The following is a 228,783-nucleotide window of genomic DNA, read 5'->3' on the forward strand; positions in this document are numbered from 1 at the left end:
CGACGCATCGACTTGCGTGACGGGCGCGACGTTGGTCTGCGGGCTGGCGAACGAGAAGCCGCCGTTGACATTGGCGTTGACGCCGTTGTTCTGGAAGATGCTGGAGCCGCCGACGATAGCGCCCATTTCTTCACGGTCGAGTTCTTTGCTGACTGCGAGGGATTCGATCTTCAACATGATGGTTCTCCGGATGCGTGGATGATTGCGATGAGATGGGGAATCAGAGTGCGACGCCGCCAAGCAGGCTGCCGACCGAAGCGAGCGACTTGGTGATGTTCTTCACGTCGACGTCGGTGTGTTGCGAGGCATCGACTTGCGTGACGGGCGCGACGTTCGTTTGCGGGCTGGCGAAGGAGAAGCCGCCGTTGACGTTGGCGTTGATGCCGTTGTTCTGGAAGATGCTGGAACCGCCGACGATGGCGCCCATTTCAGCACGGCCGAGTTCTTTGCTGACAGCGAGGTTGTCGATCTTCAACATGACGTAGCTCCTGACTTGGTTGGTTGGATGAGCACCAATCGTTGCGCTCGCAGCTACATATGCGAGGGCTGTGCCAGCGGCTACTAGAGGATCTGTTCGGTTAATGCAAGTCATTGATCGACATACAAAATCGAGGTAATCAAAGCAGATCTCTACGCGCAGTCCAGGTCGCTAATGGTCGCCGGCTGTCGGCCGTCCAAAGACAGATACTCGAAACATGTCTGGAGCCGGCGAACACGCAAGGTAATAAGACACGCGACACGTTTCACGCCGCAAGAAGAGAGACGAAACTATGGAATACGAAGTATCGATGAAAAAGACGAACAGCGCTCGCATCGAGCGTTGGGGCGCAACTTGGGGAAGGAAGAACAGGCAGGAAGGGAGTACAGCGAAGAGAAGCAAGGAGAAGGAAGCAGCGTTGTCCCTTCTCCCCTTGTAGACGATGCCTTACAGCTTTCCGCCCACGATCAGGCTGCCGACGGAATCAAGCGTCTTCGTCACGTTCGTCAGGTCGACGTTGGTGTGCGTCGAAGCATCGACTTGCGTGACGGGCGCGACGTTGGTCTGCGGGCTGGCGAACGAGAAGCCGCCGTTGTAGTTGGCGTTGATGCCGTTGTTCTGGAAGATGCTCGCGCCGCCGACGATGGCGCCCATTTCAGCACGGCCGAGTTCTTTGCTAACGGCGAGGTTTTCGATCTTCAGCATGATGTGTCTCCTGGGACGGGTTGGGTTGGACGAGCACCAATCGTTGCGCTCGCATCTCCATATGCGAGAGCTGTGCCAGAAGCGTCCGGATGTTGTCCGGTTAGGCCGATCCATTGAATAGCAAGGCTCACCGGGCATCTACAGCATCATTCACGAACGAGCGGCGCATCGATTCGTCGGCTGCGCGATGACAGATCGCCGAACATGTCGGCGCACGACCGACGGTCCGCGTATGCGAATGCGACGGGCTCAGTGAAAGAGCCCATATCACACGCACGCGCCGTACAACGCTGGTGACAAAGCCACTTGCAGGCGATTGCCTTAGCGGAAAAAAGCCAAAAGAGGAGCGGCCTGGTCAATCCGCGCATTGCGCGCGTGCGGCCTTCGGAACAATGACGAGAGGGAGAAGGAAACGTCGTCGGTTCCTTCTCCCTTCGAGGGATGATGCTTACAGCTTCGCGCCGAGAATTTCGCTGCCGACCGTGGTGAGCGACTTCGTGATGTTCTTCACGTCGACGTCGATATGTTGCGACGCATCGACTTGCGTGACGGGCGCGACGTTGGTCTGCGGGCTGGCGAACGAGAAGCCGCCGTTGACATTGGCGTTGACGCCGTTGTTCTGGAAGATGCTGGAGCCGCCGACGATAGCGCCCATTTCTTCACGGTCGAGTTCTTTGCTGACTGCGAGGGATTCGATCTTCAACATGATGGTTCTCCGGATGCGTGGATGATTGCGATGAGATGGGGAATCAGAGTGCGACGCCGCCAAGCAGGCTGCCGACCGAAGCGAGCGACTTGGTGATGTTCTTCACGTCGACGTCGGTGTGTTGCGAGGCATCGACTTGCGTGACGGGCGCGACGTTCGTTTGCGGGCTGGCGAAGGAGAAGCCGCCGTTGACGTTGGCGTTGATGCCGTTGTTCTGGAAGATGCTGGAACCGCCGACGATGGCGCCCATTTCAGCACGGCCGAGTTCTTTGCTGACAGCGAGGTTGTCGATCTTCAACATGATGTAGCTCCTGACTTGGTTGGTTGGATGAGCACCAATCGTTGCGCTCGCAGCTATATATGCGAGGGCTGTGCCAGCGGCTACTAGAGGATCTGTTCGGTTAACTCGCCGGCCTGATAGGAAAGGGATTGCGGGGTGGAAGCGCGATTTGCGCGCCGAAACCATCTGCAATAGGCGAGGCCGAAGTGTGGGCCGCAGAGAAACAGAGGGCGGGGACTTGTCGGATTCCGACGAACAGCGTGGTCAACGATACGGGACGCGCGTGCGCGGACGAGCCGCGTCCCGTATCAGAGTCGATGACATGAAGATCAGCTTAGAGCTGCGGAGAAACACCGAGCGGCGCAATGGGTTCCATGGCCGGCGCGCTTTCCGGCTTCAGATCCTTGATGAAGGTGTCGGACATCGCGATCACGGTGGCGAGCGCGCGCGTGTCGTAGAGCGCGTGATCGACGTCGCCGCACACGGCGGCCCGGACGCGCGTCGTTCGAGACAGCTTCTTGCCGTGCCTGCCGAAATGCGCGTTCAGTTGATCGAGACCTTCGTCGCCTGCGCCGTACACGAGCAGCGTGCGCACGCCTTTGCGTTCGAGCGCATGGACGATGCTGTGCGGATCCGTGAGCGAACCGTGATCGGCCTGAACGACCTTCTTGCGCGTCACACCGGGCATCTGCGATTGCAGCCGCGCCGCCGCATTCGATGCGAAAGCTTTCAGGATCGGCTTGAGTCCGCGCTTGCCGCTCAGCACGAGCCACCATTTTTGCGGCTTCAGGATCGCGGGTCCGAGACGCGCCATCGTGTTGCGCCGCTGCGCTCTGAGCTCTTGCAGCGTCAGATGCTCAGGTACATGGAAGCGCTGCAGATTCACGGCGATGACAGCGCCGATAGCCGGCTCGATCAGCGACGCGCGCAACGCGCTATATGCACCCGAGCAGATGCCGAACACAACGACGTTATCGTAGCCCTTGCGTTTGAGCCATGCAGCTGCGGTCGCGACATCCTCGATCGTGGTTTGCGCATGAATCGACGCAACCGTGTCGTGCGTGCCATCCGGCGAACGTGCGGGACTGTCGCCGATGCCACGCGCATCGAAGCGCAACGATGCGATGCCGCGTTGTGCCATCTCCCGCGCCATGCGGACGGACAGCCGGCTGTCGCCTTGATGCACGCTGCCCGCCGTATTCGTGATGACGATCACAGGGCCGCCCGGCAGTCCGTCGCGCGGCTCGCACAAGATGCCGAAGAGTCCTGCAGCGCCGAAGATCACCGGGCGCTCGATCGCTTCCGGCGTTTCGATGATCGCATCGTCGCTCATGCTCGGGCGCGCTGCCTTTCTCGCGCGGGCCGGCTTGAGATCGCGGGCCATGCCTTCGGCCACGCCCTCCTCGATCCATTGCGCGGCGCGCTTGAGCGTCTTCTCGGGCAAGACCGACGATGCAGTCTCCTGCATGAATTCGAAGTAGTCGTCGAAGGCTTCCGTCTGCACGTCGACGCCTCGATCGAGCAATACGTTGCATAGCGACCGGCTCGCGCCCGGCCGCAAGTCGGCCACGAACACGCGCTTGGGCAGAGCGGACTGATGACTCATCGCCTTGCCGAGATCGAGCCCGCTCAGGCGGCTGCGAAACGCTTCGCTATAAACCTGACCGAGCACGTGATATGGCGAATCGACCTGCACCGCTCTCACGACGACGGGAAGATTTTCGACCCACGTCTGTCGCAGCGCGGTGAGTTCGCGCAGATAGTGGCGTCCGTTGACCACGGGCGCGAGGAGCGCGAGCGAATCCACCAGCGGATGATGCGATGCCAGCGCAGCCAGTGTGCCGCCCAGACGCAAGCCGCACAGCGTGACTTTCGTTACGCCCGTTTCCTGTCGCAAACGTTCGATAGCCGCGCCGATATCCGCGATGAAGTGATCGACCCGATCGCTCTCATGATCGATGCCGACTGAATCGCCGGTCGCCAGATAGTCGAAGCGCAAGACCGGAATACCGCGTCGGGAAAGCTCTTCGGCCAGATAGCGCATGGCCTTGTGGCCCCACGCTTCCTCATGCCCGAATGGGTTGCATAGCACGACGCCGTGGCTTCCATGGCCGACGTGAAGCCACCCGAAGCGGCCTCCGAAGACGATCGGCGTCATGCGTCGGCCCCACTTCCAAAATTACCGACGCATAGGCGCTCGCTTCGGTAAGAAGCGATATTGGCAACGCACTGAATCCCTGGGCCGCTCGATGTTTTATTTAGGTCGCGCATTTGTTGAGGTTCTCATTGCACGTTTTGCAAGATTTAACCTCCTTTCGTTTCTGGCCTTCGGTGCGCTGGACAACAAAGTGATGTTTTGCCGCATGCATGGGGTATACCGCCATGCATGCACGAGACCGGACGTCTAGACGTCGATGCAATGTTCGCTATCGCACATTCGCGTCTCTTGGCACGAAAAAAAGCTAAGGAGATCTACATGAACGGGAAGCCGGAATGAAGCGGTTCGCGAGGATCGACATAACGCTTGGCAATGGTAGAAGGGCATCTATTGACTATTCGGAGGCATCGTCTAGATTTTCGTCGTGGCCGCGCTCAATCCATCGATTCGATTCGCCAAGGAGACGATCATGTGCACTCGCCTGAAACCCGGACGCCCTCACTCCATCTATTGCATTCTGCCGCCGCACATGCTGGAGCACATCGCGAAGCATGGCGACGCGAAGCAGCGCGAGATCGCCATCGACACGCTGTCGAAGGATCACACGATGCGGTCCTTCCGTGCCGTGGAGGCCACGCTCGCAGTCCGGCGCGCAGCGCCGATGCCCACTGCCGCCGCGCCTTCCGCGCATCGCACGATCTACACGGCCGACGAAACTGAAACGTTGCCCGGCACGGTCATTCGTACCGAAGGCGCAAAGCCCGTAAAAGACGATGCCGCCAACGAAGCCTATGACGGTCTCGGTGCGACCTTCGAGTTCTATCTGGAGGTGTTTCATCGCAATTCGATCGACGATGCGGGCATGCCGCTCATCGGCACCGTCCATTTCGGCAAGGACTATGACAACGCGTTCTGGAACTCGCAGCAGATGGTTTTCGGCGATGGCGACGGCGAGCTCTTCAACCGCTTCACCATTGCACTGGATGTCATCGGTCACGAATTGACGCATGGCGTGACCGAACATACCGCCGGCCTGAATTACATGACGCAGGCGGGCGCGCTGAACGAGTCGATATCCGATGTGTTCGGCTCGCTTATCAAGCAATACGCGCACAAGCAGACGGCGGACAAGGCGGACTGGCTTATCGGCGAGGGATTGCTCGCGAAGGGCGTCAATGGCGTCGCGCTTCGCTCGATGAAGAATCCCGGCACAGCCTACGACGATCCGAGGCTCGGAAAGGATCCGCAGCCCGCCGACATGAGCGAGTACGTTCGCACGACGCAGGACAACGGCGGCGTGCATATCAACTCAGGCATTCCAAACAAGGCGTTCTGCATGACCGCTCTTGAAATCGGCGGATATGCTTGGGAGAAGGCGGGGCGAATCTGGTATGAGACGCTGACCGACTCGCACCTCAAGCCGACCGCGACCTTCAAGACATTCGCGAAGCTGACGCTAACTACGGCGAGCAGGCTATATGGCGCGAGCAGCGCGGAGGCATCGGCGGTCAAGAAGGGATGGCACGAAGTCGGTGTATTGTGATCGTGCGCGCGCTCGCATCTTCGCCGCGCTCCTGTTGTCGGGCGCGGCGCTGGTGTGCGCGGGCTGCGCTTCACATCAATCGTCGTGGGAGCCTTCAATGCACGCGGAGCTGACGACCGATGGCGGGTTAGCTGCCTTTCCCGGACTTGCACGGCCGATCGTTCTCGACGAGAAGGATCTTTCGCCCGACGATGGCGTTGCATTCGCGCATCTCGTCGTGGCGGCGCGTGCCGAGGCGAGCGCATCGAGACCACGCGCAACGAAACCTGTTCCGGACGGCCGCACCTATCGGATCCATGTCGATGGCGACGATACGCTTCACCTTCAGGCCGCCGATCCTTCCATACCCCCTGCCTTTGCCGCCTTGATGGAGTTCATCAAGCGGCATGGACATCGCTAACTTCCGGCTGTGCGTGCGTCAACACTTCGGCTGAATTGGATAATTCCCCAGCTAACTCTGCTTTCGTAAGATGTGCTTGCAGTTTGCTGATTCCATACATTCAAACGGAGTATCTATGAAGCCCGCCAAAGTTCTGCTTCGATCATCATTGAAATGCCCTCCGTCGATCGATCGGCGGCGATCAGAAGCATCTACACGTCAATCAAAGGCAGAACGGCAATCGCTCGATAACTTCGGCGACTGCCGTTCTCGCGTTCGATCACCTCACCCGCGCGAGCTATCAAACCAGCCTTAGATCGAGGCTAGGATTCAAGAATTATGTATGTGCGTTGGCTCATACAAAACACCGGCTTTTCGTTTGCGCAATTCCGGCGTGCTGTATAAGATTGCCAAACATTACAGAATGTAATGTTAATGATGAACGTTTTCCTTGCCTCTTTGTCTGTAAATGCGCAAGGCGCCGAAACCTTGACGGAGCCAGATTGCTGAATGAGCGAGCGCAGACTCTCTCCCGCTCTTTCGATGACCGATCAAGCCGCACCATAAGGAGACTTCATGCCAACTCCCGTTTTCGAGTCCGTACGTCTAGACGATGTGTTGCTCGAACCAGATCCGATCGACCCCGCATGGATACTCGAAGGCAATCCTGTCGCCCGCAGTGGCAGATGGTCGCAAAGTCTCGACACGACGACCTCCTCGTGGGTCTGGGATTGCACCGCCGGCCGCTTCAACTGGTACTTCGAGCAAGACGAGACCATCTATGTGATCGAAGGCGAAGTCATCATTACCGCCGAAGGTCAGGAACCGCGCACGCTGCGCGCGGGACACGCCGCATTGTTTTACGCGGGCACGCGATCTCAGTGGTACGTTCCTAAGTATGTGCGCAAGCATGCCATCCTTCGTCCGCACATCACGAAGCCTGTGTTGTTCGCGCTCAAGGTGAGCCGCAGATTGCAGGGCAAGCCGAGCGGCTATCTGCCTCGCACGTCGCTCTGACAATCTCCTTCGAAGAACATCACGGAACTATCGAAGTGATGAGTCACGCGATGGATAACCTCGTCCATTGGTCAAGGCATTGCGAACGGATCAGGCAGGAGAGCGCACGGTTCCCGAGTTCCTGCGAGGCGCGTGGCACGCCGGAGTAGTCCGTAATACGCCAGCGCTTTAGTTCATTGCCGATGCCATCTGCCGCCGATTCGCAGAAAAGAATCAAACGCGCCAATGCCGGCATGCATGACCGCGCGTGATGCGAATTGGCTCCTTGCTCATGGAGAACTTATGGCGAAACGTCGCATTAGCCTTTGGCGAATCAATCGACGCATGCTCGTCATAACATATGATTTGAACGCAACGCGGGATAGCTTTTGGTTCTGCTGCATCCGTAAAGATACTTCCGGCGAGAGGCGGGCGCGAATTCGCGCCCGTTTTTGTATTGCTCGGCACTGCGCGAAAACGCTTCTTCACCTAACTTCGCGAAACGCTACGAAAGCAAACGATTGCGAGTGCGATCACGCCGGCGTTTGCAAATGTACCGTCCACGACTATGCCGTCTGTCCATACGAACGTGCGTATCCGTTCAACGCCGCGAGCGATTAAGAAGTTTTTTCATATGGATGTCTATTTTTATCGTTGCCTCGACGCAATTTTTTCTTACCTGTAACCTGCGTCTGTGAGAACGCCTGGTGACTCCCAAAAGTTAAACGACGCCCACAGTCGACACGCTCGTTCGGAAGGAATAACACTAACGCAACGAATTGGAGGCTCCGCGATGTCAACCTCAACTGACGTCCTCGAAGCTACGTCCGTCGCTGGCGACTGCGCGTATGCGATGCATGATTCGACGGTAATCAAGCACATCGGCATTGTTTTATACGATGGTTTCTCTTTGCTGGCCGCAGGCACCCTCGCCGAAGCGCTGCATGTGGCGAACGAGTTGCAATCCGAAGCAGCGAATCATTCTTTGAAATATCGCGTGAATCTGGTATCGGCTCGCGGGGGTACGGTCTCGTGTTCTTCTTCCATGTCTGTGTGGACGGACCAACTCGCCGGAGGAAAATTCGATAGTCTCGATAACCTTTTCGTCGCAGGAGGCAGCGGCGTGGCACGCGCGTCCTCGGACGACAATCTTATGGAGCTCCTGAGACGCGCGAGCGGGAAGAGCGTCACCATTACCGCGATGGGAAACGCGCACATGCTCTTGTCGGCCGCGGGCGTTACGCCGCGGGACTGGCCTTCGATGAAGCAGGATATTCCGCCCAGTTCGGCGACCAAAACCCTATCAGAGCATGAACGCGATCAGGCATTGATGACATCGCTTGCATTCGTCAAGAAGGACTTGGGCGCCGATCTGGCTATGCGTGTCGCGGACCGTCTCGAATCGGGCGGAGGATTGTCGCTCGAGGCGGCGTTCGAAGAGATGTATGACACGACGCTGGCCGAGAAGGCGCGCGCGGCGGCGCGTTGGCTCGTGCTGAACTGCGCAAAGGCGATATCCGTCGTCGATGCAGCGCGCATGTCTTCGATGAGCGAGCGCAACTTCCTGCGTCTGTTCAAGCGCGAGATCGGCGTCACGCCTTCGAAATATCTGCTTCGCGCGCGGCTCGATCTCACTTGCAAGCTGCTCGAAAATAGCGATCTTCCGGTCGACAAGATCGCCCGTCGAACGGGCCTCAGCAACGGAGAGAGACTGTCGAAGCTATTCCGCAAGGAATTCTCGATGTCCCCAACCGAATTTCGCGCACGAAGCCGGAATAAGCGCTGAGAGCGAAGCGCTCAGGTTGTCGGCGCCTGATCGCCGACACCTCGTTTGGCCTTGACCGAACTACGCAGACGCGCCTCGAATTGCAGAAGGATCGATTCCTTGGCGAGATTCGATGCCGCGTATTGTCGGCCGAGCGCACCAAGACGCTCACGAAGCGAGCGGTCATTGGCGAGACGAAGTATGGCTTTAGTCAATGCAGTTGGAGACTCGGGTTCGACCGCGAGGCCGACGGAATTCACGACGTCCCATAGCTCGGTGCCTTCATTCGCCGTGGCGATAACCGGCCGATTGCTCGACAGCATGGCGCCGAGCTTCGATGGCATGACGAGATCGGCGGCATCGGCGCGTTGCGGCAGAACATGCATGTCCGCGAGCGCGAGCAGTTCGTGGAAGCGCTCTTTAGGCTGCAAATCGAGGAATTTGACATTGGGTAAGTCGCGGGCCTTATCGAGCAGGAACGATCTTGCGGGCCCGGCACCGCAGATCACGAACATGATGTCCTCGCGCCACGCGAGAAGCTTTGCCGCATCCGCGATAACTTCCAGACCTTGCTTGAGCCCGAGATTGCCGGAATAGAGTACGACCTGCACGCCGCGACCGAGAGCGAGTTGCGCGCGATACGAGTTGTCCGCGCTGTCCGATTGTGCATGCTGCATGTCGACCCAATTCGGAAATGTAAAAGCGTTCTCGCATAGGACGCCTTTTTGCACCGCCAGTCGTGTCATCGCGGCTGAAGGTGTGGAGACCACGTCGGCGCGAGACATCAGCCATTTTTCAGCGGACGATGCGAGCTTCTTCGCCGCACGGCCCTTCAGGATTCCAAGCCGGAAAGCGGCATCGACCTCGTAGTCCTGTACGTGAAGCCAGAACGATGCACTCGCGATGCGCGCTGCCAACAGCGCCATGGGCGACGCGAACAAGGGCGGCTCGACGAGCCATACGGCTTGCGGACGCCACGCGATTTGCACTGCCGCGGCGGGAATGGAGAAGAGTGCGAAGCTCATCAGATGCAATATGCGCTTCAAGCCCGAAGGGCGTTTCGGGCACCAGAAGGGCACGCGTATCACCGAAACATTGTTGAGCTGTTCCGTCACGTATGTGTGCGAGTTATAGCCGGCGCGAACGCGCCATTCCGGATAATACGGAGAAGCGGTGATTACGCGTACCGTATGTCCGCGCAATGCGAGCCATTCCGCCAGCTCGGCAGAATACTTTCCAACCCCGGTTACTTCCGGGGCGTAGTTGAGCGAGATCATCAGCACTTTCATCGAGCCACCCAATGTGGTTGAAACTGAAAAATCGGCGCGCCGAACGCGCTGACTTTCAATCGAAGCGCTTGCGAATGAAGCGGCATGGGTTGCCGCCATAAACGCCTTCGGGCTCGAGCGAACGATGTACGACGGAAAGCGGTGTAACGACCGCCGAACGGCCGATGGTCACGCCCATTTGCACGACACAATTCGCCGTGATCCACACGCCGTCTTCAATGACGATCGGTGCAACGCTCAGATTCATCGTCGTGCTCATTGCGTGCGAGCCGGCTGTGAGGAACGTGCCTTGTGAAATGCACACATGCGATCCGACGCGGATGGGCGCCTGGTTATAGATCCACACATCGGCGCCGAACCATGAGTGATCGCCCACTTCGAGATTCCACGGTGCTTTCACGCGAAGCTGTTGCAGGAAGCGGCAACCGACGCCTATCTTCGCGCCGAAGAGACGGAGTAACGCGACTCGCACATTCGAAAACGGGTTGAGCTTGTTATTGATGACGCAGGCTTCGACAACAAACCATAGTGCTTCGATGAGCGTCGATCGCGCCTTCTCATAGTTGCCCTTTCCTGCTCGGCTCAGATCGATGACGCGATTGGCAGGGTGCTCGTCCTTGACGTCGTGGACAAGGGTTTCCGCGTTCGACACCGCATTGTCGGTGAGGAGTTCTGACGCCATTTGGAAGCTCTCCCAGCAGTCGTTGCACGTTTCAGGTATTGGCGGTGCGGACAGATCGACTTAACTGTCGCCAATCCGGGACATCTTCGGAGAGGGCTGCCAGCACATACGGCGCACTCGAAACGTCTCCAGTGCATGACGAAGCACCGACAGCCTGCGGTCGTCCGTCAAGGATTCGATGCGCTGCTTGCCTCGCTGGATCAGCCGCATTCTCAGGTCGGGGTCGATGATGAGCTCACGAAGTGCATCGGCCATGCTGTCCGGGTTCACAAGATCGATGAGAAGCCCCGCGTCGTCAATCTGGTCTCGCAGGTTCTTCAGGTCGGAATACAGCACGGGCACGCGAAGCTGAAACGCCTCGTAGGGCGGCAGGTTCGTGGGACCGAAATACGTGGGCATCACCAATGCGACCGCCTGACGATAGAGGCAGGTCACTTCGATATCGGACACGAAGCCTGCAAAGCGGATTCGGTCCGCCAGCCTGAGCTCATCGGCCACTGAGCGTACATGAGCCAGGTTGCCGAAGTCGCGCCCAGAGAATATGGCGCCGACCCTGATCCCGAAGCGATCCTCCAGGCTGCGCAATCCCCGCAATAGATAGACATGGTTCTTATGCGGCCAGAACTGGGCGGGATAGTAGACGTAGTCGCAATCCAGGCCATACTTTGCCTTGATGTCGATAAAGCGATCCGGATGATCAAGCTCATGCTCGCGCAACTGCGTTCCAATCGCAGGAGAAAAGGGAATCACATGAACTCGTTCCTCATCGACGGCATATCGTCGGATCACGTTATCGCGTCCCGCTTCTGAATCGACTACGACACCGGTCGCTTTCTTCAGCGCAAGTTGATAGATCTGCTCGCGGCGCTCGAACTCGCCGCCACAGCGAACTTCAGGAAAGTCCACTTCATCGCGGTGCGCCAGATCCCAGACCGTAAAGAGATAGCTGAATTGTGCAGTCACGAGAGCCAGATAGGACGGACCCGTGAAGTAGACGAGGTCCGCGCCCATTTCCCGTAAAGACCGGTCGAGCCAATTGAAGTACACGTGCTTTCTGAATAGTTGAGGCGGATTGAGCAGGCGCCACATGACATGGAAACGCGCAAGCAGCTTTTGGCAGCGGTGAACGCGAAGATAGCGAGCATCGATTCCATTCCGATGCAGTTCTTCGATCGCGGACCTGCGCGTCGTGATGAAGGTCACGTTACAGAGTTCGGGCGGCAGGCGCTTGGCCAGAAGCGCAGCGTTCGTCGCTTGCTGAAATCCTCCGCCTACTGAATTGTCCAGTTCGATAAAGACCACCATCCGGATCGGCCGGACATGAAAGCCGATGCCGGTGACATCCGCGCCGCTCGCATGTTCACGAGTTTCAACGCGGCGATGGGCGAATCGGGGAACTGCCAGATCACTTTGATAGGTAGTGCTCGAAGCGGCTCTCTTGAACAACATATCTTGAGTTCCCCGCAGAAGAAAGGACATGTTGCGTTCACAGCGACACGATCAATATCGGATCGTCTATCGTGGGCTGGTCTAACGATAGCCTGCCGTATATCCGCGCGACCCGTTATGACGGATGACGGCAAGACGTTGGCTGACCGATGAGTGAGACCGCGCCCGCTATCGCCGCGGACTCAGCACGCGGACGCCCGGCCAAAAGCTTGATGATTTCCGCCAACGGACCTTGCCGGGCATCCGCGGCGCTACGATGCCTTTCCGGGGCGTTGCACGAGGCTGTCGAAAGGTGTCGACGAACATTGCCGCTCCCGCATGCGTCCTGGCTCACTGGAGAACGTCTTTGAAAACGCTCCACATCATTCCGTCTATCGAGGCAAGGAGTGGCGGTCCGGCGGAGGCAATCAAGAAGCTCGCTGCAGAACTGCGGCTGTTTGGACACACGGTCGATATCGTCTGTCTCGATCCTTCGGCCCATGCCGACACGTCAGATGACGCTGTGTTCGATCGAGTGGTCCGCCTTGGACACCATGCAGGGAAATACTCGTTCAACTTCCGCCTCGTTCGCTGGCTGATCGAGCACGGCAGCCAATATGACGCGATTGTCGTGGATGGCATTTGGCAGTTTCATAGCGCGGCGGCCGTGTTTTCGCTGCGTCCGCGGAAGATTCCATACTTCGTCATGCCGCACGGAATGCTGGATCCATGGTTCAACATAGGCCATCCACTGAAGTTCGCGAAGAAGCTTGTCTATTGGTTATTCGTTGAACGACACGTCCTGAGCAACGCGAAAGGCGTTCTTTTCACTACGGATAGCGAGCGAACCCTGGCGCGCAAAGCATTCCCGCTATATCGCGCCAAGGAAAACACCATGACGATCGGCACCGTGCCGCCACCTTTGATCGAAAAGGCAGAGGTTATAAAGTGGCGCGCGTCGGGGCATTCGAATGACAAGAAGTTGATGTTGTTTCTAGGGCGGCTCCATGAAAAGAAAGGCTGCGACCTGTTGATTCGCGCCTTTCACGATCTGCGAGACGCCGCGAACGATTATCAACTAGTTATCGCGGGGCCTGACAACAACGGCGTCGCGGCGAAGCTGCGTCGTGAAGTCGAACAACTCGGGCTTGCCAGGAAAATCACCTGGATCGATATGGTGACGGGCGCGGACAAGTGGTCCTTGTTGCGGGCGGCGGACGTCATGGTCTTACCTTCGCATCAGGAGAACTTCGGCGTCGTGGTGGCCGAGGCGCTCGCATGCGGCGTGCCGGTGCTACTGACCGACAAGGTCGGAATCTGGCAGGAAGTCGTGGCGGACCGAGCGGGCCTCGTCGATGTGGATACGCTGCCCGGCATCACTCGGTTGCTCATGCAATGGACGAGCTTGCCGGAGCATGAAAAGGATGCGATGAGATCAGCTGCGAGGCAGTGCTTCGACGACCGCTTTCATGTATCTCGCGCGGCCAGGAAATATATTTCGCTGATGAGTGACGGCCGCGCCTAATGATCGAGGCAAGATACGTGCGTTCGTGCGCGCGACCTTCGCATGCGCGACTTATATGACGAGAAAGGGTGGAGCCGCGACGCGAATCGGTCAACACCTTGCCAGATTCCGTCACTTGACGAGAGACGAATCACAACGGGCGCTAATCTTCAGTTACGGACGATGCGCGTTCTGGCCTCTGCTACGCGTTTCAAAGCGCGTCCATGTCGGACATTCTCCAGTCGGGACACATCATGAGGGTATTTTCGGCCGAGCAGGACATTGGGGTTGAAGAAAGCGTCGATATCATCGCTCACGACGGCGTCACACTTGCTCTTATCATCCGTGCTTCCTTCTCGAGAGAAGGCGTGAATTTTTTCACGCCGCGCGAATACTCGCAGCAACTCGCGCATATGGAGCATGCCGCCGGAACGAAGATATGCGCGCATGTGCATAACATCATGGCGCGTGAAGTAAAGCTGACGCAAGAAGTTCTGCTGATCAAAAGAGGACGCGTTCGCGTCGATCTTTATGGTGCGAACCTGCACTATGTGACGAGCCGGACACTTGGGCCCGGAGACGTCATATTGCTGTCCGCGGGCGGTCACGGCTTCGAAATGCTCGAGGACGCGGCCTTCATCGAAGTGAAACAAGGGCCTTACATGGGCGATCACGACAAGGTTCGATTCGAACCGCGGTCGTGAGTTACGGCGTTGAAGAAAGCGGCATCAAGACCCTGAGATTGTTGTTCGCATGTGACTTGGCATAAGAGGAGAAGAAACGATGCCGAATAAGGTCGCGCTTGTTACCGGAATAACCGGTCAGGATGGTTCCTATCTCGCTCAATTCCTGCTCGATAAAGGATATGAGGTGCATGGCGTCAAACGCCGTTCATCGCTCTTCAACACCGACCGTATCGACCATCTTTACGAAGATGATCACGTAGCGCAGCGAAGGTTTCATTTGCATCACGGCGATCTCACCGATTCTTCGAGCATCCTGCGTATCATCCAGCGCGTTCAACCGGACGAGATCTACAATCTCGCCGCGCAAAGTCACGTAGCGGTCTCGTTCGAGGAACCCGAATACACGGCCAACGCGGACGGTCTGGGCGCTCTGCGAATACTGGAAGCGATGCGCATATTGGGTCTCGAGAAAAGCGCTCGCTTTTATCAGGCATCGACATCCGAGTTATATGGGCTGGTCCGGGAAATACCCCAGCGGGAAACCACGCCTTTTTATCCGCGAAGCCCGTATGCCGTTGCGAAGCTGTACGCGTACTGGATCACGGTGAACTATCGCGAGGCTTATGGCATCTATGCGTGCAACGGCATTCTGTTCAACCACGAATCGCCGGTTCGTGGAGAGACGTTCGTCACGCGTAAGATCACGCGCGCGATTGCTCGCATCGCAATCGGATCGCAGGACTGCCTGTATCTCGGCAATCTGGGCGCAATGCGCGACTGGGGACACGCACGCGATTATGTTCAGATGCAGTGGCTCATGCTGCAACAGCCCGAGCCGGAGGACTTCGTGATCGCGTCCGGCGTGCAATACAGTGTGAGGGAATTCGTGCAACTTGCTGCCGCGGAGCTCGGTATCGTTCTGCGCTTCGAGGGCAGCGGTGTCGACGAGGTCGCGATCGTGGAGCGGATCACCAGCAAGGAATGCCGTGTCGCGCCAGGGACCGTGATTGTGCGTGTCGATCCTCGCTACTTCAGGCCGACGGAAGTAGAGACCCTGCTGGGCGATCCGTCGAATGCTCACGCGAAACTCGGTTGGGCGCCAACGGTGACTTTTCCAGCGCTCGTCAAGGAAATGGTGCAGTCCGATTATCAGATAGCGAAGCGCGATGCTCTGATAACCCTAGCCGGATACCGTGCGCTGGAACATCACGAATAAGCGCGCACGTGCGAGTGTCGACCGGGCCCGCTGGCTTCGCGGCCAGCGGGCCTTTGATCGCAGAGTCGGTTCATTTTCCGGCTAACCTGCGGATCAGCGGTTGCAGACCCCGAGGCAGCTTAGCGAATCCCGCGCGTGTCAAGCGGAAGAAAAGATATTCGCCCAGCACGGACATCATCGTTCGATCGAGCGGCGCAGTGTTCATCGAGGTCTTTGGAAAGACGTCATACTCCGAGGGCTGTCCGAATCCGAGGAACATCGACGTTCGTTCGTTGACTTCGGAAATGAATTCCGTGTTCACGATGATCGGCTCGGACTTCTGTATTTCACTGTCGACCTGGAAGAACACGCTTTTCCTGACGAAGTTCTTGTCGGTTACGGGTCTCGCTCGATGAATGCCGTAGGTGTTGTAAATGACGAGCGATCCGCGCGGCATCTTGAAGCTCTTGACGTCCGACGCGAGGTTATCCGCGATGAACTCATCCGTGTAGTCGCTATACGCCTTCTCTCCGGACCAGAGATGCGAGCCCTCGATGTACTGGAACTCGCCGTCGTCGACATCGGAGACATAGAAGATAAAGATGATTCCGGGAATATGAGCGAAGGCTTTGTCGGTCTTGTTGTCGGTATGCCACTGCATGTGGTGCCCGCCGTACGTTTCGTAGTATCTCAGCGCCTTGAGTCTGAACTTGTCGCCCAGATATCCTTCGCAGACCCTGAAAACAAATGATGAGGTCGCGAAGTCGTAGAAGGTCTTCGACACGGCGAGCAGGTTCGTCAGATAGTATTGCTTCTCCCAGAATACACCGGCGACCTTGTTGACGTTCAGGCCCAGCTTCGTTGCAGTCGAATCCTGTTCTATGCGTTCGATGGCCGCTGGTGCAAGGGCGGAAGGAAACGCAAAGTATCCTTTTTGATTCAGCTCTGCGACTACCTGTTCGGGATTGACAGAAAGGAATTCGCGAGTGAAGAGCGCCTTCTCCGTCTGGCTCCACGATAAGCCAGCTCGAACGGAAATGTCAGGCGACGAGTGCTCGATCGCCTCTTCATTGAGACCTGGTTCTGCGGCGTCGAAAGGCAAGCTTGCCATTTGATTCTCCGGTCGTAAGTCGCGTGTCAAGCCGACACGGCACGCGGTGGATCGTCAACAGGCCATACTAGTCGCGCACAGCTCATTGACCGATGCAAGGTGGATGTCGGCAAGGAATTGGCCGAGACAGGGCGAGGTCTGAGCGCTCTCCCGACACATCGACCCGATTCGGCCAACCTCATGGCATATTCCGTCAACTCCGTCATCGGCCAGACGTGCGCTCCTATGCTTCGTGCACGTGCGAAGGTGGTTCACGGGTCGACATGTGCCGCGAGCAGCCAATTTCCGCAGGATCGCGTCGGGCGTGAAACCACCGGGGAGAGGCATGGACGTGACGAAGATCGAATGCGTGCTTGCGATGCTCGACAGAGCCTGAGCGATGCCACCACCTTTGGCCGCCTCGCGCCGTGCCCTCTTCGCGATGTCCTCGCGTCTGTTCGAAATGTTGCCATTCGGCGTCGGCAGATCGGAAGGACGCGACAGGGATCGATATCGGCGAGCTGCGCTTACGATCGCGTGCAACGTCTGCAGTTCCGGCCTGGCGTTCATTGTCCTGATTGCGTCCGTCTCGTGGACGCTGCCGTATCTGGGCCAACAACGTTTCGGCGTATGGATGACGTTCTCGAGTCTCGCCGCAACGCTCGCCATGCTCGACTTCGGCATAGGCAATGCGCTTCTCAATCTCGTTGCAGGGGCGCGAGCGAATGAAGATGCTCGGCGCATTCGTGAGCTGATCACACATGGGGTATGGCTGCTCGGCACTGTCGGCGCGATTTGCGGAATCTGTTTGTACGCTGCGCTCCACATATTCGACTTGCGCCTCGTCTTCGGCCATAGCGCTGACGCCGCTGATGAAACGCTGGTGGCCGCGACGCTCTTTCTCGTTCTAACCTGCCTGAACATTCCTCTCGGTGGAGTGAAGCGTGTATGTCATGGCCTTCAAAGAGGCTGGGAACAGCATATCGTCAGCTCGATCGGTTATCTGATATCGCTGCCGCTCTTGTATTGGTGTTGTCTGCGTCAAGCATCCATTCCGTGGCTCTTGTTCGTCACCTATGGCATTCAGATCTGCATGTCGTCGTGTCTCGTTGTGCGATTGAATCGACAAGGATTGCTCGGCTTGATTTCGGGTGGGGCGCACTCGACGATGTGGACTGATTCGAAGAAGATCCTCAGCATGGGATCGTTGTTTTTCGGACTGCAGGTCGGCGTCATGTGCGCAAGCGGCTTCGACGCGCTCATCGTCGCAAAGTTATTGGGCGTGACGGAAGTCGCGAAGCTCGCCGTCGCACAGCGTCTGTTCCAGTTCCTTACTGTCGGGATCTCGATGCTGACGGTGCCGCTGTGGGGCCTCTATGCCGATGCGAAGGCGAGGGGCGACACGAATTTCCTGTCGATGACGTTAAAGCTGTCGATGCTCGGCACCGGTGCGATCGCCATCGTGACCAGCGGATCGATATTCGCCGCCTCCTCGTGGCTTCTGAGCAAGTGGGTCGGCAACCACCTTAGTATTCCCGTCGCGCTGCTCTGCGCGGTTGCGGTCATGTCGGTAGTCGATGCGTTCGGCAATGCGTTCGGCATCTTTCTAAACGGCGTCGGCGAGCTGAAATCACAACTGGTCGCGGTGTGTGTGAGTTGTGCGCTCGCCTTGTCGCTCAAATTCTGGCTCGTGTCCACATTCCATGACGTCGCCTGGGTGGTGTGGTCGACGGTGATCGCAAGCCTGGTGTCTGACTACTGCGTGTACCTGTTCCTGTTCAGAAAGCGCATATTCGCGCATCTGAGCGTGTTCGACGACAAAGGTGCGACTTCCGCATAAGCGAACGACCGGCAGGAAAGCGCAGTAACGTCTTCAACCACGATGCCGTTCGCGCCAATGTCTTGCCACATTCGGTCAAGCAAGCCGGCGCAGTGGCGGGCTGGCTACATTCAAGGCTGTCGGAGCGGGTGGAGTATTGGATCGGCTATACGAGCATTCTTTTCTGACGATTGCCGGAGCGCTACAGATGACTAAGGACTTCGCAGACGACGTTGCCTTGCCACGTGGCGATAGCGCGGAAACGGTCACGGAATCGTATATACGGTTTCTGAAGCGCAACTATAAGGTTATCGTCGGGACGACCGTAATCGTTGGCAGCGTCGCGTGCGAGTACGCGATCCTCGCAACGCCGATCTATCAAACAAGCATATTGCTGCAGGTTCAGGAGCCTCCCGAATCGTCGGGCAGAAGCTCGCTCGAAGATGTGTCGTCACTGTTCGCGGTGAAGCCTCGCGCTGCAGCCGAAGTCCAGAAGATCACGTCGCGCAGCGTGCTGGAATCAGCTATCGCACCGATGCATTTGGACATCTCGCTCGCTCCGCGTCGCGATATCTGGACTCGCGCGCAATCGAAGTTAGGCGCGGCGTGGCGCAGAATCACCGGCGAGGCCGAGGTAGGCGGCGTTCAACCGGGTTTGGCTTCGATTGCAGAAGTGCCCGAAAGCCTGCGCAAGAAGGCACTGGAAGTAGTGTCGGAAGGCAACGGACACTATCGTCTTTTAACCCCCGACGGGGAGACTTTTAAGGGCAACGTATCGACATTGGAAAACTTCGAGACGGAGCGCGGTGCGATCGCGTTGAAGATCGATGCGCTTCCTGGAGGTGCCGGTCAGGTTTTCGATCTTCGGCGGCTATCGCGATCGGCAGTGGTCGAAAAGCTTCAGGAAAGACTGAGCGTCACGGAGCGAGGGAAAGAATCGAATATCGTTAGCGCATCCCTGGAAGGCACCGATCCGGTTTTCATTCGAAACATACTTCATGCAATCGGCACGACCTATGTCGCGAGTGAAGAGGCGAGAAGAAGCGCCGACGCACAGAAATCGATGGAGGCGTTGAGCACGGAACTGCCGATACTGAAGGGTCAGATAGAGAAATCGGAGGACCGGTTCAGCCGGTTCAAGAACGAGACGGGCTCAGTCAATCTTAGCGAGCAAGCGAACGTCGTCATCAGACAGCTGGCCGACGTGCAGGCCAAGATGACGGATCTCCAAGTGCAACGGCAGGAACTTCTGCGAAGGTTCACGAAAGACGACAGCACGGTGCTTGCGGTGGATCGGCAAATCACTACACTGAGCGCGCGTGCCACGCAATTGGAAGCCGAAGCGCGAATGTTGCCGGAACTCGAGCAACAGGCGCTTCGGCTTTCACGCGATATCAGCGTCAACAATCAACTCTACGCAGGCTTGCTGGCGAACATGCAGCAGTTACGCTTCATCAAGGCCGGCCGGGTGAATGAAGTACGACTGATCGACGACGCCACGCTTCCTGAAGATCCGATAAAGCCACGGCGATTGCTCATTGTTGTGCTCGGAATTGTTGGCGGCGCTTTTCTGGGAATTCTGCTCGCGCTCGCGAGAAAAGCATGGTCGGGCAAAATCGACGGTCCCGATGATATCGAGCGGCGCACGGGTTTGCCTGTGTTTGTGAGTGGCGCGTTCGGAAACGTAGCAGGGGCCGCATCGTATCGCCAAGGTATCGACGTTGCTCGTGCAGGCGCGAATACCACATCCAGAGCGCCGTCGATCGAGAGCCTGCGTCGATTTTCTGCCATCTTCGAGCATAAGATGCTCGAGTCCGGTTCTCGCATTGCGGTTTTTAGCGGGGTCAATGCGTGGACGGGAACATCATTCGTAGCGGAGCAAGTCGCGGCTCAACTTGCTCAGAGCGGCGCGCGCGTGCTCTTGATCGATGCCGACGCGCGCGCGGGACGCTTATCCAAGAGGCGAAACGCCGGATCTGCGCCCGGGCTATCGGATGTTATCTCCGGGCGCAGCACGTTCGACGAGGTCGTTCGAATCGGCTCCGCAGGTGACTTCGACTTATTGCCGAGCGGAGTGCGAACGGACGGAGTACCTTCCAGCCTTTCGAGGGATACACTACGAAAATCGCTGACATCGGTTGGCGAGCGTTACCAGTTCGTCATCCTTGACGCTGCGCCGGTGCTCAGCGCGGCCGAGACGCTCGTCATGGCGCGGCAGGCGGGTTGTGTGTTCATTGTCGCGCGAGCGAATTTATCGAGAATCGCCGATCTGGCAGCTTGCGTCGAGGCGTTCGAATCGATCGGCGTTCGGGTAACCGGGGCCGTGCTTAATACCCTGGGCCGCAGAAAACATAACGCGCTGACAGCCGCCCCCGTCGTCGGCGCCGAGTCGTCTTCGACGGCCGGCAACTCGCGCGCTTCGCCGAGCGCCTTCGGCGGCGCTTCACTGACCACGCAACGCGAGGCGATTCGCGACGGCATCGCGCCTCGTCCATCGGGACTTCACGAGACATGAACGATCTGCAAATGTGTAGCGTCGGCCGGGCCGCCGCAGCCCGCGGGTGTCATGACGGATCCCGTCGCGCTGTAGCGGTCTTTGCGCTGGCCTCGGTGGTCTCCGTGGCGTCGACTTCGACGCGCGCCGCCGATCTTACCAGCGCCCAATGGACCGCCTTGCAGAAAAACGCACAGTCGATCGTCGATACGGAATCACCGGCATCGGCATTGCCTTTCACGATAAGCACTGCGCTCATAGGAACCGGGCGTCGACCTATTGTATTTGCTCATTACTTCACTCCATTTCCTCTCTCTATCGATAACCTTCCGGCACGTTCCGATTACTATTGCACGGAGTATCTGAATCGCTCCGGTGAAGGAAGCAAATACGCGAGCGTTGGCGGCTATCTGCGCGACCGGCCCTTACCTTTGGCCCGTTACACCACTAACGTCTATAAGCAGCGCGCCCTGGCCGTGGAGATACTGCGCGCGAGGAAGATTGACATAGACGGCTTCGGCGTAGACCTTCTGCAAATCAACAGCGGCTCGCTATGGGACGACGTGATGCGGGTCTATTCCGTTGCACAGCATGTCGCGCCCGACTTCAAGATTCTGGCCGAACCGGATATGGCGGCGCTCGATGGTGTCAGTGTGTCGGATATGGTCGCGGCCATACGTGTCATTGCAGGACAGAAGAACGCGTATCGAATGGCCGACGGAAGCCTTGCAATTGCGCCGTTCTACGCGGAGAACGTCAGCCAGAATTTCTGGTCGGATGTGATTCGCGGAGCTGCGGCTGCAGGCGTGAACGTCACGTTGATTCCCATTCTCCTCGATCCCGCCAAATCCGCCGACTTTCGCACAATCACGAATTCCTTTTCGTTCTGGGGCGTTCGAACGGTGCCGGAATCGACCGATAAAGGCGGTTGGGAAGATCAGGCGCTTACAAATCTCGAATCGTTCGGTGCAGATATCATGACGCCCGTCGCGCCTCAGGATTCACGGCCAAAAGACTCGGTGTTCTGGGAAGCGCAGAATTCCGCACTCTTTCGGGCGCAGTGGTCTCAGGTGACGTCGCGAGATCCAACCTACGTGCAGCTCGTCACCTGGAACGACTACTCGGAATCGACTCACGTCTCGCCCTCTGTCGGTACGCAGTATGCCTTCTATGATCTCGCGGCTTACTACATCGAATGGGCCAAGACCGGAAATCCGCCGCCGATCGTTCGGGATAGCATTCTCTACTTTCATCGCAGGCAGATCTTTACGCCGGGCCGGTCTTCGACGCCGGAGACCGCGATGGTCGAAGAAGGCGTGGGCTCAGTCGTCAACGACATCGAAATGGTCGCCTTCCTGACCGCGCCCGCTGTCTTGCGGATAACCTCCGGCGGAACGGACCACACGTCGAATGGCGTGGCGGGCTTGAACGTATTCCGTGTTCCGGCGGTCTCCGGCGTACCGAGCTTCGCCATTATCCGCAATGGAGCCACAGTCGCACAGGTAACGTCGACCACATCGATCGTCTCGGTAGGCGCGGCGCAGGACCCGTTATACATCGGCGGAGGATCGGCGCGCTCGCCCGTAAGTCTGGTATGCAGCCAGTAGCGCGCTCAACAAACGACATGGCGGCCACATGAAAAGTCCGGCGAACGTGGTTTCATATCTTGCATTGGGTATCTTCTTGTTCGCGGCCGAGTTCTATACCCTGGGGATGAGTCCCGGGCATAGCCCGCTGATGCTCGTGTCTCACGTTCTCTTGCTTGGCGTGGTCCTCTTTCACCTCGGCATGCACTTGTTCGGCAGCAAGCCGTCGTTTGCGGACGCATCTGTCGTGGTGTTCGAGATAACTTTCCTGATACTCGCACCGGCTCTTCAGTTGGCGCATGACGCGCAAGTGCTCGTGAATACGATGCCCTTCGACGACACTTCGGCGCTGCATGCGAATCTCATATTTATCGTTTTCATTGTCACTTACCTTGGCGCGCGACATCTTCTTCCGCGCACGATTCAAGCGTCGACGGCCCGCGCTTCGGAACCATTGGCGATCCGTTATGCGGCGCTTATTCCGGCTCTGGCGATCTGCGTCGTGGCTGCGATGAGCGCATTCAATTTTGCCAGCCAACTGCAGGCCGGCGATCTGGACGGAATCGACGTCACCCCTTTGGACATGATTCGCGCGAAGGTGCTTTTCTTTCTGATCGTGCCCGTGTTCATTCTTATCGTGTTGCATCGTCCTCGTCGAATCGGACTGGTGTGGATTGCGCTCGCGCTTTTCGCGTTCGTCTTGCTACTCATTTGCCAGAATCCGCTGACGGAAAAGCGAAACGCACTCGGTCCCATCTATCTGACGCTGCTCGCATTGGCGTTTCAGCGGCACCTCAAGAGTCCATCCCGAGTGTTCTGGGCAATCTTCGTTTTGAGCGGACTGTTTTTTCCATTTTCCGAGTTGTTCACGAACAGCAGAATCGATAAGTGGCCGCTTTCTTGGGCCACGATAGAGAGCTTCTTCGAGGAGCACTTCGCATCCACGACCTATGACGCGTGGGCCAATACGGAAGCCATTGTGGAAATGGTGAGTCGGGAAGGAATCAATGCGGGCAGGCAGCTCGCGGGCTCCCTGTTGTTTTTCGTTCCACACGCTGTCTGGCCCGACAAGCCTCTGGCGACCGCGATTCTGGTGGGCGAATATCTGCAGCGAAATTACAGCATGTGGTTTCTAAACCTTTCCGCGCCGTTGCCTGCCGAAGGCTATTTCGATTTTTCGTGGGCGGGCGTCGTAGCTTATGGTTTCTTGCTGGGTTATTTCTCGCGCCGCGCCGACGCGTTGGTCGAATCGCCGATACCCCTTCGGCGAGCGCTGGGATGCTATCTGTCGTTCTACGTCGTGTTCGTCCTGCGCGGGTCATTGATGGTCGCGGTCGCTTACGTGGTGCCCGTTCTCGTCACGTTTCAACTCGTGTCCGTGCTCCTCACATCGCGAGAGAACAGACGCGCCGAGCCGCGCACGGCGAGGCCGCTCTATAGCGGTATGGCACGTCGAAAGTAACCTCTCGCCGGTTTAGAGAACGGTGAGTGCTTCAGGCGGGGACGCCGCTCATGTTCTGCTCTTGCCCAATCCAGATCTGACTGTCGGGAAACCAGAACTCTCTGGATTTTGGCGGCGCAGCCAATGTCACTGGCAAGTCAGGATTGAATATTTTTGACCAGGCCGACAGATAGGACGGCATCTTCACAAGATGGCCGCAGTTCGAAAGCAGCAGACTCGATACCAGCGCTTCTCGTCCGATCTCCAGCCCGGGATGACCGCTGAAGTGCACTGGCTTATCGCCGTTGGATAACAGTTTCGCGGGCGCGACATTGATCGGACGCTCGAACGGCCACGCACTGAAGAATTCGATGAAAGCCGGCTCGTCGCTGGAAACAAATATGTTGGTCAATTGCGGGTTGAGCATGAGCGTCTTATCGACAAGCCGGCAGAAATCGACCCACGGAAGCGTCACCGCTTCAAACTTCTTGTCAGTGCCTCTGAAGTGCACGCCCAACGTGGAGGCGCTGATCCCGAGTCTTGCGCAGGTCGATTCGACTTCTTCCCGGATGTGCGCCGCGGGCCGGTAATACGAGCGGAACAGATCGCTCGCGCTTCGCAGACGAAGCGCTGCGTCATACCGTTGCCGGAAACCCAGTTGAACCGGATCGCGCACGGTGGATGTCCGAACCTTATGCGACGTGGCGTGCCCGTTCTCCGGCCGGACGCTTTCGAAGAGCGCCGAAAACCAGTCGATCGTTCCTTTCACATCGCCGTACAGGCCGCCTCGCGCCGAAATTCGCGGAGTCAGGCGGTTCTCTTCACAGTGCATAAGGATGAAGAGAACCATTTGCATGATCGCGAAGAAGCCGCAGTTTTCCCTGATCTCGATCGAAAACACACCGTGATTCTGCCGCTGCCGTGCAAACAACATCGCGCGGCTGGGCGCGGCAAGCGAGTACTTGAATGTTTCACTACGACGCAGTTTCCTCAATTGATCCACCACCATGCGAAACATGTTCGATTCCTGTTGATTATGTTCGCGTGAATACCAGCGTCACGCGTCGACGTACCCGGTGCGCTGCGCGTTCTTCGTGAAGTCGGCATAAGTGGCCGCGATGCCTTCTCTGAGCGAGATCGTGGGCGTCCAGCCCAAAGCGGATAGCCTGGATACATCCAGCAATTTCCTCGGCGTGCCATCCGGTTTCGAGCTATCGAATTCCAGTGAGCCCTGAAAGCCTACGACGTCGCAGACGAGGCGGGCGAGGTCCGCGATTGCTATGTCGCGTCCACATCCGATATTGAACATGCCCTCGGCGTTATGGCTGTCGAGCAACGCGAATACCGCCGATGCCAGATCGTCGACGTGCAGGAATTCCCGTTTCGGCGAGCCCGATCCCCAGACGGAGATCGATTGGAGTCCGTTCAGCTTCGCTTCGTGTGCCTTTCGGATCAGCGCGGCCAGAACGTGCCCGTTCTGCAGATCATAGTTATCGTTCGGACCGTACAAGTTCGTAGGCATCACCGAGATATACCGCATCCCATGCTGGCGGTTATATGCCTCACACAGCTTGAGCCCCGCAATCTTGGCGATTGCATATGCCTCGTTGGTCTGCTCGAAGGCGCTCGTCAGCAGATATTCTTCCTTGATGGGTTGAGGGCAATACTTCGGGTAGATGCACGACGAACCGAAGAAGACCAGCTCGGGCGTGCGCTTCTTGAAGGCCGCGTGGATCACATTCGTTTCGATGACGAGATTCTCATAGAGAAACGAGGCCGGTTGAGTGGAGTTGGCGTGTATGCCGCCGACCTTCGCAGCGGCGAGCAGCACGACATCGATGCGCTCGTGCGCAAAGAAATCGGCCACAGCGCGCTGATCGAGCAAGTCGAGTTCCTGTCTGGAACGGGTAACCAAATGGTGATAGCCGCGACTGGCGAGATGCCGGAGAAGGGCCGAGCCGACCATGCCCTTATGCCCGGCAATAAATATCCGAGAGCCTTTATTCATGTTGGTGCTCAATCGTCCATTGATGTGCGTTGATCGGAACGTGAGGCCCGATGTGCGATTGCCAGATTAGCGAGGCATTCGGTCAATCATCAGCTTGTGGCGGACGTTGGCAAGGTATTGTCGCGACCGGGCTTTCTCGTCATCGATGACGCGGCCGCCATCTATGCGCCATGGACGGCTCATTACCCGCGAGACCCGCCTCAGCCAACGTCATGGCAGATTCGGCCACCCCGCCTGGCGCGGCTTTCCCCAATCCTATGCTGCGTGAACGCATGCAGGCCGTTACGGGATCGATTCGTCCTTGAACGGACCGGCTCAGACGAGCCATCAAGCATCGATCTTGACACCAGGAGAGGGACCTGATGATTCCAGTAAACGAACCCCTGCTCGAGGGAAACGAGAGGACATACCTGAACGAATGCATCGAAAGCGGCTGGATCTCGTCGGACGGCGTATTCGTCGAGCGCTTCGAACGCGCAATGGCTGCATATGTAGGCCGCAAGCATGCGATCGCCGTCGCAAACGGAAGCGCGGCGCTCGACGTCGCCGCCGCTGCACTGAGTTTCGAGCCGGACGATGAAGTCATCATCCCCACGCACACGATCATCTCCTGTGCATCGGCGATCGTTCGAACCGGCGCGCGACTGCGGCTCGTCGATTCGAATGCGGATACATGGAACATGGACGTAGCGAAAATCGAAGCGGCCATCACGAGCCGCACGCGCGCGATCATGGCCGTACATACCTTCGGCTTGCCGGTCGACATGAAGCCGGTGCTGGACCTCGCGAAGAAGTACGGCCTGGCTGTGATCGAAGACGCGGCGCAGGCTATCGGGCTCACCTATGAAGGAAAGCAATGCGGCAGCTTCGGCGATATCTCCTGCTTCAGCTTCTACGCGAACAAGCACATCACGACGGGCGAAGGCGGCATGATTCTCTGCGACGACGATGCACTGGCGGCGCGCGCAAGGAGTTTGCGAAATCTTTGCTTCAAGCCCGAGAGGCGGTTCGTGCATGAGGAGCTAGGCTGGAATTATCGTATGAGCAGTCTTCAGGCTGCGGTCGGGCTTGCGCAGTTCGAGAAGCTCGATGAACGCATCGCGAGAAAGCGCGCACTGGGGCGGCGTTACGAAGCGCTTTTGCATGATGTAAGGGGCCTGGAACTTGCTCCTGTTGCGTGTTCTTATGCCGAGAACATCTATTGGGTGTTCGGCGTGGTGCTGGATGATCGCCTGCCCATCGGCGCGGACGAAGCACGCGCAATACTCGCCGATGCGGGCGTTAGCGCGCGGCCATTCTTCTGGCCCATGCACGAGCAGCCTGTATTTCGCAAGCAAGGGTTATTCGAGGGCGAAAGTTATCCGGTCGCCGAGCGCATGAGCCGGCGCGGTTTCTATTTGCCGAGCGGACTTGCACTAACCGAAGCGCAGCAGGATCAAGCGGTGGCCGCGGTCCGGAACATGATGGCCGAGTATGTCTAGAAGCTCCGCAAGCCATGCTCGCGGACATTGCCTGCTTCATATGACCGTCATCAGTCGCATCGATGATGGGTCGTAACACCACGGAGTGCAGCCATGGAGAATGCAATGCGTTCGACCGACTCGATGTCGATGGCCAACGCGCTAGCGCCGCTTATGCAGTCTTGCCGTCGCATTGTGCCGGTCATACTCGCGGGAGGATCGGGCACGCGCCTCTGGCCGATGTCGCGCGAGCAGTTTCCGAAGCAACTGATTGGCGTGGTCGGACGTGACTCGCTGCTTCAGGCTACGGTGTTACGAATGGACGGATTCTCCGGCGACTTCGACGTCGATATGCATCCGATCATCGTGTGTGGCGAAGAGCATCGTTTCACGACCGAGGAACAAGTGCGGTTATGCGGCGTCGATGCGCGGATCATTGTCGAGCCCGCGCGTCGTGATACTGCGCCCGCACTGACGCTCGCGGCGCTTGCGGCCGTCGAAGGCAACGAAGACGCGATTCTCGTCGCGATGCCTTCCGATCATTCGATCGCCGATCTTGGCGCGCTGCATGAAGCGATATCGATCGCCGCGGACTACGCCGATAGCGGAATGATCGTGACGTTAGGGGTTCCGCCGACGCGTCCCGATACCGGCTTCGGCTATATTCGTCTCGGCGAAGCGCTGGAGAAGGGTGCTCATCTTATCGACCGCTTCGTAGAAAAGCCTGCCGCCGAACTCGCCGCGCAATACCTCGCTGCACAAACATACTGGTGGAACAGCGGCATCTTCGTCGTTCGCGCGAGCGTGTGGCTCGATGCCCTGGCGCGTCTCAATGCCGATATGCATGCGACATGCACGGCGGCACTGAAAGACGGCAAAGCCGATGGCCATTTCTTTCGTCCGTGTCCGAATCAGTTCGGCCGTGTGCCTTCCGATTCGATCGATTACGCGGTGATGGAGCATATCGGCGACGCTGGCTCGCCTTGCAACGGCGTAGTCGTGCCGCTGTCGGCGGGATGGTCAGACCTGGGATCGTGGGACGCAGTATGGGAGGCCATGGAAAAGGACGGCTTGGGCAATGTCGGAAGCGGCCGCGTGGTCTTCGAAGGCGCGACGTCGAGCTACGCGCGCTCCGATGGCGGACGGCTCGTCGCGTGCGTCGGCACGTCGAACGTCGTTGTCGTCGATACCGACGATGCCGTGCTGGTCGCCGATCGCTCGCACGCGCAGGACATCAAGCGCCTTGTCGCGCGCATCCGCGAACAGCATGCGCCCGAGGCCGAAACGCATCGCAAGGTTCGTCGTCCATGGGGCTTTTACGATTCGATCGAACATGGCGAGCGTTTCCAGGTCAAGCGCATCGTCGTGGCGCCTGGCGCACGACTTTCGCTCCAAATGCACCATCATCGTGCGGAGCATTGGGTCGTCGTGCGCGGCACCGCGCTCGTCACGCGCGGGGACGATCAGTTTCTGTTGTCGGAAAATGAATCGACCTACATTCCGCTCGGCGTCCGGCATAGGCTGGAAAATCCTGGCAAGGTGCAGCTCGAGATCATCGAAGTTCAATCGGGTTCGTATCTCGGCGAAGACGATATCGTGCGGCTGGATGACTGCTATGGCCGTATCTGATGTTATCGACAAAGCTCACGAAGGCGGGGCATGACATGCGCGATATTCAAGGATTGCTGGCAAGGCTCTTCGATGTCGCGATGGTCGTCGGAGGGGCCACCGTTGCATCGCGGATCAGGTTCGACAACATCGCCGAACCGGGCTATTACGTGCCGTTCGTGGCCTTTGCTGCGGCGTTTTCGCTCGTATTGTTCCCGGGCTTCGGCGTGTACGAGTCGTGGCGCGGGCGCAGCAAGCTCGTGCTGACGAGCCGCGTGTCGCTCTCATGGCTCGTGGTGCAGGCGTGCGTCCTCGTGCTGATGTTCTCGCTGCATCGGCTCGATGATGTCTCGCGCCTCTGGTTCGCGTACTGGACTGCGATGTCGGGCGCGCTGATGATCGTGGGCCGTCTCGTCACGCATGCGGTGCTCGCGCGCATGCGTCACGCCGGGATGAACTTTCATGACGTGGCGGTCGTCGGTTGCGGGCGGCATTGCGAGTCGATCATGAAAAGAATCGAGCGCGCGAGCCATTCGGGTTTTCGTACGGTCGCGGTATTCAACGCATCGGCCGAATTGCCGATAACTTCAACAGTGCCGGTCTTCGAAGATTTTGACACCTTCGTGCGCCACGCTCGCGAGCAGCATGTACATGAAGTCTGGCTTGCATTGCCGCTATCGCAGGAGAAAGCCATTCTGCGGTTCGTGAATGAGTTTCGCGACGATCTCGTCAACGTGCGATTCATTCCCGACGTGCGCAGCCTGGCCCTCTTCGAAAGCGGCGTGAGCGATTTGCTCGGGGTGGCGGCGATCAATCTCGTCGCTTCGCCGCTTTCGCAAAGAGCGCTATTGCAGAAGGATGTTTTCGACCGGCTGTTCGCGCTCGCGGCGCTCATCGCGGTCGCGCCGCTTCTGATCGTTATCGCAATCGCGGTCAAGCTTAGTTCGCCCGGGCCCGTATTCTTCAGACAGCGGCGCAAGGGCGCGGACGGACGCGAATTCACCATCTACAAGTTCAGGTCGATGCGCCTGCATATCGAACAGTCCGGCATGCTGAAACAGGCTACGCGCAATGATCCGCGCGTGACGCGTGTCGGTGCGTTTCTCCGGCGCACGAGTCTCGACGAGCTGCCGCAATTCTTCAACGTCCTGCTCGGCGACATGTCGGTCGTGGGACCGCGTCCACATGCGCTCGAACATGACGATCTCTACCAGAAAGTCGTGCAAGGTTATATCCATCGTTACCGCATCAAACCGGGCATCACCGGATGGGCGCAGGTCAATGGCTTTCGTGGGGAAACGGACCGGATCGAAAAGATGGAGGCGCGCGTGGCCCATGATTTGTACTATTTGGGAAATTGGACTTTCGCACTCGATATGCGGATCATTGCCGCGACGGTGTTCAAGGGTCTGCGCGGGGCCAACGCTTACTGAAGCGTAAGCATCGCGCCCGGCGTGCGCGATGCAGGCATCATCTCTTTCTCGCGACGAAGGTCGCCGACAGATCGGCGGCGCTAAGTTCGCCGCCCATCCATCTCACGCTGTCGAGCACTTCGAAGCCGCTGAGATCGAGCATCAACTCGACTTCAGGCTTGAACATATAACGCATGACGTGCGTCTCGAGAACGGTTTCGACGCATTGCGTCTTTCCGTCCGTCATCATGATGGTGTAGTTGACGGTGACGGTATTCTCATGAGGACGCATCAGCGGTTCGGCGATGCGGATTACCGCCGTTTCATCGCTCGTGGCGCGCTTGATGCGAACCTTGGGCGGGTCGGCCAGCACGGCGGGACCGTACCAGCAATCGAACAGAAAGAGTCCTGAGCGCGGCAGATGAGTCGCTGCGGTGTGGCACATCGCCATGAAATCGGCGTTCGTCGTCTGATAGCTTGCGACATGAAACAGCGAGACGACCGCGTCATATAGCTCTTCGGTGCGGACGCTTCGCGCATCGCCCTGCTGAAACTTCAGTCTCTTCGCCACCGTGCCCGGCAGTGAAGTCCGTCTCGCATCGGCGCGTGCGAGCATGTCGAAACTCATGTCGATGCCGGAAACCGAAAAGCCGGTGGCCGCAAGCTCCGCCGCGTGGCGTCCTGTCCCGCAACCGAGATCCATAAGATGGCCGCTGACTATTCCATATCGACCGAGCAGGTCGGTGACGAACGCGGCCTCCGCCTTGTAGTTCTTCTCGTGATAGAAAAGATCATAGTATTGCGAGTATCGCGTGCTGAAACTCATGTGAGCCACTCCGAATTAGAGTTGGTGCCCAACGCATGTCCGCGCAATGGCGCATTCGTCCAGGTGACCGAAGCGCCGCTCGATAACAAGTCTCACTTGACGTTCCGGTTCAAGACAGAGCGTAGCCTTCGCACGAATCGCGACTTCATGCGTGACGGAATTCGGCAAGATGTTGGCCGGGCCGCCTGTGCAGGCCGCGAGGCCGGTTTTGACAAGGCGATGACGGAAATAGAAGTTATGTTTCGGAGATCATCGAGTCTTCGATCCCGGAGGATGAAGGTGATCCGAATAGGTCATTCCGCAACACGGTCTTTTGTTTAGGCGCCGCGAAACGACATAGTTCGAACTCCGTATTAAGCGCCTTTCCATAACTTTCATGCACTTATTTTCAAACAGCCGAAGAGATCGAACAGTCGTGTTGTTATCGCGGCCGAACGCGCCGATCTCGGCCAAAACCATGCTTTTCGCCGCCATGGCGGAAAGAACGGATGCAATAGGAAACTACGCTCCCGAAATAGTACGGAATCGACGGCATCGGTACGGCCTGCGATCCGCAGACCTGCAACCGAAACATAGGAAGATAACGCCATGTCGAACGTTACAGCCTTCGGCGATGCAGAGTCGAGCGGTCTCTATCATGCAGCGGAAGAGAGAAGCACAAAGCTCATAGGAATCATGTTGTATGACGGATTTTCTCTTCTGGGCGCTGGAACGCTTGCCGAGGCGCTTCATATCGCCAACGAGTTGCAATCCGCTATCCTGAGCAATGGCGTGACCTATAGCGTTCGTCTCGTCTCCGCCCGCGGTGGCGCGATAGCTTGTTCATCGTCGGTCTGTGTGTGGACCGAGCGCTTAGGTGGCCAGCGCTTTCAGGGCTTCGACGCGCTATACATCGCAGGCGGCGCTGGCGTGACGCGCGCAGCTGCGGATGAAAGTCTCCTCGAGTCATTGAGGATCGCGTGTTCGCAAAGCGGCGCGGTCGGTTCGCTCGGCAATGGCGACGCGCTGCTCGCCGCCGCGGGCGTCGCCCGGCGCGACTGGGCTTCGATGGGACGCGGCGTATGGGCTGGCGGAACATTGAAAAGCACGACGTCGACCGAACGCGGCGATGCGCTCGTCAACTCGCTGGCGCTGGTGAAGCGCGATCTCGGCTATGACATCGCAACGGCTTTGGCAGACCGGCTGGCCTCGTCCAACGATCAGCATCTGCCAATCATGCTGAGTACCATCGGCACGACGACGCTCGCCGAGAAAGCGCAGGAATCCGCGCGCTGGCTGGAGCGCAATTGCGGCCGTCCCATCTCCGTCGGCGACGCGGCTCGCACCGTTGCGATGAGCGAGCGCAACTTTCTGCGGCTGTTCAAGCGTGAGATCGGTCTGACGCCTTCGCAGTATCTTTTGCGTGCGCGTCTCGATTTGAGTTGCGAATTGCTTATTAAGAGCGACTTGCCGATCGACAAGATTGCGCGCAGGACCGGTTTGACCAATGGCGAAAGATTTTCGAAGGTATTCAGAAAGCAATTTCTGATGTCGCCAACGGAATACCGGTCTCGAAAGAAGAGCGGTGACGCAGTGTGATCGCACGTTTCGCGCTTCACAGGCGCAGCCGGAATAACTTCCTCCAACTCGATAGCGCAGGCATATCCACGTCGGGCGGAAAGCGCATCCTAACCATGGCAATGTCCCTCTAATCTGCCAACAGCACTTTCACGCCCTCGGCGGCTTCGTGTCGCAGGGCGTCGAGATCGAGGCCCGGGATCACGCCGTCATCGACGACCACGCGGCCGTTCACGATGTTGTAGCGAACGCGCGCCGGCTCGCCCGATGCCACGGGCGCCACGGCGAGATCGTGATAGCCATAGAAGCGCGGATCGTCGATGTCATAGAGAACGAGGTCCGCCGCCTTGCCGACTTCGAGCGTGCCTACTGCATCGAGACCGAGCACGCTTGCGCCGCCCGCGCTGCCCCAGTGAATCGTCTCCTCGATCGTCGTCGCCGATGCGCCCTGCGCCGCGCGATGCACGAGCCACGCGAAATGCGCCTCCTTGATCATGCTGCCCGATTCGTTCGACGCGACGCCATCGACCCCGAGCGACATCGGCACGCCCGCCGCGGACATTTGCGGTGCGGGGGCGATGCCGCTGCCAAGCCGCGCGTTGCTCATCGGGCAATGCGAGCAGCCGCTGCCGGTCTCCGCGAGCATCGCGATCTCGCTCGCTTCGAGATGCACGAGATGCGCGAACCACACATCGGGTCCGAGCCATTCGTGATCGGCGACGAATTCGACCGGCAACTTGTCGAAGCGCTCGCGGCAGAAATCGACATAACGTTGCGTCTCCGAAAGATGCGTGTGCATGCGCAAGCCCATGCCGCGTGCCGCGCGTGCGATCTCAGGCAGAAGATCGGGCGGCAGAGAGAAGGTCGGCGTCGTCGGCGCAACGACGACGCGGCGCATCGATGTCGCGCGGGCATCGTGATAGCGCGCCTTCAGGCGTTCGATATCGGCAAGCATCTGATCGAGCGTCTCGGGCTTTAACGCGACCTTCGAGAAGCCCGGATGATCGCCTGCCGCCTGCAACGCGCCGCCACGGCACAACACGAAGCGCAGGCCGAACGACGCCGCTTCGTCGAAAAGCAGATCGCCTGTTTCCGTGGAGCCTTCCGCGTGATAGAGATAGTGATGATCCGCGCACGTCGTCGCGCCCGACAAAAGTAGTTCGGCCATGCCGAGGCGTGCAGCGACACGCGCGAGGTCCGGCGTGAAGCGCGCGAGCCGCGGATACGGCACCGCGGCGAGCCATTCCTGCAGATCGGCGTTGATGCCTGAAGGCACCGCTTTCAGCAGGTTCTGGAACAGGTGATGATGCGTGTTCACCCAGCCTGGATAGGCGACGCACGAGCGCGCATCGATGACGCGTTCGTCGTCGCGCGCGTCGAGATTCGGCGCGATGGCGCGGATGACGCCATCGCGGATGCGAATATCGACGTTGCCGAGCCGTGCGGCGTCGCCACACAATCCGCTCATCACCGCGACGGGATGCTTGATTAGTAATGCTTCGTTTGAGATGTTCATGAACGCTTGTCCTTTCAACACGTTTTACTCGCGCACCATGCTGGGCGCAGGTACGACGTCTTCCTCATGTGCGCCGTTGAGCACGGCGTTCAGCACGACCGACACGAGACACGCGAGCACGACGCCGCTGTGCACGAAGGGCTGCGTCCAGTCGGGCATCTGCTTGAACACTTGCGGCGCCATCACCGGGATGAGCGCGGTCGCGATCGTGAAGCCGACGATCAGCACGTTGTAGCGGTTGCGCTCGAAGTCCACTTTGGAGAGCGTCTGCACCCCCGCCGCGACCACGACGCCGAACATCGCGATGCCCGCGCCGCCGAGCGCAGCGGCAGGCGTCGATGCGACGACCGCGCCGATCTTGGGCACCAGCGCGACGACGCACATCAGCACGCCGCTCACCGCCACGACCCATCGGCTGCGCACGCCTGTCAGGATCACGAGTCCCACGTTCTCCATGAATGCGATGAACGGGAACGCGGCGAACATTCCGGCTATCGCGCTCGCGAGACCATTCGCGCGCATGCCGCGCACCGCGTCTTCCTCGCTGATGTTCTTGTCGACGATATCGCCGATCGCGACGAAGAGACCCATCGATTCGATCATCTGCACGACCATTACGACGATCATCGTCAGAACGGGCACCACGGAGAACACGGGCATGCCGAAGTGAAACGGCAACGGCATCGTGAACCACGGCGCGTTGGCGACGTTGGCGAAGTCGCCCATGCCGAGCGAGCAGGCAAGCACGCTGCCCGCGACAAGTCCGATCAGCACCGACAGATTGCGCAGGAACGCATTGGCAAAGCGGTTGACGGCGAGAATCACGAGCGCGACGAACAACGCGACGCAAAGGAACGGCAACGCGCCGAAGTGCCGCGCGTTCTCACCGCCGCCCGCCCATTGATACGCGACCGGAAAGAGCTGCAGTCCGATCACGGTGACGATGCAGCCGGTCACGACAGGCGGAAAGAAACGCCGCAAACGTCCGACGAGCGGCGCGGCGAACATCGTGAACACGCCCGCACCGATCACCGCGCCGCACACGCCCGCGAAGCCGACGCCGGGGCTCAGGCCGATCGCGATGACCGGTCCCACGCTGCTGAACGCGACGCCTTGCAGAATAGGCAGACGCACGCCGAACTTCCATACGCCGACGGTTTGCAGCACCGTCGAGATGCCCGAGCAGAGAAGCGCCGTGCTGATGAGCACGGTGGTGTCAGCGGGCGACATCTTCAATGCGGATGCGACGATCAACGGCACGGCAATCGCGCCGATGTAAGCGACGAGCATATGTTGCAGGCCGAGCGTGATCATCTGCCGCTTGGGCAGGATGCGATCGACGGGATGTTGGTCGGTGTTCATCAACGTGTCTCCTGATTATCGTTATCGGCGGCTGCGTTCGTCAGGCCGCGACAGGCACCGCAAGGCAGGCATGAAAGCGCTCGGTCAGCGCGGCGCGGTCGAGTTCGCGTCCGATGAACACGATTCGGCTCGAACGCGGCTCATAGCCCCACGCCTGCGCCGCGCGCAATTCGATGATGTCGTGCACGCCTTGCAGCACGTAGCGATACGGCTGTCCTTTCACGGCGAAGATGCCCTTCATGCGAAAGAGGTTCGTCGCATCCGATGCGCGCAGTTCGGCGAGCCACGCTTGCAGCGCGTCGAGTTCGATATCGGCATCGACTTCGACGCCTACCGAGCTCACGCTTTCGTCGTGGTGATGATCGTCGTGGTGGTCATCGTGATCGTCGTCCGCTTCGACGAGCTGCTGCGCGAACTCGTTCGCGCCCACGCCGAGAATCGTGTGCAGATCGATCTGCGCAAAACTCGATTCGACGATTTCAGCCGTTGCGTTGAGCCCGCGCAGCCGCTCTTTCAATGAAGCGATGTCCTGCGCCGTCACGAGGTCCACCTTGTTGACGACGATACGATCCGCGCACACGATCTGATCGACCGCCTGGTTGTCGCGGCCGTCGAGCACGAGATCGTCCAGATGCGCGGCGATATGCTTTGCATCGACCATCGTCACGACGGCATCGAGGGTCACGCGTTGCGCAATCGGATCGTCGACGAAGAAGGTCTGCGCGACAGGATACGGATCGGCGAGCCCGCTCGTCTCGACGATGATGTGATCGAGCCGCTCGGGCCGCTCCACCAGCATCCTCACGATGCGCACGAGGTCTTCGCGCACTGCGCCGACGCAGCATACGCATCCGTTCGTCATCTCGTAGATCTCTTCGGTCGATTCGAGCACGAGCCCGCCGTCTATGCCGACTTCGCCGAACTCGTTCTCGATCACCGCGATCTTGTGTCCATGCTTTTCGCGGAGGATGTAGTTGAGCAGCGTGGTTTTGCCCGCGCCGAGAAAGCCGGTCAGCACCGTGACCGGAATCTTCTGGAACGCGTTATGAGTCGTATGGATGTGAGTCATTGCTTGTCTCCTTTGAGTCAGTCAGCTTTATGTTCTTTCCAGCGTCGAACCACGTTGCAATCGAGGCCGAAGAGATCCAGCACGCGGCCGAGCGTGTGATCGATCATCTCGTCGAGCGAAGCAGGGCGCGCGTAGAACGCGGGCACCGGCGGCGCGACGATGCCGCCCATTTCGGTGACGGCGATCATGTTGCGCAGATGGGCCAGCGTGTACGGCGTTTCGCGTGCCAGCAGCACGAGCGGGCGTCGCTCCTTGAGCGTGACGTCGGCGGCGCGCGAGATGAGGCTCGATGAAAGTCCGCCGGCGATTTCGGCGAGCGTCTTCATCGAGCACGGCGCGACGATCATGCCGAGCGTGCTGAACGAACCGCTCGAAATGGCGGCGGCCATGTCATCGCATCGATAGGTGAAGCTCGCGAGCGCGTTGACATCGGCGAGCTTGTGTTCGGTCTCTTGCTGCATCGTCAGAAGCGCGCTGCGCGAGATCGTCACATGCGTTTCGATGTCGAGTTCGCGCAGCAATTCCAGAAGGCGCACGCCGTACGTGAAGCCCGATGCGCCGCTGATACCGACCGCGATGCGCCGCGTGCTCATCGTGCGGCTCCTTTCAAAATGGCGGCTGCACGTTGCATCGCATCTTCGCCGATGCGCGCACGTATGCCGTCGAATTGCGAGCCGCGCGTCGCGTCGATGCCCATGCGCGATGTGGTGCCTTCGACGGACGAAGAAGGATCGAGCGGGCTGCCCGGCAATCCGCCGACGATGAACACATCGTCATGCGGTTGCGCATGTGCCGCGATCGCCCAGAGCACTTGCGAGTCGTCGGTTATGTCGATATCGCCATCGACGGCGACGACATGCTTGAGATACGGATCCCAGCCCAGCAACGCGAGCATGATCTGACGCGCTTCGCCATCGCGCGTCTGATTCAGCGCCACATAGCAATGAAAATGCGTGCCGGAGTTCGGGTAATGCAGCGCAGTGACCGCTGGGAAACGCGCCTTCAGCTTCTCGCTCATTTCCGCTTCGCGCGGCAGACGAGCGAGCGTGAGATGCTCGGCATACGGACCACCGACGACATCGACGAGCCATGCATCGCGGCGGCGCATCATCGTATCGACGCGCATAACGTTGTTGGTCGAACGGTCCGACGAATAGCCGGTGAACTCGCCGAACGGACCTTCATCGGCGCGCGCATCGGGATCGATCGTGCCTTCGAGCACGAACTCCGCGGCCGCCGGCACGCCAATGCCATAACGCGGCGTGCGTACCAGTTCGAGCGGTGCGCCGAACAGTCCGCCGGCGATGGCGCGCTCGTCTGTGCCGAACGGCACGCGCGATGCCGCCGCGAGCATGAACAACGGATGCGCGCCGATGACCATCGCAACCTTGAGCGTGTCGCCGCGCGCCTTCGCCGTCTGCAACATGCGCCACAGATGACCGCGCGAATGCAGGCTCGTTGCGAGCGCGTTCCTCGCATGAAGCATCGAACGGTGATAGCTCATGTTCGCGATGCCGGTCACCGGATCTTCGGCGACGAATACCGCGTTCGTGATGTACGCGCCGCGATCGGTGGCGAAGTGGCGAATCATCGGCACATGCGCGAGATCGACCGCGTCGGCTTCGACGACTTCATCGAGCACGGGACCGCGCGCGACATACAGCGGCGCGATCGGTGCATTCGCGCGTTGCTGATAGGCGTCGAAGAGGCCGCGCGCATCGACATCGAACAGACGGGCGATACGCTCGCGCGATGCGAAGAAGTTGGTCGCCAAAGGCGTTGCGATACGTTCGACGTGCTCGCATACGAGCATCGGATGCTGCCCGCGCGCGGCAAGCGCGGCGACGATCGCGGTGACGTCCTGATCGGCGGACAACTGTTGCGTGAGCGTCAGCACATCGTGGGGATATTGCTCGCGATAGGCGTGCGCAAAGCAATGAAAGTCCTGCGTGGCGCGAAAGAGGTTATCGGCCATCGTGAGCTCCGTCGAGAGAAAGAAGGGCGCGTGAGCGACCGCGCCCGCATGACATCAGGCCGTCTGCGCGACTTCGTCGTTCTTTACATACGTGGCCTTCAATCGTTTCTCCGCTTCGGCCAGGTCCTTCGGCGGTTTGGTCGGCTCGATGCCCACCAGTCGCGCGATGTTATTGCCCATGTAGTCTTCGAGACCGTCCTCATCGAGGTCCATGCCTTGCGGCGCGGGACCGCACAGCATCTCCAGTTCGCGCAGCCACATGCCCGGCTCGTTCGGCGGCGAATCGGTGCCGAACACGATCTTGTTGCGCGGCAACTCGCGTGCGAACTCGACGATGCGGGACTGATAGCACCAGCCCGATTCGCAATACACGTTGGGCGTATCCATCGCCATCCAGAAGGCTTCGAACGAGTAATTGCCGCCCGTCTGGATCCCGAAGTGACCGATGATGAAATTCACCATCGGGAATTCGCGGATGATCGGATAGAACTGCGTGGGAATCGTGTACGGTCCATCGCCTGTGTGAATCAGCACGACGACGCCCAACTCGGCGCATTTCTTCATCGCAGGGCGCAGCCAGTCGAGCGCGCGATCCGGCCGATAGCCATGCATGTTCGCGTGCAGCTTGAGCATCTTGAAGCCGTATTCCTTGACGTGAAATTCGAGTTCCGCCGCGCCGTTTTCCGGACCCCAGCGCGGGTTATACGTGAAGTTGCCGATGAAACGATCGGGATACTTCTGCGTCAGCTCCGCGATATACGACATGTAATCGCGAATGCCTTCGCGCCCGCGCCGGTTGCCGTCGCGATAGCCGGTGTTTCCCGGCGGCGGCTGGATGAAACCCATGTCGATGCGGCGCGGCTTGCCGTTGATGATGTACGGACCGTCCATCATCTTGAGAAGGCGTTCGCCGGTGAACGGCTCGCCCGTGTGCCGCCAGGCTTCGTCGACGAGATTGGTCGGATGCAGATGGGTATCGATGATCATCAGCGCGCTCCTGCGTAGTCAGCTTCTTTGTATTGGTCGAGATTGGCTTGCGCTTCTTCGACGCTTTTGGGCGGCGCGCTCGGTTCGATGCCGAGCATGCGCGCGAGGTTGTTGCCGAGATAATCCTCGAGCGTGTCTTCGTCGAGATTGAGGCCTTGCGGCGGTTCGTGACACAGCACTTCGAGCAGGCGCAGCCACATGCCCGGTTCGTTGGGCGGCGTGTCGGAGCCATAGAGAATCTTGTGCGTCGGCAATACCTTCGCGAATTCGACGATGCGCGATTGCAGGCACCAGCTCGATTCGCAATAGACGTTCGGCGTATCGAGCGCCATCTGATAAGGCTCGAAGCAATACACGCCGCCGGTCTGCACGCCGAAGTGCGCCATGATGAACGGCACCGACGGAAACTCGCGGATCAGCGGATACCATTCGCTCGGAATGCTGTACGGTCCGTCGCCGGTATGCAGCTTCACGATGAGCCCGAGGTCCGCGCATTTGCGCAACGCGGGACGCAGCCAGTCGAGCGCGCGGTCCGGCCGATACGCGTGCATGTTGGCCTGCAACTGCACCATCCTGAAGCCGTGTTCCTTCGCGTAGAACTCGATTGCGTCGGCGCCGTTCTCGGGGCCGCAGCGCGGGTTATAGACGAAGCAGCCGAGCAGGCGGTCGGGATACTTCTGCGTCATCTCGACGGTGTACGCCATGTAGTCGTCGATCGACTCGCGGCCGCTTCTCACGCCATCGGTCCACGTATAGATGGTGTTGCCTTGCGGCGGTTGGATGAATGCCTTGTCGATGCGACGCGGCTTGCCGTTGATGATGTACGGGCCGTCCATCACCTCGATCAGACGCTCGCCCGAAAAGGGTTCGCCGTCATGGCGCCAGGCGAGGTCGACGAGATTGGTCGGATAACAGCTTGTGTCGATGATCATGGGTCTCGATCTCCTTGAGGGGAACTGGCGTGTCCAGTTGCCGGATCGCGGGCAGGCGCGTCGATGGAACAAGAGCTCTTGCGAGCTTGCCCATGCGGCCTTTTGCAAGACGCGTTGATGCGCCTTCCCCTCGCCGGCATCGAGTGTCACACTGACGTGCACTGCTGCTTGCGATGCAGTCTCACAAGTTATGCGCGCTCTGTACAATATTTTTTGACCACGATCTTGATACGTTAGCGATATGGACATGCGGCTTTTGCGGTACTTCGCGGTGCTCGCCGATGAACTCCATTTCGGCCGCGCAGCCGCGCGCCTGCACATTTCGCAGCCGCCCCTGAGTCAGCAGATCCGCATCCTTGAAGAGGAGATGGGCACTGCGCTTTTCTTGCGCTCGCAACATCGCGTCGAACTCACCGAGGCAGGGAAAACACTGAAAGAACAGGCGCCGCTGATCTTCGCGCAGTTCGAGCGCGCGATCGATCTCACGCGTTGCGCGGGACGTGGCGAAGTGGGAAGTCTCGAGATCGGCGTCATCAGCTCGGCGATGGTCGAGCCGATTCCACGCGCGCTCGGCGAGTTCGCGCGCAAGCATCCGCAAGTCAGATGGACGCTTCACGAGATGACGCCCGCCGCGCAGATTCAGGCGCTGAAAGAGCGGCGGCTCGACGTGTGCTTCTTTCGCGTGTCGCACGAAGATCCGGAGATCGTCAGCGAAGTCGTGTTGCGCGAGTCTGCCGTGGTCGCATTGCCGCTCGCGCATCCGCTCGCTTCACGCGCGGATATCGCGCTGCGTGAGCTTGAAGCCGAGCGCTTTCTGTCGTTTGGTCTGCTGCAATCGCAACTCGCGCGGTTTCTGCGCGACTGTTGCGTCGAAGCGGGATTCACGCCGCGCATCGAGCAGGAAGTCGTCGAACTGCATACGCTGCTATGTCTGTTGCGCGAAGGGCTCGGCATTGCGCTGCTGCCGGCATCGGCGCAACAGCTGTCGGGCGGCGGCGTGGCATTCGTGCCGCTCGCAGCGCCCGCGCCCGAAGTCTCGCTTCATGCGCGTTATCGCGCGGACACGCCGTCGCCGGTGCTGGCGCGGTTTCTCGATACCGTGCGCGAAGTCGTCAGTCCGGATCGCGTGCGTTGACCGTTTGCGCGACGAGCTCGCGTATCGCATCGACGAGCGGCGCAACGCGTGCCGACTTCTCGCGCGGCCACACGGCGTAGAGGTTGTAGTGCGTCGGAATCTCGACGCGTGTGAGTTCGACGAGCTTGCCGTCGCGTTGCGCGTCGGCGGCGAGCAGGCCGCGCGCAAGTCCCACGCCGACGCCCGCGCTCGCGGCGGCGATCAGCCCCGCAGCGTTGTCAAAGACGGCGACTGCGTGCGGCTCCGCTTCCGGCAGGCCCGCCGCGGCGAGCCACGGAATCCACGAGCGCTTGGTGTAGCCGAGCAAGGGCAGCGCGAGCACTTGTTCCGGCGCGAGCGGCACGCTGAGTCCGCGCGCGCTTAACAATGCGGGCGAGCCCATGACCGTCAGACGGTCGCCGCAGATGAGCGCGTTCTCGAAGCCGTCCCATTCGCCATAGCCGTAACGCAGCGCGAGATCGACGCGTTCGAACGCGCTGCGGTCATGACGTGGCGCGGAAAGCATCGTCAGCGACGTGCCCGTCAATGCGCCGAGCAACGCGGGCAGGCGCGCGACCAGCCAGCTTTGCGCAAGCTCCGGATCGACGTCGAGCGTAATCGACTGCTTCACCGCGCGCTCCTTCACCGACGACAACGCGCGATCGATCTGCTCGAAGCCATCGCCTAGCTGATTCGCGAAGAGCGCGCCGGCATCGGTGAGCACGACGCGCGCGCCTTCGCGCACGAACAGCGGCTGGCCGACGAACTCTTCGAGCGTGCGGATCTGCTGGCTGATCGCGCTATGCGTGAGCGACAACTGACGCGCCGCGCTCGAAAAGCTGCCGGCGCGCGCCGCCTGCAAGAAGGCCTGCATCGACTGGATCGAAGGGTAGCGCTTCAACATGGGTGTTAGCCAGGCTTACGGGTGATCAAAGAAATCGTCGCTGGCGTTCTTGCATGACGGCTTCCGATAATGGCCGCAAGCTCGAACGACATTCAGGAGACAGCGCATGATCGAAATCGTCGTCAATGACGCGCGGCACTCGCTCGACAATGTACCGGAAGACATGCCGCTGTTGTGGGTGCTGCGCGATCGCATCGGTTTGACGGGCACGAAATTCGGCTGTGGCGGGGGCTTTTGCGGCGCATGCACAGTGCATCTCGATGGCGAGGCCGTGCGTTCGTGCCTGCTGCCGATAGCGGCCGTGGCGGGCAGGCGCATCACGACCATCGAAGGTGTTTCCAGGGACGGCACGCATCCGTTGCAGCGCGCGTGGGTTGCGGAAGACGTGCCGCAATGCGGCTATTGTCAGTCGGGACAGTTGATGCAGGCAGCGGCGTTTCTGAAGGGCAAACCGTCCGTGAGCGATGACGCCATCGCCGCTGCGATGTCCGGCAACATCTGCCGCTGCGGAACGTATGCGCGCATCCGCAAGGCCATCAAGCGCGCGGCGGCGGAGGTCTGAATGCGTATCGAACATCACGCAGCGCGCCGTCGTTTCATCAAGCAGAGTTCGGCGCTGCTGGCAGCGGGACTATCCGTTGGATTTCGATTGCCCGATGCGTTGGCGAAGAACGGCGATGCTCTTCCGCGTGACGGCGAATTCGAGCCGAACGCATGGGTGCGCGTGCTGCCCGACGACACGATCAAGCTCGTCGTCCACAAGCACGATTCGGGCACGGGCACGCGCACCGCGCTCGCCGCGCTCGTCGCCGAAGAGCTGGATGTCGATCCGTTTAGCATCGACGTCATCACGCCCGAGAATCCTTTCTATGCCGATTACATTCATCCCTTGTGGAAGGTGTTTTCCACGGGCGGAAGCACGAGCGTCTCGCTGGAATACGATCGCTTGCGGCGCGCGGGCGCGACTGCGCGTGCCATGCTGATCGAAGCCGCCGCGAAACAATGGAAGGTATCGCCGTCAACGTGCTCGACCGATAACGGCTTCGTGATCGACAACGCGAGCGGCGCGCGTGCCAGCTATGGATCGCTTGCCGTCATCGCCGCGAGCTTGCCCGCGCCAAAAGACGTGCCGTTGAAAGACGCATCGCAATTCAGGTACATCGGCAAGCTGAGCAAGAAGCGCGACGCGGCGCAGAAGGTATGCGGCGCGTTCGCGTATGGCATCGACGTGCGTTTGCCCGGCATGCTCGTCGCGGTCGTGACGCGTGCGCCCGTCATCGACGCGCGCGTGCGCAGCGTCGATGCGAAAGAGGCGCTCGCCGTGCCCGGCGTGCGGCAAGTGCTGCCGATACCCGGACGTCCCGATGTGCTCGGCGGCAATCAGGCGGGCGTCGCCATTCTCGCCGACGACTACTGGTCCGCGCGCAAGGGACAAGCCGCATTGCGCGTCGAATGGGAAGACAGTCCGTTCGAAAACTTCGATAGCCGCGATGTGCCCGCGCGCCAGGCTGCATGGCTCGACGATCCCGCTGCGCGCGTCGTGCCGACCATCACGAACGGCGACGCCGATGCCATCCTCAAGCATGGCGCGCGCGTGATTCAGGCGTCTTATTCGATGCCGTACAAGGCCGCGAATCCGCTCGAACCCATCAACGTGACGGCGTGGTCGAAGGACGGCGGCATTGCGTATTGGGGCGGCTTGCAAGTTCCGTCGACGGCGCAGGAGGCGGCGCAAGTCATCGGCGGCATTCCGGCCGATCGTGTCGTGCTGCATGAACTGGTTTCGGGCGGCAGCTTCGGTGCGCGCGAATCGAAGTACTGGCTCTTCGAAGTCACATGGCTCGCGTTGCAAACCGGCAAGCCCGTCAAGCTGATGAACAGCCGCGAGGACGAAATGCGCGCGCTCTTCTATCACTCGGCGAGTCATCATCGCGCAAAGGCCACGCTCGATGCACGCGGCAATCTTTCGGCGCTGCAACTGCGCGCGGTGATGCCGGCATCGCCGGAACAATGGGAGCCGGGCTATTTCGATCGTCCCGATCGCATGGACTACAGCACCACGGAAGCAATCAGCAAGTTCGAGTTCGCGTATGGCGCGCCGAATGTAGATATCGGCTGGGTGCGTCATGAAACGGGCGTGCCAACGGGCTGGTATCGCGCGGTGAGTTATATCCCGAACGTGTTCGCGGTCGAATCGTTCATGGATGAAGCCGCGCATAAGGGACATCGTGATGCGGTGGACTTTCGCATCGCGCATATGAAGGACGCGCGCCATGTCGCGGTATTGCGCGAGGCCGCGATGCGGGCCGGTTGGGGCAAGCCGTTGCCGCGCGGCACCGCGCTCGGCGTTGCGACGAATCGCGCGTACGGCAGTTATGTCGCGGTGATCGCGCGCGTCTCGCGCAAGGATGACGGTATCGTGATCGAGAAGCTCACGTGCGTGGCCGACTGCGGGCTCGCGGTGTCGCCCGGCGGTGTGGAAGAGCAGCTATACGGCGGCTTGATGTGGGGACTCGGACACGCACTCGCCGACCGCATCGACATTCGGCACGGCCAGGTTCAGCAGACCAATTTCGATGCGTATCCCGTGATGCGTATGAGCGACATGCCCGACATCGACATACGCATCATGCAGGGCGATCCGGCGAAGCCTGGCGGCGTAGGCGAGTTGTCGAGCCCGTCGGTTGCGCCGGCCGTTGCCAATGCCGTGTTCACGCTGACCGGCAAGCGCCTGCGCGAGACGCCGTTCGATTTGCGACGGCTCGCGTGAAGAAGTAACCGCTCAGGCGGCCAGCACTTCGTTGGCCGCCTCGACATTCGCGACAGCCGCCGCATGCTCGCGGATCAGGCGATAAACCGTCTCGCCCGGCACGGTTTCCGATTCGAGCAATTCATCGGCGATCGCGCGCAACACCGGCTCGTTGGCTTGCAGCAGGGCGAAGCATTCGTCGCTCAGATCGTGCAGCAACGCGTTCGCATGACCGATCGAATTCTTGAGCTGCAAGCCCGCATACTGCTGCGGCAACGCCGCGAGGCTGAACAGATTGCCTTCCTCGTTGAAGCCGAACTTCGACACCATATCGAGGCTGATGCGCGACGCCTCCTGAAGATCCGATGCCGCGCCGCTCGATGCTTCCTTGAACATGAGCAGTTCCGCGTTGCGTCCGCCGAGCAGCACCTGAATCTCGTTGCGCAATTCGGTTTCGCGATACAGATGCTTGTCCTGCATCTTCGTGATGAGCGCGACGCCCAGAGCGCCGCCGCGCGGCAGGATCGTCACTTCTTCGAGCACGCCGGTGCCGAGCAGCGCCGCAACGAGGCCGTGACCCGCTTCATGCACCGCGATGCGCGTGCGTTCGTCATCCGATAGCGCGCGTTCCGCGCCGTTCACATCGCCGATGCGCGCGATCTTGATCGCTTCGAGGAAATGCGCCGCCGATACTTCACGTTCGCCCGCCTTGCGCGCGACGAGTCCTGCCTGATTGACGATCATCGACAGCGTGGCGGGCGAGAGGCCCGTCGTCAGACGTGCGAGCTGATCGAAGTCGATGTCGTCGCGCTTCGTCTTCAAGCTGTCCGCGTAGAAACGCAGGATGTCCGCGCGATCTTCGACGCCCGGCAAACGCACTTGCACCGTGCGATCGAAACGGCCGGGACGACGCAGCGCTTCATCGAGATTGTCGGGATGATTCGTCGCCGCGACGATGATGACGCCTTCGTTCGAAGCGAAGCCGTCCATCTCCGCGAGCAGTTGATTGATGATGCGATTGCTTTCCGCTTCGACCGGGCCGCCGCCGGTATCGGTGCGCTTGCCGAGGCCATCGGCTTCGTCGATGAAGATGACGGTCGGCGCATTCTTGCGCGCGAGCTCGAACAGATGCTTCACCTTCTGAATGCCGACGCCGTAGTACTTCGCGCTGAAATAACTGCCCGTGATCGCGATGAAGTTCGCGCCGCATTCGCCCGCGAGCGCCTGCGCGAGCCGCGTCTTGCCGACGCCCGGTCCGCCCGTCATCAGGATGCCGCACGGCGCGCGCACGCCCATGCCGGTGAATTGCGCGGGCTCGGTGAGCCACGCGCGCACGTCGTTGAGCGCGGCTTTCGCTTCGCCCGCGCCGATGACGTCATCGAAACGCAGCGTCGGCGATTCGCCGAGCAATTGCGCGCCGCCGCGCATTTCGCGGCGCATGAACCAGAGAAGGCCGCCGATCATCAGGAGCGGCAGCAAGAGACTCAGCGCGTCGCGCGAACGGTCGAACATCTCGCTCCAGCGCGCAATGCCCGTGCGCACGTTGGCGTCGGGCAGCCATACGAGTTGATACGGCGAGGCCGCGTCGGGCTTCATATCGCCGAGCAGCAATGCGTTGGAGAACGCGCCGTTATGATCGGCCACGTAATACTTCTCGCCCTTCGTCGTGGAGACGAGAATCGCGTCGGGACTCACGCCGATCGTCGCGACATTCTTCGCGCGAATATCGGTCAGCATTTCCGATGCGTCTTTCTCGCGATGCGTCCACGGCGATGCGTCATGGCGCATCTGATTGGCGACGCCCGTCAGCGCCGCCGTCTGCGATTGCGCGGCCCGCACTTCATGGCGCCAATGCAGAAAGCCCGCGCCCGTCACGAGCGCGGCCGCGATCACACCATAAGCGATATATCGGCCAACGCGTGACCGCAGCGAATTCCTTGCCGGTTTCATCAATTCTGTCCAATGGGCCCGCACGCGCGGCGCCCTAAAGCAATCGTCGGAGGAATGGCATCCGAACGTGTGTCTCTTATCGTGCTTCGGTGGTGGGATGCCCGCGCGCATGTCTTGATGCTCAAGATGGCGAAGCGATCGACCTTGAACCGCAGATCGTCAACCATGCGAGCATGGCCCTGTTTGCAGGGATTGCTTCGCTGGAATGGTGCCCGTAATGCATGACCATTCGATAACGCGAAGCAGCGCGCGAACGAGCGTTCGACACGCCGTTTCAAATACACGTCCCCTTTTTTTTGATTAACGGCAGGTAACGGGTCTTCTTGACGGCAATGTAAAAAACGCGTGATCCGCGCTCGCAGCGTGATGCGGGTTTGATGGCGTATGCAGGACGAGGCCAAGGATAGCACGGCAGAAAACGATGCTCCATCCGGTAAGGAATACTGCTTGCTTACGCTAGAGAACTCCGCGCACATGGGGCGCGCGGCGTACTCGGACGAGAGGGAGATAACATCATGTTGTATTACGCGTTGGTCTTTTTCATCATCGCGATCATCGCTGCCGCGCTCGGATTCGGCGGTATCGCGGCGGGCGCGGCGGGCATCGCGAAGATCCTGTTCTTCATATTCCTCGTGATTTTCCTCGTGACGCTGGTAATGGGCCTCATGCGACGTTGACGGCTCTCACGCAAAATGCGTCGTGCCGAGGCTGGTCGGCACGACGCATTTTTTTTGTTCCTCGTTTAACGTAGCCGCCTGGACGAAAGATCGGTATCGTCGCAAATGACAACTTCTGGGTCATTTGCGCCATGCACATCGCGATACTCGCTCTCGATGGTCTCTTCGATACCGGCCTCGCCGTGACGCTCGACACGCTCAGAGCCGCGAACGGGTTGGCCGCGCGCACGATGGGCGGATCCCCGCGCTTCGATGTATCCACTGTTGGCGTGCGCAAGCGCGTGCGTTCGGGTCACGGCTTCGCGATTCCGGTGGAACCCGTCACGCCCGATTTGAAGCCGGACTGGGTCATCGTTCCGGCGCTCGCCGCGACGACGCCGGAACTGCTGCTGCCCGCACTGGAACGCGCCGACGTCAAGGACGCCGTGCGGCAATTGCAGAAGTGGCGCGCGCAAGGCGTATCGATCGGGGCGTCCTGCATCGGGACGTTTCTGCTCGCGGAAGCAGGATTGCTCGATCATCGGCAGGCGACATCGACGTGGTCGCTCGCGCCGCTTTTCAGGCAACGCTATCCGCATGTTCTGCTCGACGAATCGCGGATGCTCGTGCCGACCGATATCGGCGTGACGGCCGGCGCCGCGATGGGGCATCTCGATCTCGCGCTGTGGCTCGTGCGCAAGTCGAGCCCCGAGCTGGCCGCGCTCGTGTCGCGCTTTCTGCTCGCCGATATCCGCACGTCGCAGGCGCCGTACATCATCCCGAATCATCTCGCGCAGGCAGATCCGCTGATCCAGCGTTTCGAGCGCTGGGCGCGCGACCATCTGAAGGAAGGATTTTCGCTGCAGCACGCGGCGAACGCGCTGGCGACGAGCACGCGCTCGCTTCAGCGCCGATGCCAGGAAGTGCTCGGCAAATCGCCGCTGGCGTACTTTCAGGACTTGCGCGTCGAACGCGCGCAATCGCTTCTGCACGGCAGCGGACTCGATCTCGAAGCGATCGCCGCCGAAGTCGGCTACGAAGACGGCGCGACTTTGCGAACGCTTTTACGTCAGCGCTTGGGACGCGGCGTGCGCGATCTGCGCGCCGGCCTGCGCTGACGATGCCTACAACGAACGCTCGATAGCCTTGCCGAGCAGATCGAGCCCGAGGTCGATCTCTTCCGCGCTCACGGTCAGCGGCGGCGCGATGCGGAACACGCCCCCCATGCCCGGCAATTGCACGATGTTCATGCTCAGGCCGAGATTCATGCATTCGCGCGTGATCTTCGCGCCGAGACCATCGGCGGGTTCCTTCGTGCGGCGATCCTTGACGATCTCCACGCCGAGCAGCAAGCCGCGGCCGCGCACGTCGCCGATGCAGTCGAAGCGCTCCATCAGATCGAGCAGGCCGCGTTGCAGGCGCGCGCTCATCACGTTCGCGCGCGCGACGAGGCCATCGCGTTCGACCACATCCAGCACGCGCAGGCCGACGGCGGCGGGCAGCGGATCGGATACGTGCGTCGTGTAGAACAGATAGCCGAGCGCATGCGCCTTCTCTTCGATTTCCGCCGATGTGACGACGGCCGCGAGCGGCAAGCCCGCGCCGAGCGTCTTCGATAGCGTGAGGATGTCGGGCGTGACGCCGTCGCGCTGGCACGCGAACATGGTGCCCGTCCGGCCGATGCCGGTTTGCGCTTCGTCGAGAATCAGCAGCATGCCGCGCTCTTCGCACTTGCGCTTTAGCGCCGCCATGTAGCCTTCCGGCAATTCGATGATGCCGCCGGAGCTCAGAATCGGTTCCGCGATGAACGCGGCGAGATTGCCGCTCGACTGCCGGTCGATGAGATCGAATGCGTAGTCGAGTTCCGCGAGCCAGTCGTATCGGCCGTTGTGCTCGAAGCGCGCGCGATATGGGAACGGCGCGGGAATCGCGAATGACCCGACCGCCGCGGGACCGACGCCCTTGCGCCCCGCGCTGTACGTTGCGGACGCCGCGTGACCCGTCATGCCGTGCCACGACTGCGCAAAGCCGACGACTTCGTATTTTCCGGTGACGAGCTTCGCCATGCGGATCGCGGCCTCGTTCGATTCGGCGCCGGTGCTCAGCAAGAGCGCGCGATCGAGACCGGCGGGCGTGATATCGGCGAGACGCGTCGCGAGATCGACGACGGGACGCGACAGCATCCCGCTGAAGAGATGATCCAGCTTGCCCGCATATTCGCCGATCACCGACACGATCTCGGGATGGCTGTGGCCAAGCACGGCGCTCATTTGTCCGGAGGTGAAATCGAGAATCGCGCGGCCATCGGCATCGTAGACGAAGCTGCCTTGCGCGCGCTCGATGATCATCGGCTCGAACGTGCCGCCGTAGCGGATGAGGTGCTGTCTGGCGTTGCGCCAGAAAGTTGCGTCGTTGTTCAGGGACACCGTGCTTCTCCTGGCGGGATAGGAAACAATCTGCAGTGTAGACAACGCTCAGGTTTTATAGAATCGAATAGTTCTAATGCAAGATAGAAGAGGCGCTAATACCTTGAGCCTGTCACTGGAAATCGAGTTGTTGCGCTCGTTTGCCGTCATCGCGGAAGTGCGCGCGCTGAGTCGCGCGGCCGAGCGCATCGGACGGACGCAATCGGCGCTGAGCCAGCAGACGAAGCGGCTCGAGGATATCGTCGATCAGCCGCTTTTTCAGCGCACCGGACGCGGCGTCGTGCTGACGAATCCCGGCGAGCGCCTGCTGGTTCACGCACAGCGCATCCTGCGTCTGCACGACGAGGCGATGGCCGATCTGTGCGGAAAAGGCTTGTCGGGCAGCATCCGCTTCGGCTGTCCGGACGATTACGCCGCCGTGTTCCTGCCGAGCCTGCTGCGGCAATTTTCGAGTCAGCATCCGCACGCGCTGGTGGAAGTCGTGTGCGGGCCGACGCCCCGGCTCGCCGAGCAACTGAAAAAGCGCGCACTCGATCTCGCGATGCTCTCGCTTCCCGAAGACAAACCCGGCGGCGAGGTCATCCGGCGCCAGCAACTGGTCTGGATCGGCTGTCCGGGGATGGATTCCGCGCATTACGATCCGTTGCCGCTCGCGCTCTCCGATCCGGACACGCTCGATCACATCGCCGCATGCGAAGCCTTGCAGCGCGCGGGCAGGGCGTATCGCATCGCGTACGCGAGCAGCAGTCTCGCGGGGCTCACGGCGCTGGTGCGCTCGGGGCAGGCGTTCGCGGTCATCACGCAGACCGCCGTGCCCGCCGATCTGTGCGTGCTGAATGCGGATGCCGGGCTGCCGGCGTTGCCGGGCGTCGGCATATCGCTGAAGTTCGCGCGCGAGCGTCCTTCGATGTTGACATCGGCGTTCGCGGAACACATCCGTCTCACGCTGCCGTTGTTGTGATGCAAGACCGATTGCGCGAATTGGGCCGCAAAACGGCCGCTTTCCGGCACATCGCGCATCGGGGACGCGGGCTAAGATACTTTCCATCTCCTCTAGCTCTTTCTTCTCAGGAATGAGCGACTTTTGCGTCGTGCGGATAGCCTCTGCACGACGTTTTTCTTTGTGCGCGCCGGGCTACACTAGCCGCTCGTTTTCCGCACCCCGAACGCCATGCCGACTCGCAAACCCGCCACCGCCGATGCGTTGCAAGATCCGGCATTGTTGCGGCGTCTGTTGCGCGCCAAAGATCGCATGGACGCGTGTTCGCACGAGGACTGGCCGGTCAGCCGTCTGGCCGAAGTCAGCGGGGTCTCCGAAGCGCATTTCGCGCGATCGTTCAAGCGCGCGTTCGGCGTTCCGCCGCATCGCTATCTGCTGACGCGGCGCATCGAGCAGGCCGTCACGCTGTTGCGCGACACCGAGCTCGCCATCACGGATATTGCCTTCGTCACCGGCTGGGAAAGTCTCGGAACGTTCGGCCGCATCTTTCGCGATATCACCGGCCACAGTCCGAGCGCGATGCGCGTGCAAGCGCGCGCCGGCGTCGACGCGCTCGATCGCGTGCCCGCGTGCGTGCTGAAGGCCGCGCAACGACCCGATCTCACGATCGCAGTTTTGGAGAAGCGGCGGCGCGGTGCGAAAGGTACAGTGCGGCCATCTTCAACGAAGGAGGTCACATGAATCAGGGCATCGGCGTGGTGGGCATCTATGTCGACGATCAGGACGAAGCGCTTGCGTTTTACGTCGACAAGCTCGGTTTTCGCGTTCATACCGACGTGCGCAACGGCACGTATCGATGGCTCACGGTGCAGCATCCGGATCAGCCGTCGTTTCAGCTCGGCCTGTTCGCGCCGGGCGCGCCGATCCACGACGATGCGACCGCGCAAACGCTGCGCGCGATGGTCGCAAAGGGCGCGATGCCGCCGCTCGTGCTGTCCGTCGCGGACTGCCGCGCGACTTACGAGCGGCTGAAGGCGAGCGGCGTGGAGTTCACGCAGGAACCGGTCGATCGCTACGGCAGCGTCGATGCCGGTTTTCGCGATCCCGCGGGCAATGGCTGGAAGATGATTCAAGCGCCATCGGGACGGTAAATGTCCTGATTAGCCGGGAGGATGAAGTCTGTTCGTAGAGTGCTTAGAACATGACCGAAACCTCATATCAACCGCCCCGAGACATGTCGACGCTCGTGCTGGCGTGGATCCGGCGCGCGCGCGAATCGCAGATTCGTCATTACACGATGGCCGACCGGCTGACGCGCTGCGGCAGACGGCTCGGGCTTGCGGTCATCGGCATCACGGCGGCGACGGGCACGTCCGCGTTTTTATCGCTCGTAGCGACGGCGGTGTCGCCGGATGTGCACATCCTGATCGGGATGACGAGTCTGAGCGCCGCCGTGCTCGCCTCGTTGCAGACGTTTTTGCGCTATAGCGAGCGTGCGGAATTGCATCGCCGTGCGGGTGCGCAGTACGGCGCCGTGCGGCGGCGTCTCGAAGCGATTCATGCGGCAGATGTTTCTCTGCGTGATGCGTGTGTCGTCGATGCGGTGCGCGATGAACTCGACCAGATCGCACAGACGGCGCCGCATTTGCCACGCGCATGATTAATCATTAGTAAAGTTCCGAGTGCTGATTAGTCATTGATTAGACGTAGCGGAGCGAAAGCCGCTATTCGACTGACAAATGACCCTGTTCAAAAGGGGTTGTTTGTGCTTCCGAAACAATGCCCGGTGTGCTACGGTAATTCGTATGTATTACTTGCGACCGGACGATCGCTGATTGTCGATCGGCCTTCCGAACTGATTCGGATGGAGTGTGACAATGGAACAGCGAGGCGATGGCTCGCTTTATTTCGTCATCTGCCCCCGATGTGAAACCCTTTCATCAGTAGAAGAAAGCGTGTGCCCGTTTTGCGGCGCCGACCGCCACGGGGCCGTGCTGACGAGGGGCGCGGAGACAGCTCTGCGGGCAGTCGAGGCGGCGCGAGGCGTGACGCGCCAGTTTGCGCCACAGGGCGAAGTGGCCCGCGTGCGATGGCCGGCGCGTTCGAGAACATACGAAGCGCGTTTACCCGCGCCTGCGCCTGCCTCCATCGCCAATGGCGCTGCCGTGCTTGCGACGGGGCGTCCATCGCATTCGATACTCGCAACGGTCGTCATGGCCGCCGTCGTGCTCGGTGCGTGTTTTCTCGCGCGTGCTTACTTCGAGCAGCACGGATCGACACCGCGCGCGGGAACGCTGCCTGTGGCCGTCGCAGGCACGGTCCGTCCGATCGAGACGAAGGCCGCACCGATCGCCGCCATCAATATCGATTCGGCGGACAGAATCGTGGACGGCCCGCTGCGCTCCGCCGCGCGTCCGTCAGCGGAAGCTGCGTCGCCACTGATTCCTGTCACGGCATCGAGCAAGGACAGCACGCGGCAGAGCGTGATTCCCGAACGCTCGATCGCAAAAAAACCGTCGACGCACGGCGCGAAGCAATCGGTCAAGACATCGAAAGCGAAACCCGTATCGAAGTCGGCTTCTGCATGTTCGCGCAAGTCCGAGCGCGCGTGCGCTGAAGCAGCGAAAGGCCGCGTATCCAGGACCGAGCCGAAGCAGCGTCAGACGCGCGCGGCGCCGCCTGCTGCGCCCGTCGCACGAGCGAAAACCGACACGAAGGAATTTCAGAAGGTCGCGGCCATCGCTCCGGCGGTGAAGCCCGCGATGACCGCCGACGATAGCTGGCGTCCGAGCAAGAAAAAGAACTGAAAACCCGCGCGGATCGGAAAGGAAAGGGAAGCGCTTCGCGCGGGACGCGAAGCGCGCTGACGATCTTATTCGACGGCTTCCCAGTGTTCGTCGACGGTCTTGTCGGTTACGCGTACCTTCGCGACCATGGGCGCATAGCCGCGCAGCTTGATTTCATCGACGGCGAGCCGCTCCGAACGATAACTCTGCTGCGTCATTCTCGTACCGTCAGGGAATTCGAGCGCGTAACCGTCGATCGGTCCCCACTGGCCCTTCGGCATCGGTTCGACATAGACATTCTGCATCGCGTTTCTCCAGCTTGATTGGAAAGCACCGGGCGGTTCGCATTGGCGAACGTGCGCCTCTTGTATAAGAGGTTAGCGAAGAAAGGGACGCGGCCGGCGACGATGCGCGACGTCGCGAAGCAAATAATTATCGAAGTAAATCAATGCTCTAGTTGCGGGTTCCCATGATGAGAAAGCCCATTCTCCGATATGCAACTCGCGGCATGCTGCCATGCAGCGCGCGTTTTCGTGAAACGGACCTTCATTGCATATCGTGGAAGTCAGTGATGCACGGCGCTGCGGCGATCGGCATCGAGATAGTTGTTGATCGTCGGCGCGACGTCCGCCGCGACGGATGCGAAGCGAAAGCCGTTGCGTCCCTTGCGCTTCGCTTCGTACATCGCGCGATCCGCGTCGCCGAGCATCGCTTCGGCGGACGTGTCGAAGCCGCCCGCGCACATCGCGATGCCGACGCTCGTGCCGAGATGCGCTTCGACGCGGCCGAGTTCGAACGGCCGTCCGATCGCGCGGCAAATGTCCTGCGCGATGCGGCTGCATGCACTCGATGACGAAATCCCGCGCGCCAGCAGCACGAATTCATCGCCGGCGAGGCGGCAGACGAGATCGCCCGCGCGCGTCGTCTTTTTCAGGCGCGCGGCCACCTGTATCAAAAGCGCGTCGCCGACGTCGTGACCGTGCTGATCGTTGATGCTCTTGAAGCCGTCGAGGTCCATGAAGAAGAGCGCGAAAGGCACGGCGTCATCGCGGGCGGCATCGACGGAAAGCGCGAGTTGCTCGGCGAGCGCGCGCCGGTTCGGCAGGCCCGTGAGCGCGTCCAGCATGACTTCGGAGCGCATCTGATTTTCGCGCCGCTTGGTCTCGGTGATGTCCTGCGACATGATGTAGAAACCGGCAATTTCCTCGCGCTGAAACTCGGGAATATACGTCGCGTTCCAGACGCGGCTCGGCGCGCCTTCATAGACGATGTCCTCGTGCGTCACGCGTTCGCCGGCGAGCACGCGGCGAAAGTAAGGCAGACAGCGCTCGAAGGTCGACGCGCCGATCGTGTCGCGCACGGTCTTGCCACGCAACGCCGAAGGCTCGACGCCGAACACCTCGCGATACACCTGATTGTTGAAGCGATAGCGCAGGTCAGCATCGACGTGTGCGATGAGAACGGGCAGATTGTCCGTGATCGTCTGCAGCGCGGCGCGATTGCTGGTGAGCTCGCGCGTGCGTTCGAGCACGCGGCGCTCCAGTTCCTGCCGATAATCGCGCAACACCTGTTCGCTGTATTTGCGGCTCGAGATGTCGTGCGCGACGCTCACGAAATGCAGCGGCTCGCCGCGTTCGTCGCGAATCAACGCGACGGAAAGCTCGACCCAAACCGGCTCGCCGTTACGGCGGCGATATCGTTTTTCCAGCGTATACGTCTTGCTCGTGCCGTCGAGCAGTTCCGCGACGAGTTGCAGATCGGCCGACAGATCCGCTTCGTCGGTGATCTGCTGAAAGGTCATCGTGACGAGTTCATCGGCGCTATAACCGGTGATTTCGCACAGCTTCGGATTCACTTCGACGAAGCGGCCCTCCAGATCGACGATAGCCTTGCCCGTCGGCGTCTGTTCGAAGATCGTATGAAAGCGCGTCTCGGACAGGCGCAGCTTGCGGCGGTCGGCTTCCTGAATCTCACGCGTTTCGCGCGCGGCTTCGCGCTGCACGATCTCGCGCTCGACGGTCGCCGCGAGATCGCACAGCGCGGCCTGCGTGCTTGCCGTGAGTTTGCGCGGCTTCGTGTCGATCGCGCAAAGCGTGCCGAGCACGAGACCTCTGGACGAGCGCAACGGCACGCCCGCATAGAAGCGGATGTGTGGCGCGCGCCTGACGAGCGGATTGCCGGCGAAGCGCGCATCCGCGTGAGCGTCCTCGACGAGCAGCAGACGTTCGGAGTGAAGCGCGTGCGCGCAGAACGACACGTCGCGCGCGGTTTCGCATACATCGAGTCCGACACGCGACTTGAACCATTGCCGATGTTCATCGACGAGCGATACCAGCGCGATCGGCACCTGCAACAGCTCGGCGACGACGCGCGTTACGCGGTCGAACACTTCTTCCTGTGGCGTGTCGAGCAGGTCGAGACTGTGCAGCAACTGGAGCCGCTTCGCTTCGTCGGCGGGCAGAGGCGCCGTGTGCCATTCGTGTACGGGTTGCAAGGTTCTTCTCGATTCGGTATTCGCCGTCGGGCCCAATGCCACGATGAGCAATTTATCGAACCTTCCGCAATCCCGATTCGCCGATCAAAGGCCGGCTTTTCCCTCAGTTCGCGAGATGTGCCTTACGGACGAAATGACGCAGAGCGGTCAGAGCCCCAGGCAAACCGCCCCGACCGCGACCACCACGCAGGCGAGCCAGCGCCTCGCGCTGACGGCTTCCTGAAGGAACACGCGCCCGATGAGCGCCGCGAACACGACGCTCGTTTCGCGCAACGCGGAGACCGTGCCCATCGCGCCGGATTGCATCGCCCAGATCACGATGCCGTAAGCCGCGATCGACACGAGGCCGCCCGCGAGCGACGAACCCACGGCCATCGGCGCTCGCTTCACGGGCGTCCATAGCGCCGCGGGCCCGCGTTTCGCGACGAAAATCATCGGCATGAACCAATAGAACATGAACATCCACGCAGTGTAGGTGAGCGCTTCGCCATCGGACAGACGCACGCCGATGCCGTCGATCACCGTGTAGATCGCGATGGTCACGCCCGTCGTCAACGCGGCGAGCACCCCCGCGCGCGATACGCGGCCGCCCTGCAATGCAAGCGCGATGATGCCGCCCGAGATCAGCACGATCCCGAGCGCATGCAGCGGGCCGATCGCCTCGTGCGCGAAGATGGCCGCGCCGAGCGTGACGAGCATCGGCGACGATCCGCGCGCGATCGGATAAGCCTGCGCGAGATCGCCGCGCCGATACGAGCGCACGAGGCTCACGTTGTAGACGATATGCACGAGCCCCGACGCGACGATGTAGGGCCACGCGGCTTTCGCGGGCATCGGCAGATAGAAGACGACGATCGCGGACACGGCGCCGATCGCGATGCTCATCCACGTCATCGAGAAGAACCGGTCGCGGTTGCCATGGAGCATCGCGTTCCAGCTTGCGTGGAGCACGGCTGCCAAGAGAACGACACCGCCGGTGTAGGTGAACATGCTTTCTTATATCGGTTATATGACGGATGGTTACGAGAATAACTATCTTGTGAGCCGCTCACAAACCATATAAATTGCATCGTCGCGTTAGAAAAGCTCTTGCGAATGAGACCGGCATTGCCTTCACTCAATGCGTTGCGCGCTTTCGAAGCCGCTGGGCGACTCGGTAGCTTCAAGGAAGCCGCAGCCGAGCTGCATGTCACGCACGGGGCGATCAGCCAGCAAGTGCGTTTGCTCGAAGCGTGGCTCGGCGCGCCCCTGTTCGAGCGTCATAACCGGCGTGTGGTGTTGACCCCGGCGGCGCGCGTTTATCTCGCGCAAATCGGTCCGCTCTTCGATCGGCTCTCGCAGGCCACGGCGCGCTATGGCGTGTCCGAGGCCGTGTCGCGCACGCTCACCGTGAATGCGCCCGCTACCTTCACGTTGCGCTGGCTCGTGCCGAGGCTCGAACAATTTCGCGCGCGTCATCCCGATGTGGAAGTCAGGATAGAGACATCGAACGAACCGGTAGAAAGCCTGAAGGACACATACGACATCGTGATTCGCGGCGGCCCCGACACGTTTTACGGTTACGTGATGCGGCGCTTTCTCGAAGAGGAACGTCTGCCGGTGTGCAGCCCCACGCTGTCCAAACGTCTTCCTTTGCAGACGCCTGAAGACTTGCGGCGGCACACGCTGCTGCACACGTCGAGCTTGCCGCGCGTCTGGCCGGATTGGCTCGCGCAGGCGGGCATCGCGGCGCTCACGCCAGCGGCGGTGCTCACCTTCGATCACTTCTATCTGACCTTGCAGGCCGCTGTCGATGGCATGGGCATCGCGATGGGCCCGACCGCGCTCGTCGCCGACGATCTCGCGTCAGGCCGTCTCGTCGCGCCATTCGACGGGCCGCGTTTGCCGTCGCGAAGCTATTGCACGTATGTCGCCGATGAGAAAGCGGGGCACGATCTGATCGTGCTGTTTCGCGCGTGGCTCGAACAAGAAGGACAAGCGTTCGCGACCGAGCACGACGTGTGAGCCTGCGCCGTGCTGCATTCGTGCGAACTATGCAGAAATTTAACTATCTGGTTAGAATGCACGGGTTTACGCTAATGCCCCGGCCGGTCTGACTGATCGCGCGGGACATGCGATCCAGCCGCGCACATCGGCGCACGCGTTCATGCGTCGCCGCTTCTCGCGTGTCGCGGTATCGACTTCACGGAACGCTTTCATCGCGCGGTGCGATACGGCCGCGCATTCCTGTCCGTCGCCGAAGCGGATCGCATGGCAGATTCCTGGAGAAGATTTCGATGTCTACGAGTAAAGCCCGTCTTTCAGCCGCGCTGAGAGCAGGGTGTGTTGTGCTGGGCCTCGTGCTGCTGGCCACTGGTCTGATTTTCGTCGTCGGCGGCGCAAAGCTCGCGCTTCTGCACGGCAGCGCGTATTTCGTGATCGCGGGAGCGGTTATCGTCGTATCCGCGGTGCAGTTCATGCGGGCGAAGTCGTCGGCTGTGCTCGCCTTCGGCGCGGTATTTATCGGCACGCTCGTGTGGGCGCCCATCGACGGCGGTTTCGATTTCTGGCCGCTCGTGTCGCGGCTGATGCTGCCGGCCGGCTTCATGATGCTCGCGCTGCTTACGTGGCCATCGTTGCGCACGCATGAGACCGGCAAGCCCGCGTCGAAGCGCGCGTATGCGTTCGCTGGCGTCATCGCGCTTTGCATGCTCGTTACCTTCGTGCAGATGTTCGAGCCGCATCCGACCGTCGCATCCGATGGCAATGAAACGCCGCTCGTGCCCGTCGCGAAGGAGCACGCGCAGAAGGACTGGAGCAACTACGGCAACACGGCCGGCGGCAGCCGCTTCGTGGCGCTCGATCAGATCACGCGCGATAACGTGAAGGATCTGCGTGTCGCGTGGACCTTCCATACGGGCGATGTCCCCGAAAGCCCGACCGGCAACGGCGCGGAAGATCAGGAGACGCCACTGCAGATCGGCGACCGCATCTACCTGTGCACGCCGCACAACAACGTGATCGCCGTCGATGCCGACAGCGGCAAGCAGATCTGGAAGCGCGAGATCAACGCGCGGGCGCAGGTCTGGAACCGCTGTCGCGGCCTCGCGTATTTCGATGCGACGAAACCTGTGGCGCAACCGACGATAAACGGTTCGACGCCTGTGACCCCCGTTTCCATCGCGGCGGGCGCAAGCTGCCAGCGCCGCTTGCTGATGAACACGATCGATGCGCGTCTCGTCGCCATCGATGCCGACACCGGCGCGCTCTGCGAAGGCTTCGGCGAACACGGCTTCGTGAACCTGAAAGCGGGTCTCGGCGCGGCCGACGATCCGAAGTATCAGCTCACGTCGGCGCCGACGCTCGCGGGCACGACGGTCGTGGTGGGCGGACGCGTGGCCGACAACGTGCAGACCGACATGCCGGGCGGCGTATTGCGCGGCTTCGACGTCATTACCGGCGAGATGCGCTGGGCGTTCGATCCGGGCCGCGACGACCCCAACGCGCGCCTGCAACCGGGTCAGACTTACGCGCGCAGCACGCCGAATTCGTGGGCGCCGATGTCCTACGACGCCGCGATGCACACTGTCTTCATCCCGATGGGCAGCTCGTCGGTGGACTTGTGGGGCGGCAATCGCACGCCGCTGGATCACAAGTACGCGACGTCGATCCTCGCGCTCGATGCGACCACCGGCAAGGAAAAGTGGGTGTACCAGACGGTCCACAACGATCTGTGGGACTTCGACGTTCCGATGCAGCCGAGCCTCGTCGACTTTCCCGAGAAGGATGGATCGACGAAGCCCGCGGTCGTGTTCGGCACGAAATCCGGTCAGATCTTCGTGCTCGACCGCATGACGGGCAAGCCGCTTACGCGCGTCGAAGAACGCAAGGTGAAGACGGGCACGATCGCGCAGGAACAGTACTCTTCGACGCAGCCGTTCTCGGCCGGCATGCCGACGATCGGCGCGGACACGCTGAAGGAATCGGACATGTGGGGCGCGACGCCGTTCGATCAGTTGATGTGCCGCATCAGCTTCAAGTCGATGCGCTATGACGGCCTCTTCACCGCCCCCGACACCGATGTCTCGCTGAGCTTCCCGGGATCGCTCGGCGGCATGAACTGGGGCAGCCTGTCGACGGATCCGAATCATCACGTCGTCTTCGTGAACGACATGCGCCTCGGTCTCTGGGTGCAGATGATTCCGCAAAAGACCGACAGCGCGCCCGCGAGCAACGGCGGCGAAGCCGTCAACACGGGCATGGGCGCGGTGCCGCTGAAGGGCACGCCGTATGCCGTGAACAAGAACCGCTTCATGTCGCCGCTCGGCATTCCGTGCCAGAAGCCGCCGTTCGGCACGCTCTCCGCGGTCGATCTGAAGACGCAAAAGATCGTGTGGCAAGTGCCCGTCGGCACCGTGCAGGACACGGGTCCGTTCGGCATCAAGATGCGCGTGAAGATGCCCATCGGCATGCCGACGCTCGGCGGCACGCTCGCGACGCAAGGCGGCCTCGTGTTCATCGCGGGCACGCAGGACTATTATCTGCGTGCGTTCGACAGCGCCACCGGCAAGGAAGTGTGGAAGTCGCGCTTGCCGGTCGGAAGCCAGGGCGGTCCGATGAGCTATGTGTCGCCGAAGACGGGCAAGCAATACGTGCTGATTTCGGCGGGCGGCGCGCGGCAATCGCCGGATCGTGGCGATTACGTCATCGCGTATGCATTGAACCGCTGATCGTACGAACCGAAGATTTCATGCGTCTGACCAACACTTTCATTTGCCTGCTGGCTGTATCGATGCTGTGCGGCATCGGCGCAACGTCCGCGCATGCGCAGAGCGCCGTGACCTTGTACGGCAGCATCGATACGAGCATCGAAGTGACGAACCCGGGCTCGTCGTGGACGCCGCGCATGGATTCGGGCGCGTATCGCGGCTCGCGCTTCGGCTTGCGCGGCTACGAGCAATTGAGCGGCGATACGCGTCTGCTCTTCGATCTGGAAAGCGGCTTTAGTTCCGCCGACGGCACCTTCGCGACGGCCAACACGATCTTCAATCGACAGGCGTGGATCGGGCTCGGCGCGCCGTGGGGCGAGTTGCGCTTCGGCCGGCAGTATTCGCCGATCTACATTCCGTTCAAGGGCGGACTCGATGCATTCGGTGCGGGCACGATCGCGTCGGGGCTCAACAATCTGTCGAAGATCACGCCTTACACGAATAACGGCATCACGTATCTGTCGCCCGATTTTCACGGCTTCACGACGACGCTCATGGTCGCATTGCGCGATAGCGGCAACGGCAACGGGCTATCGGGGAACTACGAGACGTTCGCGTATCACAGCGGGCCGTTTCGCATTTCGTACGCGCATCAGGACACGCAAGGCGACACCGGCTTGCGTGCGAATCTCGGCGGCGTGTCGTATCGCTTCGGCAAGACGACGGCCTTCCTCTCGTACTTCAACGGCGATGGCGGGTCGCCGCGCTATCACAACGACGGTCTTTCGGTCTCGATGCGCTACGCGGTGACGCCGCGCCTGCGCGCATCGCTCGGCTATGCGTATGCACGCGATCGCTCGGGCAGCGATAACGACGCTGACCAGTTCAGCGTTGCGTGCGAATACGATCTCTCGCCGAAGGTGCTGCTTTACGCGAGCGGCGCGATGCTGCGCAATCATGGCGACGCGACCTTCACGCTGCGCGGCGTGAACGTAGTCGGGATTCCGGCGGCTTATCCCGGCGCGCCGGTGCGCGGCGTGCAGGTTGGCATGATCGACCGGTTCTGATTCTCAGCGTCTCTTCTTCGCCTCATCGAGGCACGCCGCGAGCTTCTCGAAGTAATCCAGTGCTTTTCGCGTCGGCACGACGGTCTTGATGCGCAGATCGTCGCTGCTTTCATCGACGGATACGAGGCCTTGCTTTCTGAGGTTCGTCAGCTTGCGATGCACCGTCGCCGGCGCGCCCGCGATAGACAGCGCCATCGTCTCCGTGACCGTCAGCGCATGGCCCGCGTGCCACGACGCCGTGAGCGCTTCGAGCAAGCGTTCTTCGGCAGCATCGAGCTTCGGCACCGAAGGCAATGCCTGCACTGCCTGAGCCAGATTCAGGAAGCGGAAATAGGCATCGAACACGCTCTTTTTGGCCATGAAGAAATCGCTTTTAGGGAACGAACCGATCATAGCATTCGCGATATACGGCAAACCACAATCGACGATCTATTTATCAAGTTGATAAGTAAGTGCTAAGATAGTGCGTCGAGCAAGGGGCGCAATACAAGGGAGCAATACGAAGAGCGGACGAGTGAGCGCGTTTCGCTATTGCCCGAGCGATTTCCCGGGAGGGCAGGGGCGTGGTTCAGGAACGCGATAACAACTACATCACGGCGCATTTCATCGAGCAGGAGATCGAACATCTCGCGAGGATGATCCGCTCGCGCCACTGGCATCGCAGCGCGGCGTGGCCCGTTTCGTACTGGCGCGAGCGCATCGAGGAATTGCAGCATGCGCCCGCCATCGCGCCGCTTCAGCGCATGGAGCTCGAATCGCTTCTGAACGAACTGGAGCGCATCGCGGCCAAACTCGAATCGTCGGCGAATTACGGCGGAAGAGCGCAAGGCCAGACGCGCACGATGCTCGACGCATGAATTCGCGCGGTGCTGCGATAAGATGTGCGTCCTTACCGCCGCTCACTGGCACGCCGCCAATGTCTTCCCTTCAACTTCGCTTATGTTCCGTCGTCGGAACGGCGCTCGTCTTTATCACCTCGCTCTGGGCCAATCAGGAAATCTTTACTCATTCCGAGTTCGTGCGAGGCGTGAACTGGATTTATCTTCCGGCCGGCATTCGGCTGCTCAGCACGCTGTTGTTGGGCGCGGACGGCGCACTCGGGCTGCTTTTCGCAAGCTGGCTCGTCGATTTCTTTTATTTCTTTCCAAATGATCCGGTGAGATCTTTCGTCGGCGGCATCATTGCGACCGTCGCGCCTTATGCCGTGTATCGACTCGCGCGCGAGATCTATGGACTCGACGCGTCGCTATCGAATCTGACGGCGGGCAGATTGATGATGCTCACCGTCGCTTATGCGCTTGCCGGTCCGCTGCTGCATAACATCTGGTTTTATCTTCAGGGCGATACGGAGCATATCGTCGCGCGATTCTTCGCGATGTTCATCGGCGATCTTGCCGGGACCATGATCGTCATCTATACGCTCAAAGCCTTGCTGCATTTCCTGCCCGTTCCGCGCGCGCCGGACCGCTAATCGTGCGACGCGCGCGCCGCATGCACGTCAGCCGAACCACTTCATCATCAGCGTGGCGAACACGACCATGCCCGCGCCGCCGATGCGCGTCGAAATCTGCGCGAAGGGCATGAGTCCCATGCGATTCGACGACGACAGAATCGCGACATCGCCCGTGCCGCCGAGACCGCTATGGCAAGCGGTGATGATCGCCGCTTCGACTGGATACATCTTCAGCCACGCGCCGACGAAGAATCCCGATACGACCATCGCCGCGACCGTCGACGCGCAGATCACGAAGTACGCGGGCGAGAATGCGCCGACGAGCTTGTCCCACGACACGAAGAGCGTGCCCAGTCCGACGAGGATCGCGAAGGTGAGATTCGTCGACATGAACTTGTAGATCTGATACGCGCCGATCTCCATGCGTTCGGGAATCGCGCGCACGACCTTCAGCACGGCGGCTGCGACGATCATCAGCACGGGTCCGGGAATGCCGGTGACGGGCGCGAGCAGCATGCCGAGAATGAACAGCGTGCAGCCGAGCAGCAGCCCGAAACCCATCAGGCGCAGATCGAGCGCGGCCTCGGCTTTCTGTTCCTTCAGCAGCGCCTGATCGTCGCCGCTCTTCGCGAGCATGCCGTCGCCGCTATATGCGCGATGTTTCTCGCCGAAGCGCTTGAGCAAGCCGCTCGCGAGAATCGCGACGACGTTGCCGATGAGCGCGGCGGGCACCATCATCGCGATCAGATGACCTTGCGCCGCGCCGGTGATTTCCGCATAACCGATCGACAAGGGCAGAATGCCTTCGCCGATGCCCCCGCCCAGAATCGGCATGACGATATAGAAGAACGTGTGCTTCGGGTCATAGCCGAACATCAGTCCGACTAGCACGCCCGCCGCGATCGCCGTCACCGTGCCGACCAGCAATGGCACGAACATCTTCAGAAAGCCTTGAATCAGGATCTTGCGATTCATGCCGAGAATGCTGCCCGCGACGAGACACGCGATATAGAGGTATTGCAGGTTCGCGGTCTTCATCGTCGTGGTGATGGCCTTGAGCGCGGCATCGTCCATCAGCTTGTAGCCGAGCAGCGCCGAAGGCACGAAGAGACAGAGAATCGCGGGCCCGCCGATATGCCTGAACACCGGAATGCGTTTGCCGATTTCGCCGAGCAACAGGCCCGATAACATCAGCACGGCGAAGCCGCCGATCATGTCGTTCGGCAATTTGCCGGTGATGGCGGCGAGTATCGTCACCAGTGCGAGCGCGACGAACATCGCGACCGGCATGCCGCCGATAGTCATCAACGAGAAGCGCGCGCGCAGTCCGAGCGGCGTCGCGCCCGTGCGCAACGAAGGGCTTTCCATATCGTGTCTCCTGATTGAGAAGTGATGCGGCGATGGACGCTCGTGCGTCTCTTTTTCGCCTTACGCTGCTTGCTTGTTGCGTAGCGCGGGCAAATCGATCTTCATCCACGGACGCAGCGCCTCGTGCTTCGCTTCGAATGCGCGGATCGCGTCGCTGTCGGCGAGCGTCATGCCGATCATGTCCAGTCCTTCGATGAACATGCGCTTCTGACGCTGCGGAAGATCGAACGCGTAGTGCGTGCCGTCGCTCGTGCTCACGCGTTGATTCGCGACGTCGATGGTCAACTGATTCGTCTTTGCATCGCTCGCGAGCGCGCTCAATGCAGCGACGACGGCTTCATCGAGCGCGATCAGCAGCAAGCGATTGTTCTGCGCGTTGAAGTAGAAGATTTCGCCGAAGCTCGGCGCGATAACGGCATCGATTCCCGCTTGCTGCAAGCCCCATACGGCGTGCTCGCGGCTCGATCCGCAGCCGAAGTTCGCGCCCGCAATGAGAATGCGCGCGCCCGCATAGTCGGGCCTGTTCAGCACGAAGTCTTTGCGTGCGTTGCCCGATGCATCGAAGCGCAAGTCATACAGAACGCCGCGCGCGAGACCGGACTTGTCGATGCCGAACAGAAACTGCTTCGGCATGATCTGGTCGGTGTCGAGATTGTTCAGCGGCAACGGCGCGGCGATGCCGGTCAATGTTGCGTGTTCAGACATGCTCCAGCTCCTTGCGTACGTCGACGATACGGCCCGCGAGCGCGGCGGCGGCAGCCATCGCGGGACTCATCAGATGGGTGCGGGCGCCGCGTCCCTGGCGGCCCTCGAAATTGCGGTTGGTCGTGGACGCGCAGCGCTGGCCGGGTTGCAGGATGTCGTCGTTCATCGCGAGGCACATCGAGCAGCCAGGCTGACGCCATTCGAAGCCCGCCTCGATCAGCGCGCTGGCGATGCCTTCGCGTTCCGCCTGCTCGCGGACCATGCCGGAACCGGGCACGACCATCGCACGCACGGAAGGCGCGACCTTGCGGCCGCGCACGATATCGGCGACGGCGCGCAAGTCTTCGATGCGCGCGTTCGTGCATGAACCGATGAATACGTGATCGATCGCGAGGCCGTCGATCGCCTGATTGGCATCGAGTCCCATGTAGTCCAGCGCCTTCGATGCATTGCGTTGCGCGACCGGTTCATCGGCGAGGCGGGGAATGCGCGCATCGATCGCGATGGCCTGATCCGGGCTCGTGCCCCATGTGACGAACGGCGCGACATCGCGCGCATCGAAGCGATGCGTGATGTCGAACGATGCGTCGGCGTCGGACGCGAACTGCTTCCATTGCGCGACGAATGCATCGGTTGCGATGCGCTCGGCGACATAGCGAATCGTCGTCTCGTCGGGGGCGATCAACGCACCGCGCGCACCTGCTTCGACGGTCATGTTGCACAAGGTCATGCGTGCCTCGGCGGAGAGCGCATCGATCGCGCTGCCCGCATACTCGACGACGTAACCGCGCGCGCCCTGCGCACCGATCTTCGCGATGATGTAGAGCACGAGATCCTTCGATGTCGTGCCGCGAGGCAGCGCGCCATCCACGACGATGCGCATGTCCTTCGCGACGCGATAGACGAGCGTCTGCGTCGCGAGCACATGTTCCACTTCCGATGTGCCGATGCCGAAGCCCAGCGCACCGAGTGCGCCATACGTCGTGGTGTGACTGTCGCCGCACAGCACGACCATGCCGGGGCGAATCAGGCCGATCTCCGGCGCGACCACATGCTCGATGCCTTGCGCATGGTCGCGCACATCGAACAGATGGATGCCGTGCTCCGCGCAGTTGCGCGTGAAGTTCGCGGCCTGCTGCGCGGCGGCGTCGATCCTGATCGTGCGCTTGTCGACCGCGACGGGATGCGTCGGAATCACATGATCGACGACACCCATCTGCTTTTCCGGGCAACGCACCGGCAGGTTTTTTTGCGCGAGTCCCGCGAATGCTTGCGGGCTCGTGTACTCGTTCATGATGTGCAGGTCGGCGTAAAGCGCGACATGTTCATCGTCGACGTGAAAAACCGTGTGGCTGTCCACGATCTTCCGATAAAGCGTCTGTCCCATGCTGTCTCCGTTCTTGCATCTCCGATCAGTCGAAGCCAGTGTAATTCGATAACGGAGACCGTAAAATGCAGCTTGTCTTAACCCATTGTTAAGCTAAATTTAAAAATGGACTCGATCGCCGACCTGGAGTTTTTCGCGCGGCTCGTCACGCAAGGCAGCTTGTCGGCGCTCGCGCGCGAGCTCGGCGTGACGCCGCCCGCCGTGAGCGCGCGCCTCAGCCAGCTCGAACGGCGTCTCGGCGTGAAGCTGCTGAACCGCACGACGCGGCGGCTCGCGATGACGCAGGAAGGCGAGCTCTATCTCGGCACCGGCTCGCGCCTGCTCGAACAGGTGCAGGAACTGGAGCGCATGGTCTCGAGCAGCCGCGATCTGCCGCGCGGCCTGTTGAAAGTGAACGCGACCTTCGGCTTCGGGCGGCGTCATATCGCGCCGGCGCTGTCGGAGTTTCGTCGGCAATATCCGGATGTCGAAGTGCAGCTCGATCTCACCGATCGTCCGATGAATCTCGCCGAATTCGCGTTCGATGTCGGCATTCGCTTCGGTGAATTGCCGGACATGCGCGTGGTCGGCAGAAAGATCGCGGCGAACCGGCGCTTCGTATGCGCAGCGCCGGCGTATCTGAAAGCGCATGGCACGCCGAAGGAGCCGGACGATCTGCGCGGTCATCGCTGCATCGTGCTGCGCGAGAACGACACGGCGTACGGCACCTGGCATTTCACGAAGGGCAAGCGGCACGAAACGGTGAAAGTCCACGGCACGATGAGCAGCAACGATGGCGAAGCAACGCTGCGCTGGGCGCTCGACGGTCACGGCGTGCTGACGCGTTCCGAATGGGACGCGCAGTCGTTTATCGATTCCGGCGCGCTCGAACGCGTGCTCACCGACTGGTCGATGCCGCCCGCCGATATCTATGCGATCTATCCCGAGCGGCTGAATTTGTCGGCGAAAGTGCGCGTATTCATCGAGTTCCTTGAGCGGTATCTGAAGCGGGTGTGATGCTTGCTGAATCGCGGGCATGACATCGCCGACGACGGAGGCAACTCATGACCGCGCAGCACCACGATGACGACGCCGCGACTTACGGCACCTTCAAGGATCTCGTCAACATGACGCCCGCTCAACTCGAAAAGTGGCTCGCGACCGACGAGTCGCGCGAAGTCGGCCAGAAGAGCGGCGGCGGCGAATCGGTGGGGCACAAGTCGGGTCGGCATATCATCGACATTCTCGGCAAGAAGAAGGCCGATCTCGGCGAAGACGACTACGCGCACATGCGCAAGGTCGTCGGTTACATCAAGCGGCACCTCGCGCAGCGCCCGCACGAAGTCGAGCATTCGCACTGGCGATACTCGCTGATGAACTGGGGCCACGATCCGCTGAAGTAGGCTGCCGTCATTCGTGCCGCGCATTCGGCAGCATCAGCCGCTATGCTTGTCGAAAACGGAGCGAGACATGAATCAGACGAACTGGTACGCCGAAAGCGATTGCTCACTCGATGAATTCGCGAGCCTGCTCGAGCGCGACGCGCGACCGAAGCTGACATTCGCGTCGCACATTCAGCGCGGCATTCCGTTATATGACTGCGGCGCGCTCGCCCCCGCGCTGGACGATTCATCGACATGCATGGCGTTGCAGGCGGAATGGGCCACGGTCCTGCGCGATGGCGCAGGCGTGTTCGTGCTCAAGCATGCGTATGCGGATGTCGATCCTATCGACGAGGCCGCCGCGATCTTCGAATCGATCATCCGGCAAGAGCGCGAACGCGGTGCGAGTGCCGCCGATCACTTCGCGAAGGCGGGCGCGAACGATCGTATCTGGAATGCGCAGGAAAAGCTCTGTCTGCACGCGCCGCGCGTGTTCGCGCGTTACTTTGCGAACCGGTTCATCGAATGCGCGGCGCTTGCATGGCTCGGCCCCGGTTTTCAGATGACATCGCAAGTCAATGTCGTGCGTCCGGGCGGCGACGCGCAGCAGGCGCATTGCGACTATCACCTCGGTTTCCAGACTGCCGATGAAGTGCGGCGCTATCCGGCGCATGTTCACGCGATCTCGCCGTATCTCACGCTGCAAGGCGCGGTCGCACATAGCGACATGCCTGTGGAAAGCGGTCCGACGAAGCTGCTGCCGTTTTCGCAGCGCTATGCGCAAGGGTATCTCGCGTGGCGGCGCGCGGACTTCCGCGAATACTTCGAAGCGCATCACGTTCAATTGCCGCTCGAAAAGGGCGATGCACTTTTCTTCAGCCCCGCGCTCTTTCATGCCGCGGGCGCGAACCGCACGCGCGACGTGCAGCGCATGGCGAATCTGCTGCAGGTGTCATCGGCATATGGACGCGCGATGGAAACGCTCGATCGCGCGCGCATGTGCGAATCCGTCTATCCGGTACTGCTCGATTTCAAGTCGACGGAAAGCATGAGCGATGCGGAGATCGATGCGGTCATCGCTGCGTGCGCGGAAGGCTACGCGTTCCCGACGAACCTCGATCGCGATCCGCCCATCGGCGGTCTTGCGCCGAAGAGTCAGCAGGCGCTATTGCGTCAGGCGCTCGATGAAGCATGGTCCGTCGATGCGCTCGCGAACGCGCTGAAGGACAACGCGTGGCGGCGCAATACTTGAAGCCTTACTCCTGATAAACCGCCGTCAACACGCTTTGGGCATCGGCGAGCGCATTGTCGAGTTGCACGAGACTCGCATGACGCGCGCCGAGCGGATCGCGATTCGCGATCGCGGTGAGTATCGCCTTGTGGCGCGGCAAGGACAGCGCGTGCGTATCCGGATGACGGCTCGTCAGCTTGATCGACTCCGACAGCGCGAGCGATAACATGTGCCCGATATACATCAGCATGTCGTTGTGCGTCGCCGTCATGATCGCGCGATGAAACTCCAGATCGGGCGTAAGCAGTGCCTCGGGCGTCGGCGCATGCGACATGCGCTCGTACGCATCGCGGATGCGCGTGACATCTTCCTCTGTCGCATTCGATGCGGCGAGCGCGGCCGCCGCCGGCTCGACGATCCTGCGCACCACGAGCAGCGACTGAAAGAACGCGCCTTCATGCACGCTGGTGATCGTCCAGAAGAGGACATCGGGATCGAGCGTGTGCCATTCATCGCGCGGACGCACGACGCTGCCAAGACGCGGCTTCGACAGCACGAGCCCTTTCGCGACCAGCACGCGCGTCGCTTCGCGCAGCACGGGCCGGCTCACGCCATAGGCTTCGCACAGCTTCGCTTCGGCGGGCAGGCGATCGCCGGGACTGAGCTTGCCGCTCACGATGTCGATGCCGAGCTCCTGCACGATGCGCGCGTGCATGCTCTTGCGAGGTTGTGGATGACGATAGTCCATGGCGTCGTCAGCGCTTCGCCGCGGAGCGATCGCCGAACGCGCGCTGCGACAGACAGAACACGAGCAGCAATGCGCCGACCGCGATCTTCGTCCACCATGAACTGAGCGAGCCGTCGAACGAGATCAGCGTCTGAATGATGCCGAGAAGAAGCACGCCGAACAGCGTGCCGATCACATAGCCGACGCCGCCCGTCAAGAGCGTTCCGCCGATGACGACCGAGGCGATCGCATCGAGTTCGAGACCCATCGCGTGCAGGCCGTATCCCGAGAGCATGTAGAACGTGAACAGCACGCCGCCGAGCGCGGAGCAGAAGCCCGATAGCGCGTACGCGCCGATGGTCGCGGCGTTCACCGGCAAGCCCATCAGAAGCGCCGAATGCGGATTGCCGCCGACCGCATAAATGGTGCGGCCGAACGGCGTGTAATGCGCGATGAACACGGCGGCCGCGAGCACGACGAGCGCGATCACCGCACCGAGCGAGAGCGACGCGCCGCTCATGACCGGTATGCGAATCTGCGATACGGCCGCATACCACGGATCGGTGATGCTGATCGAATCGATGCTGATGAGATAGCACAGCCCGCGCGCGAGGAACATGCCCGCCAGCGTGACGATGAACGGCTGCAGGCGAAAGCGCGCGATGAGCCAGCCCATGAGCGTGCCGAATGCGGTGCCCATCGCGAGCACGAGCGGGACCACGACGAGCGGATGCCAGCCCGCTTTTTCGACGAGCGCGGCGGATACCATCGTCGTCAGCGCAATCACCGATCCCACCGAAAGGTCGATGCCGCCCGACAGAATCACGAAGGTCTCGCCTACCGCGACGACGATCAGAAACGCATTGTCGATCAGCAGATTGAGAAAGACCTGCGGCGAGAAGAAGCCGGTGTACATCACCGAGCCGAGTACCGAGATCGCGATGAACAGCGTGATTGTCGCGGCGAGCGGCAGATAGCGGCTCGTCGAGAAGCTGCGCTTCGGTGCAGCGGCGTCGCGAGGATGCGCAAGCGTGACGCCCGGCGGCTTGGGCAAGGGCGAACTCATCGGCGCACCTCGCTGCGGCCAATAGCAGGGCGGCGCGCGAACTTCACGACCGTCGCGCGGAACTCGCCCGATTGCAGCATCATCACCGCGAACACGACGATGGCTTTCACCACGAGATTCACCTCCGGAGGCACGCCGAGCGAATAGATCAGATACGTGAGCGTCTGGATGATGAGCGCGCCGATCACGCTGCCCGCGAGCGTAAAGCGACCGCCCGTGAGCGCGGTGCCGCCGAGCGTGACGGCGAGGATCGCATCGAGTTCGAGCAAGAGGCCCGCGTTGTTGCCGTCGGCGCTCTTGACGTTCGAGCTGATGAGAATGCCCGCCACGCCCGCGCACAAACCGCTGAATGCATACGCGCCGAGCGTGAGCCGTTTCGCCTGCACGCCCGCGACGCGCGCGGCGGTCGGGTTGATGCCGATCGCCTGCAGGAAGAGGCCGAGCGCCGTGCGCGTGATCGCAAGATACAGCAGCACGAACACGAGCGCGACGATCCATATCGATGTCGGCAATCCGAGCAGATAGCCGCCGCCGAAGAAGAAGTAGGGCGTGTAGTAGATCGTGATGATCTGACCGTTCGTGATGAGCTGCGCGATGCCGCGTCCCGCGACCATCAGGATGAGCGTCGCGATGATCGGCTGCATGCCCGCGCGCGCGACGAGCAGGCCGTTCCACAAGCCGCACAGCAACGCGACGCCGAGCGCCGCCACGATCACGACAGGCAACGGGAAGCGCGTGACGTTGCCCGCGATCGATCCGCCGATCGCCCACGCGGCGACCGCTCCCGCGATGGCGACGACCGCGCCGACGGAGATATCGATGCCGCGCGTGGCGATCACGATAGTCATGCCGAGCGCGACGACCGCGAGCGGCGCGGCGCGATTGAGGATATCGACGAGACTGCCGTAGACGTGACCGTTGCGCCACTCGACATGCAGAAAGCCCGGATTGAACGCAGCGTTCAGCGCGAGCAGCAGCACGAGCGTGACGATCGGCCAGCCGAGCCGATGTTCCATCATCGAACGAAGCGTCATGCGGCGCGCGGTGTCATCCATGTTCGGCTCCGATCATTTCGCATACCGTATCTTCGCTGGTTCCGGCGGGCAACTCGCCGACCTTGCGCCGGTCGCGCAACACGACGATGCGATTCGCGATACGCACCACCTCCGATATCTCCGAAGAAATAAACAGCACGGCCATGCCCGTCGATGCGAGCCGGAGTATTTCGTCCATGATTTCCTGCTTCGCGGCGACGTCGATGCCGCGCGTCGGCTCGTCGAGAATCAGAAGGCGCGGCTCGGTCGCGAGCCACCGCGCGATGAGCGCCTTCTGCTGATTGCCGCCGGACAAGAGACCGATAGGCATGTCGAGCGTCGCGGCCTTGATGCCGAGCGCGCGCACGAAGCGTTCGGCGAGCGCGTTCTGTTCGGCGCGCGTGAGGCAGCGCCGCGCGCCCATGCGTGCCTGCAACGCCAGCGCGATGTTCTCGCGCAGCGACAGCTCCGCGACGATGCCGTCCGCTTTGCGCTCTTCCGGACAGAACGCGATGCCGTGACGGATCGCCTGCGCGGGCGTCGTGAAGGAGACCGGCATGCCATCGATGCGCAGTTCGCCTTCGTCGGGCTTCTCGAGGCCGAAGAGCAGCTTCGCGAGTTCGGTGCGCCCCGAACCGAGCAGGCCCGCGACGCCCACCACTTCGCCCGCGCGCACGCGCAGATCGAGCGGTTGAAGCTGGCCTTTCTGGCCGAGTCGCGTGGCATCGAGCAACGCCGTTTCCTGCGTGGCCGTTTCGATGTCGTCGGGCGGCGACTGACGCGCCTGCGCGGCGGCAAGCTCACGGCCGAGCATCGCCGCGATGAGCGCCTGCGCGCCCAGTTCGCTCGTCGGCCATTCACCGACGCGCCGGCTGTTGCGCAATACCGTGATGCGATCCGAGATCGCATAGACCTGATTCAGAAAGTGCGTGACGAAGAGAATCGCGAGCCCTTGTTCGCGCAAGCGGCGCAGTACATCGAAGAGGCGGCGCACTTCGTCGTCGTCGAGGCTGGAGGTCGGCTCGTCGAGAATCAGCACTTTGGACGATAGCTTGAGCGCGCGCGCGATCGCGACCATCTGCTGCACGGCGACCGAATAGCTCGTCAGCACACGCGTCACGTCGATATCGAGACCGATGCGCGCAAGCAGCTCACGCGCTTGCCCGTGCGTCTTATCCCAGTCGATGCGATAGCCATGCAGCGCGCCGCGCCGCGGAAAATAGCCTGCGAAGATGTTCTCCGCCACCGACAGGTTCGGGCACAGATTCACTTCCTGATAGACCGTGCTGATGCCGAGCTTCTGCGCGTCGAGCGGCGAATCGGGATGGATCGCGCGGCCCTCGAGCAGAATCTCGCCGGCGTCGAGACTCACGACGCCGGTCAGCACTTTTATGAGCGTCGACTTGCCCGCGCCGTTCTGCCCCATGAGCGCGTGAACCTCGCCCGGATAGAGCGCAAGGTTCACGTCCTGCAGCGCATGAACGCCGGCGAAGCGCTTGTCGATGCCGCGCAACTCCAGTACTGGCGATGTCATCGGCGGTCAGTATTTGCGGTTGGGGAATTCCTTCGCCGCGACCTCCATCGGGAAGATGCTTTCCTGCGTAACGATCCGCTTGGGCACCGACTTGCCCGCCTTGATGTCCTTCACCACGGACATCAGCTGCGGCCCGAGCAGCGGGCTGCATTCCACGGATACGTTGAGCTTGCCCGCCATCATCGCTTCGAACGCGCCCTTCACGCCATCGACGGAAATGATGATGATGTCCTTGCCCGGCTTCATGCCGGCTTCCTCGATCGCCTGAATCGCGCCGATCGCCATGTCGTCGTTGTGTGCGTAAAGCACGTTGATCTTCTTGCCTTCGGCCTTGAGAAATGCCTCCATCACTTCCTTGCCCTTCGCGCGCGTGAAGTCGCCGGTCTGCGAGCGAATGATCTTGAACTTCGGATCGGATTTGATGATTTCCTCGAAGCCCTTCTTGCGATCGATCGCGGGTGCGGAGCCCACCGTTCCCTGCAATTCGACGATATTGATCGGCCCCGGATTGCCTTTCTCCTTCTCGACGAGCCAGCGGCCCGCCTTGCGGCCTTCCTCGGTGAAGTCCGAGCCGATGAACGTGACATAGAGCGAGTCGTCCTTGCTGCTGATCGCGCGGTCCGTCAGCACGACGGGAATCTTCGCGTTCTTTGCTTCGACGAGCACGGTCTCCCAGCCAGTCTCCACGACGGGCGAGAACGCGATCACATCGACCTTTTGCGCGATGTACGAGCGGATTGCCTTGATCTGATTCTCCTGCTTCTGCTGCGCGTCGGAGAACTTCAGGTCGATGCCGGCTTCCTTCGCGCTCGACTTGATCGACTCGGTGTTGGCGGTGCGCCATTCGCTTTCGGCGCCCACCTGCGCGAACCCGAGGACGATGGGCTTCTGCGCGAACGCGGAAAGCGGGAGCATTGCGCCGAGTGGCGCGGCGGCCATCGCGACTAACACGGTGCGGCGTTTCATGTCAGTGGTTCCTCCATCCGTTGGCTATGTATCCGTGCTTGTTCGAATGATTATGGAATAACCTGTTAATTCGTTGTTCTATTCATCCCGATGCCATTCCGGTATTTGGGTTTTGCGACGAGCGAGGCAACGGCGCCGAGATAGATTGACTATATGAAGGTATTCGGCCAGTTTTAATTCACGTTAACCCGCTTTTACTACCGAAACAGTCATACCATCTCGCGCCGCGCGCTGCGTCGCAACATGCAGATTCGCGCGCGAGGAAAGAACTGGTAACGCCTGCGTAATGGCTGCTAATGGCTCGTAAGCACTCGGGGAAACGACGTTTTGCTTGTGTGATCGTGGCTTCTCGCGCTCGACGAAGATTGCTCCCGTTGCAATCCGCAACGTCCCTTATCCGAAAAGGAGCAGCATGAACGTCACCAGCCCTGCCACTCAACATACGACGCAAGCGACGTCGCACACGCTGCCGATCAAGCGCGGCACCGAAACGCCGACCGTCGAAACCGGCACGCCCGCGGCGAAGACGCCCGCGAGCAATCCGGCGCATCTCGGCAATCACGTCGATACGACTGCGTAAATCATGCGGAGGTCTTTTCGTCTTGCCCTTGCGTGCGCGGCGCTTGCGGCGTGCCCGTTCGTGCTCGACGGCTGCGCGCTCGCCGCGTTGCCGTGCCGCGCGACATCGGCGTTGCTGAAGGTCGTGCCGGTCGTGGGTCATGCCGCGTCCACGCCTTTCGACGCCTGCGCTACTGCCATCGACTGATATGAAGCGAACGATACTTCGTTGCGCGTTTTTCGTTTGCATGGCGATGCCGGCATTCGCCGCGGCGCAGAAGCCTTTCGACTTCCGCGGCCTGCAGCTCGGCATCGCGCTCGACGCATTCCGGCGCGACGAGCCCGCGCGCGCGACGCCGCCCGGCAGCGTCGCCGTATGCGACACGGATATCGACGCGGCATCGCTCGGCATGGTGCTGCGCGATACGCACAGCCTGTCGATCGCCTGCAAGTGGGCGCATCGCACGCAAGGCGGTTGGAGGGAATCGGCGGCCGTTGTCGATGGCACGCTCGCCCGCGATCACGTATTGCGCTTCCTGGCGATGCCGGGCGATCCGTCGCCGCGGCTGTATCGCATGTCGTTCGTGATCGATGCGCGCGTCGCCGACGACTTCGCCGAAGGGTTGTCGTCGAAGTTCGGCCGAAGCCGCGTCGAGCGCGCGAACGGTTATCAGACGCGCACCTGGGAGAACGCGACCAGCTCGATCACGCTGGAAGCGAACGGCGCGGCGGCCTCGGCGCGCGTGATTTATCGGCTGAAGGCGTACGAAGCGTGGCTGCGCGATACGACCGACCGGTGGCGTCTTGCCGCGGTGCACGACGCGCCCTGAATCAAAGGAGAGGATTGTTCATGAAATTCGCGACATTGCCCTGTTCGGCGTTCGCACTCGCACTGGCGGCGTGCTCGTCGTCGGGCTCGCACTCGATCGTCGAGATGCCCACTTATGCGCCGGCCGTCGCGCAACCGGTCAACGTCAACACGCTGGGCGCGATCTATCAGGCGGGATCGTCGGTGTCGCTGTACGAGACTTCTCGCGCGCAGAAGGTCGGCGACGTGCTGACGATCCGTCTTGCGGAGTCGTATCAGGGCAGCAATTCCGCCGATGCCAAGGCGAGCCGCGCGAGCAGCATCAGCGCCGAGGCCGCCGACAAGTCCAGCAGCGCGGCGGCGCGGCTTGCGCGTCTTTTCAACGTCGGTTCGGCGGATACGTCGTTCAAGGGCAATGGCAGCACGAGCAATCTGTCGGCGATGAGCGGCACGCTCGCGGTGTCGGTCATCGGCACGTTGCCGGGCGGCAATCTCGTGGTCGCGGGCGACAAGATCATCGCGATGAGCGGCAATCAGGACCGGCTGCGTTTCTCGGGCATCGTCAATCCGAAGGACATCGAGGCAGGCAATTACGTCGCGTCGAACAAGGTGGCGAATGCGCGCATCGAGCAGGCGGGCGTCGGCATGCTCGCGGATTCAACGACGATGGGCTGGCTGCAACGTCTCTTCATGAGCGTGCTGACTTTCTGACGATGAAGCCGCGCGCGCTACAGGGTCGCGCGCGCCGCGATGCGCCCGGCCGCGGTCGGATCGCCGTGCGGCACGAAGATATAGCCCTGGCCCCACACCGTCTGCACGTAACGCGGTTCGGACGGATCGATTTCGAGCAGACGGCGCAGACGCCAGATCGCAACATCGAGACTGCGATCGCGATGCGCGCCGTTGCCGCGCATTTTTTCGTTGAGCTGCGCGCGCGTGAGCACGACCATCGCGTTCTTCACGAGTGTCTTGAGCAGCGCGAATTCGCCGGAGCGCAGCGCGATGCGTTCGCCGTCGCGGCGCAACTCGCGCGCGCCGAAGTCCATTTCGAACGGGCCGAAACGATAGGCCGGGCGAATTTCGGGCGCGCTCGCCGTGTCGGACGACACGGGCTCGCGGCGTCGCAGGATCGAGCGGATGCGCGCCAGAAGCTCGCGCGGATCGAAGGGCTTGCCGAGATAATCGTCTGCGCCGAGCTCCAGCCCGATGACGCGATCGAGCACGTCGGAGCGGGCCGTCAGCAGAATCACGGGGATATCGTCGCGCGCATTGCGCAGTTCGCGCAGCGCGCTGATGCCGTCCTTGCCGGGCATCATCACGTCGAGCACGACCATCGAAGGGCGCTCGGCCTGCACGCGACGGCGCAACTCCGTCCCGTCGTCGAGAACGGAGACGTCGAAGCCGTGCTGCTCCAGATAATCGCGGACGTGATCGCGCACGACGGGGTCGTCGTCGACCATCAGTACATGTGGTGTCATGCCCAAATTCTAAGCGCGACGCCGAGGCCCCCGCGACGCTTGCGAACTTTCCATTTCTTTCCGTTACGGCCTGTTTCGGGGCGCGTTTCGAGGGCGCTTTACCGACGCGCGGGGCTTGTCGCGGGAATGGAACGCGCGTGCTGCGAGGCTTCATCGCGCGAAAGACGCGTCCGGTAAGAATCCGTAACGTTGCGCGACGCGCGAGACGCGCTGTAAGGCATTTGTGTACGAATAGAATTTTGGGATGGCTACATCGGTTCTTATCGTCGACGACGATCCCGCGGTGCGCGACCTGCTGCGCCGCTTCTTTCAAGAGCAAGGCATCGACGTTTCCGTGCTGCACGATGGCGCCGGTTTGCGTCGGCGTCTGGAGCTCGAACGTCCGTCCATCGTCGTGCTCGACATCATGATGCCGGTCACGGACGGCTTGCGCGCGTTGCGCGATCTGCGCGCGGCGGGCGAAGACATTCCGGTGATCTTCGTGACCGGTTGCGACAGCGTTCCGCAAAAAATCGCCGGCCTGCAATCGGGTGCGGACGACTATCTCGCCAAGCCGTTCGATCCGCATGAATTGCTCGCGCGGATCGAAGCGGTGCTGCGGCGGCGCACGGCCGCGCCGAGCCGGCCCGAACCCGCGCCGCGCGAACGCTTCGGGCGCTTCGAAGTCGATTTCGTGTCGCGTTCGCTGTTGCGCGGCGACGAGCGCATCGCGTTGCGCGACAGCGAGTTCGCGCTGCTGAAGGTCTTCATCAAGAATCCGTACAAGGTGCTGTCGCGCGTGCTGATCCACGATCTCGTGCATCGCGACGATCTGCCTTTCCGCGATCGCGGCCTCGATGTGCCGATCTGGCGTCTGCGCCGTCTGATCGAAGACGATCCGTCGCATCCGCGTCATGTGCAGACCGTGCGCGGGCAAGGCTATGTCTTCGTTCCCGATGCGGACGATTCGGCATCCGGCTGGATCGAGGCGTAGCCGCGATGCGTTCGGGTTTCTGGCAGTCCGCGCGGACGCTGCGCGGTTTCATCGATTCGCTGTTCGGCCGCATGGCGATCGTGTCGATCGGCGTGCTGGTCACGCTGCAGGTCGGATGGTTCGCGATTCTCCACGTACAAGGGCCGCACAAGGAAGCGGATGGTTACGCGCGCGCGCTGCTGATCGTGCTGGAAGCGGCGCACAACGATGTCGCGCTCGGCGGACGGCTGATGCGCGAGACGCGCGTGCATATCGTGCCGGTGTGGAACATGCCGGAGCCGCTGACGCTGCGCGATCCCGCGAAGACGCGTCACGGGCATCTCGCGCGGCAGCTCGCCAGTCGTTTGCCGCCCGGAACGCAGATCGCGATCGATATCGACGGCCATAACAAATCGCGGCTCTGGGTGCGCTATCCGTCGAGCAATGTGTGGATCGTCGCGCCGATCGATCTGCCGCCGCCCGCGCCCTTCATGACCGAAGGCGTCGTGCTGCTCGCCGGCGCGCTCGTGCTTTCGCTGATTGCGACATGGCAGTTGCAGCGGCCGCTCGCGCGCGTCGCGCAGGCCGCGCGACGCTTCGGCGGCGGCGAGCGGCCGGTGCCCGTCGAGGAAAACGGGCCGCGCGAATTGCGCGAGCTCATCGGCGCGTTCAATCAGATGATGAAAAAGCTCACCGACGCCGATGACGATCGCGCCGTGATGCTGGCCGGCATCGCGCACGATCTGAAGGCGCCGCTCACGCGCCTGTCGCTGCGGGCGAGCGTGCTCGCGAAGGACGAACGCGAGCGCGCGAATTTTCTGCGCGACATCGATTCGATGACGCGCATCGTGCAGCAGTTTCTCGAATTCGCGGGACGGTCGTCGTCGGACGGCGCGACGACCGGCGTCGATGCGTTCATCGCCGAGCAGTTCGCGTCGCCCGAGGATGGCGACGATCCGTTGTTCGCGCTGTCGCTCGAAGCGGGCGATGCGTTTCACTTGCCGCGCACTTTCATCGACCGGCTGATGACCAATCTCGTCGACAACGCGCTCGAACATGGCGAGCCGCCCGTCGAGATTCGCACCGCGCTGCGGGATGGCGACTGGCTGATCGAAGTGCGCGATCACGGACCCGGCATTCCCGACGAGCGCCTGGACGAAGCGCTGCGTCCCTTCGTGCGGCTCGATCCCGCGCGCAGCGGCAACGGGCATTGCGGCCTCGGGCTCACCATCGTCGAACGTCTGGCGCGCGAGCAGCGCGGCCGCTGCGAGATCGCCAATGCCGAGGGCGGCGGGCTGATCGTGCGTATCGTCATTCCCTTTGATCAAACATGATGCTTGCTTCGTCCACGCGTGAGGCGCCTTTGTCGCGCCGCGCTTTCATTCGCGGCGGCGCGCGCGTCGCATTGCTTTCGACCACTTTCGGCGCGGGCGCATTGCTATCGGCGTGCGGCGGCGCGAGCGAAGAGCGCAGCGTGATGGAAACGCCGAGGCTCTCCACGGTCGAGAATTTCCGCGATGTGGCCGGCGTGGGCGACGGCTATCCGACCGTCGATGGCGGCCGCTTGCGTCGTGGCGTGTTCTATCGGTCCGGCGCACTGACACCCGGCGATGCGGACGCGGCGTTGCTTGCGCGCTTGTCGTTGCGCGCGGTGCACGATCTTCGCGTGGTGGCGGAGGCGTCGCTTGCGCCGGACCGCGTGCCGACGGACGCGGTGCGCGAGACCCACGAGATCGCGCCGATCGACGCAGCCGGCGCGACGCCCGTCGATGCGGCCGCCGCGACCGCGTGGATGAACGCGCGACAGCGTCAGCTCGTGACCGATCCGGCCGCGCGCTTGCAATTCGGCGCGCTGCTGACTCGGCTTGCGCGTGTTTCAGGCGCGCAGGTGGTCCACGGCACGGCGGGCAAGGATCGGACGGGCTGGGCGGCGGCGCTGCTGCTCGCCATCGCCGATGTGCCGCTCGATGTGATCATCCAGGACTATCTGCTGACGAACACGGCGGCAGAGACGCAGATCGATGCGCGCGTGAAAGCGCATGCGGCGCGTGCCGGGATGAATGCGCAGGCGGTCGCGCCGCTTTATCGGGCGCAAAGCGCGACGATCGAAGCCGCGTTCGAGGAGATGCACAGCGGGTTCGGGACGTTGAGTAACTATCTCGCGCAGGGGTTGGCGGTGAGTGCCGCCGATGTGGCGATGTTGCGGGCGAAGTTGGTGGGGTAGGGTGGTGGAGGATTCGAGCGCGGCCTTCCGATTCGCCGCGCGCTCCGATGTCTTACCGATTCCGCAATTGAAGCAGTTGCTCAGATAAGCTCGCTCGGTTTCTCGCCGCGCCGGCGTCGCTCCAGTCCTTCGAACGAGGCTCTCTGCCTCGCTTTCCCGCACGGGCCGTCATCGTGGCGATATGCACGCTCCCGTATCGCCTGTCAAAATCAAATCTCCTTCGCGGCGGTGCCAGCATTCCCGCCACGAATCAAGCACGCCCGCCATTCTGAAAAAATAGAACCCTGCGATACATAAAAAAATAGACGAGGCCTCGAATGGAGACACACCAGATCCGCTCACCCCGCTCGATGACCTCGCGGCTCACCTGGTGGATTGCCTCCGTCGTCGCCGCACTGAGCGTGATGGCGGGCGTCGCCTCGTTTGCCGCCGCGTCTCACGAAGCGAACAAGCTTCAGGACGGTCATCTGCGCGAGATCGGCGCGCTCATCGATGCGAAAAAGCTGGTTCTGGATACGACCGCCGTCGCGTGGCAAGGCAGTCAGGATTCGGACGTGCGGCTCGTCATCTCGCGCCTGGAGCCTGAATGGGAAGCCGCGAACGCATCGGCACCGATCATCGTTCCGGCGACGCTCAAGGACGGCCTGCATGACCTCGAAACGCATGGCAGGCGCTGGCGTGTCGATGTCCGCACGCTGCATTCCGGAGACCGGATCGCGGTCGCGGAGCTGTCCACGATCCGCGATGAAATCGCCAGCGACGGCGCAATGCGTACCCTCTTTCCGATGCTCGCCCTGACGCCCGTGATCGTCGCGCTGGTCTTCTTTCTCGTGCGGCGGATGCTCCTGCCGGTGCGCCGTCTCGCGAGTGTCGTGGACTCGCAGGACGATGCAACGCTCGACACGCTGTCCGAGGAAGACATCCCGGCAGAACTGCTGCCGTTCGTCACGTCGATCAACCGGCTCATCGGCCGCCTGAAGGATGCGATGGCCCAGCAGCGCCGTTTCATCGCCGATGCCGCGCACGAGTTGCGTTCGCCGCTTGCCGCGCTGTCGTTGCAGGCGGAGCATCTCGGCGCCGCGGACTCGGCCATCGTCGCGCGCGAGCGTCTCGTCACGTTTCACGCCGCGATACGGCGCACTGCGCGGCTCGTCGAACAGTTGCTCGCGCTCGCGCGTTCGCAGCATGGATCGTCGATGAAGCCATCGGTCGTATCGCTGCGAGAACTCGCAACCGATATCGTGATCCAGTCGGTGAACATGGCCGAGGACAAGCATGTCGATCTCGGGCTCGAACGCGTCGACGATGTCGACGTGATCGCCGACGCGCCCGCGCTGGCCGTCGTGTTGCGCAATCTCGTCGACAATGCCGTGCGCTACACGCCGGAAGGCGGCAGAGTGGATGTATCCGTCACCGTGAGTGGACAGGACTTGCTGCTGGAGGTGCAAGACTCGGGACCAGGCATCCCCGACGACGAACTGACTCGCGTGCTCGAGCCGTTCTATCGCATCCCCGGCACGCGCACGATGGGCAGCGGCCTCGGCCTTTCGATCGTGTCCGAAACCGCGCGGCGCAGTGGCGCTCGCTTCGTGCTCCAGAACACAGAGACGGGGCTGCGCGTGTGCTATTGGCATCCGCTGCGCGAGCGGACCGCCGGGAGCATGTGATAAAAAAAAGGCGACTCGCCAGAAGAACGATGGCGAGCCGCAAGAGGGATCGGTCAACAACTACTGCGCAGGCAGATTAGCACCGGTTTCACGCGTGAAATCGCATCGGAAAGATGCCGTAAGGAAAGCGACCTTCACTGTGTGCGCGAGACCACCATACGGTCGACCAGCGCATCGAGCTTCTGCCGCGCGCTCGCGAAACGGTCTACGTTCAGACCATTGGTGTCGTAGCGCGCCGTCACGAGAATCTGCCCTTGACGCACGATCGTGAGATCGATCGCCGACAGATACGGCACCGGCTCGCTGCCGAACGCGCGCTTGTTCCAGCTCGTCGTCGCGGCGTAGACGAACATCGCCTCGCAACCGGGCGGCGACGTGCCGGGGTTATAGACCGTCGAAATCACGCCGCGCCGCTGTAACGCGACCTGCAGCGAGGGCACGAAGTCGCCTGTCGCGACGTTCTGGTTCAGTTCGATGCATACGGATTGCAACGAGGCAGGCGAGCCCGTCACCGATGTCGGCGACGAATAGTTCGACGCGACCGTCATGCCCGCCTGCACGAGCGAGCCGGCGGCATCGGCGGCCGTAATCAGCGTCCACGTACAGCCGGAAAGCGCGCTTGCCCCGAAGGCAAGGAGCGCGCGAGCGATGAGCGTGCCGAACATGCTCGGGCCGCCGAATTGAACTTGCATGGCTTGGCGTCGTATCGATGGAAAGAAGGGCGGTGTGTCTGTCGACATCACGCATCGATATCTTCCCGCGACGCGCCGTCATCCGATATGCGGAGCAAGGCGCCAATCCGGCGAGTTATTTCCAGGTATTAATCCGCGAGCGATCAGACGAACAGGGACACCATTCCGCCGATGGTCGCCGCCGCTGCAACCCATTTGCCCGCGGTGTAGAAGCCATTCGTATCGGTCGCCTGCACTTCGGGACGTTCCAGCCCGAGCGCGCCATAAGCGAACGATTTCACCGATGACGGCGGGTTGGTTTGCTGAGGGACGGCGGCATCGTCGGCCGATGTGTCCTGCTCGACGTCGGTCGTGTCATCGGCAGGCGCGGCGCGGCGGGGAAGAGGCGTATCGGCGCTCGTATAGGCGGCCGTGGTCGCACTGTTGATCTGCATCGCTGGCCTCGTCTTTATGCGCTACTGCAAAGCCGCAATAACGGCCTGTCGCGACGATGCTTGAACACGCCCGCCTTTCGGTTCCTTACCGGTAGCCCGATCACATCGGATGGTTCTGCACGAAGGTCTTGTATGCCCAGTAGGCGGCTTTCTGCGTGAGTCCGTCGCTCTGGATAAGACCGTAATCGCCTTCGCTGTCGTCGTAGAGTTCGAAGGCCTGAATCGACTGGATGTTGTACTTCGACGCGACGCTCGCGAACTGCGCCATCATCAGACTGCCTGTCATGTATGTCGCGATCTGGCTGTACGAGCCGAAGTCTGGGCGCACGCCGAACTCGTTGATCCATACCGGCTTGCCCATATCGTGCAGAAACTGGAGCACGTCATGACATCCCGTGCCGCCACATGCGTGCGTCATGTCGCCCTGACTCGAATACCAGTGCCACGACGTGACATCCCAACTCACCGCCGGATGACCCCAGGTGCCGTCCGGTTGCGAACCGTCGGCGAGCATCTGGAAGAAAGCGGTGTGCAGCCAGGTGCCGCCCAGGACGATCTTCGCGGAGCTGTCCACGGACTTCACGCCTGCGATCATCCCGCGGATCACGCCGCGCGCGAGCATGAACGACCAGTTGTTGTACTGATACCAGACGGTGCCGTCGACATTGCCGATAAGCGCCTTCGCTTCGAGCTCGTTGCCGACCTCGTAGTACTTGTAGGGGTAGCTGTTGGCCGTCTGCTGGCCGAGCGTGTAGCCCGCCTTGTAGGCGTCGTTCTCGCTGTTGTAGTTCAGGTTCATGAGCATCACCGGATACACGGTGACGCCGCCTTCTTCCATCGTCTTCGCGATGTTCGCAACCATGTTGGCCGATGTCTGGCTGTACACGTCATTGCGATAGATCGTTGCGCCGAGATCCTGCAATTGCGACAACTGCGTCTTCGCGCCCACGACGTCGTATGCGCCGCCGTTGCTGTTGTGGCCGTTCGCGCCGTAAAAGATCGAGCCGCTGCCGCTTGCGGCCTTCGCGGTCGACTTCAGCGATGCCGCGCTCGTGCTCGCCGCGGCGGTGTCGGCGGGGTTGTCGCTGCCACCGCAGGCGGCAAGCACCATGCTTGCGGCGAGGGTTGCCGCAATGGATCGGGGCAGGAAGGAGGCAATTCTGTTCTTCATGGCGTTTAGTATGACTAACGGAGATGCGCGCTTTCGCAACGATCAGGGCACACGTTGAGCGCCGGGTCGAGCGATCAACGAGGCGATGCGCAGAATCGGTCGCGCATCCGAAATAGTTGAAAGAGCTTGTTAGTAATCCGAATGACCGGCTCAGGATGAACGCCATTGACGACGCGTATCGGTGCGCCGAAAAAGCCAAGCCAGTGCAGATTCGCTGAAGCAAAGCCGAGCACAAAAGCGATGTGCATGCGGAATGGCCAGCGGTCGATGACGATGATCCGCGAAGGTGAATTCGCGTCGGTCATCGGTAACATGTGCAGCGATACGACTTCGATGACGTCAAAATTGCTGACGGCGGCGCGATGCAGTTCGCGCCCTGAGCGTGCGTTGCCGGTATTAAGTCAGCGGGGAAAGGTTACTTTGTTCCGACGTAGAAGTAAACCCGATAGCAGAAAAAACATCTTGTGTACGGCAACATTTCGACTGGTCTTTTCTGCCGTTTATCGTTTTCTGCGTAGCCGTTTCTACTGCAGCAAGGGCGCTGATAATCGTTTCGCTTGCCTTGCTTGGATTGCCATGCTTCGGCGCGAACGGCACAGGAACTTCTCGTGGCAGCAGAACTGACTCTGTGCCCGCGTGAGTCAAGGGGGAAGTGCGCGCCGCTGCATCACCGGTAATGATGGAACGACAGCGGCGCGATCGATGCAACTTACGGTGCAGCCACGCCCTGCGTCTTCGGGCTATACGACGTATAGAAGCTCGCGCCAGCCCATGTCGGCGCAGCGTCGTTATACAGCGGCGCACCTTGGCTCCAGTTCGCACCGTCGTGCCAGTCGCCGCTGCCGCTGAACTTCGCCACGGCCGGATACGGATACACCGGACGCGATGCCGTCACCTTGCTCGTCGTCGCATCGGTCTGATAGGTCATCACCGCATTCGGCGATGTGCCTTGTTCGACCCAGCCCGTGATCTGCGATACGAGATCGATGTTCGGAAAGCCTTCGCCGCCGCCGCAGTGACCCACGCCCGGCACGACATACAAACGCGAGAACTCGTTCGCGCTCGCTTCGCCCATCGTGTCCTTCACGGCCTGGTAATAGCGGATCGTGAAAAGCGGGGAGATGTGCTGATCCGCCCAGCCGTGCCACAGGATCAGCTTGCCGCCCGCGTTCTTGAACGCCGACAGATCGGGGCTCGTTGCATCGTTGAGCGGATGGTTCGCCTGCAGATAGCTCGAATAGAAGCTCGCATCGTGATAGCCGAAGGTGTCGACATTCGGCATCGACGGCGACCCCGTGAAGATCAGGTTATATGCCCCGGTCACGATCATGTAGCTGAAGAGACTGGTGACCGGCACGGCTGCGTCCGTCGAGTTCGTCGTCGGCACTTCGACGCCGATCCAGTTCGCTTCCGAGCCGAACTGCGGCGAGCCGCCCAGCATGGGCATGCCGGTATTCGTATCGGTCGGGCCGCTGTAGATCTTCGAGGCCGTTGCGACTTCGGCGGCCGTCAGACAGTTGCTCGTGCTCGATGCATTGGCCGCGCATTGAATCGATGCGGGATCGAAGTGACAGGTACGCGGATCGGCGAGGAGACCATCGGGTACGTTGGCTTGACCGCCGCATGCAGCCACGACTGCCTTGTGCAGCAGTTGAGCCTTGTCGGCATAGAGCACGGCCTTGCCTGCGCTCGTACCCGTCGTGCTGTTCGATTCGACGTTCCAGCCGTGATAGAGCGAGTTTTGAATCTGGAAATGCGCAGCCGGCGCGCCCGCGACGATGCCGTTGTAATCCGACGGATAACGTTGCGCGGCCATCAGCGCTTCACGGCCGCCATCCGAACAGCCGACGAAGTAAGCGTATTTCTGCTCCTGTCCGTAGTAAGCCTTGATCAACTTCTTCGCGGCGAGCGTCGTGATGTGCTGGCCGCGATACGCAAAGTCGGCCTGCTTTTGCGGATCGGTCGACCATGTCGAATCCTGACCCGAATGACCCATGTCGGTCGCTGCCGTGACAAAGCCGCCTTGTTGAACGAGCGGGCACGTATAGCTGAAACTGAAGGAGCTTTGCTGAGTCGGATCGCTCAGATTGCCGCACAAGCCGCCGCAGCCGAGTTCGGCGAAGCGCTGTGTCCACGAGTCGACGGGCAGTGCGACCTCGAACGTATTCGAAGGCGCGAGCGTGCCTTTGACCGTGCAGAAGTTGACGGTGGCGCCGTTGACGGTCGCGGCCGTGACCGTCGCCGATGTGATCGTGCTGCCGGTGCCGCCGATATCGCTCAAATCGACCGATGCCAGCTTCGAGCAATCGACCGTAGGTTTCACCACGGCCAAGGGTGTTTGCGCGGCGTTGCCGCTACCGCTATTGTTGCCACTGCCTCCGCATGCCGTGACGACGACGGTCACGAGGCAGGCGGTTATCAGCGCCATTAATCGCTTGGGATCCAGAGCTCTCATAGTTATCTCCTAGACTTCGTTTTGATGGCGTACGGACGAACGTCGCCAGCACGCCGAAGCGTGCGGACGATATGAAACGATCGTGGTGCTACGCGCGTTCGATCAGAAGCGATGGATGATGCCGACGCCCGCCGCGAACATGCTGCGCGATGCCGACGGCGCGCTCTGGAAGCCGTCGCCGATCGTTGCGTTGGCGGCCGTCTGACGGTTCGTAGCGGTGCCCGAGGGCGCCGCCAGCGTGTTGCCGTTCGCACGCTGGAACGCTTCCAGTGCGTACAGTCCCGTGCGCTTCGACAGCGAGTAGTACTGCGAGAGATTGAACTGGTGGTACGACGCGGCGTCGTTGATGCCGTTCGCCTTGCTGGCCCATGTATAGCTGTAGCCCGCTGCGAAGTCCCATGCCGACGTCGCCTTCCAGTGCAACACCGAGCCGACCGTGTTGAACACGGCTTCGTCGGTGAATTGCGAATTCACGCCCGGGATGTATTGAACGTTCGTGTACGTGACCGAGATGTCCCACGCGCTGTTGAACTGATAACCGCCTGCAACCGCGAAGCGCTGTTGCGCTTGTGCGCGTTGATAGCCGGCCGTCACCGCCGACACGCCGGGCTGGCCCGAACCATCGGTCGCTGCCGTGCTGTTGATCGTCGTCGAGCTGCTGCTGTAGATGCCGCCGCCATTGGCCGCGTTGTTGATGCGCGAGAACGCGACCGTGCCGCCGATCGGGCCTTGCTGGTATTGCAGCGCAGCCGACCACGTCGAGCCCTGATACACGCTGTCAGGCACGCCTGCAAGCGAGTACGAGCCGCTTACGGTGAAGCCATACATCTTCGGCGACGTATAGACGATCGAATTGTTCGCGCGATAGATCGTGTCGAGGCCGTCCAGATCGCCCGGATGCGCGCCGAAGTAACCGGTCAGCCAGTTCGTCGGGCTATACGGCGAGAGCAGCGTGTAGTACGAGGTGTATTGACGACCCAACGTCAACGTACCGTACGCCGGATTCGTGAGACCGACCCATGCCTGACGGCCGAACATCGCATTGGTGAACTGTGCTTGTCCGCTATTGATGTCGAAGCCCGATTCCAACTGGAAGATGGCCTTGTTGCCGCCGCCGAGATCTTCGGCGCCCTTCAAACCGAAGCGGCTACCGGCCCAAATGCCCGATCCGGTCTTGACGTTCGAGCGGCCCGGGTTCGTCTTTGCGAGATTGGTCTGGCTGCTCTGATAGACGATCGAATCGTCGACGATACCGTACAGCGTGACGCTGCTTTGCGCTAACGCCGGCGTTGCGATCGCCGCCGCATAGAACAACACGCCCGCGCTCAATGGCTTCAGTTGATGTCTCACTCTCATACACCCTCATCGTTGTCGTTGGATTGGTGAGCGATAGCATCGCGCGTAGTGCGACGATTGCCCGCCGGTGCGAACGTACGCCGATGACAGGGCATGAAAAGAAAGGGTTAACCATTGATCCGATACCGAAAGTGAAATGCAAGGTCGCGTCCGGAAATGAGGCGAGCCTTGCAGGCACAGTGTCGGAATGCCGCTTTCAAGCGACAATCGAACGCCTCACACCGAAAACCGCGATAAACAAAACTGATGGCGGCGTTAAGTCTTTGAATTGACCTTTCGACGCTTCTTTTTCGGCGCCGGGTGCTTTCGATTTGCGTCGGCATATTCGCGGATCATGTCCGTCAATGCGCGCAAGCCCGCCGGCACATGACGACGGCCGGGATAGTAGAGGCATAGTCCGTCGAGCGGCGGCGTCCAGTCTTCGAGCACGCGCACGAGGGCGCCTGCTTCGAGATCCGCGGCGACATTCCATTCGGTCAGGTAAGCGAGACCGATCCCCGCGCGCGCGGCGGTCAGCATCATGCCCGGTTCGTCGAGCGTCAGCGCGCCGTCGCCATCGATGCGTATGGATTCGCCATGCCGCTCGAATTCCCATTGATAGATCGACCCGCTCGGCATGCGGCTGCGAATGCAGCGATGCGTCGCGAGGTCGGCAGGCGCGCGTGGCGGCTTGTGCTGTTCGAAGTACGCGGGACTGCCGACGACGGCGAAGCGGAGGCGATCGCCGAACGGCACCGCGATCATGTCTTGCGGTACGGTTTCCAGCAGACGAATGCCCGCATCGAAACCTTCGACGACGATATCGATGAGCCGGCCTTCGGTGACGATATCGAGCTTCATGTCCGGATAGCGCTTCAGGAACGCGATGAAAAGCGGCATCGCCTGATGCGCCGCGCCCACCGATGTATTGATACGCAACGTACCCGATGGCGTGTCGCGAAAGCTGCCGGCCTGTTCGAGCGCGTCGCGAATCGTCGAAAGCGCGGGCGCGATGTTCTGCACGAATTGCGCGCCGGCCTCGGAAAGCGACACGCTTCGGGTCGTGCGATTGAAGAGCCGCACGCCGATGCGAGCCTCCAGCGCGGCGATCGCATGACTCAGCGCGGACGTCGATACGCTCAGTTCATTCGCCGCCGCGCGAAAGCTGCGATGCCGCGCGACGGAAAGAACCGCTTCGAGTTCGGTGAGCCCCGATGTTTTCATTATGCTAAATCGTTCAATAGGTCATGCCCGATTGTACGTCTAGTCGAATCAATGCGAACGCCTTATCTTTTGCTCAATACATCGACCGAACGAATTCATCATGCATGACATCGACCAGATTTATATCGGCGGCGCGTTTGTCACACCGCACGGCAACGAGCTTTTCGAACTCTTCAATCCCGCGACAGAAAAAGTTATCGGCCGCGTGCGCCTCGCAGACAAGGAGGATGCGCGCAATGCAATTGCGGCGGCGAAGCGCGCATTTCCCGCATTCTCGCGGACGGACAAGCGCGAACGTATCGACATGCTGAAGCGCATGCACGCCGCCGTCATCGCGAAAGAGGATGAGCTTTTCGAGGCCATCGTCGAAGAATACGGCGCACCGGTTTCGCGCGGGCGCTGGATGGCGCGACATGCGAGCAACGTGCTGCTGGAAGCGGCGAAGGTGCTCGAAGACTATGCGTTCGTGCGTGACGCGGGTACGGCAAAAGTAATGATGCAACCGCTCGGCGTTGCCGGGCTGATCACGCCGTGGAATAGCGACGCCGGCTTTATCTGCGGCAAGCTGGCGGCGGCGCTCGCGGCGGGTTGCACGGCGGTCATCAAACCGAGCGAAATGAGCGCGATGCAAACGCGCGTCGTCACCGAAGCGCTGCATGAGGCGGGACTTCCGGCAGGCGTGTTCAACATCGTCACGGGCCGAGGCGATATTGTGGGCGCGGAGATCAGCGCGCATCCCGATGTCGCGAAGCTGTCGTTCACGGGATCGACGGTCGTCGGCAAGACGATCCTGCGCACAGCCGCCGATACGCTCAAGCGCGTGACGCTCGAACTCGGCGGCAAGTCGCCGACGATCGTGCTCGACGATGCGAACTTCGACGAAGCCGTGCCGCTCGCGCTCGATGCTGGCTTCATGAACAGCGGTCAGGCATGCATCGCGGGCACGCGCATTCTGGTGCCGCGTGCGCGGCTCGCGGAGTTCGAAGAGAAAATCGTGAGCGCCATCGAGAAGATTCGCTCGGGCGATCCGCGCGATCCGCATACGAGCATCGGCCCGATGGTGAGCCGCAAGCAATGGGAGCGCGTGCAGCGTTATATCCGTATTGGCATCGATGAGGGCGCGCGACTGATCGCGGGTGGCGAGGGGCGTCCGGATCACGTCGGCGCGGGCTGGTTCGTGCGTCCGACGCTCTTCAGCGACGTGACCAACGACATGACCATTGCCCGAGAGGAAATCTTCGGGCCGGTGCTGTCGATCATCGCGTACGGCGATATCGAAGATGCCATCGCGATCGCCAACGATACGCCTTATGGTTTGCAGGCGTACATCGCTTCATCGGACGCCGCGCGCGCGAACGCGGTGGCGTCGCGCATCGACGCGGGGCGCGTGCTCGTCAACACGCTCGCGCATGAACCTGCTGCCCCGTTCGGCGGATTCAAGCAATCGGGCATCGGACGCGAATACGGCACGTTCGGCATCGAAGCGTTCCTCGAACCGAAGGCACTGCTGGGCGTCCGTCAAGCCCGCGACTCGAGGCCGCCCGATTCCGCGTGCTGATGGCGCCGCACCGCTGTGGCAGGCCCGAAATAACGCGCGATGCAGAGCGCGTAGGTGATCAGCGCCGAGATCGTGTACATCGCGGATCGCTCCATGAAGAACAGCAAGAGCACGGCAATCGCGAGAAGCAGCATCTCGATGCGAAGCGAGATCGCGGACAGTTGCAGATCGCGGCGCTCGATTGCCGTGCCGAGCAGAATCACGAGCGGAATCAGCGCGACGACCATGTGGATCGGCTCGAGGATCGGCGCGGCAAGCAGCATCGTCATGCATGCGAGCGCGTAGTCCATGCGTTTGTCGCGGCTGCGGAAGAAGACGAGGTAACACGCGAACACGCAGATGATCGCGGCGAAGATCGTCGATGTCGCGTGAAGCGTCGCTTCGGATGCGGGCGTGCCGAGCTTTTCGGATATGGTCTGCAATGCGCCGCGCACCGAACTGTTGCCGGGCAAGCCACCCGCACCGAGGATGTACGTCTGCGCTCGCCCGATCTCGACGGTCAGATATTCCCAGATCACGCGAAAGCCGAGCTTGCTCGCGGTGAAGAGCGTGATCGCGATGGCGCAGACGCCCGTCGAGATTACCGTGCGCCATTCGCGTCGCAAGAGAAGCAAGCCGACGATGGCGAGCGGTGTCACCTTGAAGACGACGGCGAACGCGAGAAAGACTCCCGCGAGCCAGCGATTGCCGCGCTCGATCAAGAAGAACGACGTCACGAGAAGAAAGAAAAGAAGCTGGTTCGATTGCGCGAGATAGGCGTCATGCAGAACCGGAAAGCTCAGCATGGTCACGCCGATGAGCAGCGCGGTCACGCGCCTGTCTTCGCCGCGATAGGCCATCTTCGCGAGAAGCACTGCGCCGATGATGGACAGCACGACCGACATCGCGACCCAGGCGAGCTTCGCGGTGAACGACGGCAATAACGCGAACGGCGCAAAGATCAGCGCGAATTGCGGCGGATAACAATAGATCAGGATATCGTCGAGATTGGCGCCGAGCGTCGTCAGATAGGCGACGAGCCGCTCGTTGTTATAGATGAGCGACGGATCGTGCGGCGAATTCAGCACGCTGCTGAAGGCGTAATAGTAGAAATTGAAATCGCTGAAGGCCTTCGGATGATCGGCCGAATAACTCAGCGTGTAGTGATAGATGATGACCATACGAATCGCGAGAAAACCCGCCGCGACCAGCATGAGCAAAGCCGCGATGATCCGGACGTTATCCGCAGATCTGGCGCCAACCCGAGCGTTCAACATGGACGTTCTCCCGTGTGCCGGCTATCACGTTGTAAGGACGCTGTAATGAATCCTTTGGGATTGATCCACTATTCGTCGCATGAAATCGGGCGAGAGAACCGTTAGCGGATCGTATGGCCTACGAATCGTGACAGCATCACAGGGGCCGCGTCAATCTGGTATTTGCGCAGTGCAATGAAGAAACTGCTTTTTGAAAAATGGATGACGCTCGTGCGTTTTTATGCATGCCGCGTGTTGAAACAAAAATATCAGATTCTTATCGTCACGCGGCTCGCAGTCGTCACTTCTCCGCGGCGATCTTGTCCTGAGTGCGCGTATCGAAATCGGATCCGTCATGGCGCTCATGCAACTGGCTCGACGGCTCGCCGAAAGTACGGTTCACCATGCGGCCGCGTTTAACGGCCGGACGTACGCCGATCAATTCGGCCCAGCGGCGCACATGCTTGTATTCATGCACGGAAAGGAACTCGGCGGCGTTGTATAGCCAGCCGTTCACGAGACCGCCGTACCACGGAAAGATCGCGATATCCGCAATGGTGTATTCGTCGCCGGCGATATAAGTGCTCTGCGCGAGACGCTTGTCGAGCACGTCGAGTTGACGCTTCACTTCCATGGCGAAGCGATCGATCGGATATTCCATCTTGCTCGGCGCATAAGCATAGAAGTGCCCGAATCCACCGCCCAGATAGGGCGCGCTTCCCATCTGCCAAAAAAGCCACGACAAGCACTCGGCGCGCTTTGCCGGTTCCGTCGGCACGAACGCGCCGAATTTCTCGGCGAGATAAAGCAGGATCGCGCCGGATTCGAAAACGCGCACGGGCGTTGCGCCGCTGCGATCCACGAGCGCCGGAATCTTCGAATTCGGATTGATATCGACGAAGCCGCTGCCGAGCTGATCGCCATCGCCGATACGAATGAGCCACGCATCGTATTCCGCATCGCGATGACCAAGCGCCAGCAACTCTTCGAGCATCACGGTGACTTTCACGCCGTTGGGCGTGGCGAGCGAATAGAGCTGTAACGGATGACGGCCAACGGGCAACGCCTTTTCATGTGTCGGACCGGAGACCGGCCGATTGATATTGGCGAATTGTCCGCCGCTTTCCTTGGTCCAGGTCCATACGGCCGGCGGCACATATTCGTTCGATGCGCTCATGCTTCAGGCTCCTTTGCAATATGAATTCGGACGAGGTTATCAGGTCGTCCGAAAACATGCTTGACCGGGCTTTGTACAATCGGCTCCGCAATCCACGAGAGGAAACGAATGAGCCAGCGTCCATCGCACAAACCGTATCGCCCGCGAAAAGCGCCCGCGCAATCGCGCTCCGAAGCCACGGTGGCATCCATCGTCGAAGCAGCGGCGCAAGTGCTCGAAAGCGAGGGCTTCGAAGGATTCAACACGAACGCGGTCGCGCGTCGCGCGGGCGTCAGCATCGGTTCGCTCTATCAATACTTTCCGGGCAAGGATGCGCTCATCGTCGCGCTGATTCGTCGTGAAAGCGCGCGCTTTTATGAGGATGCATCGGTCGCGCTCACCAAACGTAGCGGCAAGGCGGCGCTCGAATATCTGATCGGCGCGTCCGTGCGTCAGCAACTACAGCGTCCGATGCTCGCGCGTCTGCTCGATATCGCGGAAGGACGGCCGGCATTGCGCGGCGAAGTGGCGAAAGGGGAAATGGACGCGCTGGTCGAGACGATCGTCGGTCGTGCCGCACCACGTTATCCGAATCCGGAAGTGGCGGCGGCCGATCTGCTCGCCATCGTCAAAGGCATGGTCGATGCCGCGGGCGAACGCGGCGAGCGCGATCTCGACGACCTCGAACGCCGCGTTCGGGCCGCTGTTTTCGGCTATCTGTCGAGAAGCGGCGGCGCGTAAATGCGAGCAATGGAAGCGACGCGACGGTGCAAGCCGCATCGCTGCGGGCTTTCGGCGGCTGTTCGCAATGCGAGTAGTCGAATGTGAGCTTTTGCTTATATTCTGAAGTCTCTATCAACCCAGTAGAGACCGAGCCAAGACATGAAGCTCAATCACCTCAGTTTCCCTTCCGCCGACACACCCGCGACCGCTCGATTCTTCGAGCAGTATCTCGGCTTCACGATATCCGGAACGTGGGACCAGTCGTACATACTCAAGCGTCCCGGTTTCGATGTCGTGATCGATCACGCGCGCGACGATGCACCGGAATGGCCGCGCGCGTTTCATGTCGGCTTCGAATTGCCGAGCCTCGATGATGTGCGCGATCTTTACGAACGCTTCAAGTCGGAAGGCGTGGAGATGGAGACGGACATCTTCAACAACGGGCGCGGCTCGCGCTTTTTCTGCCGCGCCCCGGGCGGCGTGATGTTCGAAATGAATACGCGCTCCGATGCCGCGCCCGAGTATCAGGGCACATTCGACAACTGAAGCGATCGCGACGAAACGTTATTCGCCCGCCGCGATGGACACGGACGCTTCGCTCGTCAGCATCAGGAACGTGAGCGTTTCGCGCAGATAGAGCTGCACGGTCGTGTCGGTATGACTCGTATAGCCGATCGACAAGTCCTGGCCGAGATGCAGCTCGTAATCGCCGCCACGCGTCGAGAGCACACAGCCGCCCTGAAGCGCGGGCGCCCACACGAGATCGCCGCTCACGATGCGCTTGATGTGCTGAATGACCGGATAGCCCTGATCGCTCGCTTCGGCGAGCGCGGTATAAGCATCCGCGCCGAGCAGCACGGAATAGGGTCCGTCTACGCCGGCAAGGCGCAGCTTCTCGAGCGCCTGACTGATCGCGGCGGGATAATCGGCGACGTCCGCGGGGAGATACGTCGGCGCATTGGAGCTGCCCTCGCGGATGCCGGTGATGCCGGCGGCCGCGAAGCCGTCGAAGATCGCGCTGTCTTCCGCGAGCGCCAGTTCGTTCGCGGCGGTCTTCGCGGGTTGCCAGTCGCCATCGTTGGAGCCGCGTTCGACGCTGTCGATCGCTTCGCGCTGCAACGTGAACGGCACGGTGAGTTGCACGAGTTGCTTCACGTCGTATAACTTCGCCGCGACGCCTTGCTTCGGTGAAGCGATGTTCGTCTGATGCCCCGTACCGATGCCCGATAGCGCCGTGCCGCCGGGACTCTTCACGTCGACGACGCGGCGGCCCGCGAGCGCGCGCTTGAACGTGCGCGCGACTTCGGCTTCGATCTGCGACCATGCGGCGCCGGAGATCGGCGCGAGCTCTCGATGCAAGTTATTCATCTTGTGAAGTTCCTTTGAGTGAGCCGATGTTCAATGTTCCTGCGCGGCTATCTTCAGGCGCGTTATCGCTGGCGGAAGAAGTCGCGGCATCCGGGTTGCGGTCGGGAAGTTCGTCGAGCAGATCGTTGGACGGCACGAAGAACAGGCCGCCCGTCACCGCGCGGCTGTAATCGAGCAGGCGGTCGTAATTGCCCGGCGGCCTGCCGACGAACATGTTCTCGAGCATCTGTTCGATCGGCGCGGGCGTGCGCGCATAGCCGATGAAATACGTGCCGAACTCCTTCGCTCCCGGACGTCCGAACGCCATGTTATGCCGAAGGATCTTCACTTCCTTGCCGTTCTCTTCGATCGTCGTGAGCGAGCTATGCGAGCACGACGGCTTGATCGAATCGTCCAGTTCGACATCGGATAACTTTTCACGTCCGATGATCAGTTCCTGTTGCTCGACGGTGAGGCCATTCCACGCATCCAGGTTATGCAGATACTTCTGCACGATCACATAACTGCCGCCGGCGAAATCGGGATCTTCTTCATCGATGATCGTGTAATGCGCGGCGCTCTTTCCTGTCGGGTTCTCGGTGCCATCGACGAAGCCCACCATGTCGCGCAGATCGAAGTAGCGAAAGCCATGCACTTCATCGACGACCGTCACTGCATCGCCGAGCTTGTTGAGCATCTGCGCGGCGAGCTCGAAACAAAGGTCCATGTGATCCGCGCGGATATGCATGAGGATGTCGCCGGGCGTCGCGATCGCGCGGCGCTCGCCCGAGCCGAACTCGCGAAACGGATGCAGCGACGCGGGGCGCGGCGCGCCGAAGAGCATGTCCCACGCATCGGCGCTGAAGCCGCATACGCAGGACAAATTCGCGGTCGGCGCGCGCGTGCCGACCGCGCGGACCAGCGCCGCGATGTCGCCGCACCATGAGCGCACGACATCGGCCTTGCCTTCGCCGCGCGCCACGGTGGCGACGATGAAGATCGCGCTTCGGGAAATAGGATCACAGACGGCTTGTGGTTCGGGTGTGTTGTTTGGCATCTGAAAAGACAACCTGAAGTTTCATAGGATCATAAGCTGGCGTATCACTGCTGCGAACCGACGATACACCAAGTTCATGTGATCAATACCCGAAATCGCACGGTTATGTAACATCACGGAGCGCCAAACTTCGTGATCCAATCATCTTCATCGACCGACAGGAGCGACTGTGAAACTGACTGACTTCGATACGCTGACCTTCGACTGCTACGGCACGCTGATCGACTGGGAAACCGGTATCTTCGAAGCGCTGCGTCCGCTGCTGGATCGCGTTCAGCCCGCGCTGACTCGCGATCAGGTGCTCGAGGCCCATGCGCGTCACGAGTCGTCGCAACAGAAGTACACGCCGGGCAAGCGCTATCAGGAGTTACTGGCTATCGTGTACAAGCGGCTCGCGGAAGAGTGGAGCGTTTCTTTCACTCAGGAAGATTGCATGGTCTATGGCCGCTCGATTCGCGACTGGCCCGCATTCCCCGATTCCGCCGATGCCCTTCGATATCTGAAGCAGCATTACAAGCTCGTGATTCTGTCGAATGTCGACAATGAGAGCTTTGCCCATAGCAATGCAAGGCTACAGGTGGAGTTCGACGCAATCATTACGGCGGAAGATATCGGATCTTATAAGCCTTCGCCGCGCAATTTCGAATACATGCTGGAAAAGCTGGGCGAGCGCGGAATCCGCAAGGAAAAGATCCTGCATACGGCCGAAAGCCTTTTCCACGATCACAAGCCTGCGAATGGTTTTGGCCTTGCATCGTGCTGGATTTATCGCCGTCATTCGCAGCCCGGCTTCGGCGCGACGATGGACCCGGGCGTTCAGCCGAAGATCGACTTCCGCTTCAACAGCATGGCCGATCTGGTCGAAGCCCATCAGAATTCGCTTTAGTCGAAGTCGACTTCGCCGCCGCGTCGCAGCGCGTCCAGACGCCGGATCTGCGCGGGCATGATGCGGCCCAGCGACAGCGGCGGAAGGTCGTCGAGACTGAAGAACTCGACGGCATCGGTTTCCACGCCGATCACATTGCCGGTTCCCACGATCTCGCCGAGAAAGACGAGCTTCCAGATGTGAAAGACCGACGGCGGATGCGGGTGCTTCGCCGTATCCCACGCGGCCAGCAGCCGCACGATGTCGACCGTATAGCCGCTTTCCTCACGCACTTCCTTCGCGGCATTCTCCGCAGGCGACAGGCCGACATCCGCCCAGCCGCCGGGAAGCGACCACAATCCATCGGCTGCTTCGCGCACGAGCAGGATGTGCCCGGACTCGTTGAACACGGCGCATCTGACGTCGAGCTTCGGGTTCGCATAACCCGACTCGAATGCGAAAAGCTCCGCCACTTCGCCCGCTTTCATCGATGCGATCTCGGCAAGCTGTTCATGCGCGATCGTCGCTATTTCTTCGTAGCGTTCCTTGTCGAATGCGCCGTTCGTATAGTGCAGTCCCGTTTGTGCGAGGGCCAACAGGCGTCGCGCTTGTTCGAGTCGTCGATTCGAGGACATGTTCATTCCTGCGTTTCCATGTATGACTGTGCGGTCGTGAGCAGCGGGTGCTCTAAGGTTCGAAAGAGCGGTGAGTTTTGCTTGCGCCTCGTCGCAAAATCGATGCATGCGACGCTTTACCGCAAGCATCTTGCGCCGGACCGTTTTCTGCATTACGGCGCAGGGAGGCGGCCGCCTGCCGCGGCGAGAGTCAAGCTGGACTGACGGTTTCCTATGGTTTCTCATCGATTCGACGATATCGCTAGCGTTTCATTTTTTCGTCGTCAAGGCGGCAAGATTACTTATACTCGGATCTATGCTCTGGCCCATTACGGTCGGCATAATGTCATCTATCAAAATGACAATCGTAATTCGATCCGTAGCCGCAAAGATATGAGCGAACAACGAACAAAACGAGACCCCGAGGGGACGCGGCGGCGCATTCTGGAGGCCGCCACGGAGCAATTCACCAAGTTCGGCCTCGCGGGCGCGAGAGTAGACGCCATCGCCACGGCCGCGGGCACGAACGAGCGCATGCTCTACTACTACTTCGCGAGCAAGGAAGGGCTCTACGTCGCCGTGCTCGAAGCGATGTACATGCAGTTTTCGCAACGCGAGCAAGGCCTCAATCTGTCCGGCCTGCAACCAGCGGAAGCGGTCCGCGAACTGGCTCATTCGATCTGGACGCATCTGCGGGAAAACCCTCAGTGGCTGAGTCTCATCAACAACGAGAATCTGCACGAAGGCCGTTATCTGGAGCGTTCGAGCCATTTGCGCGAGACCATCTCGCCAGTGGTCGATCTGCTGCGCGCGACGCTCGAACGTGGCGCCGCCGCCGGACACTTTCGTCAGGGCGTCGATCCGCTCGATTTTTACGTGACGCTCGTCGGCATGGGCTATTACATCGTGTCGAACCGCTTCACCATCGACATGTTCACCGGCCGCAATTACGCCGAGCCCGAACGTCAGCACGCGATCGCGGAGATGCATCTCGACATGTTGCTCACCTACCTGCGTCCAACCAACTGACCAACGCGGGTCTGGACGTCATGCAAAAGTTGCATAGCCGTATGCGACTGTAGCATTCACGTTTTTTCTGCCTTCCCTAAGATTCCAACCTGACACAAGAAAGCGGCGCATCGACTTCGATGCGCCTGCCATTCCCGAGCGCGCGCGCCGGTTATGACCGATCGTTCGTGCGTCATCCCAAGTCAGGACGGAAATTCATGCTCGCGCCCATCGAACGTATCGAACACGATCTGCTCGGCGATCTCGCCGTGCCCGCCAACGCGTACTACGGCGTGCACACGCTGCGCGCGCTGCAGAACTTTCCGATCACCGGCATCGCCATTTCCGCTTACCCTAATCTCGTCGATGCACTGGCGAGCGTGAAGGAGGCGGCCGCGCTCGCCAACCACGAACTCGGCGTGCTGAGCGAAGTGAAAATGCAGGCCATCGTGCACGCATGCAGGCAAGTGCGCTCGGGCACGGCGCGCGAGCATTTCGTCGTCGATGTGATTCAGGGCGGCGCGGGCACGTCGACGAACATGAACGCGAACGAAGTCATCGCCAATCTCGCGCTCGAACATCTCGGACATCGACGCGGCGAATACGGCGTGTTGCACCCGAACGAGGACGTGAACCTCGGCCAGAGCACCAACGACGTCTATCCGACCGCACTGAAGATCGCCACGTACGCGGGCATCATGCAACTGATCGAAGCGATGGGCGTGCTGCGCGCATCGTTCGAACGCAAGGCGCTCGACTTCCGCGACGATCTGAAAATGGGCCGCACGCAGCTTCAGGACGCGGTGCCGATGACGCTCGGCCAGGAGTTCAGCACCTTCGCCGTGATGCTCGGCGAGGACGAAGCGCGCTTGAAGGAAGCGGCGAAACTGATCTGCGAAATCAATCTCGGCGCCACCGCGATCGGCACGGGCATCAACACGCATCCGCGCTACGCGCAGCTCGCGTGCAGGCATTTGAGCGACGTGACCGGCATCGCGCTGACGACATCGCCGAATCTCGTCGAAGCGACGCAGGACGTCGGCGCATTCGTGCAGCTTTCCGGTGTGCTGAAGCGCGTCGCGGTCAAGCTCTCGAAGACCTGCAACGATCTTCGTCTGCTGTCGAGCGGACCGCGCGCGGGACTCGGCGAAATCAACCTGCCGCCGGTGCAGGCCGGATCGAGCATCATGCCGGGCAAGGTGAATCCGGTGATTCCGGAAGTTGTCAATCAGATCGCGTTCGAAGTCATCGGCAACGATGTGACCGTGAGCTTCGCCGCCGAGGCGGGCCAGCTTCAGCTCAATGCGTTCGAGCCGATCATCGCGCACAGTCTCTTCAAGAGCATCGCGCATTTGCGCGCGGGATGCCTCACGCTCGCGTCGAAATGCGTCGACGGCATCAGCGCGAATCGCGACCGCTTGCGCGCGATCCTCGAAAGCTCGATCGGCATCGTGACGGCGCTCAATCCGTATATCGGCTACACGCATTCGACGGAAGTCGCGAAGGAAGCGCTCGTGTCCGGCAAGAGCGTGGCGCAGATCGTCATCGAAAAAGGGATGCTGAGCCCGTTGCAACTCGACGAAATCCTGCAGCCCGCGATGCTGACGCAGCCGCGCGGCATCGCGTCGGCGGCTTGAGACGCCGTTTCGCGCCAGCCGGAGTAGACTGTTTTTGCGGTGTGCCTGCCGCGAAAGGAGGTTGCGATGAGATTCGCCGATATGTTCAAGCGCCCGAAACGCGGCGCGACGGCTGCTCCCGGGGACGCGGAGCCTCACCACGAGGAACACGCGAAATCGGTGCAGAAAGAGGCGCGCAAGCTGTGGGACGTCATTGGCCGAAATCGCCATAAGAGCGCGAAGTGGCACTAGCGAAGTGGCGTAGGAAGCGGGGCCCGGGCCCCAAATACCCGGCCCCGCCCCCTTTGACGTGCGGTTCCCCTTGGTGTGCGCCGGGAAGAGCGTGCCGAGCACGGCGGGCGAGTACGTGTTGGGAACCGGCACCGGCTTGCCCGCCACCATCACGAGGCCCAAACGCTGCGCGACCGACACATGCGCGCCAATGTCCTGCGGAAACGCGAACGGGCCGCGCGGCCCGAATGGACGCAGCGAGAAGGGCGGCTCCGTCCACGGCGAATGCGACTTGCCGAGAAAATCCGGCTGCAGGGACCAGGGCGGCGTCTTCAGACGCATGCCGATGGCCGGATCGGCGAGGCGCTTCAGCATCCATTCGCAGGCGATATCCGAAAGCCCCGATTCGGCATTCGGATAACCGCCGCCGACATCCGCGTGAGCGCCCGCGAACAGCACCTGCGTGATGCCCTCGCGTGAATCCCACAGCGTCGGCGTGAAATCGCCGCGCTGCTCGTCGAGACTGATCGCGTGAATGCCGAACTTGACCTTCGGGCTGAGCGCGGTATCGGCGAAGCGGAACAGATCGACCGTCGAATCCTTGCTGTCGAGATAAATCGGAATGCCGAGCGCGCCGACCGTATCCCAGACGCCGATGGCGCGAATTTCATCGACGGGCAGCGTGTCATCCGGCTGCAGTCTCGCTAACGCGAGCTTCGGATCGAAATTGACGATCTTTTCGAGCAACCCCCGCAGTCCGCCCGCGTTGCGCGCCGGCGGTCTCGCCTCGCGATACTTGCGCCACGCGAGTATGCCCATGCGATACGCGAGCGCCTTGTCGTTCACGTCGTAACGGCTCGTGTCGAGCACGCCGACGCTCGCGATCATTCCGCCGAGCGCGCGCGCCGTGTACGCGCCGCGGCTGAAGCCCATCAGGATGATGCGGTCGCCCGGCCGGTAGTGACGCGATATGAACGTATAGCCCCGCACGATGCGCGCGATGATGCCATCGCCGAATGCGCCGCCCACGAGTTTCGCGATGACGTTGCGCGAATCGCCGACGCCATGCAGATATTTCGCGACCTGTCCGTCCGGCCCCGGTTCGGCGATTTCCTGTTCGGAGGCGAGCAGCGTGGACGCGGGATCCGGTTCGCCGGACAGCAGCATGAACGCCTTGAATACGTTCGTGGGATCCGGCGTGCCGTCGTTGTCGTGATCGGTGTCGGGACCGTTCCAGGTTCCATCCGCGCAGAAAATGATGTTCTTGCTCATGATGCACCTTCCTTTCCATCGTGACGCCGCAAGCACTCGCTCAGTATGTCTTAGTGTCTCGGCGATCGGTCGGCAAGCCGCACGTCTTCTGCGAACGACGCTTTGGCCGAAAGAGCCTAACCGAGATCGAATGGCGGCTTTACTTTTGCAAAAGGACGGGTTTATAAAGGAGCCATCCTTGAAAAAAACTCAATTATGAAAGTCACGCTCGACGAGCTTCAGACCTTCGCGACGGTCGTCGATACAGGCTCCATCACGGCGGCTGCGGAGCAACTGGATCAGACGGTTTCGGGCGCGAGCCGCACGCTCGGCCGCCTCGAAGAGAAACTGCAGACGACGCTCCTGCGCAGGACCACGCGCCGCCTCGAACTGACGGAAGAGGGCAGGAGCTTCCTGCAGCATGCGCGCGAGATCATCGACGCGGTGGAGAGCGCCGAAGAGCAGGTCGCCGCGCGCCGCGAACGGCCGTCGGGCCTCTTGCGCGTCGATGCCGCGACGCCCTTCATGCTGCATGTCATCGTGCCGCTCGTCGCGGGTTATCGCGAGCGCTATCCGCATGTGGAGCTGGAGCTGAACAGCAACGAAGGCGTGATCGATCTGCTGGAACGCCGCACCGATGTCGCGATCCGCATCGGCAAGCTGAAGGATTCGACGCTGCATAGCCGTCCGATCGGCAGCAGCCGCATTCGCGTGCTGGCGACGCCGCATTATCTGGAAACGCACGGGCATCCGAAGCGCGTCGACGAGCTCGCCAATCACGCGCTGCTCGGCTTCACGCAGCCGGAATCGCTCAACGTCTGGCCGCTCGCGGGGCGCGATGACGAGCCGTATCGCATCAAGCCGAGCATCGCTTCGTCGAGCGGCGAGACGCTGCGGCATCTCGCGCTGGAGAGTGCGGGCATCGTGTGCCTGTCGGACTTCATGACGCTGCGCGACCGGCGCGAAGGGCGGCTCGTGCAGATTCTCGCGCGTCATACGGAGGAAGTGCGGCAGCCGATCAGCGCCGTCTACTATCGCAACACGGCGATCTCCGCGCGCATCGCTTCGTTCGTCGACTATCTCGCGCAAGCCGTGAAGACCACGGAGTTCGCGCTGACCGGCAATCGCTGACACTCAGCCCGCCGACTCGACCGCGAGCAGATTGAGCACGAGCAGAATCGCGGCCTGATTGTCGGCGCTGATCGCGATGCCGAGCGTGCCGCCGATCCATCTGCCGATCTTCGTCGCGGCGAAATCCGCGCTTTGCGCCGACTTCTTGAGCGTCACGCCGAGCCTCACGGCCCGATAGTGGTACGAAGGGATGTGATGCCGCGTCGCGAGCGCGAACAGGCCGCCTTTGTCCTCCGAGCACCATCCGAGCGTGCCCGCGAGAACCAGTTGCTCGTACCGGTCCAGGCCGTCGATGAACGCGCGCGCGAGACGCCGCACGCGCGCTTCGTCGAGGCCGTACTGCATCAGCACCGAGGCGACAGGATCGTCGGGCGCGTGCGCGTGCTCGTCTATCTGCGCGGCGACGCCGTCGAGTTCCATCGACACATCGCGCTGATTGCTCGCGCTGCGCAGACAATCGATCAGAAAGCGCCTGAAATACGTGCATACGGCGTAGCCGCTCGACGGCGCGCTGTGCTCGCTCGCGTGCGATTCGCCGTGGCCCGGTTCGAGCCGCAGCACTTTCGCGTAGATGAACTGCGCGACGAGTTCTTCCTTGTCCTCCTTGAGCGATTGCAGCTCGGGCGGATGATAGCCGCGCAACGCGCCTTTCACGAGGTTGTAGATCGAAACCATTTCGTCCTGCGACAGATGCGTGCGCCGGCGCCAAAGGTCGGTGAGCATCGAGGGCGCACCCGTCTCCTGGACGGGATTCATTGTCAAGGTCTCCACGTTGTCAATCCCCTCAAATCGGTGGCAACGTTATGAGTATGGTTTTCTCCTATTAAACGACCAATATGAAGTTAGTCATATCCGTCGACTAGAACTTTCGGGTAAACCGGGCGGATCAACGCAGCAAGGGGATGACAGATGCAAGGCGATCGTGAGCACGGCGAGACCGACGAGGACGTCGCCAGTGCGCTCTGCGCGGCGGACCCCGCATCCTTCATCGCGCATTGCTGCGCGATCGCGCTCTTCTATCCGGCATTGCTGTCACGCCCGCACGCCGGATGGCTCGTCTTCGGCTGCGTGCTCTTCCACGCGGGCGCGAATGGTCTCGCGATCGGTCTTTGGGCCTGGCGGCGTCACGATCCGCTTCGTTTCGGCGCGCGTCGATGGATCGGCCTGCATGCGCTGCGAAACGTGCTGCTTCACGCGGCGCCGGGCATCGCGATCTGTTTCGCGTTCCAGAACGAATCCGCCGGATCGGTCGCCGCGCAGGCCGTTCTGCTCGTCACGCTGGCCGCGCTTGCCTACGGTTCGAACGGATTGAGCGTGCGCAACCTGTCGGGCGCGGTGCTGACGCTGCTTCTGCCCGTCACGATTGCGAGCCTGATGCAGCCCGCCGATGGCCGTTTCGGATTGGGCGTCGTGCTTGCCGTGTTCGTCGTCGCGATCCATCTTTTCGGCTCGCAGTATCGGCGTCTTTTTCGCGGCATCGTGAAGGCGCGCGTCGAGCAGGAGCGGCTCGCGCAAACCATCGCGCTGCAGAAAAGCGTGATCGAGGAAGCGAGCCTTGCGAAGACGCGTTTTTTCGCGGCCGCCAGTCACGATCTGCGCCAGCCGCTTCACGCGATCGGCCTGCTCGCGCAGGCACTCACCGACGGCCGCGCGAGCGCGCAGGAGCGCGATGACTCCGCGCAGCACATCATCGCCAACGTCGACGCGCTGAATCAGCTCTTCAATCAGGTGCTCGACCTCGCGCGCATCGAAAGCGGCGTCACGCAGGTGATTCCGCAGCATTTCCTGATGTCGGAGCTGCTCGCGCGCATCGAGCGGCAGTTCCGGCCCGCCGCCGCCGCGAAGGGGCTGGCGTTGCGCATCGCGCCGACGTCGAGCGTCGCCTTCACCGATCCGGTGCTGCTCGAACGCGTGATCGGCAATCTCGTGTCGAACGCCGTGCGCTACACCGAGCGCGGCTCGATATGGATCGGCGTGCGTCACGGCGGCGATCCGGAGCAAGGTCATATCGAAGTGCGCGATTCGGGCATCGGCATCGCGCCCGACGAACACGCGCTCGTCTTCGAGGACTTCTATCAGGCGCCGCTCGCGCATCACGGCGCGCGCGAGGGACACGGCCTCGGTCTCGCGACGGTGCGCCGTCTGACGCGGCTGCTCGGCGGCGAGCCGACGCTGCGCTCGGAGCCGGGACGCGGCACGACGATCCGCGTGCCCGTGCGCTTCGGCGATGCGAATCTCGTTACGTCGAGTCTGTGCGCGCCGCTGCCGGTCATCGGATGCATCGAAGGACGCCATGTGCTGTGCGTCGACGACGATCCCGCGAATCTCGATGCGCTCAGCGCCTTGCTCACGCGCTGGGGATGCAGCGTGCGCGGCTGTCGCGACGAGCTGGCGGCGGTGCGCGCCATTTCCGAGGGCTTCGTGCCGGACGTGCTGCTGTGCGATTACCAGATCGACCGCCACGAGACCGGCGCGGAAGTGCTTCAGGCCGTGCGCGAGGCGTTGCGGCGGCGCGGCCACGGCGAGCCGGCGAGCGTGGTGATTACGGGCGACATGGCGTCGCCCGGCCTCGCGGCGCTCGTCGCCGCCGGTTTGCCGGTCCTGCACAAGCCCGTTACGCCGACGCGCCTGCGCCGCACGCTCGACATGCTGCTTCAGCCGCGCGGACAGGACGAAGCGGCCTGAGCGCGGCGCGCCGCTCAGAGCGTGCGCCCGCCTTGCAGCCAGCCGTTGATGAGCGCGATCGCCGAAGAACGGTTGTGCACGCCGAGCGCACGAAAAATCACGGAGAGATGAACCTTGACCGTGCCTTCGGCGACCTGCAATTCGCGCGCGATCATCTTGTTCGTGCAGCCGCGATGCACGAGCCGCATGATTTCGCGCTGACGCGGCGACAGGTTTTCCATCAGATGCAGATGATGCGGCGCGAGCGCGGGCGCCGCCGTGTTCGTCATCGGGCGCGGACGTTCGGCGGCGCTCTGGCGCGCGAGCCGCGACGGCGACGGATCGATCAGGCTCAGCGCCTCGATCGGCACATACGCGCCGCCGGACAGCACGAGCTCGATCGCCTTGACCATCACGTTGGCGGGCTCGCGCTTGGGCACGAAGCCGAGCGCGCCCGCGGCGAGCACCGCGCGCATCTCGTCGACGGATTCTTCCGCCGACAGCACCACGAGCGGCAGCGCCGGATTCGACTTCAGCAGCGCCGAGAGCGACGCCGCGCTTTCCATGCCCGACATGTGCAGATCGACGATCGCGAGATCGTGATTCGCTTCCGGACGCGCGGCGGCGGCGAGCGTCTCCCAGTTGTCGGCTTCGTCGAACTGCGCGTCCGGATCGATGCCGCGCAAAAGCGCCTTGACGGCCTGGCGGATCAGTTCGTGGTCATCGGCGACGAGAAACCTCATGCGCTTCCCCGATAGGTTCCGTCATTGCGTATCGTCGACGCACAGGTCGGGATCGCTGACGACGCAATCCGCGCTCGGCATCGCGGGCCCGCCGCGCACGCGCACGCCGGTCTCCTTCGCGGAGATGCGCAAGCCCTTCGGCAAGAGCACCCACATTTGCGTCGGCTGCTTCATGCGGCTCGCCTGCTGCTGGGCCTGCGGTCCGGTGCCGAAGAAATAATCGGCGCGCACGGCCCCGCGAATCGCGCCGCCCGCGTCCTGCGCCATGAGCAGGCGCGTGATGGATGCCCCCGCCGGCCCGCCTTCGCTCGCGTTGACGAAGACGGGCGCGCCGAGCGGCGTCGTGCGCGGATCGATCGCGGCCGAGCGCCCGGCGGAAAGCGGCACGCCCAATGCGCCGATGGGTCCGGCGGGCGAATCGGGGATCGTGCGGAAAAAGACGTAGCTCGGGTCCGATGCCGCGAAGGCATAGCCGATCGGCGCGCTCTTCGCGAGCGATGGCGTCGCGGTCTTGTCCGTGGCGCGGTCGGATGGCGCGGCCGGCGCGCTCACCCGCGCCGGACGCGCGGCGGGAACGGCGGCGCTCTTCGCGAGCGTGAAGCCGCGCAGAAGCGGCGATTGCGGCGGACCGTCGGCGTCGCCATGCACGGCGGGCGATGCGCCGTCCGCGTCCGCGTCCTGAGCGCCGCGCAGGAGCGAGGACTGAGGCACATCGTCGGAAGCCGCGCCGCCGACATCGTTTTTTGCGTTCTGCGTGCTCACGCTGCCTTCTTCCAGATCGATCTCCACGCCGCGCACCAGAATCTTGCGACCCTTGCTTCCCGCGCTCGCGACGGGCGGATTGAACGCGAAGCCGTTCTGTTCCGCATAGGCGAGACGGATGACGCTCTTGCCGTCGGGCAGCACGATCTTTCCCGCGCCCTGTAATTGCATAGAGTAGAGCATCGCGGGGTCTTCCACATAGGCGAGCACGGGCGCGCGGCTCATGCCGCGCTCGATATCGGCGCGCGCGTAGTAGGGCACGATATCCGCGCCTTCGCGGCGCAGCCGCAGCTTCTTGTCGCGGATGTCCGGCACGCTGTCGCCGATGCGCAGCGTGTACGTCTTGCCGCTCATCGATACGGTCGACAGCGGAACGACGTTGCGTCCTTCGATGCGCGCCGGAACCGGCGTGCCGCGCGCGCCGGGCGGCAGGCGGCGGGCGTCGAGGAACAGCATGTCGGTCGGCACGCCGTAGACCGGATAGACATACGGCGTGCGGCGCTCGCGGCTGCCCTTCAGGATCGGCTCGTAATAGCCGGTCAGGACGCCGCGCGCGCTTCTGTCGACATTGAGGATCTGATAGACCGTGAAGTTTTCCTCGAAGAAGCGGCGCACCGCGGCGGCGTTGCGCGCATCCACGCCGCGAGAGGCCGCGCAGGGCGCCGCCCACGCCGGCTTGCCGCTCAGCACGCCGCAACTGCGCCGGAACGCGTCCCAGGATTCGGCGACGTTGTCGGTCGCCCAGCCGGGCAGGCTCGCGAAGGCGACGGGCGTATAGAGTGCGTTCTTCGTCGCGAAAGGCGTGGCGTTCATGCCGACCGACGCCGACGGACTCGCCGGCGACGGATTCGCGATGCCCGGCTCCGCGCCTGTCGCGCTGACCATGCGCGCGTCGTCGCCTGGCGCGGAGGGCGGCGCGGCCTCATCGGCGCGCCCGGCGGGCGAGGGCGGCGCGCCCGCGCATCCGGCGAGCGTGGCCGCGGTCAACGCAAGGGCGGCGAAGGCGGCGAGCGGATGCGCCGTTCCGGATGAAGCGCCCGGCGCGATGCCCGGCTGCGCGGCGACGCCGCTCGTTCGTGATGCCATGGTGCCCTCGTCTCGCGGCCGAAGCGCTTCGCTTTCGATTCGAATTTCTCTATTTAGACGAACGGACGACATCGATTTTGAAGGTCGCCGCGCCATACGCGACGGGACACGACGGCGCGTTGCCGCCGCACGCCGGCACGCCCGCGAACGGCGATGCGCTGAGCGTCCGCTGCGCGGCCGCCGCGTTCTGTGCCTCGGGCGAGAGACTGGCGAAGACGGCGTCGTGCGCGAGACCGAGCGCCGGGAACTCGCGCGGCGCGGCGGAAACGATCGCGACGAAATGATTCGCGCCGACGGGCTCGCCGGCCTGCATCGGCCAGCTCGGACGCGGCAGCACGAGACGCTTCTTCCTGCCGATGCGATTGTCGGTATCGAGCGCGTTCGGAAACAGTTGCAGATATTGATTCGCCGGATCGACGACGAAAACATACACATAGCCGTCGCGATTGCTCGTGATCGCGAAGCGCAACAAGTCGCGGTCGACGACGGCGCGCGCGACGGGCACGTCCACCTTGACATCGAACGACGGATCGGCGAGCGAAACGATGCGCGCGAATTCGCCATCGGGCGTGAAAGGCGGCAGCGCGGCGGGCGGCGGAGGCGGCGGCGCTTCGGGCGCGACCTCCGGCGCAGGCGCCGAAGCCGCGACGACCGCCGAAGCAGCGACGCGCTCGGCCGAAGGCGCATGATGCGACGTGAAGCGCGGCACGAACCATCCGAGCGTCGCCGCCGCGCCGAGCAGACACGCGGCGCCGGCCGCCCAGCCGATACGCCTGCGCGCCGCGCTTTTCGCCGTGCGCGGCGCGGGCGCGTCGTCGAGCGAAATGCCGAGCTCGGCGGCGAACTGCCGGTCGGTCTGCGGCCGATGCGCGGGCGCAACCGCGAGCGCATGATCGATCGCCTTCAGGAATCGGTCGGAGTAACGGCCCGCCGCCAGTTTCGCGAGCGGCTGATAACTGTCCTTGACCACGCGCCCGACCGAAGGCGGCGGCGTTCGCCCGGTGATCGCGAAATACACGAGCGCGGCGAGCGCGTAGTGATCGGTCCACGGTCCTTGCCGCATCGACGGCACTTCGGCGTACTGTTCGATCGGCGCGTAGCCCGGCTTGAGAATCACCGTGAGCGCCTGCGTCATGTCGCCGATCACGCGCCGCGCCGCGCCGAAATCGAGCAGCACCGGCCGATGGCTTTCCTCCAGCAGGATGATGTTGTCCGGCGCGATATCGCGATGAAAACAGTCGGACGCGTGCAGCACGGCGAGCGCGTCGATGAGCGGCGTGAGCAGCGCGCGCAGCCAGGCTTCGTCGGGCGGCTTTTTCATCGCCCGGAGCGTTTCCTTGAGCGTCACGCCCTTGTAGTAGGGCATCGCCATGTAGGCGGTGCCGTTGGCCTCCCAGAAGCGGTACACCTTCACGAGCGACTGATGATCGAAGCGCGCGAGCAGCCGCGCCTCGTCGTTGATGAAGCTCTTGAGACCGGCGCGGAACATCGGCTCGTAGCGGCCGGACTTGACCTGAACCTGCGTCACGCCGACGCGCGAGGCGAGCGCCGCCGGCATGTATTCCTTCACCGCGACGTAGCGGTCGAGCGAAGTATCGAAGGCCAGATAGACGATGCCGAAGCCGCCCTCGCCGATGAGCCGCACGATCTCGAACTCGCCGAGCCGCGTGCCGGGCGGCAGGATGCTGTGCGCGGGCGGCGCGTCGGACGTCGATGAAGGCGCGCCCGCGCCCGCCACGTCGGATCGACGCACGCGCGCGCCGCTGACGATCACCGTCTTGTCGTCGCCCGCGTCGCCCGGATTGGTTTCGGTCTTGCCGGCGTTGCCGGTCGTGCCGCCGCCTTCTTCCGGTAGCCTGCCCGTCGCATTCATGATCCGCAGTCCCGCAGCAGGGTGATGAAAAGCGCCGTGTCGGGCAGGCCGTACGCCGGCCAGATCGTGATCGGGCGCGGCGCGCGATCGTCGCGATCGTCGCGATCGTCGGGCTCGTCGGAAGCGGGCGCCGTCTGCGCGGCGGTCCACAGGCTCATCCCTTGGATCTCGGTTTGCCAGAGCGGCGCGAGCGTGCGCGCGAGTGAATCGGGCAGCGTCGCGGCCGATTGCGCGATCCACGGTTCGTCGAGCATGGCGGCGCGCGTGCCGGCGTTCGCCGGCTGCGGCACCGGCAGCGCGGCGAGCTGTTCGTCGAGCCGCTCGATGCTGTGATCGAAATCGAGCGCGGCGAGCGCGACATTCTCGATCGCCGAAAGCCATTGCCAGAGCGCGGCGACTTCGCCGCCCGTCGATGGCGCCGCCTGCAGCGACGCCGCGATCGTCAACGGAAAATGCCGCCCGACGCGGTCCACCGACGCCATCACCACGCCCGTCCAGCATGCGCCCAGCGTCGGCGCGATGGCGCCGGGCATCGCGAAAAAGCGCCACACCGGGCACGTCAGATAGATCGAGAGCCACGCGTCGCCGAGCGCGAGCTGCGTTTCGCCGACGCGCTCGGCGAGCCATGCGTCCCACGGCGCGACGAACGCGTCCGACAGCCGCCGCGCCGCGAAATCGCCGAGCGACGGCAGCTTGCCGTACCAGCCTGCGATCGCCGCGCCGTCGTCCGCGAGCGTGCCGCCGAGCGCGTCGTTCATAGCCGCTCCGGACAGGAGAACTTGCGCAGATCGGCGAGCCGGAACGGATTCTCCACGCTGTTCGCCGTCACTTCGAAGCGCGTCTTGCGCCCTTCGACATCGAACGTGACGATGAAGCGCTCCGGCTGATCGGTCGGCTGCACGTCGAGCCGGTCGAACATGCGAAACAGCGCCCACGGCCCCTCGAACACCAGATTGCTCGCGCCGCTCGTCGGCGGCGGCGTGAGTTGCAGGCTCACGCGTCCCGAGCCGCGCGTGCCGGGCCACTGAATCGCGGTCGCGATCTGCGGGCCGTGCGCGTAGGTGAGCACTTGCCCGTCGACGTCGAGCGTGAAGGAGAGGATCGACGGGTCCATGTCGAGCGGCTTGAACTGCAGCGCGAGCGCGGGCGACTTGCCGCCGCCGCGGAAGAACACGCCGCGGATCGTCGCGGCGCGCTCGAACTGCGCCAGACCGGCCGGACTGATCTGCGACGCCGACGAATCCGACTTCTTGAACGCCCACGGCTTCGCGGAAACATCGACGTCGGGCGCGAGGTTCTTCTGGAAGAAATCGTCGAACTTGCCGCCCGGCGCGAACAGCGTGCCGAAGTCTTCAGGCAGCACGTCGCGCGCGGAGTTCGGGCTGAACGGATAACGCCCGCCGACCGCGCGAACGCAGAACGCCGAGATCGACTCCTTCAGGTCCGCCGACAGATTCACGCGCCGCGCCTCCTGCGACTGCGCCGCGCCCTGGCTGCCGAGATCGAGCAGCGCGGTGCGGATCGGCTCGGGCATGCGCGCGGCCTGCGTGCGCAGCTTCGCCGGCGCGTCCGATGGCGGCGGCGCGGTCTTCTGCTGCAGGGCTTCGTCGGTGGCGCTGAGATACGTGTAGACATCGTTGATGACGGCGAGCGTCTGCGCGATCGGCGCGGGCTGCCCCGCGCCCGGGCTCGTCACGAGCGCGCGCAGTCCGGTGAACCGGTCATCGACGATGCTTTCCAGTTGAGCGCCCGGCGCGACCGGCGCGATCTGCGTCGGATCGGCCCCGCGAATCACCTTCAGCAGCTTTTCGCGCGCCGCGCCGAGCTTGTCGCCCGCGCGATCGACGACGGTCGTTTCGCTTTCGGGCTTCGCGCCGAGCGTCGTTTCGCGCGACGCCGCCTTCGCGAGCGCGGCGAGCGGCGAATCGGGCGCGGAGAGAATGCGCGCGATCTGCGTCGATTGCGACAGCGTGTCGGCGCGCACGATGCGGACATCGTTCAGGAACTCGGTCCAGATCCGCGCGTAATCCTGAAGATAGAGCAGCCGCACGTCCTCGGTGATGCGCTGCATCGCCGCCGGATCGCCGCGCGGCAGGCCGCCCTGATCGCGGATGCCGAGCACCCACGGCTCTTCGGCGGCGAGCTGGGCGGCGGTTTCATCGACGGCTTTCAGGAACGCCTTGTGATAGCCGTCGAACGAATAAAGCCCCGCCACGCCGCGCGTGAGCGGCGCGCCGCTCGAACGCGTGAACACGAGCGACGCGTTCGGCCCGCCCGCGTGCGCGATCGTGAACTCCGGATAATCCGCGCCGACGCCTTGCTGCTTCACGCGCCCGTACACGCGCTGCGCGAGCGTGTTGGCGGCCAGCATGGCGCGCAGATGCGCGACGAGACGCTCGTCGAACGGCAGATTCGGATGCACGACGCCGCGCGCCAGCAACGCATCGAGATGCCCGGCGAGCGCCGCGCGCTCCTCGTTGCCGACCTCGCGCGGCAGCGAGCGGTCCCAGTCGGTGAGAATCCACGCCTTGAGCGCATCGGCATCCTGATGATCGGGCTGATTCAGCATCAGATACGCCTTGAGCGCTTCGTACGCGTAGCCGGGATTCGCGGGCGTCGCGCCGCGCGCCTGTTCCTCGATGCGCGCCGCGAGCTTCGGCAGGAACAGATCGGTCAGAAGGCGCTCGTACGCGAGCGTCGCGGCGGCGTCGAGTTTCGCGCCTTGCCAGAGGCCCCATTGCATCGCGATCGGCGGATGCGCGGCATCGACCTGAGGCGTCGATGCGAGGCCGCGCACCGCCGACAGCAACGGCAGCAGCGCGACGAGATTCGTGCCCGCCGCCGATGTCCCCGCCACGGCTTCCTTCGCCGCGCGCGCGGTGTGATCGACGTTCGCGACATAGCTGCGATTGCGCACATAGCTCGTGCCCCAGAGTCCGAGCACGCCAGCCGTTACGGCCGCGATGACCGCATACGCGCCGAGCCGCCACAGATGCCGCTTGCGCGCCCATTGCAGATTCGATCCGGCGAGTCCCTGTTCGGCGAACACGACCTGCGTCAGAAGCCGCTCCAGAAAGAAGCTGCGCCCGCTCGACGGACGCGGCGGCTGCACGCCCCGCTCGATGCCGAACGCGCGCGCGAGCGAGCCGAGCACGCGATCGATCGGCGTGCCTTCCTGCGTGCCGCTCGTGAAATAGACGCCGCGCAAAAGCGGTGCATCGTCGTGTTTCGACTGGACGAAGGTCGCGCGCAGCGCATCGGCGACGAGCGGCTTCAACGCGGCGAACTGCTGCGGAAAACTCATGATCGCGGCGCGTTGCGCGAGTCCGCTTTCCGCGTTCAGGCGCTCCGGCAGACGCGCGACGAGCCGGGCTTCGAGCGCGTCCAGCTCGGCATCGATCCGTTCGCCGAATGCGGCCTGCGTGAGCGTGCGTTTCGGCTCGTAGGCAAACGTGAAGCCGAACACCTGCGCGCGCTCTTCCTTCGACATATCCGCGAAAAACTCCGTGAAGCCCGCGAGCAGATCCGTCTTGGTGACGAGCACGTAGACCGGAAAGCGCGTGCCGAACGCCTGCATCAGTTCGCGCATGCGCGCGCGCAAGGTCGATGCGGTTTCGTCGGTGCTCGCGGGCGTCGCGGCGAGCAGATCGGGGACGGCGAGCGTCAGCAGCACGCCGTTGATCGGCTGGCGCGGGCGCGTCTTTTTCAGGAGCGCGAGGAAGCCTTGCCACGCGGTCTGGTCGGCGTCGCGGTCGCTTTCGTGGGTCGTGTAGCGCCCGGCCGTGTCGATGAGCACGGCGTCGTCGGTGAACCACCAGTCGCAATTGCGCGTGCCGCCGACGCCGCGAATCTTGTCGGTGCCGAAGCGCTCGGCGAGCGGAAAGCGCAGCCCCGAATGCACCAGCGCAGTGGTTTTGCCCGCGCCCGGCGCGCCGATGAACATGTACCACGGCAATTGATACAGATATTGCCGGCCGGAGAGCGTGACCCAGTCGCGCCAGCCGGGTTTTCTGCCGGACGCGGTAATGCGCGCCTCGCGCAGCACGGCGAGCGCTTCGTCGAAACGCTTGCCGAGCGTCGCGACTTCCGCTTCGCCGGCGCTCGGTGCGGCAGCCTCGCGGCGCGGACTTTCGCTCTGCGCGGCGAGTCCCGCCGACAGCGCCGCCTGCGTGCGCCGCGCGCGCCACGCGGCCCAGAGCCGCCGCAGCACGAAGAGCAGCACGACGCAGCCGATCGCGATGTAACGCGACATCGCCGATTCGAGCGGATAGCTGTGCGCGAACGACAGGAGCGGCCCGGCGATCCAGATCGCAGCCGCAACGAGCAGCAGCCCGACGATCAGCAGCAGCACCGGATGAAACAGGATCGAGAGGATTTTTTTCATTTCAGGACCCGGGCTTCGCGAACAGCGTCACTTCGACGCGCCGGTTGCGCGCGCGGCCGGCGGGCGAATCGTTCGGCGCGACGGGATCGGCGTCGCCCTTGCCTTCCGCTTTGAGACGCGAAGGCGCGATTGTCGCCGCGAGCAGGTCGCGCACGTTCGCCGCGCGTTCCTGCGACAGCTCCCAGTTCGAAGGAAAGCGCGCCGAGCGGATCGGCCGGTCGTCGGTGTGGCCCGTCACGAGCACGTTGCCGGGCACCGCCTTCAGCGCCGCCGCGATCCGTTCGATGAGCGGCCGCGTCTGCCCCGACACTTCGGCGCTGCCGGGTTTGAAGACGTTGTCGCCGTGCAGCGTGACGACTGAACGGTCGACGCGGTCATCGACGGCGACGAGGCCATCGCGGATTTCCTGCGCGAGGAATTCCGCGAGACGGGGTTTCGCCGCCTGCGTCACGACGAGAGGACGCTGCGCGCCCGCGCGGATCGAGGCGAGCGTGCCGAACGCGGGATCGGAGAGGCGTCCGAGCTGGAAGCTCATCGCGAGCCACGCCAGCGCGAGCACGAGCAGCGCGAACGCGCCGACGACCCAAACCGGCAGCACGTCGGTCGTGCGCCGCCGCGCCGTCGGCACGCCTTGCCAGTGCGGCGACAGCGCGCGCTCCGGTTCGCCGCGCTCCTTGCGGATCAGTTGATACAGCCGCGCGCGGATCGCGTCGAGCGTCTGCCGGCCTTGCGCCGCCACGCGGTAACGTCCCTCGAAGCCGAGCGCGAGCACCATGCTCGCCAGTTCCAGCAGATGCAGATGTTGCGCGGGCTTCTGCGCGAGCCGCGCGAGCAGTTGAAAGACCTTCTCGCCGCCCCACGCCTCGTTGTGAAACGTCACGAGCAGGCTTTGCCGCGCCCAGACGCCCGCGCCCCACGGCGTGCCCGACGCGGCTTCGTCGAGCATCGTGCAGACGATGTAGCGCGCCGCCGTCACCTGTTCCGCCGGGATGCCGTTGGTGCGCGCCTCGTCCTCGAAGCGGCGCACGCCCGCGGCGAGCGCGTCGCGCAGCGCGGCGGGATCGGCGCACGCGCTCATCGTGCGGATGCGCGCGGCGAGCTGCAACAGCGGCGCGCACGCGGCGACCAGCGGATTCACCGCGCCGCCCGTCGCGAAGGCGGCGTCGAACGCGCGCTGCCCGGAGGCCGCCGCGCCGCTCGCCGAGAACGGTCCCTGCGTGCTTCCGCCGCCCGCGCGGCGCCGCCGCGCGCCGGGGTTGGGCTTGATCATCGTCTGATCGGATTCGAATCCGGCGAAGGGATCGTCGTCGTTCGTCATGTTCGTCGATGACCTCGCTCAATGACGGATCGCCCAGAATTCGAGTTCGAGCGCCGGAAACTCGCCAGCGATGTACATCGCCAGGTTGCCGGTCTGCTCCAGCTCCTTCCACAGCTCGCCGCCGCGATCCAGCTCGAAATAGGAAAAGCCCGCGTGAAACGGAATCTGCCGCGGCGCGACCGGCATCGCGCGCAGGCCGATGCCCGGCAGCGCGAGATTGACGAGATCGCGCAGCTTTTCAGCGGGCGCGATCTTCACCTGCGTCGGAAAGCGCGTGCGCAGCGCTTCGCCCGGCATCTGCGCGTTCGCGGCGAGCACGAAGCCGGCGCTCTTCACGAGCTCCAGATCGTTGATGAGCGCGACGCGCACGCCGGGCTTGCGGCTTTGCAGCTCGATCGCGACGGCGTCGGGTTCGCGCACGATGCCGATCAGTTGCCGCACGTCGCGCATGAGCGGCTCGAACGAAGTCGCGACATCGTCATGGCGATACGGCGCATACGCGAGCACGCGGCGGCGCTCGTCGAACGCGGCGAGATCGCCGGCGAGCGCGAGCGTCGTCTGATACAGGCGTTCGGGATGCAGCAGCGGCACTTGCAACAGATGCGCGTACTGCGGCTCGAAGCGATTGAGCGTTTGCAGCAGCAGAAAATCGGCGATCTCCGCGACGCCGCCGCGCCCCGGATTCGCGAGGCGGCTCGCCAGGCGGTCCGCATGTTGATGCACGAGGCCGGCGAGTTCCTGCGCATAGCCGAAGAGACGCGGGTCGGCGTGCGCGTGGAGCATCGGCGGGATGTAGCCGGGATCGAGCACGACGCGGTTGTCGGCGCGCCGTTCCAGCACGCGCGCAAGCCCGATGGTCGCGAAGGCGTCGGTCGCGTCGCGCGCGAGCATGAGCCGCACGTTCGGCGCGCCGACGCGAATCTGCGCGACGCGGTCCGTGCTCGTCGTTATATCGGCGACGGAAGTATCCGTCGTGCGAAAGCGCAATCCGTCGATGCGGCCATCGGCAGCGCCATCGGCGTCGAATTCCTTTGCGCCCGCGCGCGCGAGCGGCAGCGCAAGCAACACGAGCTCGTCGCGCGTGCCGGCGGGAATGTCGAGCGGCGGCGGCGCGGGGAAGTCGTCGGGAAAGGAGAACGCGGTGCCGTCGGGCAGCACGCCGAACGCCGACGCAAGCGCGATCTTGCCGAGCCCGAGCGCGATTTCGTCGAGCATCACGGCGGCCCAGCCCCACGACCACGCCTCGGTCGCGCGCGCGTGCGAGCGCACGAGATGCTCGATGAAGCGGTCGTGCTGCTGGAAGTGCTGGGGTTCGAGGAACAGGCCCTCGGACCAGATCATGCGTTGGTGCCAGGTCATGGTGCCTCGTATGGGCTTGGGCTCGATGCTCAAAGAACGATTCAGCGCGGCGGATTTGCAAACCGGCGCGCGCTGTCACTTCTTCTTGCCCGATGGCGGCGGCGCGGGCTGCGCGGCGATCGATACGTCGGCGGCGTCGATACGCACGTTCATCAGCGTCGTCTGGTTCGGCGGCACCGGCGCGCTCGCCCGCCAGCGCGATCGCTCGATGTCGCGATACGCCGCCACGACCGCGACGAACTTCGTGCCGGGCTGCACCGTCTGCTCGACGCTGCGGCTGTCGCCGGGCCGCAGCACGTATTCGTTCTTCGCGTTGAGATCGCCGCCGAGCGTCGCCTGCTCTTTGCCGTAGAGCGTGAAGAAGTCGGCGCTGTCGAAGGCGGCCGTCGTCTTCAGCTCGTACACGCGCACGACGACCGGCGACGGGCGGCCCGCGTGATCGGGATTCGCGCCATCCAGCGCGCTCACGCTGATACGCACGACCGTCGGCGCGGGCGGCGGCGGCGGCGACTTGCAGGCGCTCGCCGCGAGCGCGCAAAAGAGCAGTGCGCAAAGACGCGGACGCGGGTTCTCCATCATCGGATCGTGTGACTTCGCAAGTGGCTTCGGACACCACAACAGACGAACGAAAACGCCGCGCTTTTCAAATCGCTCGCGGTGTTTCGTCTAGTGAGGGCACCGCGCTGGCGCTTCGCCGGTAGCGCCAGTGCGAAGCGGCGGTCATCGAGGAGGGCGTTCGTGAAACCGATCGGGCGGACATGCGCGGGGCTCGCGCTCTTTGCAATGCTTAGCGTCTGCGCGCAGACGGCGCAGAAGGCACATGCGGCCACGGCGGATCAGGCGCTCACGCCGGCCGCGCGTCAGGCCGAAGCCCGCGTGCGCGACGCGGAAACCATCGCGACGCTGTCGCAGGAAGGGCGGCTCCTGCTCGCGCGGGATCAGGTGAAGCTCGACGGCTACGCGTATTGCAGCATGTCGGTGGCGGCGGCCGAGCGCGGCGATTTCCGCGAGAGCATCGAGGCGGCGTCGCGGGCGCTCGTCGTCGCGCGGGAGACGGACAACGCCCATCTCGCCGCGCTGTCGCGGCGCGATCTCGCCATCGCGTACAGCTATGCGGGCGATCTCGACGATGCCGAACGCTACGCGAAGGAAGCCATCGCGGCGGGCGGGAAGAATCCGGAGCAGGTGCTCGCGCCCGCGCACAAGATCCTCGGCGATATCGCGGCGCGGCGCGGCGATCCGTCGGCGGCGCTCGGGGAATATCGCGCGGCGCTCGCGACGGCGTCGGCGCGCTATCGGCCGATGGTGCTCCTCTCGATCACCAACGCGCAGATCGCGACCGGCGACGCGGCGGGCGCGCGCGCCACGTTCGAAGAAACGTCCGGCGTGAAGGACACGTTGCTTGCGCCGTTGCGCAGGCGCATCGAAGGCAATCTGCTGCTCGCGGAGCACAAGCCGCAGGCGGCGCTCGAAGCGTTTTCCGCAAGCGCCACAAAAGGCGGCTCGGACGCGAGCTACGACAACCTGTGGGCGCACGAGGGCATGGGCCGCGCGTATCTCGCGCTCGGCGACCGCGGCAAGGCGCGCGAAGCCTGGCTCGCCGCGCTCGACGATTCGGAAACGATCCGCGCGCGCTTTCGCAGCGACGAGTTCAAGACCGGCCTGTTCTCCGATACGCAGACGGTCTTCGAGGAAACGATCGCGCTCGTCGTCGAGGACGGCGACTACAAGCAGGCGTGGGCGCTTTCCGAGAGAAGCCGCAGTCGCGCGCTGCTCGATGTCGTGCGCAACCGGCTCGCGACGAACGTCGATGAAACGCAACTGAACGGCCGCGCGCTCTCGCTCGACGACGTGACGAGCGCGCTGAATACCGGCGAGGCGATCGTCGAATATCACGGCCTGCCCGACAAGCTGATCGCGTGGGTCGTGCGCCGCGACGGCATTCAGGGCTTCACGCTGCCGGTTCCGCGAAAGGACATGACGCTCGCCGTCGGCGATTTCCGCACGTCGATCATCCGCGGACGTCCGCAGGCGCTGACCTACGGCGCGAAGCTCGATGCGCTCCTGATCCAGCCGCTCGGCTTGCGGCCGAACGAACGGATCGTCATCGTGCCGAACGGCTCGCTGCATTACATGCCGTTTCAGGCGCTGAGGAACGCGCAAGGGTTTCTGATCCAGCGGCATGCGCTTGCGCTCGCGCCATCGGCGAGCATCGCGGTGCAGCTCGTGCGGCGGCAGCAGCGCATCGCGAGCAATCTCGTCGCGTTCGGCAATCCGCGCATCTCGCCGGAATTCGATCTGCCCGGCGCGGAAGCCGAAGTCCGCGCGATCGGACCGCTCTTCGCGCAGCGCGAGACCTTTCTGCAAGGCGACGTCACGCGCAAGACCTTCAGCGACAACGCGCCCGAGGGCCGCATCGTGCATGTGGCGACGCATGCGCAGGCCGACACCATCGATCCGCTGCATTCGCGCGTGCTGCTCGCGCCCGCGAAACAGCCCGCCGACGGCCCCGACCCGATGCTCGCGCAGGACATCTACAACCTGAAGTTCGATTCGGTCGCGCTCGTCACGTTGTCGGCGTGCGAGACGGCGCTCGGGCGCATCGAGCGCGGCGACGAAATCATGGGCTTCACGCGGGCGTTCTTCTATGCGGGCGCGTCGGCATTGCTCGTGTCGATGTGGCCCGTTTCGGACGAATCGACCGCGCTCACCATGCGCACGTTCTACGGCGCGCTCACGAAGGGCGAGGAAGCCATCGACGCGATGCGCGACGCGCAGCTAGCCGTGCTCGCCGACGGCAAGTTCGCTCATCCGTTCTACTGGGCGCCTTTCGATCTGATGGGCAACTGGCGGCTCTCGGTCGCGCGCTGAAAGACGTTTTCCGATCACCGGTGAGGATTGCAGAAGTGAACCAAGCTACGAAATCCCCATGCTTTTCCTCACGTTCGAAAGCGCGTGCGGCGGGCGTCGGCATCGTCTGTGCAAGCGCGTTCTCCGCGTGGGCGCAGCAGGTGCCGATGCCGGGCACGGCGCAAGTGCCGAGCGCGGGCACGCTGCTCAACGAGCAGCCGCGTCCGTCGACGTCCGCGCCGCCGCCGGGCGGTTCGAGCGCGCTGCCCGCGCCGCCGGCCGCCGCGCCGGAAGTGCCGGACGGCAAGAAGTTCACGCTGAAGAGCATTCGTTTCGCGGGCAACGAAACGCTGCCCTCGGACACGCTGCTCGCGCTCGTTTCCGACAGGATCGGCCAGGAAGTGTCGATCAACGATCTGAACGCCATGAGCACGAAGGTCGCGCAGGCGTATCGCGAGCGCGGCTATCCGCTCGCGCAGGTCGTGATTCCGCCGCAGGACGTGACGAACGGCGACGTCACGTTCACCGTGCTCGAAGGCAAGATCGGCCGCGTGCGGCTGACGATGGCGCCCGGCGCGCCCGTCAAGGAATCGATGGTGCGCGCGCGGCTCGCCGCGATCGAGCCCGGCAAGCCGCTGCGGCAAAACGAACTCGAACGCACGATGCTCCTGCTGTCGGACCTGCCCGGCATTCGCGTGAGCTCGGCGCTGGAAACGGGCAGCGCGCCCGGCACCGTCGATCTGAACGTGACGGTCGAGCCGACGCGCCGCTGGAACTTCGCGGTTTCCGTCGACGACTACGGCGCGGCGCCCGCCGGGCGCTGGCGGCTCGGCGCGGTGGGACGGCTCGCGTCGCCGTTCGGCATCGGCGACAACCTCGACATCAACCTGCTCGCGGCCGAGCGCGCCGATACCGTCTACGGACGCATCGGCTACGACGCGCCCGTCGATGCGAGCGGCACGCGCGTCGGCATCGCGTATTCGCATCTGTATTACTACCTCGGCGAGCAGTTCTCCTCGCTGAACGCGCATGGCGATGCGGATGTCGTCACCGCGTCGGTGTCGCATCCGCTGATCCGCTCGCGCAGCCAGAACCTGCTGTTGCGCGGCGCGCTCGAATACCGCTCGCTCACCGACAAGATCGACAGCGTCAGCTTCGACAATCCGCAGAAGCTGTATGTGGCGAGCGTCGGGCTGTCGTACGAGAGCCGCGACAGCTTTCTCGGCGGCGGCTTCAACAGCGCGGACGTGCAACTGGCGTTCGCGCATCTGAACATCGATTCGGCGCTCGCCGAGGCCATCGATCAGGGACCGTTCGGGCGCAACACGCAAGGCAACAGCGTGCGCCTCACGATGCAGGCCAATCGCCTGAACGCGATCACGCGCAATACGAGCTTTTTCATCGGCGTGTCGGGGCAATGGGCGAACCAGAACCTCGACAGCTCGTCGCGCATCACGCTCGGCGGGCCGCGTGCGGTGCGCGCGTATTCGCCGTCGGAATCCGTCGTCGATGAAGGGCTGATCGCCACGGCCCAGCTTCGCTATGCGGTGATTCCGTCGCTCACGCTGTCGACGTTTTTCGATATCGGCGTGGGCCGCTACAACGCGCGCTCGATTCCCGGACAGGGCGCGAACACCGTGACGCGCAGCGGCGTGGGTCTCGGCGCGTTCTGGAGCGGGCCGTACGGCATCACCGTGGATGCGAGCGTAGCCTGGCGCACGACCCGCGCCGACACCACCGGCGACGACAAGGTGCCGCGCGTCTACGTGCAGGTATCCAAATCGTTCTAGCGCGGAAACAGGAAACGAGGAGTTCGACATGAGCGACATCACCTGCCTACGGACCCGCAGGCATCGCCGGGAATGGGAGCGCGCGATCAGGCGTTTCGCCAGACGCGCCGCCCGTCACATGGGCGCCGATGTGAGGGTATCCGCGCTGTTGCCGCTCCTCGTGGTCGTCGCGGCGCCGGGCGCGTTCGCGTTGCCGGTCGGCGAGCAGGTTCAGGCGGGCAGCGTGACGGTCAACCGGCCAAACGCGACGTCGATGACGATCACGCAAGGCTCGCAGAAGGGCATCGTGAACTGGAACGGGTTTTCGATCGCGGGCAACGAGCGCGTCGATATTTCGCAGCCGTCGGCGCAGGCGGTGCTGCTCAATCGCGTCGTCGGCAATGAAGTCAGCCGCATCGCGGGGCAGCTCAACGCGAACGGGCAAGTGTTTCTCGTGAATCCGGCGGGCGTCGTGTTCGCGCGCGGGGCATCGGTGAATGTGGGATCGCTCGTCGCATCGACGCTCGGCATTTCGAACGACGCGTTTCTCGCGGGCAAATATCACTTCGCGCAGGGCGGCGCGGCGGCCGGCAAGGTGTCGAACCAAGGATCGATCACGGCCGCGACCGGCGGCGCGGTCGCGTTGCTCGGCGCGCAGGTCGACAACAGCGGACTCGTCAGCGCGACGCTCGGCAAGATCGCGATCGGCGCGGGCAGCGACATCACGCTCGATTTCGCGGGCGACGGCCTCACGATGCTGAAGGTGAACGACAAGGTCGCGAACGCGCTCATCGGCAATTCGGGGACGCTGCAGGCGGACGGCGGACAGATCGTGATGTCGGCGCGCGCCGCCGACGACGCCGCGGCGAGCGTGCTCAACCAGACGGGCACGGTGCGCGCGAGGAGCGTCGAGTCGCGCAACGGGCGCATCGTGCTCGATGGCGGATCGGCGGGCGAGACGGATATCGGCGGCAGCGTCGATGTCAGCGCGCCCGATTCGGGCAAGGGCGGACAGGTCGACGTGACCGGCTACCACGTCGCGGTGAGCGACGGTGCGCGTGTCGACGCGAGCGGCGCGGGCGGCGGCGGCCGCGTGCGTGTGGGCGGCGGCGCGGCGGGCAAGGCGCCGGACATCGTCAACGCCGATGCGCTCTGGATGAGCCCGAACGCGCACGTCATGGCCGATGCGCTCCTCGCGGGCGACGGCGGCAACATCGTCATGTTCGGGACGGAAGCGGCGCGCGTGTACGGCGAGCTTTCCGCGAAGGGCGGGCCGGGCGGCGGCAACGGCGGGCTCGTCGAGACGTCGGGCAAGTATCTGGCGACGGACGGTGCGCGGATTCACGTCGAGGCGCTGCGCGGGCACGGCGGGCAATGGCTGCTCGATCCGTCGAGCATCGAAATCGTCAATACGGCGCCGTCGAGCGTGAGCACGGGCCCCACCGACAGCACGTCATGCTGCTCGCTTCAGGCGCTCAGCACGAGCCTGGGTCCGGCTCTTTCCACGACGACGAATCCGGTGACGTTCACGCCGGGCGCGGGCGACAGCTACGTGCTCGCGTCGGACATCACGTCGCAACTGAACCGGGGCGCGTCGGTGACGATCTCGACCAGCAAGGACGGCGGAGGCGAATACAACGGCGACATCACGATGCTGAAAGGGACGAGCATCACAAAGACCGCCGCCGACAACGAAGGCACGCTCACGCTGAGCGCCAACGGCTCCATCACCGTGCTCGGAACCATCGGCGGCGCGGCGGGCGACCAGCGGCCGGCGGGCAAGCTGAACGTCGTGCTCGACGCGAACACGGGCGCCTCGGGGCAAAGCAACATTCTGCTTTCCGGCGCGTCGATCAGCACGAATGGCGGTTATCTGGCCATCGGCGTGCCGCAAAGCGTTGCCGGGACGCCCGCGGCCGCGAAGCGCTTCGACGGCGCGGCGGTCGGCATCATCGACTCCAGGATCGACACGACCGTGCCGCAAGGCCCGACCGGTCTCGCGAGCGGCTCGGTGACGATCAACGGGCAAGGCACGCTCAAGGTTCCGGACACGATTTTCGGGATCAGCGACACGGACGTGGGCCTAACGAAGAACCAGGCCTATGCGCCCGTCACCATCAGCAGTTCGAGCATCGCCACTTCGGTCAGCGACATTTCCGTGTCGGGGCAGGCCGGCGGCGACTTCGGGGCGCCGGCGGGCGTCGCCATCGGCGGGACATCGAGCCTGCGCACGTCGTCGGGCAACATCAGCATCACAGGCAGCGCGCCGACCACCAAGGAACGCGTGCAGACGTTTACCGACATATACGGCGTCGCGCTTCGTCCGGCATCGCTCAGTCCGTCGACGGCGCTATTGAGTACCACGACGGGCAACATTTCCATCACCGGTACGGGACCGGCGATGGATAGCGCGGTCAGCTCGGTGAGCGGCGGCGGCGTTCTGATCGCGCCGACGGCACGCCTCGACCAGAGCACCACGGTCATACGGACCGGGTCGGGAAACGTGAACATCATCGGCAACGGGATGTCGGTCGGCACCGCGTTCGGCGGCGTGAGCGGCGCGGGCCTGATGTTGCGGCCGGAATTCCTCGGCTCGGGCGTCGGTCCGCTCGTGCATACCGGCTCGGGCAACGTCTCGATTTCGGCCTCCGCGACCACGATCGCGAACCTGACCGGGGGAACGCTGTCCGGCTCGGGCGTGAGCATCGCGGCGGACGGGGGCCAAGGCTTTCCCTTCAGCCCGTCCGTCGTTTCGGACGCCGGCAATATCTTCGTTACGGGCAACGGGGCGAGCGTCACGGGAACCGTGAGCGGCGGAACGGTTGGCGGCTCGGGCATCGCCATCGGCGGATCGTCGGTCGCGCTGAGCACAGGCGGCGCGGGCAGCATCACGCTCAACGGCAACGGGCCGAAGGTGCAGGCGCTCAACACCGGATCGGTGTCGGGTTCCGGCGTGAGCATGGTGGCGGCGTCCGTCTCCACGAACATCAACTCGATCAGCACGGCGAACGCACCGCTCGTGCAGACGCAGACGGGCCGCATTTCGATCGACGGCAAGGGGCCCGCCGTGCAGACCGTGGCCTCGCTTTCGACTTCGACCTCGGTGTCGACCGGCATCGGCAGCGTGACCGGCGACGGCGTGAGCCTGCTGCGGGCTTCGCTCAGCACGAGCGCTGGCGGGATCGTTCCGGTGATTTTGTCCGCGAGCGGCGACGTCGATGTTCACGGCACCGGGGCGGTCGTGCAGCGTTCGCCCGGGCGTGTCGGGGGCAACGGCGTGCGGATCATCGGCACGTCGCTCGGCACCGGCGGCGCGATGAGCATTACGGGAACGGGCGCGACGGCCGGCGGCGGCAGCGCCGCGGTCGCGGGCGCGGGTGTGTACGCGCAGAACGCGCGGATCTCATCGACCGGCGCGGACGTGTCGATCACCGGCACGTCGGCGAACGGCAAGCGGCGCTACGTTCCGGCGATCGAGGGCAACGAAGAACCGGTTCATTTCGACGGCGTGCATCTCGAAGCATCGGATGTCGCGGCAAGCGGCGGCAGACTGTCGATTCGCGGCACCGCGCCCGATGGCATCGCCGCCTACGGCGTGTTCGTGGCGGGCATGAGCCCGGCGCTCGGCTTGCACGCCGACGGCGCGGTCACGATCTACGGTCTGGGCAGCGGCGCGGACGGCGTGGCGCTGGCAGGCACGTCGTCGTCGAATCGCGGCGTCGTCGGCTCGGCGAACGGTTCGATCGATATTCGCGGCGGCACCAACGGCCAGCTCGACGCGAACGGCGCGCATGGCAAAGGCGTATCGCTCGCCGATGTGACGCTGCAGGCCAACGCGCCCGCGCAGACGGTGTCGGTCACGGCATCGACACCCGCCGACGCCGCCACCGCGCTGTATATGAACCGGGCGACGCTCTCGGCGGGCGACCACGGCACGATCGTCGTGCGGGCGTCGAACTCGGGCAAATACGGCTTCGTGTTCGACGATTCCGGCAGCACGTTCTCGTCGCGCTTCGGCACGGTCGTGTTCGTGCCCGGCAAGGTCGGCGCGGACTTCGACATCGTCGGCGACAACGCGCAGGCGATCAACGTGCTCGGCGCAAGCAGCGGCCTCAGCATCGGACCGTCGATGCTCGGCGCGATCGCGTCGAACATCGCGACGGTCGTCATCGGCTCGTCGACCCAGACCGGGAAGATCACGGTCAGCCTGCCGCAAGGCTTCGCGCACGACCTCACGCTGCAGAACACGGGCGCGGGCAGCCAGGGCATCGATCTGCCTTCGGGCGCCGCGATGCCGGACAGGACGCTCGCGCTCGATTCGTCCGGTCGCGTCACCGATCCGGGCGGCATAAAAGCGCAGACGCTTTTGCTCGCGGGCGGCGGCGACTTCGATCTCGCCGACGCGGGCAACGACGTCAAAGTGCTCGCGCTGTCGGGCGCGCATGACGTGCGGTTTGCGACGGCGGGCGGCTTCACGATCGGCACGGCGAGCGCCAATGGTTTCGACGGCGCGACGGGCAACCTCGCCAGAATCGGCGGATCGCAGCCGAACGTCACCGGCAACCTGACCGCGATTTCCGATGGCGGCGCGATCGCGATCGGAACACCCGGCACGCCCGGCGCGCCGACGCACCTGAGCGCGGGCGGCAGCATCGACCTCGTGATGGAGCGCGGCGTCTTCGACAACGCGTCGGGCGGCACGATCGGCGCGGGCAACGCGTGGCGCATCTGGGCGGCGACGCGCAACGGCGAGAACCGCAACGGCGTCGATCCGGGCGGCGCGCTGCCGAACTTCTACGGCTGCGTCTACGGCGGATTCTGTAGCTGGAACGGGCAGCCGTCGCAGAGCGTCGTGCCGGCGGACGGCAACCACTTCGTCTACGCCGACCGGCCGACGGTCACCGTCACCATCGGCAGTCAAACGCGCGAGCAAGGCGGAGCGAACGGCGCGTTCGGTTTCGACGTCAGCGGTCTGCTCGCCGGCGATCGGCGCAGCACGTCCGTCGTCGCGGGACGGCTCGGCTCGTCCGCGACGACGATATCGGCGGCGGGCGTGTATGGCATCGACGGCACGTTTTCGTCGCCGGTTGGCTACAACGTCGTCGTGGAGCCGGGCACGCTGACCGTCACGCCGATGCAGCTTCAGGGCGCCGTTTTCAACACCAGCGGACTTCAGCCGCTTTTCACGGCGCAGGAACAGAGCTTCGTCTACGAGAGCAATCTGGGCGCGGTCAACATCTGCGTCGGCACGAACGAGCCGATCCTCGCGCTGCAACAGCCCGAAGGCGACGCCGACGCGCTCGCGGCGGAATGGAAGCGCGTGCGCTCGCGGCCGAATCTGAACAACTGTCTGGTCGTGAACGGACAGCACGGCTGCGGCGAGTTTTGAGGAACCGCGATGATCGACATCGAACCGCTCCTCGCGCCGACAGAAACGATGCCGCCCGCAGGCATCGATCTGGAATACGACGCGGCGTTTCTCGAATTCGAAGCGCTCGCGCGCGGCATGCCGCAGCGTCAGTTCGACGTGCTCGTCGAGCCGCCGCCGTGGAACGACGTGCTGGAGCAGGGCGACGCGCTGCTCGCGCGCTCGAAGGATGTGCGCGTGGCGATTGCGTGGACGCGCGCGGCGGCGCATGTCCACGGACTCGCGGGCTTTCATGCGGGTTTGCGCCTGCTGACGGGCCTCGTCGAGCGCTATTGGGACGGCCTCTTCCCGCCGCTCGATCACGATGACGACAACGATGCCGTATTGCGCATCAACGCGCTTGCGCCGCTCGCCGATGCCTACACGCCGTTCGCGGAAGCCGAGACCTTGCTGCACGATCTGCGCGAATGCGAAGTGTGTCGCGTGCATGGCGAGCGGCTCGCCGTGCGCGACATTCTGGTGGCGCAGGGCAGGCTCGCGCCGGAGGAAGGCGCGAACGCCTCGACGCCGGCGCGCGTGGAAGGCATGCTCGCCGATGCCGTGGCGCAGGATGCCGAGCTTCTCGCGAATGGGCTCGATCTGCCGCGCGCCGTGCAGACGCTGTGCGCTTGCCTGACGGAGAAGCTCGGCGCGGAACGCGCGCCTTCGATGACCGCGCTGACGATCGCGACGCGTCACGTCGCCGCGCAGTTTCGCGCGTTCGCTTCGACGGACGCGCCCGAAGCATCCGCCGACATCACGAAGATGAAAGAAGCGCCGACGCTTCGTCGCGCGATTGCTCGCCCCGGCGACATCGCGACGCGCGACGATGCGCTCGCCGCGCTCGACGCGGTGTGCGCGTTTCTCGAACGCACCGAGCCGACCAATCCCGCGCCGCTGTTGATCCGCCGCGCGCGCGGATTGATGGGCAAGGATTTTCTCGCGGTGATGCAGGATCTCGCGCCCGACAGCCTCGCGCAGATTCATCTGATCGCGGGGACGAGGCCGCAGTGAGCGCGGGTTCTCGAATCGAGTCTTCAATCCGGCCACAACTCGTTCGTTTTAATTGCGTGGCTCATGCCCACTCGAAGGAGACGTCATGGCAACCAGCAGTCAGAAATTCATCGGGCGCAATCGTGCGCCGCGCGTGCAGATCGAATACGACGTCGAAACTTATGGCAGCGAGAAGAAGATTCAGCTTCCGTTCGTGATGGGCGTGATGGCCGATCTCTCCGGCAAGCCCGCCGAAGCGCTGCCGCCCGTCGATCAGCGCAAGTTCCAGGAGATCGACATCGACAACTTCGACAGCCGCATGAAGGCGATGCATCCGCGCGTCGCGTTTCAGGTGCCGAACAAGCTGACGGGCGAGGGCAACATCAGCGTCGATATCACGTTCGAGAACATGGACGATTTTTCGCCCGCGGCCGTCGCGCGCAAGGTCGATGCGCTCGCGAAGTTGCTCGAAGCGCGCACGCAGCTCGCGAATCTCGTCATCTTCATGGACGGCAAGAACGGCGCGGAAGAACTGATCGCGCGCGTGCTCGACGATCCCGCGCTGCTCAAGACGCTCGCCACGGCTGCGCCATCCGCGGCTGCTGCAGCCGAATGAGACCCGAGAGCCTTGAAAGGAAACGACCATGTCCGACATTCCGCAATCCGCCGAACCGCAAGCCGAAGCGCCTTCCGCGTTGCAGGGCGCGCTGCTCGAAGGCGACGATCTCGCCGCGCTGCTCAACCGTGAGTTCCGTCCGAAGAGCGACGAAGCCAAGAGCGCCGTGCAGACGGCCGTGCAGACGCTCGCGCAGCAGGCGCTTTCGCAGACGAAGCTCGTTTCCGGCGATGCGATCCGCTCGATTCAGGCGATGATCGCCGAGATCGACGCGAAGCTCACCGAGCAGGTCAACGAAGTCATGCATCACGCGGACTTCCAGAAGCTCGAGGGTTCGTGGCGCGGGCTGCACTATCTCATCAACAACACCGAAACCGACGAGATGCTCAAGATTCGCGTGATGAACATCTCGAAGAAGGATCTAGGCAAGACGCTCAAGCGCTTCAAGGGCGTCGCGTGGGATCAGAGTCCGCTTTTCAAGCAGATTTACGAGCACGAGTACGGGCAGTTGGGCGGCGAGCCGTTCGGCGCGCTGATCGGCGACTACTACTTCAACCAGACGCCGCCCGATGTCGAGATGCTCGGCGAAGTGTCGAAGATCGCGGCATCGGCGCATGCGCCGTTCATCGCCGCCGCCGATCCGAGTCTCTTGCAGATGGACTCGTGGCAGGAGCTGGCCAATCCGCGCGATCTCACCAAGATATTCGGGACACCGGAATATGCGAGCTGGAGATCGCTGCGCGCATCCGAGGATTCGCGTTACATCGGTCTCGCGATGCCGCGTTTTCTGGCGCGCGTGCCGTACGGCGCGAAGACCGAACCGGTCGATGAATTCGACTTCGAGGAAGACACCGGTTCCGCGGATCACACGAAATACACGTGGGCGAATTCCGCTTATGCGATGGCGGTGAACATCAACCGGTCGTTCAAGTTGTATAGCTGGTGCTCGCGGATTCGCGGCGTGGAATCGGGCGGCGCGGTCGAAGGTTTGCCGGTGCACAGTTTTCCGACCGACGACGGCGGCGTCGATATGAAATGCCCGACCGAGATCGCCATTTCAGACCGGCGTGAGGCGGAACTGGCGAAGAACGGCTTCATGCCGCTGATTCATCGCAAGAACTCGGATTTCGCGGCGTTCATCGGCGCGCAGTCGCTGCAAAAGCCGTTCGAGTATGAAGATCCGGACGCGACCGCGAATGCCGCGCTTGCCGCGCGGTTGCCGTATCTCTTTGCTTGCAACCGCTTTGCGCATTATCTGAAGTGCATCGTGCGCGACAAGATCGGCACGTTCAAGGAACGCTCGGATATGGAGATCTGGCTCAACAAGTGGATCACGCAGTACGTCGATGGCGATCCGGCGAATTCGTCCGAGCACACGAAGGCGCAAAAGCCGCTCGCGGCCGCGGAGGTCAAAGTGCAGGAAGTGCCGGGCGCGCCGGGGTATTACACGTCGCAGTTCTTTTTGCGGCCGCATTATCAGTTGGAAGGGCTGACGGTGTCGCTCAGGCTGGTTTCGAGGTTGCCTTCGGCGAAGCAGGCGGCTTGATGCGTGGTTGGTTGGATGATGCCCGCGATGGTTACGTCGCGGGCATTTGCATCACCGTCACCTGCGAAGCATCCCCCACCCAAACCGCGCTGGCACTAAAGTTATCGTGCCCCGGCCGCGCGGCCTCACGCAGATGCGCCACCATCAGATCCAGCCACGCTTGAGGCGTCCGAGCGCGCCCGATCGCATCGATCATCACCGACTCGTCGAGATACTCCCAAAACCCATCGGTGCAAAGCAGAAAGGCGTCGCCCTCCGCGATGAGAAACGGCTCATCCGACGCCGCGATCGACAGATCATCCGCCGTTCCGAGCGCCGAAAACAGCACGTTACGGCGCGGATGCGTTCGCACGTCGCGGCTCTCCAGCAGATTCGCATCGATCATGCTCTGCACGAGACTGTGATCCTGCGTTTGCACAACCGTCGCGCCGCGCCGGAAGCAGTAAAGCCGCGTGTCGCCGCAATGCGCCCACGCCGCGATGCCCGTGCTTTCGTCGATGCCGAGCAGCACCGCCGTCGAACGCATCTGCGAAAGATCGCGGTCGTGCTCCTGCGCATCGATGATCGCGTCGTTCGCGCGCAGCAGCACGCGCAACAGGTTCGGCCCGGTCAGCGCGACGCCCGCCGATGCCACGCGCGTCAATTCCGCGAGCACGGTATCGACCGCGATGCGCGATGCCGCATCGCCGCCGCCGTGACCGCCCGCGCCGTCCGCGACCACGCTCGCAAAGAGCGCCGCATGCCGCCACGTCGCCAGCGCGTCCTCGTTGCGCGACCGGCCGCCCACATCGCTCACGCTCGCGGTTTGCAATTGCATGTCGTGTCTCTCGTTACCGGCGTTGTTTAAGCTCGTCGATCTGCGCCTCGTAGGCGGCGACGAACGCTCGGCCGAACAGCGTATGGAAATCTTCGGTGGCTTCGCGCGAAAGCTGGCCGTACATCTCGATGAAAAGATCCCAGCAGCGCGCGCGGCGATTCAATCCCGGCAGCACGCCGTCGAGCAGCGAGCGCCCGGACAGCCGCGCCTCGATGCGCTGCGGCTCGAAGCGCTCGAACACGCCGTCGAGCGCCGCGCGCATCCCCGCGACCATGCCGACCTGATGCGCCCGCAGATCGGCGTACGCATCGTCGAGGGCGGCGGCGGGCGGCATGAAGCCGCGCATCTGCGGATTGAGCAGATGCATGAGCGCGGCCTCCACGTTCGGCGAAAACTTGAGCGGATTGTTGTCCGACGCTTCGATCATCGTCGCGCCCGTTCGCATCTCGCGCTTGAGCGCGGCGCGCGCGGCGAGCAGTTCGAGCGTGCCGCGCGCCGCTTCGCGCAGCAGCTCGCCGAGAAGCTGCATCAGCGCGGGCGTCAGCGCATCGATACGCACGCCGTGCGTGTTCAGCCCGCGCAGGAAGGCATCGACGAGCGCGCGATCGTCGGCGAGCTCCGCTTTCGATGCAACCGCTGACGGCGTCGGCGCCGATCGCGGACGCGGCGGCGTGAACGCGCTGTGCAGTTCCGATCCGGCGTCCGGCCGCGTCGCGGGCGTCCCGGCGGGGCGCGCCGCGGCCGTCAGGCTGGCGAACGGATCGGCATCGTGCGCGGTGTTGGGCTGCGCAAGCGGTTCGACGAGCGGATCGGTGATCGACGCTCCGTCGGACGACGCGCCCGGCGCGAGGTCGAACAACTCGTCGATCGAGCGTTTGCCCGCCGGATCGTCGAAGCCGAAGTCGAAGTGTTCGGCAGCTTTCGGCTTCGGCGTGTGGAGGTTGGCGTCGAAATCGCCAGGCGCCGACGAACCCGCGTCGAACAATCCCGCGAACGGATCGTCCGATGGCGCGTTGGCCGTGACCGTATCGTCATCGACGCCGATATCCGCGCGCAGCTCATAGCCGCCGATCTGCACTTCGTCGCCGTGCGCGAGCGCGACTTCCTGGCCCGGATCGAGCGGCGCGCCGTTGACGAGCGCCGGATTGCTGCCGCGGTCGATCAGCAGAAAGCGCCCGTCGCGCCACTCGATCTGCACATGCAGACGCGAGACCGTGCGCTCGGCGTCATCGAGCACGAGCCGGTTCGTGACCGCACGCCCGACCGTGCCGCCGTCGGCATCGAAGGTCGCCGAGAGCGGCACGCGCGGCGGCTGTCCGTTGTGAAGCGTCACCGTGAGCGTGAGCATGGTTCACTCGAACGCGTAGACGAAATCGCCCGCGCTCGCCGAGAGCCGGATGTGCGCCAGCGCGCCGCCTTCGGTGAGACGCGTCAGATATTCCGTCGAGATGCGCGGCAGGACGGTGTTCGTGAGCAGCGCGTCGATCACGCGGCCGCCCGATTCGGCTTCCGTGCAGCGCGAAACGATGAGCCGCACGGCGTCGTCGTCGTACTCGAACGGAATGCCGTGATTGTCCGCGACGCGCCGCCGGATGCGTTCGAGCTGAAGCCGCACGATGTCGGCCATCATCGCGTCGGAAAGCGGGTAGTAGGGCACCGTGACGAGCCGGCCGAGCAGCGCGGCGGGAAACACGTCGAGCAGCGGGCCGCGCAACGCGCGCGCGAGTTCCTCCGGCGCGACCGCGCGCGCGGGATCGCGGCACATCGACATGATGACTTCCGAGCCGACGTTCGACGTCAGCAGGATGATCGTGTTCTTGAAGTCGATGTAACGCCCTTCGCCGTCTTCCATCCAGCCCTTGTCGAAAACCTGGAAGAAGATTTCGTGGACGTCGGGATGCGCCTTCTCCACTTCGTCGAGCAGCACGACGCTGTACGGACGGCGGCGCACCGCTTCGGTCAGGATGCCGCCCTCGCCGTAACCCACATAGCCGGGCGGCGCGCCCTTCAGCGTCGAAACCGTATGCGCTTCCTGAAACTCGCTCATGTTGATGACGATGACGTTCTGCTCGCCGCCGTAGAGCGTTTCGGCGAGCGCGAGCGCCGTTTCCGTCTTGCCGACGCCCGACGTGCCCGCGAGCAGGAACACGCCGATCGGCTTGTCGGGATTGTCGAGCCGCGCGCGCGAAGTCTGGATGCGCTTCGCGATCATCTCGAGCGCGTGGCGCTGGCCGATCACGCGGCGATCGAGCGCATCGGCGAGATTGAGCACGGCGGCCAGCTCGTTCTTCAGCATTTTGCCGACCGGAATGCCGGTCCAATCGGCGACGACGCCCGCGATCACGCCCGCGTCGACGCTCGGCAAAATCAGCGGCGCATCGGCCTGCAATTCGGCGAGACGCGATTTGAGCGACGCGAGGCGCGCGAGCTGGTCATCGCGTGAAGCGGCGTCGGCGGCTTCGCGCAACGTCGCGCGCAACGCAAGCAGTTCGTCGACGACGCGCTTTTCCTCGTTCCAGCGCGCTTCGAGCCCGCCGAGCGCATCGCGTTCGCGTGCGAGCATCGCGGCGACATCGGCTGCGCGCGTGCCGACATCGACGCCCGCATTCGCCTCCCGCGCGACGATCTGCGCCTCGACTTCGAGCGCCTCGATACGGCGTTGGCAGTCGTCGACGAGCGGCGGCGTCGCGTGCTGGCTGACGGCGACGCGCGCACACGCCGTGTCGATGAGCGACACGGCCTTGTCGGGCAACTGCCGCGCCGGAATATAGCGATGCGACAGCCGCACGGCCGCCTCGATCGCCTCGTCGAGCAACTGCACGCGATGATGCCCTTCGAGCACCGCCGCGACGCCGCGCAGCATCCGCACGGCCTTGTCCTCGTCCGGCTCCTGAACCTGCACGACCTGAAAGCGTCGCGTGAGCGCGGGATCTTTCTCGATGTGCCGCTTGTATTCGGCCCACGTCGTGGCCCCGATCGTGCGCAGATCGCCGCGCGCGAGCGCCGGTTTCAGCAGATTGGCGGCATCGCCGGTGCCGGCCGCGCCGCCCGCGCCGACGAGCGTATGCACTTCGTCGATGAAGAGAATCACCGGCTTCGGACTCGCCTGCACATCCTCGACGACCTGACGCAGACGCTGCTCGAACTCGCCCTTCATGCTCGCGCCCGCCTGCAAAAGCCCGAGATCGAGCGACAGCAGCGCGACCTCGCGCAAGGGCGGCGGCACGTCACCGCGCGCGAGCCGCTGCGCGAAGCCTTCGACCACGGCGGTCTTGCCGACGCCCGCTTCGCCCGTCAGCAGCGGATTGTTCTGCCGCCGCCGCATGAGAATATCGACGAGCTGGCGAATCTCGTCGTCGCGGCCCGTAACGGGGTCGAGCTGGCCGCGGCGCGCCTTGTCGGTGAGATCGGTCGCGTATTTGCGCAGCGCTTCCTGCTGGCCCATGGCGGCGGGCGCGGCTTGCGCATCGGCCGCGTCCGGCTGCGGCTCGGCTTCGCTTTCCTCGACCGAATCCGCGACGATGCGCGCGAAATTGTCCGACAGGTCTTCCGGCTTGATGCGCTCGAATTGCCGCGATATGCCGACGAGCACGCTGCGCAGCCGCTGCGTCTTCAGCATGCCGACGAGCACATGCCCGGTCCGCACTTTGTTCGCGCCGAACAGCAGCGTGCCGTAGACCCAGCCGCGCTCGATCGCATCGCCGATGTGCTCGGAGATGTCGGAGATCGACGTCGCGCCGCGCGGCAGGCGATCGAGCGACGCGGTCAGCTCGCGCGCAAGGGCGGCGGCGTCCACGCCGTAATGCGCGACGATGCGCTGCCAGTCGGAGTTCGGCGTCTCCAGAATCTGCATGATCCAGTGCGCCAGCTCGACATACGGATTGCCGCGCATCTTGCAGTAGACCGTCGCGCTTTCGACGGTCTTGTAGCCGAGCCTGTCGAGCTTGCCGAACAGCGCGACACGACTGATTTCCGCCATCGCCGGACTCCTTTTTTTTCGATGCGCGCGGATCGAAGGCGCGCCTCCATCCGATAAGACGGCGCAGCGGCGGCTTTTTTTCAACGTGTCCGCGTTCAGGCGAGATGCGCGTCGGCGTCGAGCGCGAGATCGGCGCAATCGGCGCGGCGCGCGGCGAGACCGAGCCACGCCGAATAGCCGAGCCGTCCGTAGCGGCCGAGCTGCGCGGTCGGCACGTCGTCGGCGGCGAGGACGAGTTGCGCGTCCCATGCAAGCTCGCCGTTCAGATGCCGGCGCACCACGGCGACGAGCGTCGGCAGCGCGGCGCCGCCCGGCAGCAGCGACTCGAACTGCGCGAGCGACAGCGGCCCGATCGCGAGGCGAAACGCGTGCTGCCGATCCCACACCGCGCGTCCCAGCACCGCGCCGCGTCCGAGTTGGGCGAAGCCCGCTGGATCGCCGGGACCGCGCATCGCCCGATGCCGCAACGCAGTGCGCTCGTCGCGTTGCAGCGTCATCCAGTGCCCGCGATACGGCTCCACGCGCACCGGCACGCGCAAGAGCGCGCTCGCGATCGCTTCGAGCACGTCGGCGGGACGCGTCTGCATGTTGGCGAGGCCCGCGAAATGCAGCTTCGCGTGATCGGAGACGGCGTCGCGATTGCGGCTGGCTTCATCCGCGAGTCCGATCAGCGCGCCCGCATAGAAGGCGAAGCGGTCGTGGCCGGGACGATCCAGCCACGCTACCGGCCGTCCCTGCGCCCACGCGCGATAGAACAGCAGCAGGAATCGATGCAGCAGCGTATCGAGCAGGCGCGCGAAAGCCGTGTCGCCGCGATGCAGCGCGCGCTCGCGGGCGAAGTCCGTCAGATGCAGCGGCAGCGGGCCGTTCGGTCCGAGATAACCGAAGAAGCGCTGTTCGAGGCGCGGCGCGCGGGCGTTCTCATCGCGTGTGAGCGCGGCGAGCGGCGCGGGCGCGAACGAAAGCGATACGTCCTGCGCGAGACGCAGCGGCTCGTCGGCGGGACGCGCGCCGCAGCCGAGACGCGGCAAGTGCGGCGTCAGTGCCTCGACGTGCCGCATCAGGCGATAGAAATCGTGCCGATGCGGCTCGGCGGCGACTGCATCGAAGAGATCGACGAGTGCGCGCGCAGGCTCGGGCAGCGCCGCCGCGCTCAGAAGATCGCTCTCGTCCCGCATCGCGGTGCCAGGCGCAGGATTTCGCCGCGCGCGCTCGTGCGCAAAGCGGTCTGCACGAACGCGTTGATCGACACGTAGCGCGCAAAAAAGCGGTCCAGCACGCAGCCGAAGAGCCACGCGCTGCCGCCCTGAAAGGCGAGATCGTCGACGAGCACGTCGATCATGAGGCCGCGACCGAACGCGATCGGACCGGGCATCGGCAGACGGCGCACGACGCCGCGCGCATCCACGGCGGCGACGCCCGCGACCTGGCTTCGCCCCGCCTGATCGGCGTCCGCGACATGCAGCATCAACAGCGCGCGCAACGCGGCGGCGGCTTCGCGCGGCCCGTTCGACACCGACAGGTAATGCAGCGACAATTGATCGATGAGCCGCCAGCTCCGCGCCGCGTCGAGATTCGCGGGCGCGGGCCGCGACGGGCCGCTCACACAGCGCACGCGGCTCACGGGCGCGGCGATGTCGAGCGAGAAATCGTCGCCGGTGGCGCTGCGCGGCATCATCAAAGGCAGATCGCGATTGGTGCAGAGCGTCGCGAACGACAGTTGCCGCAGCGAGCCGCGATACGGCGCGGCGTTGGGGTCGACGATCGATACATACGTCTCGCTGCCCACGTATTCCGTGCGCGCGCCGCTCTTGCGCCGTCCGGCGGGCACGATGCGCGGCTCGCGCTCGGTCGTGAAGTACGCGGCGTCGCCGGGGCGGTCCGCGAGAAAGTCCGCGTAGAACGGATGGAATGTCTGCTCCGCATCGTCGTTCGCGCCGTAGCCCGAGACGGCAGTGACGGAATGCACTTCGAAGTCGAGCGGATGCGTGCGGTCCGGCACGACATGAAAGCGCGCGGCGGGTTCGGTCACGAGCGCGCGATCCGCGTGCTTCGCGAAGAGATTGATCGCGGGCACGCAATCGAGCAGCACGTTGTCCTTGGTGACGATGCGTTCGAGCGACGCATCGCCGTTCGCGAGCAGAAACGTCAGTTCGATTTCGCGCGATGCGAACGACGGCAGCACATCGGCGAACCCGGCGAGGCGCGCGAATCGAAACCGCTCGGGCAGCGCGAAATACTCATGCAGCAGCCGATAACCCTGAAACGCGTTCGGCGTGACGGGCAGGAGCGCTTCGCGATCGCCGAAACCGGCGGGCGCGACGGCATCGGCGGGCAACGCGGCAAGCGCGCGGCTCGGGCGCTCGGGCGTCGATACGACGACGGCGAGCGTCCCCGACATCACGAGTTCGTACAGGCGATACGCGGTTTCGTCGCCGCCCGCGAAATGCAGGTTCAGCGCATCGAGACGCAATGCGTCGAAGGACAGGCCTTCGGGCGTCGCGAGGCGGATGCGCAGCGCGCCCTTCACGCGCGGCGCGAGCGTCTGCGTCGCGGGAATCGCGGCGAGCGGCAGGTCCTGCATCTGCGCGACATAGCGCGCGTCCGTCAGCTCGACCGGCCAGAGCGTGAGATCGGCGCCGGTGCGGAATTCGCACGGCGTCATGTGCGCGCTCGCGGCATGCCGGGCGATGAGCGCGGTGCCGCGCGGCACGGTGAAGCCATCGGCGAGATTCGGATTCGCGAGATCGGGCGCGAGACGGGCGATCAGCATCGAAGGCGTCGGGCAGGCGGCCTGCGGCAGCACGACATGCGCGAGTTGCTGCGTGAAGCGCGGAAACTCCTCTTCGATCTTCAGTTGCACGCGCGCCGCGAGAAACGCCGTGCCTTCGAGCAGACGCTCGACATAGGGATCGGCCACTTCGATGCCGCTCATGCCGAGGCGCGCGGCGATCTTCGGAAACTGCTGCGCGAACTCCGCGCCCATCTCCCGCAGATGCGCGAGCTCGGTGTTGTAGTGACGCAGAAGTCGCGGGTCCATGTGCGTGGTCGTCGTGGTCAGCGCGGGAGTTCCATCACCGTGATGCCGCCTTCTTCCAGATCGATCTGCGTGCGCAGCGCGAATTCCAGCGGCACGGGCTGCGCCCAGAGCAGGCCGCGAATCACGAGCGCGATCTGGTTGTGCATGTCGAGCACGGAACGGTCGAGCACCGGCTCGATTTCGAGCGTCGAGGGATCGATGCGCGGCTCGAAGCGCTCGATCGCCTGGCGAATCGCCTGTTCGAGCAATACCGTGTCGATGGTCGATGCGAATCGCCCCGACAAACACGGCAAGCCGTAATTGAGCACCGACGCGAACGCGTGCGGAAAGTCGTCCTCGACGATCGCATCGCCCAGATTCGTCGTGTTGAAGAGCCACGACACGTCGCGCAGCACGGCCGCGCGCAGCCCGCGATGCGACATGAAGCGCTCGCCGGGCGGATCGGCGCGCGTGGCGGGATCGTCGTCGATCAGGCGGTCGAGCAGCGTAGGCTGCAGACGGTCGGCGGCGCTGGGCTCGTTCATCGCGCGGTCCTTGCGCTCAACTCACGCGCCGCGTCGATACATCGAGCGCGAAGGTCACTTCCGCGCCGCGGCTGCCGGTCGCGGTCTGCGGCGCGCAGGTCATCGTCAGTTGTTGCGCCGACAGTTCGAAGACCTCGCAGGGCCGCGCAAGGCGCACGCTCGTGTAGATCTGATAGTTGCGGATGTACGCCTGCTCCAGCTTCATCGACAGATATTCGATCTGCACGCCGTGGTCCGTGCCCGCCGCCTTGAAGCACTTCACATGCGCAACCGCGAGCAGTTCGGCCTGCGCGCACAGCTTCGCGAGGACGGGCGAGGCCGAGTCCACCGACTTGATGACGCAAAGCGCCGTGACGCGCATGTCGTTGGCATTGAGCGCGGCGGCGTGCGGCGCGGCGTCGTAGCCTTGCGCCCAGCGCCAGCCGTGGATCTGCATCGGCGTGTCCCAGTCGCCGCGCTTGGCCGCTTCGCCCTTGACCGGCGTGTTGCTGCGCTTGGGGACGACGTGCAGGAACATGTCGTCCGATTCCGTGAGCGCGAGCAGATCGAACTGGCGCAGGGCGTCGAGCGTGAGGTGGCTGTCGGGGCGCGTATCGCTGGGTTGCATCGTGCTCATCCGGTGGACGGCGGTCTGAACACAAGACGGCGCACATCGCGCGATTTTGAAGTTCAAAAATGCGCGGTGCGTTTCGTTTTACCAGTGGATTGCACGCGCGGCGCGCAACGAAAGCCGATCACGACGGAGGATCACATGGCTACGACCGACTGTTATCTCAAGATCGATGGAATCGACGGCGAGTCGAAGCACAAGGGGGCGGAAGGGCAGATCGAAGTGCTGAGTTTCAACTGGGGCGTGACGAACGCGAGCAACCCGATGACGGGCAGCGGCAGCGGCATCGGCAAGGCGTGCCCCGGCGTGTTCCAGTTCGTGCATCAGTACGACAAGTCCGCGCCCACGCTCAAGAAGAACTGCGCGAGCGGCAAGCACATGGCGAACGCGAAACTCACCGTCAGCAAGGCGGGCGAAGGGCAGAAGGAATTTCTCACCGTCACGATGAAACAGGTCACGGTGACGAAGGTCTCGCTGATCTGCGTGCCGAATGGCCATCCGGAGCAGACGGTCGATCTGAGCTACGCGGACATCGAGTTCGAATACAAGCCGCAGGACGACAAGGGCGCGCTCGGCGGCGCCGTGAAGTTCGGCTGGGACGTGCGCAGCACCGAAGTGCGTTGATCCGTCAGGCGCTTCCCGCGCGGTCGGCCCGCGAGCGTGCTCGCTGACGCGCCAGCGGTCCGAGCAGATGGCTGATTTCGGCGACCGACAGAACCTGATCGGGGCTATCGAAATTCAGGGCGTTCATCGGCATTTGCGGCGCTTCGGCCTGCGCGGGATGTTGCACGATGCTCATTCCGCCCGCCGCCTTGATCGCCTGCAAGCCCCGCGTTCCGTCGCCGCCGCCGCCCGTCAGCACGACGCCCACGACGCGTCCGTGAAAGCACGCCGCCGCCGATTCGAAGAGCGGATCGGCCGCCGGGCGCACGTGATGGACCTTGGGACCGTCGTCGAGCGCGAGATGGCCGTCAGCCGATACCACGAGATGACGGCCCGGCGGCGCGAGATAAATGCGTCCGGGCTCGATGCTTTGTCCGTGACGCCCGTATTCCACGGTGAGCGACGTATGCCGCTGGATGCACTCGCCCAAAAGACGCGGCCCTGTCATTCCCGAATGGAGCACGATCAGAAGCGAGCCTTCATAGTCGGGATCGAGCGCACTCACGAGCCGGCATAGCGCCTTGAACCCGCCCTGCGAAGCTGCAACGACTGCAATGTCGCGTCGCACCGTCATGCTTGTCCTTGATTGTCTCTGAAGTTTTCTCCGTGGACCTAGCAAAGAAGATGCCGCGCGCCCGGATGACCGGCGACGGGCGCGCCTGTTTCAACGAACGCCGGCTTCTTCCAGCAGCCATTCCTTGAACGCGATCACGGGCGCATGGGCCGCGCTTTCCGGCCGATGCACGAGGTAGTACGCCAACTCGCAACTCTGGACGATATCGAACGGCTTGACGAGGCGGCCTTCGGCCAGATCGCGTTCGACGAGCGTCGTGCGTCCGAGCGCCACGCCGTAACCGGAAATCGCGGTTTGCAGGCCCATCGCGGAATCGTTGAGCTGCAGTCCGCGGTCGGTATCTATGCGGTCGCGGCAGCCGGCATGCAGCAGCCACGAACGCCACGTCGGGAAGAGACCGGCGCCGGTCATCGACGTATCGTGGATGAGCGGATGATGTTGCAAATCGGACGGCGCTCCGAGCGCGTGCTCGCCTTCCATCAGCGCCGGGCTGCATACCGGAAAAAATTCGTCGCGCAGCAGGAACGTAGAGACGAGGCCCGCCCATGCTCCCGCGCCGTAGCGTATGCCGACGTCGATCCGTTCGGCCGTGAAGTCGGTGAGGCGGCCGCTCGTGTCGATCCGCAGGTCGTAGTAAGGATGTCTTCGCTGAAAGCGTTCGACGCGCCAGAGCAGCCAGCGATCCGCGAAAGCCGGCGGCACGGTCAGCGTAAAGACGATGCGCGACTTGCTGGCCTTCAGCCGTTCGACGGCACTCGACAGCAGATCGAAGCCGCCTTGCAGATCCGGCAGCGCAGCGCGGGCAGCGTCGGTCAATGTGAGACGCGACGGTCCCGATGCCGATCGATGGAACAACTCGATATCCAGATAGCTTTCGAGTCCGCGAATCAGTTGGCCGACCGCGGCCGGCGTGACGTTCAACTCGTCCGCCGCCGCAGCGTAGCTCAGATGCCGCGCGACCGCCTCGAAGGCTCGCAGTGCGTTCAGATTGCTGGGCGCTCGCATGTTTCTTCATTCAGCCGTGGGATCTCGTGAATGTACAGAATCATGGTGACGCGTGCATCCGCCATCGAAGGCGATGCGTCAGAGCTGCGTCAGTCCGCCATCCACGACGACTTCGGTGCCGGTCACGAACGATGCATCTTCGCTCGCGAGAAAAAGGGCGGCACGCGCGACTTCCTGTGCTTCGCCGAAACGCTTGAGCGGCACGGCGGCTTCGATGGCCGCGCCCGCATCGGCGAGTTCCTTGTCCGACAAGCCCAGTTTCGTGTGAAACGGCGTGGCGATCGGGCCGGGGCTCACCGCATTGATGCGAATGCCACGCGGCGCGAGTTCGGCGCCGGCGGTGCGAACCAGCGAACGCAGCGCGGCTTTCGTCGCGGAAAGAATGGACAGTCCCGGCGTGCCGGTTTCATTCAGGAACGAAGTCGTGACGACGATTGCGCCGCCCTTCGGCAGATGCGGCGCCGCCTTCTGGATCGTGAAGAACACGCCGTTGAAGTTGAGCGAGAATTGCGCTTCGATCTGTTCGGGCGTCACGGCTTCGAGCGGCGCGGCCTGGCCGGCTCCGGCGTTGGCGAACACGATGTCGATACGGCCGTGGCTCTCCACGATATCGACGATCGCGCGATCGATCTGCGCCGGATCGCGCGAATCGACTTTGAGCGCGATCGCCGAATCGCCGAGAATCCGCGCTGCTTCGTCGAGCCGGCTTTGCGTCGTGCCGGTGACGATGACCGTCGCGCCTTCCTTCTGAAACAGCTTGGCCGCTTCCAGTCCGATTCCCGACGTGCCGCCCGTGATGAGCGCGACTTTGTTCTTCAGTTTCATGGCTTGCTCCTTCGATCGATGTTTGAGGTCAGGGGCTTTCGCTTGATTGCGCTGCCCGGTGACTCAACTATCGGCGAGAGGCCCGACACCGGCAAACGAGAAGATCTGCCAACGCGGAGAAGAAAAACTTTTCGGGTGTTGGAGAGGCGCAAGCGATCCTGATGCGCGCGGATCGCGTGGGCGCAGCGGGCCGATGGGCCAGCCGAGTTCGATTCTCAGGCCGCGGCGTCCGAGCGCGCTCACGTATGCCAGCGCCCGTGAATGCGTCAACGAAAGCAGATTCGCGCGCTCATGCCTCGATGCCGAGCGGCGCGAGCACCTTGCGCATGCGCTCGATAGCGAGCGCCGGATCGCGCAGCAGACGCGCCTGATCCGCGAGCCGGAACACATCCGCGAGATAGGCGGGCGGGCGCATGCCGTGATGTCCGCCCGGCATGAAGAAGTGATCCTGAAAGCCGTTCAGATACGCGAGAAAGACCACGCCCGTCTTGTAGTAGTGCGTCGGTGCGCGAAAAATGTGGCGCGACAGCGGGACGGTCGGCGACAGCAACGCATGAAAGGTGTCGAGATCGTCGTTTGCGAGTGCGGCGAGCGCCTGCGACGCCGCTGGCGCGATCGCATCGAAAATGCCGAGCAGCGCGTGCGAAAAGCCGTGCTCGTCGCCGGCGATGAGACTCGGATAGTTGAAGTCATCGCCCGTGTACATCTTCACCGATGACGGCAGGCCTCGGCGAAACGCGATTTCCTTCGCGTCGTCGAGCAGCGAGATCTTGATGCCGTCCACCTTCCCGACGTTCTCGCCGATCACGTCGAGGCACACGCGCGCCGCGCCTGGATGATCGTCCGCGCCCCAGTAGCCTTCGAGCTCGGGATCGAACATCTCGCCGAGCCAGTGAAGGATCACCGGCTGATCGCACATCGCGAGCACTTCGCGATAGACGCGCCGGTAATCGTCCGGCGTGCGCGCGACTTTTACGAGCGCGCGGCTCGCCATCAGAATGACGCGGCCGCCCACGCGTTGCACGGCTTCGAGTTGCTGCCCGTAGGCGCGGATGACTGCATCGCACGTCGAGATATCGCGCGGCGCGACATGATCCGTGCCGCAACCGGACGCGATGCGCGCGCCGGGAATGTCGCGCGTGCCCTCGATCGTGCGCGTGATCCGTTCGAGCGCGCTCGGCCACGGCAAGCCCATGCCGCGTTGCGCGGTATCCATCGCTTCGGCGATACCCAAGCCTTGCTGCAACAGATAGCGCCGATAGTCGAGCGTGCGCGCCCAGTCGATGGCGGGCGTGCCGTTCAGTTCGCCCGCGCGCAACGGATCCGCGACGACGTGCGCCGCCGAATACGCGATGCGGTTGAAGGGCGCGGCGGGCGTGCGTACGTCGAGCGGCACGCCTTGCAGACGATATGTCTCGAGTGTGCCGGATGCGGCCGGGAGCCTGATGGTCGAGTTCATGTCGGATCAGTATTTGGTGACGAGCAGGCCGCCGTCGACACGGATGGCCTGGCCAACGCTGTAGGGCAATCCGCCGGTGGCGAGCGTGCGCACGGCGACGGCCACTTCCTGCGGCGTGCCCCAGCGATTGATGGCGGTAAGACCTTGCTCCATTTGCTGGTCGTAGCGTTCCTTCGACGGCGCGGTCATCTCGGTCGCGATGAGTCCCGGCTGCACTTCATACACGCCGATGCCGTGCGGCGCGAGCCGCAGCGCGAACAACGTGTTCGCCATCGAAAGCCCGGCCTTCGATACGCAGTATTCGCCGCGCAACGGCGACGCCGCGACTGCATTCGACGACGTGATCGTAATGACGCTCGGATGCGCCGCGACGCTCGCGCGCGTGCGAGCCAGCATGTGCTTCGCGAACGTCTGCATGAGAAAGAACGTGCCGCGCGTATTGACCGTCATGCAGCGGTCGAAACTTTCCGGCGTGACGTCGAGCAGATCGCCGCGCGACATGACCGAGACGCCCGCGTTGTTCACGAGGCAGTCGATCGTGCTTTCGAGCCGCGCTTCGATATCGAGCAGCATCGGGCGATGGCTGTCGATATCGGCGAGATCGTTGATGACGGCGATGGCGCGCGCGCCGCTTGCCTCGACATCGCGCACGGCCTGATCGAGTTCATCGGATGCGGCGATATCGGTGAGGGCGATATCGAAGCCCGCGCATCCGAGCTCGATGGCGATCGCGCGTCCGATGCCGCGCCGGCTGCCCGTGACGAGCGCAATGGGCCGCGCGCTCACAGCGATGCTCCGTTCGCGACGAGATCGCGCGCGATGATCGTGCGCTGAATCTGATTGGTGCCTTCGTAGATCTGCGTGATCTTCGCGTCGCGATACAGCCGCTCCACTTCATAGCCGCGAATGTAGCCGCTGCCGCCGAATATCTGCACGGCGTTCGCGCTGTGCTTGACGGCGGTGTCGCCCGCGAAGCATTTCGCCATCGAACAGGCGATGCTGGCGCGGTCGCCCGTATCGAGACGCTCGGCCGCGTCGTGCACGAGCAGGCGCGCGGCCTGAATGTCTTTCGCCATGTCGGCGAGCATCCACTGCACGCCCTGAAATTCGGCGATATGGCTGCCGAACTGCTTGCGCGTCTGCGCATAGTCGAGCGCGGCTTCGAGCCCCGCCTGCGCGATGCCGACCGCCAGCGCCGCGATGCCGACACGGCCCTTGTCGAGCACGCTCATCATGATGTGAAAGCCGCGTCCTTCTTCGCCGAGCAATGCATCGTGACGCAGCTTCACGCGATCGAAATGCAGCTCGCCCACTTGCGACGCGCGCTGGCCCATCTTGTGTTCCTTCGGTCCCTTCGACACGCCTTCGAGATCGCAATCGACGATGAAGATGCTCATGCCGCGCTTGCCCGCGGCGGGATTCGTGCGCGCGAGCACGAACGCGACATCCGCGACGGGCGCGTTGTGAATCCACAGCTTCGCGCCGTTCAGCTCCCAGCCTTCGGCGGTGCGCGTGGCCGTGGTGCGAATGCCGGAGACGTCGGTGCCCGCATCGGATTCGGTGATGCAGTACGCGGGCCGCAGCGCCGCGCGCAACAACGGCTCCATGTACTGCGCGCGCTGCGCCTCGGTGCCGTGCACGCTCAGCAACGTGCCGACGAGTTCGAGCAGGCCGCATTGATCCGCCACCGACGAATAGCCGCGCGACAGTTCTTCCATGACGAGCGCGTACGCGGCGGCATCGAGACCCGCGCCGCCGAATGCTTCCGGCACCGTGATGCCGAAAAGCCCGAGCTCGCCCATCTGCCGATAAACCTCCGCCGGAAAGCGCTCTTCGCGGTCGAGTTCTTCCGCCAGCGGACGGATGACTTCCTGCGCGAAGCGGCGCGTCGTGTCGCGAATCTGTTGATGTGTTTCCGAGAGTTTCATGCCGTCTCCGATCGATATGAAAAGGCCCGCAATTTGCATTCGGCCGACCCGTTCAGATAAACCCGAGCGCCTCGCAGAAGACCTTGAATTACGTGGTTTCGTGTGCCGGCATTCGCAGCAAGTAACCATCTGGTGGGTTATTTAAGACCAACGAAACGCCGCTGTCAACGTGTTTCGCGGCCGATGAAAACGGAGGATGACTTGAGCAAGTGGATGCAGGCCGCCGACGCGGTGCTCGCGCAACTCGAGGCGCGTTTCCTTGGCGACCGGGCATTCGCGCGCTCTGACGATCGTTCGTGCGCTCGGCATCGGCGATGGCAAGGGCAGCGGGCTAGGCCGCCTGGCTCACGAGGGAAGGGTCAGACGTGTGAGCGGCTTCTCGCGGCCGCATAAGCGGCGCGAACGCATTCGCTATTTGCGGATGGTCCGCAGCACCGTGTCGATGTTGAAGGCGAGGCGCGCATCGAGCGCTTCCTTGTCCATGAAGTCGAAGTCGAAGATCAGCCCGCTCGTAAAACGGTTGGTCAGATAGTAGTAGCTGATGCCGGCCATCGTGATGTGCAGTTGCCGCGGATCGATGCCGCTGCGAAATGCGCCCGATGCGACGCCGCGATCGAGGATGCGCTGCAGCATCGACGTGAAGTTCTGATGGAGTTCCATGAAGCGCGCGGACTTCTTCACGTGACGAGCCTTGTGAAGATTTTCGTTGCTGACGAGGTTCAGGAATTCCGGATGACGAAGGTAGTGGTTCCAGGTATGTGTGACGAGGGCGGCGATCGCATCCTCGGGTGACAGATGATCGAGATCGAGTTTTTGCTCGGCGGAACGGATGTCGGCGTAGACATCCTCCAGCACCTCGAGGAACAGGTTCTCCTTACTGCCGAAGTAGTGATAGATCATCCGCTTGTTGGACTTCGCGCGGGCCGCAATGGCTTCGACGCGAGCGCCATCGAGACCGAGTTTCGCGAACTCCTTCTTCGCCGCTTCGAGAATGCGGGCGCGTGTGACTTCGGGATCGCGCTGTCTGGGTTGGCGAGTGGCGGTAGCCTTCGTGGCTTTGGCGGATTTCGCGGCCGCTTTTTCTGGCGTGGTCGCAATGGTCATGGGGTTCTCATGCACAGAAGTCCGGGAGCCGGCCAATGCCGGCGGTCTGGCGACGACTATAAACCAAAACGTTCGTATTAAGAGAGTAACCGGGTAGTGCATGGAATGAGGCAGACAGGGTGACGACGAGTGAATCGAAAGCAGCCCTGAAGCTCCCGCGCGAGGCGATACGCACCGCGAGGTATATCGACGGCAGGCATCACGCGAACGCGGAGTGCGAATTCATCGCGCGCAAGCGTTCAGGCCATGGCGTGCCGGTGGCGGCGACGGCGCGCCCGCGGCCGCACGTCGATGCGGCCATGCTCTCCAACGTCACACTTCGCTGCGCTTCAGAAGATAATCGAGACCGCCTGCGCGGAACCATCGATAGCCATACGGCTCCAGCACGACCGTATGCTGTCCCTTCGCATCGCCCTGACTATGATCGTCGGATAACAGATTGACCAGCACGTCGTTCTCTCCAGCGCCGAGGCCGACCCGAAACTTCACGGTGCACGCCGCGGCGCTGAAGTTATGCAGGCAGACCACCGAGTTGCTTCGCCAGTCGTAACGCAGCGCAAGCACGTCGTCGCGCGATGCCTTCAGAATCGCGAAGTCGCCCCAGCTTATCTCGGGCACTTCCTTGCGCATCCGGATCATTCTCTCCATCCAGTTCAGCAGCGAGTCCGGATCGCGGCGCTGGCTCGCGACGTTCACACGTTCGTAGCCGTAGGGTCCGCCAGAAATCACCGGGCAAACGGGACGCGCGTGCTTCGTGAAACCGGCATGCGGCTCCGTCGACCATTGCATCGGCGTTCGCACGCTTTCGCGCTCGGGCAGGCGCAGGTCGTCGCCCATGCCGATCTCATCGCCGTAGCGCACGACGGGCGTGCCCGGCAGCGTCAGCATCAGACTGTACGCAAGCTCGAGCCGATGACGATCTCCGTCGAGCATCGGTGCAAGACGACGGCGAATGCCGCGCTTGTACAGTTGCATGTCCGGCTCCGGGGCGAACGCCGCGAACACGGCTTCGCGCTGCGCGGGCGATAGACGGCCAAGATCGAGTTCATCGTGGTTTCGCAGGAATACGCCCCACTGCGCGGTTGCGGCGCGCGATTTCGTCGCGTCGAGCGCGTTCTTCAGAGGCGTGGCGTCGGCGCACGCGAGCGCATGAAACGTGTTCTGATTGACCTGGAAGTTGAACATCATCTGCAATCGCTCGCCCGCGTCGCCGAAGTATTTCATGTCGGTGTCGGGCAGCACGTTCGCCTCCGCGAGAATGATCGCGTCGCCCTGACGCCATTGCAGGAACTCGCGAAACATACGCAGCATGTCGTACTGTTCAACGGGCCGCTTCACCTGTGCGCCCTTGGCGGCGATGACGAACGGGACCGCATCCATGCGAAAGCCCGAAACGCCGAGCTGAATCCAGAAGCCCATGATCTTCAGCAACTCCGCCTGCACGAACGGATTGGATGTATCGAGGTCGGGCTGAAACTCGTAGAAGCGGTGGAAGTACCACATGGCCGCTTCCTTGTCGTAAGTCCACGTCGTCTTTTGCACGCCGGGGAAGACCACGCCGTCGTTCGCGTTGGCCGGCCGCTTCTTCGACCAGACGTACCAGTCGCGATATTTCGAATCGGGATCGCGCCGCGCCTCACGGAACCACGGATGCTGATCCGACGTGTGATTCACGACGAGATCGATCATCACGCGCAACCCGCGTTGACGGCACGCGTGCGTGAACTCCGCGAAGTCGCCGAGCGAGCCGTATCGCGGATCGACGTTGTAGTAATCGCTGATGTCATAGCCGTTGTCGCGGCCAGGCGACGGCTGGAACGGCATCAGCCAGATGGTGGTGATGCCGAGCCCCTGAAGATAGTCGAGCCGCCGCAGCAAGCCCTGAAAGTCGCCGACGCCATCGCCGTTCGCGTCCATGAACGTGCCGACGGACAGGCAATAGATGATCGCGTTCTTGTACCAGAGGTCGTTGACCATACCGATCGCGTGAAGTCGATGAAGGGCGAACCGGGACGGTGCGCCCCTGCATTGCTTATTGCATATGCTTATTGCTTCTTCGCGGCATCGACCTTCGCTTCGGCCGCTTTCTTGTTCGCGTCGTTCTGGGCTTCGACCTTGTTTTCATCGGCCTTGGCCTGCGCTACGTTCGCATCGTGGGCGGCGTCCTGCTTCTTCCTGTCCGCCTTCGCCTGGGCATCGTGCATCTTCTTGTTGGCCTTGCTCTGCGCGTTGGCCGCGTCGTTTCGCGCGCCCGATGCCTCCGCAGCCGTGGTCGCCTTCGCGCCCTTGGCGGCCTTCTTGTCGGCATCGGCCTGAGCGGAAGCCTTGTCTTCGTCCGCCGATGCCTGTGCCTTGGCCGCATCGCTCCGAGCTTCGGCCTTCTTCTTGTTCGCCGTCGCCTGCTCCTCCATCTTTTCGCTGTTTGCCTTCATTTGAGCCTTTTGCGCGTCCGAGGCATCTGCGGCGACTGCCGCGTGCTGAAACGCCGTCGTGGCGAGGAGTGTGGACGCGATAACAGCGATGAGCTTTTTCATGATCGATATCTCCTGTACATCTGTTTTTGAATGACTGCTCCCGACGCGGCGGGCTAACGGCATCGCCGATCAATGAAGTTCGCTTCAGAGTTCCGGGGGCACGTTGCGATACGTTGCGTCGTCCCGCTCGAAGCGTTGCCAATAGGGCGGCCGGCTGTAGTACCGGTGAATCGAGTCGGCCCACGAGCGATCTGCCATCGATGGCCACGCATCCTTGTCGAAGCCGGGCGCGCTCTTCACTTGTTCCGTGGTCGCTGAAATCCGAAAGCACTTGTTGTTGGTATCCAGCGTCAAGGCGCTCCATGGAATCGCGAGCAGCTTGTCGCCGATCCCAAGGAAGCCGCCGCTCGAAAGGACCGCATACGCGATGCGTCCGGATGTGACGTCGAGCATGATCTCCTTGATCTTGCCGACATCGTCTCCATCGGAACTCAGTACGTTGTTTCCATCCAGCGTGCTCGCGGCCATGACGTCGGGGCCCGGACCATCCGCGGTCTCGGCGCCTTTCCCGACAATGTTCATCTGGCTTGTATCGACTGACATGATTTGTCTCCCAATGAGCCGACGTTCGACATCGGCATGTCGTTATCGACGCAAAGAACGTTCCGCATATTGGGAGACTGCTTTCGTACGACCGTCGGATGTTTTGCGACTGGATGCTTCTCAGTTCGCCGCGGGACGGACCGTTGCAGTCAGTGCTCCAGTCAGCGTGCCGTCACGCGAATGAGCCTTGCTGCCGGACCTTGATTGATGGGCGCGTCTGCGCGATCAGCGGCGACGCGCCACTTCGGGAACGTGCCGGAGCTGTCGACTTGCCACGCATCACCCGCTTCATCGACGTAGATCGCGCTCGCGCGTCCCTTGGCAGCCGATGTCCTGCGCGCACGCGGCGCATCGCGGTCGAATGACCGGCTGCCCAGCTCGTTGAAGACCGTCGCAAGCGGGCGGTCTGCCTGACCCGACTCGCTGAGCGGAGCGGCGAGCGGTCCTGCGGGCGCGCGCAGCACTGCTTCGGCAGGCTTGCGACCAGCGAGGATCGCGGAGAGCAGCGCCGACGGACCAGTCCAGGCCGATGCTTCGGAAACCTTATCGTCTGCACGCTTCGCGGATGCCGCACCCGGTGAATCGAGCGTGAGCGGCTCGCTCGCGTTGTCGATCTGCACGACGAGGATGACGTGCCAGTCGTCCGGCGTGTTCCTGTAGCGCGGCGCGAGCGACACGAGACGCAAGCGCGCGATGTCGAAGCCCGCGTCGCGCAGCAGCAGATATTTGGCGACGGCGAAATCCTTGCACACGCCGCTTTCGATGAAGAAACGCGCCGGCGCGTAGTAGCTGCCATCGGTTCCGTCGCGGTAGCGGATCTCGTTGACGAGCGCGTCGGCGAGCAGCGCGGCGGAGCGATCGCCGGTCTTTGCGCGCGCGGCCTTGACCTGCGCAACGAGCCGAGTCCATCCGGCGGGTTCGCGCATCTGATGGATGCGCAGCGCTTCGCGCAGGCGCTGCACGCGGCCGATCGCATCCGATGATGGCTCGAGCTTGCTGTCGGCAAGGGGCAGGAGAAAGATCAGGTCGCCGACCTGCGCGAGTTCCGGGCGCATCTTGCGGTTGGCTTCCCACCATGTGCCGGTGCGCAGGCGCTCGATGCCGGCTTTGAGCGCGTGAGGCGTAGCCGTATCGTCAGGAACCGCGACATGCGCGCCGGATGCGGCTACGTTCGCTGCGCCCGCGACGACGGGCAAAAGCAGCGCGGCTGCCAGCGAGCACTGGAGAAAGCAGACAAGCAGTCGGGCGAGTGGCATGGGCGGACTCCTGACAACCGTACCGCGCGCCAATGCGCCGGTGACTGGAAGCCGCTCATGCTGTTCAGTATCGATGGCAACGCGGGCTTTGAACCAACATTGCATGCGACGTGCCAATTTTCAGTGGCACGCCAGATCGTTGATTAGACGAGACATTGCGATCGTGAACGGGAATGCCGCAAGTCCGCGGTGATGCCCGCCGACCAACTGCCGCGCGATATCTGTTGCCGTCGCGCGGACATTCCGGGCGCGCGCGCATAGACGTGGCGGCCAATCTGGCCCCGTCATCCATTCACGATAATTAATCCAAACCGAAATTTTTAATAACTTTCCCTTATATTTTTTCTCGCGCACGATGCTCACACTGTCCACTCTCGATACCACTTGGAGGAAAGCGCGGACGTAGCAGGAAACGACGGCACACCTCGATCGCGTGCCCGTCGAGCGAAATCGTTGCCTCAATACACGCGCCACTCGCGCGCGTCAATCGGCTTTCCCCCTGCACGCCCGTCTCGCAAACAAACCTGACGCATCGGCTTTTCAGCACGACATCAAGCGCCGAACGAGCGCAATGACACATAACGGAGACAGACATGGTGAGCGCAGATTCGACGGTGGCCGGGCAGTCGCACGGGCGTCGTCAGAACAGGTGGGTGCAGTTGGTCATCGGCATCATCTGCATGGGGCTGGTCGCCAATTTCCAGTATGCGTGGACGTTGTTCGTCATGCCGATGGACGCAAAGCACCATTGGGGGCAAGCGGCGATTCAAACCGCCTTCACGATCTTCATCGTGACCGAAACGTGGCTCGTGCCTGTCGAAGGCTGGCTCGTCGATAAATTCGGACCGCGCCCGGTGGTGATGGGCGGCGCGATCTTCGCTGCGATCGGCTGGATCATCGACGCCCATGCCACCACGCTCATGCATCTGTACATCGCCGCAGTCGTTGCGGGCATCGGTGCCGGCTGCGTGTACGGTACATGCGTCGGCACGGCGCTCAAGTGGTTCCCGGACAAACGCGGTCTCGCGGCCGGCCTGACCGCGGCGGGCTTCGGCGCGGGCGCGGCCGTCACGGTGATTCCGATCTCGAACATGATCCAGAGCTCAGGCTACGAGCACGCGTTCATGTTCTTCGGCATTCTGCAAGGCGCCGTCATATTCGTGCTTGCACTGTTGCTCGTGCGGCCGAATCCGCCGAAAGGCATCGTGCCGGCCAAGCGCATCGTGGCGACCAAGATCGACTACACGACCGGACAGATGGTGCGAGCGCCCATCTTCTGGGTGCTCTATGCGATGTTCGTCGCGGTGGCGGCGGGCGGTGTGATCGCCACTGCGCAATTCGGGCCGATCGCCAAGGAATACGGCTTCGCAAGTTTGCCAGTGAGTCTGTTCGGCGCGACCTTGCCGCTGCTCGCGATGACCTTGTCCATCGACAATCTGTGCAACGGCTTCACGCGCCCGCTATGCGGTTTCATCTCGGACAAGATCGGTCGCGAAAACACCATGTTCATCATCTTCCTGGGCGAAGGCGTCGCGCTGCTGGGGTTGATGCAGTTCGGGCAGAACCCCTACATGTTCATGCTGTTCGCGGCGCTGACCTTCCTGTGTTGGGGCGAGATATTCTCGATCTTCCCGGCGACCTGCGCGGACACCTTCGGCAGTAAGTACGCCGCCGCCAATGCAGGAACGCTATACACGGCCAAGGGCACGGCTTCGATGATGGTGCCGCTCGCGTCGGTGCTCGCGTCGCTCGGTTCATGGAACGCCGTGTTCATCGCTACCGCGATCACGTCGATCGCGGCGGGCGTGTGCGCGAAGTTCGTACTCGCGCCAATGCGTCGCCGATGGATAGAGAACACGGTCACGCAGGCTTCGCCGCAGTCCTATATCGACTTGCCCTTCCAGACCGACTGGACGGACGCGCCGAGCAAGTCGTCGACGCGATGAATCCCGCCTGCTGATACCGAAGCGACGCGTTTCAAGCGCACGCTGTCGCGCGTCATCCGCAAGAGCTGCGCATTCGATTTGAAAAAAGAAAGGCCGCGTGACAGATGTCCGCGGCCTTTCTTTTTTTAGCAGTGCCGCGCCTGATCTGATGATCGTCAGCGCCTTGACACCGAAACATCTCATCTAAGGGTTCATCCCGATCCCGAACAGCAAACTAAGCTTTGACAAATTCTGTATCTAATATCTAGTATATCACCAACATAACCGGCCCTCTGGGGGAGACAAATGGCAGACGTACTCGAGGCAAGAACACAGGAAGCCGCCGAAGTTCAGGCGCCGCAATTGACCGACGGTTTCCATCTCGTCATCGACGCGTTGAAGCTGAACGACATCGATACGATCTTCGGCCTCGTCGGGATTCCCATCACCGACCTCGCGCGACTCGCTCAGGCCGAAGGCATGCGTTTCATCGGCTTTCGCCATGAGCAGCATGCGGGCAACGCAGCCGCGATCGCGGGCTACATGACGCAGAAGCCGGGCATCTGCCTGACGGTGTCGGCACCGGGCTTCCTGAACGGACTCACGGCGCTCGCCAACGCGACCACCAATTGCTTCCCGATGATCCTGATCAGCGGTTCGAGCGAGCGTGAAATCGTCGATCTGCAGCAGGGCGATTACGAGGAGATGGATCAGCTGAACGCGGCGAAGCCGTATGCGAAGGCCGCCTATCGCGTGCTGCATGCGGAGGACATCGGCATCGGCATCGCGCGTGCGATCCGCGCGGCCGTGTCGGGCCGTCCGGGCGGCGTGTATCTCGATCTGCCCGCCAAGCTGCTGTCGCAGACGATGGACGCGCTCAAGGGCCAGCAATCGCTCATCAAGGTGGTCGATGCCGCGCCGCGTCAGTTGCCGTCGCCGGATTCGGTGAAGCGCGCGCTCGACGTCATCAAGGGTGCGAAGCGTCCGCTGATCCTGCTGGGCAAGGGCGCAGCGTATGCGCAGGCCGACGCGCAGATTCGCGAACTGGTGGAGAAGAGCGGCATCCCGTATCTGCCGATGTCGATGGCCAAGGGCCTGCTGCCGGACACGCATGCGCAATCGGCGTCGGCTGCGCGGTCGTTCGTGCTGCAGGAAGCGGACTGCGTCGTGCTGATCGGCGCGCGTCTGAACTGGCTGCTCGCGCATGGCAAGGGCAAGACGTGGGGCTCGGCGCCGAAGAAGTTCGTGCAGATCGATATCTCGCCGACCGAAATCGACAGCAATGTCGCGATCGCCGCACCGCTGATCGGCGACATCGGCTCGTGCGTGGCGGCGCTCGTCGAGGGCATCGGCGCGGATTTCCCGAAGCCGTCCGTCGAATGGACGGGCGCGATCAACGAGCGCAAGAACAAGAACCTGGAGAAGATGGCCGCGACGCTCGCGAAGAATCCGTCGCCGATGAACTTCCACAGCGCGCTGCGCGCCATTCGCGACGTGTTGAAGACGCGCCCGGACATCAATGTCGTCAACGAAGGCGCGAATACGCTCGACTATGCGCGCAGCATCATCGACATGTACGAGCCGCGCAAGCGCTTCGATTCCGGAACGTGGGGAATCATGGGCATCGGCATGGGCTTCTCGATCGGCGCCGCGGTGACGAGCGGCAAGCAGGTCGTCGCGATCGAAGGCGATAGCGCGTTCGGCTTCAGCGGCATGGAACTCGAAACCATCTGCCGATACGACTTGCCCGTCTGCACCATCGTGTTCAACAACAACGGCGTGTATCGCGGCACCGATGTGAATCCGACCGGCGGCAAGGACGTCGCGCCGACCGTGTTCGTGAAGAACGCACGCTACGACAAGATGATGGAGGCATTCGGCGGCATCGGCTACAACGCGACGACGCCCGAAGAGCTCACGCATGCGCTCGAAGAAGCGATCAAGTCGGGCAAGCCGACGCTCATCAACGCAGTGATCGACGAAACGGCCGGCACGGAGAGCGGTCGCCTGACGAATCTGAACCCGCAAAGCGCGGCATCGAAAAAGTAACCAAGACTAGCCACCCAGGAGAAATTCGTGAGCAAGAAACCACTCGAAGGCATCAAGATCATCGACTTCACGCACGTTCAGGCGGGTCCCGCATGCACGCAGATGCTGGCCTGGTTCGGCGCCGATGTCATCAAGGTCGAGCGTCCCGGTTCCGGCGACGTCACGCGTAACCAGCTGCGCGACATTCCGGATGCGGATGCGCTGTACTTCACCATGCTCAACAGCAACAAGCGCTCGTTGACGCTCGATACGAAGCAGCCCGAAGGCAAGGAAGTGCTCACGAAGCTCATCAAGGAATCGGACGTGCTGGTCGAGAATTTCGGGCCGGGCGCGCTGGACCGGATGGGCTTCTCCTGGGAGAACATCAGCAAGCTGAATCCGAAGATGATCGTGGCGTCCGTCAAGGGCTTCAGCGACGGCCATCACTACGACGATCTGAAGGTCTACGAAAACGTCGCGCAATGCGCGGGCGGCGCGGCATCGACGACGGGCTTCTGGGACGGCCCGCCGACCATCAGCGCGGCGGCGCTCGGCGACAGCAACACCGGGATGCACCTCGCGATCGGCATTCTCACGGCGATCATCGGCCGCCAGCAAACGGGCAAGGGACAGAAAGTCGCCGTGTCGATGCAGGACAGCGTGCTCAATCTGTGCCGCGTGAAGCTGCGCGATCAGCAGCGTCTCGATCGCGTCGGCTATCTCGAGGAATATCCGCAGTATCCGCACGGCACGTTCAGCGACGTCGTGCCGCGCGGCGGCAATGCGGGCGGCGGCGGTCAGCCGGGCTGGGTGCTCAAGTGCAAGGGCTGGGAAACCGATCCGAACGCCTACATCTACTTCACGATTCAGGGGCACGCATGGGCGCCGATCTGCCGCGCAATCGGCAAGGAGCAATGGATCGAGGACCCGGACTACATGACGGCCGAAGCGCGCCAGCCGCATATTTTCGATATCTTCGGCAAGATCGAAGAATGGCTCGCCGACAAGACCAAGTTCGAAGCGGTCGATATCCTGCGCAAGTTCGATATTCCGTGCGCGCCGGTGCTGACGATGAAGGAACTCGCGAACGATCCGTCGTTGCGTGCGAGCGGTTCCATCGTCGAGGTCGATCACAAGGTGCGCGGCAAATATCTCACGGTCGGCAGCCCGATCAAGTTCTCGGACCTGAAGCCGGAGATCACGGGCTCGCCGCTGCTCGGCGAACATACCGAAGAAGTGCTGCTCGAACTCGGCTATAGCAAGGAGCAGGTAGCGCAAATGAAGGAAGCGCGAGCTGTCTGACGCGCTTGAAAAGGTAACCGCTGCCGTCCACGAAAGCCCAAGACGGCAGCGGCCCTTCAGAAATCAGTCTCGATCGATACCCAAGCATGGACGACACAATGACCCCCACGATCGACTACGAACAACTCGTCAATGCGATCGGCGATGCCGTGATCGTTTCGGATGCGAGCGGCGCGATTACGCTATGGAATCCGGCGGCGCAACGCATGTTCGGCTTCACCCAGAGCGAAGCTTTGGGTCAGTCGCTCGATCTGATCATTCCGGAGCGCCTGCGCGGTCGTCATTGGGACGGCTATCACAAGACGATGGCGACCGGCGAGACGCGCTATGGGCACGATCTGCTCAAGGTTCCCGCCGTCGATAAGGCCGGACGCGCGATGTCGATAGCGTTCACCGTCGCGCTGCTGCATTCGCCGCAAGGCGAGCTGACCGGTATCGTCGCGATCATCCGCGATGAAACGGCGCGGTTTCAGGAAGAGCGTGCGCTCCGCAAGCGTATCGCCGAACTGGAGGCGAAAGTCGACGCCTGATGATTCAGCGATTCAAAGTATAAAAAGCACCATAGAGATAACGGCTCGCGTCCGCGCAACAAAAGGCGCATGAACGCAGCTCAAGGACGAAGCGGCCACCCATCCCACCGGCCGCTTCGCTCGATGCCCGTATACGCGGCTGACCGACCAGACACTGACCATTATTCGTATCTCGCGCCAGCTTTCTCGCTGATGCGAGGTTCGGCATGCTCGCCAGCCGAATGCAGGCGCGCGCCACTGAAGAATTGAAACCGTCGATTGGGAATTTAGTCATGCCAATGATGATTGCTGTGCCACGGGAACGCTTTCCCGGGGAGCGTCGTGTCGCGTTGACGCCGGAAGTAGTCGGGCATCTGCTGAAGCTCGGATTTGAAGTGAGCGTCGAGGCCGGCGCGGGCGAGCTTGCCGCATTTTCCGACGATGCCTATCGCGCTGCGGGTGCGCGAATCGTGGAGAATGCGCCGTCGCTCTATGCGGACGCGGATATCGTCGTGAAAGTGCGTGCGCCTTCCATTGCGCCCGTGGGCGATGAAGTCGAGTTGCTGCGCGAAGGATCGACGCTCATCAGTTTCATCTGGCCGGCGCAGAACGAAGCGTTGTTGACGCGCCTCTCTGCGCGCAACGTCACCGTGCTCGCGATGGACTGCGTGCCGCGCATCTCGCGCGCTCAAAAGCTCGATGCGTTGAGTTCGATGGCCAACATGGCGGGCTATCGCGCGGTCATCGAAGCGGCGCACCAGTTCGGCCGCGGCTTCATGGGACAGATCACGGCGGCGGGCAAGATCGCGCCCGCGAAAGTGATGGTGATCGGCGCGGGCGTCGCGGGACTGGCGGCGATCGGCGCGGCGCGCAGTCTCGGCGCGATCGTCCGTGCTTTCGATACGCGGCCCGAAGTGCGGCAGCAGGTGGAAAGCATGGGCGCCGAGTTTCTCGAACTGGACTACGTCGAGGACGGCAGCGGCAGCGGCGGCTACGCGAAAGAGATGAGCGCCGAATTCATCGCGGCTGAAATGGCGCTGTTCGCCGCGCAGGCAAAAGACGTCGACGTCATCGTGACGACCGCGCTGATTCCGGGCAAGCCCGCGCCGAAACTGATCACCGCCGACATGGTGCGCAGCATGCGCCAAGGCAGCGTGATCGTCGACATGGCGGCGGAGCAGGGCGGCAACTGCGAGCTGACGCGGCCGGGCGAGGCGGCATCGATCGAAGGCGTCACGATCGTCGGCTATACGGATCTGCCATCGCGCATGGCAACGCAATCGAGCCAGTTGTACGGCACCAATCTGCGGCATCTTCTGACCGATCTGACGCCGCAGAAGAACGGCGAAATCACGCTCGATACCGATGACGAAGTGATGCGCGGCGTCACCGTCGTGCTGCGCGGCGAGGTGAAATGGCCGCCGCCCAAGAAGCCGGAGCCCGCGATTGCGCCGCCCGCTGCCGCAAAGCCCGCTGCAACGATTGCCGTGACCATCGAACAGAAGCGTCGCGCGGGATGGATCGGCGTGGCCGGGCTCGCCATCGCGGCTGCGTTGCTTGCCGCGCTCGGCGCCGTTGCGCCGCCTGCGTTCGTCGCGCACTTCACGGTGTTCGTGCTGGCGATCTTCGTCGGCTTTCAGGTCGTGTGGAACGTGACGCCCGCCTTGCACACGCCGCTGATGAGCGTGACCAACGCGGTCAGCGGAATCATCGTGACGGGGGCGCTGCTGCAGGTCGGCACGCCGGATCATCTGGTCGCGATTCTCGCGGGCCTCGCGATCCTCGTCGCGACAATCAATATCGCTGGCGGCTTTCTCGTCACTCAACGCATGTTGAACATGTTCCAGCGCTAAGGAGATCGACATGCAAACTGGAATCGGAAGCATCGCCTATCTGGCGGCGAGTGTGCTGTTCATCCTGAGCCTGCGCGGGCTCAGTCATCCATCGACGGCGCGGCGCGGCAATCTCTATGGCGTCGCCGGCATGGCCATCGCGATCGTCACCACGCTCTGGCTCAACGGCGGGGAAGCGTTGCCGGCCGTCGCCGCGCTGATGGCGATCGGCATCGCGGGCGGCGCGATCCTCGCGCGGCGCGTCGAGATGACGCAAATGCCGCAACTCGTCGCGGCATTGCATAGCTTCGTGGGTCTCGCGGCCGTGCTGGTCGCCATTGCGAGCTACCTGTCGCCGGCAGCCGGCGCGGAATCGGACAGCGCGGCGCAGTCGGTCCACAACGTGGAGATCTATCTCGGCGTGTTCATCGGCGCGGTAACGTTCACGGGGTCCATCGCCGCGTTTCTGAAGTTGCAGGGCGTGGTAGGCGGCAAGCCGTTGCTGCTGCCGATGCGGCACACGCTGAATCTCGTCGGCGTGTTCGCGTGCATCGCGCTCGGCTATGTGTTCCTGACAGCGCCCGACGCCGATGTGGGCATCAGCTCGCTCTTGACGATGACCGTCATCGCCGCGCTGATCGGCGTGCATCTGGTGATGGCGATCGGCGGCGCGGACATGCCGGTGGTCGTGTCGATGCTGAACAGCTATTCGGGCTGGGCCGCCGCCGCGACGGGTTTCATGTTGAGCAACGATCTGCTGATCGTGACCGGCGCGCTGGTCGGGTCGAGCGGAGCGATTCTGAGCTACATCATGTGCCGCGCGATGAACCGCAAGTTCCTCTCCGTGATTCTCGGCGGATTCGGCACGGCGACCTCGACCGCTTCGAAGACGATCGAGGGTGAAGTCGCGCCGGTCACGGTCGATGAAGTCGGCTCGCTGCTGCGCGATGCGTCGGAAGTCGTCATCGTGCCCGGCTACGGCATGGCGGTCGCGCAGGCTCAGGCGACGATCAGCGAGATCACGAAGAAGCTGCGCAGCAAGGGCGTGAACGTGCGATTCGGCATTCATCCGGTGGCGGGCCGCTTGCCGGGGCACATGAACGTGCTGCTCGCGGAGGCGAAGGTGCCCTACGACATCGTCCTGGAGATGGACGAGATCAACGACGACTTTTCCAACACGGATGTCGTGCTGGTGATCGGCGCAAACGACATCGTGAATCCTGGCGCGCTGGAGGATCCGGGCAGTCCCATCGCCGGGATGCCCGTGCTCGAAGTGTGGAAGGCGCGCACCGTGGTCGTGTCCAAACGAAGCATGGCGGCAGGCTACGCCGGCGTCGACAATCCGCTCTTCTATAAGGAAAACACGCGGATGCTCTTCGGCGATGCGAAGGGCAGTGTCGATGCGTTGCTCAGTCATCTTGGCGCTTGAGATAGGGGTCTAAACGATGAAGATCTGTGTGTATGGCGCCGGAGCGATCGGTGCATATATGGGCGCGCAACTGGCGTCGGCGGGCGCGGACGTGAGCTTCGTTGCGCGTGGTCCGCATCTCGCGGCGATGCAGGAAAACGGTGTACGGCTGCAAATCGATGGCGGGGAACGTGTCGTCAAGGTCAGATGCGCGTCGGATCCGCGCGAGCTGGGTCCGCAAGACTACGTGATCATCGCGTTGAAAGCGCATTCGGTGCCGGGCGTCGTCGGTCAGATCCAGACTTTGCTCGGACCAGAGACGGCTATCGTCACGGCCGTCAACGGCATTCCGTACTGGTACTTCTACAAGCATGGCGGCGAGCTGGAAGGCTCCACGCTCGACAGCATCGATCCCGGCGCGAAGCAATGGAACGCGCTCGGACCGGAGCGTGCGATCGGTTGTGTCGTGTATCCGGCGGCGGAAGTCGTCGCGCCGGGCGTGATCCGCCATGTGTACGGCAAGAAGTTCCCCATCGGCGAACCGAATGGAGCGCGCAGCGAGCGCGTTCAGAAGCTGCATGAAATCATGAGCGCGGCGGATCTGGATGCGCCCATTCGGGAGCGTATTCGCGATGAAATCTGGCTGAAGCTCTGGGGCAACCTCTGCTTCAATCCGATCAGCGCATTGACTCATGCAACGCTCGATGTCATTACGAGCAATCCGGCCACGCGCGCCGTGTCGAAAGCGATGATGCTGGAGGCGAAAGCGATCGCGGATCGCTTCGACGTGCATTTCCGTGTCGATGTCGAAAGACGTATCGATGGTGCGGGTGCGGTCGGCGCGCACAAGACGTCGATGCTCCAGGATCTCGAGGCCAACCGGCCGATGGAAATCGATCCGCTCCTTACCGTCGTCCAGGAAATGGGGCGTCTCGTCGGGCAGGCGACACCGACGATCGATACGGTGCTCGCGCTCATCAAGCTGCGAGGACAGATGGCGGAGCCTTCGCTTCAATCGGCGGGACAATCGACCCCCGTGGCCGAGAAGTCTTCGCGGACCGGCCTGGCAGCAGTAGCCAGCGCGTAATTGCAGCGTAGCGACACGTCGGGCAGGCATGCCCGGCGTTTCAAGGCGCGAGTGCGTTCGAGAATCGCGGGTCGCCGAGATACGCGACATTGAAGCGAAACCACGGCGAAACGATGTTCGCGTGCGCGGAAAAAATCGTCCCCGGCGCGAGGATCACGTGCTTGCCGAGCATCTCCTTCGCGAACGCTATCGAATCGTCGTGCGCGGGCAAACGCGCCCATAGATAAAGACTCTGATCGCTGACCTTGAAGATGGTCGCGCCAAGACGCGTCAACGCTTCGACGCCCGTCGCCGTCGCGCGTTTGAGGCGGTCCTGCAAGCGGTTCGTGTGACGCAGAAAGTGTCCGTCGCCGACGATCGCATCGAGCGTGCGCTCGCAGTATTCGCTGCTGCTCACGTGCGTGAGCATCTTCACGTCGGCGAGATCGCTGGCGAGATCGGCATCGCAGGCGAGAAAGCCCACGCGCAGCGCCGCCGACACCGACTTCGAAAAGCTGCCGATATAAATCGTGCGCCGCAATTGATCCAGCGCGCTGATGCGCGTCGCCGAGCGCGGCTTGAGATCGGCGAGGGCGTCGTTCTCGACGACGATCAGATCGTGCGCTTCCGCCAGTTGCAGAACGCGGTGCGCCTTCGCCGCGCTGATGTCCGTCGCGGTGGGATTGTGTCCGACCGATTGCGTGAAGAAGAGCCGCGGCCGATGCGTCTTGAGCCGCTCCTCCAGCGCCGCGATATCCGGCCCGTCGACCGCGCGCGGCACGCCGACGATATTCGCGCCCGACAGCTTCAGCTTGCCGAACAGCGCGTAATAGCCGGGATCGTCGACGAGCACGGTGTCGCCCGGGCGCACGAAGTAACGCACGACCATGTCCATCGCCTGATTCGCGCCGTGCGTGAGGACGATCTGTTGCGGCGCGGCTTCGATCTCATAGCCGGCGAGCTTTTGCTGCAGATGCTGACGCAAGGGCAGATAGCCGAAGCGGCTGCCGTAACGAAACAGCGACGCGACACCGGTTCGCACCACGCGCTGGTGGAAGTGATCGAGCCGCGTCTCTTCGAGCCATGCGACGGGCGGAAATCCCTCACCGAGATTGAGAAAGTCCGGCTTGCTCTGCAACTGTTCGCGCATGAGCCAGACCGAATCCATCGCGCGATCGAGCGTCGGCGCATCTTCGTCATGCTGCTGCGGCTTCGCCACGCTCGCGACGTAAAAGCCCGCGCCGCGTCGCGGCTCGATGAGACCGTTCGCCGTCAGCATGTCGAATGCGCTGATGACGGTGTTTTTCGCGCAGCCGTTCGCCTCAGCGTATTCCCTGATCGACGGGAGTTTGTCGCCCGCGCGCAGCACACCTTCCGTGATCTGTCTGGCGAGATTGCCCGCGAGTGTCGCAGACAGGCTGGGCTTCTCATGCCGCATCGTATCGACCTGTTCTGAAAACGATCCTGCTGTCATGGGTACAGCAAGGTCACTGTTTGTCGGAATTGTACCTTTGAAATGGGTACAGTCAGCCTATTATTCGCTCACCCGGTGCGTTGCTGCAAGCATCGAAAGCGAACACTCACGACACACATCCAGACAGAAGAGGAAGACACATGATCGATTCGAAGTTGCCGAACTTCCGCGCGATGTCGCCCGCGCAACGCCTCTCGCACATCGCGCAGGCAGCGGACCTCGACGACGCCGAGCACGCGCTCCTCGCGAAACCCGGCGCGCTGCCGCTCGAAACCGCGAACGGCATGATCGAAAACGTCGTCGGCACGTTCGAATTGCCGATGGCGGTGGCGGGCTACTTCCAGATCAACGGCCGCGACGTGCTGGTGCCGATGGCGGTCGAAGAGCCGTCGATCGTCGCCGCGGCGTCGTTCATGGCGAAGCTCTCGCGCGAGGCGGGCGGCTTTCGCACCTCCAGCACCGGGCCGTTGATGCGCGCGCAAGTGCAGATCGTCGGCGTGTCGGACCCGTATGGCGCGCGGCTTGCGATTCTCAAGCATCGCGACGAGCTGATCGAAATGGCGAACGCGCGCGACAAGGTGCTGATCGGTCTCGGCGGCGGCTGCCGCGACATCGAAGTGCACGTGTTTCCGGACACGCCGCGCGGCGCGATGATCGTCGCGCATCTGATCGTCGACGTGCGCGACGCGATGGGCGCGAACACCGTCAACACGATGGCCGAAACCGTCGCGGGCCGCATGGAGGAAATCACGGGCGGCAAGGTGCGTCTGCGCATCCTGTCGAATCTCGCGGATCTGCGCCTCGCGCGCGCGCAGGTTCGCTACAGTGCGGCCACGCTGCAAACGAAGGAATACGCGGGCGAGGACGTGATCGCCGGCGTCGTCGATGCGTATCTGTTCGCGGCGATCGATCCGTACCGCGCCGCCACGCACAACAAGGGCATCATGAACGGGATCGATCCGGTGATCGTCGCGACGGGCAACGACTGGCGCGCGGTCGAGGCGGGCGCGCACGCGTACGCGAGCCGCGGCGGGCGCTATACGTCGCTGACGACGTGGGAAGTGGCGAACGACGGCGACCTCGTCGGCACGATCGAAATGCCGATGCCCGTCGGACTCGTCGGCGGCGCGACGAAGACGCATCCGCTCGCGCGTCTCGCGTTGAAGATCATGAACGTGGGCTCGGCGCAGGAACTCGGCGAGATCGCCGTCGCGGTCGGTCTCGCGCAGAACATGGGCGCGTTGCGTGCGCTCTCGACGGAGGGCATCCAGCGCGGCCACATGGCGCTGCACGCGCGCAACATCGCGCTGGCAGCGGGCGCGAGTGGCACGGATATCGACTGGGTCGTGAAGAAGATGGTCGCCGCGCGCAACGTGAGCGTCGATTACGGCATGAGTCTTCTGCAAGGGCCGCGCGATGAATGAGCTGCCAAAGCGCGTACGCATCGTCGAAGTCGGTCCGCGCGATGGCTTGCAGAACGAACCGTCGCACGTATCGGCCGATGTGAAGGCCGAACTCATCGAGCGCCTGATCGATGCGGGCGTGCGCTATGTCGAAGCGGCCTCGTTCGTATCGCCGAAATGGGTGCCGCAAATGGCCGATGGCGCGCACGTGCTCGAACGCGTGCGCGACAAGGCGCGCGCCACGCACACGACGCTCGCCGCGCTCGTGCCGAACATGAAGGGCCTCGACGCCGCGCTCGCATCGCATGTCGATGAAATCGCGGTCTTCGCGGCGGCATCCGAATCGTTCTCGCAGAAGAACATCAACTGTTCGATCGACGAAAGCATCGCGCGCTTCGAACCGGTGATCGCGGCGGCGCGCGAGGCGAACGTACGCATTCGCGGCTATGTATCCTGCGTGCTCGGATGCCCGTTCGAAGGCGAGATTGCGCCGCAAGCCGTCGCGCGCGTCGCAAGGAAGCTCTTCGACATGGGCTGCTACGAGATCAGTCTCGGCGATACCATCGGCGCGGGCACGCCGCGAAAAACCCAGGCGATGCTCGACGCGTGCATCGAACACATTCCCGTCGATGCGCTCGCCGGTCACTTCCACGATACGTGGGGCATGGCCGCCGCGAACGTGCACGCGGCGCTGCAACGCGGCGTCGCGGTGTTCGATGGCTCGGTATCGGGCATCGGCGGATGTCCGTATTCGCCGGGCGCGACGGGCAACGCCGCAACGGAGGACATCGTCTATTTGTGCGAGGGCATGGGCATCGAGACGGGCATCGATCTGAACGGACTTGTGCAAGCGGGCGCGTTCATTTCGACGGCATTGAAGCGCGAAACGTCATCGCGCGTGGCGCGCGCACTCGAGGCCAAGCGTCAGCGACAAGAAAAGCAGTGCATCTGATCACTCCATTCAAGGAGGAGACATGGAACAGCAACTCGCCGCGCACGAGCGCGGCCGGGCGCTCTCGCAAAGCGCCGAAACGACGGAGTATCAGCTCGTCGAAATATGGGGCGATACCGTCGATACGCGGCATCTCGCGTGGTCGGTCGTGCTCGGCATCGCGATCAGCTACGGCGCGTTCGCCATCGCGAATCGCGTGCTCGCCGCTTATGTGCCCGATGCCGCGATGGCCCGCGCTTACGCGATGCTCGTCGGCCTCGCCGGATGCCTGATCGCGGGCGCGGTCTGCGCGAAGCTCTTCAAGCCGAAGCGCGAAGTGGTCGAGGAAGCGCACGGCGCGGCGGGCCGCGAGGAAGTGCTGAAGCAGCTCGCGAACGAAGCGGGCGGACTCGGGCGCGTCGCGGACCTGCCGCCTTCGGTCGTCGCGGAAATGAAGGAGCTCGGTTTGTACGAGCTTTTCGCCGAATATGAACAACGCGATGAACAACGCGAAGGAGCGCGCTGATGGAACCGTTCGTCACTCAACTGCTCGTCGCGCTCGGCATGGGACTCATCGGCGCGATCGTGTTCTCCGGCATCGGCCTCATTTCGGGCACCGATGAAACCACGACGCTCGCGCCGCTCACCTTGCTCGTCGTGCTGCTCGGCGTGCCGCCCGTCGGCGTATTTTCCTTCTTCATGGCGGGCGCGGTGTCGAAGCACATGACGCACGCGATTCCGACCGCCTTGCTCGGCATTCCCGGCGACACGCTCGCCACGCCCCTGCTGCAACAGGCGACGATGCTGCGCAACCTCGGCGTGCCGCATATCGCCCTGCGCAAGATGATCTCGGGCGCGATCGTCGCGGCGTTCGTCGCCGTGCCGCTCGCGGTGCTGTTCGCGGTGCTGCTCGCGCCGTTCGGGCCGGTCATCACGAAGGCCGCGCCGTGGGTGTTTCTCGCGGCATCGGTCGCCATTGCGTTCTTTTCGTCGGGACGATGGGCTTCGGTGTTTCTGCTCGTGCCGTTCGTGCTGGTGATCGTCGGTCTTCAGGCGCTCACGGGCAAATACGGCGTGAAGCTCTCGGTGAGCTACTTCCTCGGCATCGCGATCGGGCCGCTCATCGCCGATCTGTTCTCGATACTCTCGCCCGCCGATCGCGCCCGCATGCGCCGCGAACGCGTCCGCACGTTCTCGCTCGCGCCCGACGTGAAGGGCTGGAGCGGCTACTTCCCCAATCCGATGAAAGTGCTCGACGGCCAGCAACGCGGCTGGGTCGCGGCCACCGCGGCGATATCGAGCGCGACATTCGTGTTCAGCCCGGTAGCGATGACGGTCGTGCTCGGCGAACTCGTCGGCTCGCGTGTGAAGCATGCGTATCATCGCCTGACGACGGTGATCTCCGCGCGCAACGGCGTGACCGAAGCGACTTACATCGCCGAAGCGCTGATTCCGCTGATCGCGTTCGGTCTGCCGCTGAGTCCTGTCGCGGCGGGACCGGCCGCGCCGCTATTCAACGCACCGCCGCGCTTTTTCGTCGATACGGCGACGGGCCACATCAACAATCTGCATACGTTGATGACGACGTGGCAGTTCCTCGGCTTCGGCTTGCTCGCGGTCGTGCTCGCGGCGCTCGTCGCGTATCCGCTGTCGATGAACTACGCGCATCGCGCGGCGTCGTTCGTCGCGAGGAAGCTGAGTCACGAGGCGATCATCGCGACGTTCGTCGGTCTGATCGTCGTAATCAGCGTGTGGGAAGGGCAACTGCTCGGTCTGCTCGTGATTCTGAGCGTGGGCTTGCTCGGCGGATTGCTGTCGCGCAACTTCGGCTTCAATACCGGCGTGCAGTTCATGGGCTATTACACGGCGGTGTTGAGCGTGCCGGCTTTGACGAAGGCCTTCGGCGCGTGACGCGATGCGCGCTGCGTTTCGTTATCCGACCGGCGGCAACCGGTCGGACGCCGCCGATCGAGGGCGCAAAGGCGACCGCTCACTGCCGGCGCGGATGTTCGAGAAAGAATCGCAGCATTTCGGCACTGGCGTCGGGGCCGGACGGATCGGTATAGCTTCCGCTTGACGAGCCACCGGACCACGCATGCGGCGCGCCGTGGATGATCCAGAGTTCTGCATCCACCCCGGCTTGCGACGTCATGTGCCGGACCGTATGTTTGCGCGCCCGGCCGTCACCGCTCGACGCGCGGGCGGGTGTCGCTTCGCCCGCAGAAAACTCGCGTACCAGTTCGTTGGCGTTCGAAGGATGCACGGTAGCATCGGCATCGCCGTGAAAGACGATCAGCGGGCATTGCGACGCCTGCGCGTGATGAATGTCCGCCCGGCCGGCTTTGCGCGCCTTGGATCGGGCCTTGCCGCCGCGCATGGCCGCCAGCGCCGATGGCAAGTCGTGCGCGCATCCCACGGGCAGGCCCGAGTGAATGCCTGCTGCCGCGTAAAGGTCGGGATAGGTTTGCGCCACGATCGCCGCCATTGCGCCGCCGGCCGAAAGCCCTGCAACGAAGACGCGTTTCGGATCGACGTCGTGATCGGCCATCACCTCTCGCGTGATGCCCGCGATCAGCGACGGCTCGCCGTGGTCGCGCTGCTGGTCGCCGTGCCTGAACCAGTTCCAGCATTTCGACGTATTCGCGTTCTGCGGCTGGATCGGATAAGCGACGATAAAGCCGTGCGTTTCGGCGAGCGCGTTCATCCGCGTGCCGGATGCGAAGTCGTCGGCGTCCTGGGTGCAGCCGTGCAGCATGACGATCAGCGGTAAAGGATCCCGACGTGAATGAGCGGGAACGTAGACCTTGTAATCGCGTTGACCGGCGGCGCCGACATAACGACGCGTGCTGAAGTGCCCGCGATCCTGCACGTCCGCATCAGTCCGCGTCTTGCCGGCGTGGCGCCGGGGTTGCAAGAGATCGGCGAATCGCGCGGTCGTCGTGTCGTCCTGCGGGTTAGGGTGCGCGGTTGCCGTGTCCGTCCGTTCGCCGCGCATGGCGCGTTTGACGATTTCCGCGGCCGCGGCGGGATCGTTGCTGCGAAAGAGCGCGAATGCCTCTTTCATCGAGTCCAAAAAACCTTCGTTGAGTTTCATGTTCATTCCGTTAGCGGGAAGGCGTCAGGCGCATCAGCGGATTCGATCCGCCAATGCGGCCTTGACTGCCGGTGACGCATGGAGCGCGCCTCGAACCAGAATCGAGTCGATCGCTGCCAGCGCGAGTTCGGGGGAGACGTCCATGGCAATGCTCGCCAAACCGAGCACCTGAATCCGCAGACGCTGATTGGCCGCGCATGCCGCCTCGAGATCCTGTTTCGAAAAATGCTGAAGGCCGAGCACGAGTTCGCGGCGCGTCACGGTGTCCTTCAGAGCCGGCGCATGAATCGACAACTGATTGCGGATGGCCGTGCGGATCAGATCCGTCCGGTTCGAGTAAAAGCCTTCCTCGACGAGCAGATCGATCTGGCCCAAGTCGACCGGACCGAGATTGATCGTGATTTTTTCGGTTTCGCTGCCTCGCGAGCGATCCGGCACTTCTTTTGCCATAGTGTGAAAAACCTCCCGTTACCATCCATGTGGATGGTTATAGGAGGATTTCAAGAGAGCGTCAACGATGATTTTTGCGATTTAGCGCAGACGCGATCGCGACTCAGACGCGCACCCAGCAACCCGATTCCGGGCACACGGCGGTTCGTGAGCCGTTCAGCCAGACTTGCGCTTCCTCGAGTTGCAGCGCGTTCGAGCGGTCGCTATCGAAGACGACGTTCAGCGCGTTTCCGGTATCGGCGTCTTCGATGGGAAGTTCCCACGTCAGGAAAATCTGGGTGAAGTCGTGGTCCGGGGGGAAGTCGGCGGCGCAGAAGCGGTCGCTGTCGCGCTGAATGACGCCGTGAGGCTGGACCGTATCGAAGATCACGGCCGTTCCCCTCGTCAGCGCAATGCGTTGTCCGGTAGCGGGGAAGTGCAGGTCCAGACCTTTGTCTTCGCTCAGGAAGAGATTGCAAAAAGCGGCGCCGCCATACTGCTCGCCGTCATGGTGATACCTGGCGCCACGACAGGCCATCAACGCCATGTCGCTATCGTCGAGCACCGCGGGAAGCCCCAGCGCGCCGGTCCAGTCGGACATGGCCTGCACGCAGCGTTTGTAGTCCGGCCAGCGAAATTGCGTCCGCGCGAGATGCATCGGCTCGACATCACCGGGTTGCAGCGCGAGACGCGTCGTGGTTTCTCTCTGCCAATCCGCGAGCATCGACGCGGGAGGCGCAGGCAGATCGAGCGTGCCGGATAGAACGATGTCACTGACGCGACGACTGCGGATCGCGTCGCCGCTCCAGAAGAAAGAAGTCAGCATGTCTCGCATTGGGCAGGACTTTCGGAGCTAAAAAGAAATGTTCGCGGCGCATAATACGGCCTTGTCACATCTCAGCAGCATTCGACATGATAACTTTGACCGGGGAAGACGGCCCTGACGCACTGAAGGACGACATCGAGGCTATCGGCCGCGTGAGTGCCGTGGGCTCGATGCTCAAGGCGATTTGCGAAAGAACATCGATGGGCTACGCCGCGGTCGCGCGCGTGACAGACAATACATGGACAGCGTGCGCCGTTCACGACGACATTGGCTTCGGTCTGGAAGTCGGCGGTCAACTCGATCTGAAGACGACGCTATGCTTCGAATCGCGAGAAGCGCGCGAATCGATCGTCATCGATGACTTCGGGAACGATCCGCGTTACTGCGGTCATCACACGGCCAGAATCTATAACCTTCAAAGTTATATCTCCGTGCCGATCGTTCTATCCAACGGCCGGTACTTCGGCAATCTATGCGCGATCGATCCGCGTCCGCGCTATCTGTCCGATGTCCGCACGGTCTGCATGTTCGAGGCGTACGCCAAGCTCATCGCGCTTGAGCTCGAACTGGAGGAAAACCGCTCTGCGTCGGCAACTGCGCTATCGCACGCGCGCGAGGCCGCGGAATTGCGTGAGCAGTTCATCGCCGTTCTCGGACATGACCTTCGCAATCCGCTAACAGCGGTGCATTCGATTGCCGAATATCTTTCGATCAAAGGTGGAACCACCGAGATCACTCAACTCGGATTGCGATTGAAGGCGGTCGCCGGCCGAATGGCGGGTTTGATCGACGATGTAATGGACTTCGCGCGCGGACGCCTGGGCGCCGGACTGGGCGCCCACATCGCGCCCGACCCCGATCTCGGCAAGCTTTTGCGCGATATCGTTTCCGAGGCAAAGGCGGGTCATCCCGGCTTGATGATAGAAGACAGCATCGCCATTGAAGGAACCGTCCACTGCGATTCGATTCGTATGCAGCAGCTATTGTCCAATCTGTTAGGCAATGCAATCACGCATGGCGCGGCGGACTTGCCTATTACCGTAAATGGGAAAGTCGAGGCCGGGAAATTGATCATCGCCGTGAAGAACGGTGGCGATGCCATTGCGCCCGAGGACATCAGGAAAGTGTTCGAGCCATATTGGCGGCCCGCCGATAAACCGCGAGGCGGGGGTCTCGGTCTCGGTCTTTTCATCTGCAAGCAAATCGTGCAGGCTCACAATGGCGATCTGCAGGTATCGTCATCGCTCGCCGATGGCACATGTTTCACTGCAATCATCCCCGTTCGGCAAGCGTGACGTCGGGATCCGCTGATGCCGGCGTCGAGACGATAACCTCTCAACTGCCGTAAGGATCGAACTGGAAATACCTGGCTGCGAGTTGTTTATAGGTGCCGTCGGCGAGCATGTCGGCGATCGCCTTGTTCATCTTTTCCTTCAGTTCGATATCCGACTTGCGGATTCCAATGCCCGCGCCGTTGCTCGCATAGACATTGCCGCCGGTGAACTTGAAACCGGCGCCTTGCGGCGTTCTCAGGAATCCGTACTCGCCGACGGCTGCATCGGTGAAGCAGCTATCGAGACGGCCTGCGGCGAGATCCGCGAATACCTGATCGAAATTCGGATAAGAAACGACGCGCGCGCCGGCGGGCGCCCAATGTTCCTTCGCATAGGATTCGGGAACGGTGCCCTGCTGGACACCGATCGATCTTCCTTTCAGCGATTCCGCGGTGGGTTCGAGGTTCGTGTCTTTACGCACGATCAGTTTGTTCGGCGTCTTATATAACCTCGATGTGAAATCGATCACCTGTTTGCGTTTGTCGGTAATCGACATGGACGCGAGAATGGCATCGAATTTCTTGGCCTGAAGCGCGGGAATCATGCCATCGAAGTCGTTCTGAACCCATTCGCATTTTGCGTGCATGCGCTTGCAGATTTCGGTCCCGAGATCGATGTCGAATCCGACGAGCTTGCCGCTGGAGTCGCGCGATGAAAACGGCGGATGCGACGGATCCACGCCGTATCGAAGCGTCGACGCATCCTGAGCGCTTGCATACGATGAGGTGAAGGCGGGCGCGCAAAACAGCAGGGTCGACACGAATCGTTTCATTACAGAAGTCTCCGGCTGATGATCTTGTTGTCGATAAAGAGAAAGGAAAGCTATGCCGCGGACAGAAACCTTCGGAGCCGGCTGCTTGCGGAATTGGCGAACAGGTCCGCCGGTTTTCCTTGCTCTTCGATTCGTCCTTCATGCAGAAAAATGATCTCGCTGGAAACATTGCGGGCGAAGTTCATCTCATGCGTCACCACGATCATCGTCCGTCCTTCCGCCGCGAGTTTCTGCATGACCTTCAACACTTCGGACACGAGTTCGGGATCGAGAGCGGAAGTCGGCTCGTCGAAAAGCAGAACGTCGGGATCCATCGTCAGTGCGCGGGCGATTGCGACGCGCTGTTGCTGGCCACCCGAGAGATGCGCGGGGTAACGGCCGGCGATATCGACGCCCAAACCGACCTTGTCGAGATTGGCCCGGCCATATTCTTCGGCTTCGCGCCGACCGAGTCCGAGTACGTGAACCGGCGCATGAATCACGTTTTCGAGCACCGTCATATGCGGCCATAAGTTGAAGTGCTGAAACACCATCGCGAGCTTGGACCGTATGCGCCGCAATTGATGTTTGTCGACCGGCCTGAGCGTGCCCGTTCTGTCCTGCTTCATGCGGATTTCCGTCTGATTGACGAAGATGCGGCCCGCCGACGGATGTTCGAGCAAGTTCATGCAGCGCAAGAGCGTGCTTTTGCCCGAGCCCGACGAGCCGAGAACGCTGATGACGTCGCCGGCGCGCGCGCTGAGCGACACGCCTTTCAGCACTTCGTGCGTGCCGAAGCTCTTGTGAAGATCGGCGACCACGACTTTTTCAGGTGAACGCGACGAATCGATGCAGACATCGTTAGTCATTTTTGCGGTGTCAGGTAAGCGAGCCAACGGTTTTCCGCCTGGCGAAAGAGCCAGACCAGCGAAAAGGTGATCGCGGAATAGAGCAGAAACGCAATGCCGAATGCGGCGAACGATTGATAGGTCGCGGAATTCACGTCGCGCGCCACTTTCAGCAGATCCGGCACGGTTGCGGCGAACGCAACGGAAGTCGAATGGAAGACCAGAATGACTTCATTGCTATAACTCGGTAACGAGCGCCGCAGCGCGGAGGGGAGAATGACGTGCAGATAAAGCTGCAACGTCGACATTCCCGCGGCCACGCCGGCTTCGATCTCGCCCGCAGGCGTGGCCTTGATCGCGCCGGCGAAAATCTCGGTCGTGTAGGCGCATGTATTCAATGCGAACACGAGTAGCGAACAATGCATTCCGTCCCGAAAGAACGCGTTCGTGAGCTCGTGATTACGAATCACGTCGAGGCTGAACACGCCCGTATAGCAAAGCAGTAACTGAACGAATAGCGGTGTGCCACGAAACAGATAGGTGTAAAGCCAGACCGCGCGCGACAGGAAACGGTTCGCGGAACTGCGCGCGATGGCCATCGGCACCGCCAGTGCGGATCCGAGCACGACGGAGAACAGCAGCAGCCAGATCGTGACGATCAATCCGGTGAACTGATAGCCGTCGGTATAAAGATAGTGCCGCCAGTATTCGCGAAAGACGTCGATCATACGTTCACCTTGCGCACGCCGACGTCATATCGATTTTCGAGGTGACGTAATACGAGATTGGATGCTGTCGTGATCAGCAAATAAACGAATGCGGCCACGCCGATAAAAAAGAAGTAGTGCGTGGTGGTCTTGCCTGCGTCTTGCGCGGCTTTGACGACATCCGAGAGTCCGATGATGGATACGAGCGCCGTCGATTTGACGATGACTTGCCAGTTGTTTCCGAGCGCCGGCAGCGCATAGCGCATCATTTGCGGAAACAGGATATGCGCAAGGACATGACCGAACGACATGCCGAGCGAAGTGCCCGATTCGAGTTGCCCGCGCGGAATCGCCAGAAAAGCGCCACGGAGCGTCTCGGTAAAGTACGCGCCGTGGATCAGACCCAGCACGATCACACCGGCCGCGAAAGGCTTGATATCGATCTGCGTCCAATGCAAGCGCTCGGTGATGCCGTTCAGCAGAATCTGGATGCTGTAGTAGAGCAGCAGCATCAGCACGAGATCCGGTGCGCCGCGTACGATCGTCGTGTAGAGACGGGCCAGTCTTGCGATCCATCGGCTGCCGAACAGCTTCGCGCAGGCGCCGAGCAAGCCGATCGCGAAGGCCAGCGCCAGCGAACAGACCGCCAGTTGCACGGTCTGCAGCGCGCCTTCGAGAACGAGCGCGCCATATCCGTGTAGAAGAGAACTCATGGACGATGTCCCTTGTGTGTCCGATGTGGCACATTTGAGCGCATGCCAAATTCGATGTCAATAAAGGTCCGATGAGTGGAACTACTTAGAACCGGAAAACGGCATTTTTCAGATGCGCGAGTTTAGAATCTTGTTGCGCAGCCGGAACCTCGCGCGTCATCGTAGAAAGGAGACGAAAGGTGCTACTCAAGCGGACGCCGTTACTCGCAGCGACCATCGGTACGCAGCGCGATCTCGTAAGCCTGACGTTCGGGCCGCCGGACGCGGACATGAAGGTTTATCTGCAGGCATCGCTTCATGCCGACGAAACGCCCGCGATGCTCACGGCGCACGTCCTGCGCGACGAACTCCAGGCGCTCGAAGCCGCGGGCAAGCTCGACGCGACCGTCACGCTCGTTCCGATAGCGAATCCGATCGGCCTGAGTCAGCATGTCTTCGGCCAGTTCTTCGGCTGCTTCGAGCTGAATAGCGCCGCGAACTTCAATCGCGGCGTCGCGCGCCCCTCGGACATCTGCGCGCATCTGGAAGGCCGTCTCGGCAGCGACGAAGACGCGAACAGGCGCGCGATAAAGAACGCAATGCGCGCATCGCTCAATGCTTGCGCGCCGACGACGGAATTCGACGCGCTGCGTTCGACCCTGCTGAAGCTGTCTTGCGATGCCGACATCGTTCTTGACATTCATTGCTCGCTGGAAGCGGTCGTCCACGTCTATGCCGACACCGCCGCGTGGCCGCGCGTCGAACCGCTCGCGCGCCATCTGCAATCGCGGGCGCAGATGCTGTTCGACCGCGCGGATCTCGGGCTTTTCATCGACTGGACGCGCCTGGCGTGGGCCGACGTCGAAGCGCGCTTCGGCGACCGGTATCCGGTTGGCGAGGGCGCTGTCGCCGCCATCGTCGAGTGCGCCGGCGAGCGCGACGTCACGTATGAATCGGCGCGGCGTCATGCGCGAGCGATCGTTGCCTATCTCGTCGATCGGGGCGCTATCCGCGATACGCCGTCGCCATGCCCCGTCTTGATTCATCCGGCGACGCGACAAGCGGCGAGCGAGCATTTCTACGCCGCGACCAGCGGCATCGTGGTGTACGCGGCGAACATCGGCGACGTGGTGGAGGTCGGCGAGGCGATCTGCGACATCGTCGACCCGATCACCGGCGCAACGACGACGCTCAGAAGCCGCACGAAAGGCGTGTTCTACATGCGCCGCGCGATCCGCTTCGTCACCGCCGGCGCGGAGATCGGTCGCGTGACGGGCGGTTGATCAGGAGCGCTTGCGGCGCGTCGCCTTGCTATCGGTATCGGCATTGTCTTCGGCGGTCGTTCCGCCGTCGATCACGCCGAGAATCTTTGTGATTCGCAGCGCCGCTGCCTGCAAGGTCGGCACCAGCAAGGTAATGTCTTCCAGCGACTTGCGCGCTTTGGGCGCCGAGATGCTCAAGCACGCGATCAGGCGGCCGTGCGGCCCCGAGATCGGCACGGCGGCGCCGACCACGCCGATCGCGAACTCGGAATCGTTGGTCGCATAGCCATTCTTTCGCGCGAGGTCGATTTCGAGCCTGAGCCGTTCCGGATCGACGATGGTGTAGGGCGTGATCGGTTCCCACGGTCCGCTCAGCAGATAAGCGTCGAGCTGCTTCTTCTCCATGTTCGCCAGAAACACGCGCCCGCTGGACGTGCAGTGCACGGGCGCGCGATGCCCTTTCTGAAAATTGAGCGTCAACGGCGAATTGCCGATCGCGCTGTCGATATACACGACCTCGGAGCCGCGCATGACGCCGAGGCTCACCGTTTCATCCGTGCGTCGCGACAGTTCCATCAGCAGCGCGTGGATCGGCCCATGCGAGGTGGACGCCGCGAGGATGTTCGTCGCGAGTTCCAGCAGGCGCGGGCCGACCTGATACCGGCCGCGTTCCATGCCGTGTTCGAGAAAGCCGAACTCTTCGAGATTGCTGACGAGGCGATGCGCAGTGGTCTTCGGAATGCCGAGCGCGGTGATGATGTCGGCGGTCGTCATGCGACCGGTTTGCGCAGCCATTTCGATGATGTGAAACGCGCGCTCGGTGGGAGAGACCTCCGGCTCGGACGTCTCGACGATGGCTTGTTCTTCCTTGCGCATGTGTGCTGGGTTTTCTGGTTTTATGGGCCTGTGGCGCGCATCCTTCGCGGATCAGGCGAAAAGCGGTTCCCTAGGATACTCGATTCGAATTGCGGGCCCGGAGGGTGACAGGAAGGTTCGCGATGGTGGGAGACATGCGGCCAGTTTAGCATCTCCGTCTAATGATTCCATAAATAGGAACTCGATAGTTCCACTTATCGGAATGTATTTGACATCGCTTCTCGGCGATCGTCTAATGCCTCGACGGATTCGTGCCGTGCCGTGCATGCCCTCGCAAAGAAAACCTGAAATGAGACATCGCTCATGATCCCGACTGCAAAGCTCGCCGCTGTCCGCGAGCAGTTCCCCGTCACCACAAGGCAGCTTTATCTCGACTCCGCCCACCAGACGCCGCTTGCGCTAAGCGTGCGCGAAGCACTCGAAGCCTTCTTGTCGGAAGGCTTCGAGATGGCCGGTCCGAAGCCGGTCTGGTTGCGACGTGTCGAGGAAACACGCGAGAGCGTCGCGACGTTCTTCAACGCGGCGCCGACCGAAATCGCATTCACCAAGAACACGTCGGAAGGACTCAATATCGCGGCGAACGCGGTCCCGCTCCGGGCCGGCGACAACGTCGTGCTGATAGAAGGCGATCATCCCAACAACGCCTATGCGTGGTTGAACCTCAAGCGCAATGGCATCGAAGTGCGGTTCGCGCCGTTGCCGGACGACGAGATTGCCACCGCCAAGACGTTCGAGCCATATATCGATGCGCGTACGAAAGTCGTTTCGCTTTCGCATGTGACGTTCCATGCGGGCCAGGTCCATGACCTGATGAGCATCGGACGGCTGTGCAAGGCGCGCGGCATTTACCTGATCGTCGATGCGATGCAGTCCGTCGGCGTCATTCCGCTCGACGTCAAGGCGCTGAACATTTCGGTGCTGGCAGCCGGCACGCACAAGGGCTTGCTCGTGCCGCAAGGACTCGGCGTGCTTTATATCGCCGACGGTCTCGACGAATTGCAGCCGGCTTACCTTGCGATGTCCAGCATGGCGAATCCGCCAGCCGACTATGTCGCCCGTCCCGACGACATGGCTTTACGCAAGGACGCGCGGCGCTTCGAATTCGGCAACGTCAATCTCCCGGACCTGCACGCACTTTCCGCGGCGATCGGCCTCATTCAGAGCGTAGGCGTCGAGGCGATCCAGAAGCATGTGCTGGCGCTCGGCGATCTGCTGCTCGAACGCCTCGATGCGCTGGGTGTGAGCGTCGTCGGTCCGCGAGCGCGTGGCAAGCGCAATCACATATACGTGCTGAAACTGCCGGTCGACAAGTGGACCGACTACTTCGCTCGAAACAACGTGCGCGTCTCGCCGGAGCGTGGCGGCATCCGCGTGTCGCTCGCGATGTTCAACACCGTAGGCGACATCGAACGGCTGATAGAAATGCTTCGTATCGGCCCTACGACAGGCACGCTGGCCGCGACGGAGCAGATCGACTGAAACGACGCGAGCCGATCGCCCCACGCCTCACGCCGCGACCTCGCCGCGCGCGCAATATTCCGCGAGCGCCTTTCTGTCGATTTTGCCGTTCACCGTCAGCGGGAACGCATCGATGATGACGATCCGTTGCGGCATCGCATAGACCGGCAGACGCTGCCGGCACGCCCGCCAAACATGCGTGGTCTCGACTTCCGGATTCGTCACGAACGCGACGAGGCCGGTTGCTCGTCCGACTTCGTCGAGCGGCCACGGGACAACCGCGCACGACGCGGCGTGGCTGGCCGCTTGCACGACATGTTCGACTTCTTCCAGCTCGAGCCGGTGGCCGCGGATTTTCACCTGTGTATCGAGACGGCCCTGAAACACGATCCCGTGTGGCGTCGTTTCGCGCGCGGCGTCGGCGGATCGATACCAGCGATGCGCGGTCTTGCCCGGATAGTTCATCGCGATGAACCGGCTATTGCCGGGTTCGTCGGACGACAGATAGCCTTCGGCAAGCTGCGGTCCCGCGATCAGCAATTCGCCCGTCTGGCCCGGGGCGACCGGTTCGAGCTCGGCATCCACGATCATGAGTTCCACGCCGGGCAGGCCCTGGCCCAACGGTATGACCGTGTGCTGCGGATCGTCCAGGAATTCGGGCGTGACTTCGAAGCACGTACAGGCGACGGTCGCTTCCGTGGGCCCGTACATGTGCAGCAGCCGGCTGTTCGGCGCGGCACGCATCCACGCCTGCGCGAGCGAGCGAGGCAACGGCTCGCCGCCGAACATCGACACGCGAATGCTCGGAAATGCGCCCGCTGGCAGCTTGCGCATTTGCTGCATGATGCCGGCGACCGATGGCACGCTGCACCAATGCGTGATCCGGTGCGTCTGGACGAAGCTCGCGTTACCGACGGGATCGACGTTTTCGGGCACATATAGGCAGCCGCCGTTCGCCCAGCAGACGAACATGTCATGCACGGACGGATCGAAGCTCAGCTCGCATAGCTGCATGTAACGCGCATCGCGCACCTTGTCGACCAGTTGCAACTGGCCGTTCACGTACGCATCGGCGTTCGCATGCGTGATCGGCACGCCCTTCGGCGATCCCGTCGAACCGGACGTGAAAAGTATGTAGGCGATGTCGTGCGCGGCGCCTCGGCTCTGCATGAGCGAGAAAGCAGGGGATGGAAGTTGCGATTCTTCCGCGTCTGCGTCGAGCAGGACAATCTGCGGAGGTTCGTCGAGCAGGGACAGCACTTCATCGAGCGACTCGGCGCAACGCCGATCGACGAGCATCAACGGCGCGCCGGATTGCCGGATGATCGCCGCGATCCGCGCTGCCGGCATCTTCGGGTTGAGTGGCACATAGGCCATGCCGGCATCGAGAATGCCCAGGATGCCGACATACGCGCCGACGCTGCGATATGCAAACAGCAGGCATCGGCTCGTGCAGGTGCTTCGTGCGAACGCCGCCAGTCCCGCCGACAAGCGACGGACCCGGGTTTCAATCTCGCGGTAGCTGTAAAGACGCTCATCGACCCATAACGCAGGGCTGTCCGGCTGGTTCGCAGCAGAATCGAAGAAGTGAGAATGCAGCATCCGACGGTCCCCCTGGCACACGAGTGTTGATGTTTTTTTCGAGTCCGCGACTGCTCGATCCGGTCGATGCGATCGATCGCAATTCGACGGATTCAGATTTCGCACACTCCTCGGTTCAGCCTTCGCTCATTCGCCACTGCCGCGAAGTGAGTGCATTGTTATATTTCTGTAAGGTTACGTATGTGCGCCGTCGAACCCATTTTTGTCTGAAGTAACGAATGAAAAGCCTGCGCGGCCGGCGTCACTCCTGCTCGCGAATTTCGGCGGGGCCTTTGCCGGTCCAGCGCTTCAGCGCCCGGCGGAAATTGGCGGTGTCGGTGAAGCCGACCAGCATGGCGACATCGTCCGTGCTCAGTTTCGTCGTCTTCAGATACTCGGTGGCGAGCGAGCACCGCACATCGTCGACGATGGCGACGAACGACGTGCCTTCCGACTCGAGCCGTCGACGCAGCGTGCGGCTCGTCATCTTCAACGCGCTAGCGACGGTCTCCATGCCGGGGAACTCGCCCGGCTTGCGCATGAGAACCTGATAGACCTCGCCGGAAACACCGGTCGATGTCTTCGCCTGTCCGATGAGCCTGTCGCACGTCTCCTGCAGAAGCGCGGCGGAGTGCCTGTCCGCGAGATGAGGCTTGAGTTCGAGTATCGCGCCGTCGTAGATGAGCTGACATTCGTCGGCGTCGAACTCGCATGGGCAGCCGAGATACTCCGGATAGATGGAGGCGTGCGGCGGCGCGGGATACGAGAAGCGCGCGAGCATCGGCGGACAGCTTCTGCCCGCGACATCCTGCAAGTGCGTCACATGCTGCGTGTACTGCTGTTCGAGCAGGAACTGCTGCACGTCATGCGGGAAGGGCGACGTGAACGCGTCGGGAAACGTCCATACCGACGTGTCCGGATGTTCGTGCCATTCGATGGTGATGGTCGGCGTCGCGAGCCGATGGTATTTGACGCCGAGCCGAAAGTAATCGCGCAGCGACAGGCACGACATCAGCGCGTAGCCGTACATGCCATACGCGGCCAGATGCAGCCGCGCGCCCGTCTTGAACGGCGTTCGCGGATCGGCGGAAAGCGCGACGGCGTTGCTGCATACAGCGGCGTACTGCCGGACGGACGTCATCACCGAGGCATCGTAGATCTCCTCGGGCGCAACGCCGCTTCCCTTCAGGCTGTCCGCCGGCGCAATGCCTTGCTCAGCGAGCACGTCCACCAGCGCGGCGATCTTGTAGGGCGCATAGATGCGCTCGTTCAACAGTGGCAGTCTCGACGACACAGCGCCTCCTCGTGTGTCCTGCGGGGACACCACCTTGTCCGAATATGACCTTTCGCAGCGCATCGTATCCCACTACTATCACCGTAACAAGACGAGTCCGCATCGCGAATGCGCGACTCGCGAATCCATCGGAGACAGCCATGCAACGCCAACTTCACGTCAGTTCGTCGCCGCCGGCTTAAGCCGGCCGCACGGTCGTTTCCCGTTCCGCCCTACGTTTTCCAACGGCGTCCTCCCGCGCTTGCCTCGTTCAGGCGCGCCGGGGTATTGCCGAAGCTCGCCCATCGAGCGCGTTTCCGAAGGACATTCAATGAGCAATCCGAGCAGCAAAGTCATCATCACCTGCGCCGTGACCGGTTCGGCGCATGTGCCGTCGATGTCGGAATATCTGCCTATCACGCCCGATGACATCAAGCATCAGGCGCTCGAAGCCGCCGAGGCCGGGGCCGCGATTCTTCATCTGCATGCGCGCAATCCGGAAGACGGCCGCCCGACGCCATCGCCCGAAATATTCCGGCGATTCGTGCCCGCGATCGCCGCGCAAACCGACGCCGTCATCAACATTTCGACGGGCGGCAGCACGCGCATGACGCTCGACGAGCGCCTCGCTTACGCACGCGTGGCGAAGCCGGAAATGTGCTCGCTGAACATGGGCTCGATGAATTTTTCGCTTCATCCCGTCGCGGCGAGGATGTCTTCGTGGCGCTTCGACTGGGAGAAGGATTATGTCGAAGGCATGGAGGACATGATCTTCCGCAACACGTTCCGCGACATCAAGAACATCCTCACCGAATTCCGCGACTATGGAACGCGCTTCGAATTCGAGTGCTATGACGTGGGGCATCTGTACAGCCTCGCGCATTTCATCGATATCGGGCTGATCAAGCCGCCATTCTTCATCCAATCCGTGTTCGGCATTCTCGGCGGAATCGGCCACGATCCCGAGAATCTTTCGATGATGCGCGCGACTGCCGACCGTCTTTTCGGACGCGAGAACTACCATCTTTCGATTCTCGGCGCCGGGCGTCATCAGATGTCACTGGTGACGATGGGCGCGATCATGGGCGGCAACGTGCGAGTCGGCCTCGAAGACAGCGTCTACCTGTCGCGAGGCGTGAAGGCGAAATCGAATGCCGAACAGGTCCGCAAGATTCGCCGCATTCTCGAAGAGTTGTCTTTCGACATCGCGACACCCGCCGATGCGCGAGCCATGCTCGGGCTCAAAGGGCGCGACAACGTTTCGCTCTGACTCGAAGAAGTCAAATCTGGAGACATCATGACTGCCGCTACTGTTGACCACAGCCTCGGAGAAACGCATTGGCTTGCGACTCGCAAGGCCATGGCAAGACTGCTTCCGCTGATGTGCGGAATCTACTTCCTGTCGTTCATCGATCGCACGAACGTGGCGCTCGCCAAGAGCGCCCTGGCTGCCGACCTCGGCATCAGCGCCGCGGCGTATGGACTCGGCGCCGGCATCTTCTTCATCGGCTATGCGCTGCTCGAAGTGCCGAGCAATCTGATCGCGCATCGCGTCGGGCCGCGCGCGTGGATCGCGCGAATCGCGGTGACGTGGGGCGCGCTTTCGACCGCGATGATGTTCGTTCAGGGCGAGTGGTCCTTCTACATATTGCGCGTGTTGCTGGGCGTCGCCGAAGCGGGATTGTTCCCCGCGCTGATGTACATGGTGACGCTCTGGTTCGCGCCCAAAGACCGCGCCGTTGCCGTCGGATGGATCTACACCGCGCCGTCGATCGCGCTCATCATCGGCAATCCGTTGGGCGCGGGTCTGATGCAGCTCGGCGGCATCGGCGGTCTTCACGGCTGGCAGTGGATGTTCCTGCTCGAAGGCTTGCCGACCATCGTGTTGGGCATCGTGCTGTTCTTCAAGCTTCCGAATCGTCCGTCCGAAGTGAAGTGGCTGTCCGCGCAGGAAGCGCAGGCGCTCGAAACGCACGCGGTCATCGACACGCACGGACACGCGGACCTCACCACGGCAGACTGGCTCGCCGCGCTCAAGCGCCCGACGACCGTGCTGATCGCGCTCATCTACTTCCTGAATCAGGTGGCGTTCGTCGGCCTGTATTTCTTCACGCCGTCGATCGTCGCGCAGATGCATGTGAGCTCGCCGATTCTCGTCGGCGTTCTGTCGAGCAGTGTCGGCATCGGCTTTCTGCTCGGCGTGCTGACCCTTCCGCGCATTCATCGCCGTGTGAGCAACGAATGCGGCTTTCTCGGCGTGCTGACCGCGGGCGTCGTCGTCAGTGCGTGTGCGTTCCTCGCCAGCCGGAATCAGGCAGTGCAGATTACGCTGCTCGGCATCACGGGCTTCTTTGCAGGCGGCATTCTGCCGTCGTACTGGGCCGTCGCGATGAAGCGGCTGCAAGGCGTGCAAGCGGCGGCCGGCCTCGCGTTCATCAACACGATCGGCTTGCTGGGCGGCTTCGTCGGACCTTATCTTTTCGGGCTCGCCGAAACGATGACCGGCAGAAGCGATGCGGGCTTCAACGTCGTCGTGGCTGCCTCGGTGCTGGGCTTGCTGCTGGTGCCGCTGCTCGCGAAATCGATTCACGCCGCGCAGCGTCCCGTCGCCGATGCTTCTCCCGCTCGCTGATGAACCGAACGAATGTCGATATCGAACATGAATACTTTTGAGCTTCTCAAACCGGTCCCGGGCTTGCGCGTACTCATCTCGGGCGCGGCTGCCGGCATCGGCGCTGCAATCGCGGACGCATTCGTGCAAGCCGACGCGCAAGTCTATATCTGCGACGTGAACCAGCAGGCGGTCGATGGCGCCAAAGCGCGCAATCCGAAGCTGCATGCCGGTGTCGCCGATGTCGGCGCGCGCGAGCAAGTCGATAGCGTCATCGACGACGCGCGCTCGCGGCTCGGCGGGCTCGACCTGCTCATCAACAATGCGGGCATCGCGGGTCCGACTGCCGGGATCGAAGCCATCGATCCGGACGATTGGGAGCGAACCATCGCGACGAATCTCAACAGCCAATACTATTTCCTGCGTCGCGCGGTGCCGCTGCTCAAGGAGACGTCGGATCGCCCCGGCATCATCGCGATGTCGTCCGTCGCTGGCCGGCTGGGTTATGCGTACCGTACGCCGTATGCATCGACGAAATGGGCGATCGTCGGTCTCGTCAAGTCGTTGGCCGTCGAACTCGGGCCGAGCAATATCCGCGTCAACGCGATCCTGCCGGGCGTCGTCGAGGGCGAGCGCATGGACAAGGTGATCGCCGCGCGCGCCGAATCGGCGGGCGTCGGCTTCGATGAAATGAAAGCGCAGTACCTGAAGAAGATTTCGCTGCGCCGCATGGTCACGGTCGACGATATCGCAGCGATGACGCTGTTCCTGGCATCGCCGGCGGCGCGCAACATCTCGGGACAAGCCATCAGCGTCGACGGCAACGTCGAATATCTCTGACCATCCGAAAAGCGCAACCGAAGCGGGCGCCGGGCACGGCGGCGCCCGCCGTCACACTCACGCGTGCGCGCGTGCCAGCCATTCATCCAGACCGATGCCGCCGCGACGCGCTTCGCCGGTCGGCACGAGCGAGTCTTCGCTGATCGTGCCGCCGAAGTACGTCGCGTCCGGATCGACGACGATCTCGCGCACATCGCCCTTCGCCTTCAGATACCGGCCGATGATCCGATTGAGCGGCGCACGCTCCGGCCCCGCGATATCGATGATGCCGAGCAGCGGCGCGCCGAGCGCGACATCCGCGACGATCGCGGCGACATCGTCCGCGGCGATCGGCTGAAACTGTCCCGGCGACAGATGCACCTTGCCGTCCTGCATGCCGGCATCGGCGATGCCGCCGAGAAACTCGTAGAACTGCGTCGCGCGAACGATCGAATACGGCACGCCCGCTTCGGCGATCAGCTTCTCCTGCGCGGCCTTCGCGCGGAAATAGCCGTTGTCCGGCATGCGGTCCGTTCCGACGACCGACAACGCCACATGATGCTGCACGCCCGCCGCGGCCTCGGCCTTGCCGAGATTCGTCGCCGATGCGCGGAAGAAGGCCATGACGTCGTCCGGCGCCCACGAAGGCGCGTTCGTCAGATCGATCACCACTTGCGCATCGCGAAGCGCTTCATGCAATCCTTCGCCCGTTACGGCATTCACACCGCTGCGCGGCGAAGCGGCGACGGCCTCGTGACCCTTCGAACGCAGGATCGCGACCGTTTTCGCGCCGATCAAACCCGAACCTCCCATGACGACGATCTTCATGATGCACCTCGTGCTTAAAGTGAAAAGACAGTGAACGTGAAGTCATTGTGTGAGAATCATGGCTTAGCGAAAAGGGACAAGAATCGTCGATCGAACTAGTCCATGAGACATGTCATGCCATCAGCCGACCATGCGTTGAAGATAGCAATCGACCGGCATGAGGCCGCGCCGATTTACCTGCAGATTTGCGAGCGCTTCAAGACGGCCATTGCGGCGGGTCATCTGAAACCCGGCGACCGCGTGCCCGCGTTGCGCGGCCTCGCGACGCAACTGAATATTGCGCGCGGCACCGTCGAAACAGCCTATACCATTCTCGTCGACGAAGGCTATCTGCAGATGCGCGGCGCCGCGGGCACGTTCGTGTCGTCGTCGCTGCCCGAAGCCGCGACGCCGTCGGGCGCGCGCAAGGACCGCGAGCGCGGGAACGCGCCGCGCACGGCACGCGCAACGCGCGCCGAACCGGCCGCCGAGATCGGCCACGATGCGAAGCCGCTGCGTCCGGGTCTGCCCGCGCTCGATGCCTTTCCGCGCAAGGTATGGAGCCGTCTCGTCGCGCATCGCGCGCGCAGCGGCGATCTCGCCACGCTTGCCTATCCCGATCCCGCCGGATATCGGCCGTTGCGCGAACGCATCGCGACATATCTCGGCCTGTCGCGCGGCGTGGCGTGCGATCCGCAGCAGGTTTTCGTGACGAACGGTTATCGCGCGACGCTCGAACTCGTGCTGCGCGGTCTCGCGAAACCGGAGGATCGCGCGTGGTTCGAAGAGCCCGGCTATCTGCTCGCGCGTAACTTTCTTCTCGATGCCGGCATGCGGCTCGTGCCCGTGCCGACGGATGACGAAGGGCTCGACGTCGATGCCGGCATCGCGCTCGCGGCCGATGCGCGTTTCGCGTTCGTCACGCCAGCGCATCAGAGTCCGCTCGGCGTCACACTGTCGCTCGCGCGGCGCATGAAGCTGCTCGACTGGGCGAGCCGCGCGCAGGGCTGGATCGTCGAGGACGATTACGACAGCGAGTTCCGCTACGCGGGCCGCCCGTTGCCGGCGCTGAAGAGCCTGGATCGCGACGATCGCGTGATCTATTGCGGCACCTTCAGCAAGGTGCTTTTTCCGGGCCTGCGGCTCTCGTATGTGGTCGCGCCCGGCCGGGCCGTGGAGCGCTTCGGCCAGGTCACGGCGAGCATGAACGCGGGCTCGCCGTATCTTTATCAGGCGGCCGTGGCGGACTTCATCGCGCAGGGGCATTTCGCGCGGCATCTGAAGCGCATGCGCGCGCTGTATGCGCAACGGCGCGAGTGGCTTGCGACGGCGATACAGAAGGCGTTCGGAGATCGCGTGAGCATCGGGTTGCCGACGGGCGGCATGCATCTCGTCGCGATCTTCCGTGCGGATCGCGACGGTCCCGTCGACGATCTGGCGATGTCCGCCCGCGCGCGGGAGGCGGGTCTCGCGGTGCTCGCGCTGTCCGCGTGGTATCTCAACGGGCGAAGCAAGGAAACGTTGCGCGGTATCGTCGTCGGCTTCGCGAATGTCGCCGATGCCGGCGAAGCGGCGCGTCTCGCGCGCATGCTTCGCCGGGCGTATGACGGTTAGGGCGTGACGGTGTCGCCGTCGGATGCGAAGAGCGCGTGCCTCGCGATGTCCTCGCGCGCGAGATCGAGCGCCTGTGCGACGGCTTCGCTGCCGCGCACGAGGCCTTGGAGCGTCACGAGGCGCAGGTCCTGCAAGCCGATCGAACCGAGCGCGTAACGCAGGTACGGCGTAAGGAAGTCTCGCTGACGCGCAAGCTCACCGCCATGAAATCCGCCGGAACCGACGATCACGAACGTGGGCCGGTCGCGCATCAGACCGACCTTGCCTTCGGGCGTCGAAACGAACGTGCGGTGAATGCGCAGCACGTAGTCGATCCATAGCTTCAGCGCGGCGGGCACGGTGAAGTTGTGCATCGGCGTATTGATGATGAGCGTGTCGGTGGTTTCAATTTCGCGGATCAATTGTTCGGAGATGTCGAACTGCGCTTCGTCCGGATGGCGCGACGTGATGGCGCGCGCGTAGTCCTGCGTGAGCGGAGGCAGCGGCGTTGCGGCGAGATCGCGTTTCACGGTATCCACGCGCGCACGCTTGCGCAACGTATCGATCATTTCGAGCGCGAGCCGGTAGCCGTGACTCGCGTCGCCGTGCGGGCTCGCGTTGATGAAGAGCACTTTCATCGCGCGCGCTCCTCGCCGGGCACAGCCAGCGTCTGCACAAAATGCATGCCCTTGGCGAGCAGGCCGTTGCGGTAATAAAAGCGCTGTGCGAGCGCCATATGCAGGCCGGTGTCGAGCACGAAGCGGGCGCAGTGTTCGTCCCGTGCGATCCCGCGGACGGTGTCCAGCAAACGGGCACCGATGCCGCTGCCTTGCAGACGCGCCGTGACGACGAGATCGTCGACATAGACGAAGCGTCCGTACAGCGTGTTCGTCTGCGTTCGATACCCGGCGAGGCCGAGAATCGCGCCTTCGTCGTCACAGGCGGCCAGCAGCCGATAGCTTTCCTCGCGTTGACGGCGCAGTTGTGCGCAAAACGTATCGGGGTCCGTAAGGTGCGGCCGGAGTTCCTTCATTACTTCGAAGGCGCGCGTCCAGTCTTCGGGGGTATCGAGGTGTCGAAAAACGATCGATGTGTCCATGCGTGTTCTCCACAATGCATGACACATACATTACCGATGCGATGGCGCAGTCTGAAGGGCCAAGAAACGCGCTTCCGGGTAGGCCATGACGGCGTGCTCGATCGCGCGGGCGATGCTGCGCCGGATCGGAAACGTTCGCCGCTCGACAAGTGCTAGAACCTGCCCGCGCGATACGGAACTGGATCGGTGAAGCACGCTTCCCCGTTCATCAGCTCGCCGACAAGCCTGCCCGTCACCGGACCGAGCGTGAGGCCGTGATGCGCGTGCCCGAACGCGAACCAGAGCCCGCGATGGCGATCCGCCGGTCCGATCACCGGCCGCATGTCCGGCGTGCAGGGCCGAAGCCCGAGCCACGGCGACTCGTCGATGCGCGCCCCGAGGCCGAACACTGGTCGCGCCATCCGCTCCGCGCGTTCGAGTTGCACGGGGCTCGGCGGCCGGTCAGGGCTCGCGAGCTCGACGCCGGTAGTCAGACGCAAGCCGCGCCGCATCGGCGCGACCACGTAGCCGTTCTGGATATCGACCACCGGCCGCGATAGCGCGGCGCGTCCGTCGGGTGCGTAGTGCATGTGATAGCCGCGCTTGGCCATCAACGGGATGCGGTATCCGAACCGGCGCACGAGGTCGCCGGACCATACGCCGAGCGCCACCACCGCCGCCCGCGCTTCGACCGGTCCGCTCGACGTCATGACGCGCCAGCCGCTGCCCGATGGTTCGAGCGTCGCGGCGTCGCCGCTCAGAAAGCGTCCGCCCTCGCGCTCGAATAGCGCCGCATAGCCCTTCGTCAGCGCGCCCGGATCGATGACGCTGCGCGGATCGGTCCAGTGCATCGCGCCCGCGTATCCGCCATCGAGCGATGCCTCCAGCCGATGCAGCGCCTCGGCATCGAGCACCTTCAAGCCGAGCCCGTGCTCGCGCGCGATCCGTTCGGCGGCGCTTGCTTCGCGCTCGAACTGCTCGCGCGAGCGATACGCTTCGAGCCAGCCGGTGGGCCGCACGAGATCGGCGAGACCTGCCCGCGCGATCAGCGCCTCATGCTCGGCCACGCTTCGCTGAATGAGCGGCAGCATGTCGCGCGCGGCGGCGGCCAGACGCGCGGGCGCCGATTCCCACCAGAACCGCGTGAGCCACGGCGCATACGCGGGCAGCGAGCGCAGGTCGTAGCGCAGCGCGGTCGAGCGATTCATCGCGAACTTGAGCACGGTGCCCCAGTCGCGCGGAAACGCATAAGGCACGACCGACGACGCCTCGATCAGGCCCGCATTGCCGAAGCTCGTCGCCTCGCCGGGCGCGCGGCGATCGACGAGCGTCACTTGCCATCCGCGCTGCCGCAGATGCAGCGCCACGCTCACTCCCACGATGCCCGCGCCGAGCACGATCACGTCCTGAGCCATTTTTTCCGATGCCTGATGAAGTGCCTATTTCGCAATGATGTCGCGTTTGAAGTACTTTTGCGACAAAGCGCTCAGTGTGCCGTCTTTCTTCAGCGAGTCGAGCGCCGCGACGACCTTCGCCTTCAACGCCGCATCGTCCTTGCGCAAGCCGATGCCGGTGCCTTCGCCGAGCGTGGACGGGTCGGTGAGGGCGGCGCCCGCGAAATCGAAGTTCTTGCCCTCGGGTTTCGCGAGGAAACCGTCGATGGCGGTCTGCACTTCCTGCACCGCGCCGTCGAGCCGTCCGGCGCTCAGGTCCGCGAAGATCTGGTCCTGGCTCTGGTACGTCACGACCTGCACGCCTTCGCTCGCCCAGTGCTTGCGCACGTAATCCTCTTGCGTCGAGCCTTGCAGCACGCCCACGGACTTGCCCTTGAGGCTCGCGGGTGTCGGCTGCAGCTTCGCGTCGCGGCGCGCGACCATCTGGATCGGCATGACATAGACGGGCGGCGTGAAGTCGATCACCTGCCTGCGTTTGTCGGTGATGTTCATCGCCGAATTGATCGCGTCGAACTTGCGCGCCTGCAGCGCCGGAATCAGCCCGTCGAAGCTGTTCTCCACCCATACGCACTTCATCTTGATGCGCTGGCACACAGCGTTGCCGATGTCGATGTCGAAGCCTTCGAGCTGGCCCGCCGGCGTCTTGCTCTCGAACGGCGGATAGGAGGCCTCGACGCCGAATCGCAAGGTCTGCGACTCCGCGTGCGCCAGTCCAATTGTGAACGCGAGGCTCGCCGCGCCCGCGAAGCAGATCATCTTCCAGTTCATTGTCGTCACCAAGGTCGTTTGTGAACCCGCACCGTCTCTGTCTTGCGCCAGGCGCGCGGAGATGCCCGCGCGCCCAATCGAAATATAGACGAAAAATAAAATAAAAGTCTAGAATGGACAAAATAGTCTACGTCGAAGCAGTCACGAAGCAATCGCTCAACGGCCACGAACCGGAGGTTTTCGAATGATTTCCTTGCCCGAAGAAGCGCGCGAGGCCGCGCCCGGCGCGCAGATTCCTTTCATCGTTCACGAAGAGGAAGTGAGGCGGGCGCTGCCTTCGCTCGATATCCGCGGCGCGCTCGAAGACATGTTCGCCGCGCTCGGTGATGGCGAAGCCGTTCAGCCGCCGCAGACGCTCACGCTGTTTCCGCGCGATGCCGGCGATTTCATCACCTATCTCGGCGTTTGGGCGAAGCACGAGGTCTTCGGCGCGAAGCTCTCGCCCTACATCGCGCAGCCTGGCGCGCCGATCGTCACCGCCTGGACCGCGCTCATGTCGATGCGCACCGGCGCGCCGCTGATGTGGTGCGATTCCGCGCTCCTCACCACCGAGCGCACGGCGGGCACGACGGCGCTCGCGGTCGACCGGCTCGCGCGCGTATCGAGCGAGCGGCTCGCGGTCATCGGATCGGGAAGCGTCGCGCTCGCGCATCTGCGGCATGTCGCGCCGTTGCGCGGATGGTCGGAGATCCGCATCCATTCCCCGCGCCTCGCAAGCGATGGCGAGCGTGCGGACGCGCTGCGGGCGCTCGATGCGCGTGTGCGCGTCGCGGCGTCGGTTGACGAGTGCGTGCGCGATGCGGATGTCGTGATGCTGTGCACATCATCGGGCACGCCGGTGCTCGCGCTCGATGCGCTCACGAAGCCTGCGCTTATTACCTCCATCAGCACGAACGTCGCGCGCGCGCACGAGATCGACGCCGCCGCGCTGAACGCGCTCGATGTCTACTGCGACTATCGGCGGACGACGCCCGCGAGCGCCGGCGAAATGGTGATCGCGCGGGAGCGTCACGGCTGGTCGCCCGATGCGATTCGCGGCGATCTTGCAGAGCTTGCGCGCGGCGCGTGTCCCGCACCTTCGCATGAGCGCGCGGTGTTTTTCCGCTCGATCGGGCTCGGCCTCGAGGACATCGCGGTCGCGCACGCGCTGTATGTTCATCTCGCGAAGCAGCGCGCGGCGGCCTAGCGGTATCATCGCCATTCGCCGTTCCGAACTCATGCCGACTTCCATGCCCCGACGCAAGACGCCGAAGCCCGATGACGCCGCTCGCGAATCGCTGCTCGCGCGCTACGCGCACATCGCGGACAGCATCACGACGCTCTTCTTCCCCTATGCGGAAGTGGTGATCCACGATCTCTCCGACCAGACCATCGCGTACCTGTCGAACAATCTCTCGAAGCGCGAGATCGGCGACGACTCGGCGCTCGAAGATGTCGAGCAGACCGCGCGCGAGCGCCTCGTCGGTCCGTACGAAAAGCTCAACTGGGACGGACGCCGCATGCGCTGCGTGAGCACGGCGCTCTTCGACGACGCGGGCAATGCCGCGGGCGTGATGTGCATCAATTTCAACATCGCGGCGTTCGACGAGATGCGCTCGACGCTCGATCTCTTTTTGCGTGGCGCGGGCGTCGTCGCGCAGCCTGTCGAGCTTTTCAAGGACGACTGGCAGGAGCGCATCAACACCTTCCTGCATGGCTGGCTGCGCGAGCGGCAGATCGCGCTCAACTCGCTCACGCGCGATCATCGGCGTGAGCTCGTCGAGGCGCTGCACGCGCAGGGCGCATTCAAAGGCAAGAGCTCGGCGAACTATGTCGCCAAGGTGCTCGGAATGGGCCGCGCGACGGTTTACAAGCATCTGCGCGAGATGAAGGACGGCGGTTGAGGCGCTCTGCTGCCGCGCACGCAGCTAACCACGCGTATATGAAGTGCGCGTGACGGAGCTTTCGTCCGCGATGTCGCTCGAGTTCCCGAACCGATGCGCGCCGATACGCCACGCGGCGATGGTCGCTACCTCCAGAGGTAGCGGGGAAGAATGGCGACGAAGCGCGGAACGTGGATGGATTCTGTCGATGGCAGAATACTTGCTTCCCAACGCGCTCACTTTGGCTCGCCCGTAGACCGTCCATGCCGAGACCGTCGTTCTCAACTCAACTCTTCACGCTCTGGCTTCTGGTCGCCGTTCTGTGCGGGCTCTTGAGCGGTGCCGTATGGCTCACGCTTTCGTCGGCGCTTGGGGAACGCGTGGTCGTCGCGAAGGAGCAGGCTGCTGCAGCATGCGAGGCGGTGGCCTCGCGCTACGACATGTCCATGCAGCATCCCGACGAAACCAATGTCGATCTCATGCACGCGGTGCTCGATCTGGTTCTGATACGGACCGAGGGCATCGAAGGCGGGTTCTGGGCGAAAGAGCCGGCATCCGGCGCGCCGAACGGCTTCCTGGCCTATGCCTTTCCGACCTATGGCGGGAGCGGCATGAAACGAGACGTTCCCGAAGCGGAGACACCGCTTATCCTGCGCACGCTTCAGCACGCAGCCAGCATCGGACAGATGCGCGCCGATGTCGTTTCGAGCGGAACGGACGCCGTCATCGCGATCGCTTGCCCCGTGCCGCGCCAAGCGGGCCTGCTGGCCTGGACGCTCACGCGCGCGCGGCCGCCGCTCGGGCCATACGGACAGCGCGCAGCGGCCATCCTCGCCGGCGTGCTCTCGGTCATCGTCGTGCTCGCCGTGTTTCTGGCGCTGACGCTCAAGCGCTGGAAGCACAACCTGACCCGGCTTGAACGCGCGCTTGCGCCAGAGGGCGAGTTCGAGCGCGGCGAACGGCTGGAACGGTTGGGCGAGCGTGATCTGGATCAGATCGTCGAAGCCCTCAACCGCTACGTCGCGCGTGCGGAGCAGCTCAAGCGGGACGCAGACGCACTGAACGCCCAGCTCGCACAGGCCGAACGGTTCAGCACGCTCGGCAAAATGGCGGCGCAAATCGCGCATGAAATTCGCAATCCGGCTGGCGCCATGCGTCTGAAGGCCGAGAACGCGCTGGCAGGCGATGCTGCGCGCCGCGAAGCAGCGTTGAGGTCGATCATCGAGCAGGTGGGCCGTATCGAGTCGCAGGTGACGAGCCTGCTCGCGCTGACGCAGCCCGTTTCGCTGCAGACGCGTGAGGTCAGCCTGCACGCATGGCTCGACGACATTATTCATACGCATGAGCCGGGCGCCGAACGCCGTGGCATCGCGCTCGGCAAAGATGTGGACGTCGACCAAGACGCAGGCATGCCGATCTTCGATCCCGTGCAACTGGCGCGCGCGCTCGACAACCTCATCCTGAACGCGCTGAGGCACGCGCCGTCTGGCACGCAGGTAATGCTCGGCGCACGCGGCGTCGAGTCGGCGAACGGGAAGCGGCTTCGGCTCACGGTCATCGATAATGGTCCCGGCGTCGGCGCGGCCGAGCGCGAACGGATCTTCGAGCCATTCGTGACGGGGCGGCCCGACGGGTCCGGCCTGGGCCTTGCCGTCGTGCGGGAGATCGCGTCGGCGCACGGCGGACGTGCTTATCTCGACGACGACTCGAACATGACGTGCTTCGTGATCGACTTGCCATGGCGACCATATTAATCACCGACGATGACGATGCCTTCCGCGAAGGACTCGTGGAAACCGTGAAAGACCTCGGCCACCGGGCGATCGAGGCGCGCTCCGGCGAAGAGGCACTGCATTGGCTGCGCGCGAACCCGGCGCCCGAGTGCATCTTTCTCGACTTCCGCTTGCCGGGCGCGGACGGTCTTGCGGTGCTCGAGTCACTGCGTGCGATCGCGAAGCTGCAAGCCGTGCCCGTCGTCATGCTGACGGCCCACGCCACGAGCGACAACACCATCGGCGCGATGCGGCTCGGCGCGTTCGAACATCTGACCAAGCCGGTCGGACGCGATGAGATCGTCGCGCTGCTGGAGCGGATACTATCGGCGCAGCGAAGCTCCCCCCTCACGCCCGCATTCAGCGACGACGTGACTTCTCGCGAGCCGCGACTGCTCGGCGTAAGCGAAGCCATGCGCGACGTGCAGAAGCGCCTGGGCCGCGCGGCGGGAACGAACTCGACCGTGCTGATCACCGGCGAGACCGGGACCGGCAAGGAAGTGGCCGCTCGCGTGCTCCATCGCGCCTCGGCGCGCGCGAACGGTCCCTTCGTCGCGGTGAACTGCGCGGCCATTCCCGAAGACCTGCTCGAAAGCGAACTCTTCGGGCACGCGCGAGGCGCGTTCACCGGCGCTCAGGGCGAGCGCAAAGGCCGGATCGAAGAGGCGCACGGCGGCACGCTGTTTCTCGACGAGATCGGCGACATGCCGCGTTCCATGCAGGCGAAACTGCTGCGCGCGCTACAGGAACGGCAAGTCACGCCGCTCGGAACGAACCGGACAATATCGGTCGATGTGCGCGTGATCGCGGCAACGCATCGCGATCTTGCCGCGATGGTCGAGGCGGGCACGTTTCGACAGGACCTGCTCTTTCGCCTCAACGTGATCCCGTTGCACATGCCCCCGCTACGGGAGCGTGTGGCCGACATCCTGCCGCTTGCCGAGCACTTTCTGGAAGCTGCATCGACCGAAGCGACGCGCAAGCATCTCTCCGCCGATGCCCAGCGCCTTCTGGCCACTTTCCTTTGGCCAGGGAACGTGCGCGAACTGGCCAACGCGATCGAGCGGGCGAGTGCGCTTGCGCCGGGGCAAGTGCTCACACGCGAAGATTTCGCGTTTCTCGTTGCGGCAAAAGACAAAACCGGCGAGGCAATTCCGCCAGCGCTGCTCGAGCTTCCGCTTACGGAAGCCGTTGCGCGGCTCGAACGCGCGCTGATTACTCACGCGCTGGCTGCGTCGGGTGGCAACCGCGCGGAGGCGGCAAGGAGGCTCGGCATCAGCCGTCAGTCGCTCTATACGCGGATGACGAGTCTCGGAATGTCCGACGCGTCGTCGTAGGGAAACGAGTGTCAACGAATCGGACAGGCGATGTCCGTTTCGTTGACACATCGACGATCTTCGTTCGCGCAAGACGTCGAAGTCTTCAGCATTCTTCGAATGGCATAGCACTTGCAGAACACTCCGCGCCACGCGAAAGGAGTGAAACATGCAATCGACCCAGCCAGCCAATCGACGAATCGCCGTTCGCCTGCTCGGCGCGACGAGCCTTGCCGCCGCCCTCGCGATGAGCGCGAGTTGCGCAGCGCAAACGAGCGCTGTGACGGCGCCGCCGCCCCCGCCGCCGGTCTCCGCAGACGCGCCGCCGCCTCGGCCTCCGGGCCCGGCCCCGAGACCGATCTCCAATGCGGCCTCGATGACCACGACGCAAGCGACCGTAGCGCGCTTTCTGACGAATCCCGATGGCGACGTCGACGGCTTTCTCGCCAGCGACGGGACGCTCGTACGGTTCCCGCCGCACATGAGCGCGCAACTGACTTCGACGGTTCGCCAAGGCGACAGCGTGCAGTTGAGCGGCTGGCGCGATGAAGGCGGCAACTTCATCGCGCAACGCATCGCCGACACGCGAAGTGGACAGCAACTGATCGATCAGCCGCCGATGCCCGGCGCGCTACCACTTCCGCGGGAACTGCGCGGCGCCGGTCTCTCGCGCCTCAGTGCGCAGGGGCAGGTGGCGCACGTGACGACCGCGCCGCGTGGCGAGCCCGACGGCGTGATTCTCTCCGATGGCACGGTCATCAAACTCACGCCTCCGGTCGCACAGCAGTTCGGAAGCCTGGTTCGAACAGGAGCCACGGTTTCGGCGCGCGGCTATGGCACGCGCAATCAATACGGCACGGCGCTTCAGGCGACGTCGTTCGGTTCGCCGGGCAATCTCACGCAGATTTACGACCGTCCGCCGACAGCGCCCTGATCGGCGCAAGCCTGACCTACCCACTCACGCTCATTCAGGAGTAGCGACATGCATTGGATCGATCCCGCCAGCCTTCCCGAGACCCGCGGAAAGGTGACACGTTTTCTGCTCAATTCACACGGAGAAATCGACGGCCTCGTGCTCGGCTCGCGTCAGGTTCATTTTCCACCGCATCTATCGAAGGAACTCGCGCGGCATGTCGCGCCGGGCGATCAGGTCCGCGTGCGCGGGACAAAGCCGCGAGACGCGGACATCATCGCCGCTGTCTCGCTGAAATCGAAAAGCGGTGTGCTCATTCGCGACGAAGGTCCGCACGCTAACGGCGAAACGCATCAGAGACCGCATGTCGAGCGCAAGGCGATGGAAGCGTCGGGCGAGGTCCTGCTGTCGCTCTTCGGACCGAAAGGCGAATTGCGCGGCGCCTTGCTCCACGATGGCACCTCGTTGCGCATGCCACCGCACGCCGCGGCCGAGCTGGCCGATTACCTGAGTCCGGGCGCGCATGTCCACGCCTGGGGGCACGGCGTCAGGAACAGGCATGGTCGGACGATCGAGGTCGATGAAATCGCCCAGCTCGTCGACGCGCCCGAAAACGGTTGAGGGCGATCCCAAAGTCTCAAAGCGAAGCCCGCGCTCGGAACCGACCAAGGCCCAACGAAACGGACGTCATTGGTGAACCATGAATCCCTCATATGCGTTAGAAGGGCTGAACTTCTTCATGGCGGACGTGCAGGCGGGCATCGGGCCGTTTCTCGGCGTTTTCCTGCAGGCGCACGGCTGGCATGCGGATGCGATCGGGACCGTCATGACGTTGGGCGGCATCGCCGGCATGCTGGCCACGTCCCCGGCTGGCGCATTGGTCGATGCGACGCATCACAAGCGCGGCGTCATCGTCATCGCAGGCGTGATGACGACGCTTGCATCGCTCGTCCTATGGGTATCGCACAGCTACGGGATGGTCGCTGCATCGCAGATATTCACCGCGGTCACGGGCGCTGCGCTCGGTCCCGCCGTCGCCGGCGTCACGCTGGGAATCGTGCGCGAGAAAGGATTCGACAGGCAGTTCGGCCGCAATCAGGTGGCCAATCACGCGGGAAACGTCGTAGGCGCCGCGCTGTCCGGCTGGCTCGGATGGCGCTATGGGTTCGGCGCGGTGTTCGTGCTCGCGGGCGTGTTCGGCGCGATGACGGTGATTTCGACGCTGCTCATCCAGCGCGATGCGATCGATCACGACAGCGCGCGCGGCTTGAGCAGTTCGTCCCCGACCGGGCATGAACAGGCGAGCGGATTTCGCGTGCTGCTGACGTGCCGGCCCATCTTGCTCCTGGCCGCCTCGCTGGCGATGTTCCATCTCGGCAACGCGGCGATGCTGCCGCTTTACGGGCTCGCGGTCGTGGCGGCGCATCAGGGCGATCCGAGTGCGTTCACTGCGCAGACCATCGTGATTGCGCAACTCGTGATGGTCGTCGCGGCGATCTTCGCGAACCGCCTCATCCAGCGAATCGGCTACTGGGGTGTGATCCTGATCACGTTTCTCGCGCTGCCGGCGCGCGGACTCGTGGCGGGAATGTTTATCGCGGCATGGGGCGTGTGGCCCGTGCAGGCGCTCGACGGAATCGGCGCGGGTCTGCAAAGCGTCGCGGTCCCCGCGTTGGTCGTGCGCTTGCTGCGGGGAACCGGACGAGTGAACGTGGGGCAGGGCGTCGTGATGACCGTGCAGGGCATGGGCGCTGCGCTTAGCCCGGCACTGGGCGGCGTGCTCGCGCAGCATTTCGGTTATGCAACGGCGTTCTTCGTGCTGGGAGGCGTATCGACAGGCTCGCTCGCACTCTGGCTCATCTTCGGCGCTTCGCTCAAAAAGGCGTGCGGGATTCACCGCGACGTCGCGCAAGATTCCTCTCTGGCGACATGAATCCGCTTTTCCTTTGCCGGGCCTTGCGCTCGCTGCAGACTGCGCGTTGACAAATCCGATCGATCAACCAGACGCGGCTTGAAGATGCCGACCGTCGAGCCACGCGCGCCATCCGCCGAACGCCGATATGTCTTCGGCGGATTGCACCGCGTACGGCTCGCAGATGAAACCGGCCGTCCACGAACCGTCCGACAGCTCGACCTTGCCCAGCCCGAGCGGAGAAGGAATCGTCGCGAGGAACGATCCGAATTCCGCGCTCGGCATCTCCCAGACCTCCACGGCGATGCCGACGCCATCGTCCGCGACGCGCCACATGCCTGGCCTGCGCGTGCCGTCGGCCGATGCGGGCAACGCGCATAGCCGATAGCAAGGCGCGGTGCGCGTCGCCCGCACGAGACGCGCGCCGCGCGCGACGAGATCGCGATTGAGCGGCAAGCCCTGCATGTGCGCGCCGCATACCGCGACCGTCATGCGATCGTTGGCCGCCGCGCCGTGCGGACTCGCATCGACTTCGCCTCCCCCGACGCAGCGCATGCCGCTTCTGCGCTGAAGCAGATCGGCGACGCCGAGCAGATATTGATCCGTGAACGCGCGGCCGAAGACGGTCACGCCCCACGGCAATCCGTTCTCCATGAAGCCGGCGGGCGCGGCCACCGCCGCATAGTCCAGCAGGTTCATGAAGTTCGTGTAGTAGCCGAGCAGCGAATTCGGGCCGATGGGATCGCGCTCCAGTTCAGCGAGCGTCACCGGTCGCGGATACGTCGGCGTGAGCACGAAGTCGAGCGTATCGAGCGATGCATCGCATAGCGCCTTCAGATCCTGAAGCCGATACTGCGCGCGAAACAGCTCCACGGCAGTCGCGCCCGGCGCTTTCGCCAGCACATCGCGAATGACGGGCAGCACGGCATCCGGCTGCGTCGTCATCAACTCGCCCGTCACGCTATAGCGCTCGGCAACCCACGGTCCCTGATACAGCAATTGCGCCGCCTCGACGAACGGCTGAAAGTCGATCTCGACCGCTTCGCCGCCCGCTGCTTCGAGTAGCGCACGCGTTTGCGCGAACAATGCGGGGCTTTCGCTGCAGCCCGCGAACTCCAGTTGCGCGGGCACGCCGAAACGGAACGCGTGCGGCGTGCCGAACGCACGCGCCGCGTTCCATTGCGGATTGCGTCGGCTGTATGCGTCGCGCGGATCGTGCCGCGCGGTCAGCGCGAGCAGTTCGCTGGCTTCGGCGGCGGTTGCCGTGAAGAATGTCACGCAGTCGAGCGTGCGGCATGCCGGCACGACGCCCGCGGTCGAGAGCAATCCTTTCGTCGGTTTGAGGCCGACGAGATTGTTCAGCGCGGCAGGCACGCGTCCCGATCCGGCCGTGTCGGTGCCGAGCGCGAAGCTCGCGACGCCGAGCGCGACCGCAAGCGACGACCCCGCGCTCGATCCGCCCGACGGATACCCGGGATGCACGCTGTTGCGGCACTTGCCATACGGCGAGCGCGTGCCGTTGAGACCGGTCGCGAACTGGTCGAGATTGGTCTTGCCGAGCGGAATCGCGCCGAGCGCGATCAACTGGCCGACGAGCGTCGCGGATTCATCGGGCGTGTAAGCGAACGCGGGACAGCCCGCCGTCGTTTCGATGCCCGCGAGGTCGATGTTGTCCTTGATCGCGAACGGAATGCCGTAGAGCGGCAAACTGTCCGGATCGTGGCCTTCGAGCCGATCGACGAAAGGCGCGATCTCTTCTTCCGTCAGCAGATGGATGAAGAGATTGAACTCGGGATTGAGCGCGGCGGCTTTGTCGCGCAACCGGGCGATGAGCTTGCGCGGCGTGAGCGAGCCTTCGCGATATTCGCGGCGCAGCGTGGAGAGACGCAGATCGAATGTCGACATGGTTTTCCGTTGGATAGATTCAGTGACGTTCGATGACCGCGATGCGCTGTCCCGCGCGCAGCGGAGAACCCGGCGCGACATGGATCGCGGCGACGGTGCCCGCGCACGGCGCGCAGACGGCAATCTCCATCTTCATCGACTCGATGACGAGCAGCACGTCGCCCGCCGCGACTTCATCGCCAGGGGCCGCTTTCACTTGCCACAGGCTGCCCGCGATCTCGCTGTCGATGGCGACTTCGCCAGCCTTGAGCGGTGCGAGTTCGGTGTCATCGACGAGTGGCGCATCCTGCGCGTCTTCCGATGCGCCCGCTTCGCGCCAGCGCTCGCGTTCGGCCTGAAACGCCGCTTGCTGACGCGTGCGGAACGCATCGATGCTCGACGCTTCGTCTGCGAGAAACGCCTGATAGTCCGGCAAGGACAGCTCCGTTTCCTCGATGCGCAGCGGATAGCGCCCGAGCGGAAAATCCGCGCGAATGCGCATGAGTTCGTCGGCGGACACTTCGTAGAAGCGGATCTGATCGAAGAAGCGCAGCAGATAGTGCTGGCCGCAGAAATCCGCGGTCTGCGCGTAGCGGTTCCACATCTGCAACGTGCGTCCGACGAACTGATATCCGCCCGGACCTTCCATGCCGTACACGCACAGATACGCGCCGCCGATGCCGACCGAGTTCTCCGCCGTCCACGTTCGCGCCGGGTTGTACTTCGTCGTCACCAGACGATGACGCGGATCGAGCGGCGTCGCGACCGGCGCGCCGAGATACACGTCGCCGAGACCCATCACGAGATAGCTCGCATCGAAGACGATCTTTCTGACGGCATCGATGGAATCGAGATCGTTGATGCGCCGGATGAACTCCAGATTGCTCGGGCACCACGGCGCATCCTTGCGCACCGTCGTCATGTACTTGTCGATCGCGAGCCTGCACGCCGGGTCGTCCCACGAAAGCGGCAGATGCACGATGCGCGACGGCACGCGCAGATCGCCTTGCAGCAGCACTTGCGCCCACGCTTCTTCGACGATCGCAAGCAGACGCGCGAGCGGCAAGTCGTCGGGCCGGTAATGAATCTGCAGCGAGCGGATGCCGGGCGTCAGATCGATCACGCCGGGAAGCGCCTGCGATTCGAGCGACTGCATCAGCGCATGACCGCGAAAGCGCGATACGAGATCGAGTTCCGCCGGGCCGATTTCGAGCAGCAGATGCGTATCGCCGGACACGCGCGCGACGAGTCTTTCGCGGCCCGATCCGCTATCGAGCACGATGGGCGAGGTCAGCGCCGCACGTCGTTCGGTCACTTCGCCGCGTTCGATATCGAGCGATTCGATTTCACGACGCCGCCGCCGCGCGGCCTCACGCGCTTCGCCGATCTCGACGGGAACGAAGCGCACCTTGTCGCCCGCCTTCAACTGGCCGATCTGCCACAAGTCCGCTTCGATGATCGTCACCGGACACACGAAACCGCCGAGGCTCGGGCCGTCGGGGCCGAGGATCACGGGCATGTCGCCGGTGAAGTCGATCGCGCCGACGGCATACGGATTGTCGTGAATATTCGACGGATGCAGGCCCGCCTCGCCGCCGTCCTCGCGCGCCCATTCGGGCTTCGGCCCGATCAGGCGCACGCCGGTACGGCTCGAATTGAAGTGCACTTCCCATTCGGTATCGAAGAAGCGTTCGATATACGCCGCGCTGAAATACTCGGGCGCGCCATGCGGACCATAGATGACGCGGATCGTGCGAACAGGTTCGAGGCGCAGCGCATCGCCGAGCGTCGCGCCTGCTTGCGCGTCGCCGAGCGGATAGACGTGCAGCACGTCGCCGGCGCGGATCGCGCGTCCGCCGTGTCCGCCGAACTGGCCGAGCGTGAACGTGCTGCGGCTGCCGAGATACGACGCGACATCGAAGCCGCCGCGCACGCAGAGATAGGCACGCGCGCCCGCGCCGCGGATGGTGCCGAGCGCGAGCGTCGAGCCCGCCGCGACATGAATGCTGGTGTGCATCGGCTGCGCGATATCGTCGAGCGTGACGGGAATGTCAGCGCCCGTGATCGCGATCACCGCATCGGTATTGAAGCGCAGCGTCGGGCCGCTCATCGTCACTTCGAGCGCGGCGGCGTCGGCGGCGTTGCCGATGAGACGATTGCCGAGGCGCATCGAGCGGTCGTCCATCGGTCCCGACGGCGGAATGCCGACCGCCCAATAGCCGAGCCGGCCCGGATAGTCCTGCACCGTCGTCTGTGTGCCGCCGCTCGCGACGTCGATCGTGCTCGCGCGATACTTCAGCGCTTCGAGGCAGCGCGTCCACGGCTCGCCCGACGCGAACGGCGCGTCGCCGATGATCTGCCGCAGATAGTCGCGATTCGTCTCCACGCCGTAAAGCCGCGTGTTCGCGAGCGCCTCGTCGAGCGCGTGGCGCGCTTGGTCGCGCGTCGGCGACCACGCGATGATTTTCGCGAGCATCGGATCGAAGTAGGGCGGCACTTCGCATCCGGCTTCGATCCACGTATCGATGCGCAGCGCGCGGCCATCGGCTACGGGGAAGGCGACATCGGTCACGAGGCCGGGGCTCGGCTTGAAGTCGCGGCCCGGATCTTCCGCGTACAGGCGCGCCTGGATCGCGTGGCCGCGCGGCTTCAGGCCCGCCATCAGCGAGGAAAGCGGCGCGAGCGTTCCAGCGGCGAGTTCGATCATCCAGCGGACGAGATCGACGCCCCAGACCTGCTCGGTGACGCCGTGCTCGACCTGCAAACGCGTGTTCACTTCGAGGAAATAGAACCGTTCCGCCGCGCTGTCGTAGACGAATTCGACCGTGCCGGCCGACCGGTAATCGACGGCCTTCGCGAGACGGATCGCGGCATCGCACAGCGCAGCCGATACGCCTTCGGGCAACGATGGCGCGGGCGTTTCTTCGAGCACTTTCTGATTGCGCCGCTGCACCGAGCAGTCGCGCACGCCCAATGCGATGGCGTCGCCTTGGCCGTCGCCGAAGACCTGCACTTCGAGATGCCGCGCCCGCTCGATGTACTTCTCGAGGAACACGCCCGCGTCGCTGAAGTTGTTCTCGCCGAGACGGCGCACGGCGTCGAAATGCGCGCCGAGTTCGCCCGCGTTCCAGCACACGCGCATGCCGATGCCGCCGCCGCCCGCCGTGCTCTTCAGCATCACCGGATAGCCGATGCGCTCTGCCGCAGCGAGCGCGGACGGCAAGTCGTCGAGGAGGCCCGTGCCTTCGAGCATCGGCACGCCTTCCTTCGCGGCGATTTCGCGGGCGGTGTGCTTGAGGCCGAACGCGCGCAATTGCGCGGGCGTCGGTCCGATGAACGCGATGCCCGCCGCTTCGCACGCTTCGCCGAACGCCGCGTTCTCCGACAAAAAGCCGTAGCCGGGATGAATCGCCTGCACGCCTTCGGCACGCGCGATGTCGAGGATCTTCGCCGTGTCGAGATAGGTCGTCGCGGCGGGACCGTCGCCGAGCGAATGCGCAATCGAGGCTTCGCTTACATGGCGGCTAGCGCGATCCGCTTCGGCATACACGGCGATGCCGGTGACATCGAGCGCGCGCAAGGTTCTGAGAATGCGGCAGGCGATCGCCCCGCGATTCGCAATCAGGATCTTCTCGAACATGGAAAGGGAAGGGTCGTTCGGAGGCGGGCCGTCCCGCCGTGAGCATGGCGAGCCGCGGTCGTCCGCGGCCGCGATCGCTTCAGCGATAGCTTCGGTTCAGTTGTTCGCGCGTGGTCGTGCAGCAGCGTCCCGAGCGAACGAGCATGACGTGATAGATCCAGCTGCGAATGCGCTTCAGTTCCATATGATCAGCTCCGCGGGTGTCGGGTTATAGGCGTTGCACGGATTGTTCAGTTGCGGACAGTTGGAGATCAGCACGATGACGTCCATCTCCGCGCGCAGCTCGACATACTTGCCCGGCGCCGAGATGCCGTCTTCGAAGGTCAGGCCGCCTTCGGCCGTCACCGGCACGTTCATGAAGAAGTTGACGTTCGCGCCGATATCGCGCTTCGCGAGCCGTCCGTCGTGCGCGCATGCACGCAGGAAGTTGTCGCGGCAGCTATGCATGTAGCGCTTTTCCAGCGCATAACGCACCGTGTTGCTCTCTTGCGCACATGCGCCGCCGAGCGTGTCGTGACGGCCGCAGGTATCGGCGACGATCGTCAGCATCGGATTGCCGAGATTCGAATACAGCACCGAGCCGGACGTCAGATAGAGGCTCTGCTGCCTACGCAACGTGCGTTGCGGATCGAAGCGTTCGCGCGGATCGTGAAGGCTGTAGAAGAGCGTATCGACGGCCTGATTGCCCTCCAGATCGACGATGCGCAGCGTCTGCCCCGCTTTCACTTCATGCAGCCACGGTTCGCCCGCGGCGAGCGTTTCGCGATACACCGCGCTTTCTGGATGTTTTTCACTGACGGTAAGCGCTTGGGTCATGTTGCTCATCTCTCAGGTTCGCTCAAAGGAAAAAGCGTTCGGTGTTGATGAAGCCGCGCACGTTCTCTTCGCATGCGGTACGGCAGATTTCCGCGACTTCGGGATGCGATTCCTTCAGTTCCAGCTTGACGGGCTTCGGCGAGTATTCGGGATGCGGATCGAGCGGATGCTGGATCGCGGTCAGCACGACGAGCGTGTTCATCGGCGCATACAGTTCGACGTAATCGCCCGCTTTCGAATTGCCGGGCACGAAGGCGAGCGCGCCATCGCTCGTCACGTCGATGCGGCTGAAGAGATTGAGCGTCATCAGCAGGTCGGAAACGTCGAGGCCCCACTTGCTCATCTCGACGAGCAGGTTGTCGGTGCCATTGCGATAGAAGCCGTTGCGCAACTCCTGATAGCGGCCCGCGCCGTATCGTTCGAACACTTCCTGCGCATTCGATACCCCGCCGATGCTGTCGTGCCAGCCGCATGTATCCGCAACGATGGCGGCCAGGACGCGCCCCATGTCGGAATAGAGGCAATGGCCCGTGGTGAGCTTCGCGGTGTGCTGGCACTTCAGCGAATCCGGCAGATTGAGCCGCTCGCTCTTTTCGGCCGCGTTGACCATCATCACGCTGACGTTCGCGCCGCCGCGAATATCGGTGATGCAGAGCGACTGTCCGCGCTTGACGATCAGCGATGCATGACCGCCACCGGGGACCGTTTCTTCGAGTAACACTGTCATGGCGTAGAGCTTCCTTTAGTCGGAGACGAGTTCGATGCTGGATGCGCCCTGCACCGCGGCCTGCGCCATATGCACCGCCGATGCCGAGGCGCGCGTGCGGTCGAGCGGAATGTCGTAGGTGATGCGCGCGCCGTACGCGCCGGGCGCTTGCGGATCGACGCGCACCTTGTCGAAGACGAGCACGCGGCTGCCGAGCGTGAAGCCTTCCTTGAGGTCGTGCGTGACCATGAAAATCGTGAGCTTCGATTCGCGCCACAACTCCGACAACAGCACATGCATGTCCTTGCGGATGCCGGGATCGAGCGCGCCGAAGGGTTCGTCGAGCAGCAGCACGCGCGGCTTCATCATCAGCGCCTGCGCGATGGCGAGCCGTTGCTGCATGCCGCCCGAAAGTTGCTGCGGATACTTGTCGAGCGCCGCGCCAAGACCCACGCGTTCGAGCATCGCGGCGGCTTCGTCGCGTGCGGCGCGTCGTTGTGCGCCGAAGAGCCGTCCCGTGAATTTCGCGCGCGGCAGTTCGAGACCGAGCATCACGTTGCGCAGCACGCTCAGATGATCGAAGACCGAGTAGCGCTGAAACACGACGCCGCGATGCGCGTCCGGTTCGGCGGGAAACGGTTCGCCGTCGAGCAGAATCTCGCCGCGCGTCGCCCGTTCCTGTCCGAGCAGCAGGCGCAGAAACGTGGACTTGCCGCAGCCGGACGCGCCGACCATCGAACAGAATTCGCCTTCCTTCACGGTGAGATTCAGCCGTTCCAGCACGACCTGATCGCCGTAGTTTTTCCATACGTTGCGAACGACGATCATCGCGCGCCTCCGCCGTACCACGGAAAGTACCACTGCGTGAGTCGACGCAGCAGTTCGTCGGTGAGCCACGCGAGCAGCGTGATCCACGCGACGTAGGGAAGAATGAGATCCATCGACAGATAGCGCCGCACGAGAAAGATGCGATAGCCAAGCCCGTCGGTCGATGCGATCGCTTCCGCTGCAATGAGAAAGAGCCATGCGGCGCCGAGCGAAAGCCGGATCGCGACGAGCAGACGCGGCAGAAGCTGCGGCAGCACGAGCCGCAGAACAAGCGTCCAACTGTTCGCGCCGAGCGTCTGCGCCTTGATCCACATCTCGGCCGGGATTTCAGCGGCGCGCGCGTGCAGATCGCGAATGATCATCGGCGTGATGCCGATGACGATCAGCACGACCTTCGACAGTTCGTCGAGACCGAAGACGATGAAGAGAATCGGCAGCACGGCGAGCGGCGGCACCATCGATATGACGGTGATGAACGGCGAAAGCGTCGCGCTTGCGAGCGGAAACGATCCCGTCGCGATGGCCGCAACGAGCGCGATCGCCGCGCTCACGACGAGCCCGATGCCGAGCCTTCGCAAGCTCGACGCGGTATCGGTCCAGAGCAGATACTCGCCGGTGCGTTTGTCTTCGGTGAAGGCGGCCGACTTCATCGCATCGCTCATCTGCGTCGCGCTCGGCAACAGCTTGTCGTCGGGATTGTCGGCGAGCCGCATCGAAGAGCCGGTGAAATACACCGCGAGCAGCACGACGAACGGCAGCAGTAACAGCATCAGCGCGCCGGTCCTGCTCGGATGTCGATTGATGAGTCGCATGTTGGCCGCCATGTAGTAGAACCTGAAGCGCTCAGAGCTTGCCGGCCGCCGCCATCTCGACGTAGGCCGGATCGAAGCGCAGCTTCACGTTGTTCTTGTTGCCGACGACGACGCCCTTGTCGAACGCCATGCCGACGGCATCCGCGCTCTTCGCGTCTTGCCCCAGCAGGCCGTGATCGAACGAGAACTTGGCGACGCGCGTCATGATCTTCGGCATGTCGGGGCTGGTCACGAATTCGAGCGCGGCCTTCGGCGTGTAGAAGAGGGCGGTGGTCGAGAGCTGGCCTTTGAAGTTGGCGAGATCGGTGCCGGACGCCTTGGCCATCGAAGTCAGCGCACTCGTGGTTTCGGGGGAATCGCCGTGCATCAGCGCGACCATCTCGAACCATGCGCCGGTCAATGCCTTGCCGAGCGCCGGGTTGTCCTTCAGCGTCTTCGTATTGACGACCATCATGTCCATGATCTCGCCGCGAATCTTGCTGGAGTCGAAGACTTCGGTGACGTTCGGCTGCGCCTTCAGGTCGGCGAGCATCGGATTCCATGTGACCGTGTTATGCACGGTGGGCGTGGCGAATGCGCCGGAGATATCGGCGTCGGACGTGTTGACGACCTTGAGATCGCGCTCGCTCATGTGCGCGCTTTCGAGTGCGCGTGCGAGCAGATAATGCGAGACCGAGAACTGGACGAGGTTGATCTGCTGGCCTTTGAGATCGGCGATCTGCTTGCCCTTGCCCTTCATGAGCACGCCGTCGTTGCCGTTCGAGTAATCGCTGACGATCAGCGCCGTCGAGTCCACGCCGCCCGAAGCCGGGATCGTGAGCGCGTCCATGTTGGTCATCGCGCAGCCGTCGAACTTGCCGGCCGTGTATTGATTGATGGACTCGACGTAGTCGTTCAGCTGGACGACATCGATGTTGATGCCGTACTTCTTCGCCCACTTGGAGACGATGCCCTGCGTCTTGGCCTGGCCCCACGGCATCCAGCCCGCGTAGATAGTCCAGCAGACCTTGAAGTCGTTGCGCGGCGCGGCGGATGCGGCGCTGGACGCGAAAGCGGCGACGGAGAGTGCGGCGATGCCAAGAAAGCGAGCGAGCTTGCGCATGAGGTTGACCTCGAAGGAGACGGTTGGCGACGGCAAGGGAGCAGCGCGACTCATCGCGTTCTCTCCCGGGCTTTTATCCCGCCGTGTAACCTCGCCTGAGGTCGACAGCTCTCGGACCAGCATCCGCGTGAAGCAGACCGGAACCCTAGCCGTCCATTTCCAGATTGTTCGATGAACCGGATGATGCGCCGGCTCCTTGCCATCCCCTCTAAGCGGGAATCGTGCCAATAGTTTTTATGGCTGCTGGCGGCGTTGCGCAGGTTCGGACGGAGCGCATTGCCCATCCGCGGTGAAAGCGGCGCACGTTTGATGTATCGGCTGCACCAACATCGGGCGTCGTCCTTGGTTGCCAGCAAACGTTTCCTTCGGTAGACGCGCGAAAACATCGGCGCAACGCTTTTAGCCGATGCGTCGTTGCTTGCGATTTTCTTGGCATGAATGTGGCGCGGACAACATAGCCATTACCGGTTATTACGGAGAATCCGTCTCGTCGTACAAATAAAAACGAAGCGTTTAAAACAGACCGTCTGAAGGCAGCACCATAGCGGCCAAAGACATACGGGGAAGTCATGCAGCGTGAGAAGAACAGCGCGCCTGTCAAAGGGCGGGTCATCGCAGTGTGCATCGGGGTTTCGATCGGCGCGATCAATGCGAATGCGCAGGATGCGGAAACGCAGCCGGCCGCGCACGTGAACACGGCGTCTCAGGCTCAACCGCTCATCTCGCTGCCCAGCACGCCGACGCCCGGTCCGGTCGGCAACACCGGCGAATTGCCGGCCGCCAATGGCGCGCCTCTCACGCCGCGCGGCACCGTGAATGCCGCATCGTCGCTCGACAAGAGCGCCACCCTCGCCGGCACGGCACGCTCGCGCACCGTCGATATCGAAGGCAAGCAAGCGCTCGACGATACGCTCGGCGGCGTGGTCACGACCGACACGGTGACGCTCGCGGGGCAGGACTTCTACACCTGGTTCGCGCAGGCCTGGGGCGCCATCCCGCTGTCCGAGCGCTACATCGTTTCGGTGCACGAGCGGCCGTCGCCGCGCTACGGCAGTCTCGTGTGGGTGGAGTACGGCCAGCGTCGCGTTTTCCAGGCGTTCCTGCCGATTGCGCGCTCGAACGTGAAGCCGATTGCCGAAGGCGCGGCGCAGATCGCCTTTCAGAACGTGATGCAGGCGGACCTGACCCGTCTGCTGTTCCGCGACGCCGACATGGCGATGGACGAACTATAAAAAAATCGCATCATAAGAAAATCGATGCAGTAAGGCCAAAAAATACGGGGAAACCGCAATGAAAACGAATGCGCTCTTGAAACGCGCGTTGCTCGCTTGCGCGCTTGCGATGCCGGTTATCGCCGCGCAAGCCACTTCGCTTGTGTATGAACCGGTGAATCCGAACTTCGGCGGCAATCCGCTGAACGGGACGAATCTGCTCAACGAGGCGAACGCGCAGAACAAGTACAAGGATCCGTCGACGGAGAACCTCGGTACGAGCAGCCAGTCCACGCTCGACCAGTTCAACACGCAATTGCAGCAGGCGATTCTGTCGCGCGTCGCGTCGTCGATATCGAGCTCGATCGTCGGCACGGACGGCACGCTGCATCCCGGCACGATCAACACGGGCAACTTCTCGATTGCGATCACGCAAGTTACCGGCGGCAATCTGCAAGTGACGACGACCGACAAGACCACGGGTGCCTCGACGACCTTCGTCGTCGGCAACGGACAGTAACGCGAGCGCGCATACGACATGAACAAAGAAGCTATCACGACACTGGCGACGCGCGCGGCACTGGGCGCCACGCTCCTTGCAACGATGCTGTTGACCGGCTGCGTCACGACGCCGATGCCTTCGGCGGGCAACGCGACGCTCACGCCGCCGACGCGCGTGACGCGCGACCTCACGCACCTGCCGCCGCCGAAAGGGCGCATCGTCGCGGCCGTGTACGGTTTTCGCGATCTGACGGGCCAGTACAAGCCGTCGCCGGACAGCTCGTTCTCGTCGCAGGTGACGCAGGGCGGCGCTTCGTTTCTCGTGAAGGCGATGCGCGATTCCGGCTGGTTCACGCCCGTCGAGCGCGAAAACCTTCAGGACCTCCTGACCGAACGCAAGATCATGCGCGCGCTGGAAACGCCGGACGATAAAAAGAACGCGATACCGCAGATCGGCGCGCTCGCACCGGCGAGCATCGTGCTGGAAGGCGGCATCGTCGGTTACGACACGAACATTCGCACGGGCGGCGCGGGCATCGCGTATCTGGGTATTTCGGCATCCCAACAATATCGCGTGGATCAAGTGACGGTGAACCTGCGCGCCGTGGATATCCGCAACGGCACGATACTCAACAGCGTGTCGACGACCAAGACCATCTATTCGATTCAGGTCGATACCGGCGTGTATCGCTTCATCGGCTTCAAGGATCTGTTGCAGGCCGAAGCCGGCATGACGCGCAACGAGCCGCAGCAGCTGTGCGTGAACGAAGCGATCGAATCGGCGCTCGTGCATCTGATCGTGCAAGGCGTCGCGAACCAGTCGTGGGCGCTCAAGGACACGAAGGACTGGTACGACCCGACGATGCAGCGATATCTGCAGGAAAACCAGGGCTACGCGCAGACGATGGAAGACGTGAATCCGTCGTATAGCCCGGTGAGAATCGATCCGCCGAAGACCATCGGCAGTTAATCAGTCTCAGCGAAGGAGATCAGCATGAAAGCATCGCGTGCGCCAATGCGCGCATCGAAGGTCGCTGTGTGCGCGGCGCTCGGCGCGGTCGTCTCGCTCGCGGTGTATGCGGCGGACCTGTCGTCGGTCTCGGATTTCGGTCCGCCGGAACCGGGGTTCGGCGGCGCGACGCAAGTCGCTCGCGTGTCGCAACACGGCCAGGGTAATCGTCTCGACGCGATTCAGGCCGGACATAACGGCTTGATGGCCAATCAGATCGGCATCGCGAACGCGGCGGCGACGGCGCAGGCCGGCAACGACAACTGGACCGTGCTTCAGCAAAGCGGCGCCGCCAATCTTTACGCCGGATATCAGTCGGGTCAGTACAACCGGTCGATCGCGATGCAGAACGGCAGCGGTAACGAAGCAACGGTCACGCAGGTCGGGAATTCGATGTCGTCGTCGGTGACGCAGCTTGGCAACAACAACGAGATTTCGATCTTGCAGAGCAGGAACGGTTCAGGATTATCGGTTACGCAGACGGGCGGCGCCCGGGCTGCGGTTCTGATGAAGTAGGCAGGCGAGGAGACCACGCAGTACAGGTAGGTGTGTGAGTGTGCAGGGCCGGGCGTCAGCGGGGGTTGACGTCCGTTAGGGTTACGGATCTACGTGCAAAAAACATCAAGTCAACGAGGCATAAAAATGAAAGTGAAGGCAATCATCATCGCTATGGGTCTGGCAGCATTGGCATCGACGTCGGCTTTTGCAGCGTCGGTCGGCGAAGGCGCGATCGTCGAGCAGTACGGCAACGGCAACACTGCTGGCGTGACGCAGACGGCGTCCAGCCATGACCGCGTGAAGGTCCAGCAGAACGGCGACGGTTCGAGCGCGACCGTTACTTCGAGCAACGGCGGCGCCAACGTGACCGACATCCAGCAAAACGCGGCACGCGTTTCGGGCGAATCGAAGCTGAGCGCGACGCTCACGCAGCAGCAGGCGATCGGTGAAAAGACCACCATCAAGCAAACGGGCAGCAACAGCACCGTGAACGTGACGCAGACGGCTTCGTCGTACGACAAGGACACGGTCACGCAATTCGGCAAGAACGACTCGGCGACCATCAATCGCACCGGCTCGAGCTGGAACACGGTCAACATCGACCAAGGCACCGGCAAGACGGCAGGCGTGAGCGACGGCGCAAAAGCGACGGTCACGCAGACGACCACGATCGGCAACCGCGTCGACATCCTGCAAGGCAACAAGAACGGCATCGCGACGGTGACGCAGACGAATGGCGGCTACAACTCGGCTCGCATCGATCAGATCGGCGATCATAACGACGGCAAGATCGAGCAGGTTTCGGAAATCGGCGACAACGTGTCGATCAGGCAGGCCGACTTCGCCCGCGCGCAAGTGCATTCGGAAAACGGCGGCGGCAACACGACCACCATCGACCAGAGCGGCGCAGGCGCACCGCACTATGCGCAGGTGACGCAAGGCAACGCGACCAACGAAACGACGACGATCCTGCAAACCGGCTCGGCCTACAACACGGCATACGTCGATCAGTATCGCGAAGCCAACGATCACACGTATGTCGTTCAGGCGGGCGATCGCAACACGGCGGCCGTTCATCAGACGGATGGCGGCAGCAACCTGGCAGCCGCGGTGCAGGTCGGTTCGAACAACAACATGGATCTGACGCAACAAGGCGCGTTCGAATCGACGCTGCTGGCCGGTCAGGGCGGCGGCTCTAACGAAGCGAAGGGCAAGCAGTCGGGCTCGCACGAAGACATGACGCTGACGCAAGTCGGCTACTTCAACTCCGCGGATGCTTCGCAAACCGGTGCGTATAACACGGCTTCGATCGTCCAGATCGGCAACGCCAACTACGGCTCCGTGACTCAGAGCGGTATCGGCAATGCGGCTGCGATCACGCAGGGCGGTTCGTTCAACAAGGCTGTCGTCGTTCAGAAGTAAGGAACGCGGCGCAACGAATGGCGGTATGGCGGGCGGCGAGCGGTTCGAAAGTACCGCTCGCCGCTGTTTCATTCAAGCGATGTCGCGAATTGGCCGATCGGTGCCATCGGCCGTACACGAGCCCAAAATTCTAGCCCGGCAATTCACGAGGAAGCTGACTGTATTCCGCCTGTTTCGATCTCGGCACCACTGACTTTTTGTCGAGTAATCATGTCACTCATCCGAGGCGACAATAGATGCGTCGGCACTTGTGCGCCACGCAGGCGCTCGCCCGTTTCGCAGTCGAGACGCATCAGCGTCACAGCACAATCGCAAGGGGTCAAACGATGCTCACCTGCTTCGCAGTAAGCCATACCGATGACGACCAGCTCGTTCAATCCGCCGAGCATGAGATTCTTCAGGCGATTGCCGACGAAGCCGAAGTAAGTTTCGAGCCGGGCTTTGCGGGCAAGAGCTACCTGGACGTTCCGACCAATGCGGACGCACGCGAGGCAATGACTGCACGCCTGGAACAGAACGATATGTCCTTCAGCGTGGTTACGCGCATCGCTTATTAGGCGTGGATCACGAAGCGGGATGCGATCGCGGACATTCCGTCGACGCGCTGAACGTTCGTCTTGCGATGTGGCCCAGCACGCGCTCACGTGCGCAACGACCTCAACCCCGCACGCACTTCCCCGGCGAACAGGTCCGGCTGTTCCCACGCCGCGAAGTGTCCGCCCTTGTCGAGCCGGTTGTACCAGATGAGGTTGTGATAAGCGCGCTCCGTCCAGCTTCGCGGCGCCTGATAGTTCTCGCGCGGGAACACGCTCACGGCCGCGGGAACCGATACGTCGGCGGCCGCAAGGAAGTTGAAGTGCGATTCCCAGTAGAAGCGCGCGGACGAGACACCCGTGTTCGTCAGCCAGTAGAGCGTGATGTCGTCGAGAATGTCGTCTCGCGTCATCGCCCCTGATGATTCGCCGTTGACGTCGCGCCCGAACACCGCCGAAGTCAGCGCCGCCGCAGGCTGCACGTAGCCGTCGCCATGATCGAGCAGCCATGCGGCAAGACCTGTCGGCGAATCCGCGATGCCGTAGAGCGTTTGCGGGCGCGTGCCCATTTCCAGCGCGTACGCCCGGCGTTTTCTTGCGGCGCTGGCAAGCTGCTCGTACGCGTGCTTTTCTTCATCGTTGAGGCCCGCAGGTGGCGGATCGCCTGCCTGCAGCGCTTTGGCGATATCGGCGGGAACGGTCGCCGGGAAGTTGACGTGAATGCCGAGCAACTCGGGCGGCGCCTGCTTGCCCATCACGTTGGCGACCACGCCGCCGAGGTCGCCGCCTTGCGCCGCGAACTTGTCGTATCCGAGCCGCTTCATGAGCGTGACCCACGCGCGTGCGGTGCGCTCGGGTCCCCAGCCGGTCGCCGTCGGCTTGCCCGAGAAGCCATAGCCCGGCAGCGACGGGATCACCAGATGAAACGCATCCGACGCACTCGCGCCGTGTGCCGTGGGATTGGTCAGCGGATCGATGATCTTGAATTGCTCGATCACCGATCCGGGCCATCCGTGCGTGACGATGAGCGGCATCGCGTTCTCGTGCTTCGAGCGAACGTGGATGAAGTGGATGTCCAGCCCGTCGATCTCGGTGATGAAATTCGGATAGCCGTTCAGTTTCGCCTCGCACTTGCGCCAGTCGTAGTCCGTGGACCAGTGGCGCGCGAGTTCCTGCATCATCGCGAGCGGCACGCCTTGCGATTCGTCGGAAACGGTCTCGCGCTCGGGCCAGCGCGTTGCCTTGATGCGGCGGCGCAGATCGGTGAGTTGCGCTTCGGGAACATGCACGCGAAGCGGACGAATCGCTTCCTTGTCGTTATTCGCGGTCTTCGCGACTGAGACGATCGATGAGTTCGGTTCAGCAAACGCGAGCTTGTTCAGCGATGCCGCTGCGATACCGGCCGCCGCAACCTCGACGAAGCGGCGGCGCGACGGCGACTTGGGAAGCGTCTTGTTATATGACATGAGAACTCCTGATGAAGGCGAAGCTATTTCGGCGGCCGACTCCGTCACGCGAACTGCGCTTCGAATACGATCGTTCGGCTCGGATCGCGTTGCATACGTAATACGTCGAATCCCGCTGCTGGCGCGGCTCACTGCTGCGCGATGGACGTATTGAAGCGCGCCGACGTATCCCGTGCGTGTCGAAATCGAGGCGTTGTGTAATCGCGCGTATCCGCCGCCGCCGCCGATACGTTGCGATACAAGGTGGCGGCAGTCGTCGACTTGGTTGAGCGTGTCAGCTCTCCGGGTCGTACCCGAACTCGCGGAGTTCCTGCGCACAGCGGCAGGCTTTGGCGATGTCAGCGGCCCATTGGACGGCCGCTTCGCGCGATGGAAGTTCCAGCACACAGAAGCCGCCGTCGAACTCTTTCGTCTGCGGATACGTCCCGTTCGTGACGGTGCCGTCGGCGGCGACCATCAGCGGCGTCACGTTCCCATTGATACCGCCGCCGAACACATAGACGCCCGCTTCCTTCGCCTCTCTGATGACCGCGCGTGCCGCTTCGCCGACCGCGTCGATGTCTTCATCGGAGACGTTCATCGCCGATGCAGGGAAGGAGATTAGGTACTTCGTCATCGTTCGATCCTCCGGGTGTGAGTCGGCCTCCCGCGTCGAAAGGCCACTGGAACGGCGCGAAAAAAGAATAAAAATCGCATCGAAAGATTACTAGGCTTTCAATCGGGCCGAGCGAACGCGTCTTACCTAAGGGGCCGATAAAAACGCGCGCTGCAAGGTAAGCGGACGATCTTCGCAATGCGGCCCTCAAAAAACCGTTGCGCCCATTCTGACGAAGAACGCGAATCATGGGCGCCGTATCACGGCGCGTCCCTTCGATCGAGGCTGTATTTCTTCGGCATCCCGATCACTGCGAGCTGACCTGATAGCGCGCAGACGACGAGCGTGTTCAACACGCGCTTCCTGAAGACCCCTTACTCAATGGCCTTCCAGGAAATCCCTATCTCTTCAAAGGAGGTTGAAATGGCCGGTGATATCAACATTCGTGAACGTGTCGTGATCTTGCCCGAGACAGGCGCATTCGCCGAGGCGCGGCGTCATCCCGAATCCACATCGAGCCGCCGTGTCGTGCATGTCTACGGTTCGCGCGTGATCGTGATGGAGGAATCGGCGGAACCCGCCGCAAAGGCGCTGGCGTACGAATCGCTGCAGGCATCCGCGATGGTGGTCGACTCGCTGTCGGCGACGGAGCAGTTGGGCTACAACGCGTTCGCCTTGCGCGAATCGAGCGCGTATCGGACCGCGAAGTCATCGCGTCCGCGCGAGGGCGAATCGTGGGATTCCAGCGAGGAAATGCATTATTCGTGTACGCCGCCCGAAGACTCCAGGGAGCGCGCCGAAAGGGCGATGGCGCAGGCGGGCGCGCCGACGAGCCAGCGTCTGACCGGCTCGGTCGCGGTGGGAATCGTGATCGTGGAAGGACCGAACGACAATCTCAAGTTTTCGCAGGACGAGCGTACGAAGGTCGTCGCCGAAGTGCAGAACGGACTGAGCTGGCTGGCGACGCAAAACCCGGAAGGCTTGACCTTCAAGTACGACATCAAGATCGTCGCGGTGGAGGTGCAGCCCGGCGCGGACACGCTGACTTTCGATGAAAAAGAGACGCTGTGGCGCGATCCCGCGATGACGCAGCTCGGCTACGGCACGGGCATGGGCGCGGTGACGGCGTACATCGAAAAGCTGCGCACCGATCTCGGCACCGACTGGACGTATTGCGGCTTCTTCACCAAGTATCCGCTCGGGCATTTTGCTTATGCGTCGATCGGCGGCCCGCGTCTCGTGATGAACTACGACAACGATGGATGGGGCCCCGACAACATCGACCGCGTATTCGCGCACGAAAGCGGGCACATTTTCGGCGCGCCGGACGAATACGCGGCGAGCGGCTGCAACTGCGGCGGATCGTGGGGCGTGTACTTCAAACCGAACGCCAACTGCGCGAATTGCGCGCCAGCGGGCGGCGTCGATTGTCTGATGAAGGGCAACACCTGGAACATGTGCGTGCACACGCCGTTCCATCTCGGCTTTCCGCTCGTTACACAGACCTACACCGGCGTATGGCGGCAGGGCAACGACGCGCACTATCTGTGGGTCAACGCATCGTGGAACAGTTTCGTCGCGAAATGGCAGCAACTCGCGGAGCAGAGTCTGCGTCTCGCCGATCTCAAGATCACGCGCGAGAACGGTTCCGAGCGATTCCACGGCGTCTGGCGCGAGGGCACGGGCGGCTATTACCTTTGGGTCAACGCGAATCAGGCGGACTTCATCACCAAATGGCAGGAGCTGGGCGCCCAGGGGTTGAGGCTCGTCGATCTCGAAGTGCAGAACGTCAACGGCACGCTGCTGTATTCGGGCGTCTGGCTGCCCGGCGACGATGGCTACTATCTCTGGATCAACGCCGACTGGAACAGCTTTGTCGCGAAGTGGCAGCAGCTCGCGGATCAGAACCTTCGTCTCATCGATCTCAAGATCGTCGATGTGGGCAACGAGCAGCGCTTCTTCGGCGTGTGGCGGCAGGGCACGGGCGGTCATTATCTCTGGGTCAATGCGGACTGGAACAACTTCGTCGCGAAGTGGCAGGAGCTCGCCCAGCAGAATCTGCGTCTCGTCGATATCGAGATCACGCAGTCCGCGCAAGGTCAGCGCTTCTCGGGCGTCTGGCTGCCCGGCGCGGATGCGTACTACCTGTGGTCCGGCGCCGACTGGCAGCACTTCGTCGCGAAATGGGAAGAGGTATCGGCGCAAGGCATGCGGCTCGTCGATCTCGACGTAGTGCCGGGCTCCGGCGCGCAGAGTCCGACGCCATCATCGGTCGCGGCTTCTTACGGCGGCATGGCGAGCGCATCGGCATCGGCGTTCGATTCTTACGAGGATGGCAAGGGCGGTCCCGGCGCAGCCACGCTGGCAGGGGAAGCGGGCTATGGAATGGGGAGCGTGAACGGCGAGGGCACGGCGGTATCGGCCCCGGATTCGGGCAGGCTCGCGGGCGTCGGCGGCGGTTCGTCGAACGGCGGCGGCCTCGCGTCGACTTCGACCGCGACCCGCACCCCTACCGCCGGCGGCGGCAACGCGTTCGGCGGCGGATACTTCGGCGGCAGTCCGCAACCCGGCGATGCGCCCGCGCCGCAACCGGAACTCACGATGGAAGCACTCGGAGGCGGATCGGTTTCCTGAGCGCGATGGGGTAGGGGTCCACGCGGCCGATGCGTCACCGCTTCGGATCGGGCGGTTGCATCGGCGGCGTGTCCCAGTCGAGCTGATCGCCACGGCGCGTCTTGACCTGGCCGAGCCGCGACATCCATGCATCGACGAAAAGCGCTTCCGTATCGTCGAGCCCGTTCGACTGCTTCACCGACGATTCCGCGTGCGTCAGCACGCTGGCGACGCCGTGCATCGACGCGATGCGTGGAACGGCCGAAGCATCCGCGGTGCTCACGTAGACGCGGTTCGAGATGGATTGCGTCGGCGGGGCGGCGCGCATGACGGCATCGCGCTCGGCGGCCGATATGGATAACTGGAGAATGACGAGGACTTCGACCATGACACGTTGCTCCCGCGCGCGATGCGCGTAGCCAAGTGTAGGGCGGGTCGCATCCGGTCGCAACGCAGCGGCATGGATACTCGCGATGCTGCCCGACGAACTTATGGGCTGTGATGGCGGATTTTGTCCGCAAAGATGACGCGTAATGCTCTTTCCTGTGCGGTTGACGGGGCATTATGATGATTGCACGTTCAATCATCGAGGCCAAAAATGACCGCCGACCAACGCCGTTCCGCTCTCGTCATCATCGACGTTCAGGAATCGTTTCGCCACATGCCCGACTGGTCCGACACGGATCTGCCGGCTTTCAAGGAAGCCGTACTGCGCCTCGACCGCGGCGCGCGCGAAGCCGGCGTTCCGGTGGTTCATATCTTCCATGTCGGCAAGGCCGGACCGTTCAAGAAGGAATCGGGCTTCGTGAAGCCGCTGGACTGGTTGCCCGCTTCGCCCGATGTCGTCTTCGAGAAACACACGCACAACGCGTTCACCGATACCGGCCTGGACCTGTGGCTGCGCCGGCGCCAGATCGATCATCTGGTGATCGCGGGCATCCGCACCGAACAGTGCTGCGAGACGACGACGCGAGTCGCCTCGGACATCGGCTATGCCGTCGACTACGTGACCGAGGCTACCCTCACGTTTCCGATGACTCACGCCATCAGCGGCCGCGTCTACTCGACGTCCGAGATCAAGGCGCATACGGAACTCGTGCTGCAGGGACGCTTCGCGCGCATCGCCACAACCGACGACGCGCTCGCTGCGTGGCGCACGGCAAAAGCTGCATGATTCCGCCGATATCCGTATGGTTCGTGCTGACGCCGCCCGTGCTGATGCTCGACTATGCCGGCCCGGCCGAGGCGATGCGAATGGCGGCCGAAGCCGGCGGGCCTTTCGCGCTGCATCACTGCGGCCCGCTCGAGCGCGCGGCGACGTCGCTCGGCACTTTCATCGACGGTATCGAACCGTTGCCCGACAGGCTGCCGCGGAACAGTCTCGTCATGGTCGTCGGCAGCACGGAGTCGCCGGAGCCGGGCGCGAACGCGCCGTTCGATACGGTCGCGCAGTGGCTTCGATGCGCCCCGGCCGAAGACACGCGCATCGCCAGCATCTGTTCCGGCGCGCTCCTGCTTGCGCGCGCGGGGCTGCTTGCGGGACGGCGCTGCACCACGCACTTCGGACTCGTCGATGAACTCGCGCGCGCGGAACCGACGGCGCGCGTGCAATACGACTGCCTGTTCGTCGATGACGGCGACGTGCTGACGAGCGCCGGAATCACCGCGGGTATCGACCTGTCGCTGTATCTGATCGAGCACTATGCGGGAGCCGAGCGCGCCGCCGATATCGCACGCCGTCAGGTGGTCTATCAGCGCCGTGCAGGCGACGACGTGCAGCTTTCGCCGTGGCTTGCGCATCGGAATCACATGCATCCGGCGGTGCATCGCGCGCAGGATGCCATCGCGCAAAACCCTGCGCGCGACTGGAGCGTCGCCGAACTCGCGCGTGCCGCGCATGTGAGCCAGCGGCATCTGAGCCGCCTGTTTGCGGAGCACGCGGGCGTCACCGTACTGGAGTATCAGCAGAGTCTGCGGGTGGCGAGCGCGCAGCGCTTGCTCGCGCAGTCGGACTACAACATCGAGCGCGTGGCGGAGGAATCCGGTTTCGCATCCGTCCGGGATTTTCGGCGCGTGTGGCGGCGGTATCACGACGTGTCGCCCGCGCGGTTTCGCAGCGGTTCGGAGCTCGAATCTTCTGTCGACTGAACGCATCGGAACCCGCCGCCGGGCATATCTCGCCGCTTCCCGTCTGCCGTTTTGCCGCCGTCCACAGTCGGAATCTGGCAAGCATGGAGCCGGGGCTGCACCTCGACTATCGCGTCGTCTACCGCAGGGGCCGCCCCGGCATCGCATTTCACGATGGTGCCTTGCCGAAATAGCACGTACAACGCTGTGCGTCTGGCGCATGATGCTCTCACAACACCGACCCGCCGAGCGTACGCAAGCGTTCGCAAACGGCGCATTCACGGAGTGAGACGAAGCGATGCAACTCGAACAAGGAGCGGGTCGCCCGCGCACGCTTTACGACAAGATCTGGGACCGTCACCGGGTCATGTCGCGTGACGACGGACAGGATCTGTTGTTCATCGACCGCCATTTCATTCACGACGTCACCGCGCAGTCCTTCGATCTGTTGCGTCAGCGCGGCCTGACGCCACGCTCCCCCGAGCGCATCTTCGGCACGGCGGATCACTACGTTTCCAGCGTCGCAAACGACCTGTCCGCGGTTGCCGACCCGGAGCGGCGCGGCATGATTCAGGCGCTTCAGCGCGACGCCGCCGAGTCTCGGATCACGCTGTTCGACATGGACGATTCCCGTCGCGGCATCGTGCACGTGGTCGGGCCCGAGCAAGGGTTGAGCTTGCCCGGCATGACCGTCGTCTGCGCCGACAGCCACACATCCACACATGGGGCGATGGGCGCGCTTGCTTTCGGAATCGGCGCGACCGAGGTGGCTCACGTGCTCGCCACGCAATGCCTGTGGCAACGCAAGTCGGGCAACATGCGCGTCACACTCGATGGCAGGCCGGGCACGGGCGTCACCGCCAAGGACCTGATTCTCGCCGTGATCGCCCGGATCGGCGTGGCCGGCGCCGTGGGCCACGTCATCGAGTACGCGGGCTCCGCGATCTCCGGCCTGTCGATGGAAGGCCGGCTGACGCTCTGCAACATGACCATCGAAGCTGGCGGGCGAGCAGGCATGATCGCACCGGACGAAACCACGTTCGCGTACATCGCGGGGCGTCCCTACGCACCCGATGGCGATGCGTGGGACCGCGCGATGTCGCAATGGCGCGACTTGTTCACCGATCCCGGCGCGCCCTTCGATCGGGAAATACACATCGACGTCTCCGACATCGCCCCGATGGTCACGTGGGGCACGACGCCCGAATACGCCTGCGGCATCGACGGACGCGTTCCCGATCCCGCGCGACAAGCCGACCCGGATCGACGCGCGGCGATGTCGAAAGCGCTGAACTACATGGGGTTGCCTCCGAACGCGGCGCTGGAAGGCGTGGCGATCGACAGGGTGTTCATCGGATCGTGCACGAACGGCCGCATCGAGGATTTGCGCAGCGCGGCGGAGGTGGCGCGCGGCCGCCGCATCGCATCTCGCGTCGAGGCGTGGGTCGTGCCGGGCTCGCACGAGGTACGGGCTCAGGCCGAGGCGGAAGGACTGGACCGCGTGTTCAAGGAAGCCGGTTTTCAGTGGCGTTATCCCGGCTGCTCGATGTGCCTTGCAACCAACGGCGATATCGCCGCGCCCGGGCAGCGTTGCGCTTCCACTTCGAATCGCAATTTCGTGGGCCGTCAGGGACCTGGGGTGCGCACGCATCTGATGAGTCCGGCCATGGCTGCTGCCGCTGCCGTGACAGGGCGTCTGACCGATGTGCGCCGTCTCCTGGGAGCATGAAATGGAAAGCCTGATTCACCTCGATGCGGTCGCCGTCCCGATCGCCGGCATCGATTGCGACACGGACCAGATCCTGCCCGCGCGCTTCCTGCAAAAACCCCGCTCCGACGATTTCGGCCAGTTCCTCTTTCGTGCGCTGCGCTTCGGTCCGGATGGCGCCGAGAAGCCTGAGTTCGTGCTCAACCAGGCGTCGTTTCGCGAGGCGCGCATCGTGGTGGCGAACCACAACTTCGGTTGCGGCTCTTCGCGGGAGCACGCGGTCTGGGCGCTGTATGACTACGGAATCCGGGCGGTGATCGCCCCGAGCTTCGGCGATATCTTCTTCATCAACTGCCTGAAGAACGGGCTGCTTCCGATCGTGCTGCCGGAGAGCGTCGTGCTTCCGCTCCTGGAAAGCCTCGGCAGCAGGGCAGTCAGCCGGATCTCCATCGACGTGCCCGCGCAGACCGTGACGTTACCCGATGGCGCTTCGCATCCTTTCGATATGGAGCCCTTCGCGAAGGAATGCCTGCTGCGCGGCATGGACGAGATCGATTACACGCTTTCGCATCGAGACCGCATCGATGCATTCGAGCGCAATCGTGCCGATGCCTATTGAGGCGCGCGCTTTCCAAAACGACCTGGAGGAGTTCAGATGAAGATTGCAGTCATGCCCGGTGATGGCATCGGTCCGGAAGTAGTGGCGCAGGCGCTCAAGGTGCTGCAAGTCGTGGCGCCCCATGCAGAGACCCAGGAGGCGCATATCGGCGAGGCCGGCATCCGGGCGCACGGCGTGCCCCTTCCGCAGCCCACGCTCGACGTGGCGCGCAAGGCCGACGCCATCCTGTTCGGTGCGGTAGGCGTCGCGGACGAAGCAGGGATACCCCGCGAGCGTCGTCCCGGAACGGGTCTCCTGCAGTTGCGCGAAGCGCTCACGCTGTACGCGAACTTCCGTCCGGCCTATATGTTCCCGGAACTGATCGGCGCTTCGACCTTGCGGCCGGAAGTCGTCGATGGACTCGACATCGTGATCGTTCGCGAGCTGAACGGCGATGCCTATTTCGGTCAGCCGCGCGGCTTCGAGACCAACGAGGCAGGCGAGCGCGTCGGCTTCAACACGATGCGCTATTCGGAATCGGAAGTCGAACGCGTCGCGCACGCGGCTTTCCGCGCCGCTCGTCGACGTCACCACAAGCTGTGCTCGGTGGACAAGGCGAACGTGCTGGAGGCGAGTCAATTGTGGCGCGAAACTGTCACGCGCGTCGGGCGGGACTATCCGGACGTCGAACTGAGCCATCTCTTCGTCGACGCCGCCGCCATGATGCTGATGCGCCGGCCCAAGCAGTTCGATGTCATCGTCACGGGTAACTTGTTCGGCGATATTCTGTCGGACGCCGCGGCCATGCTGACCGGATCGATCGGCATGCTGCCGTCGGCTTCGCTGGGCTACGACCGCAAAGGGCTGTACGAGCCCGTGCATGGGTCGGCGCCGGACATTGCAGGCAAGGACATCGCCAATCCGCTTGCTGCCATCCTGTCGCTCGCGATGATGCTGCGCGAGAGCTTCGAGATGGAAGACGCCGCCGAGCGCGTCGAACAGGCCGTGCGGGCCGTGCTGTCCGCCGGCTACAGAACCGCCGATATCCATCAGGAAGGTACGCAAAGCGTCGGCACCCGTGACATGGGCGATGCAGTGGTCGAAGCCTTGCAGAAAGAAGTCGTTTAGGGCGGATCGCGGCCTGGACCGGCTGGCAGCGCGGCGTCACGATCACGCAAGGCCAGCCTTGCAGGGCAGTTTTCGCACCCACATCCCTTGAAAGGGAGGAGACAACCATGAAGCTGAAACTCGCAGTTGCACTGTGCGCAGCCGTGGGACTCGTTTGCGCATCGGCCACGGCAGTGGCGAAGGACACGCCTGAGAAGCCCGAGCTGCACATCGCGGCGGCGTCGACGGGCATCACCTACCTGCCGATGCTCGTCGCCAAGCAGCGCGGCTATTTCAAGGACGAGGGGCTCGACGTAACCATCGCCGCATTCTCGGGCGGCTCGAAGACGCTGGAGGCCTTGTTGGGCGGCAGCTCCGATATGGTGGCGGGCGCGTACTCGAACACGATCACCATGGCGACGAAGGGTCAGCACCTCGTCGTGGTGGCCGCACAAGTGATTTGCCCGGGATGGATCTTCGGCGTATCGCAGAAACACGAGACCGACGTCAAGTCGCCCAAGGATTTGAAGGGCATGCGAATCGGCGTGAGCGCGCCAGGCTCCAGCACGCACATGGCGGTCAACTACATCCTGCACAAGGCGGGGCTGCAGCCTTCGGACGTATCGATCATCGGGGTGGGGCAGGCGGCCGGCGCCGTTGCGGCGGTGCGTGCGGGGCAAATCGATGCGCTTATCGTCAACGATCCCAGTGCCACGATCCTGACGAAAGACGGCAGCCTGAGACCGCTCGAGAACATGCGTACGGCGGACGGCAACGTGAAGGTGTTCGGGGCGGACTATCCCGAGTCGAGCGTATTCGCGACGCAGGACTTCATCGACAAGAATCCGAAGACGGTTCAGGCAGTCGCCAATGCGATCGTGCGCGCGGAAAAGTGGATCGCCACGGCGACGCCGCAACAGGTCGCCGACAACGTGCCGCCGCAGTTTCTGGGCGACAACAAGGCGCTCTACGCCGAGGCCTTCACGAACAGCCGACGCTGCATCGCGCAGAACGGGGAAATCACGGCCAAGGGCGCCCAAACGGTGCATGAAGTGCTTGCGGCCTTCGACCCGGCGGTGGCCTCGGCCAAGATCGACCTCGCCACGACCTACGACAATCGATTTGTCAGAAAGGCGGCAGAGGTCCAGCCATGAGCACCGCCGCGTATAGCGTCCCGCTCGACAGCGGACCGGCGGAAGCGCGTGAAGCGTTACGCTTCGACAACGTGACCTGCACTTTTGCCGGCAACGGCAAGAGAGCGCAGACCTACACCGCGGTTTCCGGCGGAAGCCTGACGATACGAGACGGCGAGTTCGTCTCGATCGTCGGTCCTACGGGTTGCGGCAAGTCGACACTGTTGAACGTCGCCGCCGGGCTTACCCGGCCTTCGTCGGGCAGCCTGAGCGTGTTCGGCAAGAAACTGACTCACGGTCTCAACACGCAGGCCGCCTACCTGTTCCAGGTCGATGCGCTCATGCCGTGGAAGACCGCCGAAGAGAACATTGCCATCGGCCTGATCTTTCGCGGGATGCCGCGCGAGGAAGCCTTGAGCGTCGCCCGCGGCTGGCTCGAGCGAGTAGGGCTGCAAGGTCATGGGAAGAAATATCCGCATCAGATGTCGGGCGGCATGCGCAAGCGGGCCGGTCTCGCGCAAGCCCTGGCGCTCAATCCCCGCATCATTCTGATGGACGAACCGTTCAGCGCGCTCGATATCCAGACCCGTCATCTGATGGAAAACGAGCTGTTACGGCTGTGGTCGAACGACCGCAAGTCCGTGATGTTCGTGACTCACGATCTCGAAGAGGCGATCTCGCTTTCCGACCGGGTCATCGTGCTATCGGCGGGACCGGGTACACGACCTATCGCTGAGTTCGAGATCGATCTCGAGCGGCCGCGCGAGATGTCGGAGATCCGCATGACGCAGCGTTTCCTTCAACTGCACACCCAGATATGGGACGTGCTTAGAGGCGAGGTTCTGAAAAGCTATGCGCGCAATCGAGTTTAGTCCAGGCAATCGCTTCACCGTTCTGGCGACGCGGCTCGCAATCCTGCTCGGCGTCCTGTTCATCTGGTGGCTCGGCACGTATCAGAAATGGCTGTCGCCGTTCTTCTTCGGCGATCCGGTAGGCGTGGCGCGTCGCATCGTCGCGTGGTTCGTCACGGGCTCGGTGTTTCGCCATCTGTACACGACGCTGCTCGAAACGATGCTTGCGTTCGCAATCGGCACGGTTCTGGGTTTGGGATGCGGTCTCTGGCTTGCCCTTAGCCCGTTTCTGGCGGTCGTGTTCGATCCGTTCATCAAAGCGATGAACTCCATGCCGCGCCTGATTTTCGCGCCGATTTTCGCGCTTTGGTTCGGGCTGGGCATCTGGTCGAAAGTCGCCTTGGGCGTGACGCTCGTCTTCTTCGTGGTCTTTTTCAACGTGTTCCAGGGTGTGCGCGAAGTGAGTCCGACCGTGCTCTCCAATACGCGGATGCTCGGGGCGAACTCGCGTCAACTGATGAGGCATGTGTATCTGCCATCGGCGACGAGCTGGGTGTTTTCGAGCCTGCACAACGCGATCGGCATCGCGTTCGTCGGCAGCGTGGTGGGCGAGTATCTGGGCTCGGAGAAAGGCGTTGGCTATCTGATTCTGCTGGCCGAAGGCGTGTTCGATATCAACTCGGTCATCGCGGGGATCCTGGTGCTGACCGTGTTCGCGCTAGTGCTCGATACGGCCGTATCGATGATCGAAGACTATCTGCTGCGCTGGCGCCCCGTGGCCGGACAGACCGTTGCCGCCAGCGCGTGAATGCGCGATCCAACCTGAAGGGACTAAATTGCAGACGAACACAATCAATCTGGCGGACCGCGTCGCTGTCGTGACGGGCGGCGCCCAAGGCATCGGTCTCGAAGTCGGCCGCCGGCTGCTCGAGTCCGGTGCGCGACTCGTGGTCTGGGACGTGAATCCTGCTGGCATCGAGCAGGCCCGTACTCAACTGCGCCGGCACGACGTTCACTTCGAGCGCGTCGACATTGCCGATTACGCGAGCGTGCAAGCGGCTGTCGCGGCGACGCTGGAATCGATGGGACGTATCGATATCCTTGTCAACAACGCGGCGATCGTCGGCCCGAATGCGCCTCTGATCGACTATCCGATCGATATCTGGAAGCAGGTCATGGAGATCGACGTCAACGGCACGTTCCATTGCTGCCGTGCGGTGGTCCCGGAAATGGTCCGTCAGAACTACGGCCGTATCGTCAATCTCGCTTCGGTCGCCGGCAAGGAAGGCAATCCGAATGCGGCGGCCTACAGCTCGGCGAAGGCCGCGGTCATCGCAATGACGAAGTCGCTGGGAAAGGAGCTGGCACGTCACGACATCGCGGTCAATTGCGTGACACCGGCCGTTGCGCGCACGCCCGGCGCGATGGAGCAGGCGCCCGAGCATATCGAATACATGCTGGGCAAGATTCCGCGCGGCCGTTTCCTCGAACTGAATGAAGCCGCGGCGATGATCGCGTGGCTCGTCAGCGAAGAAAATTCCTTCACCACCGGAGCGGTTTTCGATCTGTCCGGCGGTCGCGCCACCTACTGAAGCGAGCATACATATGAAGCTGTTGCGCTACGGTTCACCGGGCGAAGAGAAGCCGGGCCTTCTCGATGCCGATGGACATATCCGTGACCTGTCGAACCATGTTGCCGATATCGCCGGCGACGCTCTGCTGCCGGATAGCCTCGCACGCCTGAAAGCGCTGGACATTGCGTCGTTGCCGCGCGTGGAAGGCAATCCGCGTCTGGGCCCCTGCGTGGGCGGCACGCGCAAGTTCATCTGCATCGGCCTGAATTATTCCGACCACGCAGCGGAAACCGGCGCCACGGTGCCGCCGGAGCCGATCATCTTCATGAAGGCCACGAGTGCGATCGTCGGTCCGAACGACTCGATCGAGATTCCGCGCGACTCGCTCAAGACCGACTGGGAAGTCGAGTTGGGCGTGGTCATCGGCACGACGGCCAAGTATGTCGGCGAGGCCGATGCGATGAACCATGTCGCGGGCTATTGCGTCATCAACGATGTGTCCGAGCGCGCGTTTCAGGCGGAGCGTCAGGGCCAATGGACCAAGGGCAAGTCGGCGGATACGTTCGGTCCGACCGGGCCCTGGCTCGTCACCGCGGACGAAATTCCCGACCCGCAGACGCTGCCGATGTGGCTGGAAGTCAACGGACATCGCTATCAGAACGGCAGTACGGTCACCATGGTGTATGGCGTGCGATATCTGGTTTCATACCTGTCGCAGTTCATGTCATTGCAGCCGGGCGACATTATTTCCACGGGCACGCCGCCCGGAGTCGGCCTGGGGCAGAAGCCTCCGGTCTATCTGAAAGCGGGCGATATCGTGACGCTGGGCATCGAGGGCCTCGGGCAGCAGCGCCAGAACGTCGTGCAGGGTTGAACGCTTCGCGGCACGGTCGCGCGAGAAATATTCGACGGAGACAAACTATCGTGACAGCGCTTTGGCGTCAGGTTTCCATTGCATTGGCAATCTTCGCTGCCGTCTCGACTGCATCGGCCGCGAGCGGCGCGCCTGTGCCGGAGAAGCCGAAGCTGCATCTGGCGGCGGCGGGCGTCGGCTTTCCTTACCTGCCGTTCGTCATTGCGGACAGCCGGGGCTACTTCAAACGGGCCGGGCTGGATGTCGAAATCGGCGTGTTCAGCGGAGGCGCCAAGGCTCTGCAGGCGATGATGGGCGGAAGTGCCGACATCGTGGCAGGCGCCTACTCCAATACGATAACCATGGCCGCCAAGGGGCAGAAGCTGGTCTCGTTCGTGACGCTGGCCTCGTGCCCCGGATGGGTGTTCGGTGCGACGCGCGCGAGCCACGACAAGGTCAAGACTTATGCGGACCTGAAAGGCATGCGTATCGGCGTGAGTTCGCCCGGATCGAGCTTTCATATGGGCGTGAACTATCTGCTGAGCAAGTCCGGCTTGAAGCCCGGCGACGTGTCGATCATCGGCGTGGGTTCATCTGCCGGAGCGATCGCTGCGGCGCGCAGCGGTCAGATCGACGCGTTGATGAGCAACGACCCGGTCGCCACCGTTCTGCAGGGCAGCGGCGATCTGTTTCCGTTGGCCGTGATGCGAGACCCGGCC

The 228,783-nt window shown here is 63.0% G+C and carries 201 protein-coding genes, 1 pseudogene and 1 riboswitch (1 of these 203 only partly in view); of the genes and pseudogenes, 100 read left to right on the top strand and 102 right to left on the bottom strand.

Going from position 1 to position 228,783, the window contains the following annotated elements; all coding sequences use genetic code 11:
- Nucleotides 1–220 precede the first annotated feature (220 nt).
- The 5 genes from NCT05_RS29595 to NCT05_RS29615 all read right to left on the bottom strand — a co-directional run bounded on the left by NCT05_RS29595 (nucleotide 221) and on the right by NCT05_RS29615 (nucleotide 4,327).
- The gene (locus NCT05_RS29595; protein ID WP_008346270.1) at nucleotides 221–478 is read right to left on the bottom strand and encodes a hypothetical protein; all 258 of its coding nucleotides are present in this window, start codon (nucleotides 476–478) and stop codon (nucleotides 221–223) included.
- Between the two features lie 447 nt (nucleotides 479–925).
- Complete coding sequence (locus tag NCT05_RS29600) at nucleotides 926–1,183, bottom strand: hypothetical protein (RefSeq protein ID WP_008346266.1); 258 nt, start codon at nucleotides 1,181–1,183, stop codon at nucleotides 926–928.
- Between the two features lie 448 nt (nucleotides 1,184–1,631).
- The gene (locus NCT05_RS29605) at nucleotides 1,632–1,889 is read right to left on the bottom strand and encodes a hypothetical protein (RefSeq protein WP_008346268.1); all 258 of its coding nucleotides are present in this window, start codon (nucleotides 1,887–1,889) and stop codon (nucleotides 1,632–1,634) included.
- Nucleotides 1,890–1,932: 43 nt separating this feature from the next.
- A complete protein-coding gene (locus NCT05_RS29610) occupies nucleotides 1,933–2,190 on the bottom strand; it encodes a hypothetical protein (protein WP_008346270.1) in 258 nt (85 codons plus the stop codon).
- A 313-nt stretch (nucleotides 2,191–2,503) separates the two neighbouring features.
- The gene (locus tag NCT05_RS29615) at nucleotides 2,504–4,327 is read right to left on the bottom strand and encodes an alpha/beta fold hydrolase (protein ID WP_250503831.1); all 1,824 of its coding nucleotides are present in this window, start codon (nucleotides 4,325–4,327) and stop codon (nucleotides 2,504–2,506) included.
- A 469-nt stretch (nucleotides 4,328–4,796) separates the two neighbouring features.
- Here NCT05_RS29615 and NCT05_RS29620 point away from each other — a divergent pair, with 469 nt between their 5' ends.
- The 4 genes from NCT05_RS29620 to NCT05_RS29635 all read left to right on the top strand — a co-directional run bounded on the left by NCT05_RS29620 (nucleotide 4,797) and on the right by NCT05_RS29635 (nucleotide 9,031).
- Nucleotides 4,797–5,870 carry a M4 family metallopeptidase gene (locus tag NCT05_RS29620; protein ID WP_033536051.1) on the top strand — a complete coding sequence of 358 codons (1,074 nt, stop codon included), beginning with the start codon at nucleotides 4,797–4,799 and terminating at the stop codon, nucleotides 5,868–5,870.
- 97 nt (nucleotides 5,871–5,967) lie between these two features.
- The gene (locus NCT05_RS29625; RefSeq protein ID WP_033536023.1) at nucleotides 5,968–6,270 is read left to right on the top strand and encodes a protealysin inhibitor emfourin; all 303 of its coding nucleotides are present in this window, start codon (nucleotides 5,968–5,970) and stop codon (nucleotides 6,268–6,270) included.
- A 555-nt stretch (nucleotides 6,271–6,825) separates the two neighbouring features.
- Nucleotides 6,826–7,266, top strand: coding sequence for a cupin domain-containing protein (locus NCT05_RS29630; RefSeq protein WP_033536022.1), 441 nt, complete (start codon nucleotides 6,826–6,828; stop codon nucleotides 7,264–7,266).
- Between the two features lie 673 nt (nucleotides 7,267–7,939).
- A complete protein-coding gene (locus NCT05_RS29635) occupies nucleotides 7,940–9,031 on the top strand; it encodes a GlxA family transcriptional regulator (protein ID WP_239295291.1) in 1,092 nt (363 codons plus the stop codon).
- Nucleotides 9,032–9,042: 11 nt separating this feature from the next.
- Here the strand turns inward: NCT05_RS29635 and NCT05_RS29640 are convergent, their stop codons facing one another.
- The 3 genes from NCT05_RS29640 to NCT05_RS29650 are packed head-to-tail and all read right to left on the bottom strand — an operon-like array spanning nucleotide 9,043 to nucleotide 12,460.
- Complete coding sequence (locus NCT05_RS29640) at nucleotides 9,043–10,299, bottom strand: glycosyltransferase WbuB (protein WP_175980261.1); 1,257 nt, start codon at nucleotides 10,297–10,299, stop codon at nucleotides 9,043–9,045.
- 55 nt (nucleotides 10,300–10,354) lie between these two features.
- Nucleotides 10,355–10,981 (bottom strand): DapH/DapD/GlmU-related protein, encoded by a 627-nt coding sequence (locus NCT05_RS29645; RefSeq protein ID WP_175980260.1) that lies wholly within the window; start codon nucleotides 10,979–10,981, stop codon nucleotides 10,355–10,357.
- Between the two features lie 60 nt (nucleotides 10,982–11,041).
- Entirely contained in the window at nucleotides 11,042–12,460 is a 1,419-nt protein-coding gene (locus tag NCT05_RS29650; RefSeq protein ID WP_250503832.1) for a glycosyltransferase family 4 protein, read from the bottom strand.
- Between the two features lie 316 nt (nucleotides 12,461–12,776).
- Between NCT05_RS29650 and NCT05_RS29655 the strand changes: the two genes are divergently transcribed.
- The 3 genes from NCT05_RS29655 (at nucleotide 12,777) to gmd (ending at nucleotide 15,815) form a co-directional block, all read left to right on the top strand.
- Complete coding sequence (locus NCT05_RS29655; RefSeq protein WP_250503833.1) at nucleotides 12,777–13,934, top strand: glycosyltransferase; 1,158 nt, start codon at nucleotides 12,777–12,779, stop codon at nucleotides 13,932–13,934.
- 203 nt (nucleotides 13,935–14,137) lie between these two features.
- Nucleotides 14,138–14,617, top strand: a complete 480-nt coding sequence (locus tag NCT05_RS29660) for a cupin domain-containing protein (protein ID WP_175980258.1) — start codon at nucleotides 14,138–14,140, stop codon at nucleotides 14,615–14,617.
- A gap of 79 nt (nucleotides 14,618–14,696) precedes the next feature.
- Nucleotides 14,697–15,815, top strand: coding sequence for a GDP-mannose 4,6-dehydratase (gmd, locus tag NCT05_RS29665; RefSeq protein WP_175980257.1), 1,119 nt, complete (start codon nucleotides 14,697–14,699; stop codon nucleotides 15,813–15,815).
- Nucleotides 15,816–15,885: 70 nt separating this feature from the next.
- On the opposite strand, the gene NCT05_RS29670 is transcribed toward gmd, so the two are convergent.
- Entirely contained in the window at nucleotides 15,886–16,905 is a 1,020-nt protein-coding gene (locus tag NCT05_RS29670; RefSeq protein WP_250503834.1) for a phytanoyl-CoA dioxygenase family protein, read from the bottom strand.
- Nucleotides 16,906–17,551: 646 nt separating this feature from the next.
- On the opposite strand from NCT05_RS29670, the gene NCT05_RS29675 reads away from it, so the two are divergent.
- The 4 genes from NCT05_RS29675 (at nucleotide 17,552) to NCT05_RS29690 (ending at nucleotide 24,245) form a co-directional block, all read left to right on the top strand.
- A complete protein-coding gene (locus NCT05_RS29675; protein WP_250503835.1) occupies nucleotides 17,552–18,724 on the top strand; it encodes a lipopolysaccharide biosynthesis protein in 1,173 nt (390 codons plus the stop codon).
- Between the two features lie 187 nt (nucleotides 18,725–18,911).
- Entirely contained in the window at nucleotides 18,912–21,218 is a 2,307-nt protein-coding gene (locus NCT05_RS29680; protein ID WP_250503836.1) for a GNVR domain-containing protein, read from the top strand.
- Nucleotides 21,215–22,804, top strand: a complete 1,590-nt coding sequence (locus tag NCT05_RS29685; RefSeq protein ID WP_250503837.1) for an endo-1,3-alpha-glucanase family glycosylhydrolase — start codon at nucleotides 21,215–21,217, stop codon at nucleotides 22,802–22,804. Before NCT05_RS29680 ends, NCT05_RS29685 begins: the two co-directional genes overlap by 4 nt.
- 28 nt (nucleotides 22,805–22,832) lie before the next feature.
- Entirely contained in the window at nucleotides 22,833–24,245 is a 1,413-nt protein-coding gene (locus NCT05_RS29690) for a hypothetical protein (protein ID WP_250503838.1), read from the top strand.
- 31 nt (nucleotides 24,246–24,276) lie between these two features.
- On the opposite strand, the gene NCT05_RS29695 is transcribed toward NCT05_RS29690, so the two are convergent.
- On the bottom strand, nucleotides 24,277–25,242 hold the full coding sequence (locus NCT05_RS29695; protein ID WP_250441348.1) for an O-fucosyltransferase family protein: 966 nt from the start codon (nucleotides 25,240–25,242) through the stop codon (nucleotides 24,277–24,279).
- 39 nt (nucleotides 25,243–25,281) lie between these two features.
- Nucleotides 25,282–26,232, bottom strand: coding sequence for a GDP-L-fucose synthase family protein (locus tag NCT05_RS29700; protein WP_250441349.1), 951 nt, complete (start codon nucleotides 26,230–26,232; stop codon nucleotides 25,282–25,284).
- 362 nt (nucleotides 26,233–26,594) lie between these two features.
- On the opposite strand from NCT05_RS29700, the gene NCT05_RS29705 reads away from it, so the two are divergent.
- The 3 genes from NCT05_RS29705 to NCT05_RS29715 all read left to right on the top strand — a co-directional run bounded on the left by NCT05_RS29705 (nucleotide 26,595) and on the right by NCT05_RS29715 (nucleotide 30,733).
- Nucleotides 26,595–27,713 (top strand): DegT/DnrJ/EryC1/StrS family aminotransferase, encoded by a 1,119-nt coding sequence (locus NCT05_RS29705; RefSeq protein WP_250503839.1) that lies wholly within the window; start codon nucleotides 26,595–26,597, stop codon nucleotides 27,711–27,713.
- Nucleotides 27,714–27,818: 105 nt separating this feature from the next.
- Nucleotides 27,819–29,321 carry a mannose-1-phosphate guanylyltransferase/mannose-6-phosphate isomerase gene (locus tag NCT05_RS29710; RefSeq protein WP_502801805.1) on the top strand — a complete coding sequence of 501 codons (1,503 nt, stop codon included), beginning with the start codon at nucleotides 27,819–27,821 and terminating at the stop codon, nucleotides 29,319–29,321.
- A 35-nt stretch (nucleotides 29,322–29,356) separates the two neighbouring features.
- A complete protein-coding gene (locus tag NCT05_RS29715; protein ID WP_250503840.1) occupies nucleotides 29,357–30,733 on the top strand; it encodes an undecaprenyl-phosphate glucose phosphotransferase in 1,377 nt (458 codons plus the stop codon).
- A gap of 37 nt (nucleotides 30,734–30,770) precedes the next feature.
- Here the strand turns inward: NCT05_RS29715 and NCT05_RS29720 are convergent, their stop codons facing one another.
- Complete coding sequence (locus tag NCT05_RS29720) at nucleotides 30,771–31,538, bottom strand: class I SAM-dependent DNA methyltransferase (protein ID WP_175980251.1); 768 nt, start codon at nucleotides 31,536–31,538, stop codon at nucleotides 30,771–30,773.
- 588 nt (nucleotides 31,539–32,126) lie between these two features.
- Between NCT05_RS29720 and NCT05_RS29725 the strand changes: the two genes are divergently transcribed.
- Nucleotides 32,127–33,116: a GlxA family transcriptional regulator gene (locus NCT05_RS29725; RefSeq protein WP_008346313.1), complete on the top strand. Its 990-nt coding sequence runs from the start codon at nucleotides 32,127–32,129 to the stop codon at nucleotides 33,114–33,116.
- Nucleotides 33,117–33,225: 109 nt separating this feature from the next.
- On the opposite strand, the gene NCT05_RS29730 is transcribed toward NCT05_RS29725, so the two are convergent.
- From NCT05_RS29730 to NCT05_RS29760, 7 genes are read right to left on the bottom strand one after another with little or no spacing between them, the layout of a single operon-like run.
- Nucleotides 33,226–34,605: an isoxanthopterin deaminase gene (locus NCT05_RS29730; protein ID WP_502801809.1), complete on the bottom strand. Its 1,380-nt coding sequence runs from the start codon at nucleotides 34,603–34,605 to the stop codon at nucleotides 33,226–33,228.
- 30 nt (nucleotides 34,606–34,635) lie between these two features.
- Nucleotides 34,636–35,973 (bottom strand): nucleobase:cation symporter-2 family protein, encoded by a 1,338-nt coding sequence (locus NCT05_RS29735; protein ID WP_250503842.1) that lies wholly within the window; start codon nucleotides 35,971–35,973, stop codon nucleotides 34,636–34,638.
- A gap of 40 nt (nucleotides 35,974–36,013) precedes the next feature.
- The gene (locus NCT05_RS29740) at nucleotides 36,014–37,042 is read right to left on the bottom strand and encodes a CobW family GTP-binding protein (RefSeq protein WP_250503843.1); all 1,029 of its coding nucleotides are present in this window, start codon (nucleotides 37,040–37,042) and stop codon (nucleotides 36,014–36,016) included.
- Between the two features lie 17 nt (nucleotides 37,043–37,059).
- Nucleotides 37,060–37,635 (bottom strand): UbiX family flavin prenyltransferase, encoded by a 576-nt coding sequence (locus NCT05_RS29745; RefSeq protein ID WP_175980246.1) that lies wholly within the window; start codon nucleotides 37,633–37,635, stop codon nucleotides 37,060–37,062.
- On the bottom strand, nucleotides 37,632–39,017 hold the full coding sequence (locus NCT05_RS29750; RefSeq protein ID WP_250503844.1) for a UbiD family decarboxylase: 1,386 nt from the start codon (nucleotides 39,015–39,017) through the stop codon (nucleotides 37,632–37,634). The genes NCT05_RS29745 and NCT05_RS29750 overlap by 4 nt, the downstream gene beginning before the upstream one ends.
- A gap of 54 nt (nucleotides 39,018–39,071) precedes the next feature.
- The gene (locus NCT05_RS29755; protein ID WP_175980244.1) at nucleotides 39,072–40,004 is read right to left on the bottom strand and encodes an amidohydrolase family protein; all 933 of its coding nucleotides are present in this window, start codon (nucleotides 40,002–40,004) and stop codon (nucleotides 39,072–39,074) included.
- Nucleotides 40,004–40,936: an amidohydrolase family protein gene (locus NCT05_RS29760; RefSeq protein WP_175980243.1), complete on the bottom strand. Its 933-nt coding sequence runs from the start codon at nucleotides 40,934–40,936 to the stop codon at nucleotides 40,004–40,006. The genes NCT05_RS29755 and NCT05_RS29760 overlap by 1 nt, the downstream gene beginning before the upstream one ends.
- A 241-nt stretch (nucleotides 40,937–41,177) precedes the next feature.
- Here NCT05_RS29760 and NCT05_RS29765 point away from each other — a divergent pair, with 241 nt between their 5' ends.
- The gene (locus NCT05_RS29765) at nucleotides 41,178–42,071 is read left to right on the top strand and encodes a LysR substrate-binding domain-containing protein (protein WP_250503845.1); all 894 of its coding nucleotides are present in this window, start codon (nucleotides 41,178–41,180) and stop codon (nucleotides 42,069–42,071) included.
- Here the strand turns inward: NCT05_RS29765 and NCT05_RS29770 are convergent.
- Nucleotides 42,049–42,954: a LysR substrate-binding domain-containing protein gene (locus tag NCT05_RS29770; RefSeq protein WP_034470129.1), complete on the bottom strand. Its 906-nt coding sequence runs from the start codon at nucleotides 42,952–42,954 to the stop codon at nucleotides 42,049–42,051. The two genes, NCT05_RS29765 and NCT05_RS29770, sit on opposite strands and share 23 nt — an antisense overlap.
- Before the next feature lie 106 nt (nucleotides 42,955–43,060).
- On the opposite strand from NCT05_RS29770, the gene NCT05_RS29775 reads away from it, so the two are divergent.
- Nucleotides 43,061–43,516 carry a (2Fe-2S)-binding protein gene (locus NCT05_RS29775; protein WP_250503846.1) on the top strand — a complete coding sequence of 152 codons (456 nt, stop codon included), beginning with the start codon at nucleotides 43,061–43,063 and terminating at the stop codon, nucleotides 43,514–43,516.
- Nucleotides 43,517–45,724: a xanthine dehydrogenase family protein molybdopterin-binding subunit gene (locus NCT05_RS29780; RefSeq protein ID WP_250503847.1), complete on the top strand. Its 2,208-nt coding sequence runs from the start codon at nucleotides 43,517–43,519 to the stop codon at nucleotides 45,722–45,724.
- A 12-nt stretch (nucleotides 45,725–45,736) separates the two neighbouring features.
- Here NCT05_RS29780 and NCT05_RS29785 read toward each other — a convergent pair whose 3' ends face one another.
- Entirely contained in the window at nucleotides 45,737–47,653 is a 1,917-nt protein-coding gene (locus NCT05_RS29785; protein WP_033536019.1) for an AAA family ATPase, read from the bottom strand.
- A gap of 515 nt (nucleotides 47,654–48,168) precedes the next feature.
- Between NCT05_RS29785 and NCT05_RS29790 the strand changes: the two genes are divergently transcribed.
- Together NCT05_RS29790 and NCT05_RS29795 are read left to right on the top strand one after the other, a co-directional pair.
- Nucleotides 48,169–48,330, top strand: a complete 162-nt coding sequence (locus NCT05_RS29790) for a DUF1328 family protein (RefSeq protein WP_008346326.1) — start codon at nucleotides 48,169–48,171, stop codon at nucleotides 48,328–48,330.
- Between the two features lie 131 nt (nucleotides 48,331–48,461).
- Nucleotides 48,462–49,427, top strand: a complete 966-nt coding sequence (locus NCT05_RS29795) for a GlxA family transcriptional regulator (RefSeq protein ID WP_175980239.1) — start codon at nucleotides 48,462–48,464, stop codon at nucleotides 49,425–49,427.
- A gap of 6 nt (nucleotides 49,428–49,433) precedes the next feature.
- Here NCT05_RS29795 and NCT05_RS29800 read toward each other — a convergent pair whose 3' ends face one another.
- Nucleotides 49,434–50,735, bottom strand: coding sequence for an aspartate aminotransferase family protein (locus NCT05_RS29800; RefSeq protein ID WP_250503848.1), 1,302 nt, complete (start codon nucleotides 50,733–50,735; stop codon nucleotides 49,434–49,436).
- Nucleotides 50,736–50,811: 76 nt separating this feature from the next.
- On the opposite strand from NCT05_RS29800, the gene NCT05_RS29805 reads away from it, so the two are divergent.
- The 5 genes from NCT05_RS29805 (at nucleotide 50,812) to NCT05_RS29825 (ending at nucleotide 54,482) form a co-directional block, all read left to right on the top strand.
- Nucleotides 50,812–51,696: a LysR substrate-binding domain-containing protein gene (locus tag NCT05_RS29805; protein WP_250503849.1), complete on the top strand. Its 885-nt coding sequence runs from the start codon at nucleotides 50,812–50,814 to the stop codon at nucleotides 51,694–51,696.
- Nucleotides 51,697–51,906: 210 nt separating this feature from the next.
- A complete protein-coding gene (locus NCT05_RS29810; protein WP_008346330.1) occupies nucleotides 51,907–52,416 on the top strand; it encodes a helix-turn-helix domain-containing protein in 510 nt (169 codons plus the stop codon).
- Entirely contained in the window at nucleotides 52,413–52,826 is a 414-nt protein-coding gene (locus NCT05_RS29815) for a VOC family protein (RefSeq protein WP_008346331.1), read from the top strand. The genes NCT05_RS29810 and NCT05_RS29815 overlap by 4 nt, the downstream gene beginning before the upstream one ends.
- A 50-nt stretch (nucleotides 52,827–52,876) precedes the next feature.
- On the top strand, nucleotides 52,877–53,335 hold the full coding sequence (locus tag NCT05_RS29820; RefSeq protein WP_033536018.1) for an SLATT domain-containing protein: 459 nt from the start codon (nucleotides 52,877–52,879) through the stop codon (nucleotides 53,333–53,335).
- Nucleotides 53,336–53,720: 385 nt separating this feature from the next.
- Complete coding sequence (locus NCT05_RS29825) at nucleotides 53,721–54,482, top strand: hypothetical protein (protein ID WP_250503850.1); 762 nt, start codon at nucleotides 53,721–53,723, stop codon at nucleotides 54,480–54,482.
- A 65-nt stretch (nucleotides 54,483–54,547) separates the two neighbouring features.
- On the opposite strand, the gene NCT05_RS29830 is transcribed toward NCT05_RS29825, so the two are convergent.
- The 3 genes from NCT05_RS29830 to NCT05_RS29840 form a co-directional block, all read right to left on the bottom strand.
- On the bottom strand, nucleotides 54,548–54,766 hold the full coding sequence (locus NCT05_RS29830; protein ID WP_008346335.1) for a hypothetical protein: 219 nt from the start codon (nucleotides 54,764–54,766) through the stop codon (nucleotides 54,548–54,550).
- Between the two features lie 260 nt (nucleotides 54,767–55,026).
- Nucleotides 55,027–56,955 (bottom strand): bifunctional diguanylate cyclase/phosphodiesterase, encoded by a 1,929-nt coding sequence (locus tag NCT05_RS29835; protein WP_250503851.1) that lies wholly within the window; start codon nucleotides 56,953–56,955, stop codon nucleotides 55,027–55,029.
- Nucleotides 56,956–57,102: 147 nt separating this feature from the next.
- A complete protein-coding gene (locus tag NCT05_RS29840; protein WP_250503852.1) occupies nucleotides 57,103–57,945 on the bottom strand; it encodes an EamA family transporter in 843 nt (280 codons plus the stop codon).
- A gap of 105 nt (nucleotides 57,946–58,050) precedes the next feature.
- Between NCT05_RS29840 and gcvA (NCT05_RS29845) the strand changes: the two genes are divergently transcribed.
- The 3 genes from gcvA (NCT05_RS29845) to NCT05_RS29855 all read left to right on the top strand — a co-directional run bounded on the left by gcvA (NCT05_RS29845) (nucleotide 58,051) and on the right by NCT05_RS29855 (nucleotide 62,710).
- Entirely contained in the window at nucleotides 58,051–58,959 is a 909-nt protein-coding gene (gene gcvA / locus NCT05_RS29845; RefSeq protein ID WP_250437592.1) for a transcriptional regulator GcvA, read from the top strand.
- A 272-nt stretch (nucleotides 58,960–59,231) separates the two neighbouring features.
- Nucleotides 59,232–61,664: a glucose/quinate/shikimate family membrane-bound PQQ-dependent dehydrogenase gene (locus NCT05_RS29850; RefSeq protein ID WP_250503853.1), complete on the top strand. Its 2,433-nt coding sequence runs from the start codon at nucleotides 59,232–59,234 to the stop codon at nucleotides 61,662–61,664.
- 62 nt (nucleotides 61,665–61,726) lie between these two features.
- Nucleotides 61,727–62,710: a porin gene (locus NCT05_RS29855; RefSeq protein WP_409017315.1), complete on the top strand. Its 984-nt coding sequence runs from the start codon at nucleotides 61,727–61,729 to the stop codon at nucleotides 62,708–62,710.
- 3 nt (nucleotides 62,711–62,713) lie between these two features.
- Here NCT05_RS29855 and NCT05_RS29860 read toward each other — a convergent pair whose 3' ends face one another.
- Nucleotides 62,714–63,070, bottom strand: a complete 357-nt coding sequence (locus NCT05_RS29860; RefSeq protein ID WP_033536044.1) for a MarR family transcriptional regulator — start codon at nucleotides 63,068–63,070, stop codon at nucleotides 62,714–62,716.
- Between the two features lie 203 nt (nucleotides 63,071–63,273).
- Here NCT05_RS29860 and NCT05_RS29865 point away from each other — a divergent pair, with 203 nt between their 5' ends.
- Together NCT05_RS29865 and NCT05_RS29870 are read left to right on the top strand one after the other, a co-directional pair.
- Nucleotides 63,274–63,567, top strand: a complete 294-nt coding sequence (locus NCT05_RS29865) for a hypothetical protein (RefSeq protein WP_250503854.1) — start codon at nucleotides 63,274–63,276, stop codon at nucleotides 63,565–63,567.
- The gene (locus tag NCT05_RS29870; RefSeq protein WP_250503855.1) at nucleotides 63,564–64,181 is read left to right on the top strand and encodes a hypothetical protein; all 618 of its coding nucleotides are present in this window, start codon (nucleotides 63,564–63,566) and stop codon (nucleotides 64,179–64,181) included. Before NCT05_RS29865 ends, NCT05_RS29870 begins: the two co-directional genes overlap by 4 nt.
- Nucleotides 64,182–64,208: 27 nt before the next feature.
- On the opposite strand, the gene NCT05_RS29875 is transcribed toward NCT05_RS29870, so the two are convergent.
- Genes NCT05_RS29875 through leuC (NCT05_RS29885) form a run of 3 tightly spaced genes read right to left on the bottom strand, consistent with a single transcriptional unit; the run spans nucleotide 64,209 to nucleotide 67,623 of the window.
- On the bottom strand, nucleotides 64,209–65,531 hold the full coding sequence (locus NCT05_RS29875; RefSeq protein WP_250503856.1) for a 2-hydroxycarboxylate transporter family protein: 1,323 nt from the start codon (nucleotides 65,529–65,531) through the stop codon (nucleotides 64,209–64,211).
- A gap of 60 nt (nucleotides 65,532–65,591) precedes the next feature.
- Nucleotides 65,592–66,236 (bottom strand): 3-isopropylmalate dehydratase small subunit, encoded by a 645-nt coding sequence (gene leuD / locus NCT05_RS29880; protein ID WP_250458793.1) that lies wholly within the window; start codon nucleotides 66,234–66,236, stop codon nucleotides 65,592–65,594.
- On the bottom strand, nucleotides 66,229–67,623 hold the full coding sequence (gene leuC, locus NCT05_RS29885) for a 3-isopropylmalate dehydratase large subunit (protein ID WP_250503857.1): 1,395 nt from the start codon (nucleotides 67,621–67,623) through the stop codon (nucleotides 66,229–66,231). Before leuC (NCT05_RS29885) ends, leuD (NCT05_RS29880) begins: the two co-directional genes overlap by 8 nt.
- 105 nt (nucleotides 67,624–67,728) lie before the next feature.
- Here leuC (NCT05_RS29885) and NCT05_RS29890 point away from each other — a divergent pair, with 105 nt between their 5' ends.
- The 3 genes from NCT05_RS29890 (at nucleotide 67,729) to NCT05_RS29900 (ending at nucleotide 70,236) form a co-directional block, all read left to right on the top strand.
- Nucleotides 67,729–68,619: a LysR family transcriptional regulator gene (locus tag NCT05_RS29890; protein ID WP_250479485.1), complete on the top strand. Its 891-nt coding sequence runs from the start codon at nucleotides 67,729–67,731 to the stop codon at nucleotides 68,617–68,619.
- Nucleotides 68,620–68,666: 47 nt separating this feature from the next.
- Nucleotides 68,667–69,005: a DUF3140 domain-containing protein gene (locus NCT05_RS29895; RefSeq protein ID WP_250503858.1), complete on the top strand. Its 339-nt coding sequence runs from the start codon at nucleotides 68,667–68,669 to the stop codon at nucleotides 69,003–69,005.
- 67 nt (nucleotides 69,006–69,072) lie between these two features.
- Complete coding sequence (locus tag NCT05_RS29900) at nucleotides 69,073–70,236, top strand: phytanoyl-CoA dioxygenase family protein (protein ID WP_250503859.1); 1,164 nt, start codon at nucleotides 69,073–69,075, stop codon at nucleotides 70,234–70,236.
- Nucleotides 70,237–70,240: 4 nt separating this feature from the next.
- Here NCT05_RS29900 and NCT05_RS29905 read toward each other — a convergent pair whose 3' ends face one another.
- The 5 genes from NCT05_RS29905 to NCT05_RS29925 are packed head-to-tail and all read right to left on the bottom strand — an operon-like array spanning nucleotide 70,241 to nucleotide 75,542.
- A complete protein-coding gene (locus NCT05_RS29905; RefSeq protein ID WP_033536016.1) occupies nucleotides 70,241–70,963 on the bottom strand; it encodes a FadR/GntR family transcriptional regulator in 723 nt (240 codons plus the stop codon).
- Between the two features lie 7 nt (nucleotides 70,964–70,970).
- Nucleotides 70,971–72,008 (bottom strand): galactofuranose ABC transporter, permease protein YjfF, encoded by a 1,038-nt coding sequence (gene yjfF, locus NCT05_RS29910; RefSeq protein WP_250503860.1) that lies wholly within the window; start codon nucleotides 72,006–72,008, stop codon nucleotides 70,971–70,973.
- Nucleotides 72,005–73,063, bottom strand: a complete 1,059-nt coding sequence (locus NCT05_RS29915) for an ABC transporter permease (protein ID WP_008346365.1) — start codon at nucleotides 73,061–73,063, stop codon at nucleotides 72,005–72,007. The genes yjfF and NCT05_RS29915 overlap by 4 nt, the downstream gene beginning before the upstream one ends.
- Nucleotides 73,056–74,576: a sugar ABC transporter ATP-binding protein gene (locus NCT05_RS29920; protein ID WP_034470137.1), complete on the bottom strand. Its 1,521-nt coding sequence runs from the start codon at nucleotides 74,574–74,576 to the stop codon at nucleotides 73,056–73,058. Before NCT05_RS29920 ends, NCT05_RS29915 begins: the two co-directional genes overlap by 8 nt.
- Before the next feature lie 6 nt (nucleotides 74,577–74,582).
- Nucleotides 74,583–75,542, bottom strand: coding sequence for an ABC transporter substrate-binding protein (locus NCT05_RS29925; protein WP_008346369.1), 960 nt, complete (start codon nucleotides 75,540–75,542; stop codon nucleotides 74,583–74,585).
- A 412-nt stretch (nucleotides 75,543–75,954) separates the two neighbouring features.
- Between NCT05_RS29925 and NCT05_RS29930 the strand changes: the two genes are divergently transcribed.
- From NCT05_RS29930 to NCT05_RS29945, 4 genes are read left to right on the top strand one after another with little or no spacing between them, the layout of a single operon-like run.
- Nucleotides 75,955–76,122, top strand: a complete 168-nt coding sequence (locus tag NCT05_RS29930; RefSeq protein ID WP_160172871.1) for a hypothetical protein — start codon at nucleotides 75,955–75,957, stop codon at nucleotides 76,120–76,122.
- 3 nt (nucleotides 76,123–76,125) lie between these two features.
- Nucleotides 76,126–76,308, top strand: coding sequence for a DUF6726 family protein (locus NCT05_RS29935; protein ID WP_033536015.1), 183 nt, complete (start codon nucleotides 76,126–76,128; stop codon nucleotides 76,306–76,308).
- A 46-nt stretch (nucleotides 76,309–76,354) separates the two neighbouring features.
- On the top strand, nucleotides 76,355–76,930 hold the full coding sequence (locus tag NCT05_RS29940) for a hypothetical protein (RefSeq protein WP_235366186.1): 576 nt from the start codon (nucleotides 76,355–76,357) through the stop codon (nucleotides 76,928–76,930).
- Between the two features lie 20 nt (nucleotides 76,931–76,950).
- Nucleotides 76,951–77,619: a flagellar basal body L-ring protein FlgH gene (locus NCT05_RS29945; RefSeq protein ID WP_008346373.1), complete on the top strand. Its 669-nt coding sequence runs from the start codon at nucleotides 76,951–76,953 to the stop codon at nucleotides 77,617–77,619.
- A gap of 17 nt (nucleotides 77,620–77,636) precedes the next feature.
- On the opposite strand, the gene NCT05_RS29950 is transcribed toward NCT05_RS29945, so the two are convergent.
- On the bottom strand, nucleotides 77,637–78,386 hold the full coding sequence (locus NCT05_RS29950) for a response regulator (RefSeq protein ID WP_033536014.1): 750 nt from the start codon (nucleotides 78,384–78,386) through the stop codon (nucleotides 77,637–77,639).
- A gap of 244 nt (nucleotides 78,387–78,630) precedes the next feature.
- Here NCT05_RS29950 and NCT05_RS29955 point away from each other — a divergent pair, with 244 nt between their 5' ends.
- The 4 genes from NCT05_RS29955 to NCT05_RS29970 all read left to right on the top strand — a co-directional run bounded on the left by NCT05_RS29955 (nucleotide 78,631) and on the right by NCT05_RS29970 (nucleotide 83,229).
- Nucleotides 78,631–79,359 carry a response regulator gene (locus tag NCT05_RS29955; RefSeq protein WP_008346377.1) on the top strand — a complete coding sequence of 243 codons (729 nt, stop codon included), beginning with the start codon at nucleotides 78,631–78,633 and terminating at the stop codon, nucleotides 79,357–79,359.
- A gap of 5 nt (nucleotides 79,360–79,364) precedes the next feature.
- Nucleotides 79,365–80,672 (top strand): ATP-binding protein, encoded by a 1,308-nt coding sequence (locus NCT05_RS29960; protein WP_250437599.1) that lies wholly within the window; start codon nucleotides 79,365–79,367, stop codon nucleotides 80,670–80,672.
- On the top strand, nucleotides 80,669–81,562 hold the full coding sequence (locus NCT05_RS29965; RefSeq protein ID WP_250441373.1) for a tyrosine-protein phosphatase: 894 nt from the start codon (nucleotides 80,669–80,671) through the stop codon (nucleotides 81,560–81,562). Before NCT05_RS29960 ends, NCT05_RS29965 begins: the two co-directional genes overlap by 4 nt.
- 317 nt (nucleotides 81,563–81,879) lie before the next feature.
- Complete coding sequence (locus tag NCT05_RS29970) at nucleotides 81,880–83,229, top strand: ATP-binding protein (protein ID WP_033536013.1); 1,350 nt, start codon at nucleotides 81,880–81,882, stop codon at nucleotides 83,227–83,229.
- A 134-nt stretch (nucleotides 83,230–83,363) separates the two neighbouring features.
- Here NCT05_RS29970 and NCT05_RS29975 read toward each other — a convergent pair whose 3' ends face one another.
- The 7 genes from NCT05_RS29975 to NCT05_RS30005 all read right to left on the bottom strand — a co-directional run bounded on the left by NCT05_RS29975 (nucleotide 83,364) and on the right by NCT05_RS30005 (nucleotide 90,540).
- The gene (locus tag NCT05_RS29975; protein WP_008346383.1) at nucleotides 83,364–83,921 is read right to left on the bottom strand and encodes a hypothetical protein; all 558 of its coding nucleotides are present in this window, start codon (nucleotides 83,919–83,921) and stop codon (nucleotides 83,364–83,366) included.
- A gap of 143 nt (nucleotides 83,922–84,064) precedes the next feature.
- A complete protein-coding gene (locus NCT05_RS29980; RefSeq protein WP_250503861.1) occupies nucleotides 84,065–84,355 on the bottom strand; it encodes a hypothetical protein in 291 nt (96 codons plus the stop codon).
- 100 nt (nucleotides 84,356–84,455) lie between these two features.
- Nucleotides 84,456–85,526, bottom strand: a complete 1,071-nt coding sequence (locus tag NCT05_RS29985) for a hypothetical protein (protein ID WP_033536012.1) — start codon at nucleotides 85,524–85,526, stop codon at nucleotides 84,456–84,458.
- 74 nt (nucleotides 85,527–85,600) lie between these two features.
- Nucleotides 85,601–85,831, bottom strand: coding sequence for a hypothetical protein (locus NCT05_RS29990; RefSeq protein WP_250503862.1), 231 nt, complete (start codon nucleotides 85,829–85,831; stop codon nucleotides 85,601–85,603).
- A gap of 404 nt (nucleotides 85,832–86,235) precedes the next feature.
- Nucleotides 86,236–87,981, bottom strand: a complete 1,746-nt coding sequence (locus tag NCT05_RS29995; protein WP_144403633.1) for a tannase/feruloyl esterase family alpha/beta hydrolase — start codon at nucleotides 87,979–87,981, stop codon at nucleotides 86,236–86,238.
- Nucleotides 87,982–88,083: 102 nt separating this feature from the next.
- Nucleotides 88,084–89,337, bottom strand: a complete 1,254-nt coding sequence (locus tag NCT05_RS30000) for a porin (protein ID WP_175980217.1) — start codon at nucleotides 89,335–89,337, stop codon at nucleotides 88,084–88,086.
- A gap of 255 nt (nucleotides 89,338–89,592) precedes the next feature.
- Nucleotides 89,593–90,540: a LysR family transcriptional regulator gene (locus tag NCT05_RS30005; protein WP_250503863.1), complete on the bottom strand. Its 948-nt coding sequence runs from the start codon at nucleotides 90,538–90,540 to the stop codon at nucleotides 89,593–89,595.
- Between the two features lie 100 nt (nucleotides 90,541–90,640).
- Here NCT05_RS30005 and NCT05_RS30010 point away from each other — a divergent pair, with 100 nt between their 5' ends.
- Nucleotides 90,641–92,098, top strand: a complete 1,458-nt coding sequence (locus NCT05_RS30010) for an aldehyde dehydrogenase family protein (RefSeq protein ID WP_250503864.1) — start codon at nucleotides 90,641–90,643, stop codon at nucleotides 92,096–92,098.
- Here NCT05_RS30010 and NCT05_RS30015 read toward each other — a convergent pair.
- The gene (locus NCT05_RS30015; protein WP_250503865.1) at nucleotides 92,059–93,354 is read right to left on the bottom strand and encodes a glycosyltransferase family 87 protein; all 1,296 of its coding nucleotides are present in this window, start codon (nucleotides 93,352–93,354) and stop codon (nucleotides 92,059–92,061) included. The genes NCT05_RS30010 and NCT05_RS30015 overlap by 40 nt on opposite strands.
- Before the next feature lie 280 nt (nucleotides 93,355–93,634).
- A complete protein-coding gene (yghU, locus tag NCT05_RS30020; protein WP_250503866.1) occupies nucleotides 93,635–94,510 on the bottom strand; it encodes a glutathione-dependent disulfide-bond oxidoreductase in 876 nt (291 codons plus the stop codon).
- 108 nt (nucleotides 94,511–94,618) lie between these two features.
- Between yghU and NCT05_RS30025 the strand changes: the two genes are divergently transcribed.
- Both NCT05_RS30025 and NCT05_RS30030 read left to right on the top strand, forming a co-directional pair.
- The gene (locus NCT05_RS30025; protein ID WP_250458830.1) at nucleotides 94,619–95,230 is read left to right on the top strand and encodes a TetR/AcrR family transcriptional regulator; all 612 of its coding nucleotides are present in this window, start codon (nucleotides 94,619–94,621) and stop codon (nucleotides 95,228–95,230) included.
- Between the two features lie 141 nt (nucleotides 95,231–95,371).
- The gene (locus tag NCT05_RS30030; RefSeq protein WP_008346408.1) at nucleotides 95,372–95,758 is read left to right on the top strand and encodes a VOC family protein; all 387 of its coding nucleotides are present in this window, start codon (nucleotides 95,372–95,374) and stop codon (nucleotides 95,756–95,758) included.
- Between the two features lie 18 nt (nucleotides 95,759–95,776).
- On the opposite strand, the gene NCT05_RS30035 is transcribed toward NCT05_RS30030, so the two are convergent.
- Both NCT05_RS30035 and NCT05_RS30040 read right to left on the bottom strand, forming a co-directional pair.
- Nucleotides 95,777–96,580, bottom strand: a complete 804-nt coding sequence (locus NCT05_RS30035) for a family 1 encapsulin nanocompartment shell protein (protein WP_008346410.1) — start codon at nucleotides 96,578–96,580, stop codon at nucleotides 95,777–95,779.
- Nucleotides 96,573–97,616: a Dyp-type peroxidase gene (locus NCT05_RS30040; protein ID WP_033536009.1), complete on the bottom strand. Its 1,044-nt coding sequence runs from the start codon at nucleotides 97,614–97,616 to the stop codon at nucleotides 96,573–96,575. Before NCT05_RS30040 ends, NCT05_RS30035 begins: the two co-directional genes overlap by 8 nt.
- 169 nt (nucleotides 97,617–97,785) lie before the next feature.
- Between NCT05_RS30040 and NCT05_RS30045 the strand changes: the two genes are divergently transcribed.
- The gene (locus NCT05_RS30045; RefSeq protein WP_250437607.1) at nucleotides 97,786–98,502 is read left to right on the top strand and encodes a haloacid dehalogenase type II; all 717 of its coding nucleotides are present in this window, start codon (nucleotides 97,786–97,788) and stop codon (nucleotides 98,500–98,502) included.
- Here the strand turns inward: NCT05_RS30045 and NCT05_RS30050 are convergent.
- Nucleotides 98,499–99,116 (bottom strand): NUDIX hydrolase, encoded by a 618-nt coding sequence (locus tag NCT05_RS30050; RefSeq protein WP_239295317.1) that lies wholly within the window; start codon nucleotides 99,114–99,116, stop codon nucleotides 98,499–98,501. The genes NCT05_RS30045 and NCT05_RS30050 overlap by 4 nt on opposite strands.
- Nucleotides 99,117–99,488: 372 nt before the next feature.
- Between NCT05_RS30050 and NCT05_RS30055 the strand changes: the two genes are divergently transcribed.
- The 3 genes from NCT05_RS30055 to NCT05_RS30065 all read left to right on the top strand — a co-directional run bounded on the left by NCT05_RS30055 (nucleotide 99,489) and on the right by NCT05_RS30065 (nucleotide 102,430).
- The gene (locus NCT05_RS30055; RefSeq protein WP_008346417.1) at nucleotides 99,489–100,124 is read left to right on the top strand and encodes a TetR/AcrR family transcriptional regulator; all 636 of its coding nucleotides are present in this window, start codon (nucleotides 99,489–99,491) and stop codon (nucleotides 100,122–100,124) included.
- A 197-nt stretch (nucleotides 100,125–100,321) separates the two neighbouring features.
- On the top strand, nucleotides 100,322–101,740 hold the full coding sequence (locus NCT05_RS30060) for an aspartate ammonia-lyase (RefSeq protein WP_250503867.1): 1,419 nt from the start codon (nucleotides 100,322–100,324) through the stop codon (nucleotides 101,738–101,740).
- 411 nt (nucleotides 101,741–102,151) lie between these two features.
- Nucleotides 102,152–102,430, top strand: a complete 279-nt coding sequence (locus tag NCT05_RS30065) for a hypothetical protein (RefSeq protein WP_250503868.1) — start codon at nucleotides 102,152–102,154, stop codon at nucleotides 102,428–102,430.
- Here the strand turns inward: NCT05_RS30065 and NCT05_RS30070 are convergent.
- Nucleotides 102,377–103,222: pseudogene (locus NCT05_RS30070) on the bottom strand (T6SS phospholipase effector Tle1-like catalytic domain-containing protein); the annotation flags it as partial. The gene NCT05_RS30065 and the pseudogene NCT05_RS30070 sit on opposite strands and share 54 nt — an antisense overlap.
- A gap of 195 nt (nucleotides 103,223–103,417) precedes the next feature.
- On the opposite strand from NCT05_RS30070, the gene NCT05_RS30075 reads away from it, so the two are divergent.
- Nucleotides 103,418–104,332 carry a LysR family transcriptional regulator gene (locus tag NCT05_RS30075; protein ID WP_250458837.1) on the top strand — a complete coding sequence of 305 codons (915 nt, stop codon included), beginning with the start codon at nucleotides 103,418–103,420 and terminating at the stop codon, nucleotides 104,330–104,332.
- A 3-nt stretch (nucleotides 104,333–104,335) separates the two neighbouring features.
- Here the strand turns inward: NCT05_RS30075 and NCT05_RS30080 are convergent, their stop codons facing one another.
- Complete coding sequence (locus NCT05_RS30080) at nucleotides 104,336–105,088, bottom strand: hypothetical protein (protein ID WP_008346426.1); 753 nt, start codon at nucleotides 105,086–105,088, stop codon at nucleotides 104,336–104,338.
- Nucleotides 105,089–105,241: 153 nt separating this feature from the next.
- On the opposite strand from NCT05_RS30080, the gene NCT05_RS30085 reads away from it, so the two are divergent.
- A complete protein-coding gene (locus tag NCT05_RS30085; protein ID WP_250503869.1) occupies nucleotides 105,242–107,017 on the top strand; it encodes an ATP-binding response regulator in 1,776 nt (591 codons plus the stop codon).
- A gap of 14 nt (nucleotides 107,018–107,031) precedes the next feature.
- Here NCT05_RS30085 and NCT05_RS30090 read toward each other — a convergent pair whose 3' ends face one another.
- From NCT05_RS30090 to tssJ, 8 genes are all read right to left on the bottom strand, one after another.
- Nucleotides 107,032–107,739 carry a response regulator transcription factor gene (locus NCT05_RS30090; protein WP_250503870.1) on the bottom strand — a complete coding sequence of 236 codons (708 nt, stop codon included), beginning with the start codon at nucleotides 107,737–107,739 and terminating at the stop codon, nucleotides 107,032–107,034.
- A 21-nt stretch (nucleotides 107,740–107,760) separates the two neighbouring features.
- Nucleotides 107,761–109,587: an MltA domain-containing protein gene (locus NCT05_RS30095; protein WP_250503871.1), complete on the bottom strand. Its 1,827-nt coding sequence runs from the start codon at nucleotides 109,585–109,587 to the stop codon at nucleotides 107,761–107,763.
- Between the two features lie 49 nt (nucleotides 109,588–109,636).
- Nucleotides 109,637–111,460, bottom strand: a complete 1,824-nt coding sequence (locus tag NCT05_RS30100; RefSeq protein WP_175980207.1) for a serine/threonine protein kinase — start codon at nucleotides 111,458–111,460, stop codon at nucleotides 109,637–109,639.
- A complete protein-coding gene (gene tagF / locus NCT05_RS30105; protein WP_175980206.1) occupies nucleotides 111,457–112,218 on the bottom strand; it encodes a type VI secretion system-associated protein TagF in 762 nt (253 codons plus the stop codon). The genes NCT05_RS30100 and tagF overlap by 4 nt, the downstream gene beginning before the upstream one ends.
- Nucleotides 112,215–115,844, bottom strand: a complete 3,630-nt coding sequence (gene tssM, locus NCT05_RS30110) for a type VI secretion system membrane subunit TssM (RefSeq protein WP_250503872.1) — start codon at nucleotides 115,842–115,844, stop codon at nucleotides 112,215–112,217. Before tssM ends, tagF begins: the two co-directional genes overlap by 4 nt.
- Nucleotide 115,845: 1 nt before the next feature.
- A complete protein-coding gene (locus NCT05_RS30115; protein ID WP_008346439.1) occupies nucleotides 115,846–117,162 on the bottom strand; it encodes a DotU family type VI secretion system protein in 1,317 nt (438 codons plus the stop codon).
- 18 nt (nucleotides 117,163–117,180) lie between these two features.
- Nucleotides 117,181–118,521, bottom strand: a complete 1,341-nt coding sequence (tssK, locus tag NCT05_RS30120; protein WP_250503873.1) for a type VI secretion system baseplate subunit TssK — start codon at nucleotides 118,519–118,521, stop codon at nucleotides 117,181–117,183.
- Nucleotides 118,522–118,596: 75 nt separating this feature from the next.
- Nucleotides 118,597–119,100, bottom strand: coding sequence for a type VI secretion system lipoprotein TssJ (gene tssJ, locus NCT05_RS30125; RefSeq protein WP_144403632.1), 504 nt, complete (start codon nucleotides 119,098–119,100; stop codon nucleotides 118,597–118,599).
- Between the two features lie 159 nt (nucleotides 119,101–119,259).
- Between tssJ and NCT05_RS30130 the strand changes: the two genes are divergently transcribed.
- The 6 genes from NCT05_RS30130 to tssC all read left to right on the top strand — a co-directional run bounded on the left by NCT05_RS30130 (nucleotide 119,260) and on the right by tssC (nucleotide 131,702).
- Nucleotides 119,260–121,392, top strand: a complete 2,133-nt coding sequence (locus NCT05_RS30130; protein WP_250441385.1) for a CHAT domain-containing protein — start codon at nucleotides 119,260–119,262, stop codon at nucleotides 121,390–121,392.
- Between the two features lie 35 nt (nucleotides 121,393–121,427).
- Nucleotides 121,428–123,161, top strand: a complete 1,734-nt coding sequence (locus NCT05_RS30135) for a ShlB/FhaC/HecB family hemolysin secretion/activation protein (protein WP_250503874.1) — start codon at nucleotides 121,428–121,430, stop codon at nucleotides 123,159–123,161.
- 28 nt (nucleotides 123,162–123,189) lie between these two features.
- Entirely contained in the window at nucleotides 123,190–128,529 is a 5,340-nt protein-coding gene (locus NCT05_RS30140; RefSeq protein WP_250503875.1) for a beta strand repeat-containing protein, read from the top strand.
- 9 nt (nucleotides 128,530–128,538) lie between these two features.
- Nucleotides 128,539–129,561: a type VI secretion system protein TssA gene (gene tssA, locus NCT05_RS30145; RefSeq protein ID WP_250503876.1), complete on the top strand. Its 1,023-nt coding sequence runs from the start codon at nucleotides 128,539–128,541 to the stop codon at nucleotides 129,559–129,561.
- Between the two features lie 85 nt (nucleotides 129,562–129,646).
- Entirely contained in the window at nucleotides 129,647–130,156 is a 510-nt protein-coding gene (gene tssB, locus NCT05_RS30150) for a type VI secretion system contractile sheath small subunit (RefSeq protein WP_008346450.1), read from the top strand.
- A 28-nt stretch (nucleotides 130,157–130,184) separates the two neighbouring features.
- The gene (gene tssC / locus NCT05_RS30155; protein WP_008346451.1) at nucleotides 130,185–131,702 is read left to right on the top strand and encodes a type VI secretion system contractile sheath large subunit; all 1,518 of its coding nucleotides are present in this window, start codon (nucleotides 130,185–130,187) and stop codon (nucleotides 131,700–131,702) included.
- A 31-nt stretch (nucleotides 131,703–131,733) separates the two neighbouring features.
- Here tssC and NCT05_RS30160 read toward each other — a convergent pair whose 3' ends face one another.
- From NCT05_RS30160 to NCT05_RS30190, 7 genes are all read right to left on the bottom strand, one after another.
- The gene (locus NCT05_RS30160) at nucleotides 131,734–132,519 is read right to left on the bottom strand and encodes a PP2C family protein-serine/threonine phosphatase (protein WP_008346453.1); all 786 of its coding nucleotides are present in this window, start codon (nucleotides 132,517–132,519) and stop codon (nucleotides 131,734–131,736) included.
- 13 nt (nucleotides 132,520–132,532) lie between these two features.
- Nucleotides 132,533–133,867: a type VI secretion system-associated FHA domain protein TagH gene (gene tagH / locus NCT05_RS30165; protein ID WP_250503877.1), complete on the bottom strand. Its 1,335-nt coding sequence runs from the start codon at nucleotides 133,865–133,867 to the stop codon at nucleotides 132,533–132,535.
- A gap of 3 nt (nucleotides 133,868–133,870) precedes the next feature.
- On the bottom strand, nucleotides 133,871–136,498 hold the full coding sequence (gene tssH, locus NCT05_RS30170; protein WP_250441393.1) for a type VI secretion system ATPase TssH: 2,628 nt from the start codon (nucleotides 136,496–136,498) through the stop codon (nucleotides 133,871–133,873).
- 95 nt (nucleotides 136,499–136,593) lie between these two features.
- Entirely contained in the window at nucleotides 136,594–137,676 is a 1,083-nt protein-coding gene (tssG, locus tag NCT05_RS30175) for a type VI secretion system baseplate subunit TssG (protein WP_250437626.1), read from the bottom strand.
- Nucleotides 137,652–139,538: a type VI secretion system baseplate subunit TssF gene (tssF, locus tag NCT05_RS30180; RefSeq protein ID WP_250503878.1), complete on the bottom strand. Its 1,887-nt coding sequence runs from the start codon at nucleotides 139,536–139,538 to the stop codon at nucleotides 137,652–137,654. The genes tssG and tssF overlap by 25 nt, the downstream gene beginning before the upstream one ends.
- 17 nt (nucleotides 139,539–139,555) lie before the next feature.
- Nucleotides 139,556–140,062: a type VI secretion system baseplate subunit TssE gene (gene tssE / locus NCT05_RS30185; protein ID WP_250437628.1), complete on the bottom strand. Its 507-nt coding sequence runs from the start codon at nucleotides 140,060–140,062 to the stop codon at nucleotides 139,556–139,558.
- A 16-nt stretch (nucleotides 140,063–140,078) separates the two neighbouring features.
- Nucleotides 140,079–140,669 (bottom strand): type VI secretion system tube protein Hcp, encoded by a 591-nt coding sequence (locus NCT05_RS30190; RefSeq protein ID WP_008346463.1) that lies wholly within the window; start codon nucleotides 140,667–140,669, stop codon nucleotides 140,079–140,081.
- A gap of 144 nt (nucleotides 140,670–140,813) precedes the next feature.
- Between NCT05_RS30190 and NCT05_RS30195 the strand changes: the two genes are divergently transcribed.
- Nucleotides 140,814–141,296, top strand: coding sequence for an Hcp family type VI secretion system effector (locus NCT05_RS30195; protein WP_008346465.1), 483 nt, complete (start codon nucleotides 140,814–140,816; stop codon nucleotides 141,294–141,296).
- Nucleotides 141,297–141,300: 4 nt separating this feature from the next.
- Here the strand turns inward: NCT05_RS30195 and NCT05_RS30200 are convergent, their stop codons facing one another.
- The 12 genes from NCT05_RS30200 to NCT05_RS30255 form a co-directional block, all read right to left on the bottom strand.
- A complete protein-coding gene (locus tag NCT05_RS30200; protein ID WP_008346467.1) occupies nucleotides 141,301–141,909 on the bottom strand; it encodes a chemotaxis protein CheB in 609 nt (202 codons plus the stop codon).
- A 90-nt stretch (nucleotides 141,910–141,999) separates the two neighbouring features.
- The gene (gcvA, locus tag NCT05_RS30205; RefSeq protein ID WP_175980192.1) at nucleotides 142,000–142,914 is read right to left on the bottom strand and encodes a transcriptional regulator GcvA; all 915 of its coding nucleotides are present in this window, start codon (nucleotides 142,912–142,914) and stop codon (nucleotides 142,000–142,002) included.
- Nucleotides 142,915–142,992: 78 nt separating this feature from the next.
- Entirely contained in the window at nucleotides 142,993–143,739 is a 747-nt protein-coding gene (locus NCT05_RS30210; RefSeq protein ID WP_250503879.1) for an SDR family oxidoreductase, read from the bottom strand.
- 289 nt (nucleotides 143,740–144,028) lie between these two features.
- The gene (locus NCT05_RS30215; protein WP_250503880.1) at nucleotides 144,029–145,198 is read right to left on the bottom strand and encodes a dihydrodipicolinate synthase family protein; all 1,170 of its coding nucleotides are present in this window, start codon (nucleotides 145,196–145,198) and stop codon (nucleotides 144,029–144,031) included.
- Nucleotides 145,199–145,204: 6 nt separating this feature from the next.
- Nucleotides 145,205–145,984, bottom strand: coding sequence for a 3-ketoacyl-ACP reductase (locus NCT05_RS30220; protein WP_008346475.1), 780 nt, complete (start codon nucleotides 145,982–145,984; stop codon nucleotides 145,205–145,207).
- Complete coding sequence (locus NCT05_RS30225; RefSeq protein ID WP_250441399.1) at nucleotides 145,981–147,126, bottom strand: acyl-CoA dehydrogenase family protein; 1,146 nt, start codon at nucleotides 147,124–147,126, stop codon at nucleotides 145,981–145,983. Before NCT05_RS30225 ends, NCT05_RS30220 begins: the two co-directional genes overlap by 4 nt.
- Before the next feature lie 411 nt (nucleotides 147,127–147,537).
- Nucleotides 147,538–148,332, bottom strand: coding sequence for a TetR/AcrR family transcriptional regulator (locus NCT05_RS30230; protein WP_502801806.1), 795 nt, complete (start codon nucleotides 148,330–148,332; stop codon nucleotides 147,538–147,540).
- Nucleotides 148,333–148,542: 210 nt separating this feature from the next.
- Nucleotides 148,543–150,207, bottom strand: a complete 1,665-nt coding sequence (locus NCT05_RS30235) for an alpha-amylase family protein (RefSeq protein ID WP_250503881.1) — start codon at nucleotides 150,205–150,207, stop codon at nucleotides 148,543–148,545.
- A 68-nt stretch (nucleotides 150,208–150,275) separates the two neighbouring features.
- Nucleotides 150,276–150,764 (bottom strand): hypothetical protein, encoded by a 489-nt coding sequence (locus tag NCT05_RS30240; RefSeq protein WP_008346481.1) that lies wholly within the window; start codon nucleotides 150,762–150,764, stop codon nucleotides 150,276–150,278.
- An 84-nt stretch (nucleotides 150,765–150,848) separates the two neighbouring features.
- The gene (locus NCT05_RS30245) at nucleotides 150,849–151,307 is read right to left on the bottom strand and encodes a PRC-barrel domain-containing protein (RefSeq protein WP_008346482.1); all 459 of its coding nucleotides are present in this window, start codon (nucleotides 151,305–151,307) and stop codon (nucleotides 150,849–150,851) included.
- Between the two features lie 161 nt (nucleotides 151,308–151,468).
- Nucleotides 151,469–152,563 (bottom strand): transglutaminase-like domain-containing protein, encoded by a 1,095-nt coding sequence (locus tag NCT05_RS30250; protein ID WP_250503882.1) that lies wholly within the window; start codon nucleotides 152,561–152,563, stop codon nucleotides 151,469–151,471.
- A 120-nt stretch (nucleotides 152,564–152,683) separates the two neighbouring features.
- Complete coding sequence (locus NCT05_RS30255; protein WP_250503883.1) at nucleotides 152,684–152,926, bottom strand: hypothetical protein; 243 nt, start codon at nucleotides 152,924–152,926, stop codon at nucleotides 152,684–152,686.
- A 230-nt stretch (nucleotides 152,927–153,156) separates the two neighbouring features.
- Between NCT05_RS30255 and oxlT the strand changes: the two genes are divergently transcribed.
- The 7 genes from oxlT to NCT05_RS30290 all read left to right on the top strand — a co-directional run bounded on the left by oxlT (nucleotide 153,157) and on the right by NCT05_RS30290 (nucleotide 162,654).
- On the top strand, nucleotides 153,157–154,509 hold the full coding sequence (gene oxlT / locus NCT05_RS30260; protein ID WP_250503884.1) for an oxalate/formate MFS antiporter: 1,353 nt from the start codon (nucleotides 153,157–153,159) through the stop codon (nucleotides 154,507–154,509).
- 285 nt (nucleotides 154,510–154,794) lie between these two features.
- Nucleotides 154,795–156,537, top strand: coding sequence for an oxalyl-CoA decarboxylase (gene oxc, locus NCT05_RS30265; RefSeq protein ID WP_250503885.1), 1,743 nt, complete (start codon nucleotides 154,795–154,797; stop codon nucleotides 156,535–156,537).
- 27 nt (nucleotides 156,538–156,564) lie between these two features.
- Nucleotides 156,565–157,818 carry a formyl-CoA transferase gene (frc, locus tag NCT05_RS30270; protein ID WP_008346490.1) on the top strand — a complete coding sequence of 418 codons (1,254 nt, stop codon included), beginning with the start codon at nucleotides 156,565–156,567 and terminating at the stop codon, nucleotides 157,816–157,818.
- A gap of 98 nt (nucleotides 157,819–157,916) precedes the next feature.
- Nucleotides 157,917–158,348, top strand: coding sequence for a PAS domain-containing protein (locus tag NCT05_RS30275; protein ID WP_008346492.1), 432 nt, complete (start codon nucleotides 157,917–157,919; stop codon nucleotides 158,346–158,348).
- 272 nt (nucleotides 158,349–158,620) lie between these two features.
- Nucleotides 158,621–160,180, top strand: a complete 1,560-nt coding sequence (locus NCT05_RS30280; RefSeq protein WP_250503886.1) for a Re/Si-specific NAD(P)(+) transhydrogenase subunit alpha — start codon at nucleotides 158,621–158,623, stop codon at nucleotides 160,178–160,180.
- 10 nt (nucleotides 160,181–160,190) lie between these two features.
- Nucleotides 160,191–161,588 (top strand): Re/Si-specific NAD(P)(+) transhydrogenase subunit beta, encoded by a 1,398-nt coding sequence (pntB, locus tag NCT05_RS30285; protein ID WP_008346496.1) that lies wholly within the window; start codon nucleotides 160,191–160,193, stop codon nucleotides 161,586–161,588.
- 16 nt (nucleotides 161,589–161,604) lie between these two features.
- Nucleotides 161,605–162,654 (top strand): 2-dehydropantoate 2-reductase, encoded by a 1,050-nt coding sequence (locus tag NCT05_RS30290; protein WP_008346498.1) that lies wholly within the window; start codon nucleotides 161,605–161,607, stop codon nucleotides 162,652–162,654.
- A gap of 40 nt (nucleotides 162,655–162,694) precedes the next feature.
- On the opposite strand, the gene NCT05_RS30295 is transcribed toward NCT05_RS30290, so the two are convergent.
- Nucleotides 162,695–164,071 carry an aminotransferase-like domain-containing protein gene (locus tag NCT05_RS30295; protein WP_250479568.1) on the bottom strand — a complete coding sequence of 459 codons (1,377 nt, stop codon included), beginning with the start codon at nucleotides 164,069–164,071 and terminating at the stop codon, nucleotides 162,695–162,697.
- 176 nt (nucleotides 164,072–164,247) lie between these two features.
- Here NCT05_RS30295 and NCT05_RS30300 point away from each other — a divergent pair, with 176 nt between their 5' ends.
- Genes NCT05_RS30300 through NCT05_RS30315 form a run of 4 tightly spaced genes read left to right on the top strand, consistent with a single transcriptional unit; the run spans nucleotide 164,248 to nucleotide 168,352 of the window.
- Nucleotides 164,248–165,531 (top strand): hydroxymethylglutaryl-CoA reductase, degradative, encoded by a 1,284-nt coding sequence (locus NCT05_RS30300; RefSeq protein WP_008346501.1) that lies wholly within the window; start codon nucleotides 164,248–164,250, stop codon nucleotides 165,529–165,531.
- A complete protein-coding gene (locus NCT05_RS30305; protein ID WP_250503887.1) occupies nucleotides 165,524–166,462 on the top strand; it encodes a hydroxymethylglutaryl-CoA lyase in 939 nt (312 codons plus the stop codon). The genes NCT05_RS30300 and NCT05_RS30305 overlap by 8 nt, the downstream gene beginning before the upstream one ends.
- A 22-nt stretch (nucleotides 166,463–166,484) precedes the next feature.
- A complete protein-coding gene (locus NCT05_RS30310; protein WP_250437640.1) occupies nucleotides 166,485–166,967 on the top strand; it encodes a hypothetical protein in 483 nt (160 codons plus the stop codon).
- A complete protein-coding gene (locus NCT05_RS30315; RefSeq protein ID WP_061133369.1) occupies nucleotides 166,967–168,352 on the top strand; it encodes a tripartite tricarboxylate transporter permease in 1,386 nt (461 codons plus the stop codon). The genes NCT05_RS30310 and NCT05_RS30315 overlap by 1 nt, the downstream gene beginning before the upstream one ends.
- Nucleotides 168,353–168,431: 79 nt before the next feature.
- Here the strand turns inward: NCT05_RS30315 and NCT05_RS30320 are convergent, their stop codons facing one another.
- The 3 genes from NCT05_RS30320 to NCT05_RS30330 all read right to left on the bottom strand — a co-directional run bounded on the left by NCT05_RS30320 (nucleotide 168,432) and on the right by NCT05_RS30330 (nucleotide 170,790).
- Nucleotides 168,432–169,535 (bottom strand): extracellular catalytic domain type 1 short-chain-length polyhydroxyalkanoate depolymerase, encoded by a 1,104-nt coding sequence (locus NCT05_RS30320; protein WP_250437642.1) that lies wholly within the window; start codon nucleotides 169,533–169,535, stop codon nucleotides 168,432–168,434.
- Nucleotides 169,536–169,568: 33 nt separating this feature from the next.
- Nucleotides 169,569–169,985 carry a ribbon-helix-helix domain-containing protein gene (locus tag NCT05_RS30325; protein WP_008346513.1) on the bottom strand — a complete coding sequence of 139 codons (417 nt, stop codon included), beginning with the start codon at nucleotides 169,983–169,985 and terminating at the stop codon, nucleotides 169,569–169,571.
- A 103-nt stretch (nucleotides 169,986–170,088) separates the two neighbouring features.
- Nucleotides 170,089–170,790: a hypothetical protein gene (locus tag NCT05_RS30330; protein ID WP_175980175.1), complete on the bottom strand. Its 702-nt coding sequence runs from the start codon at nucleotides 170,788–170,790 to the stop codon at nucleotides 170,089–170,091.
- An 8-nt stretch (nucleotides 170,791–170,798) separates the two neighbouring features.
- On the opposite strand from NCT05_RS30330, the gene NCT05_RS30335 reads away from it, so the two are divergent.
- Entirely contained in the window at nucleotides 170,799–172,085 is a 1,287-nt protein-coding gene (locus tag NCT05_RS30335) for a GAF domain-containing sensor histidine kinase (RefSeq protein WP_350030095.1), read from the top strand.
- Nucleotides 172,086–172,125: 40 nt separating this feature from the next.
- Here NCT05_RS30335 and NCT05_RS30340 read toward each other — a convergent pair whose 3' ends face one another.
- From NCT05_RS30340 to NCT05_RS30355, 4 genes are read right to left on the bottom strand one after another with little or no spacing between them, the layout of a single operon-like run.
- Nucleotides 172,126–172,896 (bottom strand): ABC transporter substrate-binding protein, encoded by a 771-nt coding sequence (locus tag NCT05_RS30340; protein ID WP_250503888.1) that lies wholly within the window; start codon nucleotides 172,894–172,896, stop codon nucleotides 172,126–172,128.
- Nucleotides 172,897–172,946: 50 nt separating this feature from the next.
- Nucleotides 172,947–173,744 (bottom strand): ABC transporter ATP-binding protein, encoded by a 798-nt coding sequence (locus NCT05_RS30345; RefSeq protein WP_008346522.1) that lies wholly within the window; start codon nucleotides 173,742–173,744, stop codon nucleotides 172,947–172,949.
- A complete protein-coding gene (locus tag NCT05_RS30350) occupies nucleotides 173,741–174,451 on the bottom strand; it encodes an ABC transporter permease (protein WP_250437644.1) in 711 nt (236 codons plus the stop codon). The genes NCT05_RS30345 and NCT05_RS30350 overlap by 4 nt, the downstream gene beginning before the upstream one ends.
- Nucleotides 174,448–175,143 carry an ABC transporter permease gene (locus tag NCT05_RS30355; RefSeq protein ID WP_250503889.1) on the bottom strand — a complete coding sequence of 232 codons (696 nt, stop codon included), beginning with the start codon at nucleotides 175,141–175,143 and terminating at the stop codon, nucleotides 174,448–174,450. The genes NCT05_RS30350 and NCT05_RS30355 overlap by 4 nt, the downstream gene beginning before the upstream one ends.
- A gap of 179 nt (nucleotides 175,144–175,322) precedes the next feature.
- Between NCT05_RS30355 and NCT05_RS30360 the strand changes: the two genes are divergently transcribed.
- A complete protein-coding gene (locus NCT05_RS30360) occupies nucleotides 175,323–176,405 on the top strand; it encodes a M14 family metallopeptidase (protein ID WP_250503890.1) in 1,083 nt (360 codons plus the stop codon).
- Here NCT05_RS30360 and NCT05_RS30365 read toward each other — a convergent pair whose 3' ends face one another.
- The gene (locus NCT05_RS30365; protein ID WP_250503891.1) at nucleotides 176,406–177,260 is read right to left on the bottom strand and encodes an IclR family transcriptional regulator; all 855 of its coding nucleotides are present in this window, start codon (nucleotides 177,258–177,260) and stop codon (nucleotides 176,406–176,408) included.
- 303 nt (nucleotides 177,261–177,563) lie between these two features.
- Between NCT05_RS30365 and NCT05_RS30370 the strand changes: the two genes are divergently transcribed.
- Complete coding sequence (locus NCT05_RS30370) at nucleotides 177,564–178,739, top strand: aminotransferase class V-fold PLP-dependent enzyme (protein ID WP_250503892.1); 1,176 nt, start codon at nucleotides 177,564–177,566, stop codon at nucleotides 178,737–178,739.
- A gap of 27 nt (nucleotides 178,740–178,766) precedes the next feature.
- Here the strand turns inward: NCT05_RS30370 and NCT05_RS30375 are convergent, their stop codons facing one another.
- Together NCT05_RS30375 and NCT05_RS30380 are read right to left on the bottom strand one after the other, a co-directional pair.
- Nucleotides 178,767–180,320 (bottom strand): amino acid adenylation domain-containing protein, encoded by a 1,554-nt coding sequence (locus tag NCT05_RS30375; protein WP_250503893.1) that lies wholly within the window; start codon nucleotides 180,318–180,320, stop codon nucleotides 178,767–178,769.
- 241 nt (nucleotides 180,321–180,561) lie between these two features.
- Nucleotides 180,562–181,593 carry an AraC family transcriptional regulator gene (locus NCT05_RS30380; RefSeq protein ID WP_175980168.1) on the bottom strand — a complete coding sequence of 344 codons (1,032 nt, stop codon included), beginning with the start codon at nucleotides 181,591–181,593 and terminating at the stop codon, nucleotides 180,562–180,564.
- A gap of 310 nt (nucleotides 181,594–181,903) precedes the next feature.
- Between NCT05_RS30380 and kce the strand changes: the two genes are divergently transcribed.
- From kce to NCT05_RS30395, 3 genes are read left to right on the top strand one after another with little or no spacing between them, the layout of a single operon-like run.
- Nucleotides 181,904–182,842 carry a 3,5-dioxohexanoate:acetyl-CoA acetone transferase gene (kce, locus tag NCT05_RS30385; RefSeq protein WP_008346539.1) on the top strand — a complete coding sequence of 313 codons (939 nt, stop codon included), beginning with the start codon at nucleotides 181,904–181,906 and terminating at the stop codon, nucleotides 182,840–182,842.
- A 27-nt stretch (nucleotides 182,843–182,869) separates the two neighbouring features.
- Nucleotides 182,870–184,204, top strand: a complete 1,335-nt coding sequence (locus NCT05_RS30390) for an MFS transporter (protein WP_033536003.1) — start codon at nucleotides 182,870–182,872, stop codon at nucleotides 184,202–184,204.
- A 27-nt stretch (nucleotides 184,205–184,231) separates the two neighbouring features.
- Complete coding sequence (locus NCT05_RS30395; RefSeq protein WP_008346542.1) at nucleotides 184,232–185,023, top strand: SDR family oxidoreductase; 792 nt, start codon at nucleotides 184,232–184,234, stop codon at nucleotides 185,021–185,023.
- Between the two features lie 57 nt (nucleotides 185,024–185,080).
- On the opposite strand, the gene NCT05_RS30400 is transcribed toward NCT05_RS30395, so the two are convergent.
- Nucleotides 185,081–185,830, bottom strand: coding sequence for an SDR family oxidoreductase (locus NCT05_RS30400; protein ID WP_250503894.1), 750 nt, complete (start codon nucleotides 185,828–185,830; stop codon nucleotides 185,081–185,083).
- 114 nt (nucleotides 185,831–185,944) lie between these two features.
- On the opposite strand from NCT05_RS30400, the gene pdxR reads away from it, so the two are divergent.
- Nucleotides 185,945–187,423: a MocR-like pyridoxine biosynthesis transcription factor PdxR gene (gene pdxR, locus NCT05_RS30405; protein WP_250503895.1), complete on the top strand. Its 1,479-nt coding sequence runs from the start codon at nucleotides 185,945–185,947 to the stop codon at nucleotides 187,421–187,423.
- Here the strand turns inward: pdxR and NCT05_RS30410 are convergent.
- The 4 genes from NCT05_RS30410 to NCT05_RS30425 all read right to left on the bottom strand — a co-directional run bounded on the left by NCT05_RS30410 (nucleotide 187,420) and on the right by NCT05_RS30425 (nucleotide 190,702).
- Entirely contained in the window at nucleotides 187,420–188,040 is a 621-nt protein-coding gene (locus NCT05_RS30410) for an FMN-dependent NADH-azoreductase (protein ID WP_250503896.1), read from the bottom strand. The two genes, pdxR and NCT05_RS30410, sit on opposite strands and share 4 nt — an antisense overlap.
- Nucleotides 188,037–188,501, bottom strand: a complete 465-nt coding sequence (locus tag NCT05_RS30415) for a GNAT family N-acetyltransferase (RefSeq protein ID WP_250503897.1) — start codon at nucleotides 188,499–188,501, stop codon at nucleotides 188,037–188,039. Before NCT05_RS30415 ends, NCT05_RS30410 begins: the two co-directional genes overlap by 4 nt.
- 152 nt (nucleotides 188,502–188,653) lie before the next feature.
- Complete coding sequence (locus NCT05_RS30420; RefSeq protein WP_250503898.1) at nucleotides 188,654–189,895, bottom strand: NAD(P)/FAD-dependent oxidoreductase; 1,242 nt, start codon at nucleotides 189,893–189,895, stop codon at nucleotides 188,654–188,656.
- 24 nt (nucleotides 189,896–189,919) lie between these two features.
- The gene (locus NCT05_RS30425) at nucleotides 189,920–190,702 is read right to left on the bottom strand and encodes an ABC transporter substrate-binding protein (RefSeq protein WP_008346553.1); all 783 of its coding nucleotides are present in this window, start codon (nucleotides 190,700–190,702) and stop codon (nucleotides 189,920–189,922) included.
- 184 nt (nucleotides 190,703–190,886) lie between these two features.
- Between NCT05_RS30425 and NCT05_RS30430 the strand changes: the two genes are divergently transcribed.
- The 7 genes from NCT05_RS30430 (at nucleotide 190,887) to NCT05_RS30460 (ending at nucleotide 198,498) form a co-directional block, all read left to right on the top strand.
- Nucleotides 190,887–191,888 (top strand): ornithine cyclodeaminase family protein, encoded by a 1,002-nt coding sequence (locus NCT05_RS30430; protein WP_250503899.1) that lies wholly within the window; start codon nucleotides 190,887–190,889, stop codon nucleotides 191,886–191,888.
- Nucleotides 191,889–191,931: 43 nt separating this feature from the next.
- The gene (locus NCT05_RS30435; RefSeq protein WP_284507589.1) at nucleotides 191,932–192,585 is read left to right on the top strand and encodes a helix-turn-helix transcriptional regulator; all 654 of its coding nucleotides are present in this window, start codon (nucleotides 191,932–191,934) and stop codon (nucleotides 192,583–192,585) included.
- Between the two features lie 242 nt (nucleotides 192,586–192,827).
- A complete protein-coding gene (locus NCT05_RS30440; RefSeq protein ID WP_250503900.1) occupies nucleotides 192,828–194,318 on the top strand; it encodes a sensor histidine kinase in 1,491 nt (496 codons plus the stop codon).
- Nucleotides 194,303–195,673: a sigma-54-dependent transcriptional regulator gene (locus tag NCT05_RS30445; RefSeq protein WP_250503901.1), complete on the top strand. Its 1,371-nt coding sequence runs from the start codon at nucleotides 194,303–194,305 to the stop codon at nucleotides 195,671–195,673. Before NCT05_RS30440 ends, NCT05_RS30445 begins: the two co-directional genes overlap by 16 nt.
- 148 nt (nucleotides 195,674–195,821) lie before the next feature.
- A complete protein-coding gene (locus NCT05_RS30450; RefSeq protein WP_250503902.1) occupies nucleotides 195,822–196,586 on the top strand; it encodes a hypothetical protein in 765 nt (254 codons plus the stop codon).
- A gap of 48 nt (nucleotides 196,587–196,634) precedes the next feature.
- Nucleotides 196,635–197,186, top strand: a complete 552-nt coding sequence (locus NCT05_RS30455; protein WP_250503903.1) for a hypothetical protein — start codon at nucleotides 196,635–196,637, stop codon at nucleotides 197,184–197,186.
- Between the two features lie 79 nt (nucleotides 197,187–197,265).
- Nucleotides 197,266–198,498 (top strand): MFS transporter, encoded by a 1,233-nt coding sequence (locus tag NCT05_RS30460; RefSeq protein ID WP_250503904.1) that lies wholly within the window; start codon nucleotides 197,266–197,268, stop codon nucleotides 198,496–198,498.
- 63 nt (nucleotides 198,499–198,561) lie between these two features.
- Here the strand turns inward: NCT05_RS30460 and atzF are convergent, their stop codons facing one another.
- From atzF to NCT05_RS30495, 7 genes are all read right to left on the bottom strand, one after another.
- Nucleotides 198,562–200,382: an allophanate hydrolase gene (gene atzF, locus NCT05_RS30465; RefSeq protein WP_250503905.1), complete on the bottom strand. Its 1,821-nt coding sequence runs from the start codon at nucleotides 200,380–200,382 to the stop codon at nucleotides 198,562–198,564.
- A gap of 19 nt (nucleotides 200,383–200,401) precedes the next feature.
- Nucleotides 200,402–204,001 carry an urea carboxylase gene (gene uca, locus NCT05_RS30470; protein ID WP_250503906.1) on the bottom strand — a complete coding sequence of 1,200 codons (3,600 nt, stop codon included), beginning with the start codon at nucleotides 203,999–204,001 and terminating at the stop codon, nucleotides 200,402–200,404.
- Between the two features lie 174 nt (nucleotides 204,002–204,175).
- On the bottom strand, nucleotides 204,176–204,817 hold the full coding sequence (locus NCT05_RS30475) for an urea amidolyase associated protein UAAP2 (RefSeq protein WP_008346571.1): 642 nt from the start codon (nucleotides 204,815–204,817) through the stop codon (nucleotides 204,176–204,178).
- 22 nt (nucleotides 204,818–204,839) lie between these two features.
- Nucleotides 204,840–205,544 (bottom strand): urea amidolyase associated protein UAAP1, encoded by a 705-nt coding sequence (locus NCT05_RS30480; RefSeq protein WP_033536001.1) that lies wholly within the window; start codon nucleotides 205,542–205,544, stop codon nucleotides 204,840–204,842.
- Between the two features lie 15 nt (nucleotides 205,545–205,559).
- Nucleotides 205,560–206,351, bottom strand: coding sequence for an ABC transporter ATP-binding protein (locus tag NCT05_RS30485; protein WP_250457013.1), 792 nt, complete (start codon nucleotides 206,349–206,351; stop codon nucleotides 205,560–205,562).
- Nucleotides 206,348–207,163, bottom strand: a complete 816-nt coding sequence (locus NCT05_RS30490; RefSeq protein ID WP_250503907.1) for an ABC transporter permease — start codon at nucleotides 207,161–207,163, stop codon at nucleotides 206,348–206,350. Before NCT05_RS30490 ends, NCT05_RS30485 begins: the two co-directional genes overlap by 4 nt.
- 31 nt (nucleotides 207,164–207,194) lie before the next feature.
- Nucleotides 207,195–208,265 (bottom strand): putative urea ABC transporter substrate-binding protein, encoded by a 1,071-nt coding sequence (locus NCT05_RS30495; RefSeq protein ID WP_250503908.1) that lies wholly within the window; start codon nucleotides 208,263–208,265, stop codon nucleotides 207,195–207,197.
- A gap of 60 nt (nucleotides 208,266–208,325) precedes the next feature.
- Nucleotides 208,326–208,425: riboswitch (guanidine-I (ykkC/yxkD leader) on the bottom strand.
- A gap of 409 nt (nucleotides 208,426–208,834) precedes the next feature.
- Between NCT05_RS30495 and NCT05_RS30500 the strand changes: the two genes are divergently transcribed.
- The 6 genes from NCT05_RS30500 (at nucleotide 208,835) to NCT05_RS30525 (ending at nucleotide 213,463) form a co-directional block, all read left to right on the top strand.
- Nucleotides 208,835–209,497 (top strand): CsgE family curli-type amyloid fiber assembly protein, encoded by a 663-nt coding sequence (locus tag NCT05_RS30500; protein ID WP_250503909.1) that lies wholly within the window; start codon nucleotides 208,835–208,837, stop codon nucleotides 209,495–209,497.
- A 58-nt stretch (nucleotides 209,498–209,555) separates the two neighbouring features.
- The gene (locus NCT05_RS30505) at nucleotides 209,556–209,996 is read left to right on the top strand and encodes a curli assembly protein CsgF (RefSeq protein WP_008346584.1); all 441 of its coding nucleotides are present in this window, start codon (nucleotides 209,556–209,558) and stop codon (nucleotides 209,994–209,996) included.
- An 18-nt stretch (nucleotides 209,997–210,014) separates the two neighbouring features.
- Entirely contained in the window at nucleotides 210,015–210,947 is a 933-nt protein-coding gene (locus NCT05_RS30510; protein ID WP_250437661.1) for a CsgG/HfaB family protein, read from the top strand.
- A 24-nt stretch (nucleotides 210,948–210,971) separates the two neighbouring features.
- Entirely contained in the window at nucleotides 210,972–211,502 is a 531-nt protein-coding gene (locus NCT05_RS30515; RefSeq protein WP_008346589.1) for a hypothetical protein, read from the top strand.
- A gap of 126 nt (nucleotides 211,503–211,628) precedes the next feature.
- A complete protein-coding gene (locus NCT05_RS30520) occupies nucleotides 211,629–212,906 on the top strand; it encodes a hypothetical protein (protein WP_250503910.1) in 1,278 nt (425 codons plus the stop codon).
- Between the two features lie 326 nt (nucleotides 212,907–213,232).
- Nucleotides 213,233–213,463, top strand: a complete 231-nt coding sequence (locus tag NCT05_RS30525) for a hypothetical protein (RefSeq protein WP_144403629.1) — start codon at nucleotides 213,233–213,235, stop codon at nucleotides 213,461–213,463.
- Nucleotides 213,464–213,546: 83 nt separating this feature from the next.
- On the opposite strand, the gene NCT05_RS30530 is transcribed toward NCT05_RS30525, so the two are convergent.
- On the bottom strand, nucleotides 213,547–214,905 hold the full coding sequence (locus tag NCT05_RS30530) for an epoxide hydrolase family protein (RefSeq protein ID WP_250441428.1): 1,359 nt from the start codon (nucleotides 214,903–214,905) through the stop codon (nucleotides 213,547–213,549).
- A 274-nt stretch (nucleotides 214,906–215,179) separates the two neighbouring features.
- Nucleotides 215,180–215,521 (bottom strand): YciI family protein, encoded by a 342-nt coding sequence (locus NCT05_RS30535; RefSeq protein ID WP_250457010.1) that lies wholly within the window; start codon nucleotides 215,519–215,521, stop codon nucleotides 215,180–215,182.
- Between the two features lie 402 nt (nucleotides 215,522–215,923).
- Here NCT05_RS30535 and NCT05_RS36875 point away from each other — a divergent pair, with 402 nt between their 5' ends.
- Entirely contained in the window at nucleotides 215,924–218,134 is a 2,211-nt protein-coding gene (locus NCT05_RS36875) for a zinc metalloprotease (RefSeq protein ID WP_284507590.1), read from the top strand.
- A gap of 34 nt (nucleotides 218,135–218,168) precedes the next feature.
- Here the strand turns inward: NCT05_RS36875 and NCT05_RS30545 are convergent, their stop codons facing one another.
- Nucleotides 218,169–218,501 carry a hypothetical protein gene (locus tag NCT05_RS30545; RefSeq protein WP_008346602.1) on the bottom strand — a complete coding sequence of 111 codons (333 nt, stop codon included), beginning with the start codon at nucleotides 218,499–218,501 and terminating at the stop codon, nucleotides 218,169–218,171.
- A gap of 210 nt (nucleotides 218,502–218,711) precedes the next feature.
- Between NCT05_RS30545 and NCT05_RS30550 the strand changes: the two genes are divergently transcribed.
- From NCT05_RS30550 to NCT05_RS30600, 11 genes are all read left to right on the top strand, one after another.
- Nucleotides 218,712–219,287, top strand: a complete 576-nt coding sequence (locus tag NCT05_RS30550) for an isochorismatase family protein (protein ID WP_034470174.1) — start codon at nucleotides 218,712–218,714, stop codon at nucleotides 219,285–219,287.
- Nucleotides 219,284–220,261 carry a GlxA family transcriptional regulator gene (locus tag NCT05_RS30555; RefSeq protein ID WP_250441430.1) on the top strand — a complete coding sequence of 326 codons (978 nt, stop codon included), beginning with the start codon at nucleotides 219,284–219,286 and terminating at the stop codon, nucleotides 220,259–220,261. Before NCT05_RS30550 ends, NCT05_RS30555 begins: the two co-directional genes overlap by 4 nt.
- Before the next feature lie 277 nt (nucleotides 220,262–220,538).
- The gene (gene leuC, locus NCT05_RS30560; RefSeq protein WP_250503911.1) at nucleotides 220,539–221,969 is read left to right on the top strand and encodes a 3-isopropylmalate dehydratase large subunit; all 1,431 of its coding nucleotides are present in this window, start codon (nucleotides 220,539–220,541) and stop codon (nucleotides 221,967–221,969) included.
- A 1-nt stretch (nucleotide 221,970) separates the two neighbouring features.
- Nucleotides 221,971–222,567 (top strand): 3-isopropylmalate dehydratase small subunit, encoded by a 597-nt coding sequence (leuD, locus tag NCT05_RS30565; RefSeq protein ID WP_250503912.1) that lies wholly within the window; start codon nucleotides 221,971–221,973, stop codon nucleotides 222,565–222,567.
- A 36-nt stretch (nucleotides 222,568–222,603) separates the two neighbouring features.
- Nucleotides 222,604–223,674 carry a 3-isopropylmalate dehydrogenase gene (leuB, locus tag NCT05_RS30570; RefSeq protein ID WP_008346610.1) on the top strand — a complete coding sequence of 357 codons (1,071 nt, stop codon included), beginning with the start codon at nucleotides 222,604–222,606 and terminating at the stop codon, nucleotides 223,672–223,674.
- A 107-nt stretch (nucleotides 223,675–223,781) separates the two neighbouring features.
- Nucleotides 223,782–224,807, top strand: a complete 1,026-nt coding sequence (locus NCT05_RS30575) for an ABC transporter substrate-binding protein (protein ID WP_008346612.1) — start codon at nucleotides 223,782–223,784, stop codon at nucleotides 224,805–224,807.
- A complete protein-coding gene (locus NCT05_RS30580) occupies nucleotides 224,804–225,658 on the top strand; it encodes an ABC transporter ATP-binding protein (protein ID WP_008346614.1) in 855 nt (284 codons plus the stop codon). Before NCT05_RS30575 ends, NCT05_RS30580 begins: the two co-directional genes overlap by 4 nt.
- Nucleotides 225,639–226,445: an ABC transporter permease gene (locus NCT05_RS30585; RefSeq protein WP_250503913.1), complete on the top strand. Its 807-nt coding sequence runs from the start codon at nucleotides 225,639–225,641 to the stop codon at nucleotides 226,443–226,445. The genes NCT05_RS30580 and NCT05_RS30585 overlap by 20 nt, the downstream gene beginning before the upstream one ends.
- 28 nt (nucleotides 226,446–226,473) lie before the next feature.
- Nucleotides 226,474–227,229 carry an SDR family NAD(P)-dependent oxidoreductase gene (locus tag NCT05_RS30590; protein ID WP_008346617.1) on the top strand — a complete coding sequence of 252 codons (756 nt, stop codon included), beginning with the start codon at nucleotides 226,474–226,476 and terminating at the stop codon, nucleotides 227,227–227,229.
- A 13-nt stretch (nucleotides 227,230–227,242) separates the two neighbouring features.
- Nucleotides 227,243–228,085: a fumarylacetoacetate hydrolase family protein gene (locus NCT05_RS30595; protein ID WP_008346620.1), complete on the top strand. Its 843-nt coding sequence runs from the start codon at nucleotides 227,243–227,245 to the stop codon at nucleotides 228,083–228,085.
- Between the two features lie 50 nt (nucleotides 228,086–228,135).
- On the top strand, nucleotides 228,136–228,783 hold the 5' portion of the coding sequence (locus tag NCT05_RS30600; RefSeq protein ID WP_502801807.1) for an ABC transporter substrate-binding protein. Its footprint extends 378 nt past the window's final position; 648 of the gene's 1,026 nt are visible here — the first part of the coding sequence; it begins with the start codon at nucleotides 228,136–228,138; its stop codon lies off the right edge, out of view.

This window comes from Caballeronia sp. AZ7_KS35, from assembly GCF_023631045.1.
In the GTDB taxonomy this organism is placed as follows: domain Bacteria; phylum Pseudomonadota; class Gammaproteobacteria; order Burkholderiales; family Burkholderiaceae; genus Caballeronia; species Caballeronia zhejiangensis.

Excerpts from the sequence above, each read along its gene's own strand:
- NCT05_RS30495 (WP_250503908.1), bottom strand. The coding sequence starts at position 208,265 with ATGCGCAAGCTCGCTCGCTTTCTTGGCATCGCCGCACTCTCCGTCGCC.
- NCT05_RS29905 (WP_033536016.1), bottom strand. The coding sequence starts at position 70,963 with ATGGACTATCGTCATCCACAACCTCGCAAGAGCATGCACGCGCGCATC.
- NCT05_RS30295 (WP_250479568.1), bottom strand. The coding sequence starts at position 164,071 with ATGCGGCATGAGAAGCCCAGCCTGTCTGCGACACTCGCGGGCAATCTC.
- NCT05_RS30210 (WP_250503879.1), bottom strand. The coding sequence starts at position 143,739 with ATGAAACTGAAGAACAAAGTCGCGCTCATCACGGGCGGCACGTCGGGA.
- tagH (WP_250503877.1), bottom strand. The coding sequence starts at position 133,867 with ATGCTCACGCTCACGGTGACGCTTCACAACGGACAGCCGCCGCGCGTG.
- NCT05_RS30230 (WP_502801806.1), bottom strand. The coding sequence starts at position 148,332 with ATGCACTACCCGGTTACTCTCTTAATACGAACGTTTTGGTTTATAGTC.
- kce (WP_008346539.1), top strand. The coding sequence starts at position 181,904 with ATGAGCAATCCGAGCAGCAAAGTCATCATCACCTGCGCCGTGACCGGT.
- NCT05_RS30140 (WP_250503875.1), top strand. The coding sequence starts at position 123,190 with ATGAGCGACATCACCTGCCTACGGACCCGCAGGCATCGCCGGGAATGG.
- NCT05_RS29980 (WP_250503861.1), bottom strand. The coding sequence starts at position 84,355 with ATGCAGATCAACAGTGCGACCACGGCCGCCTATACGAGCGCCGATACG.
- NCT05_RS30035 (WP_008346410.1), bottom strand. The coding sequence starts at position 96,580 with ATGAATAACTTGCATCGAGAGCTCGCGCCGATCTCCGGCGCCGCATGG.
- leuB (WP_008346610.1), top strand. The coding sequence starts at position 222,604 with ATGAAGATTGCAGTCATGCCCGGTGATGGCATCGGTCCGGAAGTAGTG.
- NCT05_RS30400 (WP_250503894.1), bottom strand. The coding sequence starts at position 185,830 with ATGAAGATCGTCGTCATGGGAGGTTCGGGTTTGATCGGCGCGAAAACG.
- NCT05_RS30350 (WP_250437644.1), bottom strand. The coding sequence starts at position 174,451 with ATGATCGACGTCTTTCGCGAATACTGGCGGCACTATCTTTATACCGAC.
- leuC (WP_250503857.1), bottom strand. The coding sequence starts at position 67,623 with ATGGGACAGACGCTTTATCGGAAGATCGTGGACAGCCACACGGTTTTT.
- NCT05_RS30410 (WP_250503896.1), bottom strand. The coding sequence starts at position 188,040 with ATGAAAGTGCTCTTCATCAACGCGAGCCCGCACGGCGACGCGAGTCAC.
- NCT05_RS30460 (WP_250503904.1), top strand. The coding sequence starts at position 197,266 with ATGAATCCCTCATATGCGTTAGAAGGGCTGAACTTCTTCATGGCGGAC.
- NCT05_RS29945 (WP_008346373.1), top strand. The coding sequence starts at position 76,951 with ATGAAATTCGCGACATTGCCCTGTTCGGCGTTCGCACTCGCACTGGCG.
- NCT05_RS30090 (WP_250503870.1), bottom strand. The coding sequence starts at position 107,739 with ATGAGGTTTCTCGTCGCCGATGACCACGAACTGATCCGCCAGGCCGTC.
- NCT05_RS29805 (WP_250503849.1), top strand. The coding sequence starts at position 50,812 with ATGCAAGATAGAAGAGGCGCTAATACCTTGAGCCTGTCACTGGAAATC.
- NCT05_RS29965 (WP_250441373.1), top strand. The coding sequence starts at position 80,669 with ATGATGCTTGCTTCGTCCACGCGTGAGGCGCCTTTGTCGCGCCGCGCT.
- NCT05_RS30065 (WP_250503868.1), top strand. The coding sequence starts at position 102,152 with ATGCGCGCCAATGTCCTGCGGAAACGCGAACGGGCCGCGCGGCCCGAA.
- NCT05_RS30030 (WP_008346408.1), top strand. The coding sequence starts at position 95,372 with ATGAAGCTCAATCACCTCAGTTTCCCTTCCGCCGACACACCCGCGACC.
- NCT05_RS29660 (WP_175980258.1), top strand. The coding sequence starts at position 14,138 with ATGTCGGACATTCTCCAGTCGGGACACATCATGAGGGTATTTTCGGCC.
- NCT05_RS30160 (WP_008346453.1), bottom strand. The coding sequence starts at position 132,519 with ATGCAATTGCAAACCGCGAGCGTGAGCGATGTGGGCGGCCGGTCGCGC.
- tssJ (WP_144403632.1), bottom strand. The coding sequence starts at position 119,100 with ATGATGGAGAACCCGCGTCCGCGTCTTTGCGCACTGCTCTTTTGCGCG.
- NCT05_RS29630 (WP_033536022.1), top strand. The coding sequence starts at position 6,826 with ATGCCAACTCCCGTTTTCGAGTCCGTACGTCTAGACGATGTGTTGCTC.
- NCT05_RS30320 (WP_250437642.1), bottom strand. The coding sequence starts at position 169,535 with ATGAAACTCAACGAAGGTTTTTTGGACTCGATGAAAGAGGCATTCGCG.
- NCT05_RS29685 (WP_250503837.1), top strand. The coding sequence starts at position 21,215 with ATGAACGATCTGCAAATGTGTAGCGTCGGCCGGGCCGCCGCAGCCCGC.
- NCT05_RS30245 (WP_008346482.1), bottom strand. The coding sequence starts at position 151,307 with ATGTCAGTCGATACAAGCCAGATGAACATTGTCGGGAAAGGCGCCGAG.
- NCT05_RS30555 (WP_250441430.1), top strand. The coding sequence starts at position 219,284 with ATGATTCCGCCGATATCCGTATGGTTCGTGCTGACGCCGCCCGTGCTG.
- tagF (WP_175980206.1), bottom strand. The coding sequence starts at position 112,218 with ATGAACGACGCGCTCGGCGGCACGCTCGCGGACGACGGCGCGGCGATC.
- NCT05_RS30305 (WP_250503887.1), top strand. The coding sequence starts at position 165,524 with ATGAATGAGCTGCCAAAGCGCGTACGCATCGTCGAAGTCGGTCCGCGC.
- NCT05_RS29815 (WP_008346331.1), top strand. The coding sequence starts at position 52,413 with ATGAATCAGGGCATCGGCGTGGTGGGCATCTATGTCGACGATCAGGAC.
- NCT05_RS29710 (WP_502801805.1), top strand. The coding sequence starts at position 27,819 with ATGCGTTCGACCGACTCGATGTCGATGGCCAACGCGCTAGCGCCGCTT.
- NCT05_RS29955 (WP_008346377.1), top strand. The coding sequence starts at position 78,631 with ATGGCTACATCGGTTCTTATCGTCGACGACGATCCCGCGGTGCGCGAC.
- NCT05_RS29670 (WP_250503834.1), bottom strand. The coding sequence starts at position 16,905 with ATGGCAAGCTTGCCTTTCGACGCCGCAGAACCAGGTCTCAATGAAGAG.
- NCT05_RS29850 (WP_250503853.1), top strand. The coding sequence starts at position 59,232 with ATGTCTACGAGTAAAGCCCGTCTTTCAGCCGCGCTGAGAGCAGGGTGT.
- NCT05_RS29960 (WP_250437599.1), top strand. The coding sequence starts at position 79,365 with ATGCGTTCGGGTTTCTGGCAGTCCGCGCGGACGCTGCGCGGTTTCATC.
- NCT05_RS29935 (WP_033536015.1), top strand. The coding sequence starts at position 76,126 with ATGCGGAGGTCTTTTCGTCTTGCCCTTGCGTGCGCGGCGCTTGCGGCG.
- NCT05_RS29760 (WP_175980243.1), bottom strand. The coding sequence starts at position 40,936 with ATGATCATCGACACAAGCTGTTATCCGACCAATCTCGTCGACCTCGCC.
- NCT05_RS30200 (WP_008346467.1), bottom strand. The coding sequence starts at position 141,909 with ATGACGGTGCGACGCGACATTGCAGTCGTTGCAGCTTCGCAGGGCGGG.
- NCT05_RS29995 (WP_144403633.1), bottom strand. The coding sequence starts at position 87,981 with ATGAGAGCTCTGGATCCCAAGCGATTAATGGCGCTGATAACCGCCTGC.
- NCT05_RS29925 (WP_008346369.1), bottom strand. The coding sequence starts at position 75,542 with ATGAAACGCCGCACCGTGTTAGTCGCGATGGCCGCCGCGCCACTCGGC.
- NCT05_RS29690 (WP_250503838.1), top strand. The coding sequence starts at position 22,833 with ATGAAAAGTCCGGCGAACGTGGTTTCATATCTTGCATTGGGTATCTTC.
- gcvA (WP_175980192.1), bottom strand. The coding sequence starts at position 142,914 with ATGCGAGCGCCCAGCAATCTGAACGCACTGCGAGCCTTCGAGGCGGTC.
- NCT05_RS29855 (WP_409017315.1), top strand. The coding sequence starts at position 61,727 with ATGCTGTGCGGCATCGGCGCAACGTCCGCGCATGCGCAGAGCGCCGTG.
- NCT05_RS30430 (WP_250503899.1), top strand. The coding sequence starts at position 190,887 with ATGATTTCCTTGCCCGAAGAAGCGCGCGAGGCCGCGCCCGGCGCGCAG.
- NCT05_RS29840 (WP_250503852.1), bottom strand. The coding sequence starts at position 57,945 with ATGTTCACCTACACCGGCGGTGTCGTTCTCTTGGCAGCCGTGCTCCAC.
- NCT05_RS30500 (WP_250503909.1), top strand. The coding sequence starts at position 208,835 with ATGCAGCGTGAGAAGAACAGCGCGCCTGTCAAAGGGCGGGTCATCGCA.
- NCT05_RS29975 (WP_008346383.1), bottom strand. The coding sequence starts at position 83,921 with ATGCAAGTTCAATTCGGCGGCCCGAGCATGTTCGGCACGCTCATCGCT.
- NCT05_RS29755 (WP_175980244.1), bottom strand. The coding sequence starts at position 40,004 with ATGATCATCGATACCCATCTGCATCCGACCAATCTCGTCGACGAAGCC.
- NCT05_RS29895 (WP_250503858.1), top strand. The coding sequence starts at position 68,667 with ATGACCGCGCAGCACCACGATGACGACGCCGCGACTTACGGCACCTTC.
- NCT05_RS30420 (WP_250503898.1), bottom strand. The coding sequence starts at position 189,895 with ATGGCTCAGGACGTGATCGTGCTCGGCGCGGGCATCGTGGGAGTGAGC.
- NCT05_RS30485 (WP_250457013.1), bottom strand. The coding sequence starts at position 206,351 with ATGATCGTCGTTCGCAACGTATGGAAAAACTACGGCGATCAGGTCGTG.
- NCT05_RS30010 (WP_250503864.1), top strand. The coding sequence starts at position 90,641 with ATGCATGACATCGACCAGATTTATATCGGCGGCGCGTTTGTCACACCG.
- NCT05_RS30080 (WP_008346426.1), bottom strand. The coding sequence starts at position 105,088 with ATGAATCCCGTCCAGGAGACGGGTGCGCCCTCGATGCTCACCGACCTT.
- NCT05_RS29705 (WP_250503839.1), top strand. The coding sequence starts at position 26,595 with ATGATTCCAGTAAACGAACCCCTGCTCGAGGGAAACGAGAGGACATAC.
- NCT05_RS29985 (WP_033536012.1), bottom strand. The coding sequence starts at position 85,526 with ATGAAGAACAGAATTGCCTCCTTCCTGCCCCGATCCATTGCGGCAACC.
- NCT05_RS29695 (WP_250441348.1), bottom strand. The coding sequence starts at position 25,242 with ATGTTTCGCATGGTGGTGGATCAATTGAGGAAACTGCGTCGTAGTGAA.
- NCT05_RS30455 (WP_250503903.1), top strand. The coding sequence starts at position 196,635 with ATGCATTGGATCGATCCCGCCAGCCTTCCCGAGACCCGCGGAAAGGTG.
- NCT05_RS30280 (WP_250503886.1), top strand. The coding sequence starts at position 158,621 with ATGCCAATGATGATTGCTGTGCCACGGGAACGCTTTCCCGGGGAGCGT.
- NCT05_RS29620 (WP_033536051.1), top strand. The coding sequence starts at position 4,797 with ATGTGCACTCGCCTGAAACCCGGACGCCCTCACTCCATCTATTGCATT.
- NCT05_RS29920 (WP_034470137.1), bottom strand. The coding sequence starts at position 74,576 with ATGACATCGCCAGTACTGGAGTTGCGCGGCATCGACAAGCGCTTCGCC.
- NCT05_RS29890 (WP_250479485.1), top strand. The coding sequence starts at position 67,729 with ATGGACTCGATCGCCGACCTGGAGTTTTTCGCGCGGCTCGTCACGCAA.
- NCT05_RS30240 (WP_008346481.1), bottom strand. The coding sequence starts at position 150,764 with ATGAAAAAGCTCATCGCTGTTATCGCGTCCACACTCCTCGCCACGACG.
- NCT05_RS30525 (WP_144403629.1), top strand. The coding sequence starts at position 213,233 with ATGCTCACCTGCTTCGCAGTAAGCCATACCGATGACGACCAGCTCGTT.
- pntB (WP_008346496.1), top strand. The coding sequence starts at position 160,191 with ATGCAAACTGGAATCGGAAGCATCGCCTATCTGGCGGCGAGTGTGCTG.
- NCT05_RS29735 (WP_250503842.1), bottom strand. The coding sequence starts at position 35,973 with ATGAACACCGACCAACATCCCGTCGATCGCATCCTGCCCAAGCGGCAG.
- yjfF (WP_250503860.1), bottom strand. The coding sequence starts at position 72,008 with ATGAGTTCGCCCTTGCCCAAGCCGCCGGGCGTCACGCTTGCGCATCCT.
- leuC (WP_250503911.1), top strand. The coding sequence starts at position 220,539 with ATGCAACTCGAACAAGGAGCGGGTCGCCCGCGCACGCTTTACGACAAG.
- tssH (WP_250441393.1), bottom strand. The coding sequence starts at position 136,498 with ATGGCGGAAATCAGTCGTGTCGCGCTGTTCGGCAAGCTCGACAGGCTC.
- NCT05_RS29715 (WP_250503840.1), top strand. The coding sequence starts at position 29,357 with ATGCGCGATATTCAAGGATTGCTGGCAAGGCTCTTCGATGTCGCGATG.
- NCT05_RS30300 (WP_008346501.1), top strand. The coding sequence starts at position 164,248 with ATGATCGATTCGAAGTTGCCGAACTTCCGCGCGATGTCGCCCGCGCAA.
- NCT05_RS29950 (WP_033536014.1), bottom strand. The coding sequence starts at position 78,386 with ATGACACCACATGTACTGATGGTCGACGACGACCCCGTCGTGCGCGAT.
- NCT05_RS30055 (WP_008346417.1), top strand. The coding sequence starts at position 99,489 with ATGAGCGAACAACGAACAAAACGAGACCCCGAGGGGACGCGGCGGCGC.
- tssB (WP_008346450.1), top strand. The coding sequence starts at position 129,647 with ATGGCAACCAGCAGTCAGAAATTCATCGGGCGCAATCGTGCGCCGCGC.
- gcvA (WP_250437592.1), top strand. The coding sequence starts at position 58,051 with ATGAGACCGGCATTGCCTTCACTCAATGCGTTGCGCGCTTTCGAAGCC.
- NCT05_RS30315 (WP_061133369.1), top strand. The coding sequence starts at position 166,967 with ATGGAACCGTTCGTCACTCAACTGCTCGTCGCGCTCGGCATGGGACTC.
- NCT05_RS30290 (WP_008346498.1), top strand. The coding sequence starts at position 161,605 with ATGAAGATCTGTGTGTATGGCGCCGGAGCGATCGGTGCATATATGGGC.
- pdxR (WP_250503895.1), top strand. The coding sequence starts at position 185,945 with ATGCCATCAGCCGACCATGCGTTGAAGATAGCAATCGACCGGCATGAG.
- oxlT (WP_250503884.1), top strand. The coding sequence starts at position 153,157 with ATGGTGAGCGCAGATTCGACGGTGGCCGGGCAGTCGCACGGGCGTCGT.
- NCT05_RS29720 (WP_175980251.1), bottom strand. The coding sequence starts at position 31,538 with ATGAGTTTCAGCACGCGATACTCGCAATACTATGATCTTTTCTATCAC.
- NCT05_RS29790 (WP_008346326.1), top strand. The coding sequence starts at position 48,169 with ATGTTGTATTACGCGTTGGTCTTTTTCATCATCGCGATCATCGCTGCC.
- NCT05_RS30005 (WP_250503863.1), bottom strand. The coding sequence starts at position 90,540 with ATGAAAACATCGGGGCTCACCGAACTCGAAGCGGTTCTTTCCGTCGCG.
- NCT05_RS30075 (WP_250458837.1), top strand. The coding sequence starts at position 103,418 with ATGAAAGTCACGCTCGACGAGCTTCAGACCTTCGCGACGGTCGTCGAT.
- NCT05_RS30475 (WP_008346571.1), bottom strand. The coding sequence starts at position 204,817 with ATGACCCAAGCGCTTACCGTCAGTGAAAAACATCCAGAAAGCGCGGTG.
- NCT05_RS30440 (WP_250503900.1), top strand. The coding sequence starts at position 192,828 with ATGCCGAGACCGTCGTTCTCAACTCAACTCTTCACGCTCTGGCTTCTG.
- NCT05_RS29645 (WP_175980260.1), bottom strand. The coding sequence starts at position 10,981 with ATGGCGTCAGAACTCCTCACCGACAATGCGGTGTCGAACGCGGAAACC.
- tssC (WP_008346451.1), top strand. The coding sequence starts at position 130,185 with ATGTCCGACATTCCGCAATCCGCCGAACCGCAAGCCGAAGCGCCTTCC.
- NCT05_RS30435 (WP_284507589.1), top strand. The coding sequence starts at position 191,932 with ATGCCCCGACGCAAGACGCCGAAGCCCGATGACGCCGCTCGCGAATCG.
- NCT05_RS30585 (WP_250503913.1), top strand. The coding sequence starts at position 225,639 with ATGCGCGCAATCGAGTTTAGTCCAGGCAATCGCTTCACCGTTCTGGCG.
- NCT05_RS30535 (WP_250457010.1), bottom strand. The coding sequence starts at position 215,521 with ATGACGAAGTACCTAATCTCCTTCCCTGCATCGGCGATGAACGTCTCC.
- NCT05_RS30325 (WP_008346513.1), bottom strand. The coding sequence starts at position 169,985 with ATGGCAAAAGAAGTGCCGGATCGCTCGCGAGGCAGCGAAACCGAAAAA.
- NCT05_RS30550 (WP_034470174.1), top strand. The coding sequence starts at position 218,712 with ATGACCGCCGACCAACGCCGTTCCGCTCTCGTCATCATCGACGTTCAG.
- NCT05_RS36875 (WP_284507590.1), top strand. The coding sequence starts at position 215,924 with ATGGCCGGTGATATCAACATTCGTGAACGTGTCGTGATCTTGCCCGAG.
- NCT05_RS30520 (WP_250503910.1), top strand. The coding sequence starts at position 211,629 with ATGAAAGTGAAGGCAATCATCATCGCTATGGGTCTGGCAGCATTGGCA.
- NCT05_RS29775 (WP_250503846.1), top strand. The coding sequence starts at position 43,061 with ATGATCGAAATCGTCGTCAATGACGCGCGGCACTCGCTCGACAATGTA.
- NCT05_RS29930 (WP_160172871.1), top strand. The coding sequence starts at position 75,955 with ATGAACGTCACCAGCCCTGCCACTCAACATACGACGCAAGCGACGTCG.
- leuD (WP_250503912.1), top strand. The coding sequence starts at position 221,971 with ATGGAAAGCCTGATTCACCTCGATGCGGTCGCCGTCCCGATCGCCGGC.
- NCT05_RS29600 (WP_008346266.1), bottom strand. The coding sequence starts at position 1,183 with ATGCTGAAGATCGAAAACCTCGCCGTTAGCAAAGAACTCGGCCGTGCT.
- NCT05_RS30215 (WP_250503880.1), bottom strand. The coding sequence starts at position 145,198 with ATGAACTCGACCATCAGGCTCCCGGCCGCATCCGGCACACTCGAGACA.
- NCT05_RS30575 (WP_008346612.1), top strand. The coding sequence starts at position 223,782 with ATGAAGCTGAAACTCGCAGTTGCACTGTGCGCAGCCGTGGGACTCGTT.
- NCT05_RS29870 (WP_250503855.1), top strand. The coding sequence starts at position 63,564 with ATGAATTCGCGCGGTGCTGCGATAAGATGTGCGTCCTTACCGCCGCTC.
- NCT05_RS29700 (WP_250441349.1), bottom strand. The coding sequence starts at position 26,232 with ATGAATAAAGGCTCTCGGATATTTATTGCCGGGCATAAGGGCATGGTC.
- NCT05_RS29990 (WP_250503862.1), bottom strand. The coding sequence starts at position 85,831 with ATGACCGACGCGAATTCACCTTCGCGGATCATCGTCATCGACCGCTGG.
- NCT05_RS30195 (WP_008346465.1), top strand. The coding sequence starts at position 140,814 with ATGGCTACGACCGACTGTTATCTCAAGATCGATGGAATCGACGGCGAG.
- NCT05_RS30425 (WP_008346553.1), bottom strand. The coding sequence starts at position 190,702 with ATGAACTGGAAGATGATCTGCTTCGCGGGCGCGGCGAGCCTCGCGTTC.
- NCT05_RS30060 (WP_250503867.1), top strand. The coding sequence starts at position 100,322 with ATGCTCGCGCCCATCGAACGTATCGAACACGATCTGCTCGGCGATCTC.
- NCT05_RS30115 (WP_008346439.1), bottom strand. The coding sequence starts at position 117,162 with ATGACGAACGACGACGATCCCTTCGCCGGATTCGAATCCGATCAGACG.
- NCT05_RS29675 (WP_250503835.1), top strand. The coding sequence starts at position 17,552 with ATGCTCGACTTCGGCATAGGCAATGCGCTTCTCAATCTCGTTGCAGGG.
- NCT05_RS30395 (WP_008346542.1), top strand. The coding sequence starts at position 184,232 with ATGAATACTTTTGAGCTTCTCAAACCGGTCCCGGGCTTGCGCGTACTC.
- NCT05_RS29595 (WP_008346270.1), bottom strand. The coding sequence starts at position 478 with ATGTTGAAGATCGACAACCTCGCTGTCAGCAAAGAACTCGGCCGTGCT.
- NCT05_RS29900 (WP_250503859.1), top strand. The coding sequence starts at position 69,073 with ATGAATCAGACGAACTGGTACGCCGAAAGCGATTGCTCACTCGATGAA.
- NCT05_RS30415 (WP_250503897.1), bottom strand. The coding sequence starts at position 188,501 with ATGGACACATCGATCGTTTTTCGACACCTCGATACCCCCGAAGACTGG.
- yghU (WP_250503866.1), bottom strand. The coding sequence starts at position 94,510 with ATGAGCGCATCGAACGAATATGTGCCGCCGGCCGTATGGACCTGGACC.
- NCT05_RS29640 (WP_175980261.1), bottom strand. The coding sequence starts at position 10,299 with ATGAAAGTGCTGATGATCTCGCTCAACTACGCCCCGGAAGTAACCGGG.
- NCT05_RS29795 (WP_175980239.1), top strand. The coding sequence starts at position 48,462 with ATGCACATCGCGATACTCGCTCTCGATGGTCTCTTCGATACCGGCCTC.
- NCT05_RS30370 (WP_250503892.1), top strand. The coding sequence starts at position 177,564 with ATGATCCCGACTGCAAAGCTCGCCGCTGTCCGCGAGCAGTTCCCCGTC.
- NCT05_RS29725 (WP_008346313.1), top strand. The coding sequence starts at position 32,127 with ATGTCGAACGTTACAGCCTTCGGCGATGCAGAGTCGAGCGGTCTCTAT.
- NCT05_RS30015 (WP_250503865.1), bottom strand. The coding sequence starts at position 93,354 with ATGTTGAACGCTCGGGTTGGCGCCAGATCTGCGGATAACGTCCGGATC.
- NCT05_RS29610 (WP_008346270.1), bottom strand. The coding sequence starts at position 2,190 with ATGTTGAAGATCGACAACCTCGCTGTCAGCAAAGAACTCGGCCGTGCT.
- NCT05_RS29615 (WP_250503831.1), bottom strand. The coding sequence starts at position 4,327 with ATGACGCCGATCGTCTTCGGAGGCCGCTTCGGGTGGCTTCACGTCGGC.
- leuD (WP_250458793.1), bottom strand. The coding sequence starts at position 66,236 with ATGTCTGAACACGCAACATTGACCGGCATCGCCGCGCCGTTGCCGCTG.
- NCT05_RS30225 (WP_250441399.1), bottom strand. The coding sequence starts at position 147,126 with ATGAAACTCTCGGAAACACATCAACAGATTCGCGACACGACGCGCCGC.
- NCT05_RS30490 (WP_250503907.1), bottom strand. The coding sequence starts at position 207,163 with ATGCGACTCATCAATCGACATCCGAGCAGGACCGGCGCGCTGATGCTG.
- NCT05_RS30345 (WP_008346522.1), bottom strand. The coding sequence starts at position 173,744 with ATGACTAACGATGTCTGCATCGATTCGTCGCGTTCACCTGAAAAAGTC.
- NCT05_RS29770 (WP_034470129.1), bottom strand. The coding sequence starts at position 42,954 with ATGTTGAAGCGCTACCCTTCGATCCAGTCGATGCAGGCCTTCTTGCAG.
- NCT05_RS30250 (WP_250503882.1), bottom strand. The coding sequence starts at position 152,563 with ATGCCACTCGCCCGACTGCTTGTCTGCTTTCTCCAGTGCTCGCTGGCA.
- tssA (WP_250503876.1), top strand. The coding sequence starts at position 128,539 with ATGATCGACATCGAACCGCTCCTCGCGCCGACAGAAACGATGCCGCCC.
- NCT05_RS30310 (WP_250437640.1), top strand. The coding sequence starts at position 166,485 with ATGGAACAGCAACTCGCCGCGCACGAGCGCGGCCGGGCGCTCTCGCAA.
- NCT05_RS29810 (WP_008346330.1), top strand. The coding sequence starts at position 51,907 with ATGCCGACTCGCAAACCCGCCACCGCCGATGCGTTGCAAGATCCGGCA.
- NCT05_RS29680 (WP_250503836.1), top strand. The coding sequence starts at position 18,912 with ATGACTAAGGACTTCGCAGACGACGTTGCCTTGCCACGTGGCGATAGC.
- NCT05_RS30390 (WP_033536003.1), top strand. The coding sequence starts at position 182,870 with ATGACTGCCGCTACTGTTGACCACAGCCTCGGAGAAACGCATTGGCTT.
- NCT05_RS30085 (WP_250503869.1), top strand. The coding sequence starts at position 105,242 with ATGCAAGGCGATCGTGAGCACGGCGAGACCGACGAGGACGTCGCCAGT.
- tssF (WP_250503878.1), bottom strand. The coding sequence starts at position 139,538 with ATGGACCCGCGACTTCTGCGTCACTACAACACCGAGCTCGCGCATCTG.
- NCT05_RS29875 (WP_250503856.1), bottom strand. The coding sequence starts at position 65,531 with ATGGAAAGCCCTTCGTTGCGCACGGGCGCGACGCCGCTCGGACTGCGC.
- tssK (WP_250503873.1), bottom strand. The coding sequence starts at position 118,521 with ATGACCTGGCACCAACGCATGATCTGGTCCGAGGGCCTGTTCCTCGAA.
- NCT05_RS30445 (WP_250503901.1), top strand. The coding sequence starts at position 194,303 with ATGGCGACCATATTAATCACCGACGATGACGATGCCTTCCGCGAAGGA.
- NCT05_RS30515 (WP_008346589.1), top strand. The coding sequence starts at position 210,972 with ATGAAAGCATCGCGTGCGCCAATGCGCGCATCGAAGGTCGCTGTGTGC.
- NCT05_RS30050 (WP_239295317.1), bottom strand. The coding sequence starts at position 99,116 with ATGTCCTCGAATCGACGACTCGAACAAGCGCGACGCCTGTTGGCCCTC.
- NCT05_RS30025 (WP_250458830.1), top strand. The coding sequence starts at position 94,619 with ATGAGCCAGCGTCCATCGCACAAACCGTATCGCCCGCGAAAAGCGCCC.
- tssG (WP_250437626.1), bottom strand. The coding sequence starts at position 137,676 with ATGCGGGACGAGAGCGATCTTCTGAGCGCGGCGGCGCTGCCCGAGCCT.
- NCT05_RS30330 (WP_175980175.1), bottom strand. The coding sequence starts at position 170,790 with ATGCTGACTTCTTTCTTCTGGAGCGGCGACGCGATCCGCAGTCGTCGC.
- NCT05_RS30480 (WP_033536001.1), bottom strand. The coding sequence starts at position 205,544 with ATGACAGTGTTACTCGAAGAAACGGTCCCCGGTGGCGGTCATGCATCG.
- NCT05_RS30580 (WP_008346614.1), top strand. The coding sequence starts at position 224,804 with ATGAGCACCGCCGCGTATAGCGTCCCGCTCGACAGCGGACCGGCGGAA.
- NCT05_RS29765 (WP_250503845.1), top strand. The coding sequence starts at position 41,178 with ATGGACATGCGGCTTTTGCGGTACTTCGCGGTGCTCGCCGATGAACTC.
- NCT05_RS30355 (WP_250503889.1), bottom strand. The coding sequence starts at position 175,143 with ATGAGTTCTCTTCTACACGGATATGGCGCGCTCGTTCTCGAAGGCGCG.
- NCT05_RS29625 (WP_033536023.1), top strand. The coding sequence starts at position 5,968 with ATGCACGCGGAGCTGACGACCGATGGCGGGTTAGCTGCCTTTCCCGGA.
- NCT05_RS30365 (WP_250503891.1), bottom strand. The coding sequence starts at position 177,260 with ATGCGCAAGGAAGAACAAGCCATCGTCGAGACGTCCGAGCCGGAGGTC.
- NCT05_RS30275 (WP_008346492.1), top strand. The coding sequence starts at position 157,917 with ATGACCCCCACGATCGACTACGAACAACTCGTCAATGCGATCGGCGAT.
- NCT05_RS29860 (WP_033536044.1), bottom strand. The coding sequence starts at position 63,070 with ATGGCCAAAAAGAGCGTGTTCGATGCCTATTTCCGCTTCCTGAATCTG.
- NCT05_RS30040 (WP_033536009.1), bottom strand. The coding sequence starts at position 97,616 with ATGCCAAACAACACACCCGAACCACAAGCCGTCTGTGATCCTATTTCC.
- NCT05_RS29785 (WP_033536019.1), bottom strand. The coding sequence starts at position 47,653 with ATGAAACCGGCAAGGAATTCGCTGCGGTCACGCGTTGGCCGATATATC.
- NCT05_RS30510 (WP_250437661.1), top strand. The coding sequence starts at position 210,015 with ATGAACAAAGAAGCTATCACGACACTGGCGACGCGCGCGGCACTGGGC.
- gmd (WP_175980257.1), top strand. The coding sequence starts at position 14,697 with ATGCCGAATAAGGTCGCGCTTGTTACCGGAATAACCGGTCAGGATGGT.
- NCT05_RS29915 (WP_008346365.1), bottom strand. The coding sequence starts at position 73,063 with ATGGATGACACCGCGCGCCGCATGACGCTTCGTTCGATGATGGAACAT.
- NCT05_RS29740 (WP_250503843.1), bottom strand. The coding sequence starts at position 37,042 with ATGACTCACATCCATACGACTCATAACGCGTTCCAGAAGATTCCGGTC.
- uca (WP_250503906.1), bottom strand. The coding sequence starts at position 204,001 with ATGTTCGAGAAGATCCTGATTGCGAATCGCGGGGCGATCGCCTGCCGC.
- NCT05_RS29780 (WP_250503847.1), top strand. The coding sequence starts at position 43,517 with ATGCGTATCGAACATCACGCAGCGCGCCGTCGTTTCATCAAGCAGAGT.
- NCT05_RS29605 (WP_008346268.1), bottom strand. The coding sequence starts at position 1,889 with ATGTTGAAGATCGAATCCCTCGCAGTCAGCAAAGAACTCGACCGTGAA.
- NCT05_RS29745 (WP_175980246.1), bottom strand. The coding sequence starts at position 37,635 with ATGAGCACGCGGCGCATCGCGGTCGGTATCAGCGGCGCATCGGGCTTC.
- NCT05_RS29820 (WP_033536018.1), top strand. The coding sequence starts at position 52,877 with ATGACCGAAACCTCATATCAACCGCCCCGAGACATGTCGACGCTCGTG.
- NCT05_RS30530 (WP_250441428.1), bottom strand. The coding sequence starts at position 214,905 with ATGTCATATAACAAGACGCTTCCCAAGTCGCCGTCGCGCCGCCGCTTC.
- NCT05_RS29970 (WP_033536013.1), top strand. The coding sequence starts at position 81,880 with ATGGAGACACACCAGATCCGCTCACCCCGCTCGATGACCTCGCGGCTC.
- NCT05_RS29940 (WP_235366186.1), top strand. The coding sequence starts at position 76,355 with ATGCCGGCATTCGCCGCGGCGCAGAAGCCTTTCGACTTCCGCGGCCTG.
- tssE (WP_250437628.1), bottom strand. The coding sequence starts at position 140,062 with ATGAACGAGCCCAGCGCCGCCGACCGTCTGCAGCCTACGCTGCTCGAC.
- NCT05_RS30235 (WP_250503881.1), bottom strand. The coding sequence starts at position 150,207 with ATGGTCAACGACCTCTGGTACAAGAACGCGATCATCTATTGCCTGTCC.
- NCT05_RS30375 (WP_250503893.1), bottom strand. The coding sequence starts at position 180,320 with ATGCTGCATTCTCACTTCTTCGATTCTGCTGCGAACCAGCCGGACAGC.
- tssM (WP_250503872.1), bottom strand. The coding sequence starts at position 115,844 with ATGAAAAAAATCCTCTCGATCCTGTTTCATCCGGTGCTGCTGCTGATC.
- NCT05_RS29650 (WP_250503832.1), bottom strand. The coding sequence starts at position 12,460 with ATGTCCTTTCTTCTGCGGGGAACTCAAGATATGTTGTTCAAGAGAGCC.
- NCT05_RS30505 (WP_008346584.1), top strand. The coding sequence starts at position 209,556 with ATGAAAACGAATGCGCTCTTGAAACGCGCGTTGCTCGCTTGCGCGCTT.
- NCT05_RS30095 (WP_250503871.1), bottom strand. The coding sequence starts at position 109,587 with ATGGCATCACGAACGAGCGGCGTCGCCGCGCAGCCGGGCATCGCGCCG.
- NCT05_RS29830 (WP_008346335.1), bottom strand. The coding sequence starts at position 54,766 with ATGCAGAATGTCTATGTCGAACCGATGCCGAAGGGCCAGTGGGGACCG.
- atzF (WP_250503905.1), bottom strand. The coding sequence starts at position 200,382 with ATGTCGACATTCGATCTGCGTCTCTCCACGCTGCGCCGCGAATATCGC.
- NCT05_RS30595 (WP_008346620.1), top strand. The coding sequence starts at position 227,243 with ATGAAGCTGTTGCGCTACGGTTCACCGGGCGAAGAGAAGCCGGGCCTT.
- NCT05_RS30545 (WP_008346602.1), bottom strand. The coding sequence starts at position 218,501 with ATGGTCGAAGTCCTCGTCATTCTCCAGTTATCCATATCGGCCGCCGAG.
- NCT05_RS30000 (WP_175980217.1), bottom strand. The coding sequence starts at position 89,337 with ATGAGAGTGAGACATCAACTGAAGCCATTGAGCGCGGGCGTGTTGTTC.
- NCT05_RS30450 (WP_250503902.1), top strand. The coding sequence starts at position 195,822 with ATGCAATCGACCCAGCCAGCCAATCGACGAATCGCCGTTCGCCTGCTC.
- NCT05_RS29750 (WP_250503844.1), bottom strand. The coding sequence starts at position 39,017 with ATGGCCGATAACCTCTTTCGCGCCACGCAGGACTTTCATTGCTTTGCG.
- NCT05_RS30100 (WP_175980207.1), bottom strand. The coding sequence starts at position 111,460 with ATGAATGCGACGGGCAGGCTACCGGAAGAAGGCGGCGGCACGACCGGC.
- NCT05_RS30340 (WP_250503888.1), bottom strand. The coding sequence starts at position 172,896 with ATGAAACGATTCGTGTCGACCCTGCTGTTTTGCGCGCCCGCCTTCACC.
- NCT05_RS30190 (WP_008346463.1), bottom strand. The coding sequence starts at position 140,669 with ATGCAACCCAGCGATACGCGCCCCGACAGCCACCTCACGCTCGACGCC.
- oxc (WP_250503885.1), top strand. The coding sequence starts at position 154,795 with ATGGCAGACGTACTCGAGGCAAGAACACAGGAAGCCGCCGAAGTTCAG.